Source organism: Geobacter sp. DSM 9736 (assembly GCF_900187405.1).
GTDB lineage: Bacteria > Desulfobacterota > Desulfuromonadia > Geobacterales > Geobacteraceae > DSM-9736.
In genome coordinates, this window is the sequence record NZ_LT896716.1 from 2,963,767 (window position 1) to 3,194,452 (window position 230,686).

Below are 230,686 nucleotides of genomic sequence, written 5' to 3' on the forward strand. Positions count from 1 at the left end.
TCGATCAGCAGCGTAATTTCCCGCGATACGCAATCCTTCTCGACAGAACCGCTAATCAGACTGCTTGCCTGGTCCCATCCGATCAGGTCCTGGTTCTTTGCAAGGCGGAAGGACTTCATCGTCCCGAGGATAAAGATGGCTTCGAGAAGATTCGTCTTTCCCTGGGCGTTATTCCCATGAAATATGTTGAATCTGCTGCCGAACGAAAGGGTGCTTTCTTCAAGGTTTCGAAAGCCTCGTACATGCAGTTTGATCAGTTTCATCGTCATGAAAAAGGCCTCTCCTGGGGGAGCGGCCTTCCTGATTCTCCGTATTGGAGACTGGTTCCGGTGCCGTTACAGCCGCATCGGCATGACTACCGACATGAAGTCATCGGAACCGCCCGGTTTGATAATTGCCGGCGACATTTCATCCTTGAGTTTGAGTTCAACAGATTCTTCCCCGAGCACGACAAGGACGTCTATGAGATAGCGGGCGTTGAATCGGGAAGTCATCGGCTCTCCAGCATATTCAACCTCTATTTCCTCGCGGGCATCCCCGAGTTCAGGGTTGCTTGACGAGATTTCAAGGCCTCCGGCGGCGATATCGAATTTGATCCCCTTGAATTTTTCGCTCGACAGGATAGCCATGCGCTTCAGAGAGTGAAGAAACTGTTCCCTGCGGATTGTTACTATCCGGGTGTTGTTCTGTGGTATGACCTTCGTGTAATCCGGGAATTCGCCATCCACGAGACGCATCACGATGACGGTATTCTCCTTCTTGAGCACGGCACTGTTGTCCATGAAGCCGAGGAGAATATCTTCATTTTCATCTTCCGTCAATTTTTTCAGCTCCAGGATGCCTTTCTTAGGGAAAATCACGCCCTTGCCCAGTTCCTGGGTTATTGATCCGGTAAATTCCCGCTCGGCTATGCAGAGGCGGTGACCATCGGTAGCGACCATGCGCAGAAGCTTCCGTCCGTCATCTTCGAGAGCTTTGACGAATATGCCATTGAGGTTGTACTTGGTCTCGTCATTGCACATGGCGTATGCAGTTTTCTCTACCATATCGCTGATTATCACGTTGCTCAGGTGAACGAAATTTTCTTCGTTAACTCGAGGGAAATAAGGGAACTCATCTGGAGACAGTCCAACGATATTGAAGCGTGCTTTGCCGCTTCTGAGGTCTACCCAGTCGTTTTCCTTCGTGGAGAAATGTATTTCCTCTTCTGAAAGCTCCTTGATGATCTCGTAGATCTTTTTCGCGGAAACCGTAATCTTTCCTTCGCGCACAACGTTGACTGGATACGAGCTGCGCATGCCGACTTCAAGGTCGGTGGCCGTTATGTAGAGCCGATCCTCAAGAGCTTCGATGAGGACATTAGACAGGATGGGCATGGTGTTCTTCTTTTCCACTATTCCCTGCACCTTCTGCAGGGCTTTCAGGAACGTCTCCTTATCAATCCTGAATTCCATCGATCCTCCTTTTTGCACATCGATTTGATACTATCTTTTTTATAAATCTTTTCAGTAGTAGTAAGCAGTTGGTTGTTGAAAACATCTATATCTACTTCATACCGTTGAAACCGTTGAGTTTTACCTGTTGAAAAAGGGTGTTGACCGGAGACGTACTTTAGCTCTTTTTTTCACAGGCTTCGAATTTATCAACAGACGTCCGCCGATATCCACAGGTTGTTCCCGGTCAACTCAACAGAGAACGCTTCAGGTTGTCGATGGTGCTTTTCAGGTCGAGGTCCTGAGTGAGCTGCTTCTCTATCTTCTTGACCGAGTGGATAATGGTTGAGTGGTCTTTTCCGCCGAACTTTTCCCCGATTTCAGGGTACGAAGCCTTGGTTAATTCGCGGCAAAGGAAAATGGCGATCTGACGGGGCACCACTAGCGTCTTAAGGCGTTTCTCCGATTTGAGCTCCGTCACCTTGATGCGGAACTGCTCTGCAACCGCTTTTTGAATGATCTCAACTGAAATGTCTTTGGATTTGTCGACGATGATATCCTTGAGTACATCCCGCGCCATGTCGAGTGTTATGGCGCTTCCGGTGAGGCTTGAGTAAGCGCCCAGGCGGATGAGCATCCCTTCCAGTTCACGAACGTTGCTCGTGGAGCTGGATGTGAGAAAGAGAGCGACATCGTCGCCAAGATCTATGCCGTCAAGCTCCGCCTTCTTTTTAAGGATCGCTATCTTTGTTTCAACGTCAGGGGGCTGAATGTCGGCAATGAGGCCCCACTCGAAACGGGAGCGGAGGCGCTCTTCCAGTCCCGGTATGTCCTTCGGGAATTTGTCGGAGGTGACTACTATCTGTTTGTGAGACTCGTAGAGCGAGTTGAAGGTATGGAAAAATTCTTCCTGTGTTCTCTCTTTACCTGCTATGAACTGCACGTCGTCTATGAGGAGAACGTCCATGCTGCGGAACTTGTTGCGGAACTGCTCCATCTTGTTGTAGCGGAGGCAGTTGATCAGTTCGTTCATGAACTTCTCGGAGGTGTAATAGCAGACCATCGCATTTTTATTCTTGTTGATGATATGGTTGCCTATTGCTGTGAGGAGGTGAGTCTTTCCGAGGCCGACTCCACCATAGATGAAAAGTGGGTTGTAGCTGGAGGCTGGATTGTTGGCAACAGCCTGGGAGGCGGCATGAGCGAACTGGTTGCTAGCTCCGCAGACGAAAGTATCGAAGATATACTTGCTGTTCAGGTTGGACGAGTATTCGGGGAGGGCAGGCTTAAGGAGAGGCTGCTTCCCCTTCTTGGGTGGAGATGCTTCTTTTTCGGGAGCGGTATCTGTTTCAGGGGTTTCGTGAACCTGAAACTCGATGGTGGGCGTCGATTCCGCCAATGACGAAACAGCTTCCTGAATAATAGGTAGATACTTCTCGATGATCCATTCTTTGATAAACTTGTTCGGAACCTGAAGGACCAGGTTGTTGTTCTTGGATTCCAGATATCGAATGGGCTTGATCCAGGTGTTGAACGTCTGGGCGGTCAGAACCTTAGCCATGTTCGATTGGGCTTGAAGCCATATTTTTTCCATAAACGTGAACCTTACATCGGCAATGAATGAAGCAAAAGACCACCGGAAGCGAACACCTTGGAATGCCGTTGGCTGTTCAGGGGCATACTGATTATCGCTCCGGGAATGGGAAACTACATGAAAATGCTGATGAATGTTATAAACAGGTTTTTCAACAACTGTTGATAAGAAAATTTACTTTTATACCGGATAGTTAGGGGAGTAATTTCCTTTATTTTCAGGATGTTGAAGCCTAACAGACGAAACGGCAATTTGCAAGGCTAAATTTTCAGCATTTAGTAAAAATAAGGTTGACAAATTATTCTCACCTATGCTTAATATCCGTTTCCTTAGTCAGCCTACTCAATGTAATCCATAGGGAGTCGAATAATGAAACGCACTTTTCAGCCGAGCAATGTTTCCCGTAAAAGGACCCATGGGTTCCTCGTTCGCATGTCCACAAAGAATGGTCGCCTCGTCATCAAGCGGCGGCGTGCGAAAGGTCGTAAAAGGCTTGCGGTAACCATCGCATCAAAATAGACTGTCCGATGACCTGCGGGTTCCCGAAGGAGGAACGCCTCCTCAAGCGCCCTGACTTCATCTCACTCTCAGCAGGCGGGAAGAAATTTCCTTCGTCGAATTTCCTGGTTATTGTGAGGAAAAACCACCTGGGTCATCCACGAGTGGGCCTAACCGTCAGCCGCAAAGTGGGCAACGCGGTTGTCCGAAACAGGGTGAAGCGGCTGATCAGGGAATTTTTCCGGATGAACAAGTCTCTATTCGACGAGGCTGATCATTCAATCATTGCCAAGCCAGGTGCATCGCACCTGGACTTCAGGACGGTGAGCGCCGAACTAGTCAAGGTGCTCTCCCGCGCACATGCAAAGCTATGATAACCGAAGCTTTGATATCAGTCATCAGATTGTATCAAAAGTACCTGTCTCCCTTTAAAGGGTCAACCTGTCGATTTTACCCCTCCTGTTCCCACTATTCCGTACATGCAATTAATAAACACGGTCTCGGCAAGGGCATACTTCTGAGCATCCGCCGTCTGGCGAAGTGTCACCCGTGGCACCCCGGCGGCTATGATCCTGCCTGAAATCCGGACTGAGGAGATATGATGGAAAAAAGAGTTCTCATTGCTGTCGTTTTGTCCATAGCAGTTCTCTATGGATACTCGTGGTTCATGCCCGCTCCTCCCAAACAACAGGGAAATGTACCGAAGGAGACGGCTGTTCAACAAGCCGTTGCACCTGCACCGGTCAATCCGGCTCCGACATCCCCGGTACCCGCGACTGCAGGTACGGAACGGGAAGTCACCGTAGAGACCGATTATATGACAGCGGTACTCACTACCCGAGGCGCAGGCATAAAGAAGGTGGTGTTGAAGCAGTATAAAGATTCAGCCGGCGCTGCCGGTAAGCCCGTCGCTATCGTCAGGGAGCTTTCCGGCTCGACCCTGGCATCTGCCGCCACCGGATTCGACATCCCTTCAGATCCGGTTTTCACCGTTACCGGTGACAGTCTTGTCGTCTCAGGGGATGAAACTCGAGAACTTGTGTTCACCTATGTGTCACCCCAGGGTCTGGTGCTCAAGAAGATCTTTACCTTCAAGGGGGCCGCTTACGGGATACAGGTCAGGGAGCAGGTGGAGAACTCGGGTGGAGCCAGGCAGAGCGGGAACCTGCGCCTTATCCTGACCTCCCGCATTGATACTGCGGAAGAGGGAAAGAGTTACGGTACTTATGGCGCGGTCACCTATGCCGAAGAAAAGCTTCTAAGCGATACGGTCAAGGACATTTCGAAGGGGGCCAAAAGCTACTCCCAAAGTGTCTTGTGGACAGGGTTCCAGGATACCTACTTCGTCACCGCAATTCTCTCCCAGAATGGTTCGATAGGAACCGTGCAGCTTCAGCGCGCCCCCGCAGACCATATCCAGAATGTCGTCACATCACCTCTCCTCACTCTCAACCCCGGTGAATCCGCCGCTGTTTCCTACAAGGCGTACCTCGGACCGAAGGATCTCGACATCCTCAAGGCGCAGGGAAACCGCCTGGAGGAGGTAATTGATTTCGGCTGGTTCTCTTCGCTTGCAAAGCCGCTTCTTTACGCAATGAAATACTTCTACAACTACACTGGCAATTATGGCGTCGCCATTATCATCATAACTGTCATACTGAAGCTCCTCTTTTTCCCGCTCACCCACAAAAGCTACAAATCAATGAAGGAGATGCAGAAGATTCAGCCCAAGATGAACGAGCTGCGGGAGAAGTATAAGAACGATCGGGATGCAATGAACCGGGCAGTAATGGAACTTTACAAGACCCATAAGGTGAACCCGCTCGGGGGCTGTCTCCCGATGCTCGTGCAGATCCCCGTCTTCTTTGCCCTTTACAAGGCGCTCATGTACTCCATCGAGCTGCGGCATGCACCTTTCATGCTCTGGATTGTCGACTTGTCGGCGAAGGATCCCTATTACGTTACCCCCATAATCATGGGGGTCACCATGTTCATACAGCAGAAAATGACCCCGACCAACATGGACCCGATGCAGGCTAAAATCATGCTTGCGCTGCCGGTCGTCTTCACCTTCATGTTCCTGAATTTCCCTTCGGGCCTTGTTCTGTACTGGCTTGTGAACAACGTGCTCACCATAGCCCAACAGGCTTATATCAACAAATCCCTCGGGACTGCGGAGGCGTAGAAGCAGGTTCATGTACGCAAAGGACACCATCGCCGCAATTAGTACCCCGATCGGCGAAGGGGGAATCGGGATCGTAAGAATCAGCGGAAGTCATGCGCGGCAGATCGCTGAGCAAGTATTCCGTCGAAACAGGAACGGTGGCTGGTATAGCCACCGTTTTTATTATGGTACGGTCTTAGATCCTGTTTCGGGAGAACATATCGATGAGGCCCTTGTCGTATGGATGCAGGAGCCACGTTCGTACACCGGAGAACATGTGGTGGAAATCCAGTGCCACGGCGGGTACCTTGTCGTGCAGCGGATTCTCTCGATTGTGGTGAGGCAGGGTGCACGCCTGGCCGATCCTGGAGAGTTCACGCGACGCGCCTTTCTCAACGGCAGGCTGGATCTTATTCAGGCCGAGGCGGTGATCGACGTCATAAGAAGCAAGACTGACGCCGCGCTGGCGCTGGCCCAGCGACAGCGGGAGGGTGTACTTTCCAGACGCATCGAAGAAGCTCGTGAGGGCATCCTGCATTCACTGGCACTGGCCGAGGCATTCATTGATTTTCCCGAGGAGGATCTGGACGACGCTTCCTATGCCGAAATGGGACAGAGTGCCGGTAAGTCACTTGCTATCTTGCGGCAGCTTCTGGACGGCTTCGATGAAGGGAAGGTCCTGCGAGAGGGGGTATCTGTCCTCATCATCGGAAAGCCCAATGTTGGCAAGTCGAGTCTTCTTAACGCACTTCTGAAAGAGAAACGAGCAATAGTCACTTCTGTTCCGGGAACCACAAGGGATATAATCGAGGAGATTGTCAATATTAACGGTCTTCCTGTGAGGCTCGTAGATACCGCCGGCATTCGTGATTCCGATGATCAGGTTGAACGGCTCGGCATAGATCTCGCTCTTGAGAGAATTCCTCAGGCCGACCTTGTCATCTTCCTTCTCGACAGTTCCCGCCCTTTTGATACCGACGACAGGCTGCTGCTTGATCGTCTCGAAGGAATAAGATATATCGTCGTGTGCAACAAGAAGGATCTTCCTTCTCAATTGCATCTGCCTCAGGATGTCGCTGCTGCAGAAACGGTATCAATCTCTGCTTCCGATGGTGACGGTATCGAGGATCTGAAAAAAGCCATATATCGTGCTTTTATTCAAGGCACCGTTACTGACAGCCGGGAATCTGTCGCCATTTCCCATGCCCGGCACCGGGATGCATTGAGAAAGGGAGTTGAAAGTCTGGTTGCATTCCAGACCGGCCTGGCCTCCGGAAATGAGCTAGAGCTTCTTGCTGTCGATCTTCGCGACTCCCTTCATGCTGTTGGTGAAGTGACCGGAGAGACCACCCCCGATGAAGTTCTAGACCTTATCTTCACTCGCTTCTGTATCGGTAAATAATGAATGTTTCACGTGGAACATACGCCGCAAATCCGCAATGCAGGCGGTCTAACGCTGGGATACTGTATCCTTTTCCTTGCCGGAGATCCCCTGTTGCTGGTGGTAGACAATGATCTGTTACGACAAGGTATATGACGTTATTGTGGTAGGTGCCGGGCATGCCGGCTGTGAAGCGGCTCTCGCAGCTGCGCGCATGGGGTCTGTCACGCTGCTTCTCACGATAAATCTGGATGCAGTTGCTCTCATGTCGTGCAACCCGGCAATAGGTGGGCTTGCCAAGGGGCATCTGGTTAAGGAGATCGATGCGCTCGGCGGCGAGATGGGAAAGAACATAGACGCCACCGGCATTCAGTTCCGGGTGCTTAATACGAAGAAGGGGCCGGCTGTGCGTGCTTCGAGGGCACAGGCTGACAAGCAGCAGTACCGGCTACGGATGAAGCGGATTCTAGAAAGCCAGCAGCGGCTCGACCTGAAACAGGGTGAGGTGACTGGATTGCACCTGGAGGATGGAGAGGTGCGTGGCGTCGATACCCGCGCGGGTGTCAGATATGCCGGGAGAACGGTAATCCTCACTACGGGAACCTTCATGCGGGGGCTCATCCATATCGGGCTCACCAACTATCCCGGTGGAAGGGCTGGAGATCTTCCGTCAATCGGTCTTTCCGACCAGTTGCGCACGCTCGGCTTCTCCGTAGGCCGCCTGAAGACTGGTACGCCTGCCAGGCTCGACGGACGCACCATCGATTTCAGCAAGCTCGAACCGCAACACGGGGATGATCCGCCGGTTCCCTTCTCCTTTTCCTCCACTCGGATCGAAAGGGCACAGGTGCCGTGTCACATCGCCTACACCAACGAACGTAGTCATGACATCATACGTTCGGGCCTGGACCGGTCACCCCTCTATGCCGGCATTATCGAGGGGGTCGGCCCGCGCTACTGCCCCTCCATTGAAGACAAAGTCGTGCGTTTTCCGGAAAAGCCGCGGCATCAGACCTTCATAGAGCCGGAGGGTTTGGATACGGTGGAGGTGTACCCGAGTGGACTCTCCACATCCCTTCCGATAGACATCCAGTTTGCTTTCTACCGTTCCATCGTAGGGCTGGAGCAGGTGGAAATAATGCGCCCTGCTTATGCAATAGAGTATGACTATGTGGACCCCGTTCAGCTTCACGCAAGTCTGGAAACGAAGAATGTGCGCAACCTCTACCATGCCGGGCAGGTTAACGGTACGTCAGGGTATGAGGAAGCTGCAGCACAGGGGTTGATGGCGGGAATAAATGCAGCCCTGCGCATAAAGGGAAAGGCACCGCTGATACTTGATCGAAGCGACGCCTATATCGGTGTGATGATCGACGATCTCGTGACCCTCGGAACCAAAGAGCCGTACCGCATGTTCACTTCAAGGGCGGAGTACCGGCTCCTTCTCAGGGAGGACAACGCAGATTTGCGCTTGCGAGAGAAGGGGTATGCTCTCGGACTGGTTCCGGAGGAGGAGTATAGTCTCTTTCTCGTGAAACGGGAGAGGATAAAGGAAGAGCTCCTGCGCCTGCGGGGCACCAAGATTCTTCCTTCGGCAGCAGACCAGGAACTGTTGGCGGAGTTCGGGTTATCGGGGATGCAGAACGCCCTTTCCCTGGAGCAGCTGCTGCGGCGCCCCGATGTAGGTTTTACCGAGTTGGAAAGGTTCGACCCACACAGCTCCACCATTGAACCCGCCGTCCGCGAGCAGGTCGAGACACAGGTCAAGTACCAGGGGTATATAGAGAGGCAGCTTGATCAGGTTGAGCGATCTCGGAAATTCGAGCATACTCAAATACCGAAAGACTTCGACTATGCGTCCGTTTCCGGTTTCACGGCCGAGGTGCGGGAAAAACTTCAAAAATGGCGTCCGGACACGCTAGGGCAGGCTTCTCGTATTCCGGGGGTCACGCCTGCAGCAATCAGTGTCCTTTCCATCGCCCTTAAAGCCCGGAAAACAGGATGAACGATAAAGCAAAAGATTATCTTCTCCGGGGTGCTGCCGAGATTGGCGTGCAGCTTTCCGAGAAGGATTTGACGCAATTTTCTCTGCTTGCGACGGAGCTCAAGAAGTGGGGGAAGAAGATAAATCTCACAGCCATACTGGACGATCCGGGCATAGCGGTAAAACATTTCCTCGATTCCCTGACGCTTCTGAAGTTCCTGGAGGGTGGGGGGCGGCTTCTTGATATCGGGTCAGGAGCCGGGTTTCCGGCGTTCCCGCTGAAAATAGTCAGAGGTGGTCTTGATGTGGTTACCGTGGATGCCGTCGAAAAAAAAGTCATATTTCAACGGAATGTCGCACGGCTTCTGGGACTCCACAATTTTGAAGCGTTGCATGCTCGAGGTGAGGAGCTTTCCGGGAAGTACCCTGAGGGTTTCGACTGGATCGTGTCGAGGGCTTTTTCAGAAATCACCTCTTTCGTTGAAATAGCTCTTCCTCTCGTAAAGAAGGATGGTCTTATACTGGCGATGAAGGGGAGGGGAGGAGAGGAGGAGGCTCGTGACGCTGAACCGGCTCTTTCCGAGATGGGGGTGAGCGTACACGATGTTGTTGTTTTTCAGCTGCCGATTGCCGGAGATGCCCGCTCTATCGTAATAATGAGGCCAAGAAGAAGCTAATGGCCGCCATAAAAGCCGCAGGTGGTCAAATTTCAGCTGTGCGGGGTTTTGGGGTGCTGAAAATGCTGCGGCCTGCCTTGATTCCGAAAGAATGGATAGAGGCCATATTTGGAGTTTCGCCCTCCGGAGCCCCTGTTGACAAGGCTTTACGCTCTGCCGGAGCGCGTGGGGGGGCTGGAAGTGCCAATATCATGACTTCCGGCTGCTGAAGGTTGCACCTGATGATGCGCATGTTATGCTAGGTGTCAGGTGGTTATTAATGTGAAAAGTCAACAGGTGGAGCAGAGTGAGGTGGTGCTATGAAAACAAGGCTTTCTATAGTCTCATTGATGATCCTGCCGTTATTTCTTCTTTCGGCCTGCACTTCCTACAAAACTCAATATGCAGGATTCCTTCCCCCAGAGGGCTACCCCAATTCCCAAAACGTGAACGGGCTTGTAATCGGCAGTGAAGCCTACGCCGATAAAAGGAGCGCAGAGAAGGCTTTCGGCTTCGACATCAAGGGTGCGGGGCTCCTGCCGGTCCAGGTCGTACTTGAAAACAAGAGCGGCAAGAGCGTTGAATTCGTAGCGTCACAAACATTTCTTGTAGACCGGGAAGGGCGGTACTGGAACATAATCCCTACACGCGAGGCTTTAAGCCGGCTGGAGAAGTCGACGCAGATGGCGGCTTTCGTAGGGAAGGGCGCAGGAAAAGGGGCGGTGCTCGGAGGCCTTGCAGGGACTGTTCTGGGAGCTGCGTTCGGAATAGTCTCGGGACGCAGCATAGGCGAAGCAGCCCTCAGGGGAGGAGCGGTAGGAGCAGCCGGAGGGGCGGTTGTCGGCGGAGCTCAGGAGGGAACATCGGGGGAAAGAGAGTACAGGATCGCAGACGACCTGAGGGCGAAGAGCCTCGAAGGCAAAGCAATAGAGGATTCATTTCTCGCTAATGGATTCCTCTTTTTCCCTGCAGAGGCAACCAGTGCGAAAGAACTGCGGCTCCAGTACAGGGAGAAGGAGACAGGAGCAGTGCGTACGATCAACCTCAGGTATCCTGAAAAAACGGATAAGTAGCTGCCTGCCTGCAGGCAACAAAGAAGGGAGAAGGCATGAATGTGCGTATGATTGTGAAGTGGCTGCTGATGTGGGCCTGCGGAAGTCTGGCTGCGTGTGCCATCATAACTGTCAACGTTTACTTTCCGGAAAAGGACGTGAAGCAGGCATACAAATCGCTGGATGAAATGCTGCTGAAGCAGGGGGACTCGCAGGAGGGGGCGCAGCCAGGAACAGGAAGCGGAAACGGTGCTGAGGGAGAGAACAAGCCGCAGAGCTGGCTGCTATATAAAGGGGTATCCCTCTTTCTGGTAACTGAAGCGCATGCCGAGGAACCCGTAGCGGATCAGCTTGCGATAGAGATATCGAGCATGCCGGAAGTTCTCAAGGCATATGACGAGATGAAGGAGCGTTTGTCGCTGATGGACAGGCTCAGGGAGAGCGGTGCAGTAGGAGAGACGAAGCAGGGGCTGGTCAGTGTAAGGGACAAGGGGAAGCTTGGAGGGAACCAGGCGGCGGTGGAAGCAGAGAATTCGAACCGCAAGACGATCATAACCGCCATGGCGAAGGCAATCCTGAAGCTCAATAAGCAGCCCCAGGACTCTGCCGCACTGAACCAGGTGCTGGGGAAGGCTGCTGCCAGCTACGCCTCGACCAAGCAGGAGGAAGCAAAGACGGGCTGGTGGATCGAGCTGCAGAACGGGCGGTGGGTCCAGAAGCAGTAGCAGGTACAGAACGTCAGCATGTCAGAAAAGCCCGGGAAACCGGGCTTTTTCTTTATCCAATACCGGAGCGTCATTTAGACCGGCGAGGAGTCGGATGCAGAAGCTTTTTTCTGCACTACTTCAAACGATGACCTGGTGCAGGTCCCTCCGCCGGTACCTCCAGGCAAAAGCAGTTGCGCGGAAGAGCCAGTCGATGAGGAACACTCCCCAGACGACGTACAGGGAAAGGTGAAACACTTCTGCTGCAAGATACGAGAGGAAGACGCGAATCCCCCACATGGCGAAGAGCGTTACGAGGAACACGTAGTGTGTGTCACCGGTGCCGCGTAGGCTGCCTGCGTACACGAAAGAAAGGGCAAGGGGTACTTGTGCGAAGGCCACGAGGCGCAGAAACACGCATCCCTTTTCGATAACTTCGGGATCTTGAGTAAAGAGCCCGATCAGGAGATGGGGGATAAGGAGAAAGAGCACTCCCATGATTCCCATCACGAGGATCGCGAGACGTAGAGCCTCATGGTGGCTCATCTTGGCCCGCTGGATCTTCCTTGCACCAAGTGACTGACCCATCAGCGTTGCCGCGGCGATTCCCATGCCTGCGCCTGGCATGAAGGATAGGGATTCTATGGAGAGACCGATTTGATGAGCCGCATACGCGGCTGTTCCGTAGCTTATGATGTACTTTGAGTAGAAGAGCTGACCCGACTGCTGTGCAATCCGTTCAAGAGCAACGGGATAACCAACTCGCCAGATCCTTCGGAAAAGCTCGGTATCGAAGGAGCCTATGCGGATATATCTCTTTCGCAGCGCCTGGATGAAGAGGTAGCAGCAGCCGAAGAGCTCCGAGGCATTTATCGCATAGGCGGCTCCGGCAACTCCGAATTGCGGAAGGCCGAATTTTCCGTAGATAAGGGGATAGGCGAAAAGCACATGGAGCACGTTGACCAGGATGACTCCCTCCATGGGAGTTCTAGTGTTCCCGGCGCCGTGCATGATGGCGGAAAGAACATTGAGGCCGGCTGTAAAGATGAAGAAGAGAAAAACCAGCTGGATGTACCTGGTAGCGTACTGGAGGACGTCGTTCTTCGCTCCCAGATATCCTGCCAGGTCGTTTCCGAACCAATAGCCCGCACCGCTTGCAACCACGGCCATGGCAATGCATGCCACCAGAGCGCTGAAAGCGGCCTTCTTGGCTTCCGTATGTCTCCCGCCACCCCAGAGGTGGGCAATGACGACGGTGGTACCGGTTGAAAGCCCCCAGAAAACGGTCATCACCACGAAGATCAAAAGCTGGCCAAGCCCGGTAGCCGCTATGGCTGCGGCGCCAAGGCCGCCCACTAGAAATATGTCAACTATGGAGACTAGCCTCTGGAAGAGGGAAGATAGGAGAACCGGGAGAGAGAGGTTCACCACGTTGCGGCGAAGTGATACAGGTTTACCCGGTCTTGCGGTAGGGTCGGGCTTCGATAGTCGAAATGGAAGCATCATGGTGTAGTGGCGGGAGGAGATCCTCCCGTGGACGAATTTCATTTGGCCTCGTGACGAGACCAGACCATTTGTAACACAACTGAGGCCCGATGCAAACCGCGCGGAAAAAAGAAGCGGCGCCTGCCGATATAGACGCCGCTGAGGGGGTGTCGCCCATAGGGCTAGCGCTTGTAAGACATGGTGTCGTGGCAGCTTGCCTTGCAGCTGCCGCCTTCGGGGGTTTTTTGAAACTTCACGGTGTATTCAACGCCTTCAATTCCAATTGTTCTGGGGCGGATCAGCTTCGGTTGCGAGGCAGAATGGACATCATGACAGACCCTGCAGGAATGGCCGCGGACATGTTCGAGGTGAAGATTGATCTTCCCGTCCCTGAAATCAGTTGCGGTTGTCTCTTTTTCGGTAATGCCCCTGCTGTCGTGGCAGGTAAAGCAGAAGGCGTAGGCGCTGTCACTGTAGGGAATCTGCATTTTATCAGGGTAGTCGGCAATGAGAAGCTTCGGGTAATCGCTACCATGGACGGAATGGCAGCCACCGCAATCACCGGAAGCTACAGGAGAGTGGATGGAGGTGCCGGTACCAATGGATCTGTCATGACAGTCGAAACATGCAAGAGAATCTTCGGCACCCTTCAGCAGCCTTCCGCGTTTCGACTGGTGGGGCTCGTGACATGAGAGGCAGTTGCCCGATTCTACAGGTTCATGACCAATTTTTCTGCTGAACCTGGCTTTGTTGTGGCACCCGAAACAGAGAGCGCTCCCTTCAGCCGTGAGAAGCTTCCCCGCTTGCGAGCTGTGTGCTGCATGGCAGGCAGTGCATGAACCTTCCTTCACGGGGAGGTGTACGACCTTGTCCGTCGCGAGATTGTCGTGGCACGAGTAGCAGAAGGTGGCAAGAACGGCAGAGTTTTCGGATGGAATCGCCTTCAGCAGCCCCTCTCTTTCGGATCCGTGGACCTCGTGGCAGCGGCCGCACTCTCCTGAAGCAACGGGGGCGTGTACCGATTTGCCCGCAGTCAGCACTTTCTTGTGGCAGTCGAAGCAGATAGGGCCGTTTGAAGGCTTGAGGAGCTTTTCGATTTTGGAGTGATGTGCGGTATGGCAGTCGAGGCAGTTACCCGACGAAACGGGGCCGTGGCCTATCTTCTTGCTGAACGACGATCTGTCATGACAGGTGAAGCAGAGCGAAGAGCCCGCGGCTCGCAGCAGCTTTCTGGCTGGTGCACTGTGCGGCAGGTGACATGCCCCGCACTCCCCTTGTGCTACGGGAGCATGCACACTTTTTTCGCGTGAAAGATTGTCATGGCATTCGTAACAGAAGGAGGCTGTCCCACTTGCGCCGGATATTTTCAGCAGCTTCGGGTTGTCGCCACCGTGTACTGCATGGCAGGAGGCGCATCCACCTGACGCGACTGGGGGATGGACCGAGACTCCCGACGCGATGGACTTGTCGTGGCATGTAAGACAGATGCCGCTTTCTGCAGGCTTGAGCAGCCTGGTCTGCGTTGACTGATGAGGTACATGGCATCCAAGGCATTCACCCGAAGCTACGGGTTCATGGGAGTATATTCCACGGGTAATGCCCTTGTCGTGGCAGTTGAAGCAGAGTTCGGAGCCTTCCTTCAGCAGGAGCTTTCCGTAAGGTGAACTGTGGGGGGCATGGCATCCGGAGCAGTATCCGTTTCTGATAGGGCCATGAACGGATTTCTGGAGCGACAGGTTCTCGTGACATCCGTAACAGAGTGCAGAGCCCTTTGCCTTTGGTCCGAACAGGCCTTTACTCTTGAAGTGATTTCCTCCCCCGGAATTATGGCAGGGCTCACACTCCTTTTCATTGACAGGTCCATGAAGGTGTGCCCCGAGAGTCTTGCTCACGTGGCACTGGTAGCACGGTTTTCCTGTAGCCAAGTCCGCTTCAGCAGGTAGAACGGAAAGCAGCAGGTGCGAAAGGATCGCGCTGCACAGGAAAAGTGCGCCTTTCATATTGACCTCTTGAGATAAGGGTGCTGGATACAAAGAGATGGAGGTTCCGCTGTTATCTAATCGGCAACGGCTTGTTATTCTTAAGGGATACTCAGGTCCGGCACCCACTGAAAGAGCCGTTGCCGGTGCGTGTGCAGCTCACGAAGTAGGCTTTTGATGCTGTATGTCGGTTCTGATTCGGGGCAGGCATTGAGGGTAGAGGCGATTTACAAATTCTACCAGACGTTCCCGGACGTGGCATCGAAGTTCCCACAGATTACCTGCATTATCGGCGCTCACCAGCGCCCGCAGCTCTATGGAGTGCTGGGTCGCCTCAGTAACATGCAGCGACCAGGCTTTGCCGTTCCAGAGAGGAGAGGCACCAAGGATGCGGTGCAGTTCTTCGCGAACCGCTTCGACCGGCAATGTGTAGTCGACGTGGAGCGTGACCGCGCCCACCAGGTTAGACGAGACGTGAGTCCAGTTCTGAAAAGGTTTTTCAAGGAAAAAGATTATAGGCACCACCAGGCGCCGCAGGTCCCAGATCCTCACTACAACGTAGGTAAGCGTTATCTTTTCGATTACCCCCCATTCCCCCTCGACGATTACTACGTCGTCTATCCGAATCGGCTGCGAGATGGCGATCTGGATACCGGCGATCAGATTAGCAATGGAGCGCTGAGCAGCTATACCGACTATGATCCCGATGATTCCGGCAGACGCGAGGATGCTGAAACCTACCTTCCTGATCTGGGGGAAGGTCATGAGAGCGACTGCAACGGCGAGAATAACCAGAACAACGAGTGATGTTCTGACGAGTCCGTTGATCTGGGTATGGACCCTTCGGGCTTTCAGGTTGTCAGTGACAACAAGGTCATACCTGCTGAGGATGACTTCGCGCAGGCCCAGTACCGTGTTGATGAGGAGCCAGGTTGCAGAGGCGATGAATCCGAGGGTAAGGATATGGCGGAGGACCTCCTTGATTTCGACGTGAAGCCATAGATATGGGGAGACAAAAATGATCAGAAGGAGAGGCAGCATCAGCCGTACGGGGCTGACCCAGCGATCCAGCAGGCGATGATCGATGGGAAGCCAGCCGAGCCTAGAACCGCGATCCAGGAAGTGGAAAGTGAGAGCGTGCAGAAAGATGCCGGAGACGATAGCCGAAAATATGAGTGCGAACGAGTAAAGCGTCGATTCCCAGGCTTTGAGTCCACCAAACACGTTCTGCAACATGAGTCGCCCCTTGCCCAGCGCTATTGTCCCATACGAATTGTACAGGGCTGCTGCCCGGGGTCAACGGAAGCATCCCGGCGACCCTGTAGCTAAGCGAAAAAAAAGGCCGTGAACATGGGGGTTCACGGCCGGCAGGTAACAGTCGCTAATGTTGAAGCTTAGAACGGAATATCGTCGTCAGGATTGAAGACCGGCTCTTCGTAGGCCGGCTCATGGGAGTCCTGTCTTCCTGCAGGTGCGCGGCCGCCACCGCCGTCTCCGCGGCCTCCGAGCATCTGCATCTTTTCTCCCACTATTTCCGTGGTGTAACGGTCCTTTCCATCCCGGTCCTGCCACTTGCGAGTCTGAAGCCGACCTTCCACATACACTGTCTTCCCTTTGGCCAGGTACTCCCCGGCGATCTCCGCGAGCCGACCCCAGAGGGTCACGTTGTGCCACTCGGTTCGTTCTTCCCAATCCCCACTCTTGTTTTTGAACTTTTCAGAAGTTGCAATGGAAAATCCGGCTACAGCGGTGCCGGAAGAGGTATACCGCACCTCCGGGTCCTTGCCCAGGTTTCCGATTAGCATGACTTTATTGAGGCTCGCCATAGAAGCTCCTTGATGGTGTTGAAATACCTGATCGTGAAGACGGGCGGTATCTTACCCGATTACCTTAAGGACGGGAAGGAAAACTTTCTAGGTCGAACCAGGTGAGAATGCGAGGCAGTTCTTACTGCATGAAGCGGCTGAACTCTTCGGCGGGGATGGGACGGCTGAAGAGGAAGCCCTGGATTTGATCACAGCGGTTGTCGTGGAGAAAACCGAGCTGGGCTTCGGTTTCTACACCCTCGGCAATGACCTCCATCCTCATGTTGTGTGCCATGGCGATTATGGCGGTGACGATGGCTTTGTCGCTGGGATCGGTCGTGACGCCGAAAATGAACGACTTGTCGATCTTGAGTTTCTGGATCGGCAACCGCTTCAGATGGCTCAATGACGAATACCCGGTGCCGAAGTCGTCGATGGCGAAGGAAACCTCCATCCCTGAGAGCCGGGTAAGACTTGGAATCGTGTGCTCGATGTCTTTCATGGCGGTTGTCTCGGTTATTTCGAGCTCCAGCAGTTTAGGTGGAAGACCAGTTTCCTGGAGCACGTTTCTAACAGTTTCGACGAGGCCGGGCTTGCGGAAGCGCTTGGCGGATACGTTTACAGTGACGCAGAAGGAGGGATAGCCAGCATCGAGCCATGCTTTGTTCTGGGCGCAGGCGGTCCTGAGGACCCAATCGTCTATTTCGGTTATAAACCCTATTTCTTCCGCCAAGGGGATGAACTCCATGGGGGAGAGAAGGCCCATTTCGGGGTGAAGCCAGTGGACAAGGGCCTCGGCGCCTACCAGCCGTCCCGTAGTAGTCTCTATCTGCGGCTGGTAGAAAAGTACGAGCTCGTTCCGTTCAACCGTCTGGCGCAGCCTGTTTTCAAGCCGGACCCGTTCCACCGTCCGCGTGTTCATTGCCGCGTCATAGAACTGGTAGGTATTCTTCCCCCGGTCCTTTGCGTGGTAGAGGGCGATGTCTGCGTTCTTAAGCAGCGTTTCGGCGTCCTTCCCATCGTAAGGAAAAATACTGATGCCGATGCTGATGCTGATGCGCAGCTCTACATCTTCGATGAAGAAAGGCTTGTTGAGGGCGACCAGGATTTTTTGCGCGACGGCTGCGGCATCGTCCACATGTGCGATCTGGTTGAGGAGGATGTTGTACTCGTCTCCTCCGATCCGGGCGACCGTGTCGGTTTCGCGGACGCAACCACGCAGCCGCTCCGAGACCGCCTTAAGCAGCTTGTCTCCCGTCGCATGCCCCAGTGTATCGTTGATCGACTTGAACCTGTCGAGATCGAGGAACATTACCGCCTGTGTCTCGTTGAAGCGGAGCCCCTGTTTGATCGACATGGTTAGATGATCCATGAAGAGAACCCGGTTGGCAAGACCGGTTAGTATGTCGTGAGTTGCCTGGAACCGTATTGCCTCCTCCATTTTCCGGTGCTCGGTGATATCCCGAACTATGTGGATCGAGCCCACGAGGCGGGTCCCCTCTCTGAGAGCGGAAGAACTTATTTCGACATCCAGATAGTCACCGCTTTTCGCGAGCATCGTGCCGGTGAACATGGGAGAACTGTCCCCACGTTCCCTCTTCTTGAGTTCTGCCCTGACTCGCGGAGCCTGTTCCGATGGAAACAGGTCGAGGATGTTCATCTGCAAGAACTCGTCATGTGTATAACCGAATATGTTGATTGCCCGGTTGTTGACCCCTATGAACGCAAGCTTGGGATCTATGACGAAGATCGGATCGTTGGCGTTTTGGAACAGGTACTTGTAGCGCTCCTCGGATTTGCGCAGCGCCTGTTCCGCCTGCTTTCGCTGGGTAATGTCCTTGAAGGTCATAACGGCACCGACTATCGCGCCCCCCTCTACGATAGGGTTGCTCGTGCAATCGACGGGGAACGACGTGCCGTCCCGTTTCCAGAACACCTCGTCGAGCATCCGGTAGTTGGTGCCCCGGAAGAGAGTGTCGTAGATCGGGCATTGCTCGAAAAGGTGTGAGGTGCCGTCGGGACGGGAATGATGGATCAGTTCGTGTACCCGGGTTCCGAGCAATTCGTCGGGCTGGTACCCTAGCATTTCGCAGGAAGCCCGGTTGAAGAACTGGCCGATGCCCTTGGTGTCGATGCCGAATATTCCTTCGGCGGCACAATCGAGAATGAGCTGATACTGCCGGCTCAAGCGTTCGAAATTCTGCTCCGCCCGAATCTGCTCCTCATAAAGCCTCGCGTTCTTCAGGGCAAGTGTGGCCGAGGCGGCTACCTTGCGGGCGAAGTCGTACTGAAGATCGGTAAACAGGGCTCCGGGAGAATGGTAGTGGAGGGAGAAAGCGCCGACAACTTCCTCGCCTGTAATCAGTGGCACTTCGATGACGGACTGGATGTGCTGCCTTTCGACGATGCAGCGGTTGATTCCTTCGCTGATGGTTATTGTGCGGTTTTCACCGACGTTGAGGCGGGAGAACTCTATCTCATCCCGTCCGAGGCAACCACCGATGACCTCTTCCGACAACCCGTGGGCATACCGCAGAACCCACCGATCGTCCTCCAGCAGGTATATCACGGCTGAATCGGCTCCTATGGCGCGGGTTGCCTCTTCAATGATCCTGGTGATTATCGTAGAGAAATCCTTTGATAAATCAATGATTTCATAGATGTTGTTGAGGGCGTCGCTCAGGACCTTTCCCTTGCGCACAGTCTCCTCGATCCGTTTGCGCTGGATCGAGTACCGTATGGCGCGGGATAGGATGTTCGCATCGATCTGACCCTTGACCAGGTAATCCTGGGCTCCCATTTCGACAGCGCTGCTTCCCAATTCTTCGTCGTGAAGACCTGTGAGCAGGATGAGGGGGAGGGTGGGAGCGACGCTGCGTAACGATCGAAGGGTGTCTAGTCCCTGGCTGTCGGGTAGCCCCAGGTCGAGAAGCACCACATCGAAGTTTTCGGAGGAAAGAAGATCTTTCCCCGTTGCAAGGCGTTCCACGTGCCGTAGCGTGCCCCAGCTACCCGGAGCATCTGAAAGCATGGCTTCGATAAGGGCTGCATCGTCCGGGTTATCTTCCACGAGCAGTATGTGTATGACGGGTACATCCATCCCGGCCCCTGACCAGCAAATATAAGACAACTTTAACCTCAGTTCATTGTACCACACGAATGTGTGAGCGTCCGCTGGTCGGCAGATGCCTGGGGAGACCCTTGACCTGACCCGCCCACGGCGTAATTTGTTTGACTACCCCGGTAAAAAAAAGTACCTTTACCCGGTAAAATCGCCCGGATACCATATGCTGAAAGCCTCTCTTTTCCTGCTCCTCTTCATCCCCCTTACGGGAGTCATTGCTGCAAGTGCCCTTGTATCGACCCTCGCAGACGCAACGGGAAGGCTTTACTACCGGCATGCGGTCCTTTGGGCTCGCCTTTCACTACTGCTGGCAGGGGTAAGGGTAGTGGTGGAGGGTAGGGAGAAGGTGCCCGTAGCTTCTCCGGTCATCTTCATGAGCAACCACCAGAGCAACTTCGATATCCTCGCACTATTCCTGGCCATTCCGGGGCAGTTCTCCTGGATAGCCAAGGAAGAGTTGTTCCGCATTCCGGTGTTCGGGCACTCCATGAGCCGGGCAGGGTACATACCTCTCGACAGGAGCGATGGACGCAGGGCGCTCAAAAGCATGGATGCCGCAGCCCGAAGGATCAGAAACGGTGAAAGCGTGGTTATCTTTCCTGAAGGGACTCGCACCGTCGACGGCTCGCTCCTTCCCTTCAAGCAGGGAGGGTTCCTGCTGGCCGGAAAAGCGGGCGTGCCGGTTGTGCCGGTAACCATAAACGGAAGCGGAAAGATCAATCCGAGCAAGCGGCTTGAGTTACGCAGCGGAGTTATCAGAATATCCTTCTCTGATCCCTTGCTTCCTTCAGGCAGTGCTCCCCAGGAGCGTGAGAGGCTCATGCAGCGGGTGCAGGATGCCATAGGAGCGGTGCTGGAGGCCGGAACATGAACTACTTTTATCTCGGACTGGTGATTGCCGGTGCCGCTGCTGTAGTGTGGGGGCTCCCTGCTGCTCACCGGTTGCGATCACCTTACGACGTACTTGCCGCCCTTGCTGTTCTGGCGGGAGTCATCTTGGCTCTTCTCGGAGTGCTTCTTACGGCTGTTCCGGAATTCTTCAACGGGTAGACAATGAAAAAGGCAAGGCCTATAGCAATCAACATCGCGGTGATTTCGGTGCTGATCTTCATGCTTATCTGGGGCAACACCTGGTATCGGCAGTGGAGCCAGTACCGCAAGGGAGAGACAGCTCTTGCTGCGGGTAATTACGTTTCCGCAATAGCCGGGTTCGAATCCGCCATCCACATGTACACCCCGGGAAGCCCATTTGTAGAGAGGTCAGCGGAGAAGCTCTGGGAGCTCGGGGAGATGTTCGAGAAGAGGGGGGATCTGGAGGGAGCAATTGTCGCCTATCGATCCCTTAGGAGTTCATTCTATTCCACCAGAGGAATCTTCCAACCGGGAGGCGAGTGGATAGCCCGTTGTGACGGGAAGATCGAACCTCTTGCCCGTATGCTCAAGGAGAGACAGCGGCAGTAACCATGCTGCCGCATCAAGCATGCCCCTGGACCCTGCGCTTTTTCGTGTGCGGAAGGTTAGGGGATGAAAGGCAGTATGGACGTATTCCCAACTGATTCGACCCTTAAAATAATTCCCCTCGGCGGGCTCGGTGAAATCGGCCTCAACATGGCGCTCTTCGAGTACGGCGAGGACATCATCATCATCGACTGCGGGCTGATGTTTCCCGAGCCGTACATGCTCGGCATCGACCTTGTCATCCCCGACATATCTTACCTGCTCGAACGAGCGGACCGGATAAGGGGCCTTTTTCTCACCCACGGCCACGAAGACCACATCGGCGCTATACCCTTCCTGCTCCGGGACATCAACCCCCCAATTTACGGCACTGCTCTGACCCTCGGATTCGTCAGGGAGAAGCTGAAGGAATTCAGGCTTGACGAGGATGCCTGCCTGAACGTGGTCCGTCCCCGGCAGAAGGTGCAGGCCGGATGCTTCGAGGTCGAGTTTATCCGTGTGGCGCATTCGATTGTGGACGGTTGCGGTTTGGCCATCGGCACCCCCGAAGGGGTCGTCATTCACACAGGCGATTTCAAGATCGACCAGACCCCGGTGGATGGGGAGCTAACGGATCTGGTCACCTTCGCCCGGTACGGGGAGGAGGGGGTCCTTGCCCTCATGTCCGACTCGACCAACGTGGAGCGGGAAGGCTACACCCTCTCCGAGAAGCTCGTGGGAGACGCCTTCGACGAGATTTTTCCGCAATGCGGCGGACGCATCATCGTGGCGGCGTTCTCAAGCAATATACACCGCGTGCAGCAGGTGGTGGACGCCGCCGCCCGATGGCGGAGAAAGGTTCTGCTCAACGGGCGCTCGATGGTGGCCAACGTCCAGATCGCCCGGGACCTCGGTTATTTGCGAATACCCGACGACCTGCTCATCGACCTGAGGGACCTTCCCCGGCTGCCGAAGGAGGAGGTGTGCATGATCACAACGGGCTCCCAGGGGGAACCGATGAGTGCCCTCACAAGGATTGCGATGGACGACCACAAGCAGATACGGCTTGAGGCGGGAGACACCGTAATCCTTTCTTCACGGTTCATCCCGGGGAACGAGAGAACCATTTCGGACCTGATCAACCACCTCTACCGACGGGGTGCGGAGGTCTACCACGAAAAGGTGTCGGAGGTGCACGTGTCGGGGCATGCAAGCCAGGAGGAGCTAAAGCTCATGCTGAACATGGTGCGCCCCAGATACTTCATTCCGGTGCACGGCGAGTACCGTCATCTCGTGAAACACGCCCAGCTCGCGCAGAAAGTCGGAATTGGGCGTGACAACTGCATCCTCGCCGTAAACGGTGACGTCATCACCTTCAGCGGAGGGCGGGGGTGGATAGACGAAGGGATCGAAACAGGCCGTGTTTTCGTCGACGGCAAGGGCATCGGGGATGTAGGGGAAATAGTGCTCAAGGACCGCCGCCATCTTTCCCAGGACGGCCTGGTTATCGTGATAATAGGGATCAATCAGGCGACGGGCGAAATCATCTACGGGCCGGACATAGTCTCCCGAGGCTTCGTGTTCGAGGATGAGAGTCAGGAGTTTCTGGACGAGACGCGAAAGACCGTCCTCGACACGCTGGCTGCCAAGAACGTAGAGGTCCTAGCAGACTGGAACGAGGTGAAGCAGGAGGTGCGCCGCGTCCTGCGTCGTTTCTTCAACAAGACTCTCGAGCGGCGGCCCGTCATACTGCCGCTTATCCTGGAAATGTAGCTGCCAGCACCGGCTGGGTAGCCGCCGGTGAGCTTTAATACCTCAGAGTGACATATGGAACCTCAGATCGACAAAAAACATAAGCTTGCAAGCGAGATCAAGGGTATGGGACTTGGTGCCGCCGGGCTCTTTCTCTTGATCGCCCTCGCTTCATTCCACATCGACGACCTCTCCTTCAACAGTTATTCCTCGGAGACGCAAATCCGCAACTATGGAGGCTACGTGGGTGCGCAGCTGGCCGACCTGCTCTTCCAGTTATGGGGAGTAGCCGGTTATCTGGTTCCTTTTGCTCTTCTCTACCTGGCATACCGCATGCTCCGGTTCAAGGAGATCAGGTGGCTTGCATACAAATTTTGCGCATTTATCGGACTTCTGGTAGCGGTCAGTTCCCTGTTCGCCTTCAATATCCAGTTCACGGAGATCTTTGGGCAGCGGGTTCCCACCGGTGGAGTGGTTGGATTTAAAACCTCCGATATCCTCAAGAGCTATCTGGGGATCAGCGGGGCGCTGTTGCTCCTGTTGCCGATGCTGGCTGCATCAATCATGGTCCTCTCCCGCTTTTCATTCGTGCTCTACGCCGACTGGTGGATTAACGTCCTCGGCGACCGCTGGGAGAGATACCGTGAAAAACGTGCGCTGAACCGTGAGCTTCTCGAGAAGGAACCGCGTCCTGCCGGGGCTGCTGCCCCGGTCATAAAGCCGCTTCCGGTAACGGTACCGGTGCCCGAGAAAAAGAAGGAGAAGGAAAAGAAGCGGGAGAACGAGAAGATCGCTCCGGTCCAGGAAGCTTTCGAATTCATCCGGGCAGACGGGTCTTTCCGGACTCCTCCGCTTTCGCTTCTCGATGCACCGCCGGCGGCCGAGCGGCGGGTGGACCGGGAAGCTCTCACCATGAACGCCCGGCTCCTGGAGAAGAAGCTGAAGGACTTCGGTGTGGAGGGGGAGGTGGTAGAGATCTGCCCCGGCCCCGTAGTCACCATGTACGAATTCGCCCCCGGCCCCGGGATCAAGGTGAGCCGCATAGCGGGCCTGGCGGATGACCTCTCAATGGCGCTCCAGGCTCTTTCCATCCGCATTGTCGCTCCCATTCCCGGTAAAGGGGTGGTGGGCATAGAGCTTCCCAACCGGGACCGGGAGATGGTTGCCCTGAGGGAGATACTTGCTACCGACGAGTTCCATACCGGCAAAATGAAGCTCCCACTCGCTCTCGGGAAGGATATCGCAGGCGCCCCGCTGGTCACCGATCTCGCACGGATGCCTCACCTGCTTGTTGCCGGCGCTACCGGAAGCGGCAAGTCCGTTTCAATCAATACGATGATCCTGTCGCTTCTCTACACGGCGACGCCCCGCGACGTGCGCATCATCATGGTCGACCCGAAGATGCTTGAACTCTCGGTCTACGAGGGGATCCCCCACCTTCTTCTTCCGGTAGTCACCAATCCGAAGAAGGCATCGCTCGCCCTTCGCTGGGCCGTGGAGGAGATGGGACGCCGCTACAGGCTTATGGCCGACAAAGGTGTCCGGAACATCGACTCCTACAACAAGCAGCTGGAGCGGGAGGAGAAGGAGCTTGCCGAGAACCGCGCGCGGGACACGGTGGTGGTGGACGAAGTTGAGGACCCGACAGATGAGGAAGCTGCTGCAATCGAGGAGTTTCTCGACAAGGAGGAGGAACTGGAGCACGGCCATTTACCATATATAGTGGTAATAGTGGACGAGCTTGCAGACCTCATGATGGTGGCAGGCAGGGAGATAGAGGAGTCCATCGCCCGTCTGGCCCAGATGGCGCGTGCTGCGGGGATACACCTGATCCTCGCCACCCAGCGACCCTCGGTGGACGTAATCACGGGCCTCATCAAGGCAAACTTCCCTGCTAGGATATCCTTCCAGGTCTCTTCCAAGACCGACTCGCGGACAATCCTCGACTGCAACGGCGCCGAGGCGCTCCTGGGGATGGGAGACATGCTATTCCTCCCCCCGGGAACCGCCAAGCTTATGCGCAGCCACGGCGCCTTCGTTTCCGATGCGGAGGTGCAACGGGTGGTGGAGTTCCTCAAGAAGCAGGGGAAGCCGGTTTACGACAAGCGCATCCTCGAAATGAAGGAGAGCGATACAAAAGGGGGAGGCGCCGAGGACGAAGAGGACGACCCCCAATACGATTCCGCCGTGGCCCTTGTTGCCGAGGCGCGCCAGGCTTCCATTTCAATGATCCAGCGCCGCCTTCGGATCGGCTACAACCGCGCCGCCCGAATCATTGAGAAGATGGAGCAGGAAGGCATCGTCGGCCCCTCCGACGGGACGAGCAAGCCGCGGGAAGTGTTCATCAACAAGCTGTAGCTCTGAGGAAGGACAGCCGCCTTTACTCTTGTTCAAGGCGGCTTTTTCAGTAAGGGAGCTGCCCTTGACTTTTCGATGTAAATAGTGGGTCTGCCTGAGGCTGACAGTTGGACAATCGAATAACTTATGGCTAATCTTGCAACAGGTGCGGCATGAGCGATATATTCAAGCAGGTCCTTCGGCTGGTTCAAGGAGGGGACGTCAGGGTTTCGGATCACGGCTACGATGAATTGGCTGCTGACGGCCTTTTTGTAAGAGACGTGATCTCATCTTTTGCAGATGGCCAGGTGGTCGAGGAGTATCCGGATTACCCCAAAGGCCCATGCATTCTGGTCTTGCAAAAGAATCGTCTGGGAGAGCAAATGCATGTGGTGTGGGAAATTCCAAGGGGCACGTTATCTCCGGCTGTGCTCGTCACTGCATACCGGCCAGACCCGGACCGATGGGAGCCGGGTTACCTGAGGAGAAAGAAATGATTACGAGACATTGCACAAAGATGGTGCATGAGGGCAATTATGTTGCCGAAGTAGAAGTGGATTTGGTTTTGTCCGACGAAGGATGGTCCCCCTATCTGTCTTTGGAGGACGCGTACAAACTCGATGATGTTCGGAATGCGCTGAGACATGGCGATGTGAAATCGGCAGCAGCGCTGGCCCGGGTTTATACCCTGACCCCCGTTGCCATCTGACCCGGCAACTGCCTCTTGTCTCGCGACAGGAGATTGCAGTTGTGGAGGGGGCGGCAATGAGCAGGTCAACACAGATATCGAGGCTCCAACCTCCGGTCACTGAACTCGTCGGCCGTATCACCTCCATCATCGAGAGCGCCCGCAACCGATCAATATAGTTATGGACAGTGAAATGGTTGCCGCCTTTTGGCAGGTCGGACGGGAGATTATGGAGGACGAACAGAAGCGGGAGAAGCGCGCCGAGTACGGAAAAGTCGCCTGCTGCCCAAGGCTTGCGACCCATAGAAAACTTGCCGAACTGTAGCGTTAGGCTATAATAAGCAACTCGAACATCGAATCACGAGGAACCTCATGAACGCATCACGTACCGAAGGTCTCGCCCATTTCGCCGTCACCGTCATCAGCAAGGACCGCCCTGGCATCGTTGCCGATACAGCGGAAGTCCTCTTCCGGCTCGGGTGCAATATCGAGGACTCGAGCTGCACCATGCTCGGTGGGGATTTTGCGATGATTCTGATAATTTCCCACCGGAAGCCGTTTTCAAAGTCGCTCCTCGTCGAGGAGTTCCGGCGGCTCCACGAGGAGAAGGGGCTGGCGGCCTTTGTGCGGAAGCTTGCTGACGATGAGGTGCGTTATCGGCAGCCGGAAGGGGAACTCTGCCTTGTTTCCGTCTACGGCTCCGACCAGCCGGGGATCGTATATCGCGTGACCCGGGAGCTGGCGAACCGCGGGATCAACATAACAGACTTGAATACCAAGCTCGTCGGTACAGAGGAAGAGCCGGTGTACGTACTTATGCTCGAAGCGGCCCTGCAGGAAGGTATTTCCGTGGAAGATGTTTCGGCTCTGCTGGAAAATCTGAGGAAGGAGCTTAACGTGGAAATCGGGGTTCGCAGCATCACCCCTGTTTCTTTCTGATACCATGCCTGTCCAGAAGATCCTTCTCTATCCCCATCCGCTTCTTAAAAAGATGGCTCATCCGGTCCCGGAGATCGACGGTGAAATATCCGGATTGATCGAGGATCTCCTCGATACCATGCGTGGCGGTCCCGGTTCCGTTGGTGTCGCGGCACCACAGATAGGTGTCTCGCTGCGGGTCTGCGTCGTGGACGTTTCCAACAGCAAGCTTGGAAAGGAAAACAACCATGGCCTGCTCGTGATGATCAACCCTGAGATAACCGCCAAGGAGGGGAGTGCAGTGATGCGGGAGGGATGCATGAGCATTCCTGATTACACCGGAGACGTAGAGCGGGCGACGAATATCACCGTTACTTTCAAAGATGCCGCAGGGGAGGCTCGGATAGTGCACGCCTCAGGGTTCGAGGCAGTGGCAATCCAGCACGAGATGGACCATCTCGATGGAATCCTCTTTCTCGACCGTATCATGTCGCTCAAAACCGGGTTGTTCAGGCGGAAGAATTACAAGTAGTCACCTTGTCCTGAGGTACTCCACTGCCTCTTCGGCGGTGCGGTTGGCAGCCGCCACGCAGTCGTTGAGCCCGATCCCGCGGTACGAGTTGCCGGTCAGGAAAAGACCCCGGTATGGTTTCCCTCGCTCTTCAAGCGCTTCCAGCCGCTTTCCGTGCCCGACGACGTACTGAGGTATCGCTTTCTCGTGGCGGAAGATGCGCACGAAATCAGGGGCCGACTTGATCCCCATTATCGTCTGCAGGTCCCCTCTCACCCGATTCGTCACTTCCTCATCCCCCAGCTTTATATAGTCCGGGAAGCAGGCTCCTCCCATCATACTGCGAAGCAGGACATGGCCTTCAGGCGCCCGATTTTCGAAAATGCTGGAATCCCAAAGGGTGCCTAGGGTATTCATTCCTTCTTCTTTGGGAATAAGGTATCCGAAGCCGTTAAGATCATGAGCGATCTTTTCTCTTGCGAAGCCGAAGCAGACGACGGTCATGGTGGCGTAGGGTATTTCGCGAAGCACAGCGGTTAGATCTGCAGCAGTTTCTGCAAGGAGATCTGCGGTGGCGTAAGCGGGGGTCGCGAAAATGACGGCATCAGCGTCCAGTTCGCCTTTCTCCGTCAGCAGCCTCCACGGAGCGCTTTCTCCCCGTTGGAGCTTGATGGCGCCCACTCCCTTCCTGAGAGAAGATGAGCCGACATTTTCGGCTGTTATGTCGGTGAGGGACTGGATGCCGTCCCGGAAGGAGGTGAGAATGCCCCCGGGACCAGCCGCGCTCGCAACCGCCTTTCCCTCGGCGATCTCCTGCTTCTTTTTCTTTGCTAGTTTCACCATCGCCTTGATCAGGCCGCCATACTCCCTTTCAAGCTCTGCGATCCGCGGGAAGCATGATTTCAAAGACATGGTCTCCGGGTTCCCGGCAAAGATCCCGGAAACCATGGGGGCGATCAGTTTGCGAAGTGCCTCGTCACCAAGCCGCCGCCGGCCGAAGGCGGCCAGAGTCTCATCCACCCCTTCCGGCGCCTTCGGAGCAAAAGGCTCCATGGCCAGGCGGAGCTTTCCAGGCCATGAAATCAGCTTGCTTTTCAGGAATGACGGACCGTTTTCAGGAAGCCGGTTGAGTATCCCGCCCGAGTAGATGAAACGCTTACGGGCATTGTCGTTGCTGCGTAACAGAAAGCGGTCTGCACCCAGGTCCCGGCACAGGTCCAGGGTCTGCGGCTTGTTGTCGAGAAAGCCGTTGGGCCCCCATTCACAGAGATACCCTTCCGCCCTTATGCTCCAAATCTTTCCACCGAGTCGCTCCTCTTTTTCAACGAGGGTAACTTCGATGTCGATGCCGGCGGCCTCAGCTTTCTTTTGCAGCAGGTAGGCGGTGGACAATCCCGAAATGCCTCCTCCGACCACGACTATTTTTTTCATGGTTTTCTCCTTTGGGAGATGCGTTTAATCCTGCTTTTCGAGGGACCCCAGAACTTCCGCCAGCATTTCAAAAGCCTGCACAAGCCGCTCCTGTTCCACTTCAGGCAGTTTTTCCAGCAGGGTCCTGTAGTTGTCGAGAATACCCCGTTGCAGTTCCAGGATCACTTCAATACCCTTTTGCGTGGCGAATATCGTTACCTGTCGCCGGTTTTCCTCATCAATGACACGGGTCACGAGCCCTATCTGCACGAGCCGGTCAACCATCTCGCTGGCAGAACTCATGGCTATGCCCAGTTGGCGGGCGAGCTGGTTCAGTGAACAGCTGTCACTGTCGGAGATTGTCAGCAGCATTTTGTACTGATTGTAGGTCAGGTCCATCCCCTCATGGACGATGCTGCGTATGCGACTCATGCCGTGCATGATTGCAGGGTACAATTTTGCGATTCGTTCGATATTTTCCATAAAAAACCTTTGTTCGGGTTCCTAAATATTAGACTTTCGAACAGTAAGTGTCAAGAAGGTAATGCCTGCGGTTGACAATGTGAGGATGAGCCATTACATTCATCACGTGAAAGGAGAGGATGGCCATGGCTCCCAAAGACTACTACCAGCTGCTTGGGCTCAAGAAAGGAGCTTCGGCGGAAGAAATAAAGAAGGCTTACCGTAAGCTGGCGGTGAAGTACCATCCGGACAAGAATCCGGGGAACAAGGAAGCGGAGGAGCGCTTCAAGGAGATCAACGAGGCGTATGCGGTCCTCTCAGACCCCCAGAAGAAGGAGCAGTACGATCAGTTCGGATCGGCGGGGTTCCACCAGAGATACTCCCAGGAGGACATCTTTAGAGGGTTCGATGTGGGGGACATCTTCAAGGATATGGGGTTCGGTACGGACGATATCTTCTCGCGCATTTTCGGGGGGGGCGGTGGATTCCAGCAACGTGGCGGCTTCGGTTTCGGTGGAAGAAGGAAAGGTGAAGACTTCAGCATGGAAGTCTCGATTCCGTTGCGTGATGCATTTACCGGGTGCGAAAAGCGGGTCGCTTTTAGGCGTAACGGCAGTCGCGAGGAGCTGTCAGTCAAGATTCCAGCCGGAGTTGACACCGGTTCCCGACTCCGGATTCCTGGCAAGGGTGGAGAGGGAGCAGGAGGGGGGGCGACAGGCGATCTCTTCCTTGACATCAGGGTAACACCTGATCCTCTTTTTGCCCGTGAGGGGGACGACCTTGTAGTTGAACGGCGAATAAGGTTTTCCGAAGCTGCCCTGGGGACTACCGTAGAGGTGCCTACAATGGAGGGGACGAAGCGCATCAAAGTGCCGGCCGGGATTCAGCCGGGTACCAAGATACGCCTTAAAGGCTTCGGATTTCCTCATATGGGGAAACAGGGAAGGGGAGACCTTTTTGTCAGGATCGGAATTGGTGTTCCGGAACAGTTGACCGCCCCGCAGCGTGAACTGCTGGAGGAACTCGCCAGGAAAGGGCTGTAAAAAAAGGGAGGAGCCTGTCGCCCCTCCCTTTCTTGTGCCCATGTCTGCCAGCTGCTTTACTTCTCATCATTCCGTATCTCTATCGCCGCATTTTTTCTCAAATCTTCAAGCCACTGATTGAATCGCTCATCCGATTTCTTTTTATATAGCAACTCCTCGATCTCTCCCTTCACCTGTTCGAAGGGTTTGACGGGAGCGCTGGAACGGGTTTCCAGTTTGATGATGTGGAGCCCGGCTGGCGAGATTATGACATCGCTGATATCTCCGGGTCGCATGCCGGCGAGTGCTTCGTCCACTTCCGGCAACATCTCCCCTCTCTTGAAGGTGCCAAGATCGCCTCCGTCCGTAGCAGCCCGGGGGTCGGTCGAGTGTTTTTTTGCCAGCTCGGCAAAATCCTTTCCGCTTCGGGCCTCATTCAGCACGTTCAACGCAGCGGCCATGGTTTCCTTGGTTTTCTGGGGAGAAGGATCCTTCCCCAGCCCGAAGAATATCTGCCGGGCGTGGAAGAGGTCTTCTCCTCCAAAGCGGGTCTGGTTGGCTTTGTAGTAATCCATCATTTCCCGCTCACCCACCTGGATCTTGGACCTCACCTCCTGGCTCATGAGGCGCAATCGTTCCAGTTGCTCACGGAACTGCGCACGGTACTGATCAAACGTAAGACCCTGGGCGGTGAGAGCGGCGACAAGACTATCCTGGGACAGGTTGTTCTGTTTCTTTATTTCTTCTATGGACTGGCGTACTTCCTCTTCGCTTACCCTGATGTTCAGCTCTTTGATCTTTTGATCCACCAGGTGCTTGTCGATCAGCTGGTTGAGCGCTGCAGTGCGAAGCTGCTGCCTGGTTTCGGGAGTGACCGCACCTTTCTTCTCGGCCTCTTTCAGGAAAGGGGCCATCTCCTTCTCGACCTGGAAACGGGTAATCGGTTCGTCATTTACGATGGCGGCGATGCTGTTGATCACTTCGGCGGCCGCCGGAATGGAAGCGGCCGGCAGAGCGGCAAGTGATAAGAGAAAAATAAGCAGTGTTCTCATGTTGATGTCCTGTCGTTTTCTTCTAAACCGGAGTAGATAGAAAAAAAGGCCGGGGAAACCCCGGCCCTGTTATAGGATCAAGCTCTACTTTCCGGAAGGGGCCGGTGGTTGAGCGCCTTTTGGGCTGGGACTGGGAGAGGACTCGCCTGCTCCCCCCAATTCCTTGAGGGCATCTTCCTTGATGGTGTACTTGGAGCTCTTTTTCAGGTCTTCCTTGAGCTTCTGGAATACCTCCTGCTGCTTGGTCGGCAGCAGTGCAGCCTGCAGCTGCTCCTTTACCTCATCGTAAGAGCGGATGCCTGCAGGGCGTTTACCTGTGACCTTGATGATATGATAGCCATACTTTGTTTTCACGACCCCGGAAGTCTCTCCCTCCTTAAGGCCGAAGGCTGCCTTTTCGAATTCCGGCAGCATCGCTCCCTTACTGAACCAGCCGAGATCGCCCCCTTTGGTATTGGCTGCATCCATCGAGTGCTTTTTCGCAAGTTCGTCGAAGTTGGCGCCGCTTTTCAGCTGGGCCAGGATATCCTGAGCTTCCTTTTCCGTTTTCACGAGGATATGGCTGGCTCGCACCTGCTCTCCGCTGCGGAATTTCTCCTTGTTCTCGTTATAGAACTTCTGCATGTCGGCATCGGAGACCTGTGCCTGCTCCTCAACCTTTTTCTTAAGGTAAGCCTCGACTACGAGCCGTTTCTTGAGCTCTTCCAGCTTTTCGGCAACCTGCGGGCTCGAATCGACGCCCTCCTTTTTGGCCTGCTGCAGGATCAGCTCCCGAATAACCATTGTCTCGATCAGCTCCTTCTTTCCTTCGGCCGTCTCCGTCATCGGCTTCAGGTAAGGGGGAAGCGTATCAAGTTCATTGTTGAAGTCTTCCGTGGTGATTATGGTGCCGTTGACTTCGGCGAGAGTTTTGCCGGAAGATTTGCCTTCCTTTTTGTCGGCGGTGGGGGTCTTGGGTCCGCACCCGGCGATAGCCATAAGGGAAAGGGCAACGAAGATATGCTTCATGAATTGTTTTTTGTGCACCAATGTGCTCCTTTGCTCCTAAAGTCTGTAACTACCTGTGAATCCTGGAGACGCTAGCATATCATCCCAGCCTTTTCAAGACATTTCTGGCTTCCTGGATGACCCCGTCGAAGGAGGTGTCGGAGGCTTCCACAATGAGTCTGAACTCAGGCGTAAACTGGTATTTTTTCGGGTGCTGGCGGATCAGGCCGATGATCAGGTCGGGGGACACCGGCGTCTTCTGGTGGAAAGAGAAGATGATTCTTGTGCCTGCGCTCTCGACCTCTCTGATGAGCATACGGCGCATCTGCAGCTTCAGCTTCATAACGTCGAGGAGATACAGCGCCGCTTGCGGAAGCTTTCCGAAACGGTCGGCAAGCTCTTCATGAACATCGTCAATCTCCTCTACGTTTTCGGCCTGGGAGAGTTTCTTGTAGATTATTAGCCGCTGATTCGGGTTCTGAACGTAATCCTCCGGGATAAAGGCGGGCACGCGGAGCTTTATTTCCGGATCAACACGTTCCGGGAGATCTTCTCCCTTCAAGGTCCGGATGGCTTCTTCCATTAGCTCGGTGTAGAGCTCGAACCCCACGGCGGCTATATTCCCCGACTGCTTTGCCCCCAGGATATCTCCGGCGCCGCGAATTTCCAGATCATGGGTGGCGATGCGGAATCCGGCTCCGAGTTCCGTGATGTCCTGCAGGATTTTCAGCCGGTCGCGGGCATCGGTCGATATGGCCCCTTCACCCGGAATGAGGAAATAGGCGTAGGCACGCAGCCGTGAGCGGCCAACCCGTCCGCGCAGCTGGTAAAGCTGAGCAAGGCCGAAGGTGTCGGCCCGGTTGACTATGAGGGTATTGGCGGATGGTATGTCGAGACCGGATTCAATAATGGTCGTGCAGAGTAGGAGGTTGTACTCGCCGTGCATGAAGGCGAGCATAATCTTTTCAAGCTCTTTTTCATCCATCTGCCCGTGAGCTACGGCCACTTTCGCTTCAGGGACAACGCGGTGGAGGTGTTCGGCCATGGCGCCTATGCTCTGAACACGATTATGGACAAAAAATACCTGCCCTCCGCGCTGGAGCTCACGCATTACGGCTTCACGGATGACTTCGTCATTGAAGCGAGCAACGAAGGTCTTGATGGCGAGTCGATCCACCGGAGGCGTGTCGATGATGGAAAGGTCGCGGATTCCCATGATCGACATGTAGAGGGTTCTGGGAATTGGAGTAGCCGTGAGTGTCATGATGTCCACCACCGCACGGAACTTTTTGAGTCTCTCCTTGTGTACGACACCGAAGCGCTGCTCCTCGTCCACGATCAGGAGCCCCAGATCCTTGAACTGGACGTCTGACTGGAGGAGGCGATGGGTCCCGATTACGACGTCCACCTCCCCCTTCTTTACTCCTTCCAGAATAGCCTTCTGCTCCTTCGGCGTCCGGAAACGTGAGAGCATCTCTACCGTGACCGGGTAGCCGTTAAAGCGGCTGCGGAAAGTTTCCAGGTGCTGCTGGGCGAGAATGGTTGTCGGTACCAGGACCGCTGCCTGCTTTCCATCCATTACCGACTTGAAGGCTGCACGAAGCGCCACCTCTGTTTTGCCGTATCCGACATCTCCGCAAACGAGCCGATCCATTGGCTTAGAGCTCTCCATGTCCCGAAGCACGTCCTCGATCGCGGCAAGCTGATCCGGGGTTTCCTCGAATGCAAATGACGCCTCGAATTCTCTGAAGAGATCGTCCGGAGGCGAGAATGCATGCCCTTGCTGGACCTCTCGCGCTGCATAGATCTTCAGCAGCTCGTCCGCCATCTCCTTCACCGCTTCGCGGGCACGAGCCTTCGCTTTTTCCCACGAGGAGCCGCCGAGCTTGTCGGTCTTCGGCTCGAGCCCCTCAGCTCCGACGTAGCGCTGAACGAGATTGATCCGATCAACGGGGAGGTAGAGCTTGTCGGTGCCGGAGTATTCGAGAAGGATAAAGTCTCCTTCGATGTCACCGAGGCTGAGGTGCTTGAGCCCCTGGTAAACTCCCACCCCGAAGTCTATGTGAACCATATAGTCACCCGGCTTCAGCTCTGCCAGGGAAGAAAGGATCTGCTTCTGCCGAACCTCGGAGACGCCACGCCGTTTGACCCGTTTTCCGAAGATCTCTTCTTCGGCTACCACTACGAGCCCTTGGTCCGTTAGGCGAAACCCCCGGACGATGTCACCGATGAGGATGTCGATCTTGCCATCGCGACGGGTGAGTTCGACGGGGAAGGAGCGGTCCGAAATGTTGAGGGGAAGGCCGTACGGAGCAAGCAGCTCGTAGAGGCGCTGGGCCTGCCCCTTCTGGTGGCATGCCACCATGACCCGTCGGCGTTCGGAAAGATCAGTCCGCAGCCGGTCAACGAGTGGCTTGAGTATCCGCTCCCCGTCCGGAGCGGGATCTACCTTGAGGTCAGCCGTACTCTCCGTGGTGAAGCGGCAGACGGTTGCAGTGGCGGGGGGACTGAGTTCCAGAACCGGCACATCTATTCGCCTGTCTCGTGAGAGGCTTTCCGACAGCTGGTCGGGAGGGAGGAAGAGATCGTCGCGCCGGCACGTGATCAGGTCTCTTTCGAGCGCTCTCTGTTCTGCAGCGTTCAGATCGCCCTGAAAACGCTCAGCGGCTGCAGTGACCCCTTCAGGGTCTATTACGACGATAGCCGCACCGGGTCCTGCATAGTCGAAGAGGGTTTCCAGTTCGGGGTGAAAGAGGGGCTGCAGATACTCGATTCCAGGCGGAAACAGGGACTGCTGGACCTGTTCGAATATTTCCCTGCGTCGGTCGGCGGGGATGCCGGTGTCGTCACAGCGTTTCTTCAGCCTGCCGGCAAATCCTTCCACCACATCTTCGGAAAGGATGATTTCCCGCGAGGGGAGAAGGACGAGCTCGGGCAGGGGGTCGCGTGAGCGCTGCGTTACAGGGTCGAAAGATCGTATTGTCTCTACGAAGTCGCCGAAAAACTCGATTCTTACAGGAGACGGAAGATTGGATGGAAAGATATCCACGATCCCGCCGCGGACGGAAAAGGTGCTTCGATCCTCAACGAGGCTGACAGGGGCGTAGCCAAGCCTGACAAGCTTGGCGATAAGCGACTCCCGATCCGTTTCCTCTCCGGTCACCAGGTATTGCGAGACCTCACCCAGCGTGCGGCGAGGAAGCACCTTCTGGGATAACGCCGTAACCGAAGCGATGACTGTTTTTGCCTTTCCGTCGAGAAGCCTGAAAAGGGTCGAGAGGCGCTCCCCGGAAGTATCGGGGTGAGGAGATGTGCGGTCGAACGGAGTAGTTTCCCATGGGGGGAAGAGGAGAATGCTCTCCGCGTTCCCGCTATAAAAGCTAAGTTCGCGATGCAGTTCTTCAGCAGTGTCATGGTCAGGAGTTACAACCAGGAACGGAAGGGAGAGCTGTTCCCGCAGGCGCGCCAGGATAAAAGCAGGTGACGAGCCGCGCAGGCCGGCAAGAACCAGGTGTCCGACTTCCCGGCGAAGCACTGCTGATGCATGCTCTATGAGGGGGGTGATTTCAGCGGTCATTGACAAGGTATTGAGGCAGGGGAATAAAGGCCGCTTAAAGAATAACAAAAAACATTGAGGGAATCCAGCGGGAGCTGCGGATTAATGTTATGGAACCGCGCGCCCTCTGTCTGCGTTGGTGCGGTGGCGGGGCAGCGGGGTATACTTTTCTTAATACACCGACACAGGGGGCAAAGATGATTTTTGTCGAAACGATCGCAGAAAAGACAGCGGCAGAGCAGCGGGTGGAAATTGTTGAGAGGAAAGGCAAAGGTCACCCGGATAGTATGTGCGATGCGATCATGGACGCGATTTCGGTGGCGCTCTCGGCGGTATATCTTCGGGAGTTCGGGATGGTGCTCCACCATAACATCGACAAGGGGCTCCTGGCGGCGGGGAAGGTCGAGAGGTGGTTCGGTGGCGGTCGTGTGATCCGGCCGATGGAGCTGGTGATCGGCGACCGTGCAACCTTCGAGGCAGAGGGCCGAATTATTCCGGTGGTGGACATTGCTCTGGATGCCGCAAAAAAATGGCTGAAGTCCAACATACGACGCATCGACCCGGAGCGGGATCTGTCATACCGGGTTGCCCTTGCTCCGGGATCTGAGGAGCTAACCGGCATTTTCAAGCTTGCCGGAGACATCATGGTAGCAAACGACACTTCCGCGGCGGTCGGGTATTATCCATTTACGCCTACCGAACAGGCTGTTCTCGGACTGGAAAAAATGCTCAATTCCGAGTCGTTCAAGGAGCGTTTCCCGGAGACGGGGGAGGATGTGAAGGTTATGGGGGTACGCACGGAGGATCGCCTTGACTTGACGGTAGCAATGCCACTGTTGTCAACAGAGGTGATGTCGGTAAACGAATATTTCGCGAGGAAGGAGGTTGTTGTCGAGGAGATGCGGAAGTTCATCGCAGATAACACTCCGTTTCCGGATTTCCATGTGCACTATAATGCGCTTGACCGTGCGGGCAGGGGGCTGGAGGGGGTGTATCTGACGCTTCTCGGAACGTCCGCGGAAGATGCGGACTCGGGGCAGGTTGGGCGTGGCAATCGTGTGAACGGCCTTATTTCCGTCAACAGGCCGCTAGGAACCGAAGCTGCCGCCGGAAAAAATCCGACGAGCCATGTGGGGAAAATTTATAACTTTTTGGCCAACAGACTTGCTAAAAATATATACGGCGATGTCGCAGGACTAAAGGAGGTACGGGTGCTTCTGTCGAGCAGGATCGGCCTGCCGGTTAATGCACCTCCCGTGGTAGCCGTGCAGCTTTTTGCCGAGAAGGGTTTTCATGATGGGGTGCCGGAAGAGGCGATTCGGGATATATGTCTAAGGGAGTTGCAGGAGATAGGTGGGCTCTGCCGGGAGCTCGCAAGGGGTGAGCACTCAGTTTGCTGACAAAGAACAAAAGGCGGTACCACACGGTGCCGCCTTTTTGCCGATACTCCCAAAAGGGGATGGTCATTCTGCAAGCAACCTTTTGATCGCCGCCTCTATCGCTTTTTTCGTGTCGTCTGAATATCCCATGTACTTCTCTGCAACAATCCCTTTTTTGCTTATCAGGTAAAGGGTTGGCACGGAGCGCAGTCCGTACTCCGTCTGAAGCTCCTCGCTCGCCATGGCTACCGGATAGTTGACCTTTCGTGCGCTGATGAAGCTCTTGACTGATTTCTCATCCCCTTCATCGACGCTCATCCCCAGGATCTGGAAACCCTGTTTGCCATACTTCTCGTTCAGTTCCGTGAGATGCGGAATTGCCTGGGAACAGGGAGTGCACCATGTGGCGAAGAAATCGAGAAGCAGAACGTGCCCTCGATAATTAGCCAAAGTGATCTGCTGCCCGGAGGTGGACACGACCTTTATCGGAGGAGCCGCCTGCCCCTTTTGCAGAATCGCTGCTGCAGGTGAGGCGGTTATCAGGAGCAGGATCAGGGCACTGGCTGCCCGTAAAGTTGAGCATCTGCCGGGACTTTGCATGGTAGTCCTTCTTAATGTTGTGAAGCGAAGGTTCCAAGGAGCGTGTGGCCGATCACAGTGCCTTTTTCAGCAGAGCTTCAAGCTGGGTCTTCGGTACGGCTCCGACTACCTGATCGACAACCTTGCCATCCTTGAAGAGGATAACGGTGGGAATGCCGCGGACACCATATTTGCCGGGGGTGCCGGGATTGTCGTCCACATTGACCTTCCCTACCTTTACTTTTCCGTCATACTCTTCAGCAATGGCATCGATGACGGGAGCGATCGCCTTGCAGGGGGCACACCAAGTGGCCCAGAAATCAACGAGAACCGGAACGGTGGATTGGAGCACGTCCGTCTCGAAATTACCGTCAGTGAGGGTGAGAACTTTGTCGCTGGCCATAAAATCTCTCCTTTAACCATTACACATAATGTCAAATCTGCTCTCAACTATAGCCAAGCAAGGGAAAAAATCAAGAATGAATTCTCCGGCTCAGTCCTTGTAACGTGGCGGTTTTGCTCTTGCAGCCCACGGAAATGAAGTGATATAGTCATTTCCGTATTTTTGAAGGTAACCTGTTCGCGAAGCGGCGCTCCGGGAGGGGCATGCGGTATTTTCCGGTGAATCTCGATCTCCGAAAGCGTCCTGCGGTCGTTGTGGGAGGGGGCGCCGTGGCTTTGAGAAAGTGCGGTTCTCTTCTCGAAGCGGATGCGTCCATAACCGTCATAGCCCCCCGCCTGCATCCGGCATTGAGGGAGTTGGGTGAGCAGGGCCGAGTAAAACTGCGTGAACGCACCTACGCTTCGGGAGATCTGGCAGGCGCAGCGATAGTATTCACCGCCACCGGTGACCTGACGGTGGATATGGAGGTTGCGCGGGAAGCGAAGGGACTGGGAATCCCGGTGGACGTGGCTGGTTCGCCGGATCTAGGGACTTGTGTCTCCCCTGCCGTAGTAGCCCGGGGAGACCTGATCATCACGGTATCGACAGGCGGGAGGGCACCAGCCCTTGCGGGCCTCGTACGCCGCGAGATCGAGGAGCGTTTCGGAGAGGAATATTCCGCTGTGGCGGCACTCTTTGGTGCGATTCGTGAAAAGCTGTTGACTGAAAATCGAGGCGCCGCGTACAATAAATGCCTTTTTGAAAGGCTCGCAGGACATGACATGCCGCATCTGTACCGGCAGCGCGCCTTTGCTGAAATAGACCGCCTTCTCCTGGAGCTGTTAGGCCCCGGATATTCTCATGCCGAACTGGGAGTGGTAGAAAAGGAACCTGAATGAATGTTCTCTTCAATGTTACCCTAGGCTGCTATTTCATCGCCACGGTCATGTACCTGATCTATCTGGTCCGCCCTGGCCGCGCACTCGGGCAGGCTTCCCGCTGGATCGTCTTCGGCGGGTTGGCTGTGCACTGCGCCTTTACCGTCAATCGGTACCTGGCAGCAGGACATACGCCCATCACTAACCTGCATGAATCTCTCTCCTTCTTCAGCCTCGCCATCGTCGGCACATTTCTCGTGTTCGAGCGGAAGTACAAGGTAAGTATCCTCGGGTCCTTCGTGATTCCGGTGGCACTCATCCTGCTGCTGGTTTCCACCAACTTTTCATCGGCCATCGCTCCACTCAATCCGGCCCTCAAGAGTAACTGGCTGGCGATTCATACGATACTTGCCTTTCTTGGCTACGCAATGTTTGCCGTCGCTTTCGGGGCGGCAATCATGTACCTGATCCAGCAGCGCTTTCTCAAGCAGAAAAAGCTGGGTTCGATGTACCAAAAGCTGCCGTCTCTGGATGTCCTGGATGAAATAAACTACCGCTGTCTTACTTTCGGGTTTCCGCTGCTCACCCTGGCCATTATTACCGGTGCCATCTGGGCCGAGACCGCCTGGGGCACTTACTGGAGCTGGGACCCGAAGGAGACCTGGTCCCTCATTACCTGGTTCGTGTACGCCGCGCTCCTCCATGGGCGGCTCACCACCGGCTGGCGCGGAAAGAAAGCCGCTATCCTCTCCATAATAGGCTTCTTTGTACTGCTCTTCACCTTCCTCGGCGTGAACTTGCTCCTGCCGGGACTGCACAGTTACAAGTAAAGGCTGGCGACACATGAACATAGTTGTAGTTGGGCTCTCTCACAAAACCGCCTCCGTCGATATCCGGGAGAAAGTAGCTTTCGCCCCGACGCAGATGGAGAAGCCGCTTCATGCCCTCGTTGCACTTGCCGACATTACAGAGGGAATTATCGTATCCACCTGTAACCGGGTGGAGATCTATGCCGCCACTCACGACGTAGCGGGAGGCATGGCGCGGATAAAGAGGTTCCTGGCCGACTACCATCACCTTTCCCTCGAAACACTCGAGCCGCATCTTTATGCCTTGCATGGGGAGGCAGCCATACGTCACGTTTTCCGGGTCGCCTCCAGTCTCGACTCCATGGTTGTCGGTGAGCCCCAGATACTCGGCCAGATCAAGACCTCCTACGGATATGCCGCCGAGTTCAGGTCGTCCGGCATAATACTCAACCGGTTCCTTCACAAGGCCTTCTCCGTAGCGAAGCGGGTACGCACTGAAACAAAAATAGCCTCTTCCGCCGTATCGGTCTCCTTCGCTGCAGTCGAGCTGGCCAGGAAGATATTCGGCGACCTCTCGGACAAAACGGTCATGCTCATAGGGGCCGGGGAGATGTGCGAGCTGGCTGCGAAGCATTTTCTCAACAACGGTGTGCGCGGTGTGATGGTTACCAACCGCACCTTCGAGCGGGCCGTAAAGCTGGCAGAAGAGTTCGACGGGAAGCCCATCCAGTTCGAGGACCTGTTCGACCAGTTGCACAAGGCCGATATCATCCTCTCCTCAACGGGAGCCACCCACTTCATCATCAAGCCCAGGGATGTGGAAGAGGTCATTCGCCGTCGCAAGCTCAAGCCGATGTTCTTCATAGACATCGCGGTCCCACGGGATATAGATCCGAAGGTCAACGATGTCGAAAACGTCTATCTCTACGACATGGACGATCTCCAGGGGGTCGTTGCTTCGAACCTCCAGCAGCGGGCGGAGGAGGCTAAAAAAGCCGAGGCGATCATCGAGCAGGAGATCGGCCAGTTTTTCAAATGGCTCTCGTCGCTGAACGTAACTCCTACTATCGTGGCGCTACGCTCCCGTTTTGAGGAGATACGGCAGGCGGAGCTTGCGAGGACCCTTGCGGGATGGAAAGACCTGCCTCCGGAAGGGCAGAAGCGCCTTGAAGCATGTACTGCCGCGATCATCAACAAGCTTCTCCATCAGCCGATCAGCACTCTCAAGCGAAGCGACCAGGGGAACAGAAACGATCTTTACGTGGACGCCCTGCGCCATCTTTTCGAGCTGGAAACCGAGAACTCCGATGGCGGAGGGCTTGCAGAGCTGGAAGAATAAAGAAGAAAAACCTAAAAAAGGAGAATATACATGGCGTTGAAACAGTTGCGCATCGGGACCCGAGCGAGCCAGCTTGCCCTCTGGCAGGCAAACTGGGTAAAGTCGGAGCTGGAAAAGCGGTATCCCGGGATGGAAGTAACCCTTACCAAGATAAAGACCATCGGTGACAAAATTCTTGACGTCCCTCTGGCTCAGGTTGGAGGAAAAGGACTGTTTGTCAAGGAGATAGAAGAAGCTATGCTCCGGGAGGAGATCGATATCGCCGTCCACAGCATGAAAGACGTGCCGACGGAGTTTCCGGAGGGGCTTGGACTCTACTGCATCACCGAGCGGGAAGACCCGCGTGACGCGGTCATTTCACGGGGAGTGAAATTTGCCGACCTGCCGAAGGGGGCGAGGATAGGCACCAGCGCCTTGCGACGTCAGGCCCAGCTCCTCAAGGTGCGCCCCGATCTTGAAATGGTCATTATCCGCGGCAACGTGGAGACTCGCATACGAAAGCTGAATGATGAAAATCTGGACGCCGTAATCCTGGCGGCCGCCGGGCTGAAAAGGCTGGGCTTCACGGAAAGCGTGACGGAATACCTCCCGGTCGACCTGTCACTCCCGGCAATCGGCCAGGGAGCCCTCGGCATCGAGTGCCGGCTTGACAACGAGGCAGTCAAGGAGACGATAGCGTTTTTCAACCATCCCGACACGGCCCATGCGGTGCGTGCCGAGCGGGCGCTTCTCTGGCGCTGCGAAGGCGGGTGCCAGGTTCCCATCGCTGCCCATGGTGAGGTCGTCGGGAATCAGCTCAAGCTCACCGGGTTCATCGCTTCGGTAGATGGTAAAACATCGGTGAAGGGAACCATTTCGGGCGCTGCCGAAGAGTGCGAGAAACTAGGGATAGCCCTAGCAGAGCAGCTCCTGAAAGACGGAGGCCACGAGATCCTCGCCGAGGTGTACAAGCGGGAGGTGTCGCGGGAGAAGGAAATTCCTGTCTAAACCCTGAAACCCCTACTCATGTCCGAAAAGCCACAAAAAATAGGGCGCGTCTATCTGATCGGCGCCGGTCCGGGAGATCCCGGCCTCATCACCGTCAGGGGGAGGGAATGTCTCCGTAGAGCCGATGTCGTGGTCTACGATTACCTGGCTAACGAGGCGCTACTGGATTCGGCTCCTTCCGGTGCGGAGTTGATCTACGCAGGTAAAATCGGGGGGCTTCACAACCACGAGCAAAGCCAGATCAACGAACTGCTGGTGAGAAAAGCGCTCGCCGGACATGTGGTGGCGCGCCTTAAAGGGGGGGACCCTTTCGTCTTCGGCAGGGGAGGGGAGGAGTGCGAAGCCCTTGCCGCTGCTGGAGTTCCCTTCGAAATCGTACCCGGCGTAACTGCAGGAATCGGTGCTGCCGCTTACGCCGGCATACCCCTCACGCACCGGGATTTCACCACCTCCGTCGCCTTCGTCACGGGACATGAGGGAGCCCATAAAGACGCTTCCGAAATCGACTGGCAAGGGTTGTCCCTTGGAAGCGGCACCATCGTTTTCTACATGGGGATGAAAAATCTTCCGCTGATCGCTCAGAATCTCATCGGCTGCGGAAGGCCACCCGAAACTCCCGTAGCCCTTATCCGCTGGGGAACGCGCGCGGAACAGGTGGTTCTGACCGGGAACCTCGGTGACATAGCGGAAAAGGCGCGAAAAGCTAATTTCAAGCCTCCGGCAATAACCGTGGTCGGCGAAGTAGTCTCCCTGAGGGATAAACTTCGCTGGTTCGACAACCGCCCATTTTCCGGAAAAGGTATCCTCGTAACACGGGCGGCCGACCAGGCTGGAGAATTCAGCAGCATGCTCGAGCGCTACGGCGCGAAGATATTTGAATGCCCCACCATCAGCATTTCGCCGCCGGAGGACTGGCTGGAGGTCGACACAGCCATTCAGGCGCTCTCCGGATTCGACTGGACGATCTTTACTTCCGCAAACGCCGTCAGAATGTTCTTCATGCGGCTCGGCGACAAAAAGCTTGATACAAGGGCTTTCGGCTCATGCCTTGTCTGTGCGGTGGGTCCCAAGACCGCTGCCGCTCTTTCCGCCTTTGGGATCAGGGCTGACCTCGTACCCCCTGATTACAAGGCCGAAGGTGTAGTGGCCGCTTTCAAAGCAATCGGGATCAGCGGCAAAAAGATTCTTTTCCCGAAAGCCGACAGGGCCCGTGAGGTTATTACCAAAGGACTGACCGCCCTCGATGCTCAGTTGATCGCGCCGGTCCTTTACCGGAACATCACCCCAGAATCGGTGCCGGAGAAGGTTCTTGCTGCGCTTGAAGAAGGACAGATAGCCTGCGCTACCTTCACATCATCTTCCACTGTCGAGAATCTTGCTGCTATCCTCGGAGAGAACCGGATGCTTCGCCTCCTGAGCAATGTCGCTATTGCTTCAATAGGGCCGATCACGTCCCGGACCTGCCGGGAGCTTGGGCTTCACGTTGATATCGAGCCAGCGGAATACACACTTGAGGCATTGACGGAGGAGATGCTCGGCTTCTTCCGAAGAAGCAACTGAAAGACCTCTTGTCGAAACAAGCGCCCGGTCAAAAGGGCAATTCAAAGGAGCCAGCCATGTTCTTTCCAACATTCAGATCACGCCGAATCCGGGGGAAGGAAATATTCCGGACGATGGTCCGTGAGACTTCTCTGTCGGTCAACGACCTGATTTATCCGATGTTCTCCGCCTTCGGGAAGGGTATCCGGAAAGAAGTTTCTTCGATGCCCGGAATCTACCAGCAGTCCATCGAGTATATCGTGGAGGAAGCCCAGGCGGCTTACGAGCTCGGAATCCCCGCAGTGCTCCTCTTCGGCATACCCGAGACGAAGGATGCCATCGGGAGCGATGCCTATTCCGATACCGGGATCATTCAGGAGACGATCAGGGCTCTGAAAAAGCAGGTGCCAGGGCTCGCGGTGATTACCGACGTCTGCATGTGCGAGTACACCGATCATGGGCATTGCGGTATCATCACCAATGGGGATGTGGACAACGACGCCACGCTGGAACTCCTCGCCAAGGAAGCTCTCTCCCATGTGCAGGCGGGCGCCGATATGGTGGCACCTTCGGACATGATGGACGGAAGAGTTGCCGCCATCCGTGACCGGCTTGATCAGAACGGTTTTGGTAACATCCCTCTCATGAGCTACGCAGTCAAGTATGCTTCGGGCTATTACGGGCCGTTTCGGGAGGCCGCCGAGTCGACGCCGCAGTTCGGCGACCGCCGCTCCTACCAGATGGACCCGGCAAACCGGCTCGAAGCGATCAGGGAAGCGCAGATGGATGTTGAGGAGGGTGCGGATATCATCATGGTCAAGCCGGGGCTCCCCTACCTGGATATAGTCCGCGACCTCCGGAACGAATTCAACCTTCCCGTGGCGGTCTACAACGTGTCCGGCGAGTACAGCATGATCAAGGCCGCGGCCAGGATGGGCTGGATTGACGAAGAGCGGGTGACCATGGAGACGATGTACTCCTTCAAGCGTGCCGGTGCAGACCTTATTCTCACCTATCACGCCATGGAAGTGGCGCGGCTTCTTCACAAGGGGTACGAGGCGGACCGGGCCTCCCGCTGCGGGTGTCCTTAGTATTCCGAACACTATTCCTTCGCTGTCGCCCCCTTTGCCGATTGCCGGCACTGGGGGTTTCTTTTTGCAAGAGCCACTTTTATATCGAGTGTTCCGGTTACTGCTGTATCCTTATGCCATGCGACTCCCTTTCCGCTACATTGAACCCACCTTTTTTGCGGGACTCTTCGACGACCCGGTGCTTCTCGTCCACGTCAGGCCCTGGGGGAAGAGCCTCCTCCTGGATTGCGGACAGATGCAGCACCTTGCCAAACGAGTCCTCAAATCTGTTGCAGCAGTTTTTGTGAGCCACGGACATATGGATCACTTCATGGGATTCGATAACCTGATCAGAAACGTGCACGTATCGCCGCGGACGGTTGAGGTTTACGGACCGCCGGGCCTGGCAGAGAAAGTATGCCATAAGTTCGCCGCCTACGACTGGAACCTCACCGAGCGCTCCTGGTGTTCCTTCCTTGTCCACGAGCTGGCTGACGAACGGACAATTTCATATATGCTCGCCGGGCCGGAGGGCTTCACCTGCCGAAAAGAAGCGGAACAACATCGATCTGGCTCCCTTGCATATCGCAACGAATATGTCAAAATGTCGGCGGTCTCCTGCGATCATAAAGGGATCGCTTCCATGGTATATCGGGTGGATGAGCTGCCTGTATTTTCGGTGGATGAGGAGAAGCTGGAACAGGCGGGATTTGTAAAAGGGGAGTGGCTCCACGACCTGAAGAGGGCTCTCTGGCAGCCGGAGGATCAGGGAAAAGCGGTGCGGGCGCTGCGTCGCAGAGGAGAGCATTTAAGCGAGGAGCCGGTTCACGATCCTGCGGCGTTGTACCGGGAGATAAGGAGAGAGCTGGAACCTGCCTCCATCGGATACATGACCGATATCGGCTTCACGGAAGACAACAAAGAGCGGATCGAGGAGCTGTTGTGCGGGGTGACTCTCCTTATTGCAGAGTGTTCCTTCCTTGTGGAACACCGGGATAAGGCACGACAGTCATACCATCTCTGCACAGATGATCTCAACGAACTGGTCAAACGGATTCGTCCGCGGTATGTACTGCCTATGCACTTTTCCAAAAACTACACAGGGCGTGGCGAACTGATTTACGAAGAGCTGGATTTCCCTTCCGGTACGACACTGTTACGGCTCCCTGAGCGAATTCCCCCTCGGCCTTTCCTTCGGGAGGAGGGGGTAGACCTGCTCAGGATACGAGGGTCGTGATTCTGCCAGACTGCTGCAATGCACGACGGGAGATTGCTTCCGTGACCCCGTGGCTATCAGGCAGGTGAAAAACAAAAAACGGCAGCCCCCGTGGGAGCTGCCGTTTTTTGTTTCAGCTGTTACCGTTATCTCAGAACTTGCTGAGGAGCGGAACAATGAGAAGCGACACGATGTTGATGATCTTGATCATCGGGTTTACGGCCGGGCCTGCCGTATCCTTGTATGGGTCGCCGACGGTGTCGCCGGTGACTGCGGCTTTATGGGCGTCGCCGCCCTTACCGCCATGGTGGCCGTCTTCGATGTACTTCTTGGCGTTATCCCAGGCGCCGCCACCGGTGGTCATGGAGATGGCGACGAAGATACCGGTGACGATGGTGCCGACGATGACGCCGCCGAGCGCCTTCGGGCCGAGGGTGAAGCCGACGACGATTGGGGCGAGGATCGGGATCAGGCCGGGGATGACCATTTCCTTCAAGGCGGTCTTGGTAACGATGTCGACGCATGAGGCATAGTCCGGCTTGCCGGTTCCTTCCATGATCCCCTTGATTTCCCGGAACTGGCGGCGCACTTCGACGACGACGGCACCGCCTGCCGTACCGACGGCTTCCATGCACATCGCCGCGAAATAGTAGGGGAGCATCCCACCGATGAACAGGCCGACGATGATGTACGGATCGGAGAGGTCGAAGGTGATCGATTGACCGGCCAGTTTCAACTCGTCAACGTACGAGGTGAAGAGGATGACTGCGGCGAGGCCGGCGGAACCGATGGCGTACCCCTTGGTGACCGCCTTGGTGGTGTTGCCGACGGCGTCGAGCGGATCGGTGACGTCGCGGACGGACTTGTCCAATTCGGCCATTTCGGCGATGCCGCCGGCATTGTCCGTTATCGGGCCGTAGGCATCCATTGCGACGACGATGCCGGTGAGGGAGAGCATGGAGACGGCTGCGATGGCGATGCCGTAGACGCCGGCGCACTGGAACGCAACGATGATGCCGGCGGCGATGACGACGACGGGAGCAGCCGTGGATTTCATGGAGACGCCGAGACCGGCGATGACGTTGGTGCCGTGTCCGGTGGTTGAGGCCTGGGCAATATGGCGAACCGGACCGTACTCGGTGGCGGTGTAGTATTCAGTGATCCAGAAGATGGCACCGGTAACGACCAGTCCGACAATGGCGGAGATGAAAATATTGACGGCGCTGAAATTGTCACCAGCGGCGTTGGTAAGACCCTCGGGGAACATTGCGCTGGTGACGAAGTAGAAGGCGATACAGGCCAGGACACCGGAGGCGATTAGCCCTTTATAGAGGGCAGGCATGATCTTCTGGCTTGCTCCGAGCTTGACGAAGAAGGTGCCGATGATGGAGGCGATGATGGAGATGCCTCCCAGAATCAGCGGATAGCTGACAGCGGCCTGATTATCGACGAATGCCATGGCTCCCAAAAGCATGGCGGCTATCAGGGTTACGGCATAGGTTTCAAACAGGTCGGCGGCCATGCCGGCGCAGTCGCCGACGTTGTCGCCGACGTTGTCGGCAATGACGGCGGGATTGCGGGGGTCATCTTCGGGGATGCCTGCTTCCACTTTGCCGACCAGGTCGGCGCCGACGTCGGCTCCTTTGGTGAAGATGCCGCCGCCGAGGCGGGCGAAGATGGAGATGAGTGAGCCGCCGAAGCCGAGGCCGACCAGCTGACTTGCCACTTCCTTGACGGAAGAGCCGATCATCAGTTTCTGCAGGATGAAGTAGTAGCCTGCAACGCCCAGGAGGCCGAGCCCGACGACCAGCATGCCGGTGATGGCGCCCCCCTTGAAGGCGACGTTAAGAGCCTTGTGAATGCCGGATTTCGCTGCTTCGGTAGTGCGGACGTTGGCGCGGACCGACACGAACATGCCTATGAAGCCTGTAAGCCCGGAGAAGATCGCCCCGATGGCGAATCCGATGGCGGTTTTGGCCCCCAGGGTTGCGAAGAGCGCGACGAACATGACGGCACCGACCAGGGCGATGATGGTGTACTGGCGCTTCATGTACGCTCCCGCCCCTTCCTGGATGGCTGCAGCGATCTGCCGCATCCGGTCGTTACCTTGCGGGAGTCCCAGGATCCATTTGGCAGAGACGAGGCCGTAGACGACGGCTGCCGCTGCGCATGCCAGGGCGAAAATTACTGCATACTGTTCCATTCTTGGTGAACCTCCTCGTTATTTGCCTTTAGAAGGCTAAAATCCAGATTTATAAGGATTTACGGCACAAAAACGCAAAATAGTTACAGGAAAAACCATACCTTGTCAACCTATTAATAACGCTCGGGTTAACTTCTTGCGAATCGGTACCCGAAGCTGTATTATGCCTCAGGTGAACCATATCGAACTTAAATACGGCACCACAGCCTCTCCGCTTGGCATGTCTCCCGATAAGATACGTGGGGTGATTCGCTACGATCAACCTCCTCCGGAAGAATCTCCGGAGCAGATAATCTCTGCTTCGCTGGATGAATGCAGCAGTCTACTCAGTTCTTTCCGACCCGGGCAGAAGGTAGTTATCATTACTTCCGACATCACTCGCTATACGGGCAGCGAAATATATCTGCCGCTGCTGGTGGAGCGTCTTAACGCCTGCGGGATCAGCGATGAAGAAATCGAGATCGTCGTGGCCCTCGGAATCCACCGGAAACAGACCGAGGCGGAACATCGGAAGATAGTCGGTTCTCTTTACGGAAGAATCGCGGTCTCGGACCATGAGTGTGATGATCCCGGAAAGCTGCTGTATTTGGGGAGAACTTCCGCAGGCCTTGAGATCGAGATCAATCGGAAGGTTGCCGAGGCCGACCGGGTTATAGCTACGGGCACAATCGGCTACCATTACTTTGCCGGGTACGGAGGGGGGCGCAAGAGCATCCTGCCCGGAACCGGCAGCCGAAAGTCCTGCATGGCGAGCCACTTTGCCGTTCTCAACCCTGGCGAGGGAACGGGCAAACATCCGTTTGCGGCAACCGGCATTCTTGACGGAAATCCGGTCAATCAGGCGCTAGAGGAAGCCTGTGCCATGGTTGAACCTGCCTTTATCCTCAACACGGTCCTTTCTCCGGACAAACGTATAATCGCCGCCTTTTCGGGTCACTGGCGGGCGGCCCACCGTGCAGGATGCGCCTACTACGCTGAGCGCTTCTCTTATCCTCTGCGCGAGAAGGCGGACCTGGTCCTGGTTTCATGCGGCGGTTATCCCAAGGACATCAATTTTATCCAGGCGCACAAATCCATGGAATATGCCAGCCAGGCGCTCAAGGATGGGGGCGTGATGGTGCTGCTGGCGCAGTGCCGGGACGGGTACGGGAACTCCACATTTTTCAACTGGTTCAGGTTTCACGACTTGCGGGAGTTCGAAGCCGAGCTTCGGCGTAATTATGAAATAAATGGCCAAACGGCATATTCGACGCTACAGAAGGCAAAGCGCTTCCAGGTTGTCCTGGTTTCTGATCTGCCCGCGGAAGAAGTCAACGCAATGGGGATGATTCCTCAGCACTCCCTTGACAAAGCATTGGAAGTGGCGGAAGGCCTTCTTCCCGCCGATTATTCTGCGTATGTAATCCCCGAAGGGGGAACGGTGCTGCCGGTGGTTGGATAAATTACGGGTCGGCCATCAGAAGCCTTCAAATATTTAAGTATAAGGGCAGGGTAATAAGACGCAAGATGATCGACTCTAAAATTATTAAGAACCTTCAATCCATCGTCGGCGCTGAAAACGTTGCTACCGACCGGCAGGAACTCATCTGCTACGGCTATGATGCTACCCAGTTCGAATTCATTCCGGATGCCGTGGTGCATCCCGGCTCACCGGAGGAGGTGGCGGCCGTTCTAAGGTTGGCCAACGCCGCAGGATTTCCCGTATTTCCTCGCGGTGCAGGGAGCGGCTTTACGGGGGGAGCTCTCCCCCGTGGCGGTGGGGTAGTCCTTGTCATGACAAGGTTGAACCGCATTCTCCGGATCGACACGGAGAATCTGATCGCGGAGGTGGAGCCGGGAGTTGTGACGGAACAGTTTCAGGTTGCGGTTGAAAAGCTGGGTCTATTCTATCCGCCCGATCCGGCCTCATTGAAGTTTTCCACGCTTGGCGGAAACGTTGCCGAAAACGCAGGTGGTCCGAGATGCGTGAAGTACGGCGTCACCCGCGATTTCGTGATGGGGCTGGAAGTGGTGCTTCCGACCGGAGAGATCATCCGGACAGGAGGGGAGACGTACAAGGGTGTAGTCGGTTACGACCTGACCCGCCTCCTTTGCGGTAGCGAGGGGACGCTGGGAGTCATCACGAAGATCATCTTCAAGCTTCTCCCCCTCCCTGAGGGGAAGAAGACCATGCTCACCATCTTCGACTCCATCGATGGTGCCGCAAAGGCTGTTTCCACCATAATCGGCAACAAGATCATTCCCACGACGCTGGAGTTCATGGACCACGCCACCCTGCAGTGCGTCGACCGACGCTTCAGCCTTGGCCTTCCAGCCACGGCGCGTGCGGTCCTGCTTATCGAGGTCGATGGTGATAAGGAGCTGATCGAGCGGCAGGCCGCGCGAATTCGGGAGCTGGTGCAGCCGCTGGGTCTGGTGGAATGCAAAATGGCCAGGGACGCCGCCGAATCCGAACAGCTGTGGAGGGTCCGCCGCCTGGTTTCTCCGTCGCTTCGTGACGTGAATCCCGACAAGTACAACGAGGATATCGTCGTCCCTAGAAGCAAGGTTCCCGAGGTCATCCGGCGCATTGACGGCATCCGCCGGAAGTACGACATTCCCATTGTCAACTTCGGCCATGCCGGAGACGGTAACATCCATGTGAACGTCATGATCGACAAGAGTATCGAAGGGATGGAGGAGAAGGCCCACGAGGCGATCGAGGAGATTTTTCAGGCCGCCCTCGATCTCGGCGGCACCATGTCCGGCGAGCACGGTGTCGGGCTCGCCAAGCAGCCGTACATACATCTTGAGCTTAAACCTGAGCAGGTGGCGGCGATGCAAGCCATCAAGAAGGCGTTGGACCCTAACAATATTCTTAATCCCGGAAAAATGTTTCCGGTGAGGTAATTCTGCCACGGAGGCACGGAGACACAGAGGCGCATGAGTTCAGTTTCTCTGCGTCTCCGTGCCTCTGTGGCGAAAGGTCTTTGCAGTGGATCCTTTGAAACGAGTAGAAGCTGAACTGAAGAAGTGCGTGAAGTGCGGCGCGTGCCGGGCGAATTGTCCTGCCTTCGCTGCTTTCCAGCGTGAGCCGGCTGTGGCCCGGGGCAAGGTTGCCATCGCACAGCACATCCTGAAAGGGGATATCGAGCTCGATGACGCTACATACTCAGCCATGTCCAAATGCCTTCTCTGCGGCAGTTGCGTAGAGAAGTGTCCCAATGACGTGCCGACCGATGAGATCGTCATGTTCGCACGGGAAGCACTCGCCCGGCAGCGGGGGCTGACGACCTTCCATTCGGCTGTAGGACGGGTGATCCGTAACCGCTCATTGATGAAGTTCGGTGCAGCGGCAGCTCGCATACTCGGTCCGCTCTTCTTTAACAAGGTTCCCGAGACCTCGGGACTGCGGCTCCGCTTTCCGCTTCCCTTCGTCGGGGGGAAGCGACACGTCCCTCCCTTGGCTAAGAAACCCTTTCTGGAGCGTCATCCGGAAGTCATTCAGGGTCAGACCGGCAAGCCGAGGGTAATCTACTTCGTCGGCTGCATGACGAACTTCTGTTACCCCCAGGTGGGGGAGGCGGCGCTGGCACTGTTCCGCCATCTCGGCTGTACCGTCATCATCCCGAAAGATCAGCAGTGCTGTGGCCTTCCGGGGATGTCGGGTGGAGATCTTGACACCGTGCGGGTTCTTGCGGAGCAGAATCTTTCCATCCTGGAGCGCTACGAGGCGGACTATGTAGTTACTGCCTGTGCCACATGCGGCGGTGCCCTCCATAAGTTTTATCCGGCGGTGCTTGGAAGAAGGCACCCGGAACTCCTCGATCGCGCAAAAGCCCTGGCGGCCAAAACAGTGGACGCCGCCCAACTGCTTCACAAGCTCGGCCTCAATCCGGCTGAAACCGGTGCAGGGGGGGAGGGCGCCATTACTTACCACGACCCGTGCCATCTGCGTACCCGAAATATAACGAGTCAGCCTCGCGAACTGCTGCGCGCCACCCCCGGCATATCACTCGTCGAGATGCAGGGAGCCGACAAGTGTTGTGGCCTCGGGGGTACCTTCAATGTCTATCATTATGACACCTCGATGCAGATCAATGCAGGTAAGAGCGAAGCCATCATAGCCACAGGGGCACAGGCTGTTGCCACCGGCTGCCCCGGGTGCATGATGCAGCTTTCCGACGGCCTGAAGCAGAGGGGTAGCCGGATCAAGGTCTTACATTCGCTAGAGATTCTGGCACGTTCCATTCGCAGGTAATCCCGTTTCAGGTCAAGATCGACAAGCTGTTTTACACCACAGTCGCCCTCCCTCAAGCTTTTAATTTAGCTAAACAATTTTCACTATTCCTTGAATTTTTGCCGAAGGTGCGCCATGAAAAATTTCTGGTTGACAGTGGGTACCCATTTCTGTATTTTTTAGCCAAAATAAAAATAAGTTTTATTTTGCCGTCTTCGGTGGAGAGTAATGACCGATTACAATATCGGAGCAAAGATAAAGAAGCTGCGCCTGGCAAAGAAGATGACGCTGCAGGCCGTGGCGCGGGAGACTGGTTTTTCTCCCGCACTCATATCGCAGATCGAGAATAATAACGTCTCCCCCCCCATCGCTACCCTTTCCAAGATCGCCAAGTTTTTCGATGTGAAGATCGGCATGTTCTTCACCGAAGACGAGGAGGAGCACCGCTACGAAGTGGTGCGCAAGGGAGAGCGGAAGCAGATACCCCGGGTTATCTCCCGTTCGGGAACAAGCCAGGGGTATTCCTATGAGTCGCTGTCGTTCCGCAAGCAGAACAAGAAGATGGAGCCTTTCCTTCTCACCGTGACGGAAAAGGCTTCGGAAGAAAACACCTATAGCCATGATGGGGAGGAGTTCCTTTTCATCATGAAGGGTGTCGCCGAGCTACTGCTCGACGAAGAGCGGATAGCCCTCGAAGAGGGTGATTGCGTCTATTTCGATTCATCCATGAAACATCGTCTCCTAAGCAGGGACGGCACTGAAGTCCAGGTGCTGGCGGTCGTAACGCGATAACCGCTTTCACGGTTGAGCTCTCCGGGCAGGGCGGCGCTCTGTTCCCCCGGAGTTCTGTTTGTCTCCAGACGCGTTTTTGAAGCAAGTAGCTAGAATTTCCCATTCACCCACTACTGGTGTTGATAACCCTATTTCGGAAGGATGACGGAGATGTCTATGAAAGAAATCAAACCTTCACTGAAGAACCCCTTTGATCCACCCGAGAAGGTCGAATTCACGATCCCCGGAGAAATATCCAGGGCTACCGGCGGATATGAAGAAGCGATGAAGGAAGGCTTCGACCTGATCCAGCGCCCCATCAAGTCGGTGAGCATAGACCAGATCGAAAAGCAGCACTTCAAGAAGCGTATGACCGTCTGGGAGAGAATACGCGTCCTTACCGACAAGGAGCCGAACGTTCTCTACCAGAACTGGGGCAAAAACCTGGATGGTGCATCTCTAGTCACAGCCATCATTAATGTTGGTGGACGCGACGTCGCGCTTTACGGTCACGACTTCACCGTCCGCGCGGGCTCCATCGACGCCACCAACGGTAACAAGCTGGCCCGCCTCTTTTACATGGCAGGGGAGAAGGGGATACCCCTTATCGGGATGAACGACAGCGCCGGCGCCTTCGTTCCTGCAGGGGTCGGCGGCCTCGACGGGTACGCCGAGGCATTTACAGCGCTTCGCCGGATCAGCGGCGTAGTCCCGAGCATCATGTGCATGTTCGGCTTCAATGCCGGCGGAGGCTCCTACCTCCCGCGCCAGGGGAGCTTCGTCATCCAGCCCAACGATACCTTCTTCGGCCTCACCGGCCCGGGCGTCGTAAAGAGCGTCCTCGGCGAGGACATCACCCCCGAGGAGCTCGGCGGACCGAAGGTTCACGGGAAGTCAGGCGTGGCCGATCTGACGGTTCAGGACGAAGTTGCAGCACTTCGCACCGCTGCTCGCCTGCTTAGCTACATCCCGGACAACAACTCCATCGCTCCCCCCTTCCAGGAGACGAGCGATCCCCTCGACCGGAAGACCTGGGAGATCAACACCCTTCTCAAGAAGGCGTTCAACTCTCCAACCGGGTTCAACACCCCCTTCGACGTCTCGATCATCATCCAGCAGATATGCGATCACGGCGACTATTTCGAGCTGCAGCCGGAAAGGGCACGCGAGGTTGTGACCGCCTTCGGCCGCCTTGGTGGAAATGTCGTCGGCTTCGTCGCCAACAACAGCGCAGTGGCCTCCGGCCAGATCGACTGCGACTCTGCAGTGAAGATCGCCCGGTTCGTACGCTTCTGCAACATCTACAACATTCCCATCATCTTCATGGAGGACACCACCGGGTTCCTGCCGGGCCGGGAGCAGGAGTCGCGCGGCATCGTCCAGGCCGGACGCTCCATGCTCGATTCAATCGTGGATGTGAGAACCCCGCGAATACTCCTCATCCTGCGAAACGCTTTCGGCGGTGCGTACGCCTCCTACAACAACTACCCGACCGGCGCCGACCTCGTCCTTGCGCTTCCCACCACCCGCCTTGCCGTCATGGGTCCTGCAGGAAAAGAGTTCGTGTACAAGGATGAACTGCGGAAGATCCGCGGTGCCGTGCCTGAAATGGTGAAAAAGGGAGCCCAGGAAAGGGTCGCTGCCGGCATGAACGGTGACGAAGCTAAAAGAGATGCCGAAAAGGAAGCTGCCGACTGGCTCAAAGCCCAGGAGGCGGCCCTCAATCAGCGGTACGAGAAGGAGCTGATGAATCCGAAGGAGGGTCTCGCCCTTGGTTCAATCTCCTCCATCGTGATGCCTACAGACCTTAGAAAGGTGCTGGGAGAAAATCTAGGCTTCCTCCTGCGGCACTACAAGCCCGGCCCGATGGTTGGACCCCAGAGGGAGTTCCACTAAGCGCACTGCGATGGAAGATTGGGACCACTCAGCTTCCGTTCCAGTGATCGAATCAGTTTTCTAATTTCATGAATTGGAGATAGAGATCGATGACAGAGAATAACGACCTTTACATGCACAACCCGCTGATCCACCGGGATCGCCGCCTGGGGCTCTCCTCCTCGGAGTGGGTGCGTTCCTTCGCCTGTGAGGACCTCAAGCCCCTCATCGTCTGCCGAGGGCCCATTCGGAAGGAGGCAATGGACGTCTTCGAAGAGATGGGAATGACCCACTACGGCATCCTTCTCTCGGAAAAGGACTCCATCACGTACCCCAATGCCCTTGCCCCGGAGCTGCGTCAGCTAACCGACAACAGCCGTGTCCACCGCGTACCCGATTACACCGGTGCGAGCAAGGAGGAGAGGGTCGAGCGGATCGGCCAGATCATCCAGATCGCCAAAGACAACGGCTATGACTCCATCTTTGCCGGCTACGGCTTCATGGCCGAGGACGAGGAATTCGTCGCTTCCATCGAGAATGCCGGCCTTACGTTTATCGGCCCAAATTCCCGCACCCAGGCCGATGCCGGCAAGAAGGACGAGGCGAAGCGGACTGCACTCCAGGTCGGGGTGAGCGTGACCCCCGGGATAAACAACGTCACTGCGCGAACACTCGTAAAGAAATACCCAACCCGCGAGAAGCTCCTGGCGCTTGCCCAGGCACAGGAGCTGACCATCGACAAGAAGATCCTGGACGACAAGAAGCTCTCACTCGAAGATCTTGCTGACGAGATTCTCTATGCCTCCTACGACAAGGGGCTCGACCTTTACTCGATAGAAGAGCTGTCCGCCCAGGTGCAGTTTGAGGTGGAGGAGATGTTCCGCCAGTATCCGGGGAGCAGGATCAGGCTAAAGGCGATCGGCGGAGGCGGCGGCAAGGGGCAGCGCATTCTCGGCGCTTCACTCCTGACAACGAAAAAGCCGACGGACAAGCAGGTGAAGGACGCTGCAGCCGAGGCGCCGGCCATGGTTCGCGAGGTTCTCAACGAAGTGAAGGCGACCGGGATCGGGGATAACAAGAACGTCCTGATCGAGCTGAACATCGAGCAGACCCGCCACAACGAGATCCAGATGCTCGGCAACGGCGACTGGTGCGTTACCCTCGGGGGGCGAGACTGTTCGCTGCAGATGCACGAGCAGAAGCTGCTGGAAGTCTCCGTTACGCAGGAGGGGCTGAAGGACGCCATAGCCAGCGCAAAGAAGGCCGGCAGGAAAGCTGAGGTGGCTGCCCTTGAGAGCGATCTCAAGGTTCTCACCCGAATGGAGGAGGATGCATCCCGCTTCGGCCAGGCCGTTGGTCTCGACTCCGCATCCACCTTCGAGTGCATAGTTGACCGCGACCGTTACTACTTCATGGAGGTCAACACCCGGATTCAGGTGGAACACCGGGTCTCCGAACTCTGCTACTCGCTCAAGTTCACCAACCCGAAAGACAAGAAGGACTTCTTCATCGTAGAGTCGCTCGTCGAGGCGATGGCCCTTCTGGCCCGCCACAAGAAGCGGCTCCCCAAGCCGGAGCGGATACCGCGCTTCGGTGCATCGGTGGAAGCACGCCTCAATGCCACCGACGCATCCCTCTCACCCCACGCCGGCGGCTACATCCGCTACTGGTCGAAGCCGATCGAAGGAGAGATCAGGGACGACCAGGGGATCTGCATCGTAAATCCCGACACCGGCCAGTTCATGCGGTACCATGTGGCTGGAGCATACGACTCCAACATCGCGCTGATCCTCACTAAAGGTGACGACCGCGAGGCTTCGTACAACCAGATGTCGAAGGTCCTCGGGTCCATGAGCATCCGTGGAACCAACGTCGCGACTAACCTGCAGTTCCAGTATGGACTGACAAACTGGTTCATCGGCCAGAATGTGCTCGCCAAACCGACGACCCGGTTTGTCGTCCCTTACCTGACCCTGGTCGGTCTCCTCAAGGAGGAAGCCAACAAGCTGGACACGGTCTACGCATTTCTTCAGGCGAAGAAGGCATATGCCAAAAAGGCTGCCGAGGAGTTCCCTGATGATCCCTCGGTTTCCAAGAATTACTCGAAGATCCTGGACCGGAAGGGGCTTCTAGTTACCCGGCCCATGGACAAACTGCTGGAAGACCCGCACCTCCTTTCTGGTTGGCTCTCCCTCAACAGGAATAATTTCACCCTGGAGAATGGTAAGGTGGTTTGGCACGACAATCCCTTCGTGATCCTTGCCGACACGTACAACTATCTGAATATGGGGTACGATCCGGCCGCGCCCGCAGCCGAGGTGATCTGGCAGCATGACGATCAACTCCTTCAGACGGGACTCCGTTTCTACAGGACACTTTCCGAGCGCTTCAAGCTGGGGCTCCACGAGTTCGACAAGCTGTCTGCAATCCTCGCCAAAGAGAAGCCGCAGGGAGGTTTCTCAGCCGAAGAATGGAAAGAGATTCAGTCCTCCCATCTCGGGTTCGAGGCGGGGCTTGAACTTCTCGGCATGCTCTTCATCATCGCAGAGAAGGTCAGGTTCTGGGAGCTGAAGGTGGAAGACGACCTTGAGGTGACGATCCCGGCTTTCCTGCACGATGCCGAACTCCAGGCGCGGATGAAGAAGGTTCTTGTGCCGCCACCGGTAAACAAGGCCGATGAAATCGTAGCCATGTGCGGCGGCATGTACTACGGGCAGGAAGCTCCCGGAATGCCCTCCTTCGTACACGAAGGGATGCACTTTGAAAAGGGGCAGCCCCTCTACATCATAGAGGTCATGAAGATGTTCAACACCGTCCGTGCAACCTTTGCCGGGACCATCGACAAGATTATCATTCAGGGTGGGGACGGAACAATAGTGCAGAAAGGGCAGCCTCTTTTCAAGATCACGCCAGACGAGCAGTTCGTGGAGATCGATCCGGCGGTGATCGAGAAGGAGCGGCGGGATCGTACTTCTGAATACCTGAAGGCCGTTCTCTAGCCTTCTGCTGCAAGGACAATGAGATGGGACGTGACGGGGGCCGGCACTGCCGGCCCCCTCACGTCGAAGGAAAGTCCCCTGCTGCGACGGGGATTGTTTTGGGGTCAGCGGCCGGTGTAGTTGTAGTCGTCACCTTCCACGCATTCAGACGTTGCCTCCAGGAACGATTTTTCCTGGCTGTCCTTGATGATTTCGATCACCCCGTGGTTCACGGACCAAGTCGTGCCGCAGATGCTGCATTCGACGATGTCTTCCGTGAAGCCTTCTGCGTGGAGATCGAGGTCGACCTGCTCGTGGTTCTTACATACGGGACATTGCATGGTGTGTCTCCTTTCGGCCCTTCAACACTCTTCCTGCTTTAAGTATAGGGCATTGGTATCGTTTGCAACCGGAAACATCCGGAAGTATGAAAATTCGGCAGTTTATTCGCTATTCCGTTTTGATCAATACACCGTCATTCAGAATCAGCATGTTTTTTTTAGTTCGGCGAATGCGGCTTTACCTTGAATAAAACTTAACGTGATTCAAGGTGCAAAGCCTCGTTTCTGCTAGTTAAACCCCTAATTTAACGGGACAAGGAGCCTATGATGAGCCTCAAAGAGAAGAAGAAGTCGTGGCAGGAATCGGTAGTGGCAAAAAACATTGCCAAGGCGCCGGAGCGGAAACCTTCTTTTACGACCACATCGGGGATCGAAATGGAGAGATGCTTCACTCCAGACTTTGAGTACCCCCAGTATGAGGATAATCTCGGGTTCCCGGGGCAGTACCCGTTTACGCGGGGGGTACAGCCGACAATGTACCGGGGTAGGTTCTGGACTATGCGCCAGTATGCGGGCTTCGGAACGGCGAGAGAATCCAATGAGCGCTACAAGTATCTCCTCTCAGCGGGCCAGACTGGGCTTTCCGTCGCCTTCGACCTTCCGACCCAGATGGGGTACGATTCCGACCATGCCATGAGCCAGGGTGAAGTAGGGAAGGTCGGAGTCGCCATCGATTCCCTAGCCGACATGGAAGTCCTCTTTGACGGGATACCTCTCGACAAGGTCTCCACTTCCATGACGATCAACTCAACCGCCTCAATCCTCCTTGCCATGTACATCGCCGTGGCTGAAAAACAAGGGGTAACAGCCGACAAACTTCAGGGGACCATTCAAAACGACATCCTCAAGGAGTACATGGCGCGCGGTACTTACATCTACCCTCCCAAGGAGTCGATGCGGATCATTACCGACATCTTCGCATACTGCAAGGATCAGGTGCCCAAGTGGAATACCATAAGCATTTCCGGCTACCATATCCGGGAAGCAGGCTCCAGTGCGGTTCAGGAGGTAGCCTTCACTTTGGCTGACGGTATAGCCTATGTCGACGCAGCCATAAAAGCCGGACTTGACGTTGACGAGTTCGCACCCAGACTTGCGTTCTTCTTCAACGCGCACAATAACCTTCTTGAGGAGGTTGCGAAGTTCCGGGCTGCACGCCGCATGTGGTCAAAGATCATGAAGGACCGTTTCAAGGCTAAAGACCCGAAGTCGATGATGCTTCGCTTCCACACCCAGACAGCAGGATGCACCCTGACTGCGCAGCAGCCCGACAACAACATCATGAGGGTTACCATACAGGCACTGGCTGCGGTGCTTGGCGGAACACAGTCGCTTCACACCAACTCGCGCGATGAGGCACTTGCCCTGCCCACGGAGGATTCCGTCCGCATAGCACTGCGCACCCAACAGGTTATTGCCTACGAATCGGGGGCTGCGGACTCCATTGATCCGCTTGCCGGAAGCTTCCTTGTCGAGTCCCTCACCGACCAGATCGAAAAAGCTGCTTTCGAATACATTGAAAAGATCGACCAGCTCGGTGGGGCCGTTGAAGCAATCTCTCGCGGGTTCCAGCAGAAGGAGATACAGGACTCGGCTTATGCTTATCAGCGTGCCATAGAGACCAACGATATGGTGATCGTCGGAGTGAACAAATTCACAATTGAAGAGCCTCCCCCTGCAGACCTTCTCAAGATCAAGGGAGAGGTGGAAATCGCCCAGAAGAAGGCTCTCGGGGAGATGAGGCAGAAGCGGGACGATGCCAAGGTGGACACGGCTCTCAAGGCGCTGGCGGGAGCTGCCCGGGGAACCGAGAATGTAATGCCTTTCATACTTGATGCAGTGAAGGCGTATGCGACGCTGGGCGAGATTGCGGACGTGTTCAGGGATGTATTCGGCAAGCACCGGGAGACCGTAGTTCTCTAGGGCTGCAACCAGGAAAGGAGCGATGAATGCTCGAAAAAATAAACCATCTCGGCATTGCCGTTAACTCCTTGGACGAGGCCATTCCCTTTTACCGCGACAACCTCGGGATGGAGTTTCAGGGAACCGAGGAGGTAGCGGAGCAGAAGGTAAAGGTGGCTTTTCTCAGGGTTGGCGAGTCGAAGATCGAACTGCTGGAACCGACGTCACCCGAGAGTCCGGTTGCCAAGTTTCTTGAGAAGAATGGTCCCGGTATCCATCATGTGGCTTACGAAGTTGCCGACATCGAAGCCGCCATTGCCTCTCTGGAGCAGGAAGGGGCTCGAATGATCGACCGTACCCCCAGGAAGGGCGCCCATGGCGCCAGGATCGCATTCGTCCACCCTAAAAGCAGCGGCGGTGTACTGACGGAACTCTGCCAGCCGGGACATTGAGCAGTAATGCGATAAACGGAGCTCAGGCCCCATGCAAGCAGCGTGGGGCCTTTCTGTATACGGAAGTCGGTTTTCAAATGAGAAGTTTTTTCTTGACTTTTGTTTGGAAAATCATATAGTGATCGAAATTTTTTAGAACAATGTTATTGGGAAAGAGAAGGTAGAAACACACAAGTATCCGTAAAACAAGAAGAGACCGGCAGTAGCTGTTCTACTCAAGTCAGAGCAAATCAAGAACCGCAGGTGGCAATGATCGTTTCCTCGAGAAATACGAATTCACCTTTTGGTTGCTTCAGGAGAAGCACCGCATTCCGCAGCCCTGTTTTCACCGTGACACGTGTCCGGTAAACAGGGCTTTTGTTTTGGAGGGGGGACATGCAGTCAAATCTCACAGGAAAGGTGGTGGTTAGGCGAAAACTAAATTCTTGCTATGGACTGAAACACTGATGCGTTTTTATCAACAATGAAGGAGGCAAAAATGAGTATGAAAAAGAAGCTTGTCGTAGCTGCAGCTTGCACGGCGCTGACCGCGGGAGCCGCTGTTCCGGCTATGGCGCTTGAGAATGAGTTTCATGGGATGTACCGTTTCTTCGGGTATCAGACAAACGTTTTTAACGGCCTTCAGGCAAACCTGTCACGAGACGCCCACTCAGGTTTCTTCGCTGAGCAGCGGGCACGGCTCCAGTATATTGCCAAGGCCAACGACAACTTGAAACTGGTGACGCATTTCGAACTCGATTCAAGGTTTGGCGGCAAGGTAGCTACCGCTCCGGGTAACGGCTATCTTGGAGCAAATGATGACGCCGGCAACCTGGATGCCGATCAGCTCACCCTTGAGACCAAAAACGTCTATCTCGACTTTAACACCTTCGACACCAACTTCAAGGTCGGTATTCAGCCCTGGAACGATTCCTACAAGAGTCTCTTCCTCCTTGCCGATATGACCGGTGTTGCGGTAACAAAGAAATTCGACCCGATAACCGCTTCTGTCGCCTGGTACAGATTCGACGACAATACCGTAGCTGGCACTGCTGATCCGGGGCGGGATACTGCCGATCTCATCGTTCTCGATGGGAAATTTGCAGTAAGCAAAGACCTTATCCTCGGTGCTAATTACTACAACGTGCAGAATGATAGCGGCCTTACTGCATTCGAGCTTCTCCACATGTTCGGCGCCAATGCATCCATGAAACTCGGTCCGGCAGCAGTGGACGTATTCGCTGCATACCAGACTGGTGAGTTCAACGCTACGCAGGATCTCAAGGCATACATGTTCGGCACCACCGGCAAAGTCAAGGTGGGTCCGGGTGCCGTCAACTTTGCCGGATTCTACCTGTCCGGTGACGGTACCACTGGTGCAGGCACTGGTGACAGGGGTGACTTCCAGACCATCTCCAACAACACTACCTACTTCAACCCCGCCAACATGTGGCTCCTTATCCGTAGCGGCCAGGCTATCAACAGCTCTACTTCTGTTCTCGGCAACGACATGACCGTTGGGGACCGTGGTATGTGGGGTGCATTTGTCGGTTACGAAGGCAAAGTAGACAAAATGTTCTACAACGCAAACCTTGGTTATGCAGAAGCAGCTCATGCGCGTAACGCCAACGAGAAGAAGTCCCTTGGAACTGAGGCTAACCTTCAGGTCGGTTACAACATCTACGACAACCTGCAGGTCAGCGTTGCTGGCGCCTACCTCCTCCTTGGAGACGGTCTCGGCGGCAAAGCAAACGAGATCCTCGCTGGTAGTGGTGCTGTCGACGCCGACAACCCCTACATGGCAAACGTTCAGCTAAGCTACACGTTTTAATCCCTGATGCACGGAGCGGCTTGCGAAACAGCCGCTCCGTGGTATACTGCCCAAACTGTCAATACGATAAGGAGGTCTTCGATGAAAAAATTTGCCGTGCTGCTTTGTGCAGCGTTCATGATGTCTGCTGTACCGGCACTTGCCGCCGAGCCGACGAAGGACCAGAAAAACGAGTGCCTTCTCGCCTCGAAGAACTGCGCTACCGAAGTTGACACCATCCAGAAGAAGATGAAGAAGCTTCAGGCGGAGATCAAGAAGGGTACGAAAGTCTACAGCCCTCAGGAGCTCAAGCAGCTTGAGGAGAAGCTGAACGAGGCAGACAAGATGCTGGACAACCTCCTCAGGCCGTAGCCTGTGGGGAGATAGAAGCAGAAAAAGGCGAACCTGCGGTTCGCCTTTTTTCATTCGGTCGTTTGACGTTGTACCTGCAGAGTAAACCTGTAACTGGCAAGAGGTGAGAATGAAACGGTTGATCTTGAGTATGTTGTTCCTGATGACCCTGCTGAGTTCCTTAGCAGGAGCTGCAGCGCCGACGGCTTTCGTCGAGCCCTTCAAGGTGGTAGGGGCGGGGGACGCTGAACTGTCCTCGACTTTGCAGACGCTTCTCGTTTCAAGGTTAAGCGGCGGAGGTGTCCCGGTGCAGGACGCTGCCAAGGATGCGGATGCCGTTGTAAAGGGGATCTACATCCAGCTCGGAAAGGTCTTCAGCGTAGACGTGACGGTGCGGGACCGTAACGGGGCTGTTCTGGCGCGGGCTTTCGAGCAGGGAGAACGGCAGGAGGAGTTGCTTGGTGCGATTACGAAAATCGCGCAAAAACTTCAGGAAGGACTGGCGGGTACATCATCTCCTAAAGTGTCAGCTCCCGCCATTCCGACAGTTACGCCTTCTCCGACTTCCGAGGCGCGACCTGCAACCGATGTCGTTAAGAAAAATACTGCCGGAAGACAGATTAGCGGGGTCCTTCCGCAGCGCTTGCCGGGAATATACGTGGGGATGGCTCCGGCTCACGAGAAGGATGGGGGAAGGGAAATCTTTCTCATCAAGGAACGCAGCCTCCATGTAATGCGTGCTGACGGGAAGATGGAACAAGTTGCGGAAGCTGCTTTGGCTTCCGACGACAAAGCCCTTTCGGTAGATACGGCAGATCTGGATGGGGACGGGGCTCAGGAGGCATATCTGACTGTGTTCCGTGGTAATGAACTGGCCTCTCAGGTTTGGGCATACAAGGAAGGGCGACTGGTGCGGGTAGCGGAGAATCTTCCCTATTTCTTCCGTGCCGTTGGTCCATGGAAGTCGCGTCGGCTGTATGCACAACAGATGGGGCGGGCGGAAGATTTTTACGGACCTGTTCACATTGTTAAAAAAGCGGAATCGGGATATGAGCTGGCAGACCCGATCAAACTTCCGAAATTCGCGAATATCTTTAACTTCAACCGCTTTCAGGACAGGGACGGAAACCTGAGGTTTATTGTTCTGCATCCTGACGGCTTTCTGGTAGTCTTCGACGCTTCAGGCGAGGAGCTGTGGCGCAGCAACGACAAGTACGGCGGATCTGAAGCCTACTTCAGCCGTGATGATCAGGAGCGGATCCGCATTACCGGTTCGGCGGTACGAAAGGTATTCATCGAGCAACGTATAACAGTAACAGGTGATGGAGAGATAATAGTTCCGCAAAATACGGGATTCTGGGTTTTGGGTAACAGCCGTTCCTATTCCAAGAATGTTGTCTATGGGCTTGCCTGGAATGGGGTGGCGCTTGAGGAAGTATGGCAGACCAACGTGAGCCAGAATTACCTTTCAGATTACTTGTATGACGAGGTGCGCAAGCAGCTGGTGTTACTGGAGGTGGTCAAGAAGGAAGGGTTCGCGGAAAAAGGTGCAAGCGCGGTATCCGTAAAGACGGTCGAGTAAAAGCTGTCCGTAAGAAAAAGGGTAAGGGGGCGCAGGCGTTGACTGCGCCCCTGTTTTATGAAGAATTGACCACTGGTTGCTGCTCCGGAAAAAGTCGCGCGCGACTCCTGGCGCGGTGTTCAGCGGGTGCCTGACCTTAGGATAATTCGTTGACATGTGCCTACTATATTGCTAGGATTTCAGCCGTTTTGCGCGCACTTACACCCTCTTGAAAGCACCAATGCCCCAGGCTGGCCGGGATTGACCTTGATCGAACCATCAAATACTGAAGCCCCGCTCCCCAAAGGAGTAACTGATTTCCTTCCCGAGAAGGCCGGTAAGATCGGCCATATCGAAAGCAGAATCCGCGCAGTTTTCCAACAGTGGGGTTTCCGGCGGATCATCACGCCACTTCTCGAGTTTCACGATGTAATGGCGTTGGGAATGGGAGATGATCTGAAGGAGAAGGCATTCCGCTTTGACGATCGGCAGACGGGAAAGCTCCTTGCCATTCCCCCGGATATTACCCCCCAGATTGCCAGAATCGTGGCTACGCGGATGCGCGGTTATCCGCTTCCGCACCGGATCTGCTACTATGGGAGAGTGCTGCGCCATGCCGAGCTCCAAGCCGGGCGGAGCCGGGAAATTTTTCAGGCAGGAGTGGAGCTGATAGGGCTTGATTCACCGGAAGCCGATGCGGAAATGATCGCAATGGCTGTGGAAGTCCTGAAGAGCCTCGGGATTGAGGACTTCAAGGTGGACATCGGGCAAGTTGAGTTCTTCCGGGGGATCATGGCTGCGTCCGGTCTAAGTGACGCGGTGCAGCGTCCTCTTCGGGAAGCTATCGCCAAAAAAGATGCCTCTGCCGTGAGAGTTATACTTGACGCCGCAGAGGTCGCCGACGCGGTAAAAAATGAAATCGCAGCCCTTCCCCGCCTTTTCGGAGGAAGGGAAGTTCTCGGGGATGCCGGCAGGGTTGTGGCCAACGACAGGTCGAAAAGGGCTCTGGACAATATAAGCCAGGTTCTCGACATACTCGATATTCATGGGGTGTCCAGCTACGTTACGCTCGATCTGGGTGAGATCCGAGGTCTCGACTACCACACCGGGGTGACGTTTGAAGGATTTGTTGGCGGACTTGGCGAGCCGGTATGCGGCGGGGGCCGCTACGACAATCTGACTGCCCGCTACGGGTTTCCTGCCCCTGCGACCGGTTTTGCCTTCAATATACTCGCTCTGCTTTCGGCCCTGGAGCGACGTCCCGATTTAGAGGCGAGTGCGGAGCGGGATTTCCTGCTTTTCAATGTAAAGGATGACAGGCGGGAGGTTCTCGAAATAGCGCAGGCTTTGCGGAGGAACGGGTTTTCAGCTGCCCGCGACATAATCAGGCGGGACCTCGAAAACTCGCTGGCCTATGCAAAGCGCATGAACATCAGGCATATGATGATCATAGGTGATCCAGGCTGTTCCGAAGATGAGGTACATGTCATCCGGGTTGCGGAACGGACGAGTATGACAATCAAGAAAGCAGATATTCTTAACGGGACGTTTTCGCCCGGAACAGATGCTCATTAAGGAGAAGAAGATGGCTAACGTAGTCGTGGTGGGAGCACAGTGGGGTGACGAAGGCAAGGGTAAGGTAGTAGACATCTATACCGAATTTGCCGACGATGTGGTGCGGTACCAGGGAGGAAACAATGCCGGCCATACCCTCGTGGTAGGTGACGAAAAGGTGGTCCTTCACCTTATCCCTTCCGGTATTCTCCACCAGGGCAAGCGCTGCATCATCGGCAATGGTGTAGTGCTCGATCCCGAGGTCTTCATCAGGGAGATTACAAACCTGAAGCGAACCGGGCGTATCTCCGACGACAGCTGCCTGTTGCTGAGCGAGTCGCTCCACATCATCATGCCGTATCACAAGCGGATCGACATCGCCCGTGAGTCCAAGAGCGGGGACAAGAAGATAGGCACCACCGGCCGTGGTATCGGTCCCGCATACGAGGACAAGATCGGCCGGCGCGGCATACGTCTCATGGACCTTCTCGACCGGGAGGTGTTTGCGGCGAAGCTGCGCGAGTTTCTGGAAGAGAAGAATTTCCTTCTGGAGAAACTACTGGGCGACAAACTCTTTACCTTCGAGGAGATCTTCGAGCAGTACTGCGGGTATGCGGACGTGCTCAGGACATATGCCGCCGACACGACCCTCGTCCTTCACCGTGATGTAGCAGCAGGCAAACGTCTCCTCTTCGAAGGCGCCCAAGGGACGCTGCTCGATGTCGACCATGGAACCTATCCCTACGTGACCTCGTCATCCACCTGCTCCGGCGGGGCATGCACCGGTACCGGCGTGAGTCCCCGCAACATCGACGAGATCATCGGCATCTCCAAAGCATATGTTACCCGCGTCGGGAGTGGACCGTTTCCGACGGAACTTCTGGATGCCGATGGCGAAGAACTCAGAAAAACCGGGAGCGAGTTTGGTGCTACTACCGGCAGACCACGCCGGTGTGGCTGGTTCGACGCGATGGTGGTAAGGTACGCGGTCCGGGTGAACGGCCTTACCGGAATCGCGTTGACCAAGCTGGATGTCCTGGATGGCTTCGATACCATCAAGATATGCACCGGGTATATCTACAATGGGAAGAAAGTGGACGAGCTTCCCGCAAACCTGGCCGTATTCGAGCAATGCACGCCTGTGTATGAAGAGATGCCCGGCTGGAAGAGCGACATAACCAACGTAAGAACATTCGATGAGCTGCCCCTCAATGCACGGAATTACGTGAAGAGGCTCGAGGAACTCGTTGGTTGTCCGATGGTGCTGGTCTCGGTTGGACCTAGCAGGGATGCAACGATAATGCTGAAGAACCCTTTTGCATGAATTGTAAAAAAATGGAAAAAAAGCTTGACGGTGAAGTTCAACCCTAGTATAAGAGTTTACTTGTCACTTCGAGCCGCTAGCTCAGTCGGTAGAGCACCTGACTTTTAATCAGGTGGTCGTTGGTTCGACCCCAACGCGGCTCACCATGTCCCCTTCGTCTAGCCCGGCCCAGGACACCGCCCTTTCACGGCGGCGACGGGGGTTCAAATCCCCCAGGGGACGCCAAACATTAAAAAGCCTCGGAAGAAATTCCGGGGCTTTTTTCATGCAGTGGCGACCTCTACGCTAAACCCTCAAGGTGGACATGAACTTTTCAAAACATTTCCTTTACAAGGCACTGCGTCCGGTAATCCTGATTCTGCTGATTTCTCTCCTGTGCAGTCAGTTCGTACCGGAGATTGTGAGTGCCGGGAGCGACAGTAATGCTCCGGCATCGGTACAATCGCAAGTGTCTGGGCAGATGTCGGTGATGCCGGATGTGATAAATGCCGATCTGGACAAAACGGGCCGAAGGCTGACCAATTCGGGGCTGAAAGTGGTAGTAAGGCGTGATAGGCAGGCGTTGCCCCTCCCGAGGGGAGCGAAGCGGGATCTGGTTCTTCCCGAGGTCGTACGGCCATTTCGCCCATCCGAGTGGAGTCACCTGATAGCTGGCCAGGAACCTGCAGCGGGTACCACGTTGCGTCCCGAAACCGTTGTTACGCTTACTGCCGGTATCCATCATGGGGCAGGTCCATACCGTCCATGGCTGGAAACACATGGGGGCGCCGTGAAGCGACGGGGCGAACTTCGCTGCCGAGACTGCCATGAGCAGAAGTACTGCTCGGGGTGTCATAACGCGCTCCGGCAATAAAAAAGCAATTAGCCCCGCCCATCGAAAAAAGTGCTCCAGAGCCGACAATAGTGGTATGGTAGCATGTCCGTCTTCCCCTTCTCCCGTACGCCTTCAAACTCTTACTAAGTGCCATTGTGAAGAACATCGTGAGGAGCATGCCCGCTGACACTCACGGCTGTGGCCGGAATATAAGGCGCTAGCTCGGCGAGCAAGGAAAAGATCGGCCGCGTAGCGGCCTTCAACAGGAAGGGTTGCCAATGCTTAAAACCTTCGACAGGTTTCTGCCCCGCCCCCGCCTCAGCGCCACGGCAGCCAATTTGACCGCTGCGCTTTTTCTCGTTCTATGTGCTAATACTGCCTTCTGGCAAGCTTTGACAGCGAAACTCAAGCCTGCTTCCTACGGCCACTGGATGTTTATTTTCATACTCGGCATCTCCCTCATTTTGGTGTTCAACCTTTTCCTGTCGGTAGTCTCATTCAAGCCTTTCCATAAGCCACTCATGATCATCGTGCTGCTCACGGCGGCTGTAGTAAGTTACTTCATGAGCAGTTACGGCGTGATCATCGACAAGCAGATGATCCAGAATATCCTGGAAACCGATACCCGTGAGGCATCGGAACTACTGACCTGGTCGTTGCTAAAGCACACGGTCTTGATGGGACTTGTGCCCGTCGTGCTTGTTATTAGAACGCGCGTCATTTATCATCCCTGGCGGCGCGAAATCCTCTTGCGGGGAGGAGTGATCGTCGTCAGCTGCCTCCTGCTCGGTGCGGGTATTCTGGCAAATTTCAAAGAACTTTCACTTTTTGGTCGGGAAAACAAGCACCTGCGGATGTACATCAACCCGACTTATCCGATTTATTCGTTGACCAAGGTAATGAAGAAGAAGTTTGGGACTCAGGAGAGCCAGCCTGTACGGATCGTGGCGCCGGATGCACTACGAACGGTTCATGGCCTTCGCAGGGTCGTGGTTCTGGTAGTCGGCGAAACGGCACGGGCAGAGGAGTTCTCGTTGAATGGCTATGGCCGGAACACCAACCCTGAAACGAGCGGAAAGGGGGTCTTCAACTTCACCCAGGTGCAATCCTGCGGAACGGAGACCGCCGTATCATTGCCCTGCATGTTCTCACATCTGGGAAGGGAGAATTTCAGCCGCAGCGAAGCCGAACGGTATGAGAACATCCTGGACGTGTTGCAACGGACGGGAGTCCGGGTGATATGGCGCGATAACAATTCCGGCAGCAAGGGTGTGAGCAAGCGTATTACCTTCGAAGATCTCGCAAACATCAAGGAGGACCCCCTCTGCTTGTCGGGAGAATGCTATGACGAGATCCTGCTCAAGGACCTGGAGACGATGTTAAACCGGGGGGATGGAGACATGCTCGTCGTGCTTCACCAGAAGGGGAGCCACGGCCCCTCGTATTATAAGAGGTCACCTCCACAGTTTGAGGCCTTTACTCCTGAATGCAGTACCGACAACGTTCAGGATTGCGACCGTCAAAACATCATCAATGCCTATGACAATACGATCCTGTACACGGACCATGTGCTGGCGAAGCTGATCGATATCCTCGCCGCACAAACATTTCCAACCGCAATGCTGTACGTGTCGGACCACGGCGAATCGCTCGGCGAAAACAATATCTATCTGCACGGACTCCCGTACATGATTGCCCCCAGTCAGCAGAAGCATGTACCCCTGCTTTTTTGGGCTTCAAAAAATTTTTTCCATGAGGCTGAAATAGAGCCAGCGCTGTTGAAGCAGCACCAGGCGGATCAGCTAAGCCACGATAATCTCTTCCACACCCTGCTCGGCCTTTTCGAGGTCAGGAGCGAAGCCTACCGTCCTGATCTCGACTTCATTTCCCGTGCACATCGTAGCGGGGCGTAAGGGGGCGAGGTGCATGCGGCCACTGGAGGTACCGTGACAGGAAGTGAACTCGTCAACATGATTGAGCGGGTCGAGCCTGGAGTTGTCCTGCTCGATGCCGACTATTCCATTTCCCACATCAACCGGATGTTCATGCTGATGTTCAGCGCGATTCCCCGTGAGCGTCTCTTCGAAAGCGACATTCTCGGGTTTCACCGAGAGGAGAGCCGTGCGAAAGTTGCAGGAAAGCTTCGCCTTGCTGAAGAAGCCCAGCGTCAGATTCCCCTTTCCCTCAAGATAATCAACCAGGACGGACAGGATCGTTACCTGCTGATCAAGATAACTCCTCTAGTAGATCGAAACGAAGCCGAAAACCGGCTCTGCGCGCTCTTCTACGATATAACGCCATTCATTTCTGCAGAGCGCAGACTTACGAGAATTCCGGTTACTGCCGGAGGAGAAATAAACCTCCTCAGCCCCGAGGAGATCGTATACCTGAAAGCCGACAACATCTATTCCCGGGTATACACTGAAAACGGCGAGTATCACTGTGACTTCTCTCTGGGGGAGATCACAAAGCGCTTGCCTCCCGAACAGTTTTACCGCATACATCGCAGCTACGTCGTAAGCATCCCCAAGATCAGAAAGGTGCGGCGTGAGACGTCGGAATGCTCAGTTAGCATCCGGGAGAATGACGTACGGCTTCCAATCAGCCGGGAGAAGCTGCAGCACTTCCTCGTGGAGCTCGGCCTGAAGTAATAACCCAGCTTCCTTCATTCCTCTATTCCTGCCATTTACAAGCCCCATCCGCAGTTCACAAGACAGCTCTTACCCTGACAGCTTCAAACATATACGATCACCTCAGAAAAGCACCATCTTGAGGAGGCCGTAAATGTGCGACGGATGCGGTAAAAATGATTATAGAAGTGCTGATCCGGCTGCGGTTGAAATGCTGGAGATAGCCGACCGGAAAGGGTACGAAACGATATGGAGCCGCTTTGAGAAGCAGCAGCCCCAGTGCGGCTACGGACAACTTGGTACCTGCTGCCGCATCTGCGTTATGGGCCCCTGCCGGATTGATCCTTTCGGCGAGGGGCCGACACAGGGAGTGTGCGGCGCCACAGCAGACACCATTGTTTCCCGGAATCTTGCAAGGATGGCGGCGGTGGGTTCCTCGTCACATTCGGACCATGGCCGCAAAGCCGCGCTTCTTCTGAAGGCAGTGGCGACGGGGGTGAATACCGATTATCGCATCACCGATTCGGAAAAGCTCCTGGCCGTGGCGCGAAAACTCGGAATCCAGACATCCGGGCGCGGATACTCCGAAATCGCCGGAGACGTGGCCGACGCCGCCATCAATTGCTTCGGGAAGCAGGACGAGGAACCGATTCTCTTCCTTGAGAAGTTCATGCCCCGCAAGCGCCTGCAGCATCTGAAGAACCTGGAGAAAACGCTAAGGGAGACTACCGGTGCGGTAACCGGGTTGCTCCCTCGCGGTATCGACCGTGAGGCCGTCGATATACTCCACCGCACCCACTTCGGCTGTGACGCCGATCCACTTTCGCTTATCGCCCAGACAGTCCGTTGCTCCCTTTCCGACGGCTGGGGGGGATCGCTCATTGCGACCTCTGTCCAGGATATTCTGCTAGGTACCCCATCGGTGAAGGCGGTAAAGGCTAACCTCGGCGTGCTGGAGGAGGAGAGCGTCAACGTGGTGGTGCACGGTCACGAGCCGATTCTGTCGGCGAAAATAGTGGAGATGGCGCTGGCTCCCGATATGTTGCAGGCGGCCGAGGCGGTCGGGGCCCAGCGGGTTAACGTAGTGGGCCTCTGCTGCACGGGGAACGAGGTGCTTCTGCGCCAGGGAGTGGGAATGGCGGGGAACGAGGGGCATAGCGAGCTTGCGATAATGACGGGCGCGGTGGACGCCATGGTGGTGGACGTCCAATGTATTTATCCCGCCCTTGCCGACCTGGCGACATGCTTCCACACAAATCTCATCACCACAAGTGAGCAGGCGAAGATACCCGGGGCTCGACACATCCAGTTCAACGAGCAGGAGGCCGATTCCATAGCAACGACAATAGTGCAGGAGGCCATCGCGGCCTTCCCTCGCCGCAATAGGGCTCGGGTCCACATTCCACAGCATTCCTCGACGGCACTAGTCGGCTTTACGGTAGAGGGTGTGCTCGCCGCACTAGGCGGCTCACTCCAGCCCCTGATCGACCTGATCCTGAAAGGAACCATAAAGGGTATTGCGGGGGTTGTGGGTTGCAATAATGTAAAGGTGCGGCAGGACTCTTTTCATCGTGCGCTTACCTCGGAGCTGATAGAGCGCGACATCCTCGTCATCGGCACCGGCTGCTGGGGGATCGCCGCCGCAAAGGCTGGTCTGATGGACCCGTCCGCGGGGAAGATGGCTGGACCTGGCCTTCGAGCTCTGTGCGAACAACTGGGCATCCCCCCTGTCCTCCACATGGGGTCGTGCGTCGATTGCTCCCGAATGCTCCTTTTGGCCGGGGCAATTGCCGATCAGCTCGATCTCGACATCTCACAGCTGCCGCTGGTCGGATCGGCACCGGAATGGACAACGGAGAAGGCTGTCGCCATAGGTACCTATTTCGTCGGAAGCGGCATCCCCGTTCACCTCTGGCCGCTTCCGCCAATCCTCGGCGGTCCGCAGGTCACCCGAATACTCACACAGGATGCCAAGGAGATATTTGGCGGGTATTTCTTCGTTGAGGAAGACCCGGTTGCCACCGCCGACACGATGGAGACCATCATTATGGAGCGGCGAGCGGCTCTCGGCCTCTAGCTTAAAAAGGAGCGAAGCAAGATGTGCAAACCTAACAAAGGCTTCAGATTAGTCATAACAGGAAAGGGGGGGGTAGGAAAAACAACTCTTACCGCATGCCTCGGCACCGCACTGGCTCGCGACGGCATCAACGTCCTCGCCGTCGACGAGGACCCTCAGATGAACCTCCCTTTTGCCCTGGGTCTCGGTGTTGAAAAAGGCTCCAAGATAGTGCCACTCAACATGAACGGGGATTACATCGAGGAGAAGACCGGCATCCGCCCAGGCAAGAGCGGCTGGGGCGCAATGTTCAAGCTGAACCCGAACGTGGCGGATGTGGTGGAGCGGTACGGGATGAGATGCCGGGAGAACCTGAGCCTGCTCGTGATGGGAACCGTGAAGCAGGCAGGGGGCGGTTGCCTCTGTGCCGAGAATGTCCTCCTTGATTCGACGATCCGTCACCTTGCGCTGCGAAGAAACGAGGCGATTCTTCTCGATACACAGGCGGGGGTGGAGCATTTCGGCCGGGCGCTGGCAAAGGGCTTTCACCACTGCCTCGTGGTTTCCGACATTTCCTTCAACTCCCTCACTGTCGCTTGCCATTCGGCAGCCCTCGCTCGGGAGACGGGGATCGAGAGGGTGTCGCTCGTTGTGAACCGGGTGAAGGAGGGGGGGGAGGAAAAGCTTGCACGCTTCGAAAGGGAAACGGGGCGTGAGCTGGCAGAGCAGTTCGATGCGATCTTCATGCTTCCACTGGAATCCCGCTTCGAGGAGCTGGAGCCTGACGTGACGCGGGTCATGGAGATGGATGGCAGCGATTACGCCGCTGGGGTTGCCGCTCTGGCCTGGAGGCTCAATCACGGGGAATGCGGCTGTGGCCCGGCCCACCACCATCCCCATGAAACGGAGAACCGCCGATGAAGCGGATATTGGTCGATTACAAGAAGTGTCTCGCCTGCAAGGGTTGCGAAACAGCCTGCGCCGTCGAGCACCACCCGTCCCGCTCCTTCTTCGGAGCGCTTGGAGACAGGAAGACCGAGATCAACGTTCGGGTGCTCGGGGTCGAGCAGGAGGCTTTCCCCCTTTCCTGCCGCCATTGCGATCCAGCCGATTGTCTCAATGCCTGTCCTTCGGGAGCTCTCTGCCGCGACCCGGAGACCGGAGCCGTTGTCCTGAACCCCGATCATTGCAAAGCTTGCGCGATGTGCGCAATGGTCTGTCCTTTTGATGCCATAGCATTCAAGGAAACCCATCGCTCCCGCTACGGAAGAGATGTGGCTCATAAATGCGACCTTTGCAGCAGCCGGGTGAAGAGGGGGGCTGATCCGGCCTGCGTGGAGGCCTGCCACTCGGGCGCACTGATTTTCGGTGAGCACTCTGTGGTACGTGCGGGTAGGGCTGTCAAGGGTTTGCGCAGCTATCTCCTCGGAGAGGGAGAGATGCTGCAACCCCTGATGGAGCTGTTTCGTGAGCTGCGCCGCAAGGAGTTCGCGCGGCGACGGAAAGGTGAATGATGAAAGTCGTTACGGTCGGCACCGGAATGGCGGCTGCGGAGTTCGTACAACGTCTGAGGTTTGAGGGCTTTTCGGGCGAAATAACCATGATGGGGGATGAAGATTTTCCCCCGTATTCTCCATGCGTGATCCCTTTTTACCTGGCCGGGGAGCCCATGGAGACGGTCTACTGGAAGGGGAGCGACTTTTACGAACGCTACCGGGTGACAGCGCGGCTCGGCGACCCTGTGGTGGAGGTCGATCCGGAGCGCCATCTGGTAAGGAGCGCTGGCGGGCATTGTGAGACTTATGACAGGCTCTTCTTCGCTACCGGTGCAAGGAGCTGGTATCCTCGTCCTGAATGGCTCGATACACATGGCGTCTTTGGGTTCAAGACGCTGAGCGACATGGTTGCCATTGACCACTACATTCGCGAGAACAGCGTCACGGAGGTAGTGGTGTTCGGCGGCGGCTTCATCGGCGTCGATGCTGCCCTGGCGCTCCGGCACCGCGGCCTCAGGGTTGTGCTCGTGCATCGCAACACGCGGGTCCTGTCTCAGATGACCGACGAGGAGGGGGGGCTGTTTGCTACAGCCAGGCTCCGTGAGAAAACAGGGATCGACATCCGGCTGAAAACGATGGTGGAAGGCATCGTCTCCTGCAACGGAGCACTCAAAGCGGTAACCTTATCCACTGGCGAGAGCATGGAGACCTCTCTCCTGATCCTGGCCATAGGTGTGTCGCCTAACTCGGAGCCGTTGAGCGGCAACGACAAGGGAATTGCAGGCAACGCTCAAATGATGGCTGACCCGTCCATATATGCCGCCGGTGATGTAGCGGTCACTACCCATGCCGTCAGCGGTGCCACCGGAATCTACGCCACCTACCCGAACGCCATGCTCCAGGCGCGTACCGCCGCCCGGCACCTGGTCCACGGCGAAGGCTGTTACCTCGGTTCCATCAACACTAATATATTGAGGAAGCATATCGAGTTTCCCATCGTTTCGGCCGGGAGCTTCAATGGAGAAGCGGTCACATGGACGAGGGGGGACATCTGGCGCAGGGTCTACCTGACAGACGGGATGATCAACGGCTATCTCGTCATCGGCGATATGCGTATGTCCGGATACCTTTATCAGCTCTATGTAGCGCGCAAACGTGTCGACCGCACGATACGACAGGTGCTTTTCAGTCCGACCCACGACGGCTATTACCGGGAGATGCTCGGAATCGAACCATTAAGCCGACATGATCAGGCCTGAAACCTTTCCATTTTCCTCCGGCTGTGATACTAAGTGTTCATGAAATAATGCTACTATTCAGAGTCGGTTCTCTCTGCCCATGAACGTGCTTATCCTTAATTGCTGGACCTCTTCCATTGCGTTCCACCTCCTCGATGGAAAGAAAAAAATCCGACTCGCAGACGGCACAGTCGAGCGGGTGACACTTGACGGAGGTTCCATCTCTCTGCGTCGCCCGGGGAGGGAAGTGCATGAAAGGAAGCTGGAATGCCCGACCCACGCCTCCGCGGTCGAAGCGGTCCTTGCTCTCCTTGCCGATCCGGACGCCAAACTACTGCAGAATCCACACGAAATCAGCGTCGTTGCCCACCGGGTGGTCCACGGTGGGGAAAAATTTCACTTCGGCTGCGTAATAGATCAGGAGGTCCTGGGCTCGCTGCGGAAGCTGCGGGCGCTGGCTCCCCTTCACGCCCCCTCCAACATCGCGGGGATAGAGGCCGCGATGAAACTGCTGCCGGGGGTTCCTCATCTGGCATTATTCGATACTGCTTTTCACCATACGATGCCTCCCGAGGCATACCTCTACCCGCTTCCTTATGACTGGTACGAACAAAGGGGCATACGCCGGTACGGCTTCCACGGGCATGCTCACCAGCATGCCACTATGCGGGCTGCTTCCATTCTCGGAAAGCCGCTGGACTACTGCAACCTCATAACCATTGCCATAGGCCGTGGAATTTCCGTCTGCGCCGTCAGGAATGGAAGGTCCATCGACACCAGCATGGGGCTCACTCCCCTCGAAGGTGTGGTGATGGATACCCGCTGCGGTGACCTCGACCCCGGGCTCACGACATTCATGATGGATCGCCTGAACTTGTCGCCTCCCGAGATCCACCGTGTTCTCAACGAGAAAAGCGGCCTCTATGGAATAGCCGGGAGTGGCAGCAGGATCGAGCTGATTGAGAGGGCCGGGCAGGGTGAGTACCGTGCGCAGTTGGCACTCGATATCCAGTGTTATCGCTTGAAGAAACAGATCGGCGCCTATATCGCGGCAATCGGCAAAACCGATGCGGTTGTATTTACCGCCGAAGAGGAGCTGACCGACTGGCGGCTGCGTGAGCAGGTCCTGAACGGGCTTGAGCTGATGGGCATAATAATCGACTCTGAAAAAGCTCGCCTTGCGCTTCCGCGAAAGGAGGAGGTGATTTCCGCCTCCGGGTCGCCTGTTACAGTGATCAACGTTCCGACACACCTGGAGACGGTGATGTGCGAGGAAGTTATGCAGATTCTTTCAGCATGAAGCTGAGTCCTCTTCAGCGATTCCTCCGCCCGGTATACTTGGCACCCATGTAGCCGCAGTTCCATCCGAAGTTCCTTCCATCCCCCTTCTCAACCCTGCCTCACATTGCTCAACCATTCACATGTGTTAGAATGACTTCATGCTGCAGCGCCGCAACCCCGGCTTTCCCATGCCACTGAGGCATTCCGTTCAATACTTTTTCCGGGATTTCAAATGACTCCATCTACTGATGAAACATGTGTGGCAGAGGGTCCTGTCAGTCCCGGCTGGAGACTCAATATCGGAGGCATGGTGCTTCCGTGTGGAGCCGAGTTCCGTGTATGGGCTCCGAAAGCGAAGAAGCTGGAAGTCGTCCTCAAGGCGGAATGGGGGGAAAGGCTGTTTCCGCTGCGGGAGGGAGAGAAAGGCTACTTTACCGGCATCATCCCTGAAGCGGTGAGCGGGAACCGGTATATGTACCGTATCGATGGAGCCCTGGACCGTCCGGACCCCGCCTCCATGTTTCAACCTGAAGGCGTCCATGGCCCTTCACAGCTGGTGGACCCACGCGGGTACGAATGGCGGAATCCTGTCTGGCACGCTCCCGCACTCTCAGACTACATAATTTACGAGCTGCATGTAGGTACCTTTACACCGGAAGGCACGTTCGAGGCAGTGATAGGGAAGATCCCCTATCTTCTTGAGCTCGGGGTGACGGCAGTCGAGCTCATGCCGGTGGTCCAGTTTCCGGGGGACCGTAACTGGGGGTATGACGGTGTTTTTCCATATGCACCCCACAACGGCTACGGGGGTCCCGAAGGGCTGAAGCGCCTCGTCGATGCCTGCCACGGAGCAGGTCTGGCAGTTATCATCGATGTGGTTTACAACCACCTGGGCCCCGAAGGAAACTATCTCCGCGATTTCGGTTTCTATTTCACAGATCATTACCGCACTCCGTGGGGGGATGCCATTAACTTCGACGGTCCATGGAGCGATGAGGTCCGTGCCTATTTCATCGACAACGCCCTCTACTGGATCACCGAATTCAGGGCCGATGCCCTGCGGCTCGACGCCGTCCACGGCATCTATGATTTCGGGGCCCGACATTTTCTCCGGGAGTTGGCCCGAGCGGTCCGCAAAGAAGGGGAGTCTTCCGGGCGGAGGGCATACCTGATAGCGGAGAGCGACCTTAACGATGTCCGCCTCATCACGGAGCCGCAACGAGGAGGATACGGTCTGGATGCACAATGGCTGGACGACTACCATCATGCCGTCCACTCCATCCTCACCGGAGAACGGGACGGGTACTACCAGGACTACGGAGTAGAGAAGCAGCTGGTGGCTGCGCTGCAGGAAAACTACATCTATTCAGGTCAATATTCGATGGCACGAAAAAGGAGACACGGGAACAGTGCCGCCGAAAGCCCGTCGAAGAGCTTCGTTGTATTTTCCCAGAATCACGACCAGGTGGGAAACCGGATGCTGGGTGAGCGGCTTTCGAGTCTCATTTCGTTCGAATCGCTTAAACTGACTGCGGGCCTCATAATCCTCTCCCCGTTCATTCCGCTCCTCTTCATGGGAGAGGAATATGGTGAAAATAACCCCTTCCTTTACTTCGTGAACCACACGGATCAGGAGCTTGTGGCAGCAGTGCGGGCGGGAAGGCGGGAGGAGTTCAACGACTTCGCCTACAGGGGTGAGCCTCCCGATCCTGAGGACATGGCGACATTCGAGGCGTCCAAGCTCGACTGGCGCAGACGGACAGGGGGAAGCAACCTGACCCTGTACCGGTTCTATCAGCGTCTCATAGGGTTGCGGAAAAGCGTGCTGCCGCTGCGCCCGGAATCCGGGAGGGAGGCCGAGCTGGTGGGGGATGGACTTGTTCTTCTCAAGCGTAGATCGGGGAGGGAGGAAGCGATCTGCCTCTTCAACCTCGCAGAGCAGGACCGGGAAGCGGAATGGAGATTGCCGGGGGGGTGGGTGAAGCTGCTCGACTCGTCGGGAGAGGAATGGGGAGGGACAGGAAAGGTGCTGCCGGATCAGCTTGGCCCTGGAAGGTTCGTCATGAGGGGGCGCAGTTGCGGTGTGTTCCAGAGTCATGACAGGCCAATTTCCGGAATGTAATTCATGGGAGGAGCATGGAAAGGAATCACTTCACCGGACTGCGGATTCCGTCTGCTACCTATCGCCTTCAGTTCAACGGGGGATTCGGCTTCAGTGCTGCGGCAGATACGCTGCCGTACCTGCAGGAGCTGGGAATAACCGATGTGTACGCAGCCCCCTTCTTCAAGGCTAAGGCAGGCAGCACCCACGGCTACGACATTGTTGATCATAACGTCATTAATCCGGAAGTTGGGTTTGAGGAAGATTTCGACCTTTATATCCGCCGGATCTCGGAGCTGGGGATGGGGCAGATCCTCGACATCGTGCCGAACCACATGTGTCTCGAAAGCCGCGACAACAGATGGTGGATGGACGTGCTCGAAAACGGCCCGGGGTCCATCTACAACAATTTCTTCGATATCGAATGGTACCCTGTCAAGCATGAGCTGATGAACAAGGTGCTCCTCCCGATCCTCGGCGACCAGTACGGAGCAATACTGGAGAACCAGGAACTGCAGCTTGGCTTCGAGCAGGGCTCTTTCCATCTCCACTACTGGGAGCACCGTTTTCCCCTGGTGCCCCAAACATATAGCTCTATCCTCTCCCATCGCCTGGAAATTCTGGCCGGGATACTCTCTTCGGAGCATCCGGACTACGAGGAACTGCTCAGCATACTTACCGCTCTGGAGCATCTTCCGTCATATACGGAGCGGGACCGGCACAAGGTGGCCGAGCGCTGCAGGGAGAAGGAGATCATCAAGCGCCGTCTCGACAGGCTCTACCGTGAGAGCCCCCGGGTCAGAGAACATATCGACGGCAACGTGACCATATTCAACGGCGAAAAAGCGGTCCCCGGGAGCTTCGACCTGCTGGAAAAGCTCCTGCGGGATCAGGTGTACCGCATATCCCATTGGCGCGTCGCCACCGAAGAAATCAACTACCGTCGGTTTTTCGATATCAACTCGCTGGGGGCCATCCGGATGGAACTCCAGGAGGTTTTCAGCGAGACGCACCGCTTCCTCTTCAGCCTGATCCGGGAGGGGAAGGTTACGGGCCTGCGGGTGGACCATGCCGACGGCCTCTACAATCCGAGCGAATATTTCCGCAACCTGCAGAGCGGATGTTTTCTCCAGCTTTGCCTGAAGGCGGTGCAGGGAGAAGAGCCCGTTCAGGAAGAACAGGTTATGCGGGACTACTATAAAGAAGTTCTCGGCATGGATCCGAAGTTCAAGCCTTTCTACATCGTGGGGGAAAAGATACTCACCAAAGGGGAAAAGCTGCCGGAGGACTGGCCGATCTTCAGCGATACCGGGTATGGTTTTGCCAATCTGGTCAACGCTCTGTTTATAGACAACAGGAACGCCAAGGCCGTCGATGCCATATACAGCCGCTTCACCAAGACCCGCATGAATTTCCAGGATGTAGCATACGAGAAAAAAAAGCTCGTGATGCAATCCTCGATGGCAAGCGAGATCAACACCCTTGGGCACCACCTCAACACAATTTCCGAGAAAAACCGCCATACCCGTGACTTTACCCTCAACAGCCTCGTCAAGGCCCTGGTAGAGGTCATCGCCTTCTTTCCCGTCTACCGGACATACATAAACTCGTTCGATGTGGCCGAACGCGACCGTCAGTACATCGAGTACGCAGTATTGAAGGCGAAGCGGAAAAATCCCGCCACCAACGTATCGATCTTCGAATTCATCCGCGACGTCCTCATGCTGCGTTTTCCGGAGAGTATCGACTCGCACCAGCGGCGCGAGTGGCTCGATTTTACGATGCGTTTTCAGCAGCTGACCGGGCCTGTGATGGCCAAGGGTGTGGAGGACACGGCCTTTTACGTCTACAACCGCCTCGTATCGCTCAATGAGGTAGGGGGAAACCCGGAGCGGTTCGGAATTACCATAGAGGCCTTCCACGGCCAGAACATAGAACGAAGCAAGGCGCGCCCACACAGTATGCTCGCCACTTCCACCCACGACACCAAACGGAGCGAGGACGTGAGGGCACGCATCGACGTGCTGTCGGAGATACCCGAGCTTTGGCGGGAGGCGGTGGTGCGCTGGAGCAGGTTCAACCGTAAGAGCAAAGTAGTGGTGGAAGGTCAGGCGGCTCCGGACCGGAATGAGGAGTACCTCCTCTACCAGACGCTGCTGGGAGCGTGGCCTCTCGACCCCGAAAAGGACCCGGGGTTGGAGTCGTTCAGGCTGCGCATCCGGACGTATATGCTTAAGGCGCTGCGGGAGGCGAAGGTGAATACGAGCTGGATCAGCCCGAACGTACTCTACGAGGATGCGGTGCTGCTCTTCGTGGATACCATACTTACCGAACGTGCCGGGAACCAGTTCATGGGTGACTTCGGCAGATTCCAGCAGCTCTCTTCGCTGTGCGGCATGTACAACTCCCTCTCCATGACACTTCTAAAAATCACCTCACCCGGTGTCCCGGATTTCTATCAGGGGACGGAAATATGGGACCTGAGTCTCGTGGACCCGGACAACCGGGGACAGGTTGACTATGCACGTCGGAAGACGATGCTGGCCGAGATTAAAAAACAGGAAGTTCGTCGAGGGCAGCTGGCACTAGTAGGGGACCTGCTGGAGCGGTGGAGGGAGGGGGGAATCAAGCTCTATCTCCTCTACAAGGCCCTCAACTTCAGGCGAAGCAGTCGGGAGCTGTTCAGGGGGGGGAAGTACCTGTCGATCGAGGTGAAGGGGTCACGGCATGAGAATCTCTGCGCATTCGAGCGCTGTGCCGGAGAGGAGACAGTTGTGGTACTTGCTCCCCGTTTCTTCGTCGGACTGACTGATGGAGGAAGGCGGCCCCCCCTGGGTTCGGAGACGTGGGGAGATACTTCATTGGTGCTTCCGTTCGACGTGCCGGGAAGCATCTACCGGAATGTCTTTACCGGCCAGGAGCATGTAGTGAGGGAAGGCGAGGGTAAGCCTGTATTGCCGGTGGGAGAGGTCCTGTCCGCTTTCCCGGTAGCACTCCTCGCGCGCTCGGGGAGCGGTCGGCAGGATTGCTGAGCTACGGGAGAAAACGCCGGCTGTTACAGAGAGCCTGGTAGGCAAGTATGTAAAGAGCGGCATTCCACGACTGTCCCGGCATGCCTAGTGCCTCCCCGGTTCGCCCGTGAAGCCACTCGTTGAACTCCCAGCCGTTGAGGCTGCTTGCCCGGGCGAGCCCTTCGAGGCAGTGCCACGCGGCGCGTGACATGCCCAGTCTGTCAAGCAGCAGGACGAGAAACCCTCCTGCGAAGGGCCAGATGCCGCCATTGTGGTAGTTCCAGGGGAGATTCTGCCGGTGACGCTGCATGTAAGTGCGCCAGAGCGGGTGGCCGACGGTAAGGGGAGATCCCACCACCCGGACGGGAAAGGGAGTATCCGCCTGCATGGCAATGATTGAGCGTGCGATGGCGGCGGCGCGTGACGTGTCCGCAAGCCCGGTGAGTCCCGCAAGGATGTTCCCGAGGATATCCTGCTCCGTGCCGCAGACGGAGAGGTTGACGAAGCTTAGGTAGAATGGGGTGGGCCTTCTGTTCCTGCGGGTGTAGTGAACGAGTAGGCGCATCCGGCGTTCATCGGGCAGGTGCGTTGCGAAGGGATGAAGAAGGTGGTTGGCGGACCGGTGCGTATCGGAGGCGGAGGGATCGTCAACCAGCCGTTTCAGCCATCGCCAAAGGACGTTGGTGTAAAGGACGAAGCCGGACCGGGGCATGATGTCCGCCCAATCGCTCGCCTCGTTCTGCTGGAGGAGCCGCCATGACTGGTGCTCCTGGCAGGAAAGCCACTGGATTGCGGCAGCCGCCGGGTTCGCCAGCTCTTCCCTCAAGGGGATGCCGGGGGCGATCCTGTCGCAGACATGAAGAGCGATAAGCCACCAGATAGTGGCGTCGATACAGCCGGTGTACCAGAAATCCGCTTCGCCATCTTCAGGTCTTACGAACTTGGGGATCTGCCCGTTGGGTGCCTGGTGATTGCCGAGAGTCATAAGACCTGCCCGGGCACATTCGATCAGGTCCGGTTCGCCTGAGGCCGCCATGCCGAGCGCACAGATTGCCGCATCCCGGCCGAAGATGCACGTATAGTTCCGCCGGTGGGCACGGGATCCCGGCGAGGCCGCGAGAATTCCGGCGGGGGTGCTGTTCATACGCAGCAGCTCTACGGAACGCCGGTAAGCTTCTTCGATGAGCCTGATATCGGTGGACGCTGGGTTGTTCATAGGGAGCTATAATAAATAAAATGAAGAGTAGCTACAGGATCATACATCGTGGGTGGGGCGATCGCAAGTGACCTCGGTCACAGATCGAGGAAGAGCAGGTCCTGAGGAGGCCTCGGGACGAACCCGAACAGAGGAGAGTTCGATGGAAGCTCAATATGACAAAGGCGCAGCATTTCCTGCGGATGGGCGAAGGCGAGTTGTGATCGAAAAGGTGGCTCCGGAAGTTGACGGGGGGCGTTTTCCGGTCAAGCGGATATCGGGTGACCGGGTAACCGTCACAGCCGATATCTTCGGCGACGGCCACGACAAGCTGGCTGCTGTGCTCCTCTACCGCAGGCAGGAGGAAACGTCCTGGATGACGGTACCGATGAGTTTTGCGGGAAACGACCGGTGGAAGGCCTCCTTCATTGTGGAGGAGCCGGGGGTATACTGCTACACCGTCAGGGGGCGGATCGACCATTTCGAGACATGGCGCCAGGACCTGTCAAAAAAGAGGGATGCGGGGCAGGATATCTCGGTGGACCTGCGGGTGGGGGCTGAGATGATACAGGCGGCGGCGGAACGTGCCCAGGGGGGGGACCGGGATGAGCTGCTGGCGATGGGGACATCCCTGAATCAGGGAGCGGATGCCGCGTTCGCAGCGGCCGGGAATCCGGCGCTGGCCCGCCTGATGGATACCTACGACGACCCGGAGTTGAGCTCCTGCTATGAACGGGTACTCACCCTGGTCGTCGAACGGCGAGAAGGCATGTGCGGAGCGTGGTATGAGCTCTTTCCACGCTCATGCACATCGTCAGGTAGCCATGGTAGCTTTGCCGACTGCAGGAACCTCCTGCCTAAGGTGGCAGCCATGGGATTCGACATCGTCTACCTTCCCCCGATACACCCCATAGGCCGAATCAACCGGAAAGGGAAAAACAATTCCACCACGGCTGGGGAAGGAGATCCCGGCTCGCCGTGGGCGGTAGGGGCCGCCGAAGGGGGGCACAAGGCGCTGCATCGGGAACTCGGGACGATTGAAGATTTCAGGAAGTTCGTTGCCGACGCGAAAAGGCTCGGCATGCAGGTGGCCATCGACGTCGCATTCCAGTGCGCCCCAGACCATCCGTACGTAAAGGAGCATCCCGAATGGTTTCGGTGGCGCCCCGACGGCAGCGTCCAGTATGCGGAAAATCCTCCCAAGAAGTATGAGGACATCATTCCCTTCGATTTCGAATGCAATGACTGGCGTGCGCTCTGGGAGGAATTGAAGAGCGTGTTTCTTTACTGGGTGGGGGAGGGGATCACGATTTTTCGAGTCGATAATCCCCATACCAAGCCCTTTCCCTTCTGGGAGTGGGTGATAAGGGAGGTTAAAAATGTGCATCCGGAGACGGTGTTCCTCTCGGAGGCATTCACGCGGCCGAAGGTCATGTACCGGCTCGCCAAGCTCGGCTTCAGCCAGTCGTACACCTACTTCTCATGGCGAAACACGAAGTGGGAGCTGGAGCAGTACGTGAACGAGCTGGCAGGTCCTGAGCTGCGCGAATTTTTCCGTCCCAACTTCTGGCCCAATACACCCGACATCCTCCCGGAGTTCCTCCAGATCGGCGGGAACGCCGCCTTCGCCATACGCTTTCTCCTGGCGGCTACCCTGTCGGCGAGTTACGGCATTTACGGTCCTCCGTTCGAGCTTTTCGTCAATGCAGCGGTTCCGGGTAAGGAGGAGTACCTCGATTCGGAGAAGTACGAAGTCCGCCGCTGGGACTGGGAGGATCCGCAGAACCTGCGGGAGCTGATCACACGGGTAAACAGGGTACGGCGGGAGAACCCGGCCCTCCAGTCAACCTGGAACACCCGTTTCTGCGACTGCGACAATGACAACGTCATCGCCTACGTCAAGATTAGCGAGGACCGCTCGAACATCATCCTCGTCGCGGTCAACCTGGACCCCTTCGGAAGTCAGGGGGGTGAAATACGTATTCCTCTGGACGACGTCGGTATCCTTCCCGGCCATCCCTATCTGGTGCACGACCTTCTCGGGGGAGGAATGAATCTATGGCATGGGGAGCGGAACCGGGTCGAGTTCCACCGGCAGGAGCTGCCGGGAAGGATATGGCGCCTCTACCCACGTCTGCGCCGTGAAAACGATTTCGACTACTACATGTAACCGGGGGAGCGTATGGCCGATCTGCCACTCGACGACAATCCATTCTGGTATCGCGATGCCATCATCTACCAACTCCACGTCAAGGCCTTCTCCGACTCCAACGGTGACGGGATAGGCGACTTTCCGGGGCTGATCGGAAAGCTCGACTACCTCCAGGACCTGGGTGTGAGCGCAGTATGGCTCCTTCCTTTCTATCCGTCACCGCTCAAGGACGACGGCTACGACATCTCGGACTATTTCAATGTTCACCCCAGCTATCATACCCTCAAGGACTTCAAGGAATTCATGCGGGCCGCCCACAGCCGCGGGATACGCGTCATCACCGAACTGGTCCTCAATCACACCTCCGACCAGCATCCGTGGTTCCAGCGGGCCCGTCGCTCCCACGCCGGGTCCCGCTACCGGGACTACTACGTCTGGAGCGACAAACCGGACAAGTACCGGGAAGCCCGGATCATATTCCAGGATTTCGAAAAGTCGAACTGGGCATGGGATCCGGTGGCGCAGGCATACTACTGGCACCGTTTCTATTCACACCAGCCGGACCTCAATTTCGACAACCCACGCGTGCAGCGCGAGATGCTGCGGGTGATCGACTTCTGGCTGAGCCTGGGGGTTGACGGCATGCGCCTGGATGCCGTTCCCTACCTTTACGAGCGGGAAGGAACAAACTGTGAAAATCTTCCGGAAACCCATACGTTCCTGAAGCTCGTCAGGGCTCATATCGACAGGTCGTTCCGCAACCGGATGCTCCTATCCGAGGCGAACCAGTGGCCTGAGGATGCCGTCTCCTATTTCGGGGATGGGGACGAAACGAATATGGCCTTCCATTTTCCCCTAATGCCCCGCATGTTCATGTCGATCATGATGGAGGACAGGTTTCCAATCATCGACATCCTGGACCAGACCCCTGCCATTCCCGAAAACTGCCAGTGGGCGACCTTCCTGCGCAACCACGACGAGCTGACCCTGGAAATGGTGACCGACGAGGAGCGGGACTACATGTACCGGACGTATGCCATGGACCCGCAGGCGCGGATCAACCTCGGCATCCGGCGGCGGCTCGCTCCGCTCATGGGAAACAACCGGCGGCGCATCGAGCTTATGAACATCCTCCTCATGTCGCTGCCGGGGACTCCAATCATCTACTATGGCGACGAGATCGGGATGGGGGACAACTACTACCTCGGGGACCGCGACGGCGTGCGCACTCCCATGCAGTGGAGCCCGGACCGGAATGCCGGATTCTCCCGGGCGAATCCGCACCAGCTCTATCTGCCGGTCATCATCGACCCGGAATACCATTACGAGGCGGTGAATGTGGAGACCCAGGAGCGGAATTCCACTTCGCTTCTCTGGTGGATGCGTCGATCGATAGCGCTTCGCAAGAGATTCAAGGCATTCGGCCGCGGCAAGCTGGAAATGCTCTCCCCCGACAATCCGAAGGTGCTGGCCTTCATTCGAAGCCATGAGGAGGAGAAGGTCCTTGTTGCGGTGAATCTGTCCCGCTTTTCTCAGGCAGCGTCCATCGACCTCTCCCGTTATGCCGGGATGATCCCCGAGGAGCTGGTAAGTTCCAACAGGTTTCCCATCATCCGTGAGAGTCCCTACGTCTTCACCTTCGGCCCCCACGACTACTACTGGTTCGCGCTTCGGGCCGGTGAAGCCTCCATCGAGGTCGTGACGGAGGGGCCGAAGCTGAAACTGAAGGAGGGGCAGAACTGGACTGACGTAATAACAGGAAAAGCGGGAAATCGGTTTTTCGACACCGTCATACCCCAATATCTCCACCGGGTGCGCTGGTACCGCAGCAAGGGGAGGGTGATACGGCAGGCAAGCCTCTTGGACTCGTACCAATTCCGCCGCGGCGACAAGACATATCTGCTGCTGCTCATCCACGTGGCTTACACCCAGGACAACCCCGAAACCTATGTCCTGCCCGTGAGCTGGCTGCCGCTGGAGCGGGTTCCCGGAATAGCGGGAGAATCACCACAAGCTATCATAGCTCCGCTCTTCATCGGCGAGGAGGAGGGTGCCCTCTGCGATGCCCTCTTTGAGGAAGAGTTCAGGGAATTCGTACTCACGCTCATAAGCGACCGCAGGAGGCTCAGGAGCGAATCTGGAGGAGAGCTGACAGGGACTCCGGCTGGGACTCTCCGCAGAAGGACCAAGACCATGGAAGGGCTCTTTCCCGTCAAGCTCCTTTCCGGCGAACAGAGCAACACCTCGCTTCAGTACGGCGACAGCTTCATGTTGAAGCTCTACCGGAAACTGGAGGAGGGGGTGAATCCGGAAATCGAGATAATACGGTTCTTCTCGGAGCGCACACGGTTCAGAAACGTCCCCGCCTACGCCGGCGGCCTGGAATTTCGGAGCGATGGAGGGCAGCCGTTGATACTCGGTGTAGTGCAGGAATTCATACCGAGCCATGGGGATGCCTGGAAGACGACCCTGACGGTACTTTCGCAGCTGGTGGAGCGGCTTCTTTCCTTGCGGGTGACCCTCCCCGATCCCCCCGCGCAGCTGCCGGGTCTCCTGGAGGCGGCAGCCGAAGAGCTGCCCGAGAACTACAGCGAGCTCATGGGGGGATTCTACCAGCAGATGGTGGGGGTGCTCGGAAAGCGTACGGCGGAGATGCACGCCGCCCTGGCTTCGGTAACGGACGATCCTTCATGGGCCGTGGAGGAATTCTCAACCCTCTATCAACGATCTATATATCAGTCGATGCGGAGCCTCGTTCGGAGAAACCTGCAGCTGCTGGGGCGGATGAAGGCAAAGATGAAGGAGGAGGACCAGAGCCTGGCGGAAGATGTGCTGGGGGCGGAGAAGGAGATACTCGCCTGCCTTCACCGCATAACCGGAAAGCGTCTTCCCGCGGTGAAATGCAGAGTGCATGGAGATTTTCATCTGGGGCAGGCCCTGTTTACCGGCAAGGACTTCGTCATCATCGACTTCGAGGGGGAACCGGCGCGCAGCATGAGCGAGCGGCGCCTCAAGCGCTCTCCTCTCATCGACGTTGCCGGCATGATCCGTTCATTCCACTATGCGGCTAAGGTTACACTCGGCAGCCATGGGGAGAATCACCCGGCCGACCTGCCGTTCCTCGAACCGTGGCTCGACGTATGGTACGTCTACACGAGCGGAGCGTTTCTCCGCTCCTACATCGAGACGCTGGGTGAATCTAACCTGATCCCCCGCGACCGCGGGGAACTGGACATTATGCTGCGTTGTTTCCTCATGGAGAAAGCGGTATACGAAGTAGGATACGAGCTAAACAACCGTCCCGAATGGGTGGGCGTCCCTCTGCGGGGGATCGAGATGGCCCTTCAGGAGTGCAGAGCAGAGAAGTGAGGCATCGGATGGAACTGAACTGAAACGGCTGCTTAGATTGCCTGGCTTGAAACGACCTGATGTGGAAAGTTTTGCCGGGGAAGAAGCCATCCGGTGGGATGACGGAAGGGGCTGCCGGCGGTGCGCGACTGCCGGCAGCCTGCATGCTTGAGCCCTGCTTCTATCTCATCGCCGTTTGCTGCCTTACGGCGGCCAGACGCTCCGTTTCCAGCGGGAGTACCGCTATCTCGATCCGGCGGTTGAGTTTCTTGTTTTTAGCACAATCGTTGGCAGCAGCCGGCAGATAGCATCCGTACCCGGCCATGGCCAGGAGTTCCGATTTCACCTTCCCCTTGCGCTCCAGATACTTCAGAACGTTGGCTGCACGGGCAGCCGAAAGATCCCAGTTGGTGGGATACTTGGCGGAAATTTTTCGTCCGATGGGCACCGTGTCGGTGTGCCCTTCCACTATGATCTGATTATTGTCTATCTTGTTGAGAACCTTGGCCATGCGATTGAGTGTCTTCTTTCCGCTCTTGGAGATCCTTGCACTCCCCGAGTCGAAGAGCACCTGTTCCTTCAAGGTAATGATCAGCTTGTCGCGGTACTCCTTTACCACGACCTCACCCGTCTCCATCTCGTCCGCGAGGAGTGCACGAATTGCGACGAGAGCGCTCTGTTGCTCTTCGCTGCCGCTTCTCTTTACGGAAAGCTCCACTGCATCCCTTTTCATCATGGCGACACGTGTTTCCAGATAATGAAGGGAGTCGGTCAGGTCCTTGATATGCTGTTCCCGCTCGGCCAGGGCCGTTTCAAGCATGGGTACTTTCCGGATGGCTTTTTCCCGGGCAGCAAGGGTTGCGGTTAGTTCCTTGATCCTCACTTCAGCGTCCGAAAGCTTGGCGGTCAGTAACGCGAGCTCATTTGAAAACTCCATCTGTTGAAGGAGGAGAACCGGCCGCACCGGTCCTTCATCTGATGTCGCAGTCATCGCCTTAGTTTTAAGGAGTTCATGCTCTTCCTGGAGCTTCGCCAGGTTTTGCCTTGTCTTCTGCAGCTCCGTCTCGATTTCCTTCCGCACCCTTTCCGATTTTTGCAGTGTTTGCTCCATTGAAGCTACTTCTCCGTTGAGCCCTCTGATCTGTTCGACCCGTTCGTTGTATTTCGACAAGGAGACGCATCCACAGGCGAGCAGGGAGACGAAAATAAGGCTGCACCATCGTAACGTGCGCATGCAACACCTCCTTTTAATAAGACGATCCGGCAGGGAACCAGGATCGTGCTGAACTCATCAGCCCTCAAATTATAAAACACTTTAATGGTGCGTCAACGATACCTCCGGCAGTCGTCCGGGTGTGACGGTGCGTATGGCAGGGCTCCATCTGGGATTTCGTCTCAGTTCTGCTACACTTGTAGCGAATCGGGACAAGGAGGAAAGTCATGAAAGTGCGTGTGCTGGTGGTTCTGGTAACGACATGGATTCTGATTGCTTCTGCAGCGTGGGGGAAGGTGACGGGGCGCGAGGTTGAGTATCGTTCAGGAGATACGGTGCTCAAAGGCTACCTTTATGTGCCCCAAAAGACGAGAGTCAAGGGTCCTCGTCCAGCAGTCATGGTGGTGCATGAATGGTGGGGGCTTAACGACTATGCGCGGAAAAGGGCGCGGATGCTGGCCGAGCAGGGCTATACCGCACTGGCGGTCGATATGTTCGGGGATGGCAGGATCGCTTCCTATCCGGACGATGCCGGGAAGTTCGCCAACGAGCTGATGAAGAACAAGGCCGAGGCGGAGGCCAGGTTCAATGCCGGTCTCGATTTCCTCAGGCGGCAGCCGTCCGTAGATCCAAGCCGCATTGCCGCCATCGGGTACTGCTTCGGAGGTGGAATAGTTCTTCATATGGCCCGGCAGGGAGCGGACCTGAGGGGGGCGGTGAGCTATCACGGTACTCTGGCCACCGATGAACCGGCCAAGCCGGGGAGGGTGAAGGCACGGATTCTTGTCTTCAACGGAGAGGCTGACAAGATGGTGCCACCTGAGCAGGTGGCTGCTTTCAACGAGGAGATGACAAAGGCAGGCGCACGCTACCGGTACGTGGGTTACCCCGGAGTAAAGCACAGCTTCACAAACCCCCAGGCGGACACCTACGCGAAGCAGTTCAACCTCCCCCTTGCCTACGACCCGAACGCCGACCAGAACTCCTGGGCACAGACCCTGAGATTCCTGAAGGAGATATTCAGGAAGGGGAAATAGCATCGCTCCTGTCCATCAGGCTCGCTACTGCCGAGCGGGGAAGAAGCAGTTGACAACCCGTGCCCCGCTCGGATACCCTCTGGCACGGCCGCACCTAGCCTCCGGATCGGCATCCGGGGAGGCTTCAGTCAGCGGTAGCAGGCCATTCAGGGGGGGTGTCTCATGCTGTCAGCTAAAACCATTGTTCCCGCGCTAGTTTCTCTTGCTTTGCTCGCTTCGGCTTCCAACGCGGTGAGTCAGGCATGCCCTTCGCTTTCGCTGGCGCCGGCACCCTTGCCCCCGGCAGTAGACGGCACACCGTACGGCTACACCATCTCTGCCTACGGAGGGGAAGCGCCCGTCGGTTTCATGGTGACACGGGGGGCGCTGCCTCCGGGGATAACAATTTCCGCCGCAGGAAACATCACCGGTACCCCTGTTGCTTCCGGAACGTTCGGATTTACCGTCACCGCTACCGACAGCTGCCGCAGTGGGAGGCAGCGGGCTGAACAGCAGCTGACCCTGCAGGTCCTTCCACTTGGAACCGACCCCTCCTCGGCAGCTCCGAAGATGAAGGTGAGGGCGCCCCTCAAGCTGAGTGCATCCGTTTCGCCCGCAACACTTCCTCTCAAGGCCACACCTGCTCCCGGTCGGCAGGTAGTTTACAGGCTGGCGGCGCAGCCTCCGGAGACGGCAACGATGGAATCACCTGGCGGCACTTTTTCGGCGGGTGGACGGGTACTCGGATCGGTGCCGGCTCCCATAACGGTTGTTCTGATCAACGGATCTGGCTCGGCGGAGGAATCGATTCTGGTTCCCGATAAAATCATTCGGCAGGCCAAAGAAACCGGCGCCGCCACATTGGTGTACAGCCGCCCCTTCAGCGGCCGCGGTACGACGGCGCTTGCGGTCGTCGAGTTCCCCCTTGGGGGGGAAGGGGTTTTGCCACCTAAACAGTAGTACGTGCGCTCCGCACCGAAGGCGGTATACTTCATCAGGTACCCGGATACAACTGAACCTGAATGGAAAGGGGGAACTGCCATGGCGGAATCTTGCGACACCAGGATCTGGTGCGAGGAGTGCAAGCGCAGCGATTACACCGATTCCGGCGACAAGTACCTGTGCAACGGGTGCGGGAAAATCATCAATCTCGACCATGAGGTTCACCACGAGATTTTTCCCCACATTTCGGGCGATACCGAAAACATGTCCTGACGGATCAGGTGAAAAACCTGTTTTCCTGCTCTGCCACCTGAATGAAAGTGGTGCGTTTGGTGAACTCCCGGAGCGCTGCGGCGCCTACATAGGTGCAGGCGGAGCGGAGTCCGCCGAGGATGTCCCGTACCGTATCGGTCAGAGGTCCACGATACGGGACTTCCACCGTTTTCCCCTCCGAGGCCCGGTATTCCGCTACCCCGCCGGCATGTTTCGCCATGGCGGTGGTGGAACTCATCCCGTAGAAAAGCTTGTACTGCCTGCCATCGCGCTCGACGATCTGTCCGCCGCTTTCGTCATGCCCTGCGAACATTCCGCCGATCATGACGAAGTCCGCCCCGGCGCCGAATGCCTTTGCGACATCGCCGGCGCATGTGCAGCCGCCGTCGGAGATGATCCTGCCTCCGAGCCCGTGAGCGGCGTCGGCGCATTCGATTACCGCCGAAAGCTGCGGATACCCAACGCCTGCCTTGACTCTCGTGGTGCAGACCGAGCCGGGGCCTATTCCGACCTTGACCACGTCCGCCCCTGAAAGAAGAAGCTCTTCGACCATCTCCCCCGTCACTACGTTTCCGGCTATGATCGTGCGATCAGGGTGAGCTTCCCTCACTCTGGAAACATACTCAACGAAAGCCTGCGCGTAGCCGTTCGCCACATCTATGCAGATGAACTGAACCTGAGGGTGGCTGGCGAGAACCTGCCCGAGCCGGAGAAAATCTTCCTCCGAACTGCCGGTGCTGACCATTATGCGGGAAAATATCTCCTCATCTTCCACGGTCAGGAATTCGCGCCATTCTTCCAGGGAATAGTGCTTGTGAATGGCGGTCAGCATGAGGTGGGACGCGAGCACCCTTGCCACGGCAAAGGTGCCGGTTGTATCCATGTTGGCTGCGATGACCGGTATCCCTGTCCAGGTTTTACCGCTGTGCAGAAACGTGAAGGTCCGGTTGAGGTCCACCTGCGACCGGCTCTTGAGATTGGAGCGCTTTGGTCTTATAAGAACGTCCTTGAAGCCGAGCTTCAGATCCGACTCTACGCGCATGATGAACCTCCCCCTCTGGAATTGCAGGCTGTGGATCAGTATGCCGCAGCCGCCCTGCTGAAAGCTCGACGCTGCCAAGGCTCAGGCCTTGTCGTCTCGAACGCCCGGCATCCTGCGCTGAAGTTTTGCAACAACCTGATAGGTACATCTGAATTTTCGTGGTAAATATGCAGAGTGTCAACAGGGGCCGGTGCAAGAATTACCGACGGTGAAATCATAAGTTTCGGAAGGACAAGATGGACAAATCGATGCATCCGTTCCATTCCCTTACGCCCGCCTTCATAATGGACGCGGTGGAATCCCAGGGGTTTCTCTGCGACTGCCGCACCCTCGCGCTGAACAGCTACGAGAACAGGGTGTACCAGGTGGGAATCGAGGAGGGGGAGCCGCTTATCGCCAAGTTTTACCGCCCCGGCCGCTGGAGCGATGAGCAGATAGTCGAGGAGCACCGGTTCTGCCTGGAGCTGGCAGAGCACGAGCTGCCGGTCGTGGCGCCGTGGGTCAACTCCGCCGGTGAAACCCTCTTTCGCCATGACCGGTTCCGGTTCGCTCTTTACAGACGGCAGGGGGGGCATGCACCTGAGTTCGACAATCTCGACAATCTGCAGATTCTCGGCCGCGTACTCGGGCGGATGCATCGCATCGGGGCGGTGCGCCCCTTTCTCCATCGGCCGGTTCTCGACAGCGTGAGCTTTGGCCATGACAGCGTACGGCTTGTAACCGAGCGATTCATTCCTTCCGAGAACCGGGAGAGTTATGTCGCGGTTACCGCACAGCTGCTGGCGATGATCGACAGGATATTCGAGGAGACGGGGCCGGTGCGACTGATCCGGGCCCACGGCGACTGCCATTCGGGCAACATTCTGTGGCGGGGGGGCGCTCCCCATTTCGTGGATTTCGACGATGCCCGAACCGCCCCGGCAGTACAGGATCTCTGGATGATGCTGTCAGGAGACCGCCACCGCCAGTCTGCCCAGCTGGAGGCTCTCATAGAGGGGTACAGCGAGTTCTTCGACTTCGACCCTCGGGAGCTGCGTCTGGTCGAAGCGTTGCGGGCGCTGCGCATGCTGCATCATAGCGCATGGCTTGCACGGAGGTGGGAAGACCCTATTTTCCCGCAGACTTTCCCATGGTTCAACACGGTCAGGTATTGGGGGGAGCAGATACTCGCGCTGCGTGAACAGCTTGCGGCGCTTGAGGAGCCTCCCCTGGAGCTGCCATGAAAGAGAAGATGGTGCAGCACGCCTCTGCCATCCCCCAACCGTATTTTACGCATCCATGCTGCTGATCTTTCCTCCTGTAGCCAAGCCCTCGGAACCTCCTGCGGGGATTGCCCGGCTTGCCGGAGCGCTCCAAGCGCACGGAATCCCCTGCCGCCTCCTCGATGCCAATCTGGAGGGTCTCCTTTGGCTCCTGGGCCAGCCTGTTCTGGACTCGGATACCTGGACCCGACGGGCGGAAAAAAACCGCTTCCGGCACCTGGCCGCGCTTGGGGATCCGCACACCTGCCGCGTCCCCAGCCGCTACAGCAGGGCTGTACATGACCTGAGCCGACTGCTCTCTGCAGCGTCGGGAAGCGCTGTGCGGGTCGGGCTGGCCGACTACCAGCACAGTCAGCTCTCCCCACTGAAAAGTGAGGATCTGATAGCTTCAGCCGAATGTCCTGAAGCGAATCCCTTCTTCCCCTATTTCAGTGCCCGCCTTACAGAAGCAGTGGAGGGAGGGGAGGCGGCAGGGCCATCAGGTCCCACCGTCGGTTTTTCCCTTACCTATCTGAGCCAGGCCCTCACCACTTTTGCCATGATCGGATTTCTCAAGAGGCGATTTCCTTCGGTGGCAATTGCTGCAGGGGGAGGGCTCGTGACGTCATGGGTGCGGAGTCCCCGCTGGCGAAATCCCTTCGGCGGGCTCATCGACCACCTGGTCGCCGGACCGGGGGAGGGGCCGTTACTGCAACTTCTGGGAGGAAAGGTAGAATCGAGGCTGCATCATCTTCCTAAATACGATGGGTTACCGCTGAAAAGCTACCTGTCCCCAGGGTTCATTCTCCCATACAGCGCGTCGAGCGGCTGCTGGTGGAACAGGTGCTCCTTCTGTCCCGAACGGGCTGAAGGAAACGGGTACGTTCCGATCCCTGCGGAACAGGCGGCTGCGGGCCTGCACAGGCTTTCCGAGCAGCACCGGCCGGTGCTGCTTCATCTGCTGGATAATGCCTTGGCGCCGGCGTTCCTGGAAAAACTGATCCGGGAGCCGCCAGGTGTACCCTGGTATGGGTTTGCGCGTATCTCCCCCGAGCTGGCGGAACCTGATTACTGCCGGGAATTGAGGAGATCGGGATGCGTGATGCTGAAGCTGGGGCTCGAGTCGGGGGACCAGGGTGTCCTCGACACGCTGCGGAAGGGGATTTGCCTGGGGACGGCGTCGAGGGCACTGGCTAACCTGCGGGAGGCGGGAATAGGCGTTTACCTCTACCTTCTTTTCGGCACTCCGGCGGAAGATGAGGCCGCCGCCCGGCGTACGCTCGATTTCGTCGAGCGGCACCGGGAAGCGGTGACGTTTCTGAACCTTGCGCTCTTCAATATGCCGCTCGAAGGGGAGGAGGCGGCGGAGTACGAGACGGAACCTTTCTACGCCGGCGATCTCTCCCTCTATACGGGTTTTCGCCACCCCGGCGGGTGGGATAGGAACCGTGTCAGGGCCTTTATCGAGCGCGAGTTCAAGCGTACTCCTTCCGTGGCCTCCATCCTGCGAAACGATCCCCCCGTATTCACCTCGAATCATGCCCCGTTTTTTTGCAAAAGCTGGGCAGGACCGGCTACTTCCGGATGACTATCCCGCAGGCGATCCGATCACCTGAATTACCGGAAGGGTCTGTTTTTTCGTCATCGGGACCGGCATGAATCATCAGGGCCGTCCCCTGCTCCTTTAGAAGCGATGCAGCGCCTTTCGACAACGTTGCTCCCGCGGCGACGGCGGTAAGCTCACCTGTCCCGTCAGGTTTCACGTCGAGGTTCGGAAGGTCTCCCGCATGCTTCCCTTCCGGGTTCTTCGCCCCGTGGCGTTTGGTAGTCGGGTTGAAGTGGCCTCCGGCTGTGGAGAAGCCCGGAGGGTCGCAAGCGCCCTTCTCGTGCAGGTGAATGCCGTGCTTGCCGGGAGGGAGTCCCGCCACCTTGACAGAGACCTCCACGCCATCATCCTTTTCAGTAAACGTTGCCGACCCGACAACGGTTCCGGATGCGTCTCTCATGGTGGCCTGTGCGGTGATGGGCTTCTCTGCGGCAGCCACCGTTGTTGCGGCGGCCAGAAGCACTGAGCATGTGACTATCCTGAGCATGATCGATCCTCCCATATAAAGTGATTTCGTCCGGGAAAGTGTAGCGGGTTTGGTTTTCCTGTCAACGCCGCGTGTTCGCATGCCGCAGGTTATCCTGAGCTGCCGGAGAGGAACCTGCGAGCCCTCCCTTCCTCTACAGGATCTGCACCAGCTGCAGCTCATATGTCAGATCTTCCCCGGCCAGGGGATGATTGGCATTGAACGTAACCTCCCGGTCCGTTACCTCGATGACCGCGACACCCATCTCTTCGTCTTCGTCGTTGGAAAGCACCATCTCTTCTCCCACCTGAGGATCGAAACCCTCGGGCAGATTGCTGCGAGGCACGGTAAAGATTTTTTCGTCATCGACTTCCCCGAAAGCCTCAGCGGCGGGTATCATAACTTTTTTCTTTTCCCCCGGGCTCATTCCCACAAGAGCTTCCTCGATCTGCGGAAAGAGCTGCCCCGCTCCGATGGTGAGCTCCATGGGCCCCTCGCCGCAGCCGCAGCCGCAGTCTCCCGAGGCATGTTCATCCGCATCGCACTCGTCCGAGCATCCGTTTCCAGTTTCGATGGTTGAGTCAAAGACGGTGCCGTCGCTGAGCGTCCCGGTGAAATCGATGATTACCCTGTCTCCTTGCTGTGCATGTGCCATGGCTATCCTTCTCCTGATAATGAAGTGTTGATCATACAGGCTGGGCATCCTATGCCTGTTGCAGGTCCGGCGTCCAGTACATTCTGCTGAACCAGTTGCTGTCGTGCCTGTACCTCCCCGAGATAATGATACCACCTCTGTTCTCGGCGAACAGGCCCATCTGCAATTTCCCTTGTGAGGGAATGGTGCCGTCAGGTCTTCTGGCTGAAGCAAATATCCTAAAATAGACCCGCGGCTGCTGGAAAGTTGAGATTGATATTCTATAATGAAGTGGTCGAAATTACCGCGGTGAGGAGGGGCATGTGAAAACCGAGGAACTTATCCTTTTTTCGAAAGCGGTGGCGCCCGGCACCAGGCGTTATGTCCGGCATACCAAGAGCAGGCGCGAAGGAGTGGTGCTCTACCTTGACCACGAGGAGGTGGAAGTGCAGGTAGGGGGGCGGCGGGAGGTATGGAAGGCGGAGGAGTGCGAAGCGGTGGAGGAGGGAGGAACGGCCTGACTGGCGGCTCTGCCGGTCGATGCAGGCATGTCGGCCCTGCAGTGCATGACATCCGTTAAAAAGGTCATGCTTCGTCACGGTCATGCGTGCTATAAAGGAAGCACTGCATGATGAGATGAGGGGACGGATGTTCAGGGCGATTTTCTGGGACAACGACGGTGTGCTCATGGAGACGGAGCACCTTTACTTCAGGGCCAACGCCGAAGCATTGGCCGGAGCCGGTGTCGATCTCACACCGGAACTTTTCCGGGAGATATCGCTCCGGCGGGGAGAAAGCGTTCTCGAATTGGCGGGGGAGAAGGAGGAGGTGCTTCGGCCGGTCCGTGATGCGCGTTACCGTGAGCTGCTTTCCGCTGAAGCGCGGGTTTTTCCGGGGGTGCCGGATACGCTGGCCCGGCTGAAGGGGAGGTTGCCCATGGCGATCGTCACGAGCTGCCGCCGGGAGAATTTCCTGCGCATGCACCAGCGAAGCGGCTTGCTCACCTATTTCGATTTCGTTCTGACCAGGGAAGATTACGCCGCCTCCAAGCCTGACCCGGAACCGTATCTCACTGCATGTGCCCGCGCAGGGCTTGCTCCGGAGGAATGTCTTGCGGTTGAGGACTCCGAACGGGGTGTTAAGTCAGCCCTGCGGGCGGGTCTGGCGGTGGCGGCTATTCCCGGAGAACTGAACGCCGGCGGGGACTTTACGGCGGCGCGGTGGCATCTGGAGAATGTAGCGGATCTCCTCCCCCTCCTTGGACTGAACTGACAGTCTTAGTTTCTGCAGCGCCTCTCCGGGCTTTTGTACAAGGTTCGGAATGAAGAAGGACCTTGCCAGGCTCTGTTCGGCACCCACCCTTAGGACGTCTATTTCCTGCTCCATGTTTTACATGCTTACGCGGTTGGACTCTCGGCGCCATTGAATTATTGATGAAGCCTTCCCTCCAGCCGCTACTCTGAATTGGAGCATGGTGATTGAGGTCGATTCGATTTTCAAGGAAGCCGGACCATCGGCACACCCCGAAGGATTTCCTGTACCGCTGCCACGGAGAGGCTGTTGCCGATGAGGTGCCACTGTTTCCGCAGGGAGACTTCAGAAGGGAAGCTGAAGGTGTCGGGGAAGTGGAGAAGCCGTGAGATCTCCTGAGGCGAAAAATAGCGGACTCTGTCGCCGCAGCGCAGGTAGGAGCCAGCGTTTACGATGGACTTTCCGTATCCGGATGTGAAGCAGGTAGTATAGGCCGTCGGGTCTTCCCGATCCAGAATCCGGAGTCCCGACCCGAACTTCTCGATGATCTCCGGCGCAAGCAGAAGATGGTGGGGGACCTCATCGGTCCGTGGGAGGTATGAGCCTAGCAGTCGGGGGTTCGTGTTTACCGGTTGGAGATCTGCCAGGGGGAGCCGGGAAGCGGTAAGGTAGTATCGCGGGCGTCGTGACGGCACCCCTAGCTCGGAAGGGCACAGGAGGCGCTCCCGAAGGTAATAGCCCCGCCCTTCGAGGATTGAGACCAGTTGATGGCGCGCATTCGAATCGGCAAAGCCGGCGACGTTTTCGAGGGCGATACTCTGCGGAAGGCACTCCACAGCCATTGCACGGAGAATTTCCATCAGCCGGAGAAGGCTCCTGGCGCGCGAGTCTTGCAGGTCGCGCCTGATGCCTCGTTCACAGTAGGGCTGGCAGGGGGGAGATAGCCACCAGAGATCCGCAGCGCATGTCGTGAGTTCCCAGGCGGTTACCCGTTCCAGGTCCACCCGGCGCGCCTGATGCCCGGGGAAATTATGGCGGTAGACGGCAAGGGCCTGCGGACTATGGTCCAGAGCCGCTACTACCCGCACGTTGCTTCCCTCTACTGCCGCGGCAAACCCGCCGATTCCGCAAAAAAGCTCAAGTGCCCGAATGGCCCGGGCAGCCGGCTTTACCGGCTCAGTACTGCTTTCCGTAGTGGTCATAGCTGCGCCGATTCTAAGGAGCTCCCTCCCGTTCTGTCAAGTCCGGCAGATAAAATTCATGCAAACGTCTGAGGGTGCTGTTATACTTGCTCTTCCGCAAATGAAAGGATGGAGCGCATGTACCCGGTCCTCAACGACATAGAAGTACGGATTCTCGGCTGTCTAATCGAGAAGGAGCTTACGACACCCGAGTACTACCCCCTCACCCTCAATTCTCTAACCACCGCATGCAATCAGAAGTCGAACCGCGACCCCGTCATGAACATCGAGGAGGGGGAGGTGGTCGCCGCACTCGACAAGCTGCGCTTCAAGGGAATGGCCCGGCTTTCGGGAGTAGGTGGCAGAGTGCCCAAATATTGCCACTCGCTGGCGGAGCGTCTGCGCCTGGACGAGCCCGAACTGGCCGTCCTTGCCGAACTTCTGTTGAGAGGTCCTCAGACCATGGGAGAGCTCCGAAACCGTGCGGACCGCATGTCCCGTTTTCCCGACATGGGAGCAATAGAAGCGGTGCTCAAGGAACTGATGGACATCGACCCTCCCCTCGTTAAGCTTCTGCCTCGCCAGCCGGGGAGAAAGGAGCAGCGGTACGCGCATCTTCTTTCAGGTGAACCGGTGGTGCCTTTGGAGGAAGTAGATGGACGTACTGCGGGGGCTGTCGGTAGAGGTGGGGAGTCCGAGCGGATGGCAAAGCTTGAGGAGGAGGTGTCGTTGCTGCGGAACGAAGTGGCCGAGCTTCGGAGGCTGGTGGAGGAATTCAAGTCCCAGTTCGAATAGGAGGCGCCATGGAAAGTGCAATTGCAAAAGCTATCAATCTTAAGTCTTATCCCGTGGCGATCTTGTGGACCGACGAAAAACCTGAAGGAGCCGCTCAATTCTCCCCCGGCAGTTGGGGATGTGTCATGGCGATGCTCGGTGCGGCGGCGACCAAGGCGAAATCCGCAGTATTCGACAGGGACAGCTTCGGTTGCGTCGGCGGCGGGTACGGACTTGGCTTCGGCAACACCTACGAGCAATTCCCCGGCGGGCTAGAAGGCTTCTCCCGGTTCCTTTCCAGCGGCAACGCCGGCTGGGAGCCAGGCGAGCGGATTGCGGAGGGAATGCGAGCCGGAGGGGCACGGGGGGAGTTTGTCGATCACTTCCTTCACGGCGAGCGCTACAAAAAGGACCCGGAGACGGTCCGCCGTTACCTGGAGGCCCTTCCTCCCATGGAAATACCCACCCGATATGTGGCTTTCCGTCCCTTGACACAGGTGGCGGAAGGTGTGGAGCCGGTTGCGGTGTCGGTGCTTGTTGACCCGGATCAGTTGGCTGCCCTTGTTGTCCTTGCCAACTACGACCGTCCGGGGTTGGAGAACGTGGCGATCCCATTCGTGGCCGGATGCCAGGCCGTAGCTCTTCTTGCTTTCCGGGAAGCTTCCTCTGAACATCCACGGTGTATCGTGGGGCAGACCGATCTTTCAGCGCGGAAGTACCTGCGGAGCCAGGCGGGAAAAGAGATTACGACCTTCACTATGCCGTTCCGCCGGTTCCGGGAGATGGAGTCCAACGTTCCGGGAAGTTTTCTTGAAGGCGATACGTGGCATTCGCTTCAGCAGTAGGAGTTGCCTTTGAACTGTGCAGGTGTAAACTATTCTGATCTCAGGATATGACGAGGAGGAATTATGCAGGAGCGTAGAGGAATCATCACTTTCAAGGGAAACCCGATGACGCTTCTCGGCCCGGATTTGAGACCTGGAAATCCAGCACCCGATTTCAGGGTCGTGGACAATTCTCTGGCCCCGGTGACGCTGCGCACCTATGAAGGAAAGATCAAGGTCATCAGCTCAGTCCCGTCTCTCGATACCCCTGTCTGCGATCGGGAAACGAGGCGCTTCAACGAGGATGCCGCCCGCCTGCCTGAAAATGTAGTGGTGCTGACCATAAGCCTCGATCTTCCGTTTGCCCAGAAGCGCTGGTGCGGCGCAGCGGGGATCGACCGGGTCATCACTCTTTCCGACTATCAGGACCGCTCCTTCGCAGAATCCTACGGAGTCTTGATCAAGGAACTGAAGCTTCTCTCCCGCTCTCTGTTCGTAATCGATACCGAAAACATTATCCGGTTCGTCCAGCACGTTCCCGAAGTCACCGAAGAGCCCGATTACGACACGGTCATATCGGCAGTGCAGGGGCTGCTCTGACAGAGATACTTACTGGAGCTAAGTCCTTCCCTTACATGCTGAGCATTGATAAGATAAAAACCCGGCTGGCAGCCCATGCCCCGGCGGTTCTTCCGGTAGATGATCGGGTGCGTGCCGCGGTTGCTCTCGTCCTGCGTTGCACGGAGCGGGGTCCTGAAGTCCTGTTCATAGAGCGGGCACTCCGCACCGGAGATCCCTGGTCCGGGGATATAGGCCTGCCTGGTGGAAAGGTGGAGCCATCCGACCCGGACGGTAGAGCTGCAGCCGAACGGGAAGCTGTCGAGGAGCTTGGACTCGATCTCGGACCAGCGACTTACCTGGGTTTTCTGGGGGAAATAGCCGGGGCGACGTTGCCGGTCCGGGTGGGCTGCTACGTTTATCTGCTCGAAGAAGTCACAGAACTTGATCCGGGAGACGAGGTAACGGATGCATTCTGGGTCGCTCTGACCGATCTTCTCGATCCTGCCCGCCATGGCAGCGTTTCCATAACGTTTCAAGGTGAAAGCCTGCCACGCCCTTCCATCCGCTTGCCGCAGACCGGTAAGCCGCCTCTCTGGGGGCTCACCTACAGGTTGATTGTCGAGCTCATCCAGCTGCTCGAACCGGAGCTCCAGTTCCCAAAACAGATTCGTCCTACCATCATGGCGTGATGCGGGCGACTCCGCATCAAGTTCTTTTACGGTGCCCTTTTTTTCCAGTTCCCGCAGTTTGCCCTGTCTTCTTCTCCCAGGTAAACTACTTTCATACATGAGAAATCGATCTTTGATTTGCTTGCTCAGGGGCGGCAAATCGGGTATCTTCTCGCGCATCGGCAACTGGTAATACGCCGTTGTTCAAGGTATCGAGGGGGCGTGTGGACGTCATATATCACGACGATCATCTGATAGCTGTCAACAAGCCCCCGGGTATGCTCGTCCACAGGACCAGCCTCGACCGGCAGGCAACAACATCAATTCTCCAGCAGGTGCGCGACCGGATCGGGAAGAGGGTTTACCCGGTACATCGTCTGGATCGACCCACATCCGGCGTGCTTCTCTTTGCCCTTTCCCCGGAGACGGCGGGGGCTGTGGCCGCGCAGTTCACCGGGATGGAAGTTGTGAAACGGTACCTGGCCGTTGTCAGGGGTTTTATTCCCGAGGAGGGGGTCGTGGATTATCCGCTGCGAGACGATCCCGCTTCCTCTGCAGTCGCAAAACTTTCTCCGCTCCGCGAGGCCGTCAGCTTGTATCGCAGGATCGCCACGACCGAACTGCCGATTGGGGTCGGTCGCTATCCGACCAGCCGGTACTCGCTGGCAGAAATGCGTCCCATGACAGGTCGCCGCCATCAGTTGCGGCGCCATCTCAAGCACATACTTCATCCCATTATCGGTGATACAAACTATGGCGAAGGTCGACACAACCGCCTTTTCCGGTGTGAGTTCGGCTGCAGCCGGCTTCTTCTTGCTTCGGTGGAACTTTCGCTGCGCCATCCGGTGACCGGGGAGAGGCTAATGCTTAATGCTCCCGTCGGATCCGAATTTGCCGCGGTAATGGAGCGTTTCGGGTGGCGGCAGGCGCTGCCTGACGCATGGCTGGATACGAGACTGTAACCTGGATAGCGATCTCACCCCGGCAGGAGGACGAGCTATGGCTAGCGCGATCAACTGGTTCGAGATCCCGGTTTCCGACATCAAGCGTGCTGCAAGATTTTATGCCGCCGTGCTGGCTACCGAACTCTCGGTCCACGAGGTGATGGGGCGGCAGCGGGCGCTGCTCCCGTTCAAGGACGGTATAGGGGGGTCTCTCGTGGAGGGAGCGGGATACGTACCGGGCAGGGAGGGGGTGCTCCTCTATCTGAACGGCGGGGATGATCTGGATGTGCCGCTCCGGCGGGTGAAAACTGCCGGTGGCCGGGTACTGCAGAACAAGAAAGCAATCGGAGAGTACGGATTTACTGCCATCTTCCTCGATACGGAGGGGAACAGGATAGGTCTTCACTCCAAGGGGTAGGAGCCTGAAAGGATTGGTATGGCATTACGGGAAGAACTGGCAGCTTCGGTCGACGAGGCGCGCTGGGAGTGGATGAGGGCGCATCTTGAGCGAGGAGGGCTGATTGTGGTGGCTGCTGATCTCGACCTTGCTTGGGCGGGGGAACGGGTTGCAGCCGATGATGCAGCCACCGTAGGAGGATGGATAGAGTCAGGCAAACTTGCCAAACCCTCGACCGAACAGATAGCGGCATGGGATGCTGCGTCGGACAAGCGGTTCCGTATGTTGATCGTGAGCCCCTACATACTGGTTCAGGAAATGGAATGATCGTGACATCCGGCAAAGGAGAAATGGCATGACATCTGGAGAAGAAGTACCATTGTCCTGCTCACGGTGCAGCGCCGTGTGGCAGAAGCAGGGCATGACGAACTGCTGGAGCGGCAACCCGGAAACCGCTCCTCCCCGTCCGGGAAACTGTCCATCCGCCAGGTATGGTGATGAGATCGGCGAGACCCTGGAACTTTATAAGGGTGACGAGGACGATGCGAAGATGGCGCGAATCGCGGCGCGGGTGGAGGGGCTCTGCTATCAGCCGGTCCCTGGAAGCGACGCTGTGAATGCGCGCTGGACGAGAGTTGAAGACACCATCGCCTTTGCAAAGCTGATGGGGTACTCCAGGATCGGAATAGCCACCTGCATAGGCCTTCTGGACGAGAGCGAGCGGCTTGCATCGATACTCCAGGCCCAGGGGCTGCAGCCTATGAGTGTCTGTTGCAAGGCCGGGAGCATAGACAAGCTGGAGATCGGGCTTAAGGAAGAGGAAAAGGTCCGGCCCGGGACGTTCGAGCCGGCATGCAACCCGGTGGCGCAGGCGGAAATCTGCAACCGGTGCGGTACCGACATGAATATCATCGTCGGCCTCTGCATCGGCCATGACATGCTCTTCACCAAGCACTCTCAAGCTCCGGTAACCACCCTCGTAGTTAAGGACCGGGTGACGGGCCATAACCCGGCGGCAGTTCTTTACGGGCAGAACTTCTATTACAAGCGCCTGCAGAAGCAGCCGGTGGCAGTGCCGTCACCTGCGGAGCAGCAGACATTCTAGTCCGGCACGCTGAGCGGGTAGGTGGCTTCCCGACGGTGCACGGCTCCTTTTTCTGAAAGGATGCTGGAATAGAGGTGAAACTCCTTTACGGGGAATGGAGGCAGGCTGAGCTCCCTATGACGACTCTCCAGGCGCTCGACGGCTCCTGGTGGCGTCTCTTTTAAACGGGCAAGGGTGATGTGAGGAGAGAATTTTCGATCCTCGGGAGGAAGGTCTGTAAGGCTGAGCGCGGATTCCACCGATTTCTGAAGCATTGTCAGGTGCACGCATTCATCAATGCCTACCCAGAGGACCCTCGGGTGTCTGCCGGGGGGGAAGTGCCCTAAGCCCCGCAGGGAGAGAGTGAAGGCGCATCCTGGTACTTTTTCCAGCACATTTCTGACGCGGGAAAATGTGGCGCCGTCCACCTCTCCGATGAATCGAAGTGTCAGATGGATTTGATCTGCCGGCACCAGCCGCGCTCCCGGCAGGTCAGCTGCAAGCCCCCCGATCATCCTCCGCACCTGATCGGGCAGGTCTACCGCCACGAAGAGCCGATGCATGCATTTCCCCTTGTCAGCGCACCTGTCACCTTATGACACGAGCGGTTCTGAGCTCTGGTAAGGCTAGCCATCTTCCCCCGTCGCTGACGATTACCGTGCCCATCCCGGCAGAAATTTTTGCTATGTGGTCGATTACTCTTTTCCCCCGGCGACCCGAAAGCGCCGCAGGCTGTAGTTTCACCTCGCTGTTCAGCACGTTGAGAGGCAGAAGCTCGACCTCCTCCACCCCCTCGTCTAGCGTGATGCGCGCAATGACGCTTCTGTCCGAGCGAACGCTCGAGCTTGCGAAAGCGAAGTTTCCGAGGCTATAGAGAATCACCCCGTTCTTGTAATGTTCGATCCCCTGCAGCACATGGGGGTGATGCCCGAGTACCAGCACCGCTCCCGCATCGATGGCAGCCCGGGCGGCCGCCGCCTGGGTAGGCTTGGGCAGCGCTGCAAGCTCGTCCCCCCAGTGAAATGATACCACCACGTGGTCGGACTTGGAGCGCGCACGCGCAATATCTTTCTTGATGTATCCGGGGAAGCCGGGAGCAGTGCCGCCGCGGAAGGGGGTGGCAAAGAATTCGGCGGGGAGGGTCAGGGAGTAGGCCAGAAAGGCTATGGTTTTGCCTTTAACGGAGATGAGGGCCGGTTGACGGGCGCTGCTCAGGTCGGCACCAGCCCCTGTGAATGATATGGCTGCCCTGGAGAGATGGCTCAGCGTATGTTCCAGCCCGGCGATTCCATAATCAAGAATGTGATTGTTGGCCAGGGTGACGAGAGAAAATCCTGCATTCCTGAGTGCTGTGGCCGTTTTCGGGTTGCACCTGAAGCGGAACCTCTTATTGCGGAATTCCGTACCACCTGAGGTGATCGGCGCCTCCAGGTTTCCCATTGTGATGTCTGCGCTGCGCAGAAGCATCGCGGTGGCCGCGAAGGGGTAGTCGTAGCCCCGCTGCCGGAGAAGCTTAGAGCCTGCGTTTCCGCCGAGCATGACATCGCCGACGGCGTTTATTACAATCTCGGATGCGGTGGTAATGGAAGGCTGAAACAGCAGGAGCGACAACAATAATACGGACAGCCGCATGGGTGGGGAAATCCTCCTCGAAAATACTGCCGGAGCTCAAGGGCCGATTCCCGGCTTGCAGGGATCATTCCTGTTGACTGCCGGGGAAGATAAATGCTAAACACTATAGCTTTAATAAAGGAAATGTAAAGGGTTTGCTAATGCTTGATGCTAGGTTTATCCGTGATAATCTTGAACTGGTGGAAGCGCGCCTCAAGACCCGCGGCGAAGGGGTGAATCTGGAGCAGTTCAAGCTGCTGGACACACGCCGGCGAGGGCTTCTCCAGGAAGCCGAGTCGCTGAAAGCACTCCGCAACTCTGTCTCCGAAGAGATCAGCCGCATCAAGGACAAGAGCCAGGCGCAGGGCCGTATTGCTGAGATGCGGGAGGTTTCGCAACGGATAAAGGGATTGGATGAAGATCTGAAAGGGGTTGAGGCGGAACTTGAGATGCTTCTCCTTACGATCCCGAATCTTCCCCATGCAGCCATACCTATCGGGACATCGGAAGCGGACAATGTAGAGGTGCGGAAATGGGGGGTGCTGCCGGAGTTTTCCTTTGCCCCGAAGCCGCACTGGGAGATAGGCGAAAGCCTGGGCATTCTCGACTTCGAGCGGGGGGCAAAGATTACCGGGGCACGCTTCACTCTCTACCGTGGGCCCGGTGCTCGTCTGGAGCGAGCGCTCATTAATTTCATGCTCGACCTCCACACGGGGCGGCACAATTATGTTGAAATGCTTCCACCCTTTATGGTAAACAGGGAAAGCATGACCGGGACCGGTCAGTTGCCGAAGTTTGCCGATGATCTCTTCCATCTGGAGGGGGTCGATTTTTTTCTGATACCTACGGCTGAAGTACCGGTCACCAACATTCATCGCAACGAGATTCTGAAGGCGGCTGATCTTCCGCTTTGCTATACTGCGTACACTCCCTGCTTCCGTAAAGAGGCGGGTTCATACGGGAAGGATACGCGAGGGCTTATTCGCCAGCACCAGTTCAACAAGGTCGAACTGGTGAAGCTGGTTTCCCCTGCAGAGTCGTATGCGGAACTGGACAAACTTCTAGGGGACGCCGAAGAAGTCCTGAAGCTCCTTGAGTTGCCATACAGGGTTGTCGAGCTTTGCAGCGGGGACATCGGATTTTCAGCTGCAAAGACTTACGACATCGAAGTATGGCTGCCGGGGCAGGACACCTACCGGGAGATCTCTTCCTGTAGCAACTTCGAGGATTTTCAGGCACGCAGAGCTGGTATCCGCTATAGAGCGGACGAGAAATCGAAGCCAGAATTTGTGCATACCCTTAACGGTTCCGGACTGGCTGTCGGGCGAACACTGGTAGCTATCCTTGAAAACTATCAGCAGGCGGATGGTTCGGTGCTGATCCCAGAAGCGCTCAGGCCGTACATGGGGGGCCAGGAGAGAATCGGCTGATTTCCGGAGGGATGGCCGAGTGGTTTAAGGCGGCGGTCTTGAAAACCGTTGAACGAAAGTTCCGTGGGTTCGAATCCTACTCCCTCCGCCACTAGCTTTATGTTGAAGGTTCAGGTTTTGCGTCAGGATGTTCTTTAGAATTTGACGTGCAGGTTGAGGAGAGATGGCCGAGTAGGTCGAAGGCGCTCGCCTGCTAAGCGAGTATACTGGGAAACCGGTATCGAGGGTTCGAATCCCTCTCTCTCCGCCACTACCCGCACACTGTCAGGATCGGCATCGGTGGATGCTCCAGGAGGATGAGTGAGACGAGCAGTTACTGTTTTTGCCGCCGCGGTAGTGGTTGTCGTGGCTGTAGTGGGTTGCAGCAGAAAGGAAGAGCAGAGGGAAAAGGTTTCTCCTTCTGGGCAGGTGACGAAGAAAGAGGCGGTAGTTGTAGTTCCTGAGAGCGTCAAAGGGAAGTGGAAAGCCGTAAAAATCGCCGTTACCGACAAAACGACCAACAAAGAATCCGTCTATACCGTTAATATAGGTTCATCCTTCACGATTCCGAATTCGGATCTGTCCGTAAGTGTCGTGAATTTTCTTCCGCACTTCATGATGGAAGGTACAACCCTGACGTCGCAATCCAATGAACCGAAAAACCCGGCAGCTCAGGTGAAGATATTGGAAGGCGGCAAAGACGTTTTCAAAGGATGGCTGTTCACGCTCTACCCGACGACACATGCGTTTCAGCATCCCAAGTATGGTTTTACTCTGGTGGACTTCGTTCCAGCCGGTTAATACGCGCTCGTAGCTCAGCTGGATAGAGCAACGGACTACGAATCCGTAGGTCGGGAGTTCGAATCTCTCCGAGCGCGCCATTTTTTTTGCAGGAAGTAATGAAGGACGATTCGTACTGGATGGGGATTGCGCTTCGTGAGGCCGTTAAGGCCGGCGACCGGGGTGAAGTCCCCATCGGCGCTGTAGTGGTGAAGGATGGGGCGGTCATCGGCCGGGGGTTCAACCTTCGGGAAAGCAGGAACGATCCCTCTGCACATGCCGAAATGGTCGCTATCCGCAAGGCGTCCCGGAAGATGGGAAGCTGGAGGCTTTCCGGGACCACGCTTTATGTAACGCTGGAACCGTGCATCATGTGCATGGGGGCGATCCTTCTGGCCAGGATCGACAGGGTTGTGTTCGGGTGCTTCGACCCGAAAGCGGGCGCCGCCGGTTCATTGTACGACTTGTCCAACGACCGGCGCCTCAATCACAGATTCTTCCTGCAGTCCGGCGTCCGGGAAGCCGAGTGTGCAGCGTTGCTGAGCGGTTTTTTTGCAGACCTGCGGATGCGAAAGAAAACCGAAGCAGCTATAGAAGCCAGTTTGCGGAGAGATGGCCGAGAGGTCGAAGGCGCCTGACTCGAAATCAGGTATACCCACCGGGTATCTAGGGTTCGAATCCCTATCTCTCCGCCACAAAATAAAGGGGTCACGGCATTTGTCGTGGCCCCTTTCATTTTTACCGTGAGACGATACCTCGGCGTATTGGACGTAGCTGCAACCTTTCGTGCCATCGCTACAAGAACAACCCCTCGCCCCCCCCAGTATGAGCAGGCATGGAAGGCTTCCTCTGCATCAGCCGCAACGGGATCAATATCCCTTTTAAGGTATATTCCTCATTTATTCCTTAAAAGGTATATCTTGCTACTTTTCTGGCTATTGGCTGCCAGTTATGGCCATTAGTGGCAGAAACTGTCGATATGAACACGTCTCCATCCGCTACAGGCACTGGTTAACGACTGCACGGAGGAGCAAAGTATCCCCTGCGGAGATGGCGCTCATAGTCGATGAAGTCCTAGATCGAATGGACGATGTGATTACGGCTGTCGAGTCAGGATTGCCCCGTGATTTCCCCGAAGAAGTCGCTGCCGGCATATTTGGCGGGATGTGGCAGTCACGAGACCGGTTGGCGTCGCAGAAGCACGAACAGTGACATGTGTGAACAATCCGCAAAGCGCTGTAGGACATATTCGCGGCACAACAACGATGGATTAGCTGATACCCTGAATCGATCTCTCGGGATCATTGGTTCATTCGTGAAAGGTCTTGTTTCTCTTTCACCTATTGCATGGTAGGGAGTTGTTATATTCCTGAATATTCATTGAATCTTTGTTGACCCTCCTCCCGGATCGTTATATATTTCGGGACATTTTAATCCAACTTGCAATCCCGACCCCATTTGTTCCCCTCGACGGCTGAAAATCCTAGATGAGGAATGCAAACCGGCATGTCATGCTCTGCGGACTATTACAGCGTCAACGCAATTGCCTTTTTCGACGATACGGTCGGCGTTGACATGTCCGCTATCCATGAGCGGTTTCTTGCGCTTGTCCCGAAAGGCGGTCTTGTGCTGGATGCCGGTTGCGGCTCCGGCCGTGATGCCAGGGAATTCAAGCTGCGCGGGTATCGCGTGGCTGCATTCGATGCTTCGCCTGAACTGGCAGCGCTGGCCGGCGCTCATATCGGGCAAGAGGTTTTGGTCCGCACTTTTGCCGATGTTGATGAGGTCGGGCTTTATGACGGGATCTGGGCCTGCGCGAGTCTGTTGCATCTGCCTTCGGCAGAATTGCCCGATGCCCTCAAGCGCCTGTGGCGGGCACTGAAACCGGGTGGCGTTTTTTATCTCAGCTTCAAGGAAGGCAGGGGCGAGCGAACCAAAGATGGTCGGCACTTTACGGATTTGACAGAACTTGAATTACGCCGAATCATCAATGAATTGCAGGATGTGTTCAAAATTGATTGCTGGCAGTCCCGCGATGCCAGACCGGGTCGTAGCGATGTATGGCTGAATGCCCTTGTCCGGCGCAAGCACCATAACGTTAGCCGTCTGATCACCGGCGGCAGCCAAAATCCCTTCCTCCCCTCCCTCCTTGAAGGCATCCGTCAGGCTACCGAAATCGAAATGACGGTGGCGTTCATCAAGGCAACCGGTCTGCGCCTGCTGTTTGCCGATCTAAAAGATGCGCTCGCTCCCTCGCCTGAGAGTAATAGAGCCCCCGCGAGGCTACGCATCATCACCAGCGATTACCTGGATGTCACCGATCCTGAAGCCATGCGCAGTCTGATGCTGCTGCAGGAACGGGGTGCGCAGGTCAAGGTGTATGAATCCGCCGGTTCCAGCTTCCACATGAAATCGTACATTTTCGTCCGCCAGGAAGGCAACGCCTTGGCGGGCATGGCCTTTGTCGGCTCCAGCAACATCAGTGCTGCGGCGCTCAAGGACGGTCTGGAGTGGAATTATCGCATCGATGTTCCCAACTGGAGCGACTCTCCCGATTATGCAGGTTTTGCCGAAATCCGCAGCCGTTTCGAAGAGCTGTTTGCCGATCCCCGGGCGGTGCCACTCACGCACGACTGGATTGACGGCTATGAGCAGCGGCGACGGGTGCAGGCTCTGTCGGTCGCTCCGGGGAGCCACGAAAGCGAGCCGCCGCCATTACCGACCAGCATTCAGAATGAAGCGCTGCTGGCCTTGACCCTTACGCGGCAGGAAGGCTTTCGGCGCGGCCTCGTGGTCATGGCGACAGGCCTCGGTAAGACCTGGCTCGCGGCATTCGACAGTCATTTCATGCAAGCGAGGAGGGTACTGTTTGTCGCCCATCGCGAAGAGATACTGTTCCAGGCGGAAAACACCTTCCTTCGGATTCGACCCCACGCGCGAGTCGGCTTCTACACCGGCCAGGCGAAGGATGAAGAAGTAGATATCCTCTGTGCCTCGGTACAGACCCTGGGCAAGCTCGAACACCTCATCCGATTTCCTTCCCGCCATTTCGATTATGTCGTCGTGGATGAATTCCATCACGCGGCAGCTGCTACGTACCGGCGCTTGCTCAGTCACTTCGAGCCCCGTTTCCTGCTCGGCTTGACGGCAACTCCCGAACGTTCCGATCAATCGGATATCCTTTCCCTGTGCGACGACAATCTGGTTTTCAGCAAGGATCTCTTTGTCGGTGTCACCAGTGGTCTGCTGGTCCCGTTTCATTACTACGGGATTTTCGACGAAGAGGTCGATTACCGCGAAATCCCGTGGCGCAGCGGCAAGTTCGATCCGGAGCAGCTTTCCAATAAACTGGCGACCCTGGCCCGTGCCCGACATGCCCACAGGAAATGGCAAGAGCTCTCACAGGAGCGCACCCTTGCATTTTGTGTCTCGATTCGTCACGCACAGTTCATGGCGGAGCGGTTTCGGCAATTGGGGGTAAAGGCCGAAGCGGTTTACGCCGGTTCGGCCATGGCGCGCAGTGAAGCGCTGGAACAGCTCACCGACGGGCGTTTGCAGGTGATCTTTTCCGTTGATCTGTTCAATGAAGGGGTGGACCTGCCGGGGATCGATACGGTGATGCTGCTGAGGCCGACTGAATCGAAAATCCTGTTCCTGCAGCAGATAGGTCGTGGCCTGCGCACTGCACCCGATAAAGATCATCTGGTGATCCTCGACTTTATCGGCAATCACCAGAGTTTTCTCCACAAGCCGCAGGCACTGTTCAAGGTTGCGGCTAATTACAAGGCGCTGGCCCAGTTTGCCCGGCAGGTTGAACAGCAGCGTCTGACTTTGCCGGAAGGGTGTTTCGCCAACTATGATCTGGAGCTGATCGACTTTCTCAAACAACTGGACAGCGGCGGCGCACAAAAGGAATACGAGGCGCTGCGTGAATCCCTGGGACGTAGGCCGACCCTATCGGAGTTCTACCGCAGCGGCGCCCTGGTCAGTCGGGTAGGGCAGCAGTACGGCAACTGGTTTTCGTTTGTTGATGCCATGGGTGATCTCGGGGCCGATGAGATAGCTTGCGCAGAGCGGCATGGCAAGCTATTCCGCGAAGTCGAAATCACCCCGATGACCAAATCCTTCAAGATGGTGCTGCTCGAAGCGCTACTGGAGCATGACGGCCTGATAACAGCCCCTGCTCTGGATGTTCTGGCTGCACAATCGTTAGCCATTTTCCAGCGACGACGCCGGCTTATTCAGGATATCAGGCAGGATCTGCAAAATATCGATCAGGTGAAACCTGCCGACTGGCGGCAGTATTGGGACAGCAACCCGGTCAATGCCTGGATTGGCGGTAATCGCCCCGGGACCACCGACTCTTTCTTTCATGTTGTAGACGGCAGGTTCACGCCCCGATTCAAGGTCGCCGCCGATGAACTGGAGACATTGACGGCACTTCTGCAGGAGTTGGTCGATTTCCGGTTTGCTTCGTACGAAGCCAGAAGCGCTCCTGCATTACCGGGGAATGTCGTGCCGCTGAAGCGACCGGTTGACAGAGTCGAAGTTCCTTATTTCCCGAACATCCAAATTGCCTGCGGGCATTTCAAGTCGGGCAATGCCGACGCAGAGGAGTATCGCAGCCTCGGGGCTGGTCATGGCAAGCTCGATCCGGCACGGCACTTCATCGCACGGGCATCGGGCAACTCGATGAATGGTGGCAAGAATCCGATTCATGACGGCGATTATCTACTGCTGGAACGGATCACGCCGGGAAGCGCCGGTTCGATCACGGGTCTGATCATGGCAATCGAGAGGCAGGATGCCGGAGGAGACAATCAATACCTTTTGCGTATGGTGACCAAACCGAGTGCAGGGCGCTATGTTCTCAAGGCGACCAATCCGGACTATGAAGAACTGGAAGCGAATGAAGAAATGCGCACCTTCGCCCGGTTGAAGGAGATTCTTGATCCGCTTGATCTGGCAATTGGCCGGTCCTTTATCCGGGAAGACATCCCGGCGCTCTTCGGTGAGGAATACAACCCCGGCAACTGGAATGTTGGCCATGTTGTACTAAAAGATCGGCCGATTCATGTGCTGCTGGTAACTCTCAACAAACAGGGAAAGGCGGAAGAGCATCGCTATCACGATTATTGGATCGATGAACAGACGTTCCATTGGCAAAGCCAGAACAGCACCAGTCCGGAAAGCAAGCGGGGGCGCGAGTTGATTGACCATAAGAAGATGGGGATTGCCGTGCATCTGTTTGTCCGCGACGGGAAGCTGGCTGGGAATAAGGCTGCGCCATTTACTTATCATGGTGAAGTTACCTATGCGGGGCATAAGGGGAGTGAGCCGATGAGTGTTGAGTGGCGGGTTGATTGAGGGAAGGGAATTGCACGGCTTCAGGGGGTGATGGAGGTCGATCTCCAGGTTGATGTGCCGAGCGGATTGTCCCGTGTCAAAGGCAGCCCCCCACTGTCTTCTTGAGTTAATAAGCTGTATCAACCGCTGTTGCAAAATAAGATAAGAGCGTCCCCTTGCCTCCACTTGCCTCCACGCAAAATAAGATAAGAGCGTCCCCTTGCCTCCACGGATGGGCTACCGCTTACATAGGAAAGACCTTCCTGGCTGACCAGACATCGTGCTACCTAAGTATAAGGCAGAGATTTTCGTACATGGCTGCTTCTGGCATAGGCATAGTCGTGTATAACGGGGTCGGACCAAGCTAACCCCTTGAGGAGCCAACGAGATATTCCCAGAAATACCCATCCTCTGGCCTTAGAGCCTTGTTTTTGTAGTTAAAACAACAGTAATGCTCTGGTGGCACCGCAACTGGGGGAAAGCATACGTAATTCGAAATTCCTCCCTACCGAACAGCGACGAGTAGGTGCCTTCCGACATGGGACGAGAGGAGAGGAAAATTTTCGTTACCGTAGACGTTACGAAAAGATAACGCCAGAACTTTACGCTAACATTCGACGTATGGCGGGGCTTCGGACCAAGCTAACCATCCCAGAGACACCCATCCTCCGGCGCGGAATATAGGCTTCAGTGCCCACCTAAACCAATCTCCCGAATCCAATGCCGCTTCAAGGCTAGGGTCAGCCCCGACATGAAAAGGCACCATGCAGGGTCAGCCCCCGACATGAGACATTGGGGATAGCTACAAAGCCTCTCAAAAACTGGCAGTGATTACGAAGCTTGAAATGTGAAAAATCACTTGCCACCAACTTTTCACTTAAAAAACACATTTAAGTAATGTATATTTTACTAAAAATGATATTTTAAGGCGATTCCGTGATTGCAACATCCTCCGAACTCATCACCGTACTCCGTCAATACAACCCCTGGTGGCGCGGTGCCCCATCAGCCGATCTGCCAAGCTGGCGACGGCGGGCCTTTCACGACATCCTTACCTGGATGCAGTCTCCCCCCGCGCCACGGGCGCTGCTCCTTTACGGCGCGCGCCAGGTCGGGAAGACAACTCTCTTTCTCCAGGTAATCCAGGAGCTGATCGACAGCGGAGTCCCTCCCAACAAAATTCTTTACGCAACCTTTGATCATCCGCTGCTGAAACTGCTGGGACTTGACGGACTGCTCAAGCTGTGGCGGGAATTCGAACCGGAGAGCGACGGCATCGAATACCTCTTTCTCGATGAAATCCAGAGCGTCCGCGACTGGCAGACCTGGCTGAAGCTGCAGGTGGATTTCGAGAAGAAGCGTCGCATCGCCGTAACCGGCTCGGCCACTCCGCTGGTGACGGAGGGGCAGGAGTCCGGCGTCGGGCGCTGGCACACCCTGCGGCTTTCGACCCTGTCGTTCTTTGAATATCTGCAACTCAAACAGATAAACGTGCCACCGCTGCCGGAAATCAATTCACTCGCCCGGCTTTTTGAATGGAAACCGGCAGAGTTTGCCGCCGTGGCAGCGGATGCAGCGCCGCTGGTGGCTCATTTTCATGAATACCTCCTGCGGGGCGGTTTCCCGCAAAGCGCACTGATGGGGAGCATAACCGCAGCGCAGAAGCTGTTGCGCGAAGATATCGTGGACAAGGTGCTGAAGCGGGACATGACGGCGCTCTTCGGTGTGCGCCATGTGCTTGAGCTTGAACAGGTCTTTCTTTACCTCTGTCTGCACGGCGGCGGGTTGTTGGATATGCAGGTGCTGTGTGGCGATCTGGAGCTGAAGAAGCCGACGGTGAATAACTTCATCAATCTGCTGGAGTCGACCCATTTAATCTACAAACTTCCCCCTTTCGGTTACGGCAAGGAGATTCTGCGCGCCCGTTACAAGGTCTATCTGGCTGATGCTGCCATCTCTCCATCGGTGCTGCTCAAGGGAACTTCACTTCTGGAAGACCCTCTTGCCTTGGGCGTAGCGGTGGAGACGGCTTTTTTCAAGCACATCTTTGCCCGCTATTATTCACGCAGTGTGGGCTTTTCCTACTGGCGCGGCAGGAATGAGCGGGAGGTTGACATTGTCGCCGAGGTCGAGGGGCGACTGACGCCGTTCGAGGTGAAATACCGCTCACAAAGTACTGGTGCGGGGGAATTGAAGGGTCTTACGGAATTTTGCGAAGCACGCAAGGCTCCCCACGGCTATGTGATCACCAAGGAGATGCAGGATTTTTCCCTCCTTTCTCCGGGGAAAAATGTGGAAACCGGAAACGGGCAAGTGGCGATCAGTATAGCCAAGATACCAGCGCCACTGGCCTGTTACTGGCTTGGGAAGACCGAACTGGATGAAATGCCCGAATATACCTAACCAACCTTCAAGCCTCCCCTGGCCCACCGGCTCAACGCCGCTGATGCTGGCGCCTATGCAGGGGCTGACCAACCGCGCCCTGCGGGCTCATTTCATCGAGCAGGTCCGCCCCGACGTCGTCTTTACCGAATTCATGCGGGTAAATGCGGCGGCGGAGGTGAAGCGCCTCTCGGTGGTGGATCTGCGTGGGATTGCAGCTGCTGAGGAAGGAGTGCCACTGGTGGTCCAACTGGTCGGGCACGGCCGGGAACCGCTGGTGTCGGCAGCCCGGGAGGTCCAGGGGGCGGGCGCTGCGCATATCAACCTCAATATGGGGTGCCCCTATGGCCGGATGACCACCGGCCTCACCGGGGGCGGCATGCTCCGCAAGCCGGAAGAGCTAGCCGGGATAATCTGCCCGCTGCGGGACGCGGTGCGAGGGACGTTTTCCGTCAAGCTGCGAGCCGGATATGATGATCCTGAACTGGTGTTAGAACTGCTGCCGTTGTTCGAGGCGGCCGGGGTCGATTTTCTCGTCCTTCACCCCCGCACCGTTGTACAGAAATACACCGGTTGCGCCGATCACACCGTCACGGACAGGGTGGTTCGGGAGACCCGGCTGCCGGTGATCGCCAACGGGGATATCAGAACAGCGGCCTATGGCGAGCAGGTTCTGCGGGAGACCGGTGCGGCGGGGTTGATGCTGGGACGTGGAGCTATTGCCGACCCGCTGCTGTTCCATCGCCTGCGCGGAAATGCGCCGGCTGTGCCGGGGCTGGCGGAGCAGCGCACGGAACTCCGGCGTTATCTGCAGGCGATGCTGGTCCGATATGGCCGCTTGTTTTGTGGAGGGATGCAGGTTCTGGCCAAGCTTAAAGAGATAACTTCCCACATAGATACTCCTGAACTGGCGAAGCCTCTCAAGGAGCTGCGACGGGCAAAGACCCTGGAAGCTTTCGAAGCGGCGCTGGCTCTGCTTGACTGATCGGATGGACAGCATGGAGTTCGGCAAGGGGGAGACTGCAGCATCATGAGATGGAACGTGTACATCATACTCTGCTCCGACGACACGCTCTATACGGGGATCACCACCAACATCGATCGACGCTGCCGCGAGCACGCGGCGGGAAGGGGCGCCAAGTATTTCCGGGGGCGCCAGCCGCTGCGGATCGTGTACCGGGAAGGCGGGCACACCCGGAGCAGTGCCGGGAAGCGGGAAGCCGGGATAAAATCGCTGTCCCGGGAGGAAAAACTTCTCCTCATAGCTTCTGCGGGCACCGGGAGCCTGTCGGACGCAGGAAATCGTAGCGAATTGCACGATATGTCGTGACATGCTATGGTGCCTTGCTTCCGAGACGCCTTGGCGGCAGGCATAGTTGAACGGTCCACTTCTGCACGACCGACAGATTTTCAGGGATTACATATGAAAATACAGAAGGTGACCGAAGAGCATCACCCGAAGATCGACGCGCTCCTGCGCAGCGCCTTTCCCGGCAGCGAGTACGAAGCCGAGCTGGTGCGGCAATTCCATGCAAACGGAAGACCCGTGCACGAGTGGGTCTGCCTGCATACCAACAGGGTCATCGCCTACATAGCTTTTTCCAACGCCTACCATGGTCGTGATGTCTGCGGATTGCACCTTGCGCCCATGGCCGTGGCACCCGACTTCCAGGGGAAAGGGGTCGGTTCGGAACTGCTCAGATTCGCCCTGCGGCAGGAGCCCATAAAAACCCGGGCGCTGTTCGTGTTGGGGGAGCCCGGATATTACGGGAGGTTCGGCTTCGAACCGTGCAGCCAGCCTGCCTGCCCGTACGACAAGAACAACTCGCACTTCCTGAGTATGAGGAACACGACCACCATCCCGTTTGTGGTAGGGTATGAGCCGGAGTTCAAGACAGCGGAGAAAACGCCGAAGCCCCAAGGGAAGAAGCGCCCTTGAGGACTCCCCAGGCCCCGACACTCTATCTGCTGGATGGCTCCAGCTACATCTACCGCGCCTATTACGGGATCCGTGACGGTGCCACCTCCGGCGGGATGCCCACCAATGCCATTTTCGGTTTCACGCGGATGCTCCTGGGGCTTCTGCAGGAGAACAAGCCCGACCGTCTGGCCGTCGTCTTCGACCCTCCACGTGAAGAAACCTTCCGCCGTGACATCTATCCTGCCTACAAGGCCCACCGTGACGCCATGCCCGAGGATCTGGTGATCCAGGTCCCGTACATCAGAAGGATAGTGCAGGCCCTCAATATCACCGCCGTCGAAGCTCCCGGGTTCGAAGCCGACGATGTCATTGCCACCCTGGCACGGGCCGGCGCCGCGGAAGGTTTCGAGGTCACGGTCGTCACCGGAGACAAGGATCTGCTACAGATCGTCACCGACAGGATCGGCCTCCTTGATACCATGAAAGGCATCCGCTCCGGGCCGCAGGAGGTACTGGATCGTTTCGGCGTCCCGCCGGAACGGGTGGTGGACGTGCTGGGTCTGGCGGGGGACGCCGCAGACAACATTCCCGGTGTTCCGGGCATCGGGGAGAAGACCGCTGCCGGTCTCGTCCAGCGGTTCGGCTCCCTGGAAGGGGTGCTGGAGTGGACAAGTCTCGTCAGCGGGAAAGCCCGCCGGGAAAGCCTCCGTTCCCACGCCGGGCAGGCCAGGCTTTCCAAAACGCTCGCTACGGTCCGTTATGATGTCCCGCTCGGGTTGTCCCCTGCCGACCTGCAGAGGCGGCCGCCGAACCTTGCGGAGCTGATTCCCCTGCTCCGCGAGCTGGAGTTCGCGCCCCTTGAGGCGGCATTCACCCCGCCACCGCCGGGAGTGGTGGAGATATACAGCGACGGGTCGGGAAGGGATTCCGGGCCCGGCGGCTATGGCGTCATTTTGCGCTACGGAGCGCATGAGAAAGAACTGAGCGGTTTCGAGCCGGAGGCAACCTCCCAACGGATGGAGCTCATTGCGGCGATCAGGGGGCTGGAAGCGCTGAATGCGCCGAGGAAAGTGCGCCTCTTCAGCGATTCCCAGTATCTGGTCCGGGGGATGAGCGAGTGGCTTCAGGGATGGATCCGCACCGGCCGACTTGAGACCCCGGATGCGCTGAAAAACCAGGATCTCTGGCTGGAGCTTGCTGCTCTCTCCCGGAAGCACCAGGTCACCTGCCAATGGGTGCCCGGTCACGCCGGGCATCACTTCAACGAGAGGTGCGACAAGCTGGCAAAGCGGGCCGCCGAGGAGGGTGCGCGGGCGGCCGTGACGGCACAGCCGCCGAAAGAAGTCCTCGAAGTTGAGAAAGCCTTACCTCTGCCAGTGGCTCTCGATTCCCACGATCCGGGGTGTGGATGTGAAGTGACCACGTTTGAAGCCGATGCCGATGGTCAGCTCACTTTCTGCTAGCCCGTTGCTGAAAACGAAGTTTCAGCGAAGCTAAAAACAGCCATCACGGCGCCCTCCTCATCCGATGAAACTCGACCCACTTCCAGTATTGCCCGATCTGAACCCCATCCCACCCACAAGCGACTGATCCTGCTGTCTCACACCGTAGAGGACTCTTCCCCCATTTTGCATCTGACGCTCCGAAGGAAGAGGAACATGAGAGGTGGGAGGGTGAGCGAGAAGGCGAGGAGTAGCGCCTGAAATGCCCTGTTGACTCCTGTGGAGTCGGCAAGCTTTCCGAGAAGAGGTCCGGTGCATGCAAAGGCGAGCCTGAAACAGAGCGACTGCAGCGAGAGGATGCTCGCCCGTCTTCCTGAAGGGATCTCACGCTGTGAATGAGCGAGCATCATCGGTCCCCGCATTCCCCTCACGCTCGTCAGCAGGTAATAGAACAGGAACCCCCAGATCCAGACGGTGAAACCCAGCCCCAGATATCCGGCCATGATCAGAATCAGAAAGAGGATCAGAATTCTGCGGTCGCCGAGCCCGCCGGTTATCCTGTGACTGACGACGGCGAAAACGGCCACACTCAGATTGGCGCCTGTCCAGATGGGGCCGAACCATGCCACGGGAACGCCAGCATTCTGCATGTATGGCTGTATCAGCCAGACCGGATAGAACGATGCAAGTCCGAGCACTGTATTGAGCAGGATGCTCCATCGCAGAAAAGCATTCTCGCTGAACGCGTAACGAGCCGTATGGATTGCCTCGGAAAGATGGTTGACGATAGGTGCGTGGTGCCGGGGAGGTTCCACCATGGATCGCGTCAGGAGCAGGGCGCACAGCCACACGGCCACCTGCAGGATGAAGGGGAGGAGTGGAACCCATGAATAGAGCATGCCGGCAAATATGGCGCCGAACGCTTCGCCGAATTGACCGTAGCCGCTCATGCGTCCCTGGTGTCGGGCATACTCCTGCTCGTTTTCTTCAGCCTTGAGCGTTTCGTATAACAGCGCACTGTCGGAGCCGCTGATGAACGCGAGGGAGATGCCGAGCAGGATCTCGGCGATGAGCACCCCCGTGAAGGAGTCGGCGAAGGAATACATGCCCCATCCGGCCATTCCCATCACCGACGCAATGTTGAGTGTGACGCGGTAGCCGACCCGGTCGCTTACATACCCGGTGGGATACTCCATCACCACCATCACGATGGAGAGAATGCTCTGCAGGAGGAGGATCTGGGTAAGCGAGAGCCCGATCTGGTCTTTCCAGAAAAGTGTGATGATCGCCATGGGGAAGAGCGTCATCTGCAGGAAGGAGAAGGCGTACAGTTTCCTGGTGTTCCGGGAGAGAGATTTCATCGAGGACTGTTCCTGTTTTTCAAGCTTTGCGAAGCATATGGCACAGTAGCAGATTTACGTTGTAATCACCTCCGATTTGATCGGACGCGGTTATTGTGCTGTTGCTTCATCTGATCGCATGGGAGTAGGGGGTGATGTTCCTGAAGGTTTATGAGGGGAGTAAAAAGGGGGTCACAGCACCAGCCGTAACCCCCTCGCCTTGCCTGCTTTGCCGCCGGACAAGCTTCAGCGAGCAGCCTGATCCAGCAAGTAGTTCATCAGGTCCACGGAAGATTTAATTTCCTGCTTGTTCATGTTGGAATCGGGCTTACGCATCATCTTTATTCCGTAGGCTTTAGTTTCGCTGCGGGTGAAAGGCTGTCCCGTTATGGGCGCGACCCCCGTGGTAATTGCCACGACTGTTCTTTCCATTGTGTGACACTTCACGCACTTCACCTTCATGACCTGAAAGTTGGCTTTCATGTCGGGCGGGTAAGCGGATGGATCGAAGGTCATGGTGTCCCCCTTGCCTACGATTTTCAATCCTGCGTGCGCTTCAACTGCGGCCAGGCTAAGCGCCGCGATCGCCCATACAATGTGTCTTCTCACAACTAATCCTCCTGGAGCATGCCTTTAGAAGCTGAACGTAATGCCGATCTGTCCAAGTCTGTTGGTCGCCGGCGCTGATATTTCATGCTTGTACTCCGCTACGAGCCGTATATTCTGCAACGGTGCATAGGCTACCGCAGGTATATACCGGCGTGTGATCCCGGTACCGTCATCCTGATGCTCGTAACGAAACGTCGTGATGACTTCTGAGCCTATGAGCAATTCGGCTTCCGCTGCCATTACCGTTGAGTCCACCTCCTGCGGCACCGATATGAAATCGGGGTTGTCATCCTTCCCCTTTACACCCGACAACCTCAGCCTGAGGCGCTTATAGCTCAGATCAACATCGGCGCCCGCCCGATAGAACTTATTGGTCTTATCGGCAACGGATGCTATTACAGAAGCGTTACGTCCATAATATCCGTAGACCCCGCAGGTAAGCATGAGATAGTCGAAGATGCTTTCCTCCTTCTCGAAGTCTATCTCCGGCTCGTTTCCGACGAAGTCTGCTCCTCCTACCTTGAATGATACGTGGCCGTATCCCTCCTTGCTGTCCTGCCCGTTCCTGTCAACTACCCCCGCTGCTACAAATAGGCGGTTCGCAAGGACCGCATTGGCTTCGAGTGCATCGGCGGGAGAATCCAGAGTGAACTGTGAACGTCCGACCCTGTAAACGTGAGGTGCGAAGGAGGTGACGGTTGCCCTGTTGCTCGATTTCCAGAGGCTTAGCTTTGGCTTCAATCTTCCTATCCTTATGTTTACCGGTGTGTCAAAGGCATGACGCCATACAAGAAACAGTTCGCGAACTGTCGACGAATTGTTTCCGGGAACGTTGCTGGTGAAGGGATCATATCTGCCTTCCGTGTAGAGGTTGAAGGTTCCGAAAAAACCTGCCTTGTCACGGAAGGCGCCTCCAACCTGAAGCACCAGCGCACGTGTAGCCAGATCCAGTTTGTCCGCCGCGTTGTCGTCATAGGCTATGTCCTGCGAGGCGGAGAAAGAGATGGGAAGAAAGTCGGGGATGCCGGAAAGCAGAATGGCCTCATTCGTTTCCTTGGCTGTATTGCCTGACTGTGGAATCGCCGCATTGCGCTTGAGGAATTCCAGCTGGGACGGATCTCCTTCCCCCTGAATCGCCGGTAGTGCGGGTTTCTCAGCTGCCCGATGGTTCACATAAACGTACCCGTTTTTGAGGAATACCTCACCGTATTCATTCAGCTCCGGGTAGATGGTGTGGCATGTGGAGCATTCCGTTTTGTACTGCCTGGTGAAGGCGGGGATAGCATGAGCGGAGTCGAAGGGAATCAGCGGCGCCATTGCTGCCGCAATAAGGACTAGTTTATGGAACTTCTTTTGCATTTAGTAACCTCCTGAGTTGCCCGCACGAGAACTGGCCATTCCAGAGTGCACAAAAGATACCATCTTCTGTCTCAATGACAGTGCCATCAGCAGGTATAAAAGAATAATTAGAGTCAGCTATGTCAGCCAACTGAATGAGAGATGGAAGCTATATGGTTGTACTGCAAGAGCCAGTTATGGTTATGTATGAAACGGAGCGAAAAACGTGAAACCAGTCTCATTGATGTCTTTAATGCTGCTTGTCCCATTGGCTTTTACAGGATGCGGCAATACTACTGTTGAAGTGGGGGCATCGTCCGCTCTGCTTGATTCGGAATCCTGCACAAGTTGTCATGACACTGCAATATCCCGTGTTACCGGCGAACTCGTGGCGGAACAATGGAAGCGGTCGGTCCATGCAACCAGGAACGGTGCCGGATGCCGCGACTGCCATGAGCCGGCGCCCGGCCACCCAAACAGCTGCTGGGGGTGCCATGGAGGCATCCCTGCCCCTTCGTCAAGAACTCATGACGTGGTCCAGAATCCGGACACCTCCCTGAAGTGCCTGGTCTGCCACAGCGCCCAAACCCTCGGCGCGCCCCACTTCAGCACGGTGACAGTTCTCAATGCCGGAACAGCCGCTTATCCTGCTTCCTTTGCCGACGGCCGCTATGTGGGAAACTGCCTTGCCTGCCACGACCCCCACGACCCAACCACGGAGATGCCGCTGACACGCCAGTGGGCTGCGTCTGGGCATGGCGAAACGACAGCCGCTGCATGGGCGGCACATGATTTCAAGGCAAGGGGCACTTCAGGTGCGATCCCTGCCGCAAGCGTTGCAGAGGATTGTGTAAGGTGCCACACCACGACCGGATACATAAACTACGTAACATCCGGGTTCAAAAACATCTCCGGCTGGGGCCGGCAGAACCTCGTAAACCTGCCGGATGGTAACGGAACGCCAAACCATTTCAATGCTTCGGACCTGACAAAGCAGGTACTGGCTTGCAACGGTTGCCATGATGATGGAAGCGGGAACGCCTACAACTGGAAAAGGCTGCGCAGCGTGGGAAGAGTACCTGCATACGTAAATTACTCCTCCAGGTTCGGAAAGGTGCTCATCAACGATCTGCTACCTGACCTTGCCGCTTCGAACACCTGCGTCCCCTGCCACACGAGCCGCCAGAGCGGCAGGTCGATCAAAGCACTGGAGACGGCGGAAGCGGCTTCCGGTGTCTTTGCGGTCTTCTCCTCGGCTGGAGGACTTCCCTTTGTGGATGCCCACGATATGACAGCTGGTTCGACCGTCTACAGAACCTCGGGTTACGAATATGTCGGGCGGGATTATACGAATCTGCCTCATTACGAACATGATGAGATAGGTCTTCGCAGCTCCGGCCTCGAAAGCAACGGAACCGGCACGAACGGCCCCTGCATCGGATGTCACATGACGTCGGCGGAAGGGCACTCTCTTAAGGTCGTTCAGGAAGAAAATGACGCAGCCAAAGTTTTGACTGGAGGTGTGGGGATTACGGCGATCAGCAGCCGGATGTGCGTAGTATGCCATTCCGGAGCGGATGCACGGACTGCTTCCTCAATGCAGCGCGAGAAAGAAGGCTTCAACGCCGCTCTGGCTGCGCTGGCAAAAGCGTTGAAAAACCGCGGGTTCGTGTTCCGTGGCAATCCGGCGAGCTTCAGCAACAAAAACTGGCAGACCGACAGAGGGGGGATAGGCGGTTTTGGAGCGGGAACTGGTGGCAGAACCCTTGGAGCTGCCTTCAACTTCAACCTTCTCCGCAGGGATACGGGCGCTTATGTGCACAACAATATTTATGCGAAACGCCTGATTCACGACTCGATCCATTGGATCGTCAATGGCCCCAACGGTGCCGTATCCGTTGAAAATGCCATCAGGAGCCTACCGAACGACCCTGCTCTTATATTCGGACTGGACGGGAGCACCATCAACTTCGACAATGCGGTTAAATCCGCAGCCATCGCCTATCTGCTGGGGACCGATCTTAATCCCACAGGTACCGGAGGCGCTCGCCCGTGAGGTGCCCGGTTACCTGCCGGGAATGACGGCTGTTTCCTGTATCAGCCAGCGGCCGTTATCATCAACCAGGGTGTATTCCATCAGGTACAGGAAATCCTTTACGTCATCCTTACGCTTTTCCGTCCTGATGTCGCTGTAGGAAAAATCCCACACTTCCCGGGTCCTTACCACGGCCTTCCTGTCGGAAAGATCCATCTTCTCAAAATCGATTTGCTTCAGGTGCGAGAGCATTCGCACTCCACCTTCGCCGAGTGCCGCCATGTGGTGGTAAGCCTTCTCCGCCTGGCGTACGGACGCGACCTCCTGAAGGGGGTTCATGTTGAGGTTTTGGTACCCGTAGGCCAGCAGTTGGTTGTAACGCATGATCACCTCTTTTACTCGGGCCTCCGGATCGGCAGAAGTGGAGGGATTCCCGACCGGAGATGCCGGATTCTTAACCGGCGGCGCGGGTTCCTTGCTGCAGGCGGTGAAAAGCATGCTGAGCGCGATGAGAACAACCAGCGGACGGGTCATTTGAAATACTCTGAATGAATCGATGAGCTGAGAAGCGGAGTCAAAAACTTGGCGGCGACCGCAACGACAAATGCAGCAAACAGCAACCCGGCGGCCTTTTCCTCCCTCCAGTTGAAGAAGCGGCGGAGGTGCAGATAAATCCCCATGACCCCCCATGTTATGAGTGACCAGGTTTCCACCGGGTCCCATCCCCAAAAACGTCCCCAGGATTGATAGGCCCATATGGAACCGGCAAGCATGCCCGTTGCCCAGAAAGTGAATCCGAAACCCGCGAAACGGTAGCTGAGAAGGTCCGCGTCCGACGCGTCCGGAAAGCGATCCAGCCACGATACGTTCCGGTGTTTTTTCAGCAGGAACACAATGGCGAGAGCGAGGGAAATGACGAGGGTTCCGAAGGCTATCTTGTAGAAAAGGACATGTATGACGAGCCAGATGCTGCGCAGCGTGGGAGGCAGGTTGTGGATCTCGGGTGCGGAAAACAGGGCCAGCGCTGTCATCAGGAACGTTGAGGGAAATGCCACGAGAGCAGCAGGTTTAAGGCGGGGGAATTTCCGGCAGAAGAGGAGGAATGTCGCCATGAGAACCCAGGCATCGGAAGAGAGGACCTCATGTCTGGCCATGTAAGGTCCGTGGCCGGTTACGCTCCACCAGTAAATAAGGACTCCGCCGTGAAGGATCAGCCCCGCCGCGGCTATCTTGACCGAGAGCTGTCGCGCCTTCTCCTTGTCGAAAATGTGCCCTGTCACGTTGAATATGAAGGCAGCGATGTAGATGACCACTGCCCCCCAATGGCCGGTGACACTCACCGCGAATAGATCGTTCATGCCGTTTCTCCGTTACCGGCAGAGTGAAGCACCCTCGCGCACTCCTCCCGGTAAAGCTCGTACGCATTCGTGGCGCCCCATGAAACCAGAATGCCGGAGCCGCTTTGCCTGAAGAGGCATTCGAGTGGAGGTGTGAAGTAGCTCAAGCCGGCACCGATGATGATACCCAGAAACCCGATGAAGACGCCAGACATTCCATGAATCCTGGTGAAAGTGAGTTTCGTCCAACGGGAGGCTCCGACGCACCGGACCTGGTAGGGGCCGAGCCCTCCTTCTGTTCCTATGCGGAAGGACGCTTCCCCTGCAACTTTTCCCAGATCAACAAGGCGAAGCACGAGCAGCGGATCGATTCCGCTCATGGAACTGCGGGCGGCATCGGCATAAAACTTGGCTTTGATCCTGTGACCAGGCAGGTTGAAGTTGCCGTAGGAGGCCTTGTCGCGACGCGCCGGGTTCTGGAGAAGAAAAGTCCTGTATATAGGTTCCCCCGCCGGAGGAACGAATTCCAGGTGGAAGGCGGTTCCGTGGTCGGCCGGCTGATAGAGGGTAATATCGTTGCGCCGCAGAGGGTTATTGATAGACAGGGTCTCTTCTTCCCTCGCCCCCTCGGCGGTCTGAAATGCAACATTGGACGTAACCTGCTTCAAGTCGTCATTGCTCCAGAACTCGGGCATAACCTGATTCAAGGTCACAGAGTCGGGAAGTATGAGCTTCTTCGCAAGCAGGCCCTTTTCCTCGAAAGTCCACTCCGCACCGGATGGAAATGTCTCTCCCTCCACCAGCTGCACGGACCCCCGCTGCTGGGTCAGGGTTATGACGAGTGATGCAGCTATCGTGACTACCATTGCGGCATGCAGAACCGTTCCGGCGAAATATCCCCAGGGATTCTTTACATACTTCGTTACCCCCCCGTTGGTTGCTGCTGGGCGAAATCCGGCCCGGCGCAGCCGGCTTGCGAACCCGGCTGCATCGACGGCTGTTTCCGCTCCCGAGATATCCGCGGGACAGGAACCAAGGCGCTGCAGCGCGCGTCGGAACTGTTCCCCCGAGGAGACCAGAAGGCAGAGGGTAAACAGTCCGACGAGGATTGCGAACCAGGGGGAAGTATAGATGTGATCAAGTGCCAGAGGTTCTCTGAGGGCTTCCCAAAAGGGGTGAGAATCATACCAGTCCCGCACCTTTTCCGGGTTTGTCAGGAAGCGCTGGGGGAAAATGAAGGTGAGTCCGAGCGATGCGACGAGCAGCGCGGTGAGGGCCAACACGGTTCTTCGCGAAAGTAGGAATTTATTGAGTGATGTGAAAACCTGCATCGGCCTTGATTGTAGCTCCTTTGGTAACGAAACGCGAACTTCCATTCACATTATGTCTCTTGTTACCATGCCTCTCCCGCAATGTTGCTGCTGTGGTCTCCGCAGCTGCCATTGGTCGAATAGCAGTCGGACTTTGAGTAATCCCCACCGGACTGCTTTATGAATTTGTTGATATAGATCGTCCCCCCGTTCTGGCCGTTGGGGGAGTAACGCGGTACCCGGCCGGCGGAGTTGGTGTTGATGAGCCGCGACACCTTCCCCCCGTGGGGGACCCTGATATGGCACCCGACGCAGGGAATGACCTGGTGGGCCGCCTTCGCGTTGTGGGCGTTATTGTTGACGGCATGGCAGTTGAGGCAGAAGAGGCCGTCGTTGGTTCCTTGGTTGTCGGTCTTGGTATCGACCGTCCAGAATGTCCCGGCTGTTCCGCCGTTGTTGGCGGCTCCCTTGTAAGGCCAGGCCTTGTTCGCACCCGTCAGCAGCCACTTCACCGATGAACCGTGCGGCCCCTTGGCTGCGGGGGAATCGCCGGCATGGCAGTCGCTGCACGTCATGGTCGTACCATGCGACCAGCCTCCTGCCATTGATTGAGGCAGGACGGAGGAGCCGCTCCCGGCCGAGTTCAGGGCCGCAACCACCGGATGAAAGGACTTGTTTTTCGGGTTGAACTCAAGCCCCAGGTCGGTCCAGGCTTTCGCACTGGGTGGAGTCGCTCCCCACATGGTGACGTTTGCATTGGCCCCCGAATGGCATTTGAAGCAGATCTGCCATTCGGCCGTAGCGGTGATGAGGGGAGCCGTGGTGGTGGCGGGATTATATGTGGTAACCCCTGCCCAGTTCGCTCCCCAGGTGGTTACCCCGACGCCGGTAGCCCCTCTGAGCACTCCGGCGAAGGCTCCGGGAACTGAGGCTTTGAACGGCACCGGAAATGGGAGCACAAGCCGCGAGTCGGTTGCACCGTTCCCCCAGTACATTGTCATCGTAGCGAAGTCGGTCCCTGATGTTTCGAATGTTTCAATCTCGACTACCAGCTTGTCCCCCGGAAGGAATGTGAGCGTGCTTCCTGGATTGAAGGTGACGGTGTTGGTGTAGACGGTATTGGCAACATTGTTACCAAATTCATTTGCTATCGTGGCTGGAGCGCGGAGCACGGTTGTGCTGCTATCCGACGCGTTAAACCGGTACACCGCGTACCGCAGGAACGGGTTAAGGGAGGTGCTGGATTGCGCGCCTCTGACATAGAGGGTGAATGTGTCGGAAGTACTGAAAGTGGCGCTCCTTGCAAAGGGGGGCGAGACGAACTGCCCGAATCGGTAATAGCGATTTGTCGCCGCACCGAAGGGCAGACTCTGAGCCGTCGAGTCTGCTGAGCTTCCAGCTCCGGGTGACATGGACATCGCCCCGTTGAGCGTGGCGTAGGTCGTGGTGCCGGCATATGACACCGAGTTGGTGATGAACGCATTCGGTTTCGGAGAGGTTGCAGCGGCGGTTTTGAAGTAGAGGTTTGCGTCGGAGACTAACGCTTCTCCGTGAAGACCTGATCGGGCCGCATGGACATTATGGCAGTCGGCACACTCGACGTGCTTGTTGTCGGTGATGTACTGCCGCGTCTCGTCCGTCGGCGACGGCTTGTGGACGCCGTTGTAGAGGTTCACGTTGTGGCCGTTTCCGGCCTGGCCGGGGTCGGCATAGGCGAATGGAACCGCCACCGGGAGCGTCAGGTTGCTCGGGGCATTCTTGCCGAAGTAGAAGGAGGCGGTGTAGGGGCCGGTCCGTAACGACGTTGTCTGGATCGTCAGATCGACTACGATCTTGTCGTTTGCATGAAGCGTAACCGCGGGAACGCTTATTCCGATGGTCCGCACCAGCCCCGGTGCCGAGTTTACGGGAAGCTCGCTCGTGAAGGTCCGAGTGGAGACGATCTCCTGGTCGAAGCCGCCGGCGTTCCAGGTGTAGATCCGGTAGCGTATCCGGGCGTTCTGATAGAAGCTGCTTTCCCGGGAGAAGAGGTTTATCACCCAGGTTCCCGCGGGGATGGGGGTGTCCGAGGAAACTGCCGGAGATGTGAAGGTGCCCATCTGCCAGTACCTGGTGCCGATCTGGTTGGTGGCTACGTTCTTCGTTTCGTATGCCGTGCTTGGCGTCCAGGGCGACATGGAGCGCTCCACCCAGGCGCCTCCGGCAAAGGCATCACCTGTGTTGTGCCCCGCAGGTTTCGGAGCGGCGGGAGTTTCCGCCGCTGCCGGCTTGAAATAGAGCCGTGATGTCGTGCTTGTAGTCGGATTCGCGGGACGATAGGAGGTGAGGAGCGCGGTGGTTATATCCTCGGCAGCCGCCGACATGCCTGCATACCCGTACCAGTCCTTGCCTGCTGTCGGTTTGGGTGGCCCGCCGCCGGGGTCGGAGTCGGTGGTCTTGCTGTGACACCGGATGCAGATCTGCTCTTCTGCGGTTTCGCCTGCGCTGGAATCGAGCTCTCCCTGCAGCCGCCTGATGCCGCCGTTGTGGTTGCCGAACTGCCACCTGGCGGTGTAGCCCTGGAACGTCGTGGACTCGTTGAACTTGGTGTTATGGCACTTGGAGCAGTTGCCGTAGAAGGTGCTGCCGTCCCCCATCATCGTAGAAGGCACCGCATACTGGTGTGCGCTTCCCGTGTAGCTGTCGAAGCTTATCACCGGCGTGACCGTTGTCTGCTGTGCCGCCGGCTGCTCGACCCTACGCCGGACGGTGTCCTTGGTCCGCTCCTGATAGTGGCAGCTTATGCAGATGCCTCCGTTATTGGGGCCGGAACCTTTGATGAAGTCGGCGTTGTAGTAGCCGCTGGCGAGACCTGGTGCCTGGGCGGCATTGGGTGTGACCGTTATCCCGGTGCGGAGGTTCGCTGCCCGTCCAACGTTATTGTTGCCGTTGAGGAACGGGCTGAAGATATTGTGATCCACGTGGCACATGGTGCAGCGCCTCGAATTGTAATTCGTCCCATTGTCCGAGCTACCGCTGGGGATGCCGGTGGGATAGGCCGCTGTTTGAGCCGACGAGAAGTTGCGCATGGCGTGGTGATAGCCGGTGGTGCTTTGCATGTCGATATCATGGCAGTCGATGCACTGGTAGGAGTTGTTCCATTTAACGCTTGTTGTTGCCTGGGTCTTTCCGAGTCCCACCGGATGGCAGGAAACGTTCGCACAACTTCCTGTTCCGCCTGCGGTGCTGAAGTTGATGGTGGTCGTATATTCGGCAAAGGCGACGTCGTCTCCGCTTTTGTAGGTGCTGGTCCCGCCGCTGACGTCGTAGGTTTTGTCTACGTGCTTTGTCTTGTCCTCGATGGAGGTGTTGGCTGTAGTGGTCTCGTTGTGGCAGTGGCGGCACTGGATCTCCCCGGCGGGTGAGGCGGTTACGGCGATGTGGAACTGGTGGGCGTTCCCTTTCGGCGAGCCTGAAGCATAGAGGGGGGCAGCTTTCCGGTAATCGCTGTAGGTGGTCTGCCCGTGGCAGCTGTTGCAGGCAAGGGCGCCGGAGCCCCAGTTGACACCTGTTGCTGGGGCGGGATACGGCTGGCTCATCGCCGTGCCGTTGCTGTGGCAGTAGATGTTCGAGCAGTTGGTCCCGGCGTTGACGTAGGCATTGCCGTCGCTGTTGGTGGCGTCCCACACGATGTTTTTCGTCTTGTTGATGTGAAGCCGCTTGTCGGCAATGCTGCTCCCGTCATTGGTGGTGCTCTGGTGGCATTTTCCGCAGCTGTATCCGTAGGTTCCGGCGTGAATCCCGTGTTTGCCGGTGGCGATGGCGGTGTAGGGGTGGCAGGAGGCGCAGCGGACGGCCGGGTCTGCGGTTCTGGCAGCGGTTGCCCAGTTGACGGCGGTTGCACCGTTGCCGCCGTTTCCATTGCTGTGGCAATAGGTAGCGGTGCAGACCGCGCTGCCGTTTGACCACTCGAATCCGTTGTCGGAGGTGCTCGGTGCCACTCCGTAGGAATAGACAGGCTTTTTCCCGGGGGAGGTGTAGCCGAAGAAAACCTGTGCTGCACCGTTGGCATGGGCAGGGCCGTTCAAATGGACGGCCAGGCCGGCTCCCGGAAGATGGCACGAGGCGCAGGCGAAGCGGTAGCTTGCAGCGGTGCCGATGTTGCCGGTTGTGGAGTCGGAGTAGGTGGCGGCAAGCGTCGCATCTTCCCAATGTAGCTTGTGTGCGGTGGATGCGTTCCAGGGACCGGTATTACCGGCGCTGTGGCAGGAGTCGCAGGCGGTGGTCCCTCCCCATGCGGGGGAGGCGGCGGTGCCGTGGCAGTATGTGGCGGAACATGTACGTGCTCCGGAGTCGTACACGGCATCCTTGCTGTTACCGCTCAGGTTGAAGAAGATGTCGTTCCTCGTGTTGTTGACGTGGAAGCTGGGGGTGCTCCTTATGCTCGTTCCCTGTTTCGTGGTCTTCTCGTGGCACTCGCCGCAGGAGATGGCGCTGCTTACGACATGCTTGCTATGGCTGTTGGAGGTGACGCTGCCGGGAGCCCCGGAATTGGGATAATCGGGTACTCCGCTGGCGGTGGAGCGGCCATGGCAGGCGTTGCAGGCGAGGGTGCCGGACCATGCCGGAGAGGCGTAGAGCGAACCCCCATAGGCACCTGGAAGCGTTCCCGGATCGATGGCGGGATCGCCCAGGCTGTGGCAGTAGACGGTGCTGCAATTGGGGGTGCTCCAGCCTGCGCCGGGATTGTCTCCGTCGAAGGAGACGTCCTTCACTTTGTCGGCATGGATCCGTTTGTCCGCGATGCTGCTGCCGTCGTTGGTTGTGCCCTGGTGGCACTTCCCGCAGCTGAAGCCGTAGCTACCCACGTGACGCCCGTGCTTCCCGGTGGCGATTGCACTGTAGGGGTGGCAGGAGGCGCAGCGGCCAGCAGGATCGGCATTCCTTGTGGTGGCAGCCCAGTTTACGGCGGTTGCACCGTTTCCCCCCGCTCCGTTGCTGTGGCAGTAGGTGGCGGTACAGGCAGCGCTGCCGTTGGACCACATGAAACCGTTGTCGGATGTGCTCGTGGTTCCCCCATAAGTGTAGACGGGTTTTTTCCCGGGGGAGGTGTAGCCGAACTGTATCTGGGCCCGCCCATTGGCATGGGCAGGACCGCTTACGTGGACTGCGAGGCCGCTTCCGGGGAGGTGGCATGAGGCGCAGGTGAAGCGGTAACTGACGGCGGTGCCTACGTTTCCGACTGTGGTATCGGAGTACGCTGCCGGTAGAATCGCCCCATCCTCCCAGTGCAGCTTGTGGGCAGTCGAGGTGTTCCAGGGGCCGCTGTTGTTGGCGCTGTGGCAGGAGTCGCAGTTCGTGGTGCCGCCCCAGGCGGGAGAAGCTCCCGTTCCATGACAATAGGTGGCGGAGCATCTGCGTGCCCCGGTGTCGTAGGCGGCGTCCTTGCTGTTGCCGCTCAGGTTGAAGAAGATGTCATTCCTTGATTTGTCGACGTGGAAGCTAGGGGTGGTGCTTCTTATGCTGGTGCCCTGTTTCGTGGTCTTCTCGTGGCACTCCCCGCATGAGATTGAGCTTGTAACCACATGTTTAGGGTGGCTGTTGGACGTGGCGCTGCCGGGGGCTCCTGCATTCGGGTAATCAGGTGAGCCGCCGGCGGTGGAGCGGCCATGACAGGCGTTGCAGCCAAGAGTCCCGGACCATGTCGGCGACGCATAGAGCGAACCACCGTAGCCTCCGGGGAGGGTGCCGGGATCGATGGCGAGGTCCCCGATGCTGTGGCAGTAGAGGGTACTGCAGTTGGGGCTGCTCCATCCGGCCCCTGCGTTGTATGAATCGAAGGATAGGTCCTTCTCTTTGTTGACATGAAGTGCCCGGCTGGAGATGTTGGCGAATGTGGTGGAGTCGGTCGTGTCCAGCGCCGTCGTGCTGTGGCATCTTGCGCAGGCAAAGCGGTAGGGGGAACTGCTTCCCACATGCTTGGCGTGGGGGGCGGAAGCAGGGGGGGTCGAAGCATTGCTGCCGTGACAGCCGTTGCAGTCGAGGGTGCCGGACCAGGTAACGGTGACCGTCGGGGTCGCCGTTGTTCCGTTCCCATGGCAGTAGACATTCCGGCACTGATGAGTGCTCAGGTTGTATGCGGGAGCGGCGTTATTGGCAAAGGCGTTCCATGCAACCGTCTTTATGCCATCGACGTGCTTGGCCGGACCGGAAATGGTGTCATTGTCGGAGGCGGTCTGGGCATGGCACGCATTACAGGTAATGTTTCCGTTTGTGCCGTACGTGTTGACGTGCTTAGTGTGTGGGGCGGACCAGGCCTTGGCTCCGGCGATCGTGTCGCCGGCCTTGTTGTGGCATCCGTCGCAGTCCAGTGCCCCGCTCCACCCCTGGGTCACCGGAGTATTCGAGCCGAGATAGGGAGCTGCATTGCTGTGGCAATAGGTCGAAGCGCAGTTTGCACCGTTCCAGGACCCCGCAGGATTAAGAGGATCGAAGAGAACATCCTTCACCTTGTTGACGTGAAGGGTATAGCTGGATATGTTGGCGTAAGTGGTGGAGTCTGGTGTTGTTTCGACGGTCCCGCTGTGGCACTTGACGCAGGCGAACTTGTAGCCGCTTGCCGTCGCCACATGCGTTGCATGAGGGGAAGCCGGCGAGGGGGGGGAGTCGTTCCGGGCGCCGTGACAGGTTCCGCATGCGCCGGTTGCGGCACTTCCCCATGTGGGTGTGACATAGTTGCCTTTGCCGTCGCTGTGGCAGTAGCTGGATGAGCAGTCGCCGAAAACGGGGCTCTGGCTGGGAAGGAAATTCTCTCCCGTTCCTGAATAAGTACCCCCGGCGACATCCGCGGGGTCGTGAAGGTCGACCAGTATTACCCTGCCTGCTTTACCGGCACTGGTGGCGTGTGCGAATTTTGCAGCCCCGGCCAGATGGTTGAAATGACACTTCTTGCACTGGGCGGCACCGGGGTAATAGGCCTGATGTCTGGCATGGCTGCCCGCTGCGCCGCTGCCGCCGCCGGAGGGGGGCGCCCCGTGGCACTGGTCGCAGTCGTTGGTGGTATTGTCGGTGTACGTGAAGGGGGCCGTCCCCCAATTTGGGGTAAGGGCCTGAAAGTGGCAGTTTACGTTCGAACATTTTCCCAGCGAGGACTGGTTCGAAGTCCAGTTGAATTGTACACCCCTGCTGTAGGTAGCGCCGCCGGGAGAGGCATTGATGTTGGCCGCCAAGTCGATCTTCTCGTCCATGTGCGCGGTCGTGTAGGCGGAGAGGTCCCCATGGCATTTTTCGCAGGTGTCGGGATCGGTTGTCGGGGAGATATGGGTGCGGTGGCTTCCTTTGAATCCGCCGGTGGTGAGGTTACGGTACGCCGAATCCAGCGGCCGGACGTCGTCCGGCGGGTTCCCCGGATCGGTGGATGCGGTTCCGTGGCAGTCGTAGCAGGCATTAGCGTGCTGATACTGCTGTGCTGCCGCGTGCGCGGCAAGGGGGGAAAAGAACAGCATTCCCGGTACAAGAAAAGCGGCGGCAAGCGCTGCTCTCGTTTTCGAGAAGAAGGAGGTCATGCCGTGCCGGCTTCTCCGGGGCTGCTGTTCAACAATGTCTTCAGGTGCTGTCATGGTTACTTCTCGTTGCTCCACTTTTTGGAAGGCTTGAAGTGGCACTTGATGTTCGAGCAGGTTCCGGTCTCGTTGTCGTGGTTGTCCAGGAGCTTACCGGTGTAGCGGGCAGCTCCGAGCTGGCGTTTGTAATCATATTTGTATTGCCTGTCCACCGTTACGGTGATCTTGCTCGGTTTAACCGGGATATTTCCTGTATGGGTGACGGGATTGTGGAGACCCCTGCTGTGGCAAACGGCACAGTTTTCCCATCCCTCGGAAGCCCGGGCGGTGGATTTGACATGTTTTTCGATAGTGTGGGCGCCCCCCCCTCCACTGTAATCTTCGTAACGTGCGCTGGAGTAGTTTCCCTGGAAGAAAACGGTGCCCACAGCCAGCCCCCGACGTACGGGAGGATATCCGTGGCAGAAGTCGCAGCTGCCGATGGAGGTGAAACCCTCGGTGCGATCGCTGTTGTCGTGGCGATGGCATTCCACGCACATCGTGCCGGAGTTGTGGCCGTCGCCGGCGGCTGCGGTGTAGTGATCTGTGGCGGTATGGCAGACGTTGCAGATACCGTTATAGGGTGCTGAAGACTTCGCAAAATCGGTGCCGGTTTCGGCGGACGTAAATATGGTCGCTCTTGTATCCACCGGTGCGCCGGTAACAGGGTCCGAGGTGCGGGCAACCTGGTCGTGGATCATATAGATATTGCCGTCACCGTGGGGGTCGTGGCAGTCCCAGCAGAAACGCCCGCCGGTGCCGTTGGCTCCGCCGTGCTTGGCCCCGAAGTGCTGGGAGTCGATGCTTGCTACAGCGGTGTGGATTCGCAGGGTGCTGTCAATAGTTACCCCTGTCGCGTCGGTGGAGTGACAGACGAGGCAGGGGGCGTTGCGTCCCCAGGCTGCGGTGGAGTAATGCTTGAGCCTGAAGGGGTTGGCGCCGTTTTCATGGGAAACACCCGGATCGTGGCAGTACTCGCAGGCATTGTCGGCGGTGAAGGCGGCGGCAGGGTTTCCCGATGCGTAAGATCCGGAAGGCCTTCCGTGCCCGGTGGTGTCCCAGTGCCCGCCCAGCCTGATTTTTCCGACGGTGCCGTCGCTCCAGAATGTGGCGGCGAAGTTCGCCACATCTGCAGGCCCTCCATGGCAGTCTTCGCAGCCGAGCGTTCCCCCCCATGTGGCGTTGTTGCCGCCGTGGCAGGAGATGTTGGTGCATTCGGCAGGACTGGAAGGCGTGCCGGTGCCGGCGGTGACCGAGAAGGAAGCCCCTGGGCCGGCCGCGAGGTCGTACGCCTTGTTCACGTGGAGCGCTCTGCCTATCACGCTGTTCGCACCGTCGACTACCGTATTGTGGCAGGTACGGCAGGTGTAGTCGGCGACATGTACCGCATGGCTGTTCGCTTTCGGAGAGCCGTTGGCGTAGGCGGGGCCGCTGGCCGTGCCTCCGTGGCAGCTGGCACAGGTGATGGCCGGGGGTGAGCTCCAGGAGATCGAGCCGTGTGCGGGAGCGGATGCGGACGTAGCATTGCTGTGGCACCACGTGTTGCTGCAGGCACCCGCGGACCATGAACCCCCTGCAAAAGTATTGAAGAGGACATTTTTCACCCCGTCGGGGTGCTGGTTTCTTCCCGCAGCTCCGTTGATAGTCCCGTTATCGGATGCGGTGCCCGCGTGACAGGCATTGCAGGTGAGGTTCGGGTTGGTGCTGTACGTGTTTATGTGTATGGTATGCGCCGCTGACCACGTCGGTACGGCATCTCCGGCTTTGCTGTGGCAAACGCCGCAGTTGCCGGCGGTCTTCAAGCCGTTCCATGTGGCAGCCGCGTTGGCCGAGCCTTCTGTCGCGCCGTCCCTGGAATGGCAGAGCGTCAGGCAGGTGCCGTTGGTGTAGGTGAATCCGCGCGGGTCGGTCAACGATCCTCCTCCCGCGGTGTATTGTGCCGGGGTCAGTCTCGTTCCGTTGATCTCCGCGGTTCTGGAGGCGCTTACGGGACCGCTCGCATGGGATGCGGTAGGATGGCATGTGCGGCAGCCGAAGACATACGCTGTTGCGGTATGGGCATTCCCTCCGGTAATAACCGTAGGGGCGGTTGCGCTGTCGAAGTGGAGCGCATGTCCCGACGGAAAACCTCCGGTGGCGCCGGACAATTCACCTCCGTTGCTTGCGTCGTGGCATGACTCACAGGTCGCATTGCCCCCCCAGGCGGGTGATGTCTGTGTGCTGCCATGGCAGTAAGTTGCGGAGCATTTTTGGGTAGCGCTGTCGTATACACCTGAAAAGGTCGTGAAGGCTGAGATGGCTGCCAGGTTGACGTCATGAGTCTGATTCGTATGCTTTGCGGACCCGGCGACGATTGCTGTGCCGGTGATGGTGGTAGTCCGATGGCAGCGGGCACAGTCGGCTGCGGAGGCGACGTGGACGGCGTGGCTGTCGGGGGCGGAATTGTCCGGCGTGCCGAACGCGTTGCCGGTACCGTGGCAACCGTTGCAGCCTAACGTCGTGACGCTGCTCCACGCTGGCGGGTTTACGAATATTCCTTTCCCGTTGCTGTGGCAGTAGACATTGGTGCAGTTCTCCCCGCCGGAGTTCCAGGTGCCTGATGGAAGCATATCTACGTCTTTGACTCCGTCCACATGCGCGACTCCCGATATCGTGCGGTCGTTGCCTGAGGCCACCGTCGCGGCGTGGCAGGTGCCGCAATCATAGTTTTTTCCTAAAACGGCTGCATTGTTGACATGGGCCTGGTGCCGCCCCTGGACGATCGGAACGGTAGAAGATGCGTTGTTGCCATGACACCAGGTACAGTCTGCTTTCGGGTTGGCGGCACCCCATGCAGGGGTCGCCGAACCATGACAGTAAACGCTGCATGTGCCGTATGATGAGCTGGGAGCCAGGTTGCCGGTTGCGCCGGTCCGGGCGCCACGGTATCGTGCGGAGCTGCCGAATCGCGGGTCGGTGGAGTCGAGAGACCAGGTCACGCTGCCGTTTACATGGGCATTGTCGGTAATGTTCGTGTGACACGCGGCACAGGCAAGGCCGAGGTTGCCGCCTCCCGTCCCGGCATGATGCACATGGCTTCCGCCGGGGGGCGGGCTTGCGCCGGTTGCGCCGTGACAGGCTCCGCAGGCTGCCTGGGAGGCTCCTCCGAGCCAGGAGGGCGCCGGCACTGACCCTCCCGCAAGGGTGGTCCCATGGCAATAGACGCTGCAGGTAGCCGCGCCCGGCGCGGTGGCTATGATCGTTCCCGGTGAAGAAGCACGCCAGGTGTAGCCTGTGAGGGAGTCGGTGCCGGTGAAAGTGCCTGCAGAGACACTACCCCCGAAACCCGGAAACGTCTGGCTGTTGATGGCGAAGCCGATTTCGATGCGGGTGTCACCCATCTGGGTGGCGGTGAATCCGCTGTGGCAGGCCTCACAGTTCATGGTCCGGATGTTTACATGGGCCGGATGCGCGCCGGGGCCGGCCGGCACGCCCCCCAGCGCACCCGTGGATGGCTGGGCAAGTCCGGCACCCCCGCCGATTGCCGCGGTGGCCGGCGGGTAGCCGTGGCACAGGGCGCATCCGCCGCCGGAGAAGGAGCCCTCTTCATTGTCATGGGTATGGCACTCGTTGCATACCTGCGGATTCCCGGTGGTGTCATTGTGCTGCGGCGGGTAGTATTTTCCTTTGCCGGCGTGGAAGCCCGCAGGTGGCACCGGATGGCACCCCTGGCACACGCCGCTGCCGTCGGCGCTCTTGTAGTTTCGCCCGGCACCAGTCATCTGGAAGAAGGTCCTCCCGGCGCTGTTCCGGTTGTCGATTTTCCCGAACTGGGTGGAGATGTTCATGAAGCGCCTGATAAGGAAGACGTTGGGAACCCGCTCCTGTGCGCCGGCTGCGAAAGGATCGTGTTCCACATGGGCGCCGTGGCAGTCGATGCATTGAATGTTCTGCCCGTTGCCGTCATGGGCAAACCTTCCGGCATGACAGTTCGTACAGATGTTGACGTTGCCTGACGTCTTGCCGCGCCTGTCGGTCCTCAGAAGAAATCCATCCGCCGGTTTAAGGGAAAGATAGCTGGAATATCCGTCGTAGGTGGCGCTGTTGGAATCGGTGTAATGGACTCCGTGACAGGTGGTGCATTGCACCCTTCCGTTCTTGAGTTTCAATGCCGAGGTCGGGTTGGCCGGATTGGCGTTCACGGGAGTCGCATGCTTGGGCTTGGCGCTGGAATACCTGACATTGACAGGGTGGGTGCCGGCGACGTGAGTCGATCTGTCCCTTGAGCGGTGACAGTCGAGGCACATCTGGTCGCCGTCGTTGCCCATGCGGAGGAATGGTCTTGCGCTGTTGGAGTGAGGGCTGTGGCACCTTACGCATGCCATGGAGCCATTCGTCCTCCCCCGCAGATCCAGCCTCGTCATCGCCTCATGCTGGGGCGGCTGCGCACCCGCAGCCGGAACGGTGTCTGAGCCGTCCCACCTGTGCGAGATCTGGTAGCGGGTGCCCGGGAGGAATGCGGTGTAGACTCCGAACGGATCGGCGGCGTCGGAGGGGACATGCGGCTTCGCCTTGCCCTTGGGCACTCCCGGTTTGTGGCAATCCAGGCATATGTTGTTATAGCCGGTGGTGCCGAGGGTGTTGTGGCTTACGTGGCAGTTGCTGCAGGAATAGCCATTACCTGGATCATGGACAGGATCGAGGACGACCGCCGATGCCGCTGCGGGAAGAAGCAGCAACAGGGTGATGCCGAGTTTCTGAAAAAACGATCCGCGCATGGTTTCCCGGTGTAATGATCACAGGCCTGTTACTGTCAGGGTAGGTTTTGTGGCTGCCGTCAGGTCAACCGTATTGCCGTTATCGATACTGTTTGCTGTGAAGTCTGGAGGATCATAGCGCAGAACAAAATCGCCCGCTGAGAGAGACGCACCCGCAGCAACCGTACAGGTGATCTGGGCAAAGTCGCCGAGACCGACTCCCTCGTCACTAACTTTGATCGCAAGTATCCTTAATCGCCTATCGGACTCAGAGTAGATGGCCTGGACGCCGTCCAGGGCCTTCAGTTGGGATGCTTCAGCGGGCACGGTTACCCCTGCAGGGATTATCACTGTTTCTACGACCCCATATATCGGCACAGAGTTCAAAGGCGCGGTGTTCGTTATTCCGAAGGTCAGCGTAACTGTTTTTGTGGCTGGTCCAGGGCCGCCACCACTTCCACCGCTTTCTCCACCGCCTCCACAGCCGGCGAGCATAACCGTGATAGCGAAAAATAGCAGGTTGAGCTTGACAGATTTCATAGCGTCTTCCTTTGCCGCTGCGGTTTTACCACGACAGGCCGACCACCCTTCTCATGATGAGGATAGTGTCGTTGATATCGATCACCCCGTCTGGTTGAGGCACATGGTTTCGCAGCGGCGCCACATCGCCCCTGAGAATATCTCCAAAGGTTGCCGTATCTACTCCAGCCGCGAAGCGAAGTGCCTTTATGGCGTCAACGAGATTCACCGTCCCGTCCCCGTCCAGGTCCCCCCCCTGGGTCGTATTTCCCGCGGGGTCGGCCGGGGATATGCTGAGGGTGCCCCGGTCATAGGCTACGCCTGAAAGATCGACGCTCCACGTGCCGTCGTTTCCGATCGTCACTATACCGATCGGGCCGCTTCGGTCCTTCACCACCAGGGTTGCGCCGGGCTCAAGCGTGCCGCTCATCCGCACCGGATTCGGAGAATCGACCGGGTCGATGGTGAATCTGGGTGGTGTCACGTCGAGGTAAACCGTACGGCTGCTGGTGCTTACGGTGCCTACTGCATCGATGGCGGTAACGGTTATGAGATAGGTTCCCTCGGCAGCAAGGTCGGTGGTGAAGTTGTAGGTTCCGTTGCTGAAGGTAACGGGGACGGTGGTCCCATTGACCGTACTCACCAGAGTGACACCGTCAGCAGGCGCGGTCCCGCTGACAGCAAGCTTCCTGTTGTTGGTGGCTCCGTCCTCGGCAGGAGATGTCATTGCCAGTTGGAGGCCGGCGGGATTGAAGGTGGCCGTGCGCTTGGCCGTAGTTGTTTTTCCTCCGTAGGCCTCGGAAACAACGAAGGTGTTGATTCCGGGGGAGAGGCTAACTGTCGCGGCCCAGTTTCCGTCGGAGCTTACGGGAACAGAATTGCCGTTGATCAGGAGCGTGGATGTCTTTTCCGCAGTTCCGCTCAATGTTGTCGTGTTGGTTGTGGTAATGAAGCCGTCGGGAGAGGTCACCTTCAATCCTGCCTGACGCGTGGCGTCGAAATGCAGGGTCCTGGCTGCCGTGGTCGAGTTGCCGGCTGCATCCGTGGCTACCACAGTAATGACATTCGGCCCGTGCACAAGGGTGACGGGAGCGCTGAAGAAGCCGTTGGTTACCATGACTGGTTCGCCGTTAAGGGTTACCGACCGGAGCATCGGGCTGCCGATGTTGCCTGTGACATTCTGTACCTGGTGTGCGGCCGTGCTTCCGTCGGGAAGCATCGATAGTGTCATCGAAGGGGCGACGGTTTGCAGTTCGATATTGAGAGTTATGGAGGAATCTCTTTTCCCTCCGACTCCGGCAGTTATGGTCAAGCTGTTGACACCCTCTGTCAGCGTTGCCGTATAGCTCCATGCGGTTCCGACGACGGTTGCGGCTGTTCCGTTAACTTTGACGCTCCCCCCTGCATCAACCGTACCTGCAAGGACCTGGATGGCCTGATTCGTCGGTGTCGCTACCGGGTTCACCGTAAGCTGTGTCGATGTCGCATCCCGAACCACGATGGCCGTTCTGGCCGTTGAGTTTCCTGCACCGTCGGCAGCGCTTATGGAGATCGCATTCACGCCGATTGCCAGGGGCACTGAAGTGCTCCATGCAGTGCCGGTAACGGTGGCGGGGACATTGTTCACTTTGACCGTTGCACCGGCTGTAACCGTTCCGCTCACGGCAAGGACTGCCAGGTTGGTGTACGCCGGTATCGGGTTGACGGTGAGGGCGGGGCCGACAGAATTTGTGGGGGTAATGACCCCTCTGTCGATGGAATAAAATGCAAGGTTTCCCCTCCCGTTGAGAACCGCCAGACGTTTATTCTGAGGGTCGAACTGATCGAACAGGAGATCGGAAGGGTTGGCCAGTTTTCCGGTACCTATGCCGTAGCTGCCGATGTAGCTGAGAAATGTGCCGTTATCCGCTGGATCTATGGCCTGGACAAGCCCCTGGAAAGAATCCAGGACATACGCCCTCGACAGGGTGGATTTGCTGTACTCGAATGCGATGGCTTGGGGTGCCGTAAACCTGAGGGGGCCGGAACCGAAAGAGCCGATAGACTTTCTGAAATCGCCATTAGTAGTGAAAAACTGGATGCGGCCGTTCCTCGTGTCCACCACTGCCAGTTGGTTGGATGTTCTTTCGTATGTAATGCCTGTCGGCGTCACGAACTGTCCGTAGGCGCTTCCAAAGCTCCCGAAGCTGTTCGCGGGTTTCCCGGGGGATGAGAAGAAGACGGTAGCCGGAGAGCCGGCAGGGGTAAACACCTGCACGCAATTATCGAGGCTATCCACTACGTAGATGTAGCCGGCATCGTCCACCGCGACGCCGTTCGCCATTCTGAACTGCCCTGCACCGATGCCCAGCCTGGTTACTTCCACACCGGTGTTACCGTCGATGATTGCGGCAAAGTCTCCCTGAGTTACCACCAGCCTGGCATCTGCCGTCACTGCAATGCCTTGAGGAGGTTTTGGTGTAGGGACTATCTTGAGGAGACGCCCCGTATGGCTTATTTTCAGAATCCCCCCCTGCCGTGGATCGGTAACATAGAAATTTCCGGCAGAATCGGTGGCCATTCTTACAGGCGTACTCAGCCCTTCGCTGGTCGAAGCGAGTACGGCTACCTCCGGCGGCAAGGCCGCAAAGGCGACCGAAGCCGATGTAATCATGGCAGCAAGTATGGAAAATACGAGCTTCAAGGCCCGTGTGCTCATAGCGTCCTCATTCATATTCGCCGTCTTCAAACGGCAACCCTGCATAATCAAGTATCGGCAGCGGAGGACCTGGATTAAGTAGCTGTTACCAATGATAAGTAAGCTAATTAAATTGACTGCATGCAGTTGGGTGATGCTGGTGATAAACTCGGATGGGAACAATGGAAGAATATTGTGAGACGGGATGTGGAATATTCTGCAGCCAGCTGGCCGGTCGGCTGCATCGGCTTGAAAACATTGATGATGATTTGTGGCACGGCTTGTGTAACTGTCGGCTCTTATCGTAAAAGGAGTTCAGTATGAGACAGCTTTTGCTTGCCATTTTTATAACCCTGCTGGTGATCATTTCCGGCCGAAGCTCCTATGCCGAAGAGGCAGGGGGCGAGGAGTTGCAGCGACTCGTGGCTGCCGCTCTTGCAAACAACCCCGAGATTACCGTTTCGGAGGCGCGATGGAAGATGTTCACCAGCCGGGTCGCCCAGGCCAAGTCCCTGGAAGACCCGATGCTGATGCTAAAGATACAGAACGGCATCGTAAGGGACCCATTCAATTTCAGCAGGGATCCCATGACGCAGAAGGTCATCGGCATCTCGCAGCAGCTGCCGTTCTGGGGGAAGAGAGACCTGAAGGCGGAGGTGGCGGCTAAAGAGGCTGAATCGTACCGCTGGCAGGTTGAGGAAAGAAAGCTTGAACTCGCCAGGATGGTTAAGGAAACTTACTGGCAGATCTACTTCATCGACCGTTCGTTGCAGGTTACCGAGAAAAATCTCCGGATCATGGATGACTTCATCGCGCTGGCAGAAACGAGATATTCCGTCGGCCAGGGAGGGCAGCAGGATGTGCTGAAGGCCCAGGTCGAAAAGTCCAAGATGCTCGACATGAAGATCAGCCAGGAGCAGCAGCGGAAAAGTCTTGTAGCCGCACTTAACACTCTTATCGCCAGGGCGGCGGATACCCCAGTGGGAAGGATCGCGGATCCCGCTTTGAACCCCGTGGAGCTAACAGCCGGTGACCTGAATCGGCTGGCTGCGGAAAAAAGGCCTCAGTTCAGAAGCCTGGCCGCACAGATAGAGAAGGGGCGTGCGGTTCACCGTCTTGCGGAGAAGGAATCGTATCCCGACGTTAACCTGTCGCTGGAATACATGCAGCGAAATCCGAGCATGGAGGATGAAGGGCTCGACATGTATTCAGCGGGGATTACCATCAATCTTCCCGTGTTTCGCGAACGGCGGCAAGCCATGCGGGCAGAGTCGACCTCTGAAGTATCGATGGCCGCCGCTGAATTGAGGACGCTGGAGAATTCGGTCGGTGGGGGCATTGCGGACCTTCTTGCCCAGTTGGAGCGGCGGCGGAAGCTCGCCGAGCTATACAGGGCGGGTATCATCCCGCAGGCTGAGCAGGCGCTTGAATCGTCGGTCATCGGTTACCGGGTGGGGAAAGCCGACGTACTCATGCTGCTCGACAGCAGGGTTACGCTGTTCAATTACGAGCGTGAATATTACGATTCGGTCGCCGATTACCAGATGAAGCTGGCGCAGCTTGAGGCCCTGGTGGGGCAGGAGCTTGACCCGGAGAAGCAGTAGGTTCCAGAGATTTTCACCGAGAGGTTTAAAAGGATGAACATGAAACGAAAGATAGTCATTCCGGTCGTGCTGGTCACGCTTTTAGCCCTGGGCGGGGGAGGTTACTACCTGTGGCAGGAGCTGGGGCACGATCATGACGAGCAGAAAGAAAAAGGTGTGGCGGCATCGGCCCAGTACACATGTCCGATGCATCCTTTCATCGTCAAGGAGCAGCCGGGCGTCTGCCCCATTTGCAACATGTCTCTCGTAAAGAAGGTGGAGGGGGCGCAGGCAGATGAGAAGGCCTTGGCTGCGTTGGGACAGGTGGCGCTATCTCCGACCCAGATGGTGATGAGTAACGTAGCGATGGTCGAGGTCAAGGCGGTCCGTCTCGACAGGGAGATGAATGCCGTCGGCATCGTACAGTACGACCAGCGCCGTCAGGCGAAGGTCACGGCTTGGGTGGCCGGAAGGATCGACAGGCTCCTGGTCAACGCGGTGGGAGATTACGTCACAAAGAACAAGCCCGTGGCGCAGCTTTACTCTCCTGACCTGGTGGCAGCGCAGCAGGAATACCTTCTGGCTTTGAGGAGCAGGGACAGGCTGAAGGATTCTCCTGTAGCATCCATCTCGCAGGGGGGGGCGGGGCTTGTCGCCTCTGCGCGGCAGCGGCTGCTGCTTCTTGGTGTGAAGGAGTGGCAGCTTGCCGCACTGGAGAAGGGTGGAGAGCCCAACCTGAAGCTGCCGGTCTACACCCCCCTCTCCGGCATCGTCATAGAGAAGATGGTCGTGGAGGGGCAGTACGTGAATGTGGGAGATCCGCTCTTTTCCATAGCAGATCTGTCGACGGTGTGGGTAGAAGCAGAGGTTTACGAGAACGAGTTCGCTGCGGTCAGGATCGGACAGCGGGTGGAGGTAATCTCCCAGTCGTATCCGGGAAAGACATTTTCAGGCCGGGTCTCGTTCATCTACCCTTTCCTTGATCCCAAGACGCGGACCGTGAAGGTGAGGGTGGAAATACCGAATCCGGGATTGAAGATGAAGCCGGACATGTTCGTTACCGCCAGGATAAAGGCCCCACTGGATTCCGTACTTGCGGTGCCGGTTGCAGCGGTGATCGATACGGGAAAACGGCAGGTCGCGTGGGTTGAGGCGAAGCCGGGGGTTTTCGAGCCCAGGGACGTCAAAGTGGGTGCAAAGAGCGGTGGGTTCGTGCAGATTCTCGACGGGCTGAGGCCGGGGGAGAAGGTGGCTGCAAGCGGCGGTTACCTGATCGATTCCGAAGCCCAGCTGCGCGGTGGTTCGACCCAGGACCACAGCCAGCACGGTGGTTCGGCACCGGCGGGACAGGGCTCGGCGCCGGCGCGCCCTGCCCGGGAGGATATGAACATGGATGATATGGACATGAAGTGAAAGGATCAGGCTCCGCGTTGTTAGTGGAGGCAGCCGCCGTCGGCTAGCCGCGCCCCAACTCTCTCTCAGGTTATTTATGATCGAAAAGATAATCGAATACTCAGCACGAAACAGGGCCGTAATCCTGATGATCTACGGGCTCGTCATCGCCTGGGGGGTCTGGGCGGTCTACAGGACTCCTGTCGATGCCATTCCGGACCTGTCGGACAACCAGGTCATAGTCTTCACCGAATACCCCGGCAGATCCCCCCAGATAGTGGAGGACCAGGTAACGTATCCGCTGGTCACCAACCTTCAGGGGCTCCCGAAGGTGAAGGCGGTGCGGGCATCTTCGGCTTTCGGATTCTCGATGATCTACGTCATCTTCGAGGACTCCGCCGACATCTACTGGGCGCGGACCAGAGTCCTGGAGCGGCTTAACTACGCTTCGTCACTGCTCCCGCCGGGTGTTTCGCCAACCCTCGGCCCCGACGGCACCGGCGTGGGCCACGTTTTCTGGTACACGGTGGAGGGGAAGGGATATGACCTGGAGCAGCTGCGGACTCTCCAGGACTGGTTCGTCCGCTACCAGCTCAGCACCGTCCCTGGTGTTGCGGAGGTCGCCTCCATCGGCGGTTTCGTGCGGGAGTACCAGATCGAGTTGGACCCGCACCGGCTTTTCTCTTACAACGTGACCACCACCCAGGTCGCTGAGGCGGTGAAGAAGGCGAACAACGATACCGGCGGGAGGCTCCTTGAGCAGGCTTCCGCAGAGTATCTCATCAGGGGCCGGGGATATGTACAGTCGCTGGCGGACCTGGAAAACATAGTCGTTACCTCCATGGGAGGCGTACCCATATACGTGAAGAACCTGGGGACGGTGCAGACCGGCGGCGCAATCCGGCGTGGCCTCCTGGACCTCAACGGCACGGGGGAGGCCGTGGGGGGTATCGTAGTCATGCGGTACGGCCAGAACGCCAAGGAAGTAATCGACCGGGTGAAGGAAAAGATAGCAGCTCTGGAGAAGGGGCTGCCGCCGGGGGTCAGGATAGGTGTGGCCTACGACAGGAGTGACCTCATCGAGCGGGCCGTAGGAACGCTTCGGGGTGCCCTGACCGAGATGTCCATCGTAGTGACGCTTGTAGTGGTTGTATTCCTGCTCCACTTCCGTTCTTCCCTTGTGGTTGTTCTCACTCTTCCGGTGGCGATGCTCATTGCATTCATCACCATGAAGCATCTCGGCATCACGTCCAACATCATGTCCCTGGGGGGAATCGCCATCGCCATCGGAGAGCTGGTGGACGCCGGGGTCGTGATGGTCGAGAACTGCTACCGGCGGCTGTCGGAACTCTCCGACGAGGAGCGGGAGCGCCGGCGCCTGGATGTCATCATCGATGCTTCCAAGCAGGTGGGGCCGGCTATATTTTCATCGATGCTCGTGATCATCCTTTCCTTCGTCCCGATCTTCCTTCTGGAGGGGCGCGGCGGGAAGCTGTTCCATCCCCTTGCGTTCACCAAGACTTTCGCCATGGTTGCGGCGGCGGTAATTGCGGTGACCCTCGTACCGGTGCTTTCCTATTTCTTCCTGAGAGGAAAGATGCCATCCGAAGAGGCGAACCCTGTCTCCAGATTCTTCATCAGGCTCTACTCGCCGGTACTTACCTGGTGCCTTAACTGGAAAAAATCGGTAATAGCCATCAACATCGTTGCGCTCGCGATAGCGATCCCCATATTCGTCAAGATGGGGAGCGAGTTCATGCCACCCCTCGACGAGGGAAGTCTCCTGTATATGCCGGTCACACTCCCGAACATCTCCATTACGGAGGCAAAGCGGCTGATCCAGGTGCAGGACGCCGTCATCAAGAGCCATCCGGAAGTGGAATCGGTCCTGGGGAAGGTTGGGCGCGCGGAGACATCTACCGACCCGGCTCCGGTCTCCATGTTCGAGTCGATCATCATCCTGAAGCCAAAGGAGCAGTGGCGGCCCGGGGTTACCAAGGACGACATCGTTTCGGAGCTTGACGCAAAGCTCCAGCAGATCGGCGTCCGCAACGGCTGGACCCAGCCGATCATCAACCGGATCGACATGCTTTCCACCGGCGTACGCACGACGCTGGGACTCAAGATATTCGGCAGCGATCTTGAGGTTCTTCGCAAACTTTCCCTTCAGGCGGAAGAGATCATCAAGGGGGTCCCAGGTGCGGTGGACGTGGTCGCGGAAAGGGTCACCGGCGGGAATTACATCGACATCGAAGTAGACCGGGAAGCGGCTGCCCGCTACGGCGTATCGGTGGCGGACATCCAGGAAGTGATCTCCACCGCCCTCGGCGGAGAGACTCTCAGTACAGCGGTGGAAGGGCGAAACCGCTTCCCCATCCGCATACGTTACCAGCGGGAGTACAGGGACTCTGTGGAGGACATCCGCCGCATCCTCGTCTCCGGCATGGGGGGGGCGCAGATCCCGCTCGCTCAGGTGACGAAGCTCAAGGTTTCCACCGGCGCCCCTGAGCTTGCCAGTGAGGGGGGGCTCCTGCGTTCGATTGTCTTTCTCAATGTGCGCGGCAGGGACATGGGAGCGGTCATGAAGGATGCGAAGGCAGTTCTCGAGCAGAACCTGAAGCTTCCTCCAGGGTACTACTATGCGTGGGCCGGCCAGTGGGAAGACCAGATCAAGGTAAAAAAACGCCTGCAGGTGCTTCTCCCGATCGGGCTGCTCGTCATATTCATCATCCTTTACTTCACCTTCCGCTCCGGGATAGAGGCCTTGATGGTCATGCTCTCGGTGCCTTTCGCCCTTGTGGGAGGGGTTTACCTTGTGGCGGGCCTTGGTTACAACATGTCCGTTGCAGTCTGGGTGGGGTTCATAGCCTTGTATGGAGTTGCCGTTGAAACGGGGGTGGTGATGGTTGTCTACCTCCACGAGGCGCTCGACAAGCGGCTTCTGGCAGGGCCTGTAACGGAGAAGGACATTTATGAGGCCGCTTTCGAGGGGGCGGTGCTTCGCCTGCGCCCCAAACTGATGACGGTGGCGACATCGCTCATCGGTCTCATTCCCCTCATGTGGGCGACCGGTACCGGTTCCGACGTCATGAAGCCGATCGCTGCACCGATGATCGGTGGAATGTTTTCCTCGACGGTCCATGTGCTGATCATGACGCCGGTTATATTCGTACTGATGAAGGTGCATGATTTGAGGAAAGGGAAGCTCAAGCACTCCGGCATGTCCGGATGAGGCGCAAAAACCTGAGAAGCCGTCCGATTAGCGGCATAATTAAGAGGAAAAGGAGAAGACGATGAGAAGATTTGCAGCAGTTATCGCAGTCGCATCACTGGCCCTGGGGGTTCCCGCAGTTCACGCCGCCATGGATCATGGCAAGCATGGCCACGGCTCTGCAGCCCACGAGGAAGTTGTGGATGGCGTTAAGGTTACATTCAACGTAATGAGCATGGCGGAACATATGAAGGCTATGAAGATGGAGATGCCGAAGGGGATGAAGGAGACCCATCATATCGCCGTTGAGTTCAAGGACGCAAAGACTGGAAAGGCGATCACTAAGGGGGATGTCAAGGTCAAGGTTCAGGGACCTGACAAGTCGGAGCAGACCAGAGACCTGATGGCGATGGAGGGCCACTTCGGGGCGGATTTCGATTTCTCGAAAAAAGGGAAGTACGGCGTAATGTCGAAGTTCAAGTTGAAGGACGACAAAGTGCGGAGCGCCAAGTTCTGGTACACGGTAAAGTAAGCCGGGCCGAGTTCAGGGGAGGCGCCGCATCCCTCGGTTCGGCGCCCCCCTGTCAATCCACTTTTTTACCATTCAGAGCTCTTTTCCAACCGAAAAAGCCGGGGCGAGGAACGGGCCAATGCTGTGGTATCCCCGGTGTCCGGTATCGTACAGCATGGGCTTGATCTTGAAGATATCGGGAAGCCCGTCATCCCCCAGCACATCACCTTCAGCCTTGACGTCCAGAATCTCCCCCACGAACTGGGTGTGGAGCCCGATTTCGAGAGTGTGCAGAAGGCGGCATTCGAGGACCACCGGGAACTCCGCGGCGTAAGGGGCATCCACAAGTTCGCTCCTGACGGGGGAAAGCCCGGTTGCGGCGAATTTGTCCACATCGCGCCCTGAAGCTATGCCCATGTAGTCCGCCTGCTTCACCTGCGATTCCGATGGAATACCGACGGTAAAGGCTTTCCTCTCTATTATCGCAGCGTAAGAATAGGTGGCCTTCCGTAGAGAAACTGCGACGCAGGGGGGCTGGGAGCAGCAGATGCCGCCCCACGCGGCGTTCATGATGTTCGGCTTTCCGTTGGCATCGTATGTCCCCACCATCAGGACGGGTGTAGGGAACAGCAGGGTCTTGGCGCCGAGAGAATGTTTCATCGTCTTCTCCTTATCAGTGGGATGACTCATATTATTTGATAACCTTAGACAGGCGGACTGATATGTCAAGTTGTTTCGGAGGAGGAGTGCCGTCTGCGCCTGAGCTCTCCGCCCGGCATAGGAGGGGGTACACGACAGGCAGAGGGAAGAAATGGCTTTACAAGGCAAGGCCTATAAACTATACTTCCTGCTTCTTGCGGAGAGATGTCCGAGCGGTTGAAGGAGCACGCCTGGAAAGCGTGTGTACGTTAACAGCGTACCGAGGGTTCGAATCCCTCTCTCTCCGCCATACTTATAACTTCAAGAGAATCCGGCAGCAAGCGTCCGTTGCTGCCCGCCGATTCTTCCCGCTGTTCATGATTTGCGGATACAACTGATAGCTGGGTCCTGCGCAACGGAAGGTTATGAACCCCGTCAGGTCCGGAAGGAAGCAGCGGCAGTAACCGACTCCGTGTGCCGCGGGGGTGCCCAGCTATCAGTTGTATCCGTTAATTCCGCACTCCTCATCCCCCCTGTATTCCGGTTGCCCCAACATGCTGTTGAGCAGCGAGGTCATTGTCCCTTGTCATATCTCGTACTAGCCCGAAAATGGCGCCCGCAGACGTTCGCTGACCTGATCGGCCAGGAGCACGTCAGTCAGACGCTTAAAAATGCGATCGACGGCGGCAGGGTCGCCCATGCCTTTCTTTTTACCGGTGCCCGAGGGGTCGGCAAAACCAGCTCAGCCCGCATACTCGCCAAGGCGCTTAACTGCGATGCAGGCCCGGCTGCAGAACCGTGCAACGCCTGCCCCACCTGTAAGGAAATAACGGATGGCAATTCCGTCGATGTTTTCGAAATCGACGGCGCGTCTAATACCGGTGTGGACGACATACGGGAGCTGCGCGATACGATCAAGTACCTCCCGTCGCGAAGCCGCTTCAAGATATTCATCATCGACGAAGTGCACATGCTTTCGACGAACGCCTTCAACGCCCTTCTGAAGACGCTGGAAGAGCCGCCGCCCCACGTCAAGTTCATCTTCGCTACAACCGAACCTCACAAAGTTCCCGTTACCATACTGTCCCGATGCCAGCGGTTCGACTTCAAGCGCATATCGCTGCCCATGATAGTGGCGCGCCTTCGTTACATCGTTGACCGGGAAGAGATAACCATTTCCGATGCATCCCTCGCCGTGGTGGCCCGCAAAGGTGACGGCAGCATGAGGGATTCCCTCTCCACGCTCGACCAGGTTCTTGCTTTCTGTGGTGCGAATGTAGCCGATGATGATGTGGTGACCCTTCTGGGTGTGGTGGACCGCCGACTTCTACATGAGACCGTTTCGGCGGTATTCGCCAGGGACACCGTCGCGGTCCTCGACATCGTAAAGCGGGTGGATGCTTATGGCGCAAATATGCGCAACTTCTGCCAGGAGCTGATCGAGTGCTTCCGCCATCTGTTGATCCTGCAGGCAGCGGGGGATGTTTCCGATCTGCTGGACGTTTCGGAGGGAGAGCTGGCCGAATTGCGGGCTCAGGCCAAGGCCGTAACTCTCATCGATCTCCAGCGCCAGTTGACGCTCCTCCTCAAGGCGGAGAACGATATGGCCCACTCCTCGTTCCCTCGGCTCATCATGGAAATGGCTCTGATAAAAATGGCGACACTTGTCCCGGTCGTGCCGGTCGATGATCTTATCGCGCGGTTAAAAGTGCTGGAGGGGAAAACGGGGGGTGTTGTGGCATCCTCTTCACCCGTATGGGATTCCGGTCCTTCCCGTCAAGCCGGTCAGGCTCCGTCAGTGCCAAAGCCGCAGCAGCCGCAGCAGCCGCCTCCCAAGACGCCCGCTCCAACGCCTCCAGGTGCTGCTGCCGACGCGGCGAGGCCCGCTCGGCCTGCGGGTGAGAAGGACTGGGAAGGGTTCGTAGATTTTGTAAAGGGGAAAAAACAGAGACTTGCCTCGCAGCTCAATGATGCGCGGCCGCTCATGGTGTCATCGACTCGGCTGGAGATAGGATTTCCCAGCGGTGTGTACTGGGGAAACCTTTCCCAGGGGGAAGGGCTCGACGAGTTGAAAAACTTTGCAGCGGCTTTTTTCGGCGAGGGGATTTCGGTAAAAGTCACCGCCGCATCGGCTGGCGGGGGCGACGTTCCTCTCTCCCTGGCTGAAAAAAAAAGCCTTGATATCACCACAAGACAGAAACAGATGAGGGAAGAGGCGGAAACGCACCCGGTTGTCAGTGCCGCTCTTGAAATCTTCGGAGGTCGCCTTGAGGAGGTCGAAGAGCTGAAGGGTTCGGATTCATAGAACCCTGTTTTAGTATAAAGAAATTTGTTTCATCATAGTAAAATATCTTTTACCGCAAGGAGGAAGCAGGAGATGTCAAAAGGATTAGCCCAGATCATGAAGCAGGCGCAGATGATGCAGCAAAAAATGGCGAAGTTACAGGAAGATGCCGCGCAGCGGACTGCCGAAGCCACGGTTGGCGGCGGTGCTGTCTCTGCTGTAGTCAGTGGCAAGAACCGCCTGGTTTCCCTTACTATCAAGAAGGAAGCTGTAGATCCGGAAGATGTTGATATGCTTCAGGATCTGGTCGTCGCTGCGGTGAATGAAGCCCTTGGAAAAGTGCAGTCTGAGATGGCTGAAGAGATGAGCAGGGTAACTGGGGGGCTTAATATCCCCGGTCTATTTTAAAAACGATTCTGATTCTTTTTAACGGTAGTTAGGAAAAGGGTTGATGCGACACCCTCCTCTTTTTTGGGTTCACTAAAAATTGTCCAAATAATTCACAGCGATACTAAATTATTTAGTAAGAATAAAAAAGTTTATTCGAACTATAATAAAAAATTGTTTTGTACAAGATAAAAATATGCTATATGCTTCGAGCTCGCTTAACAGATTGCTTGGCGAATTGAAAAAACTGCCGGGAGTAGGCGAAAAAACGGCGCTGCGGCTTGCCTTTCATCTACTTAAATCGCCTGGCCAGGTGATGGCTCTTGCGGACAGTCTTCACGAAGTCCATGGCAGAATCAGGTCATGCTCCATTTGCCATGGAATTACCGAAGAGGACCCCTGCTGCATTTGCACCGGTACCCGTGACCCCAGTACGATTTGCGTGGTGGAAGAACCGCAGGATCTTCTGGCGATTGAAAGAAGCCATGCATTCCGTGGACATTATCACGTGCTCCAGGGGGCGCTGTCCCCGCTCAACGGGGTTACTCCGGCGCAGCTTAAAATTCCGGAGCTGCTGGCGCGCTTGGAGGAGAGCCGGGTTGCAGAGGTAATTATCGCAACCAGCTTCACCGTGGAAGGGGAAGCGACGGCGCTTTACCTTGCCAAGGTGATAAAGCCGCTGGGGAAAAAAATCACGAGGCTTGCTCACGGGATCCCTTTGGGGAGTGATCTGGAATATGTCGACGCAACAACCATGCAGCGAGCGGTGCAAGGCCGCGCGGAGCTGTAATTTTTATCGGCGCCACCACAAGTATCCGCTTGTAAAGAACCCACCAGGAGGAAGTTTATGAGTCGCAAAATGGTAACGATTGATGGCAATACCGCGGCTGCCCATGTGGCGCACGCTACCAACGAGGTAATTGCCATCTATCCCATCACCCCGTCCTCGGTAATGGGAGAAATCTCAGACATCAAGACGGCGATGGGGGAGAAGAACATCTGGGGCACCGTCCCGAGCGTCGTAGAGATGCAGTCGGAAGGTGGTGCGGCAGGTGCCGTACACGGAGCACTCCAGGCCGGCGCGCTGACGACGACGTTCACGGCGAGCCAGGGTCTGCTCCTGATGATCCCGAACATGTTCAAGATTGCGGGTGAGCTCACCTCGACGGTCTTTCACGTTTCCGCCCGGGCCATTGCGGCGCAGGCCCTCTCGATCTTCGGCGACCATTCAGACGTCATGGCATGCCGCTCAACCGGCTGGGCAATGCTCTGTTCCAATAACTCCCAGGAGGTAATGGATTTCGCCCTCATCTCACAGGCCGCCACCCTCCGGTCGCGGGTTCCCTTCCTTCACTTCTTCGACGGCTTCAGGACCTCCCACGAGGTGCTCAAGGTAGAGGAGCTCACCTTCGACGACATGAAGGCGATGCTCGATGACGACCTCATCGCCGAGCACAAGCTCCGCGGCCTTTCACCTGACCACCCCGTGATGCGCGGAACGGCGCAGAACCCGGATGTTTACTTCCAGGGACGCGAGACCGTCAACCCGTACTACCCGAAGTGCATCGATATCGTCAAAGATGAGATGAAGAAGTTCGCGAAGATAACCGGCCGTGAATACTCCCTGGTGGATTACGTCGGGGCGCCCGATGCGGACAAGGTCATCGTAATCATGGGATCCGGCGCCGATACCGCACAGGAAACGGTCGAGTACCTGACGAGCAAGGGGGAGAAGGTGGGTGTGCTCAAGATCCACCTCTACCGTCCGTTCCCCATTGATGACTTCGTTGCGGCACTGCCGAAGACTGTAAAGAAGATTGCCGTCCTCGATCGCACGAAGGAGCCCGGTTCCCTCGGCGAGCCCCTCTACCTCGACGTCCGCACCGCTATCGGCGAAGCCATGGCAGACGGCAAGTTCCAGTTCCAGGGGTACCCGGTGATCGTCGGCGGGCGCTACGGCCTCGGCTCCAAGGAGTTCACTCCTGCACAGGTGAAGGCGGTCTTCGAGAACCTCGATGCGGCTAAGCCGAAGAGGAATTTCGTCGTCGGCATCACCGAAGATGTTACCGATTCCAGCCTCAAGCTCGACCCGACATTTTTCAACCCGATGGAAGGCGTTTACCAGGCGATGTTCTACGGCCTCGGTTCCGACGGCACCGTCGGCGCCAACAAGAACTCCATCAAGATCATCGGCGAGATGACCGACAACAACGCCCAGGCCTACTTCGTCTACGACTCGAAGAAGGCCGGCTCGATGACCACGTCGCACCTGCGTTTCGGCAAGAAGTACATCCGCGCTCCGTACCTCGTGCAGGAAGCGGACTTCGTTGCCTGCCACAACTTCGTCTTCGTGGAGAAGTACGATATGCTTGGGAAAGCCAAGCAGGGGGCGACCTTCCTCCTGAACGCTCCGTTTTCTGCGGACGAAGTATGGGATCAGCTTCCGGCGGACGTGCAGCAGCAGATCATCGACAAGAAGCTCAAGTTCTACGTGATCGACGGCGTGCGCCTTGGCAACGAGATCGGCCTTGGACCCCGGATCAACGTCATCATGCAGACCGCCTTCTTCAAGATCTCCAACATCATCCCGCTCGATCAGGCGATCGACGAGATCAAGGACGCCATCAAGAAGACCTATGGCAAGAGCGGCGAGAAGGTCGTCGAGATGAACTACAAGGCCGTCGATGCCGGCCTGAACAACTATTACGAGGTGAAGGTGCCGGAGAAAGCTACCAGCACCATCGCGAAGCCGCCGGTCGTCCCGGCAGGCGCGCCGAAATTCGTCCACGAGACCACCGCACCGATCATCGCGGGACTTGGCGACGACCTTCCCGTGTCTAAAATGCCGGCGGACGGCACCTTCCCCACCGCGACCTCGCAGTTCGAAAAGCGGAACATCGCCGTCGAGATCCCCGTCTGGGACGAGTCCCTCTGCATCCAGTGCGGCATCTGTTCCTTCGTGTGCCCCCATGCGACGATCAGGATGAAGGCGTACGACGCGAAGCACCTCGAAGGGGCTCCGGCCGCCTTCAAGTCCACCGAATGCAAAATTCCGGAGTTCAAGGGGCAGAAGCTCACCCTCCAGGTCGCTCCGGAAGACTGTACCGGCTGCGGTGCGTGCGTCTACAACTGCCCCGCCAAGAGCAAGACCGACCCGAACCACAAGGCCATCAACATGGCGTTCCAGCCCCCCCTGCGCGCGCAGGAGGCGAAGAACTGGGAATTCTTCCTCACCATCCCCGACGTCGATGCGGCGGTCGCCAAAATTGACACCGTTCGCGGGTCGCAGCTGATCCGTCCGCTCTTCGAGTTCTCCGGCGCCTGCGTCGGCTGCGGCGAGACCCCGTTCCTGAAGCTTCTCACGCAGCTCTTCGGGGACCGCACAGTAATCGCCAACGCGACCGGCTGTTCATCCATCTACGGCGGCAACCTTCCGACCACTCCCTACGCCCAGAGGGCCGACGGATGCGGCCCGGCATGGTCCAACTCCCTCTTCGAGGACAACGCCGAATTTGGTTTCGGTATGCGCCTCGCCATCGACAAGTTCAACACGATGGCGCTGGAACTTCTCGACAAGCTCGCTGGCTGTTCCTGCTCCTCCTGCAAATCGGCAGCAGGTCTGATGGCGGAGATCAAGAACGCCGACCAGAGCAGCCAGGCCGGCATCGAGGCACAGCGCAAGCGGGTTGCCGACCTGAAGAAGGTGCTGGCGGCTTGCCCGGAGGCGGATGCCAAGCGGCTCCTCACCGTTGCCGATTACCTCGTGAAGAAATCGGTCTGGTGCATCGGCGGCGATGGCTGGGCATACGACATCGGATACGGCGGACTCGACCATGTCATTGCCAGCGGCAAGAACGTCAACCTGTTGGTCCTCGACACTGAAGTCTACTCCAACACCGGCGGGCAGGCGTCCAAGGCGACTCCGCTCGGCGCGGTTGCCCAGTTTGCCGCAGGCGGCAAGCCGGTTTCCAAGAAAGACCTCGGCATGATGGCGATGTCCTACGGCACTGTCTATGTTGCCACGGTTTCTCTCGCAAATCCGGCACAGTGCATCAAGGCTTTCCTTGAGGCGGAAGCGTATGACGGCCCGTCGCTCATCATAGCGTACTCCCACTGCATCGCACACGGGATCGACATGATGAAGGGCGTGGATGAGAACAAAAAGGCGGTCAACTCCGGATACTGGCCGCTCTACCGGTACAACCCGCTGCTTGCAGCCCAGCGGAAGAACCCGCTGCAGCTCGACAGCAAGGCGCCGACCATCGACTTCAGCGAGTACGCCAACGGCGAGAACCGCTACCGCGTCCTCAAGAAGAACAACCCGGATGGGTACGACGAGCTCATGAAGAAAGCCGGCGAGTGGACCAAAGCCCACTTCAGTTACTACGAGAAGCTTGCGGCGCTTACTTTCGACGAGAAATAAGTCGAACAGACACCTACGCGGTAGGGAAAAAGCTCCAGCCTCCGGCTGGGGCTTTTTCTTTTAAATTTGACCGCTTGATGAACAAAGCTGTTTCTGCTATACAGGGGCCTGTCACTAACTTTCACCTCCTCAAGGAGGGAACATGTCGGATCAGATGGTCATGCATGACGAGGATTTTTCCCGGGTTAACGGGATCATCGAGCGGCTCCTTTACGAGACGAACTCAAGGGTGATCTTCCTCGTGGACAAGAACGGCCAGCTCATTTCCGGCGTAGGCGAGACCGACCAGTTCGACACCACCTCGCTTGCCTCACTTACCGCAGGCAACATAGCTGCTACAGGAGGTCTGGCAAAACTGATCGGGGAGAAGGAGTTTTCGATCCTTTTCCATGAAGGAGAGCGGGACAACCTCCACATTTCCATCGTCGGCGGCAGGGTCATTCTCGTCGTGATATTCGATACACGTTCGTCCCTCGGTCTCGTCAGGCTGCGAGTCAAGAAGGCGTCTGAAGAGCTGTCCACCACCTTCGAGTCGCTTTTCTCCAAAGCAGAGGCAGGTCGCGGGGACCATCCGCTGGCCGAGATTACCGACGACGACATCGATAATCTTTTCAGGTAGGTGCTCCTTGTCATTCATCAACTACGCCTCCCGTGAAATAAACTGCAAGATCGTCTATTATGGCCCAGGCCTGTGCGGCAAGACCACGAACCTGCAGTACGTCTATCAGCAAACACCCACCGAATCGAAGGGGAAGATGATAAGTCTGGCCACGGAAAGCGAGCGTACGCTTTTCTTCGACTTCCTTCCTCTGGCGCTCGGGGAGATCCGAGGCTTCAAGACCCGTTTTCACCTCTACACCGTACCCGGCCAGGTCTTTTACGATGCATCCAGAAAACTCATTCTGAAAGGAGTGGACGGAGTCGTTTTCGTCGCCGATTCTCAGGAGGAGAGAATGGATGCTAATATCGAATCCCTGGAGAACCTTCGCTACAACCTGAAGGAGCAGGGGTACGACCTTGACAAGCTCCCTTACGTGATTCAATACAACAAGCGTGACCTTCCGAACATCCTGTCCGTCGAGGAACTACGTAAGGAGTTGAACCCGACGAATGTTCCGGACTTCGAAGCATGTGCCATGACGGGCCAGGGGGTTTTCGAAACGCTCAAGGCTGTGGCCAAGCTGGTCCTTATGGACCTGAAGAAGGGGAAGTAGGAGTCGGCCTGCGGGAGTGATTGCAAATCCCTTAGTTTTTCCCTAGAATGGGGCAGCCCGGCAAAAGTCAGGAAGTCACGGGTGGGGGGGAACTGATGGTGGATTCGACTTCTGCAGGAGGATGGGCAAGACTGCGCCGGACGATACTCTTGCTAGCTGTCCTGCTCCTTATCACAATTGGCGGGTGTGATCGGCAGGAGGGGGGCCGGAAGGTCCGCATCGGCTACATGAACTGTAACAGCGAGCAGGAGACTATGGCTCGCTTCCTTCCGCTGACGCGATATCTATCGGAAAAGACCGGGGTAGAATTCGTTGCGGTACCCGTCGATACCCACGACTACGAGAAGCGTTTCAAGGCAGGCGAATTTACCTTTACCCACACTAACTCCCTTCTCTACATCATTCTCCAACACCACTATCAGCTTGGCCTTCTGGCCACCGAGAAAAGAGGCCGTTTCGGGGCAAGAACTGCCGGTTCCATAATTGCGCGCAAGGGGAGTGGAATCAACAAGCTGGCCGACATTAAGGGCAAAAGTATGATCTTCGGTCCCATGATGGCTCCCACCGGCTATCTCGCGGAATACGACCTCATGCTGCGCTCGGGAATCGACCCTGAGAAAGACCTTTCATATTACGCAATCCCCTCAGGCTCCTTCAAACATGAGAAGGTAATCTACGGAGTACTTTTCGACAAATTCGACGTCGCTGCCGCGCCGGCCCTCGACCTAGAGGTGATGGCAAAGGAGGGAAAGATCTCTCCCGACGACTTCGTCATCCTTGGTCAGACACCCATAATACCCTACTGTACGTTCGGAGTTGCCAAGGGAGCGGACCCCAAACTTGCCGAGAAGGTCCGCAAGGCGCTCCTTGAACTGAAGCCTTCCGACACGGTGGAAGTCGATGGTGAAAAGGTCAAGGTACTTAAGGCAGCATGGATCGACGGTTATGAAGAACTACCCGACAAGGAGTACGACCCGATCCGGGAAATGGCCAAGCGTGTCAACATGCCCCCCTATCAGAAGTTCTGAGATGTTCAGCGATTCCACCGACAAGCTTATTGCAGCGTTCCTTCTTGCCACAGCGGCGGGGCTTGTCGGCGTGCTTCTTTTTGACACCGGCGACCGCGCGGGCTCCAGAGCCTCGCGTACAGATAAGGCAATGGAGCGGCAGATCGCAAGCCGGGCACGGGCAGCACTTCTGCAGCAGCTGTATGCCCCGGTGGACGAACTCCGAGCAGCCGGGCAGTTCCAGGCAGCACTCCTCAAACTGGACGAAGTAGGACGCTCATATCCGGGCGAAGCTCACGGGAGCATCCTGCAGGGTGAGATCCTTTTGCATATGGGTGCTGTGAACGAGGCTGCAGCCAGTTTCGTCAGAGGGGTGAAGCTGAATGGCGAGTACGTTGACAGGAAGAGCCCCCTCTCCCGCCGCCAGCAGATAGAAAAGCTTGTGCAGGAAGGATTGAAACCCGCGAGCGGGAGCGTGACTTCAGCCTCATCCCGCGCGGCCCTGCAGAAAGACCTGTTTTATCTTCAGAGCCGGCTGGCTGGAGGGTGTGAATGAGGTTTCCGGACCGGCACCTATGGCTTATTCTGGCATCAGGAGCCCTTCTGGGTCTCTTCGGCATACTCTTGAGCCTGTGGGGGAACCCCGAAAATTCGGGAATTTGTGTCTCCTGTTTCATCGAGAACAGCGCCGGAGCTCTCGGTTTCCACTCCAATCCGAGGATGCAGTACCTCCGTCCGGAACTGATAGGCTTCGTGCTCGGTTCCCTTGCCTGCGCCAGCATCTTTAGTGAATTTCGTCCGCGGGGAGGAAGCGCCTCGCTCACCAGACTCATTTCCGGTATTTTTCTCATAGTGGGCTGCGCCATCTTTATAGGATGCCCTATCAAGCTGTTCCTGCGCCTTGCGGCAGGGGACCTGACTGCTCTCGCTGGAGTGGCAGGCCTCGCTGCAGGGGTATGGGGGGGGATTCGTCTCTCTGCTGCCGGCGTAGTCGTTGGCTCCCACAGCCGCGAGGGGGGGGCGGCCGGAGGACTGATGGTGCCGGCGGCTTTTATGCTCCTTCTCCTTTTCTTGTTTGTCCGCCCGTCGTTTATTCTTTCTTCCGAAACGGGGAGCGGAGCGCAGTACGCCCCGCAGCTCCTTTCCCTGGCCGCAGGATTGCTTCTTGGGGCACTGGCGCAGCGAAGCCGATTCTGCATCACCGGAAGCCTCCGGGATGTGTTGCTCATGGGGGTGCGGGCACCGCTCCTGTGGGGGATGTTGACCTTTGCCGGAACGGCGCTGGCCGCAGCTGTCGTCACCGGAAGTTTTAATCTCGGGTTCTACGGCCAGCCGGGGGCTCATTCCGACCATTTATGGAGCTTTCTCGGGATGGGGCTGGTGGGGGCGATTTCGGTCGTTATCGGCGGATGTCCGTTCCGGCAGCTGGTGAAAGCCGGGGAAGGGGACGCAGACGCGGGAATGACGGTGGTGGGCATGTTCGTAGGGGGAGCCTTGGTGCAGTCGTGGGAGATAGCCGCGACAGCCGCCGGGGTGCCACTCTATGGAAAGGTCGCCGTCCTCGCTGGTATTTTCTTCCTGCTGGGTATCTCTCTTCTGGTGCGGGTACGTCCCGGCCTGGGTCCGGCCAGGATGGCCGGCAGCATTAAATCAGAATAAGTTGTGTATTTCCCGTAAAGCCGTTACTCTGGTGGCGGCGAAAAGCCGCCGGTGGCGGCACCACTGCAAAAGGAGTTTTTGACATGAAATGGCAATCCCAATGGCTTACCCTCGCTTCGATGCTCCTGCTCCCCGCGGCAGGTTACTGTTTTGCCGGTTACTCAGCGAAACCACCCAGGGAAGCGGCTCCAGCTGTGTCTCCTGAAGCGGCTGCAGCATCGGAAGCGCAACCTAAGGCGGATAACGAGGAAAAACGTCCCACGCATGTGGGGAAAGTACTCGAAACCATGCATGGTGGTGAGTATACCTACATCAAGCTCGAAAAAGCCAATGGGGAAACAAAATGGTTTGCGGTTCCTGTGGCCGAGGTGAAGGTGGGGGATCAGGTGGAGCTCATGCAGGGAATGGAGATGGGCCAGTTCAAAAGCAAGGCCCTCAACCGTACATTTGAAAGCATCAACTTTTCTGGTGGCGTAATTGTCAAGGAGGACGACGAAACCATCAAGAAGAAAGCTCATAAAGGCATAGTGGCCGATGCAGCGAAAGATGGCGCGTCTGCCGAGCCTATTAAAGTTGAGCGGGCCACCGGTGCCGATTCCTACACCATTGCCGAGGTCTTTCAGAAGAAGGGGGAACTCGCCGGCAGGAAGGTCGTGGTAAGAGGAAAGGTGGTCAAGGTCTCCGAGGGGATCATGGGCAAGAACTGGGTCCACCTCCGTGACGGAAGCGGCGATGCGGCCAAGGGAACCCATAACCTCATCGCCACTACCCAGGAAGTTCCCGCTGTCGGGGATACCATAACCCTGAAAGGGGACTTCTTCCGGGACAAGGATTTCGGAAGCGGTTACCTCTACGACGTCATAGTTGAAAACGCTACGTTCACCAAATAAGTTGTTCCACCCACCTTTGACGCATACAGCCCCCTGCAACCCAGGGGGCTGTTTCGTTATACAATGAGCCCTAGGGAGATCTAGTGTCATCACCACAGTACATTCTTGTCGCTTTCTATCTGACGGCATTCGGGTTGCGGGCCTGGCTCCGTTTTCTGAATCTGCGCCACCTGAAGAAGAATGGACATGTCGTTCCCCATGCCTTCGTTGGTGCAGTTGATGCGGATAAACTCAGGCAAACAGCCGCCTACACGGTCGAACAGAGCCGGCTCGGTCTCGTCACCTCGTTGTTCGACAGCACTCTGCTGCTCATCTTTATTTTCGGAGGATTGCTTCCTCTGTACGATTCCTGGATATCGACCCTCAGCCATTCTTTTGTCGGCAGGGGGCTCCTCTTTTTTCTATTCCTTTCATGGGCGGCGGCCATCCTCGAAGCCCCCTTCAGTTTCTACGGTACGTTCCGGATCGAAAGCCGCTACGGCTTCAATACGATGACGCTCAAATTGTGGCTGTCTGATCTGGTAAAGTCCATGCTCCTCGGCGCGGTGCTGCTCGGTGTTCTCGGAGGCGGAGCACTCGCCCTCGTAGCGGCCAGCCCGGAACGTTGGTGGCTATGGGTCTGGTGCTTCTTCGCCGGGGCGAGCCTGTTTCTAATGTACATCTCCCCTTATCTGATCGAGCCGCTTTTCAACAAGTTCGAGCCGATCAGGGACAGGGAACTAGAGGGAAAGGTTGTCGAGCTTATGGAGCGTGCCGGAATAAAGGTGAGCAGTGTGATGCAGGTGGATGCATCGCGCCGCAGCCGGCACTCCAACGCCTATTTCACCGGGATAGGGAAAGTGAAGCGGATCGTACTGTACGACACGCTGCTGGAACAGATGAACCATGACGAGGTCCTGGCCGTGCTTGCTCACGAAGTGGGTCACTGGAAGAAGGGGCACATCCGCAAGCGCCTGCTGTTTACCCAGGTCGGAGCGTTTTCTGTCTGCGCTGCCGCCCACGCCATTCTGTCATGGGGAGGGCTTCCCTTGGTATTCGGGCTTCCCCCGCTTTCATTCGCTCCCCAGCTCGTCCTGCTGTCATTTCTCGGCACGCTCCTCTCCTTCCCGCTGACACCGCTCATGAGCTGGATGTCGAGGCGCCACGAGTGGGAGTCCGACAGGTACGCCGCGGAGCTGTCGGGTAGGCCCGCAGCACTTGCCTCAGCACTCGTCAAACTGAGTTCCGAAAACCTGGCAAATCTGCACCCGCACCCGCTCTATGCATGGTTCTACTACTCCCATCCACCGGTGGTGGAGCGGGTGGACCGGTTGCAGGAAATGGGGGGAAGGAGTGCGGATTGATTTTTTAGGTGGGGTCGAACCGTCTTCTTCAGAAAACGGAGGGGTGACTGAGAGTGCCGCGGATGGGGATCTGGTAGTGACCGGGGGTGTCCAGATACTTGGCAAGGAGGAGAAAGACGAATTTCTGCCGTTCCATGAACTCCGGTTTAGGCATCAGTTCGAGGATCAGATTGAGCGGCGCAGAGGGGAGGGATGCAACAAGGGGCACATCTCCCTTAAGCCGCACATAGAGCCCCTCTCCCTGCATTGTGGCACTCTGAAGTAGAATTCTTCCGCCAGTGACTCGGAGCTTGATCTGGGCCAGTGAGTAGGCGGCGTCCGGAAGGGGCATGACGCCTATCTTGACCCCCGCCAGCTCCACGGCCTTTGCTTCGACCTGTATATCCCCGCCAGGCGTGCTCCTCAGCTTCCTGATTTCCGCATGCCCGCGGAGATCACCCTTTACCTGGGCCGACGCCTTGGTGGAGAAGAAAGGAATATCTTCGAGCCGGACCGCCCGAGCCGTGAGTACAATGCTGCCTCCCCCGGTGGCGGTGTAGCTGCCGATAACGCCGCCGCCTCCGATTCTGGCATCGAGGCCTACGCGGACTCGGCCGATCAGCAGCGGGAGGACATGCAACCTGACTGCGGCGTCGTCTGCCTTGATGAGAGCTCCCTGGTCGTTGCCGATGGTCAGGTTACGGACCCTGATTCCCAGCGGAAAAGCCTTGGTAACCTTCCCCGACTGCAGGAGGAAACCCCTGCTTTCGAGCCCGCGCGACAACACGCCTCGCAATGCTTCGTTAGGGATGAAGGCCACCGTCAGCATGAGTAACAGCAGGAGTGCGGCAGCTACTGCCGCTACAATCAGGAGCCGCTGTCTCATGGTCAACGCTGCCCTTGGGGAGCAGGTTTCAGAAGGGCTACCGTCAACGTTACGTCGAACAGGGCCGGGTTGTCGAAACGGGTTTTTAGAAGGGCCCTTTTGATCACTACCGGCTTTGCCCCCTTTTCCAGCTTGAAGAGGAGGTTCACCGTTTCATTTGCACTCAGGCCGTCCATCTTCACTTCTGCAGCATCCTCGACGAAGCCGCTACCCTGTTCCCCTCGGAGCGGCCGGATCTGCAGGTTCTTACCCTTGATTCCAGTTTCCTCCACCACTTTCGCGGGGGAATCTTCCGGTCTGACAGACGCCATGCGGTTGGCGAGCTTTTGAGCACCCATGCTCGCTTCCCGGTATCGCGCCTTGAGCTGTAGCATTTCCACCACTGCCGCTTCCCTGGAGGCCCTTTTCCGTTTCAGGGTAGTGATGCCTGCGTTTATCGAAGAAAGAAGAAGAGCGGCTATCAGAACGATGGCTATGCCGATGCCGATCCGCAGGCGGGTTTGCGGGTCCATGTTCCGGTACTGTTCCTGGAGATAGGCTGCATACTTCATTTGCGCTCCCCCTTTAACGTGCCGCGGAAGAGAAAGGTGACGCTTCCATCGGGGCGCGACTTGATTTCACCCACCTCTGCTCCTGCGAACTGGGCGGCCGCTCTTGCCCTGAAGTCATTTACCGCCTGGACCGATCGTGCCTCCCCCTTCAACCGAACCTGCCCACCTGTGATTTCAGCCTCATAGATTCCGGTAACGTCCTCCCCCTTCAGGTCGGCCAGCAACCTCAGGGCATTCAGGGTTCCGGATGCGGCGCCGCCCCCCCCCAGCCGCCTGATCTCCGAGCGAAGCTCCGCAACTTCGTCCACCGGCTTCTTGCGTCCGGGGAATACCTCCTTGTAGATGCTCATTATGGATGCATTGAGGGAGGCCAGGTCACGCTTTACGAGATAGTGCCGGAGCCCTGCCTCAGCAAGAAAGACTATTATGGCGGCGACGGCCAATAAAAGCGTCAGGCGAAGCTTGCGGCGAAGCTTTTCCCGTCCCGTCGTGTACGCCAGCTCTCCCGTGCGGAAATTGACCGCTTCCCCTGTCATGCAGGCCCGTACGGCGGCATAGGCTCCGGCAAGATCGCGCGCAGCCTCCTCATCTCCGGTGAAGGCTTCATACATTTCGGAGTGGATGGGGAGCGGAGACGCAGTAACACCTTCTACCTTCTGCCATCCTTTCGCAGCGGCACCATGAAGCAGCAGGCGCTCCACGGTAACTTCCCTGCCGAGTTCAACGGCGGCAAGGGTACGTGTAAGCCCACCTTCATCGTCGGAATGAAGGGGACGGAAGTAGAATGGTGCAGCATTGCGATAGACGGTGAGTGCTTCACCGTCCGTAATCGCAGTCACTCCGGCGCTTGCGGGTATGAGATTTCCCCAGTGGCAGAGGGGGGCGGTCACGAATTCCGGCTCGACACCAGCCTCGGCATGAAGGCGGATCTGCTCAGCCACATCCCGGCGTCGTGCCCATATTGCCAGAGCTTTGCCTTCCGAAAGAGGTATCCCATCGAAGATGAGCTCGTCGGTGTCGAGGGCGGTCTCACCCTTGAGTTCCAGTGGGAGCACGTCGCGCAGCTTTCGCCGGTCGGCGATGGGGAGTTCCACCTCCCGCAGGAAGAGCGAGTCCGGTTTCAGGCAGAGGATGACCCGATCCTGCTCCCGGTTTACCGGGCCGATTTTGGCGAGCAGCTCGGGGAGCGGCGTCGGCTCGTCGTTGGAGCAGCGGGCTCCTCCGGTGAAGAGGAGCGAGCCCCGGCGCTGCTGGAACCGCGCTACGACCGTTGCCGATCGCGTCTGTTGTATAACGAGATAATTCATCAGAATTCTCTCCAATAGAGGTACTGACCAAGATTCGAGGATGGAACCACCGCCTCTACCGTTCTGGTAGTTTCGCGCACCGTTGCTTCGGAGACGATGCGGTATAAGCTCGGTGTTACACTGGCGCCGCTTTGTAATTCAGGAGGCACTTCAACTCCGGGTACAAGACCTAGCTCCGAAATATTCTTAAAAGGGGATTTCTCCCGGTACTCATCCACCTGCTTTGCAAGTTCAAGATTCATCCGGTCAGTTAGAGCAGCCAAAACTGCTATCGGAGCGGTATTGATGTTTATTTTGGATGCTGCGATCCCGGATCTCTCTACCGGGTATACCGTGATTAAAGGTTTAAGCGCTTCAACAGTTGCGTGGCTGAAACCTTTTACGAGCGCCAGCTCTTCAACACTCTCCAGAACCGAGTTCTTTGCAATGTAGGGCTGTTTCAGTGCCATGTAAAAGGAAGACTCCGCGCCACCTGGGGCTGGAGTGTCATTATCATCCCGCCAGTCTGAAAGGGCATCAAGAAGGTCGAGGGGCAGATTTGCATTCTTGAGCAGCCGTGTCGCAACACCATGGTAAAATGAGTTCTCGGACCCCGCAGGTGTGAACACGTCATTCAGGTTCAGCTTTCCACTCTCATCGATGATCGTTACAACGAGCCGCCCCTTTTCATCCTCAAGCTGGATCGGATTCTTCAGCGGATCGGGGAGCAGCAGCCCCGCGCTGGAGGTCGAAAGCTGCAGGAGCTTGATCCCGGCCTCCACCCCCGAATTAGCCATCAGGCTCGCCTGCTGGGCGTCGACGAAATTCTGCCTGGAACTTGTCCCCACATACACATCGTCGATGAATTCCACCGAGAGCGCCACGAGGAGCGCCGTCACGAGCAGGGTGATGATCAGGGCGAAGCCCTTCTCGTTCCGCATCATTGGAATCGCCGGGGAGAAGCTATGGTGCTGAAGTTGACGGTGCCTTCCCCTTCTTTTATGGTGATGGTTACCCGTATCGCCTTCGGAAGATTCGAATTCTGGGCGGTGTCCCACACCCTAACCCATTTACTCCCGTCAGGAGAGCATTCCACCAGAAAGCCTTCAAGCTCCTCCATCTGCGGGTACAGGAGAGGGTCCTCTTCGTGGTACAGGTCCTTCACCTGCCGTGCCAGCGTAATTTTCCCATCCCGTTCAATGGGCCGGTATCGCACTTCAGCCTGATCCGAGACCTGCTCCGCCCCCTCCTTGGGCGGGATGATCGTCGTGAAATTCAGGATCGACGCCGGTTTCCCGAAGAAATCCCGATCCTCCACCACGAAATGGAGCCGAGGGTTCGCTTTGGCTTTGTCATATACCGCTGCGGAAAGCTCCCGGCGCAGCTGATCGAGGGTGGCCCGCAGCTCCCGGTCGGCTTCCATCCTCGCAGTGGCCGATTCCTTCCCGCGCATGACGGAGAACCAAGTCCCGTATAGGGCGGTGCTGAGGATGGCCAGGAGCCCAAGAGCCAGGAGCACTTCCAGTAGGGTGAAGCCGCGGTCACTTCGCCACATACTGCACCAGGGAGAGATTTCTTCGTGCGTTGTCCCACGAAACGGTGAGGGTCATTTTGTCCAGGAGGGGGAGCTGGGTCGGTGCGACATCCAATACCCATCCGTACCCCGGCCACTCTGGGGCGAAAGTTCCATTTTTAGTTTCCTGCTCGCGCAAGCGCGGATCGTCGAGTTTCGCGCGCGCAAGCAGCATGGCCACCGTCTCTTCCCGGTCCCGGGTGGCAACGGAGAGATTGTAGTTGAAGGATGTGATCACCGTGAGAACCACGCCCGCCATGATGGCGAGGGCTATCATCACTTCGAGCAGGGTGAACCCCTTCACGGCCTAACCTCCTGGTACCCCTCCGCGACCTTCACCTTTCCGGAATCGGGGAACGCCATGATGGTCATCTGTGCGCCCTTCTCCCCCTTCAGATGTACGGTAACGAACTCGGCCAGACCGCGGCTTCCGAAATCGATGACCGCTTCGCCGTCAATGATGGTTCCCAGACGCGGGATCTGAACGTCCTCGATGGAAATGTCTTCTGCAAGGCTGCGCTTCGCCAGGAAATTGTCTGTTACGGCAGTCTCCTTCCGATTTTCAAACCTTGTGACGGTGATGCTGCCGTCGTCTATCCCCAGACGCATCCGGTAGTGAGTCTTCGTCGCCACAGCCTGGTCCCCCAGGTAACGGAAGGTGGCGGCAAGGGAGCGCGCGGAGCTGCGAAGCTCTCCAGCGGCGGTGGAAGGAAGGCGCGGCAGCACGAGCATCATCGCCATTGATATGATGACGATGACCACCACCATCTCAATGAGCGTGAAGCCGTTGGGAGGTCGCTGAAAAAGAGCCGTCTCGCTGCCGTCCTCGAAAGCCGCCGTGTGCGGCGTAGCAGTGTTTATGCCCCAGAGGGTACTACGCCTCCGTGGGGCTTTCTGCGGGTGCGACGATCCGGCTGCTTTTGAGCGAACTGGGTGTTTCCCGAACCGAGCAGGCTCTCCTCCGCATGCTATGATTGCCGCCAATCGCGCCGGCATCGCTTTTCCGTTACCTCAGGTTCCAGCTCTCGATGTCGGCGTTCTTCCCTTCGCCTCCCTTCACCCCATCGGCTCCGAGAGAGTAGAGGTCGTAATCGCCATGCTCACCGGGCGAAAGGTAGATGTAGTCGTTGCCCCACGGGTCTTTGGGAGCATTCTTGCTTTCGAGGTAGCCTTCGGGCTTGTAGTTCTTCGGGATAATCCCGGTTGTCGGCTTGGAGATCAGAGCGGCCAGACCCTGCTCTGTAGCCGGATAGACGCCGTTGTCGAGCTTGTAGAGCTTGAGGCCGGTTTCCAGGTTCCTGATCTGAACTTTGGCGTCGGCAATCTTGGCGTCATCGGAACGCCCCATGATCCGCGGACCTACAAGGGCGGCAAGGGCGGCAAGAATGACGATAACCACCATGATTTCGATGAGAGTGAAGCCTTTCTCGTTGTTGCGTATGCGCATGTGAAACCTCCGATAAAGCGTTGTGGTGCGGCTGTACAGCCTTATTCTACTTGATGAGCTGGTTCAACTGGAAGATGGGGAGCAATACCGCGAGGACGACGACTCCGACGGCCAGTCCCATGCCGAGGACGAGGAGCGGCTCCAGGAGCGCCATGAATCTGCTGATTGCGGTATCGAACTCTTTCTCGAAGGCAGAGCCGGCCTTAAGGAGCATGGTTTCTAGTTCCCCACCCCTCTCTCCCACAGCGATCATGTGAACGAGGAGCGGCGGGAAAAGGCTGCTTCTGCCGAGGGCTGCGGAGAGACTCCCCCCTTCGGTAAGTTCTGCGCGCGCCTGGGCGAGGACCGACCTGTACTGACGGTTAACCACAACATCGCCGCTGATCTCCATAGCCCTGATCATGGGCACACCGCTCTGGAGCAAAAGGCCGAGCACTTTGGCGAACCGCGACAGGATAAGCCGCTGCCAGAGTGGCCCGACGAGGGGAAGCCGGAGAATCAGGCGGTCCTGGGCAGCACGGAAAGATTCCTTGCGGCGTCCACGGTCGTAAGCTATCGCTACGACGCAGCCGACGAGAACCAGGAGCCACCACCAGTGCTGGAGTAGCGTGCTTACCTTGATGAGCACCACCGTGATGAGAGGAAGCGCTGCCTTGCTCTCCTGGAAAACGGTGATGATGCGCGGCACAACGAAGGCGAGGAGGAAGAGCATCACGCCGGTTCCGACGACCATCATGAGCACCGGGTAGGCAAGGGAGGTTACCACCTTACTCCGCACCTGCTCCTGGTCTTCAAGGAACTCCGCCAGCCGTTCGAGAACAACTTCGAGAGCGCCGCTCGCCTCGCCGGCGGCAACCATGTTGATGTAGCTTTCGCTGAAAATACGGGGCTCTGCACCCATTGCTTTCGCAAGGTTTGAGCCTTCAGCCAGCCGGTCGCGGATGCGTCCGAGGACATTCCTGAGCTCCCCCGCCCGCTCCTGCTGCTGAAGCGTGGTGACCGCTTCATAAACCGGGACCGCAGAGCCGAGGAGTGTCGCGAGGCGGCGGGTCATGAGGGAGAGGTCGGCCAGGGAGACCCGTCGGCGAAGCGGAGCGAACAGCCCCTTTGCCGCTACTTCCTCCGCCGGTATGATCTCCCGGGGATAGAGTCCCTTTTTTTTCAGGCGCTCCCGCGCATCCCGCGGGTTCTCCGCGTCGATGGTACCCGCCGTTTCGGCTCCTCCCGGCTTATAGGCACTATAGCGGAAGGTCGGCATAGTCTTCCTGGGTTACCCGCAGAACTTCCTCGATGGTTGTGATGCCGGCGGCGGCTTTGGCAAGGCCGTCTTCACGCAGCGTCCGCATTCCCCGGGAAATGGCGTACTCCTTGATCGTGCCGGCAGGAGCGTGCTTGATTACCATTGAACAGACCTCCGCGTCCACCAGCAGGAGCTCATAGATGCCGATCCGCCCGACACTCCCGAGTCCGAAGCAGCGGTCGCAGCCGCGGCCCCGGTAGAGGAGGGGAGGAAGCTCGATCCCCGCGTATTCGCGTTCGGGGCGGTACTCCTCCTTGCAGTGGGGGCAGATCACCCGCACGAGGCGCTGTGCGAGGACTGCCGAAAGCGTGGAGGCAACCATGAAGGGCTCGATCCCCATGTCGATCAGACGGGTCACGGCGGTAGCGGAGTCGTTTGTGTGGAGGGTGGAGAGGACGAGATGACCTGTGAGGCTCGCCTGCATGGCTATTTCGGCGGTTTCAACGTCGCGAATCTCACCGACCATTATGATATCCGGGTCCTGCCGCAGAATCGACCGGAGCCCGCTGGCGAAGGTGAGATCTATCTTCGCATTCACCTGGATCTGCCCGACCCCCTTCAGCTGGTACTCTATCGGGTCCTCGATGGTGATTATGTTCTTGTCGGGGGAGTTGAGCTTGGTGAGCGCAGCGTAGAGGGTGGTCGTCTTTCCGCTGCCGGTGGGGCCTGTGACGAGAATGATCCCGTTGCTGCGGGCCAGGAGGCGGTCCATAACCGTTACGTCACGCTCGGAAAGGCCGATGTCCGAAAGGGAAATGACCCCTTTCTGCTTGTCAAGCAGACGGAGCACCACCCTCTCACCGAAGAAAGTCGGGATGATGGAAACGCGGATGTCCACGTCCCGTCCCGCCACTATCACCCGGAACCTGCCATCCTGGGGGAGGCGCTTTTCCGCTATGTTGAGCCCGGACATGATCTTTACGCGTGAAATGAGCGCTTCCTGTACCACCTTCGGCGGGGCGAGCATCTTGTAGAGGATGCCGTCGATGCGGAAACGCACCTCCAGCTCCCGCTCGAAAGGCTCGATGTGAATATCGCTGGCCCGCTCCTTCACTGCCTGGAAGAGGATCGAGTTTAGGAGGCGTATGACGGGGGCCTCGTCGGTCAGGTCGAGGAGGTCCCGAGGGTGGGTGAGCTCCGTGGCAATGGTGGAGAGATCTTCTCCCTGCAGCTCCTCCACCACTTCCTGGGCCGAGCCTGAAATGCGGGCATAGAGCCGGTTGATGGCGTCGAGGACCTCCTGCCGCGGCACGAGGACCGGCGCCACCGGCATCTCGAACACCCCCTTCACCTCGTCGAGGGCCAGGAGGTTAGCCGGGTCACCAAGCGCCACTACCAGCCGGCCCTCCTCCTCCGCGAGGGGCAGGATGAGGTTGTTGCGGGCAAAGGCGAGGGGGAGCCGGCTCAGGAGTGCGGAGTCGACCTGCCTGTCCTCGATCTCCTCCTGGAAGGGGAGGCCGAACCGTGCTGCTATTTCAGGAGTGGTTTCTGTCATGGTTATCGGGCTGGCGGCGCGCTTATGTTCTGCAGTTCCGTACCGAGGCTGAAAGGAGCATCGGTGGCAATGGCGGCCTTATTGAACTTTTCCCTCTGAATGTTCGAAACCTCTGCCATCTCCGCGGCACTCCTTATGATCCGGGGAGTCAGGACTATCATCAGGTTCGTTTTGTCGCGGGTGAAGTTTTTGTACTTGAAAAGATACCCTAGAAGCGGAATGTCCCCGAGGAGCGGAACCTTACTGATCGATTCCCGTTCTCTGTCCTGAATGAGACCTCCGATTACAACCATCTCATTGTCTTTCACGACTACAGAGGTCTTGGCCGATCTTTTGGTGGTGATGAGATCCGCTGCGCCCGTCGTAGTAGTGGGATTTACTGCCGAGATTTCCTGGTAGAGATCAAGCTTGACGTACTCCCCCTCGCTGATCTGAGGAGTGAGCTTGAGGCTGATCCCCGTGTCTTTCCGTTCAATCGACTGGAGAGTCGAGGTGGTCGAGACGGTGACGTTACCGCGGAAAGGGACGTTTTCTCCTACGAATATTTCAGCCTCTTTATTGTCGGATGTGAGAATGTTTGGTGTCGAGAGGACGTTTACGGCACCGTTTGTTTCAAGTGCCCGCAAAATAGCGGCAAAATTGGCAGGAGTTTCGACCTGGGGGAAACTTACGACACTATTTGCGCTCGCTATTGTTTGAAGCACTGAGGTGAGCACACCCTGAGGATCGTACTGGCCGAAGACACTGGCGTATTCCCCATCGGTTGCCGCACCGACCATTCCCCACTGCAGGCCCAGGTCTTTCAGCTTGTTCAAGGAGATCTCCGCGATCATAGCCTGAACGAACACCTGCCTCCGCCGCTTGTCCAGCTTCTGGATCACCTGCGACAGGTTCTGGTAATCGTTGGGTGAAGCCATGATGACGAGGGAGTTGGTCGCCTTGTCGGGGGTGATGGTGATCTTCCCCCCTTCGAAGGGTGACTGCTGTGGTGGCGCGGCTTGCCCCGGTTGCCCCTGCTGGGCTTGGGCAGCGGAGCCTTTGACCACTCCGTCGAGGACTTTGGCTACTTCGGTGGCGTCTGCATTTTCGAGATAGTAGACATTGACCTTGCTGCTGGTGGTGGGAGGGACGACATCGAGCATTGAGATGAGCTGTTTGATGTCCCCCTTGTCCCGGTCGCTGCCGAAGATGATGAGCGCGTTGAGCCTTGTATCGGGGACGACGAGGACGCCGGTTCCGGCTGATGCGGCTGCCCCTCCTGCCTGTCCTTGTCCTTTTCCTACAGCCTTCCCGCCGATCCAGTCGCGCACCACGTTCGCCACGGTTTCAGCTGTGGCGTTCTTCAGGAAGACCAATTCGGGTCCCTGGCGCGGCTGGTCTCCGTCGATCAGGTTCAGGATGCTGAGCACCTTGTTGGTGTTGAGGGCGGAGTCCACCAGGAGGATCATGTTGCCCGGCCCGAACGCGGAGATGTAACCATCCTTGGACACGACCGGCTGGAGGAAGGTTACGGCATCCGCTGCGGATATGTTGTCGAGGGTAATTACCCGCGCAACATACGAATCGTTCACCGGCCCCCGTTCACGGTCGGTCAGGATCTTCGTCCCCGATTGCCGCGCTGCGGCGGTGGGGACGATCTTGTAGACGCGACCCGCCTGGATTACTGTGAATCCTTTCAGCTCCAGCACCGAGGTGAAAACGTTGAAGGCATCGTCAAGGGAGAGCTTTGCGGGGGAGAAAACGGATATCTTGCCTTTGACCCGGTCGTCCATGATGAAATTTCGCCCGGTGAGGTCGCTGATGAATTTCACCATTGTGGAGATGTCGACTTCGTTGAAGTTGAGCACCACCCCCTTCGATACTGCATGAGCTGGAGCGGACGTGATGCACACCAGGAGGGAAAGGACTATAGCTGCTACTCGAATATTCAATTTAGCCTCCACTGAGGTTTTCGTTCGCTTCGCTCAGGGTTCGAAAACACCGGTTGAACTGGTTGCTCCAGCCAGGGAGTACCTGGCTCCAGCCTCGCCAGTGACCTGTCAACGGATGTCATACGTGAAAGTTGCAGGCTGCCCGTCCCTTATCAGGTCGAGCTTGATCCGGCTCAAACCCTTAAGCGCCGCGAAAGACTGGATCGCCTTCTCCGGGGAGTCGATGGGGAAATCGTTTATGCGCAGAAGAACGTCGCCATTCTTGATGCCGATGGTTCCGAAGATGCCCTGAGGCTTTACCTCGGAGACACGGAAGCCCTCTACTTTGCCCTCTTTCACGCTAGGCAGAAGGCGCGCATCAGTCATTGCCTGGCCGATATTGTCGAGGGCGGCATTGAGAGCCCGCTGGTCGATGACGTAACTGCCTGCCCCGATCTGTGAGGCCAGTCCTCCACCTGAACCTTGCGGCGGCGGGGGGGCGGAGGGCAATGCAGCTGCCTCTCCTGCTGCGGTGGGAGAATAGATCTTGACGCGCCTTCCGCCCGTTTCGATCTCCGCAGTTTCCTTCTGTACCGATGCCAGCGCCCCCATGTCGAAGACGGTGTCACCGAGGCGGAACACGCGCTCTTCCTTTGTTGATCTGCGCTGTATGAGCGCGAACGACTGCCGATAGGACCCGAGCACCGTTCCGAGGAGAAGCAGGTCGGATTCGATGGCACCGGCGGCCGGGGCCGCAGTGGCGGTCGCTGCTGCTGCCACTACAGGACTCAGCTTTCCCTGGGTGGCCTTGCCGAACAGTCCCTTTTCGAGAATAGGGGAGTAGCTCGCGAGATCTTCCGGCGCTGAGGGTGCAGATACAGGCGCAGCGGCTTTTTTGCCAGTTTGGGGAAAGACTTTCCCCAGCCTGAAGGCGATCAGGTCGGAGGATATCTTGGCGACGCCGGCGGTGATGAGAAGCGCGAGGCCGATGTTGACTGGAACGATCCATCTCAGCATGGAAGATCCTGATAAGAATTGGAAAACTGCCAGAATATATTAGATGCACCGGCGTTATGCAAGGGAAAATCGGGCCTTTAATGCTAGGTTACAGGCGCACGTGCATTAGGTTTGTTTCGAATGCAGAAAGATTGTTGCGACAGTTTCTGTGTGGTATTATTCCATTCCAATTTTCCTGAAAGGCACCCCTGTGGAACCTGTAATCATTACTGCCGCAACTGCCCGCGAGCTCGGGTTGCTCCTGCAAGCGGCCGAGGGCCGGACGGAGCGGCTTCCCGGAGGGTGGGAGTGCCGCGTCGGCACGATCCGAGGGAGGGATGTCGTTATTGCGGAAACGGGTCTGGGGAAGGTTAACACCGCCGGATGCATCGCGCAACTGCTCTCCCGGCATCCCTCAGCTCTCCTTGTCAACACGGGGTGCGGTGGCGCCTATCGGGGCAGTGGCCTCAGTGTCGGGGACATCGCGGTTGCCGATAGCGAAATTTACGCCGATGAAGGGGTACTTTCCAGGGAGGGCTGGCAGCCGCTTGATTGCATAGGAATACCGCTCTGGGCGGGGGAAGCCGAGCGCTGCTTCAACAGCTTCAGGCTCTCGTCCCGATCGGCTGAGGCTGCTGCCGATGCGGCAGCGGCGCTGGGATTTACCGTCAGGCGCGGACCCTTCGCGACTGTATCGGCATGCAGCGGAACCGATGAGCGAGGGGATGAACTCGAACGCCGCTTCGGAGTCATCTGTGAAAATATGGAAGGGGCTGCCGCTGCCCATCTCGCCGCCCGACATGGAGTCGCCTGCCTGGAGTTGCGCGGCATAAGCAACATGGTGGAAAATCGTGATCTTTCCCGCTGGGATATAGACATCGCCGTTGCCAACGTTCAAAAGGTGCTGCTGCGTTTGCTCGAAATGCCGGCGTGATGCCGGTCGCACCATTACGGAGTAATGCATGAATCCATTGACACTCGGGTATTCTCCCTGCCCCAATGATACGTTCATTTTTTACGCACTGGTGCACGGACTTGTGGAGGGGAAACTCAGTTTCAAAGAGCGACTTGAGGACGTGGAGACCCTGAACCGGCTGGTTTTGGCAGGAGAACTGGACGTGAGCAAGATATCGTACCATCTGCTCGGTTTTGTCCGGGAGGAGTACTGCCTCCTTCGGTCGGGAGGCGCTCTCGGCCGGGGCTGCGGTCCTCTCGTCATCGCGCGGGAACCGGGCTCGCCTTCCGCCCTTCGTGGCAGGAAAATCGCCGTTCCGGGACGATACACGACCGCCCTTCTTCTTCTGCGCCTCTTCGACCCGTGCCTGGACAACTTCATCGTGATGCCGTTCGACCGGATCATGGGGGCTGTCGCCGGGGGGGAGGCCGACGCCGGGCTCATCATACACGAATCCCGCTTCACCTTTCAGGAACAGGGCCTTGTTCAGCTTCTCGACCTCGGGGAGTGGTGGGAGCGCGAGACGGGACAGCCGATACCTTTGGGAGGTATCGTCGCAAAGCGCTCACTGGGTAGTCCCACAGTCGATTCCATCGAAAGAGCGCTCGCTTTGAGCGTTGCCTACGCATCTGCCCATCCGGCCGCCGCCATAAGCTATATCCGCGCACACTCCCAGGAGATGAGCGATGAGGTCTGCGCGGCCCACATCGGACTTTACGTAAACAATTACTCCCATGATCTGGGGAGGGAAGGGGAGGCAGCCGTCTCTGCTCTCCTTTCTCGGGGTGAGAAGGCGGGACTTATCCCTCCAAGCGGGAAAAACCTGTTTGTTGCCTAGTAGCAAATCAGGCAGCTCCTTTCGCCGGTCAGAATCCTCAAGCAGGTCTATCCGTTTCCGATAAGGAGCCATTGAACCCTCGACTATCGCTGCTGCCGCAAAGGAGCGCATGTGACGGAAGGATGTCTGCGCATTCTGCTCGTCAGCCGGGATGAAGATGTCTACCGGCTGATAAGCGGGCTGCTTTTACAACTCGGCGACCACCTCTCCCTTGAATGGGAAGGGGATTACCGGTCGGGGCTGCAGACCATTTCTGCTAAGGGGCACGACGTCTACCTGCTCGATTACCGTCTCGGGGATCAGACGGGACTTCAGTTGCTCAGGGAAGCTGTTTCGGCGGGGATCAGTGCGCCCTTCATAATAATGACCGAGACCCACGCGCGGGATGTGGATGAAGCCGCTATCAAGGCGGGGGCGGCGGATTACCTTATCAAGACGGAGCTGAACGCGTTTCTCCTGGATCGCTCGATCCGGTACGCCTTCGAGCGCAAGCGGGTCGAGGAGGCACTGCGGAGAAGCGAAGAGAGCCTCGCCAGGGCACAGCGGATCGCACGACTCGGAAACTGGGACTGGAACGTACAGACCAACGAGATGTTCTGGTCCGACGAGACCTACCGCATTCTCGGGCTCTACCCACGGGAAACTCCCGCCGCTTACGAGACCTTTCTGCGGGCGGTGCACCCGGAGGACCGAGGGCTCGTGAACCGCTCGGTTAACGAAGCGATCTACATGCAGAAGGAATTGAGCATCGAACACCGCATTCTTCTTCCCTATGGTGGGGAGCGTATCGTGCATCAGCAGGGGGAGGTGACGCTGGATGCAGAGGGGGCGCCACTCAGGATGGTGGGAACTCTTCAAGACGTTACCGAAAGGCGACGTGTCGAGGATGCCCTGCACCAGATGGAAGAGAAATTCTCGAAGGCTTTTCAGGCGAGCCCCGACTGGATTGCCATGAGTAGCGCTTCGGACGGCAGATATCTGGAAGTGAACGATGCCTTTCTGAGTCTCACGGGCTATACCCGTGAAGAAGTCATCGGGAAGACTTCCATCGAGTTGGGAATATGGGCCGACCCGCCGGAACGCCTCCGGATGCTTAAGCTGCTGGACGAGCACGGCCTGGTGCGGAATCTTGAGGTCCGCTTCAGAATGAGGTCCGGTGATATCAGGTGCATGCTCTGGTCGGCGGACGTAATCGATTTCAAGGGTGAGGCATGTCTCATCGCCGTTGCTCGGGATGTTACCGAACAGCGGGAGATGGAGGACGAGCTGGTGCGGAGCCAGGCGGCGCTCTTCAAAAAGCATGAGGAGTTGACGAAGCTCTTTCGGCTTGTGGAAGCAGGGAAGAAGGAGTGGGAGATGACCATGGACCATATGGGAAACATGGTCATCCTTGCTGACAGGGAGGGCAGGATCAGAAGGTGCAACAAGACGTTCAGGGACTTTGCCGGCCTTTCTTACAATCAGATAATAGGGAAGAACTGGGTGGAGTTGCTCCACGATTGCCATCTGATGACCGGCACGATCTACCTGGAAAGTATGGAACTTTACCACGAGCCGACGGAAAGATGGTTCGTGCTTAACACGTATCCCTTCAGCGACAAGGAGATGCCGGAAGTCCAGGGTACCGTTATCACGGTTCACGATGCCACGGAGCTGAAAAGGTACAGCATTCAGCTTCAGAGGCTTAATCAGGAGGAACCCGGCATTGCTTCGAGCGAAGCGGGAAACAGGATTTTTACTGGTGAATAGCCGCCGGCATCGCTGAAACGGCTCGGGAAACGTGCACTACCTTTCTCCGCTGGTATGCTTTCATGGAGTGGGCGACCATGTGATGGCTGGAGCTTTAATTAGGGGTCATTGTTCTTGACCGTGTCTATCTCGTGTGCTATATAGCACCCTCGCCCAACAAGGAGGTGCGCATGGCATCACTGAGCCTGAGGGGCGCACTGGCGGTGACTTTCCTGGTCTGCCAGATGACCCTCCCGTTCAACACACTTCCCCTGCAGGCAGAAGAAATTCCCGCCGGAACCGTTTCTAAAAGTTCCATAGCTGTTTCCGAAGGTCCCGAGGGGGTAGAGGGGATTGCCTCCTACTACGCCACGTACTACAACGGCAGAAGGACCAATTCGGGGGCACGCTACAACCCTGAGAAGATGACCGCCGCTCACCCCAGTCTCCCTCACGGGACGAAGGTAAAGGTCGTCAACATCGTCAACAAGAAGGAAGTCATCGTGACGATCAATGACCGGTGCAAGAAGAAAAAGAAGCCGTTCATAGATCTGTCCCGGGCAGCGGCGCGCCAGCTCGGCTTCTTGGGCAAAGGCATCGCGAAGGTGAGGATCATCCCTCTCGCAGGCGAGTCCTCCTGACGTAGAAGGAGCAGCGATACACACTGCGACTGAACAGATTCTGCATTACAATTCAATGATGGGCGAAAAGGAAAAGGCCGGATACCCGGCCTTTTCCTTTTTCGTCTTTGTGAGCGGCGTGGAAAATCTTCCGACTGCCGGGTTCATTATTTCTTCTTCTTGCTTTTCTTGCTTGTTTTGCTTTTCACTTTTTTCGATTTCTTTTTGATCTTTTTCTTTGATTTTTTGTATTTCTTCGGTTCAGGAGTGAGTTCGTCACGGATATTGTTCAGCAGAAGTGAGGTTTCCTCCAGTGTCGGATCCGCCTTTTTAGCGGATTCGAGAGCTTCTTTGGCTTCATTGATGCGGCCCATTTTCATGTAGAGCCTTCCAAGGGCATTGAGCGCCTTGGCATGGCCCCCGTCCAACTCTACTGCCTGTTTGTATGATGTGGTGGCTTCTTCATAATTTTTCTGGAACTCATGGACTAGCCCCAGCTTATAGTGGCTGTTAGGATCATTCGGATTCAGCTCGACATTTTCCTTGAGAAGGGCAACAAGGTCGTTGTAGTTCTTGTTCTTTACAAAGATGGCCGTCAGGGCGTTGCGTGCTTCGGCGTCATCCTTCTTCAGCCGGAGCACCTCGCGGTACTGCTTTTCGGCCTCTTCCATCTGATTTTCTTTCCGGTAGATCGAAGCGAGCTCCCGGTGCGCTTCAACGTTTTCGCCGTCGATCTTCAGTGTCTGCTCGTACTCCTCAATCGCCTTCTTGTTGTTTTTTGTCGTTACAAGAACCCTGGCCAGCTTCAGGCGGCTGGGCGCATCGTCCCCCTTGAGCTTTAGCAGCTCCTGGTAGTGCTCGATAGCCTGCGGAAAGCTCCCCCGTGCGGCGTAGATGTCGGCAAGCCGACGGCGGGCTTCGGCGTTGCCTGAGTTGGCGGCGAGGGTTTTTCGATACTCCACAACAGCCTCATCGAGCAGTCCCTTTTTCTCGTAAAGTGTCCCAGTCTTGAACCTCAACTCAGCCGTGCTTCCGCCAAGCCGGGCGGCATCAAGGTAAGACTCTATGGCTTTGTCATCATTGCCTGCAGCGGCATGGGCGTCACCCAGTTTATGCAGTGCATCCTGCCATTTCGGCTTTGCACCCAGGGCCGACTGATATGCAGCCACAGCCCTGGCGAAATCCCCGGCAGCCATAGCCTCGTCACCCAACTTGAGTTGTTCCTGGGGGTCGACGACGGGTACCAACTCCCGTCCGGCGAGCTTGCTCTGTTCGGCCGCCGCCTTCATGTCTCCCTTTTTAACAAAGAGCTCTGCGAGGAGAAGGTGAGCTTCCTTACCGGATGGAGCGGCGTCTGCCGCTTTCTTTGTTTCCGTGATCGCCGCGTCTATCTTGCCGGCGGCCTTCAAGGTCTCTCCGAGACCCAGGAGAGCGGGGACATTGTCAGGGGAGAGAGCGAGTGCACGGCGGTAATCCTGCTCAGCGTTGTCGAGCTGTCCGAGGCTGCGGTAGGCCTCGGCGATGCCGAGGATTATGCCGGTGTCGTCCGATATTGATTTTTCGGCCTCGCCGTAATGATAAAGGGCAAGAGAGGGGAGCTTCTTCTGGCGGTAAATGTCGCCGAGAATCTTGTGGTAGGAGGGATCGGCTTTGGAGGAGAGTGCGCGGGTGAGCTCCACTGCCGCTTCGTCCAGGTTACCCATCTGCAGCTGGATTCTACCTAGGCGTGCATTCGCTTCGGAGAAGGTAGGATCAAGTGCGAGGCTCTCCCGGTACTCGGACAGGGCTTTATCCCTGTTGCCGAGCCTTTCGAACCTGCTTCCCGCAACGAAATGCCCCGCAGCTCCTTCGGGACACAGAGCAAGTATCTCCGTCTCCTTTTCTGTTATTGCCTCGCTGCTTTCGCCAGCGATGGCAGCGGCCATCTCCTTCGCTTGGTCGCACTTGTCCCGTGACGCAAATCCCCAGTCGAAACCGCATGTCAACAGCGGTGTGCCCAGCAAGAGCATCCGCAATATAGCTCGTTTTATCGGTGTTCCCATTCAGGCCCCCCCTTCGTAATGAGGCGGGATTATACACACCGGTCCTGCAAAATTCAACGTTGACGGTATCGGCTTCCCTCAACTATTTCGCGGAAATGCCGAAGCTAAACGGGTAGGTATGGGCGCAAGTGCCCACTGGACGGGGATTACCTTGACTTTCGCGGCAAAGATGGTTAAATCAATGCAGATTTTGAACCGTTAATGCAGGACGGTCGGGTCGCAGGTCAGCCCGCAGGGAGAGCCATGCCCCCCATACCGAAAGATCCGGTCGACTGGCTGACCCTTTTCCGGCAGCAGATAAACGAGATCTTCACGTACCTCTCTGAATTCGAGAGGCGCGACACTTCCGGCGAACGAGCTTATGTACCGCCGGTCGATGTTTTTGAAACGGCGGACCACCTGATTGTTGAAATGGACCTTCCGGGATTCGATCGTTCGGATCTGTCGTTGAGCATGTGCTGCAACACCCTGGTAGTCGAAGGAGCAAAACGGGAAGAACCCCGCCCGGACGATGTCAGCTACATATGTCTGGAACGCTCTTTCGGCCGCTTCTGCAAGACCCTTGAGATACCCCCTGCGGTGGACGTCGCGGGGGTTGAAGCCACATATCAGAACGGCGTCCTTGTAGTTTCCTTTCCGCGAGTCAAGGACAAGGCCGGCCTGATCAGGGAGATACCGATTGGATAAGGAGATGGAGATGGAAACCAAACCGGATACCGAAGAACTCAAGATACCGGAAATCCTGCCGTTGCTCCCGGTACGGGATGTGGTGGTGTACCCGTACATGATTCTCCCTCTCTTCGTCGGGCGGGAGATATCCATCGCCGCCGTGGATCACGCGCTTTCGCGCGACCGTCTTATATTCCTCGCGACCCAGAAGGACGTTAGCGATGAGGACCCCGCGCCCGAAGCGATCTACGATGTGGGCACCGTCGCAATGATCATGCGGATGCTCAAACTCCCGGACGGACGGGTGAAGATTCTTGTGCAGGGCCTCACCAAAGGGCACATCAGCGAGTATATTTCCTCCAAGCCGTTTTACTCAGTCCGTGTGGACAGGGTCTCGGAGCCGGCGACGACCGAGCAGTCCATCGAAACGGAAGCGCTCATCCGCACGGTGAAGGAGCAGCTGACTAAGATTATCTCCCTCGGCAAGGTGATTTCTCCGGAAGTGATGGTGATAGTCGAAAACATGCAGGAGCCGGGAAGCCTTGCGGATCTTATAGCCAGCAATATCGGACTCAAGGTGGAGGAAGCACAGCGCCTTCTTGAAATCATAGACCCGTTGGAGCGCCTCAAGCGTGTCAACGAGTTTCTCAACAAGGAGTATGAACTCCTCAACATGCAGGCTCGCATCCAGTCCGCAGCGAAGGAGGAGATGGGCAAGAGCCAGCGTGAGTATTTCCTGCGCGAGCAGTTGCGTGCAATCCAGCAGGAACTCGGAGAAACTGACGCACGGGCGGAGGAGATGGCCGAGCTTCGCAAGGCCATCGACAACGCGAAGATGCCCCCCAACATAGAGAAGGAGGCCCTCAAGCAGCTGGGCCGGCTTGAGCAGATGCATCCCGATTCGGCCGAATCCGGGATGCTGCGGACCTTCATGGACTGGATGGTCGATCTCCCATGGAGCAAGTCGACCAAGGACATTCTCGACATCCCCCGAGCCAAGGAGATCCTCGACGAGGACCACTACTACCTGGAAAAGATCAAGGAGAGGATCCTCGAGTTCCTGGCGGTCCGCAAGCTTAAGAAGAAGATGAAGGGTCCCATTCTCTGCTTCGTCGGTCCTCCGGGGGTTGGAAAAACTTCCCTAGGGAAGTCCATCGCCAGGGCAATGGGACGGAAGTTCGTCCGCATCTCCCTCGGCGGCGTGCGGGACGAGGCTGAAATCAGGGGGCACCGCCGCACGTATGTCGGGGCATTGCCGGGACGCATCCTCCAGGGACTAAAGCAGGCAGGAGCCAACAATCCGGTTTTCATGCTCGACGAGCTCGACAAGATCGGCGCCGATTTCCGTGGCGATCCCTCGTCGGCGCTCCTGGAGGTGCTCGATCCGGAGCAGAACCATTCCTTCTCGGATCACTACATCAACCTCCCCTTCAACCTGTCCAATGTGATGTTCATTGCTACCGCGAACCAGATCGACCCGGTACCGGGGCCGCTCCGTGACAGGATGGAAGTGATCACTCTCTCCGGGTATACCGAAGAGGAGAAGCTTGAGATTTCAAAGCGGTATATCGTGCCCCGCCAGATAAAGGAGAACGGGATCACCGACGAAATCTTCAGCATAACCGATGATGCAATAAAGACTGTCATCGGCAAATATACCCGTGAAGCGGGGCTGAGAAACCTGGAACGGGAGATTGGCAGCATATGCCGCAAGGTGGCGCGCAGGGTAGCCGAAGGGGAGAAACGGCACTTCAAGATCAACTCCGCCGCTGTTCCGCGTTACCTCGGCCCGCCGCGATACCTGCGGGAAGAGGAGATGAAGCAGAACGAGGTCGGTGTAGCCACCGGCCTTGCCTGGACTCCGGTCGGCGGCGAGGTGCTTTTCGTCGAATCCACGATCATGAAGGGGAAAGGCGGTCTTACCCTGACAGGTCAGCTCGGCGATGTGATGAAGGAGTCGGTCCAGGCCGCTCTCTCATACATCCGGTCGAAAGAGACGGAGTTGGGGCTTACCGAGGATTTTTTCCATGAGATCGAGATCCACGTGCATGTCCCTGCTGGTGCGATCCCGAAAGACGGCCCCTCTGCCGGTATCACCATGGCGACCGCGCTCATTTCGGCTTTGACCAAGACGCCTGTTCGCAAAGAGGTGGCGATGACCGGCGAGATCACCCTTCGAGGAAAGGTCCTCCCCATAGGCGGCCTGAAGGAAAAGATTCTCGCCGCAATCAGGGCTGGGGTCACAACGGTGATCATTCCGGAGCAGAACAGGAAGGATCTGGAGGATATTCCGCGCCATATCCTCAAGAAGATCAAGGTTGTCACTGCCAAGACCATCGACGATGTGCTCGCGGTGGCGCTGGAAAAATTTCCGCCGGCCCCTACGTCGCCAGGTAAAACCAATGCTACGAAAGGAAAACCGACGCCGCGCCGGGTGGTGGTAACGCCCCGGAAAGGGGTGGTGGTCGGCGCCAAGCAGTGAAAATCAATTCCCTTGGCGAATTCGGCCTAATCGACCGGATCGCCGCCGGTGTAAAGCAAAGCCCCGGAGTAGCGATCGGCATCGGTGACGATGCCGCTGCAACTACAGCTACTCCGGGCACCGTCACCCTGGTTACCTCCGACATGCTCGTTGAGCGGGTACACTTCGATTTCGATTTCTGCGATCCAGTTGTCCTCGGGCGAAAAGCACTTTCCGTAAACCTGTCGGATGTAGCTGCCATGGGGGGGCGGCCCCGCTTCTTCCTTCTTTCACTTGCAATCCCTCCGCATTTTCCCGTGGAGGCGATCGACGGCTTTACACGTGGGCTCCTTCAGCGGGCTGAAGAGTTCGGAGTCACCCTCGTCGGTGGCGATACCTGCGCTTCGCGTGGCGACCTCGTCATCTCCATCACCCTCCTCGGCGAACAGCTCCCGGAACTGGTAATTCGCCGCAGCGGGGCTCGTCCGGGTGATCTCGTCTGCCTGACCGGAGAAGTCGGCGAGTCGGCCCTGGGCCTTGAGCTGCTGCGCCGTGGAGAGCGGAGCGGGTGGGCGATCGACCGGCACCTTGACCCGTTTCCCAGGGTACGTGAAGGGTTGCTCCTGGCAAATGCCAAAATCGTCTCAGCCATGATCGACGTAAGCGACGGTCTCCTCGCCGACCTCGGGCACATCCTAAAGCAGTCCGGAGTGGGAGCGCGTCTCGGCGCCGGCAGCATCCCCTGTTCCGACCGCTTCCGGGATGCATGCCGTCACGCGGGGGAGGACCCGCTGCAACTATCTCTCGCGGGTGGAGAGGATTACGAGCTACTCTTTACCATACCCCCTGAAGCTCACCAGGCGGCCGTAGAGATGCTGTCGGAAACGGGGGCGCCCCTCTCGGTAATTGGCGAGGTAACCACGGAGGAGGGCCTTTCGGTATTCGATCGCAACGGGCTTCCTTATCCTGTAAGGTTTCGCGGATTCGATCATTTTTCTCCCCAGGAATAGCTGTCGGGCATGGCCTTAAATGAGTGCGGCTCACCTCAAAGTGGTTGCATGCCCAGGGGAGTTATGGCAGAATTTTCGACCATTTGAGGGGAGGGAATCATGTTAGAGGTGCGGAGGATCGCCCTGAGTCTGCTGGCATTGTTTCTTGTGGTGCCTGCCCATGCGGCCGTGCAGACCCCTGTGGGACTGCGTGATGTAGTAGCTACGGTGGAGAATGCATTCAAGCCGGACAGCCCGAACAGGGTTCGGGATGTCACGGCTGATTTCATGCAGAGCTCGACGTTGGTGGAAAAAGGGCGGGATATGCGGGAAATGCGGGGAGACGGGCAGATGTTTCTTCGCACTGCCACGGAGCGGGAGCCGTTGATGTTCCGGTTCGACTACTTCCGGCCCACTACCCAGCAGATCGTGAGCGACGGCCGGACCATGTGGATGTATCTGCCGGCTAACCGCCAGGTGATACAGAGTGACGTCAGCTTCGTCTTCAATCCCTTCAATTTCAATCCTGAACGAACGAGAGCCACAAATTTTCTTCAGGGCCTCGGGCGGATATCGAAGGACTTCCTGATTACCTTTTCATCCGAGATGCAGGACATCGAGGGGAACTACATTCTCGAACTACAGCCGCGCCGAGTCATGGCGACCATAGACAGGCTGCTCATCGTAGTGAGCAGGGAGGCTGTGCTGAGCCACGTGGACCCGAGCCGGTTCCCGCCTCGGCAGGAACTTTTGTTCCCGATCCGCTCGACCACAATGACGGATCGCGAGGGGAACAGCACTATCATGGAATTCAGTAACATCCGCACAAATTCGCGGCTTTCGGAGAGCATCTTCTTTTTTGTCGTGCCGCCTGACGTGCAGGTGGTGAGGCCGCCGACGACCCGTTAGACGTGAAGCCGCCGCTGCAGCCTTAGCTGCCGTACAAGTCGCTGAATCAGGGCGACACAGTCCGTCGCCTTTTCACCTACGTGCTGGGAGGATGATCATGAAAATAAGAAGAGGCATGCGTTTCGTTGTCATTCTCATGGCAGCTTTCGCTCTTCTTTCCGGAAACCTCGTTGCTGCCGCTTCGGCCGACGCGGATCTCCAGACGGTGGTCGCCACCCTGGAGCAGAGCTACAACGCCCTAGACGACATGCAGGCAAGCTTCTCCCAGGATACTTTCATCTCCTCCCTTAAGAGGAAAGAGCGGGGGGCCGGTGAGGTGTTTCTGAAAAAGCGTCCATCGGGGGCGACAATGTTCCGTTTCAACTACGACAAGCCGCGCCAGCAGATCGTCTCTAACGGGAAGACAATATGGTACTACGTGGCGGAGAACAACCAGGTGTTGGTGAGCGACATGGCGGCCCTCCTTGAGGGGGGTAAGGGGATGCCGCTCAATTACCTGACGGGAATGGGGCGGATATCGAAGGACTTCACCGTTGCGTTCGCCTCCCCCCAACGGGACAAGAAGGGGAACTACCTTCTTCAGCTTTCCCCGAAACGGCAGAGCCAGAGCATTCTGAAGCTCGAGCTGGTTATAGACTCCAAAGCTGTTGACAATTTCCGTTCGGCGGGGAAAGCGGAAGCGGCGTTTCCGGTGGTATCATCCATAGTCCACGATCCCATCGGCAACCGCACCACCATCGACTTCAGCAGGGTAAAGGTCAACCGCGGAATAAGCGGAGACCGCTTCACTTTCAAGATTCCGTCAGGGGCGGAAGTTATAAAACAGTAAAGGCAGGTTAAGGTTGAGGTTAAGGGTTTTCCTCAACCTTGACCTCACCTTAACCTGAATTTTTGCCAGGAGGTTTCATGCCGTCGTTTGACATCGTTTCGAAGGTCGATATGCAGGAAGTAGACAACGCCGTTAACCAGACGGTTAAAGAGATCACCCAGCGTTACGATTTCAAGGGATCGAAGAGCGAGGTGACCCTTGAGAAGGATGCCATAAAAATACTTGCTGATGGTGATTTCCGCCTCAAGGCGATCGTCGACATCCTCCAGTCGAAATTCGTGAAGCGGAACCTCTCCCTGAAGTCGATGCAGCAAGAGAAGGCGGAACCTGCTTCGGGGGGGATGGTGCGGCAACTTATAACTATCCAGCAAGGAATATCCAAGGAGAAGGGGAAGGATATCAACGCTGTCGTCAAGGAGACGAAGCTGAAAGTCCAGAGCCAGATCCAGGATGACCAGGTGCGGGTCACGGGAAAGAATATAGACGACCTCCAGGAGGTCATCAGGATACTAAAGGGGAAAGATCTGGGGGTCGAGCTGCAGTTCGTGAACTTCAGGTCTTAGAGGTCGCTGCAAAACAGCCATCTCGCCGCCGTCCTCGGAAGCCGCCTTGTGACTTCGGCCTGCGGCCTCACCCTTCGGGCGCATAAGCGGTCCACTTTTACAAGTGAAAGTGTGCGGCGTAGCGCTGCTAGGCCTCCGCGGGGCTTCCTGCGGGTGCGCCGATCTGACAGTTTTTGAGCAAATTCATTTCAGGAACCTGAAATTACTTGGCAGAGGGACATTTGACTACACAAAAAGAAAAAGTAAGCCTGGTCAGCCTCGGCTGCCCCAAAAATCTAGTCGATGCGGAGGTGATGCTCGGATACCTGTCAAACGAGGGATTCGAGGTTACAACCGACGAGCGGGAAGCCGACATCATCATCGTCAATACCTGCTCCTTCATCAAAGAGGCTAAGCAGGAAAGTATCGACACCATTCTCGACCTTGCTGACAGGAAGGAGGATGGCTGCTGCCGTCTCCTCGTCGTAACCGGGTGTCTTCCTCAGCGGTATCAGGAAGAACTGGCCAAAGAGCTTCCCGAGGTGGACATTTTCGTCGGCACCGGCGACTACCCGAGGATCGCTGAAATTATTGCCGAGAAGAGCGGCACTTCCGGGCAGCTCCGGTATACGGGGGATCCGAACTTCACCTACGACGCGGACCTACCGAGGCTCAAGTCGTCGCCCCATTACACGGCATACCTGAAGATAGCCGAAGGGTGTTCAAACTGCTGCTCTTATTGCGTTATTCCATCCCTTCGCGGATCGTTCAGGTCTCGTCCGACGGACAAACTGATGGAGGAAGCGTCGAATCTTGTTGCCGGTGGTGTGAAGGAAATCAACTTGATTGCCCAGGACATCACCGGGTATGGCAAGGACCTCGGCACCGGCGCCTCGCTGGAGTACCTGATCCGTAAGCTGGCCCGCCTTGAGGGGCTTCAGTGGATACGGCTTCTCTACGCTTATCCGGATGGGATAACCGACGGACTGATCGAGCTGATAAAGACTGAGCCCAAGGTCTGCAAGTATCTGGACATACCGCTACAGCACATAAGCGATCCCATACTGTCGAAGATGAACCGCCGAAGCGACGAGGGTATGATCAGGAATCTTATTGGCAAGATCAGAACCGAAATCCCAGACATAGCTTTGCGAACTTCCTTCATTGTAGGGTTTCCCGGCGAAACCGAAGAGGACTTCAAAAAGCTTCTTAGTTTCGTGGAGGAAATTCAGTTCGACCGGCTCGGAGTTTTCTGCTATTCGCAGGAAGAAGGGACCCCTGCCGCGTCCATGCCCGAACAGGTTTCCGAGCGGACCAAGCGCGAGCGGTACAAGAAGCTGATGCGTGTCCAGGCAAGGGTTTCTTTCAAGCGTAACCGCCGGCTCATCGATATGGTGGAGCAGGTGATGGTCGAGGGTTACAGCGAGGAGACGGAACTGCTTCTGAAAGGGCGCTCCTCCCGCCAGGCACCAGACATAGACGGCCAGGTCTACATCACCGCAGGAGAAGCCAAGATCGGCGACATCGTGAACCTGCGCATAACCGATTCGTCCGATTACGACCTCATCGGAGAGATCGTCGGAGCCGCCTGACCCAACGCCTTGACAAAAGGGCAATTTGCTGTATTATTGCGACGCCTTCGCGGCGGAAAACCTTATTGAACGGAGTGAAACTGGATGGTTGAAAAAATGGACGAAATGAAGGAGTTGCTCCTGAAGATGAAGGAGGACACCCTCAAAGAGATAAGCAAAGCGGTCAGGACCGGCTCCGACGTAAAGAGCGGCGAACCGAGCGGAGATATCTACGACCAGGCTTCATCGGAGCGGGACCGGGAGCTGGGGCTCCTGCTGAGCGACCGTGAACGGGAGAAGCTGCGCAATATCGATGAAGCCCTGATGAAAATCGAAGAGGGTGAGTTCGGCATCTGCGAGGAGTGCGAAGAGGAGATTCCTCTCGGAAGACTGAAGGTCGTCCCCTTCGCGCGGTTCTGCGTCAAGTGCAAGTCGGACATCGAGAAGCAGCAGGCACAGACGAAGCGGTTCGAAGAGGAGCGTGTCTACCGGGACATCGCCCTCGGCGAGGAAGAAGAGGCGTAAGCCAGGCTACAAAAAGGCCGCTATCGCTAGCGGCCTTCATTTTTTCTTAATCCCAATTCAAATCAATCCCACCTGCCCGACCATCCCAAGGTATGCTGCGCTTTTCATCGCCTCCTGACCCTGCCGCTGATGATTTTATACATCTCAAAACAAAGTTAGCTCAGGCACTATTTCCGTGCCGACGCAAGCTTCGCCCCGTAATGCCCGAGCAGGACTACAACGGGAAACGAGGCGAAGACGCAGCCGGCATAGATCCACCTGGAAAATGCCGATTGTCCGAAGCTTAAACGGGCCATTGCGGCGCTACCAACCAGGAGGAACAGGGATACCGTAAGCCATATCTTTCTGAAGAAGACAGGCGCACGCGCTCCGTGAAATTTGCGACGCCAATCAAGAATGCCTGAAAAGAAGGAAACGGGGATCATGCATAAGGCAATGAGCAGCAGATGCAGCACGGTGCGTTCCAGGTAGACATCTCCGGTAGCGATGGAAAGTAGAAGGAGGAATGCTGCTGCCGGAATGAGCCCGTTGTTTACATGGGCCACTACCGCGTGGAGCAGGAAGACATTCCAGATATCGACAAGCAAGCCGCGCAGTCCGTTCAATGTAAACGCTCCCTGTGCATCTGCAGTACTGGCAATGCCGGCGGACGTGAAGCCGACCATGCCCCCGTTTTCCTCATCTATCAGTTTCAATGAAAGCGAGCTTAAGCTCTTACGGATCGTAAGCGGCGGGACATGGACCTGAGGGGTGGCCTCGAAGCACTCCTGCAGACGATAGTTCGGTATTCCGGGGCGGATGTGGTGGAGGTGATGGAAGCCGATGTTCGCAGTGAACCATTGCAGCAGCCTCGGCAGCTTGTAGTATGACGCCCCCTCCAGCGCCACCCTGATCGGATCGACCTTTTCATGCCGCGCCCAATAGATCCCCCGGAAATTGTGCTGGATGTAGAACAGCCAGATGCCGACAGTGGCCGCTATCAGCAGCACCGGCAGCTGTACCGCCGCGTATGCCCTTAAACCCACGGTTGCAGAGGCGGCGCTGATTATTGTAAGGAGGGCTATGTTGGTGAACAGGACGCTGTAGAGGTCGCGCCTCTTCCACCCTCTGAAGGGGAACCTGTTTCTCAGCAGAAACACCCACCCGGGGCCGAGGCCGAACATGACGAGCGGGCTGCGGTACAGCCGGTAACCCAACCGCTTGAAGAATGAAGCTTCCCGGTACTCCTCCACCGTCAGGGTCCGGATATCACCTGTTCCGCGCCTGTCCAGATCACCTGCAGTGACGTGATGCACTGCATGGGTACGCCGCCAGTCGTCGAAAGGCGTGAAGGTGAGGATGCCGGTGATATATCCGATGATTCTGTTCGCGCGGGGTGACGGAAGGAAGGAGCCATGCGTGCAGTCATGGAAGATGATGAAGATCCGGACTAGATACGCCGCACCTATCACCGCAAGACCGAGCGTGATCGCATACGGGACGTGAAGATGTATGGATAGAAACATCAGGTTTAGAACAAGAACGTAAGGGAGCAGGGTGTTAAGGAGTTGCAATTTCGCCTTTCCGGGATCGGGTCTAGCGAACCGAGCGGTCTGCGCGTACCAATCCGGTTTCGCAGCATGACGAAAGGGGGATTCCGTAGTCATCATTGCCTCCTTTCGGAAAGGAGACTACAGGACTTTCTCTAAATATACCATCTGAAAGCCGACCCCGCGGCGTGAGGAGTGCCTGCGTCCCGGATAGTCCACAGGCGTGCATGGCGGATTAGGTCAATATTGATACAATCATTGTATTCGGTATGCCGCCTATCGAAAGCGTCAGTCAAAACCTGTTTGGGGGAGGATGTATGAAACTGTGGGCAACCTTCGTCATAATTCTGCTGGCGGCGCTGCCCGTCTACGGTGCCGGGCCGGACGACATACTCGGCTATTGGACGACGGAAAAAGGAGACGTGAAACTGGAATTTTTCAGATGTGGCAAAAAAATCTGCGGAAAGATCGTCGGCCTCGATGAGCCGGTCTACCTCGACAGCAAAGACGGGCCGGTCGGGGAAACCAAGACCGACAGGAAAAATCCCGATCCCGCCCTGAGGAAACGTCCGATTCTCGGGCTCCAGGTCATGAAAGGGGTGGCTGCAACGGGCAGAAGCACTTGGGGGGGCGGAGCCTGCTACGATCCGCAGAGTGGCAAGAATTACAAATGCAAAATGAAGCTCGTTTCCCCTGATAAATTGGAAATGCGCGGCTTTATCGGAATGTCTCTTTTTGGACGCAACTATGTACTGGTCCGTTAGGTCGTCCCCAGCGGTGTGAATGGCAGAGCCGGCGAATATTGATACAATCATTCTATCCGTCATGCGTGCATCTCCGCGTATGGCTGAATATTCATGTGATCCCGCGCCCGGTTTGTTGTCCAGAGGGTATGACATCCGAGGTTTGTCGGGGGGGTGGAACCAAGCTGCAGCCCGAGGGGGGCGAATGCATTCCGTAACGGCTAAATCTTCCACAGGCATAAAAGGGCTTGACGACATAACGGGAGGTGGCTATCCGCAAGGGCGGTCGACCCTCATCGCCGGGAATGCCGGCTGCGGAAAAACAACCTTTGGAATGAGCTTCCTCATCAAGGGAATAACGGAGGATGAGCCGGGAGTATACGTAACCCTGGAAGAGACGGCGGAAGATATTGTCGCTGACATGAAGTCGGTCGGGATGGATCTTCGGCCGCTGGTGGAAAAGGGCCTGCTGTTCATCCTCCGCGTTGATCTCAGTAAGGTTACCTTGACGGAGGGAGGAGGATACGACATCGGCACCCTCTTCATACACCTTGCCGATGCCATCTCCTCCGTCGGCGCAAAAAGAGTGGTTGTGGACACACTCGATACACTTTTTTCCGGAGTATCGGATTCGGGAAAGCTGCGGCTCCAGTTGCGCGGTCTTCTCAACTGGCTGAAGGAAAGAGGCATGACGGTCGTGGTGACTGGAGAGGCGGGATCTGAAAACATAACGCGCCGCGGGTTCGAAGAGTATATGGCCGATTGTGTGGTAGCCCTCGATTACCGCGTGACCGAAGAAATATCGACCCGACGGCTTAGGGTTGTCAAGTACCGTGGATCGGTCCATCCCTCCGATGAATTCCCTTTTCTGATCGACGACGAGGGAATAACCCTTATTCCCATCACGTCGCTGCGCCTTGAATACGAGCCATCAGGTGCCTTCCTTTCGACAGGTGTTCAGCAGTTCGACGAAATGATGCAGGGGAAGGGATACGCACAGGGAAGCAGCGTCCTCATCTCCGGAACCCCCGGCACCGGAAAGACAACCCTCTCCATGACCTGTATTGATGCCGCCTGCCGTCGTGGGGAACGCTGTGTCTACTTCGGGTTCGAGGAGTCGGCAGCGCAGACCATGCACAATATGAAATCTGTTGGGCTTGACGTGGAACAGTGGGTGAAGAAGGGCCTGCTGCAGGTTCATGCCGCACGTGTAACCATGTACGGTCTCGAAAGGCACCTGCTTACCATGCATCGGATTGTGGACAAGTTCAGCCCGGCGATCGTGGTTCTCGACCCGATGACGGCTTTGACGGATGTCGGTACCGTGCTTCAGGCGAGGTCCATGGTGATGCGTCTGATCGACTTTCTGAAGATGCGGAAGGTGACAACGATCTTTACCGATCTCATCCATCAGGAATCGCTTGCCGTATCCACTGAAGTTCAGGTCTCTTCCCTCATAGATACCTGGATCCTCCTTCGTGATATGGAGGAGCGGTATCGAAGGAGGCGGACGCTGTTGATTCTCAAGTCACGCGGAATAAGGCACTCGAACCGTTTATGCGAGTTAGCGATGTCGGAAAGCGGAATAACGCTCAACCCTATCGAGGGGAAGGAGGCATAGCCGGACATGAAGATTCTTCTCGTCTATCCCCGATACCCCGACACGTACTGGAGTTTCCGGCATGCGTTGCCCTTCATAGGGAAGAAGGCGGTTTTTCCGCCGCTCGGTCTTCTGACGGTCGCGGCAATGCTGCCGACGAACTGGGAGATGAGGCTGGTCGACCTGAACGTGGACCGGCTGTCGGACCGTGACCTGATGTGGGCGGACTATGCGTTCATCAGCGCAATGACGGTGCAGAGGGAGTCGGCGAAGGAGGTTCTTGACCGGTGCCGTACTCTGGGGGTCAAAACGGTCGGGGGAGGGCCGCTTTTTACCACCTGCCATGACGAGTTCCCCGACGTTACCCACCTGGTTCTCGGAGAGGCGGAGGTGACGTTGCCCCGGTTCCTGGAAGACCTTGAAAAGCAGACGCCGCAGCGCCTTTATCTCCCTGCGGGACGTCCCGATATTTCTTTCACCCCCCTCCCCCGGTGGGAACTCATCGACCGCCGGCAGTACGCTTCCATGAACATACAGTATTCACGGGGATGCCCCTTTGATTGTGAGTTCTGCGACATCACGCAACTCTTCGGCCGAGAGCCGAGGACAAAAGCAGCGGATCAGGTAATTGCCGAACTAGAAGCGCTTTATAACGTGGGATGGAGGGGAGGGGTCTTCTTCGTTGACGACAATTTCATTGGAGACAGACAGAAGCTGAAAAGTGACGTACTTCCGGCAATGATTTCATGGATGAAGGAGCGCGGATACCCGTTCTTCTTCTATACCGAGGTATCGATCAACCTTGCGGACGACCACATCCTGATGGAGCTGATGGTCGCTGCCGGTTTCCGGGAGGTTTTCGTCGGCATCGAGAGCCCTGAAGAGGAGTCGCACCGGGAGACGGGAAAAATCCAGAATTGCAACCGCGATCTCGTCGAGTCGGTAAAGCGCATCCACCGGGCGGGGCTCCAGGTGCAGGGAGGCTTCATCGTAGGATTCGACACCGACACCCCGGCCATCTTTGAAAAGCAGCTCCGGTTCATACAGGAGAGTGGCATCGTCACCGCGATGGTGGGGATACTGATGGTCCTGCGAGGGACAAAGCTCCATCACCGCCTCTCCCGCGAGGGAAGACTCCTCAGCGGATCTAGCGGAAACAACACGGACATATTTCTGAATTACATTCCGCTGATGAACCCTCGTGTACTGGTTTCCGGATATCAGCGTCTGGTCAGGACAATCTATTCCCCGGATTACTTCTACGCGCGGCTGATGACCTTTCTGAAGGAGTACCGGCCATCGGGTCCGTCTCAGTGGGGAATGCTGCATCAGAGGGACATCAGGGCGTTCTTCCGGTCGATATGGTTCCTTGGTTTCATGGGGAAAGAGCGGCTGCACTACTGGAAGGTATTCCTCTGGTCGCTCCTGAGGAAGCCACAACTGCTTCCACTTGCCATAACAATGGCGATCTATGGCTTTCACTTTCGCACCGTCGCCGACCGGATATGCTCCTCGCCCGATGGCGGAGTGGACGCTGAGGGTGCTGCGGCAATGCAGAACTGAAAACAGATCCATTATGGCGCCGCGTGAGGAGTAGCATTGCGGAAACAGGAGGAGGTGCTGGATGAAGTTCGAATACAAATTTACGAAGGCCGCAGCCCCCTTGATGACCGTAGACCATCGGATCAACATCTCGACGCTGGTTGAAGCAACGTGGAACGGGATTGTTGACGATGCGAACACTGAAGGCGATGCCGGATGGGAGCTGATAGCCGTTACTCCACTGGAGGGCAAGCTGCTTCTTTCCTGGAAACGGCCAAAGTAAAGGCATCTGTTTCCCGGTTGCCCGGTTGTGCATGCTCGCTTGTCGGCATTTTCGTCATGAGCGGGTCAGTCTGGTGAAGGGCCCAGAAGGCGCCGGTATTCCTCGATTCCGGTGCCGGTCCGCCAGTGGCCTGTTGCCTTACCGGCGAAGGTCCCACCAAGGAATATCCCCACGACCAGCAGTGCGAATAGAATTCCAGGAATAACGATCCGTCTTCCCGTCAGCTTCATCTCAAGGGCACCCTGTACTCTGCAGTGGCTTATACAGCGCCAGCAGCCGATACACTCCTCCGAATGCACCCTCTTCTTTTCCATCACGCGAATTCCCGAAGGGCATGCCGAGTTGCAGGCGCCGCATGAGACGCACATTTCCCTGTTGCGGGTCACCTTTGTCGGGGACAGGAGCGATACGAGGCCAAGCAGAGCGCCGTACGGGCATAGAAAGCGACAGAAGGGGTTGCGCAGGGGAACCGATAGCAGGAGCAGGACGAGGACGACTATGAGGGCCGTACCCGACAGATTGAGAAAGAATTCCAGGAGCCGCACGTCGGCGATCTTGTTGTAGTCGGAATTGATGAAGGATTCCACTGCAGCGGTCGGCATCGCTATAAGGATGGAGTAGAGGAAGAACGCCAGTAGCAGGTATTTTATCCCACGCAGTGCCAGGTCGAGCCAGCGCGGCAGGCGACTGTTTCTCCGGAGCAGCGAAAACCCGCTCTTCCATAGCAGTTCCGACACGGTCCCGACCGGGCAGATCCAGGAGCAGAAGGAGCGTTTGAGGAGAAGCGATACCGCTATGACTGTCAGAAGAATCACCAGTGCTGCCGGATGTACAGGGTTAATTGTGCCGCTGACGATCCACTGCTTCAGCGAGAGCAATGCAGAGATGGGGAGGAAGCCCTCAACACCGTCGGGACGGGGCACGTAAGGGAGGACGCCGCCGCTGCGGATGTGTGCGACAAAGCGATAGAGCTGTACCCCCAGGTAGAGCATGAAGAAAAGAAAGAGCCACTGGATGGATATTCTGAGCGGCTGCATGAAACGGTTCATTGTGGACCTCGCGTCGTAGGTGCGACATAACCTGTCGCATGTTGGTGATATCTCCTAACCATAAAGCAGGGGGAGGAGAGACAGATGGAACCAATAGTGATATTCGGAGCGTGCATCGTGATTTACTGCAGCTGGCTGTCGGTGTCCGATGCCTTGGCCGGCATCAGGTGGAAAGCGTTGAAGGGACGAGCCAGGGCTTCGGCGAGGAGGGCAGCTACTCCACGCAACCGTCCTTCCGTAGCTGCCGGTCGAGGAGATGGCGCGGCTGTACGTTGGCGAGCGCCTTTAGCAGACTCCGTTTGATGAACGGGTTTTCCTTTTCAAGCTCCGTAAGCAGTTGCTTCATCCGCTTGCGCTGGTGGTCGGCCTTTCCGCAGACAGGGCAGCAGCAGCAGACGACGGGAAAGCGGTTGGCGCGCGAAAAATTGATGATGTCCCGTTCCTCCACATAGACCAGGGGGCGTATGACAGTCGTCACACCGTTGTCGGCCATCATTGAGGGGGCCATAGCCTTCAGGGAGCCGACGAAGAACTGGTTTAGGAGCAGAGTTTCGATGAAATCGTCCAGGTGGTGGCCCAGGGCCAGTTTGTTGCAGCCGAGACGCTGTGCCAGGGTGTAGAGGACGCCACGCTTGAGGCGGGCGCAGATGGAGCAGTAGGATGACCCTGGGCGCCTCTTTTCCTTTATGATGTCATAGTGATCGGTTTTCTCCATGTGGAAAGAGAAGGCGTGGGCCCGCAGGTGCTCCTCGATGATGTCCGTCCGGAAGCCCGGGTAGCCGGAGTCGATGTTGACGGCGATCAGCTCGTATTTTACGGGTGCCCGACGGCGTAGCGTTTCCAGTATGTGAAGGAGAGAGTAGGAGTCCTTTCCTCCCGAAACGGCGACTGCAATGCGATCTCCATCAGCGATCAGCCCGTAATCTGCGACAGCCCGTCCTACTGCATTCTTGATCCGCTTGTACAGCTTGTCTTGAACCAGATCCATGTACGGCTACCTTTCCATCCCTGAGATTAAAGAAAGGCGCAGGTGAAGTCAAGGCCGGTATCCGGAGCTGTTTTTAATGGTCACCGGGTGCCGTTTCTGTTACAAGTGCAGGTGGATAGGGTGCCGCGGCATGAGCTTGCGGCGGAATAGGGGGGAAACTTCATGGGGAGCAACGAATGAGGAAGGCCTACCTCGCTTCTCCTCTCGGTTTCAGTCACGAGCTTTCTGGATATCTGGAGCGGGTTAAGGCGAGACTGCGGGAGGTTGGGCTGGAGGTTACCGATCCCTGGGAGCAGTCGTATGCAGCGGAGCTGGAGGCGGCCCGCCACGTCACCGGCCACGACGCGCGGCACAGGATGCTGCGCGACCTGGCCGGCGTCATCGGTTCAGCCAACGAGCGCCTCATCAGGGAGGCCGACATACTGTTCGCGGTGCTGGACGGCGCCGAGGTCGATTCCGGTACTGCCAGTGAGGTCGGATTCGCTGCGGGCCTCGGGAAGGTATGCTATGGGCTGCGTACCGACTGGCGCAACAGCGGCGACCTCCCCGGGCTGCCGCTCAACCTGCAGGTGCTACATTTCATCGAGTGGAGCGGCGGCAGCCTCTTCCGCCGCATTGAGGATATCATGATTGAACAAACTTCAGGAGACTCGCTGTGATGAGACGGGTCTGGGCGCTCATCCAGATTTGCATAGTCATCGGCATCGTCGGCTTCGCCACGTTCCAGCTTTTCAAGGGTAACTTCGCCGCCGGGATGTCGGTGATGCCGCTGCTCCTTATCTACTACCTCTTTCTCGCCTCAAGGAACAGGCGTGATTGACTACCACCACCGATACGGGCCGGGTCTGTTGTACCAGTAGGGCCACCAGGGATCGTACCGGTAGTACGGGTAACCGTAGCCGTACGGTGCGTATCGCTCGGGCTCCGGCTGCCACAGGTGAAGTTCCCTGACCCCCAGCACCGGGTATGCATAATCGACCTGGTCGAGGCGACGCACCTGTTGCCCCCTCACCTCGCCGACAATCGTCACCTGCCTCCCCTGCTTGAAAATGAGGGGGTCCAGGAACTTGTCCATTACGGCAATGAACCGCCCACGGGTTTCATAACTCTCCTCAGGGCGTCCGCTGCTGTCGAGGGGTAGCTGTACCACTTCAAGCTGGCTTTCTCCGGTTCTGTTCCTAATGCCGGCGATGGTGCCTCCTGTGAGTATGTACTTCCCCTTATACGCTTCAGGGTCCGTCCGCACCATTTCGAAAGATACCGACTTGTCCACCAGTTGCATCGACTGTTTGCTCATTACGTTTGCGCATCCGGAAAGAGCTATGCAGAGAACCGCGAAGGAAACGATTCTGGTCATATCAACACCTCCCTGAACCTGCTTCACAACCCCTTCTACAAAGAGAATACCGCCGGCTCCGTCCATGTCAAAGTTTCGGCGCAGCTTCCGTCCCGTACATCTGGCTCCGGACCTTTTTCCCTGTATAATCATGAAAGAACCATACGAAGGAGAGAGCGATGAAAATCCATGATATTTCCGTACCGGTGCGAAATGGCATGCAGGTGTATCCAGGAGACCCGCAGGTAACCGTAGAGCAGGTGGCGTCCATAGCCAGCGGCGACCGGCTCAACCTGTCGCGTCTGGTGATGGGAAGCCATGCAGGAACGCACATGGACGCTCCAAGCCATTTTATCGATTCCGGAGCCTCTGTTGATCTGCTGCCGCCGGAGCTGATGATAGGCCCGGCTGTCGTGGTGGAGGTGAAGGGAGTGACGGAGGTAAGCGCCAGGATCATCTCCAGGTTGCCGTTGCACGGTACGAGCCGGCTGCTCCTGAAGACCGACAACGGAGCGTTCTGGCCCGAGGGAGAATTCAACGAGGACTATGCCCACCTGTCGGAAGATGCAGCACGCTACCTGGTGGAACGGAAGATGTGCCTTGTCGGGATCGACGGGCCCTCCATCGAACGGTTCGAGGGGAGCGGCGATGTTCACCGGCAACTCCTCGGAGGAGGCGTTCTCATTCTGGAAGGCCTGGACCTCCGATCCGTGCAGCCGGGGGAGTACGACCTCCTGTGTCTTCCCTTGAAAGTCGCCGGAGGGGAGGGCGCTCCCGCAAGGGCTCTTCTGATGGAGCGGCATGGCTCCTCCTCCGGCACGTTCGATGCGCATACTACACGCTGGCCGCTGTGATGGTGCGCAGGACCAGGGAAAGCCTCCGGGACGGGGAAGGGTCCCTTGAGCGGGCAGTACGGGAGCTCACCGAAGAGCTGCAGCAGGTTAACGACCGTCTTCTAGCCGCTACCCGCGCCAGAGCGGAGTTTCTCTCTTACATGTCGCGTGAGTTGAGAACCCCCATCAACTACATCCTCGATCTAGCTGCAGCGCTGGATGATGGATCATACGGGCAGGTGAACGACCGTCAGCGGCAATGCGTACGGTATATTGCTGAGCATGGGGCTCGGCTCCGTTCGCTGGTGGACCGTATCCTGGATCTCAGCGGCATGGACATCGGATTGACCAGATTCGTGCCGCAGCACTTTCCGGTGACTTCGGCGTTCGAGGAGGTGATCGGGCGCCTGCGGCCCCTTGCCGATCGCAGGGGGATACGCATTGCCGCTCGCAGTGCGGTGGGAGCAGGATCCATATATGCGGACAGGCAGAAGTTTACCTTTATCGTCGAGGAGCTGCTCACGAATGCCCTAAAGTTCTCAGGGGCAGGATCGATGGTGGTCGCGGAGATCATTGAGACGCAATCGGCTGGACACCGGTATTTCGAGGTTACCGTATCGGATCAGGGGCCGGGAATTCCACAGGAAGATGCTGAGTGGATCTTTTTCGGCTTCGAACGCGGGATGGGTGCGCCGGGAGGAAATGGCGGCGTCGGCCTGGGGCTGGCTCTGGTCAGGCGCTTCGTAGAGCTGCACGGGGGCAGGATCTGGGTTGACAGCCACCCTGGGCGAGGAAGCACCTTCACCCTCCTGATCCCGGGAGAGGAGGCGCTCCCACGGGATCATCCGGCTCCGCGGATACTTTTCGGGGGTGCGCATCCCCTCCGGGTCCAGCGCTTTGCCCACCTCCTCAGGGAGGAAGGCTACGAGGTCGTTGTAGCGGAGGAGGGGGGGGCACTCCTCGATACGGCGTTTTCATCTTCCCCCGACCTGGTGCTGCTAGATCCTGAGATGCCGGGAATGGAGTGCCTGGAAGTCTGCCGTCGCCTGAAGTCCGACTCGGTGACTGCCCATCTGCCGGTCCTGATGATCTCCGATCTTACGGGGAAAGAGATCCGTGCTGCAGCTGCGCGGGCCGGAGTGGATGATATCCATCCCTTCCCTCCCGACATGGAGGAGCTGGTGCCTAAGATCCGGAGCCTGGTGGTCCGCAAGCTCGCTTTCGAACGGATGAAAAAGAGCTGTGAGCGTGCCGAGGCGGAGGCTGGTACCGACCAGCTCACCGGCCTTTGCAACCGCCGGCAGCTCCTTGCCATTCTGGACCGGGAGCTTGCCCGCAGCAGGCGGTACGGAAGGTTCTGCTCTCTTGCGATGATCGATATCGACTTCTTCAAGGCCTACAACGACAGGCATGGGCACGTGCAGGGGGACGAAGTTCTCAGGCTCGCCGCGGAGCTTTTCATGGAGAGCGTGCGGGATTCGGATATAATCGCGCGATACGGTGGGGAAGAATTCATAGTGATCATGCCTGAAACAGGCAAGGAGGTGGCGCTGGTGGTGGGGGAAAAACTGCGGCATGCCTTTGCCGAGCATCCGTTCCCCCTGGAACAGACCCAGCCTGGCAGTACCCTTACCATAAGTATGGGAATCGCTACATTCCCTCCGGATGCTGAGAACAGGCAACAGCTGATCGACCGGGCCGACAAGGCGCTCTATGCAGCCAAGAACTCAGGCCGCAACAGAGTAGCGGTCTGGGGATCTCCCTCACCCTGACGTGCGGCAGCGATGGTAAAAGGGACAGTGTCTCCCGTCACATCCTTCCCGCACTCCGAAGTCCTCTTCGGTGCTTCTAGTCCGCACGTCATCCATCAGGCGTAGCAGCAGTGAGCGTTCCTCCGGACGCGGAGCAACTTCCTCGATTTCCCCCCCCTTGAGAAACACCAACCGCCCTTCAATCGGCATCGTCGGAAATGCCGAAGACAGGGCGAGCATGTAAATGCGAAGCTGGAACCGGTAGCCATCCAGGTCGGCCCGCTCCCGCTCGACATACTTGTAGTCGTAGACGGAGACCAGGTCAGGTGCTATGGCCACCAGATCCATCGCTCCCTTCACGTAATACGTTGCAGCTCCCTCCAGCTTCAGAGTGAAGGGGTGTTCGCGCAGGAGCTTCCGTTTTGCGAGCACCCTACCCGCCGGACTTGCGGCGAAAGCGATTACGTGAGCCGTCACCTCCTCCGCATCAACGGGTGCGGCGGCCATGCGGGCGGCTGTAGCAGCACAGGATGCCCGCTGGAGGAGAGGAGGAGCGTCGAAGTCGACAAGCTCGAGCATTGCATGTGCCAGGTTGCCTTTTTCGAGCGCCGTCATGCCGCCGGTCTGTCCGTAACGGTCGTGGGGCCCTCCGAGCAGCTCCTTGAAGAGCCCTTCGTCAAGTCCCATTACACCCTTGTAAAAATACTTCCGTGGGCACTGGAGGTAATCTTCCAAAGCAGTGGGAGAGAAAAGCATCGTCGAGGGGCCGGGGGAGCGGTAATGGAGAGCCCTTGCCACTCCTAGTTCCAGCCTCTCGGGAGAAAGCGTTGCATCAGCCGTCGGGTTCTCGCTCCGATCCGGCGGCGGAGGCACGGCAACCGGCGTCACTTTCAACAGGTGACGCTCCTCTCCGGCGCAGAAAGCGTCGATCCAGCGCCGCCAGTCTCCGTTTCCCTCCCCCGACAGGAGAAGATAATCCCGGGCACGGGTCATCGCCACATAGAGTAGACGTTTCAGCTCGGCGCATTCCTTGGCTCTGCGGAGCTCCGAAATTGCCCGAAATGCAAGAGAAGGGCGTGCCTCACGCCCCGGCGGGGCCACCCTGAGGCCCAGACCCAGCTGGTCGTCATACAGGAGGGGGGAGTTGTTCACTGGCTGCCCCGCCCCGATCTCGGGAACGAATACGATGGGGAACTCGAGCCCTTTGCTCTGATGAACGGTCATCAGCCGTACTACATTCTCACCTTCTGCGGAAATCACCGCTTCCGCTTCCGTCGGCTCCGTTTCCACCAGATCCACCAGATAGAGGACGAAGCGGTGGAGAGCACCTTCGTGCCTGTCGGCGAAGGAACGGGAGAGCTCGATCAGTTTCCGCAGGTTCGCAAGTTTCTGCTCGCCCTGGAAGGTCGTGAGGAGAGTGGAGGCGAAATCGGTGCCGGTCAGGATTTCCTCAAGAAGCTCGGCGATGGTCAGACGGTCCCGCAGGGGGCGCAGCCGATCGATCAGGCGGGAGATGGCGGCAAGTCTGGCTGCATCCTGCGTTTCCAGTCGTGCGCATGCTTCGGGTCGAGCCAGGGTCGTTTGCCATCTTGAGAGCTCTCCCTCCCGTGCAAGAAGGAATAGCGTTTCATCGGATACACAGCAGAGGGGAGAGCGGAGGACACCCGTAAGCGCCACCAGGTCCCGCTCCGACTCCAGGTAGCGCAGAAAGTTGATGATGTCGAGGATCTCCTGACAGCGGTAGAACCCTTTCCCTTTTACAACATAGTAGGGGATGCCCCGTTGCCGCAATTCACGCTCGTAAAGTTTCAGGTTGCTGAAGCGGCGGAAGAGGATGACGATATCGCCGCAGCGCGGTGGGCGTCCTTCCGAGGCCGCTACCAGGTGCTCCCTGTCGAAAACACGCACTCCCTCTTTCTCCGATACGAGGGTACGAATCTTTTCGGCAATCGCAGCGGCCTCGTTGCAGCGAGCCTCGGCACTTGAACAGTCCTTTTCGAGGGTCAGAAGCTCGACGCATGGAGTGCCGTCACCCGCTTCCCGCTGCGGCAAAAGGTGGTGGCGCTCGTCGTACACAATCTCGAAAGGGGCGTCACCCTGTGCCATGACGATCTTACCGAAGAGGCTGTTCACGAACTGGATGATCTCGGGCCTGGAACGGAACGATTCCTGGAAAAAGAGTGGCTCGCCGCCGGATGCTGCGATCTCCGCCTGTGCTTTGCCGAAAACCTCGACGTCGGCTCCCCGGAAGAGATATATGGACTGTTTGGGGTCCCCGACGATGAAAAGGCGCTGCTCCTCCCCGCACAGCAGGCCGACCAGCTCCTTCTGCAGCGGGTTTGTGTCCTGGAATTCATCCACCATGACTACAGGAAAGCGTGACCGGTACTCGGCACGGATGCCGGGGTCGTTGAGGAGAAGGTTGCGGGTAGCGATCTGAAGGTCTTCGAAGTCGAGGGCTCCCTGCCGTTCCTTTCGTAGGCAGTATGCGTTCGAGAGCTTCCCGGCGAGGCGAAGAAGGGCCTCCGCCGCGGGAGAAGTGCGGAGCTGCCAGTATGACTCATGGAGTCCCGCGATGCAGTTGGCGAGGCGGTCGCGAACAGGTTTCTCCTTCCCCCAGTTGCCCGCGATGCAGCTTTCCATGGAATCCAGAAACGTGGCGGTGCTTTCTTCGCCGAGGGACAGTACGCAGGAGCCGTATATACGCTCTAGTTCACGCAGTTTTGCGTGGAAGACCAGCTCTTTCCCCTTGAGAATTCGGGCGATCTCCGCGCACAGCTCCTGTAGCTCGATCTCCCGCTCCCGGAACCGGCGGGCTGCACGCTCGTCCCATTCGACCAGAAATCCGGCAAGGTCCTCGTCCGTAGTACAGCTTCCGGACCTCTTTCGTACAAGCTCCTCCAGGAGTTCCCGCAACCCTTTTCCCCGCCCTGCGCCGGAAAGGGGGAGGTAGCGAAGCAGCAGCCTGATGTCGGGGGTCCGGTCGCGCAATTCTCCGGCTATGATTTCGTCTAGGGCGCAGGTGAGCTCTTCTCTCGCGCTGCGTTCATCGAGAAGCATGTATGACGGATCGATCCCTGCTTCTATCGGATTTTCCCTGAGGATCTGGGAGCAGAAGGCGTGAAAGGTCGATATCGCCGCGGCCGGAAAGGATCGCAGGAGGTCTTTCCAGTCGGCTGCCTGGTCTTCTCGCTGAAGGCGCATCGCGATCCCCCGGCGTACACGCTCCTTCATTTCCACTGCCGCCTTGTCGGTGAAGGTGATGGCTGCTATCTCCTCGACGCGGAGGGGCCGGGGGAAAGAGGTCTCTCCCGCCAGCAGGCGAAGGTAAAGCTCCACCAGGACGGCGGTCTTTCCGGAACCGGCTCCTGCCGAGACAATGGTGTTGCCGGTGAAGGAGAGAACCTGTTTTTTGACGTCGGACCATTGCATTTGCTAGGCCTTCAGGGGGAAGGTTGCAGCAGGGGAGATAGATCGATGCTGCGGGCACGGCATTCTTCGAGAAAAGCCGGATCCACCGGCGCGACAGCCGACACTTTTCGTCCGTCAGAGGAGCGGAAGCACATCTGCCGGCAGTGAAGCATCATTCTCGGGGCTGATGCCCCCCCATACGTAGTGTCTCCTAGGATGGGCAGGCCGCAATGGGTCAGGTGCACCCGTATCTGGTGGGTTCTTCCGGTGACCGGACGGGCTTCGACGAGGACCGCTCCGCTCCCCGCCGCGAGTGTCCGGAAGTGTGTAACGGCTTCCTTGCCGGGGAACGCAACGCCGTACCTGAACTTGTTCAACTTGGCGATAGGTGCGTCAACCGTCCATCGTTCTTCGTCGGGCAAGGTGTCGACCAGCGCCCAGTAAACTTTTTCAACTCTTCCCTCTTTGAGGAGAAGGGAGATATGCGTGGCAGCCCTCTTGTTCTTCGGAAAGAACATTACGCCGGATGTGCCCCGGTCGAGACGGTGTATTACCCGGGCCGGTTCCTTGATTCCGGTCTCCCTGAGATAGACGGAGACCGCGTACTCCACAGTTCCTTTGAGCTGATAGGGGGTGCGCTGGCTGTTGATGCCGGGAGCCTTGTTGATGGCCATAAAGGAGGAATCTTCGTAGAGGAGGTCCTCCCGGCGGTATACCAGATCGATTCGCCGCTCCTGCTCCATCACACCGAGGACCAGCTCTTCCCCCTCCTTGAGCGCGCGCGATGCGACCCTGGCCAGGGTGTTGGAGACGGTGCACCCTCCCCAGTCGATGATTCTTCGTATTTCTCCTTTGGATAGTTGGGGGAAGAGTGCCTTTGCTCCGTCATCCAGCCTCATCCCGGCCTGTTCCGGCCCTACGGTCGCGGCCAGTATCATTTGCGCCCCCATACCCGAAAAAGAGCTGCGATAGTCTTGCCGTCGGCGATCCTGCCATCCCGGGCCATTTCCAGCGCCTCTGCAATAGGGATGCGGAGCGTCTCGATGTTTTCGTACGGTTCCTGGTTATCCGTCTGCTGAGTAAGATCGGTGGCGAGAAAAAGGTGGATCACCTCATCCATGACGCCGGGGGAGGAGTAAATTGTTCCCAGTGATTCGAGCTTTCCTGCTATCAGCCCCGTTTCTTCCGCAAGTTCCCGCATTCCGCAGACCGCAGGCTCTTCTCCCGGGTCCCGCCGCCCTGCGGGAAGTTCGAGAAGGAAGGCACCGGCTGCTGGGCGAAGCTGTCTGATGAGGGAGACGGTGCCGTCTTCGTGGAGGGGAAGTACCGCAACTCCTCCGGGATGGCGGATTATCTGGTAGGTGTGCCACCCCTTTTCCCCCATCCTGACTTCCACCTGCTCTATGTTCACCACGAATCCTTTGAAAAGGGTCGTGCTGTTGCGTTTCTCCATTGCGTATTCCTCCAGCCGAGGTGAACGATACCATTATCCTCCCCGGCTGTGAAGGTTGAATTGCTTGGTTGGGGTGCTATCCTTGTAGCAATGCGTGCGTTGCGGGTGGCAAAGGACGCACCGGGAGGAATGCATGTACGGCAAGGACAGGATCTACAAGAAAGTTGAAGTGATAGGAGTTTCACCGGATGGGGTGGAAGCAGCCATTCAGGCGGCGGTGAATCGTGCCCACAAGACTCTCGACCGGCTGTCATGGTTCGAGGTTCAGGACATCAGGGGGCACGTGCAGGAGGATGGGCGGATAACGGAGTACCAGGTGGTGCTGAAGGTGGCTTTCGAGCTTAAGGACTGATTACGGATCTTTGTTGGTAGAGGCTGTCTCCGTTCACCGGATCCGTCCGCTGCCGGATAAAGGATGGCTAATTGGAATATTGTCTGCTATAGTTGCGCGGGCTTGTCAACAACGTGAAAGGCGGAGTGATGTTATGGCACAGGCGAAGCAGGGGGACCGGGTAAAGGTCCATTATACGGGAAAACTGGAGGATGGCACGGTATTCGATTCCTCCGAATGCAACGATTCCGGGTGCGGATGCGAAGATGGAGCACTTGAGTTCACCATAGGAGAAGGACAGGTAATTCCCGGGTTCGAGCAGGCGGTGGTCGGCATGAGCCCAGGCGACAGGAAGACCGTTAACATACCTGTTGACCAGGCTTATGGAGAGCGGGTTGACGACATGGTGGCGGTTGTGGAAAGAAGCGACATCCCGCAGGATCTTCCTCTGGAGGTGGGGAACCAGCTGGAGGTTACTCAGGAGGACGGAAACAGCTTTCCGGTCGTCATCACGGAGCTGACCGATACGACGGTCACCCTGGACGCGAACCATCCCCTTGCCGGTCGGAACCTGATCTTCGACCTCAATCTTGTCGAAATCGGATAAACCCATCGCGGCGACGGCGGCGAAGCCATTGGCTGCGCCGCCGTCGCCCGCCTCGAATCATCTCCCGCTGCGGCATCCTCAACTATCAAACAGATGAAAGCCAGGCTCCTCAGTGGAGCTGATGGAAGTGCATGATAACGGGCGGCGGCACCAGCCCCGGTTAGCGCGCGTGGGTCTCCTGGACAAGGCGGGTGTTGGCTTTTCGATGTCGGAGCAATAAAAAAGGCAGCCGAAAGGCTGCCTTTGAAGTACCCGATGTCCCGCTCTATCCCTCGGGGAGGAAGTGCTCCTCGTACATGTCTTCGAGAGACTGCAGGTGCCGTGATTCGTCTGCCAGCAGCAGCTCGAAAAGGTTCCCCATGGGAGCACCCGCACAGCCCTGCGACATGCGGCGGTAAAAATCGATGGAATTCGTTTCAAGGTGTATGGCGTATGCCAGTGCTTCCCTCACATCCGAGTCCGGCTTGAGCTCTTTCTTCGCAAGGACGTAGCCGAGGTTCATCGTAGGGACACGCTTTGCCAGCTCCCCTTCACCTTTCATGTGCCCATCGACCAGTGCCTTCTCCAGCTGGTGCTTGTGCTCCAGTTCGTCGAGGGCCGCATCACGCAGGATTTCCCGTGCATTCTTGTTCTCTACCTTACGGAGCGCATCCAGGTAATGCCGGAAGCCTTCTTCCTCCATCTGTACGGCCATCTCCACCGCCGCTTCAAATGTATAACACACATCTCCCTGCTCGGCCATATAGCCCTCCTGCCATTGGAAATAGGGAACTTTTAACACAACGGGGTGAGGAAAAACAAGTGCATTATGCATTGCTACCCGTGGATACCCCCTGATCATCCTTCAGGTTCACCGGAACATAGCGGCAGACGCTGCTGAAGTCGCAGTACCCGCATTCCGCGGGGGTGACCTGGAAGTCCCCCCCCCTGATCCTGCGTACGATGGCGCACAGCCGGTTGAGGAAATTATCCGTTCCGAGGGTTCTCCTAATCCCGGGATCGGTATCTAAAAACCCTGTGAAATCTTCCTTTTCGTCTCCTCTAAACTTCTTTTCCAGGACGGCCGATTTGCGCAGCAGCCAGTAGCATGCCGCAAAATCCGACGGCTTTCCCACCCCTTCCGTTTCCAGAAGTTGAGCAGCGGCCAGCAGGTATACCGGTATCTGGAAAGAAGTATCTCCGAGACTGCTTTTCTTCAGGAGAGTCCTGAACTTGTCTCCATTGCCGCTCACCTTATAGTCTACCACCTTGACGCATTGTCGCGATTTATCAATGTCGATCCGGTCGATCTGTCCGCAGAGAAGGATCGATTCGCCCGTTTCGTCGGCGACTTGAAGGGGCGGGTCTATTTTGTGTTCAAAGGCGTAAGGGATGAAGGGGGACTCTGTAGCGACCTCCAGTTCTACAAGCCGTTCGAGGAGTGGCAGAAGAGACTCCTTCTCCATTTCCCACAGGAGAGATTCCCCGGTATGCCTGTTTTCCTCCCACCACCTGAAGGCGCCAGAAGCCACTTCGTGCAAGATCCGGAGTGCTTCTTGAAGGTCGCGGAGAGGGAGGCGTTCCTCGCGCTGCATCCGCAGGAAGAACTCCTTAAGCACCAGGTGAGCCAATGAGCCTACGTCCCGCGTTTCCAGTTCGATGTCCGGCTTTTCCTGCACGTCAACCCGGAGGAGCCTGCGCATGAAGTAGCGGAATGGGCACGTTGCGTACTCCTCCAAGGATGTCGGAGTGAAGCAGCGGCCTTCGGGGGAGCTGTAATATGAAGCCAGCTCCTCCACCGCCGCAGGGCCGGCAAGCCTTCCAGTGCGGGGCCCGGCGGTAAAGTCACGCGTCCGGCGATCAGAGGCGGAGAAGAAGAGTTCCCGTTCCGCTTCGACTTCGGCATTTGCGTTAATTCGTGCCGCGGCCGGGAGCATTTCCGCCGGGAGCCGGGACGGCTCCAGCAGCCGCCTGAGCGCCAGAGAGTTCAGGAGTTCTTCCGGCTCCATGCACTCCTCGGGCTCGGGGGTCAGGTTTGTGACGGAACTTCGCTCTTCGCGGAGCTGGATCTTATCCAGGATCTCTTCCAGGTAGGGGGAGGGAAGAAGCTGGTTGCCACGGCTGTCGGCGTAACAGTAGGAAAAAGTCAGGGATTCCGTCGCACAGGAAACGGCAAGCCAGAAAAGAAGCGGCTCTTCCTCACCTTTTTCCCTGGCGGTTCGCAGCCACCTCGTGCCGGCAAGGCGCCGGAGGAGAAGCTTGTCGCTGTCCTTCAGCAGAGCATGCCCCTGGTGAGGCGCAGGGCATACTCCTTCGTTGAGCCCTCCGACAAAGAGGTGCGGAAAGGAGAGACCCCGTGCATCGCGAAAGTTCAGGATGGAAACTCCGGAAGAGCGTTCGCCGCTCAGGCACACCCCCTCCATTCCCTCTCGGAGCAGCTCCAGGTATTCTCCTGAAGTGACGGCCCTGTCAGCGGTGCCGACTACGGCAGCGTCACGTGCCACATCCTTCAGGAGCTGCTGCAGCAGCGCGATGGCTGACGCGTCCCTCTTCAGGATACGCCGGTCGGTGCTGCTGATTCCCCTCTCGAAGATATGGTATTTTTTTATGAATCTTTCGAGGAGGAGGGTGAAATCCGCTACGGTCCTGCTTCCCCTGAACGCGCGGATGTCGGTCAGCAGGGGAACGAGCATGCGTCGCACCCGTTCCTCGCGGGACGAGTCTTTTCCCTTGGTTTTAAACCTGGCGATTAGACGTCCGATTTTTTCTTCAGCAGTCCCCAGGCTGTCGTTGATGTATCCTGAGCCGCTGAGAACCTGCTCCACCTCTCCGGCGCGAGGCTCTTCCTGGAATGAAAGGTAGGAGGAGCCGCACAGACCTGCCAGCTCCTCCCGGGAGATATCGGATTTGAGGGCGACAAGGGGGGAGAGGGCGGCCCGCACAAGTGCCGCCGTAGCCAGCGGTGCTCCTCTGCGGTAGGAGACGGGTATGGAGAAGCGTCGGCATACGTCTTCCATCATCTCTTCGTACATTTCGAGGGTCCTGAAGCAGACAGCTATGCCGGAGGGATCGGCGCCCCCTTCCATGAGCCGCCGTATCCGGCGACCGATCTCCTCACATTCCCGGTACGGCCCGGGAGCGGCGATCAGTCCGGGGGCCTCGGTCTCAAGCGCAGGCATGTCATCATGTACAGCAGCAAGAAGGGGTGTGACGAACCTGCCATGCGGTTCCTCGAAGGTAAGTGCAAGGTTGAGGTCGCTGTTGTCCAGGGATTCTACGGCGTCAGCGGTTCGAGCCGCGCAGGCGTACACTCCTTCCCGCTCCGGGCTGTAGGGGAGGCGCAGTTCTACGGGAAGCCGTCGTGAGAGCTCCGCCAGGAGTGAAAGCTGCCCGGCGGTAAGGTCGTAAATGCCATCTACCACTATGGAGTCGAGATCGGTGAAAAGGCCGGGGAGCGTGCCTCCGTCTCTAAGGTGACGGAGCGCCATGATTTCTCCGTCGTGGGCGTCGATCAGGCCCCGTTCCGCCAGGGTGCGCTCGTACTGGCCGTAGAGCGAAGCCAGATACGTCATCCGTTCAGTGCGGGGCAACCGGGGGAGGTGGGTCACGAGGTCGGCTGCCGTGAAGTTGGCCTGCTTCAGTTCACTGATCGCCGAGGCCAGTGCGTCGATGAAGCCGGGAGAGTGCCCCGGACGGCCAGGGCCTTCTTCTGGCACCGAATATCGGCGGCGGACCAAATCCTCCAGAAGCATCTTCATTCCGATGCCGGAGAGCATTATGCCGCAAGCGCCGGATACGCGGTTTATAGAATCGCACAGTCCTCTGAGGGTCAGCGCAGCCGGTCCGCACAGGATGGTATGGGTGGCGAGAGCTTCCCTGGTGCAACGCTCGGCTGCTGCCTGTGAGGGGACTATGAGGAGCGTCCGTCGGCTGTTGGGCTGGGTAAGATCAAGCATGGTGCGTGCGATTATAGCCGACGCGCAATCGGGTGGCAATCGTTCCATGCTGAGTTAAAATGGGAAGAAAATGATGTCTGGAGGCAGATATGAAGGTGCTTCTGAGTGGCGGTACCGGTTTTGTCGGAGGCTATGTGCGCAGGGCGCTTCTGGCGAAGGGGCATAGTGTCAGGGTTCTGGTGCACCGGCATGCGACGGGGATCGGGGATGGGATAGAGCAGGTGACGGGAGATGTTATGCGTCCGCAAACGTTGGAGGCGGCCGCAGCAGGGTGCGATGCCGTTATCAATCTCGTCGGAATAATACGTGAATTTCCGGCACGCGGAGTGACCTTCGAGGCGCTGCATGTGCGGGCGACCGAGCACATGGTCCAAAGTGCATTGAAAGCCGGAGCGAGCCGCTACATCCAGATGTCGGCCCTTGGGACACGGCCAGAGGCCGTTTCCGCCTACCACCGAACCAAATTCAGGGCGGAAGAGATCGTGCGGGATTCCGGCCTCGATTACACGATATTCCGTCCATCTGTCATCTTCGGAGCCGGTGATGACTTCATCAACAAGCTGGCAGGCTTTGTTAAGGCACTTCCCGCAGTCCCTGTAATCGGAAGCGGAAGCTACAGGCTTCAGCCCATCCACGCAGAAGATGTGGCGCGCTGTTTCGCACTGTCCCTTGAGATGCCGGAGACGAGAGGAGCCACCTATTCCCTTTGCGGTCCGGATCGTGTCACCTACAACGAGCTTCTCGACCTGATCGGACGGATTCTCGGGAAGCCGCGGATTGCGAAGCTGCGGAACCCTCTTTTCCTCATGAAGCTGGTTGTTCCTCTTTTCCAGAGGTTTCCTGTTTTCCCTCTCACCACCGACCAGATAACAATGCTGCTTGAAGAGAGCATTTGCGACGGCGGCTGGAGGAAGATCTTTCCATTTTCTCCCATCCCCCTCGAGGAAGGAATTCGAAGCTATCTCTCCAGATGATTATCCCCGCCATAAATATGCTTCCCTCTGTTCTCATTCATCAGGTCTTAAGCTAAGTGTATAAAAAAACATACACTTAGCTCCTATCAGTTAATCTAAAATAATTAAAATATTGGCATATATACTGCTAAAACCAGAAGCATTGTTAATTAGTTTTATTTATATAGCCGGAGGCAGGGGGTAATGCTGCGCGCACTACGAGGATGGCTGCTCCGCCCTTTGGCGTAGTGCGGCAGCCATTCAGCGCACCAACGGTAATCATCCAGCTCTTATCCTATGGAAGCACGGCGGTACCAAAATGATGTGGGAGGCCGCCGACTCAAGGGGGGTGTAGCTTGAACGCTATCAAGCGAGTGGCCATTGTGGTGGGGGTGTTGGCAGGAGTGTTCGGACAGTGCTCCATCGCTCATGCGGAGCTGCGGTGTTATGACTGCCATGGCGATAGTCGCAACCAGGACATTCGCCCGGTGGATTCATCTTTCCGCAACATATCCACCGGCGGTTTCAGCGGAAACCACCGAAGCCACTTGCCGCAGCCTCTCTCCCTCGGCGAGATCGGCCGGTGTGCAGCTTGCCATCCAGGTAGCGGCAGCTATAATGCCGGACACCGCAACGGGTTGATCGAAGTTTCCACACGAATAAACGCATCTCCTCTGGAAACCCCATACAAGAACAGAACTACGGCCTTTCCTCAGACGTCAACTCCTACTCTTGGAAGCTGCGGCAACGTGAACTGCCATTTCGAATCAGCCAGCCCCACCTGGGGAGGGCCTCCCTTCGCATCCCCTGCAGGATGCACGGGCTGTCACGGCGCGCCGCCGCAGGACAACAACCATCCCCGACATTTCTCTGCGTTTTCCACCTCCGCCGGCCGGAGCATCGAAAATATCTGTGTGAAGTGCCATGCCGATCATACAAAAGATGCGAAACCCTTCGCTCATGCCGGTGAAGGGCGGGAGATCGAGGTCAATTTCACGGCGTTCCCGAACAGCGGCGGCAGCTATGTCGGAGGGAGCACGGCCTATCCGAGCTTCCTTCCCAGCCAGAATCCGCAGAAGACAGGAAGCTGTGTCAATCTCTACTGCCACAGCGACGGCAATGGCGGAGCTCCAAACCTGGCGGTGAAATGGTCAGATTCCACGGCAACCCGCTGCGATTCGTGCCATCGGGGACGTGGCAACGATTTCCTGAACATGACCTCGAACGGGCACTCGCGGCTGGTGGGGCCGCAATGGATAAGGAAGTATCCATGCACATACTGCCACAATGCAACTATCAAGGGGGTCACAGATCAAAACGGCCGGCTGTCGGACGGTTTCGTCAACAAGGAGAAGCACGTCGACGGCACGAGAGATGTTGTTATTGCGCCCAAATGGGGAATAGTCGGAAGAGAAGCCCCCAGCTACGACGCCTCCACCAAGGTTTGCGACAATGTCTATTGCCACAGCGACGGCACCACCGACCCGGAAACCGTGAGACCTTTTGCATGGAACGTCAGGAAGACGGATTGCAATACGTGTCACGGCCATCCCCGCGGCTCCTGCTCGGACAGGAACTCCGGCTGTCATGACGGAAGGACGGACGAGAAGGGGAAGATTTGGGTTCTGCCCGAACGCTACCAGTTCGGCAACGTGACGACCTATGCCTGGCCCCCGGGTGAGGAGTGGAAAGCCGCCATCCCGATGTTCAAGAACCAGGGTGCCGGTACCGCCCGGGCCAATTCCCATGCCCGGCACACCGAGACGAGCTTTACCTGCGACAACTGCCACTCCTCGACGACCATCAACGGGACCTGCACCGACTGCCATGCCGGCGTGGTGCCTGTCGGCAAGATGAGCGAGGTGTCCCATCTCAACCCTGACTTCCACGTCAACAAGACGAAGGACGTTTTCTTCAGAGATGGGGGGACCTACAACAATATTACGAAAGCCTGCTCCGGGACCGTATGCCACACCGGGGGCGCGGACCCCATATGGGGGGAGGCGGACCGGCCGATCATATGCCTCAGCTGCCATGGCACGAGCGGCGGCGACACCGACGACTTCCAGGCCTTCAACAACGTCCAGGGGAGGGTGAACATGACAGAATGGTTCACCACCGGGCATGGCAGGTACTCAACGTCCGGAAGGTATCCCTCATCGGGTAACCCGGCAGCCAACTTCCCCGGAAACCCCTGCTGGTATTGCCACGACAACACGGTGCTGCACAAGGACGGGAACAACCCGTTCCGGCTTCGCATCCATCCCCAGTTCACAAAGCGGTACGAAAAAGAGTGCCGCTACTGCCACATGGAGGGGAATGACGATGAATGTCTGGGCTGTCACTACTCCCCAGGTTCGCTAGCGCTTCAGATGAACTACTCCTCGGTACGGTCGAAGCACGGGGGGGTCGTCTACACCTCCGGGTGCCGTGTCAGCTGCCATCTCACCGACGCCACGCTTCACAAATCGGGCTCGCCGCTCTGGAGCAAGGAGCAGAACGATGATGTGAAGAACCAATACCTGATGATGGGTGTGTGTCTGCAGTGCCATGACGACGATACCGGGGGGCAGTGCACGGGGTGTCATGTCTCGCCACCCGACAACCCTTTCAAGTACGAATTGGGCTACGACCCGGGAACGGGGAGAATAAAGCCCAAGAAGGCGCGCGCCTCATCCGTCCACTTCGGGTACAAGCACTACCGTGGTTTCGAATCTACCGGCGGCTGGACGAAAGACGCGAACGGCAAGCCTCTCGGGAAGTGGAAAGGGGGCAAGTTCTGCTGGGATTGCCATGACCCACATGGCGACAAGAACATCTACATGGTCCAAGACAAGGTGGCCACAGAAACCGACGGCAGGTTCGGCGTTCCTACCAAGAGGGCTGACGTCTCCTTCAGGCGGCGGGTCGACGGCACCGATTACGCCCGGCAGACCGCCCCATACAACGGAATCTGTAATGTGTGCCATTCCTCCAGCAGCAAGCACTTCACCGCCGTCAGCGGCGACGGTCACAACGCCGGGAGGGTATGTACTTCGTGCCACGAGCACCGCTTCACCGACAGCCATGCAGACGGAGCCAGCTGCAACAGTTGCCATTTCAACAAGCCCGTTCCGCGGCACTCCGGCTTCGGCCTTCCGAGGGATTGTGTGAAGTGCCATGGCGGGGCCATCGGCAAGCGGATGGACGTCATGACGCAATTCAGGGCGAAATCACACCACGTCCAGGGGGTCCCTATCACGAACAAGCAGTGCTACGCCTGCCACTGGGAATCGACGGAGTTGGGCCTGATCGACGTCCGATACCACACGGGGTACAACTTCAAGACCTACACGACCGTCAAGAACGATGTGGTGGACCTGGTTGTCTGGGGGCCGGGTGTGCGGCCCACCGCTTACAAGAACTACAGCACCGCGATCCAGTTTCTGGCGGGAAATATGGCAGCCGACGGCCCGACGGCGAGAGGCGAGTCCCAGAAGCTCAACGACCACTGTCTCAGCTGCCACAGCGACCAGAACAACGATACCGACCCCTTCAATGACTGCAAGACCCCCCGCCAGTATGCGTGGGATCTTCAGAGCATAGCCTCGCGCTACAGCCAGCAGGGAACCACCTTGTGGGGCAAGTACGCAGGGACCAACAACGCGAAGAAGAACGTGCCGAAGGCCCTTTCCGCACACGGCAACGCCGTAGCCAACAAAGGGGGATGGGACCCCGCAACCGGAATTGACGGAGCGATCCCGAACACACGGGATGGCGCCTACAATGTCACCTGCTTCGACTGCCATAGTTCCCACGGGTCGAAGGCCCCAGGGGTAACCTCCAGCTACGTGACCTTCAACGGCACCAAGAACGGCGGGAACCTGAAGGAAACCCAGGCGGGGAAAGGGGGCTACGCCATGTCGTATTGGGCCACCCCCAACACGGCCGGAAACAATCCTTACAATACTGGTGCCGGCCAATGCTTTGACTGCCACATGTCGAGGATGTCCGGGCTGACTCCATGGGGTTACGAATCGACATTCGGAGCCACGAAACCGGTAAAGGGTTACAAGGACGCCTACCGTTTCGGGACCAGGACCTCTGTCTACCGGCTCCCGTATGCAATAAAGGATGTACAGGCGGTCAAGGGAGGACACCTGAAAGTTTCGTCACCTCTTGATCATGCCGCGACCAAGGCCATCGAAGGTCTTTGCACTCCCTGCCACGATCCCCATGGCGTCAGTCAGTCCCTTGGGGCCAAGCAGTCCTACGCCGTGCCGCTCCTCAAGGGTACGTGGCTGACGTCTCCATACAAGGAGGACAATCCGGCACCAGATCCGACCGGCACCAACATTACCAATGACAGCGCGGGAGTGCCGCGCTCGTGGGGGAAATACCAGGCGGAGCCGACGCCGACCCAGCCTTACGTCAAGTACAGCATTGACCGCAATACGTTCGACGGCACCAACCGGATCACCGAGGGGGATGATAAATTTGCGGGCCTCTGCCTCCGGTGCCACCTGAAGGCCGACCTCAATGGGACAAACGACGCCTGGAAGAGCAGCGACCGGATCCACAAGTCGGTCAAGGGGTGGGGGACGAACAAGGAACATACCTTCTCCTGCTCAAAGTGCCACCAGCCACACCAGAGCGGGCTACCCCGGCTCATGCAGACGAACTGTCTCGACTACAAGCACCGCGGCAACCGGATGAGCGGTGGAAACCCATGGGCAGCCGATCGGCAGGTCCCGGGGTCGGCCCATGACAGAGGAGGGGAGCACAGAGGGTATCCGACTGTGGCGGCAGGGCTGGAAGCTACCACCGCCTGTCATGTCAGCCGTTTCAATCGAACCTATTCACCCTCTTCTCCGCCTGCCGAGTGGCCGAACGAGAACTACTGGAACGTCAAGACGCCGTGGTGAGGGACGCTATCATGATCAGAACTAACCGTTGGATGACCATATTCGGGGGCAAGATGATGAACTACCAGATGCCGGCATTCGAAAAGCGGCAAGCGCATCTCCGCTGTAAGCGGCTTGGGCGGGTCCTTTCTTATCTGCTCACTCTCGCCCTGGTCGTGCCGATGCTCTCCTATCCCTCCCTATCCCTTGCAAAAGGAGGCGACGTTCACTGGCAGTTGCGGGACACGGTGAGAGGGAAGCAGGAAATCGTCGCTTCCACCGCTGACTCCGACAGCAATGTCATTGCCGTCGGTTTTACCAATTTCCGCAACGCCGCCAGCACGGATGAGGATTATTGGGTTGTGAAGCTCAGGTCCGACGGCAGCGGTATGGCCTGGAACGCTTCCTACGATCGGCGCGGGGGGGCCGACAGGGCCGTCGCCGTCGCGGTCGACGCCAATAACGATGTAATCGTGTCCGGATACGCCTGGAACGGAACCGACAACGACATCCATACCATCAAGTACAGCGGTGCTACAGGCACGGTTCTCTGGCAGAACACCTACAGCGGCGTTGCAAACGACATAGCGACCTCAGTTTCAATCGACCGAGTGAACAACATGGTCTACGTGGGGGGGTACGCGCAGAACGCCTCCGGGAATGACGACTATCTGATTCTCAAGTACGACAATGCGGTGGCCGGTGCCGAAAACGCACCACAGCAGGTCATCTCCTACGGTGGGGCGAACGGCGGGCCTGACAGGCTCATGTCTCTTTCTGCCGGCGTAAACGGATTCGCCGTCACCGGACAGACGTGGAACAGCTCCTCTAGCCAGTTCGACTGTCTCACGCAGAAGTACGACTTCTCCGGCAACAAAGTGCGGGAATGGCGATATCAGTCTGGCAAAGGTGTCGTCGGGAATTTCGTCCAGGTGGACGCCCAGGGCAACGTCATCGTTTCGGGTACCGTGGAGGGTGAGCTGGACCGGGATGTCTATACGGCGAAATACACTGCTTCCACGGGCATGACCACGTGGCAGCACACCTATAATGGCGTCTTTGATGACGTGCCTACAGGCATGTACGTGGATGTGGCAGGAGATGTCTACATCACGGGCTACACGTGGACAGCCGAGGGGAACAACGACATCCTGACCATGAGGTATAACGGCACGACCGTAAATCCCGCGGGCGACCTGATCTGGACCAAAAGCTTCAACTCCGCAATCGACAACAGCGACATAGCTGCTCCTACGGGGATCGTGGTGGATGAAGCTCTTTATGGAGACGTCTACGTAACCGGCTACACAATCGCCAACGGATTCTCCGATTTCCAGACTATCAAGTACAAAAAGGAGAACGGAAATATCCTCTGGTTCAGGAGTTTCAATGGCGCGGAGAACAGGAATGACCGCCCGGTAGGGATAAGCCTGTCGGCTCAACAGGGTGTATCGGTAATCGGCTGGTCCGACAATACGAAAGTCCTTGCGGAGGGAGAGGACTCGAATCCCATGTTCCCATTGGACGGCGGGGAGGCGACCGCCACCGGCGGGTCGGCGACGAGCGTCGTCAACAGCGGAAAGTCCTGGTCAGCCAATCAATGGACAGGCTATACCGTCCGGATCACTGCCGGCGCAAACAGTGGTGCCGCCGGCTACATCATCGCCAATTCAGGCACGACTCTAACAGTTGCCCAACCCTTTTCACATCCGGTCACGGCAGGTGATACCTACGTCATAGTCGGGTCCAAGTCATCCATTACCGATGGGACCAAGAGCTGGGCCGTCGATCAATGGGCGGGATACCACGTCAGGATGACGAGCGGCGCCAACAACGGTGCGGTGAGAAGGGTCGTCGGAAATACGGCTTCCACCCTGACTGTCGACGTAGAGTTCGGAAGCGCCGTGGCGGTCGGCGACTCCTATGTGATCTTCGACAAGGAGGACTACGACACGTACCTGATCAAGTACGATCGGGGGAGAATAAACAGGCCGACGAACCTTGTCGCGGAGACAATGGTGAAGGACGGCACCGGCCACTATGCCATCAGGCTCTCGTGGGTTGACAATTCCGCGAATGAAGAGGGGTTCAGGATCGAGCGGCGACTGGGCGAAAATGGTGCATGGGTGCCGGTAACCACCGTATCCCCCGGCACCACCGAGTTTCTCGATACAGGCCTCGATGAAGGCAACTACTACTATTACCGCGTCTGGGCCTACAATGCCGCAACGATTGATGATCCCGACTACAGCAATGAAGCACACGCGCTGGCGGTGATAGTCTACTTCGACACCCCCACCTGGAGCCATACGTACAACAGTGAATTCAATCTAGAAGACTATGCGACCGCTATTGCCATAGGCCCTGACGATCACCCTGTCGTGACGGGGAAGAGCGACAGCGATCTCATAGGCATGTACGACTACCTGACCCGCAAGCTCAACAGGGCCGACAGCACCCTGATGTGGAGCAGTCGTTACGACAGCATGCAGAACGAGATGGATATTGCCACCTGCATCGCAATAGACGGCAGCAACAACGCCTATGTTTCCGGCTACTCTTCTCTCTACTACGACCCTGTCGGCCAAAACGTCAACTCGGTCTTCACCATGAAGTACCCATCATCCGGTCCACCTAGCCAGTGGGGAGCGCAGTACAACGGCCCCGGCGGCATCGACGACAGATCGACGGCCGTCACCTCGACCACCGACGGTTCCAGTATAGTCGTCACCGGTTATGGGAAGAATCCAGGCCTGAACGAGGATATCTATCTCGTCAAATACGGGCCTAACCCCTCCCTTGATCAGTACGGAAATGCGCTTCCGGTATGGTCGGCCGTACCTTTCGACGGAGGAGGCGATGACTTCCCGACAGCTGTGGCGATAGCTCCCGACGGAAATATATTTGTTTCCGGATATCGGCAGAACGGAACGAGTTACGACCTCTTCCTCGCCAAATACGAAGGCGTTACCGGCGCTCTCATATGGACGGACACGTACGACGGGGGGAGCAACGGGGAGGACCGAGGTCTTGCTCTGGCTCTCGATGCAGCGGGAGATCCTTACGTAGCCGGGTTCGTCACCAACACGCAGGGGAACCGTGACTTTGTCCTCATAAGGTACATCGGCTCCTCCGGTACCGCCATCAGGCAGTGGGTTCGCACCTTTGACGGCCCGTCCCACGGGAATGACTGGGCTGCCGCTGTCGAAATTGATCCGGTGGACGGATTTGCCGTCGTGGCGGGAACCACTTCCACCGGCCCCGACGACAGAGACTTCTGCCTGATCAGATACGCTGCCACTGGAGCGGAACTTTGGCAGAGAACCCTTCAGCGCCCCCTGACCGATGAGGTGGTGGCGGGGATGAGGGTGGACAATTCCGGAAACATCTACATAACCGGAGACACTGGGGACGGAGTAACAACAGATTCTCTTACGGTAAAATACAATCACGAAGGCGCGGTCATCGACGCTGCGCTGTACCAGGGTACTGCCGGCGGCTTCGACCAGTCGGCCGCACTTGCCGTCAACTCACTTGGGGAGGCGTTCATCGCAGGCTATACCACGAACGCGTCGGGAAATGCCGACTACCTCGTGTACCGGATGTCGGCTGAACAGCTCCCGGCACCCTACCCGTTCACCCAGACCCCGCTCTACACCACGCTGGCTCTTGCCTGGACCGACAAGTCATCAGTCGAGGACGGATACGTGATTAAGCGGAGGAGCGGTATCTGCATTGACGACGATTCCGACAGCTCCTGGGTAACCGTTGCTTCTCCGGGGCCGAACGTCACAACTTATACTGACACCAATCTTTCACCGGGTACGACCTACTGCTATCGTATCAACTCATACAGAGGGAGTGTTCCTTCCCGCATGGTAAAGCGGGAGGTGATGACGCTCATGCCTCCGGCTCCCGGTGATTTCTCGGCAACTCCCGTGAATACGACCAGGATCGACCTTGCCTGGACCGATACGACCAGCGGCGAGAACCAGTTCCGGATCGAGCGTTGTACCGGCGCTTCGTGTACTGATTTCGTGCTGCTCGGAACGGCACAGGCAAACGCCACCTCATACGAGGACATGACTGTCTGCAGCGCTACGCCGTATCGCTACCGGCTCACGGCCATAGGTCCGAACTGGGTTTCGGAGCAGGCGATGGCATCCGGAGTTACGCAGGCTCCGAGAGCTCCCGAGGGTCTTGCCGCCCTAAGGGTGTCGGAGGCGGAAGTGCGGCTGCAGTGGAGCGATGTGTCGAGCGACGAAGGTGGATTCAGGATCGAGCGGTGCGTGGGGGAGGGGTGCAGTGATTTTGTGCCGGTCGGTACGGCTACTGAAAACGCGACATCTTACAACGACTCGGCTGGGCTGGGTGCGGGTGCCACCTATCGGTATCGGGTAAAGGCGGTAAAGAGCGCCATATGCTCATGGGAGAGCCCTCCGAGCGGCATAGCGGAGGCGACTACTGCTGTGACGGCGCCCGGCGGTCTTGCGGGAGCGGCCGTGAGCACGACCCGGGTCGACCTTGCCTGGACCGATACCACCGCGTCGGAGACCGGTTTCGTCATAGAGCGTTGTACGGGTGCGGGTTGTACATTCGAAACCTTGGATGCCGGTTTCCCCGTGACGGTGAACTACAACACAGACCACTGGAGCGACCATGGGGCCTGCAGTTCCGCCACCTATACCTACCGCATAAGGGCGGTAGACCGCGCTCTGCCGATGGACGGTGGCGGAGCCTGGAGCAAACGCGCACCGGTGGCTATTTCGAATTTCCAGCCCTACTTCCAGACACGGGTGGTGGTTCCCTTCAATGCAGGAATGAAAACCGACTTCGGAGATATCCGGTTCTTCGACGCCCGCGACAACACTCAGCTCCCCTATTGGCTTGAATCCAAGGTGGATGGTGTATCCGCTACGTTCTGGATCAAGACGAGGGGCACGAACTCGGTATATCTTTACTACGGCAATCCCCTCGCAACTAGCGCCGCCAGGGGATCGGATACCTTCGAATTTTTCGAGGATTTTTCCGGCACTGTCATAAATTCCGGCAAATGGAATATTGTTAATCCCACGTATTTTCGCCAGGATGGCGAGTTGATAGCCACCGGCGGTACGGGAAACTGGGACAGCGGTCTCTACAGCACGTTCTCCTTTGCCCGCCCCTTCACTTTCGAAGTTGACCAGTACGTCACCGGCGGCAACGACATGATGTTAGGCGCCAAGGATTCCGGTAGCGGCATCCATTTCGGCGATTTCGTCCATGCCGGGTACCTTACGGGTTCATCGAACAACATGTACGTGTACGAAGATGGGAACAACAGGGGGTACCGAAGTCTCTCGATTCCACTTAACACATGGAGAACCTTCAGGTTCGATGTTCTCTCCACCGGTGCCGGATACTGGCAGGGACCAAGCTTGGGCTCCATGAGCCGGTATTACGACAGTACCTACAGCAACGAGTCGCCGCTAAGGATCGGTTTCGTTACGGCAGCCCAGGCGTTCAAGTGGGATAATGCCCGCGTGCGCAGGTACGCTACTCCTGCGCCGGCGTCGTCGATAGGCGCACAGGAGGCCGCTCCCGCGCTCTCCGGTTCCTGGGATAGCGACTACAGCAACACCTCCGTAGTAACACTTCCTACCCCCGGAGCGCCTACCGATCTTTCTGCGATAAGGGTGAGCGAGATCGAGGTCAAGCTCCAGTGGACCAGGAACAGCACCGATGACTCCGGTTTCCATATCGACAGGTGCACGGGAGAGGGGTGCGATTTCAGCACGAAGGTAACTTTTACGGCCGCAGCCGGCAGCACAGAGTATCGTGATGTGGATGTAGTTTTCGGGACAGCCTACACCTACAGGGTTTCAGCCTTCAAGTCGGCGGCTTGCGGGTGGGAGACATCACCGAGCGCCGCGGCGTCCGCCACCACGTCGCTGCTTCCGCCGGCGGCAGCGGCCGCCGAGGCTTCCATCGGCAATGACTGCAACGATCTCCGGTTCATGGACGATAACGCAACGTCCCTGGAATACCATATCGAATCGGGCTGCAATACAGCGGCAACACGTGTATGGCTGCGCGTTCCCTCGGTCCCGAGCGGCAGCAAGCAGATCTTCCTCTATACCGCGAATCCTCCTGCTTCCGCAGTCAGCAATCCTGCCGCGGTCTTCGATTTCTATGAAGATTTCAGCGGATCAGCTCTGGATGGCGGGAAATGGGTGGAGCTGGATACGGCCGCCAACTACCTGACGGTGAACGGTGGCCTGAAGGCTAGTGGGGGAGCAGGTTCATGGGGAAGCGTCGGCCTTTACAGCGTACCCAGTTTTCCGAGGCCGTTCGTACTTGAAGCCGCGCATTACCGGAGCGGCGGCAGCTACATGATGCTCGGCCTGAAGGATACCTCCACGTATTCAAGCCTGAGCTACTACCCCTACATGAGTTACCCTGTTTACGACGGTAATGGAAACCGCCTGCAGGTCTATGAGAGTGGCACGTCACGCGGCGATAACCTGAGGGGCATACAATCGGGAACATGGCAGTATTACAAGATCGATGTCCTGCCCAATAGTGGCGCCAAGTATTATCATGGCAGCGCCTTGCAGTCGCTTACTCCCTTTTACGAGGGGACGCACAGTACGGCCTCTCCCCTGAAGGTGGGTATTTTGAACAACAACCAGGCATTCAGCATGAATATGGTGCGGGTGCGCAAATATGCGAACCCTGAGCCGGTGGCAACGCCCGAGCAGGAAGGTTACGGTTCATACCTCCTTTCGGAAGGTTCCTGGTTTGCCCGGCGTCCGATCACCATTTCCAATGCTGGTCCTGCCCAGACCGATTACCAGGTTGCGGTTATCCTTGATACGACTTCGTCGGCCGCGGATCGGATAGCCCTTTCATGGAGCGATACCACCGGCTCCGAAACCGGCTTCGCGATTGAGCGATGTGCCGGAGCAGCCTGCGGGTTCGAGTCTCCAAGCCGGTTTATGGCTGCGGCGAACGCGACCAGTTACGTTGACTGGGCCGTCGCAAATGCCGGGGCGTATTGCTACAGAGTGAGAGCAGTACGGGAAGGCGTCTGGGAAGCTCCCTGGTCGGAAATCGTATGCGCTGCCACCTCGACTGCGACGGCACCTGCCAATCTAACCGCCAGTGCATCGGAGACGAAGGTGGATCTCGCCTGGTCGGACACCACCACGGGTGAAAACGGCTTCAGGATAGAACGCTGCACCGGTGTTTCGTGTGATTTCACGACCATTGATCCCGGCTTCCCCGTCACCGTCGGAATGAATTCAACCTCGTATACCGACACTGCCGTCTGCAGTAATGCATACCGATATAGAGTAGAACCTTTCAAGGCCGGTCCGGGAGGATGGAGCGCTCCCCTTTATAGCAACATAGCTGATGCAGTCACCAGGCTGCCGTCGGCTCCGACCGCACTGGCCGCCACCAGAGCATCCGAAACAGAGGTGAACCTCGTCTGGTCTGACACGACGGGGGACGAGTCCGGCTTCAGAATCGAAAGATGCGAGGGTTCTACTTGCGATTCTTTCACGGAGATAGGCACCGTGACTGCCAATGTCACCAGCTTCAGCAGTATCGGACTGAAGCCCGGGACTTCCTATCGTTTCCGGGTCCGCGCCTTTAAAACCGCCGCCTGTGGGTGGGACAGCCCCTACAGTGAGATTGCCGTCGCTATCACGGATGTAGTGCCCCCTTCCGGGCTTACTGGTACGGCACCCAATACGACGCAGCTCAACCTTTCCTGGATCGACAATACGGTCAGCGAAACGGCATTCCTGGTGAACAGGTGCTCGCAAACGAACTGTGATTTCAGCGTCAGCGACTCCGGATTCCCGATACCTCTTCCTGCAAATTCGACGACGTGGAGCGATTCCTCGGTCTGCGAGAGCTCTGCATACCGTTACCGCATAGGCGTCCTGAACAAAGGCCTGTCGCTGGACGGCAGCGGCACATGGACGAAGAGAAAGCCGCTGAACTTTACGAATTTCAAGGCGGGGTTCCTTGCCAGGGTCACAATTCCTTATGCCTCGGGAATGAAAAACGACTTCTCCGACATTCGCTTCTATGATGAAGGAGCTTACAAGGAGTTGCCTCACTGGATCGAATCCAGGACAGACGGGGTTTCAGCCACCGTATGGCTGAAGACGGGCCCCACCAGCCAGGCATATCTCTATTACGGGAATGCTGCTGCGCAAAGTGCAAGCAGCGCTGCCGGCACGTTCGGCAATGGACTGATGGGGTTCTGGCCTATAAACGAGGTAAATGGAACGGTCACGGGAACTACCGCAGACCTGAGCGGACAGGGGAATGATCTCGCGCTCAACGGCTTCATCGGGCCGTACGGTATTATCAGCGGTGGGCGATACGGTAATGCGATGTCGCTGGATGGCATAAATGATTTCATGAAAAAGGACGCCGTCAGCCTTCCCACCGGTAGTACAGCAACAATAGAAGCTTGGATTTACCCGAAAAGTTACGCGGAAGCCGCCTATAACGGCATCGTATCATTCGGCAACAGAAGCTCCCGCGACTCTCTGCTGCTCAGCATCCAGAACACCGGCCGCCCGAGCATGGCTACCTGGGGAAACGACTTCGTTCCTTCCTCCGGTCCCATTGCTACGCTCAATGCCTGGAATCATATTGCGGTCACCGTCAACGGCACTGCCGTCACTCTCTACATGAATGGCCAGGCAGTGAGCGGTGTATTGACATATCAACCTTCGTTCCAGTCCAAAAACCTCTCCATAGGGTCCACTGACTACACCCCCGGCCGCCTGTTCAACGGCTACATCGACGAAGTGCGCATATACAATCGCGCTCTCACGGCGGCTGAAATCGCTTCCCGCTATGCAACCGTCCCGCCGGTCGTGCAGCTGGGTGTCGAGGAGACTGATCCGGGTTATGTTTTTGCTGCAGCGTATGACCATGTTTACAGCCTTCCAGCTTCCGCAACTATGCCTGCAAAGCGTACTCCCGGCGGGCTCAACGCGACAAGGGCGTCGGAGGTCCAGATCAACCTCAGCTGGTCAGACAGCAACAACGATGAAACCGGTTTCAAGATTGAGCGTTGCGAAGGGTCCGGCTGTACAGACTTCATCCAGATCGATACGGTTGCGGCAAATACCCTGAATTACTCCGATACCAACAGGGACGCAAACCTGAAGCCCAATACCATATATCGTTACCGTGTACGTGCTTACAAGACTGCTTCCTGCCCATGGGACAGCAACTACAGCGCCATTGCGCAGGCCGAAACTACAGTTTTGGGACCCGCATCGCTTGCCGCTTCAGCAGTGAATACTACCCAGATAAATCTCACCTGGAGCGACCGGACCGTTTCAGAGAGTGGTTTCCTTATCGAACGCTGCACCGGTTCAGCGTGTGATTTCAGCACCAAAAATACTTTCCCCGTCGGACCTAACATAACGTCATGGTCCGATACGACCGTTTGTAACTCCGGGATTTACAGATATCAGGTAAAAGCGGTGAAGCGAGGACTCTCTCTGGACGGGGATGGAACCTGGACCCGGCGTGCACCCCTTTCCATCAGCGACTTCAGGGCAGGGTTCCAGGTCAGGATCACCGTGCCGTACGATCCCGACATGCGGAACGATTTCGCCGATATCCGTTTCTTCGATGCAACTGCCAACCTTGAGCTTCCGTACTGGGTGGAAGCCAAGACAGACGGGGTATCCGCGGAAGTGTGGATCAAGACCGGGAAGAACAACAACATCTGGCTCTATTACGGGAATCAACAGGCAGCCAGTGCGGCAAACGGTGCCACTGTCTTCGATTTCTTCGATGATTTTGCAGGCACAGCTATAGACACTTCAAAGTGGAATATTGTCGATGGGACCGGCTTCAGTGTTTCGGGCGGATTCCTCCATGGCACCAGCACTACCGGAAGAATTACCTCCAGGACATCGTTCTCCTCGGGAATCGTCCAGGAGGTGAAGGCCAAGGCAACGTCGCTGGCGCCCAACGGGCAGGTGATGGCCGGATTCTACAACTCCTACTACAACAACCTGGGTTTCCTCGATCATCCCGGCAGCGCCCACTATTCCAATAATGGAAGCTGGACAGCCTACGGAATAGAAATTCCTGCGAGCATGATGCTGTACAGTCTGACAGTCAGGGATTCTTCCACCGTCAGTCTGAAAATTCACAATCTGGATGTGCCTACTCCTTTCTGGAACGTGGGGGATGTGGGTAATACTGTTTCAGGCGAGGTGATCGCGCTCGGCAGACGGTACGACAGTGACGGATACAATGGGCAAACCTACACCGCCGACTGGGACTGGGTGCGGGTGCGGAAGTACGCCTCCGTCGAGCCCGCAGTCCTGCTGGGCGCAGAGGAAGAGTCCACAGGTTTCGTCTTTACCGTTCTCTGGACCAGCCCATACAGCATCATTGCCAGTGCCACTGCGCCTACCCCCGCCATCCCCGGCAATTTTTCGGTCGCAGCGGTTACGGACACGCAGATAAACGTGACCTGGACCGAGACAATCCAGGACGAGGATGGGTTCAAGCTTGAGCAATGCTCGAGCAACGGGTGCACTTCGGATGCTGACTTCACACAGATAGTTCAGGCGGGGCCAAGCGTGGTGAGACATGAGGTAGGGGGCCTGAATCCCTCTAGCACCTACTGTTTCCGCCTCAGGGCAACGAAGGCAGCCTCATGCGGCTGGGATACCGCGTATACCCCCATTGTATGCGATACCACCTTCTCTGCCCATCCGATCAATCTGAATGCTTCGGCTGAAGGTTCGTTCAAGGTCCTCCTGACCTGGAATGATGTCTCTACCGACGAGGACGGCTTCGAAATCCAGGCGAAGGTGTGGAATGGGGAGTGGGTAAGAGTGGCCGCTGTCCCTAGCAACAGCACCTCCTATACGGTGCGGTTCGGCATCGAGCCCAAGATGAACTATACGTATCGCGTAAGGGCAATAAGGGGAGAAGACAATTCCCCCTTCAGCAACGAAGCGAGTGCGACTACACCGCCATATGCAGGGAATCACGGCACGTGTCAGTGAGGCTGGTAACGTGATACAAAAAGAAAGGAGGAGCGCGATGAAGAAGGCATATGCGAAGCCCCGGATAGTGTCCTGGGGAACAGTGCATCCCTGCTGATCGTTTTTTGGCTGGGTTTGCATTACAGGACATCCCGCCCGGGATGTCCTGTTTTTTTCTGTCTATATCTGCTCACATACCGTATGACCCAGCGGGATAGTCTGTCGAAACCTCACGATAACCTTTCCTATACATGAAAGTACTCCTATGGTACATTAAGCCGCACGAATCAGAGGGCTTTCAATCTATGCTCAAGGCATTCATTCAGATACTGCTCCTCATTCTAATTCCAGCGGCGTCCTCAGCGGAAATTCTCAAGGCGGATACGGTCTGGAAGGGGCAGATTGTGCTTACCGAGGATGTGGTGGTTCCTCAGGGGGTTACACTTACCGTGGAGCCGTCCACAGTGGTAATTTTTTCCGCTGCGGAAAGCACCAAAACCGATCCGGAGTATCTTTCGCCCTTGACGGAACTGACGGTGAGGGGGAAGCTGCAGGTGCTCGGGACCGAGCAGGGGCCGGTGGTGTTCGGGCCGGAGGGGGAGAGGAAGGCCGAGGTATGGGCCGGAATAATAATCGATGGCGGGACTGCATCCTTCAGCTTCTGCCGGGTAACCGGTGCCGAGACCGCAGTGGCGGTCCTGAGAGGACGCGCCCACATTCTTGGGGGGGAGCTGAAGGGTAATCGGTACGGGACTACCGTCCATGGCCCAGATGCGGAGATTGTACTCAGGAATGCTCAGGTAAAAGATAACGACTACGGCGTTTTTTCCTTTGATGGTGGCCGAGTCAGCACCGAGCTCTCGACTGTGGCCGGGAACAGAAAGAAAGACCTGTTTTCCGGTAAAAGCAAGCGCAGAGCTACGGAACTAGGATATGAAGCGCCGCCTCCCCGGCCGCTTCCTCTTCGTTATAAGGATGCCGTTCTTCTTGGAGAGACGGTCTGGCAAGGAACGGTTGAGGTCAGCGGGCTCGTGAGGGTCCCGGAGAACAGCCGGCTAGTGGTGCTGCCGGGTACGGTGGTGGAGTTCCGAAGAAAAGACACGAATGGGGACGGCATAGGTGAAAACGGCCTCCTCATCCAGGGCCGTTTAATCGCAAAAGGAACGCGAAAACAGCCCATTTTCTTTCGATCGTCGGAGAAGGAACGGAAACCCGCTGACTGGGATGCCCTCAATATCATGAACAGCGATGGGGCCCAGAACCTCATAGAGTATTGCCAGATCGAGAATGCCTACAGGGGACTCCATTTTCATTTTTCCAACGTGGCGGTGACAAACACGGTACTTCGTAACAACTTTCGGGGCATCCAGTTCCAGGAGTCGATGGTCGAGTTGCGTGGAAACTACCTGTATGACAATCGGAGCGGCATTCAGGGGCGTGATTCCGAGGTCCTGCTCCTGGGCAACATGATCGGCAGCAACCTCATGGGCGTAAACTTTTACCGGGTGAATCTCTCAGCCGCACGCAACAGATTTGCAGGCAATGTCCGGGAAGGGGTGCGGATCAGGGAGAGTGTTCCCAGATTCGAGGAAAACTTTATAGAGGGGAACCGGTTTGGCCTGCTGGTCGCCGACTGCGTTTACGGGAGCTTCCGCGGTAACGTGATAGTCAACAACGGGGAAACAGGTTTTTCTGTGAAAACCTCGGACAACCTCGACATTTCAGGCAATTATATCTCCCAAAATGGACTGAACGGTTTAAACCTCCAGGACGTTCGCTCCGCCATCAAGGGTAACGTCGTCGCCGACAATGGGGAGCGCGGGATCGGCATTATTTCTTTCGACGGCGTTGTGACCGGCAACAACCTGGAGGGCAACGGGTTGTATGCTGTTGACCTCGAAGGTTCGGCGGATGTCGTGGCCTCCGGCAACTGGTGGGGGACGAGCCGCCCGGAAGAGGTTGTCATGGACCGGCGCCGTGATCCCGCCCGAGGGTCCGTCATACACAAGGACCCAGCCCCGTGTCCGCCGCTCTATGTCTGGCCTGTAGCGGATATTCCCGGGGATGTCGCGTGGCGTGGGAGCCTTGACGTGCTGGCGCGGGTGACAGTTCTCCCTGGTGCCACCTTGCGGATCTTTCCCGGAACGGAGGTACGTTTCGGAAAGGAAGTCGGGATGGCAGTAAAGGGCAGAATACTTGCAACTGGAGAAGCCGGCAGGGAAGTCAGATTCACCTCCATTGAAGGCGGCGAGACCGCGGCCTGGGATGAGATACTGCTGGAGCACGCCGATGGAAGCACCTTCACGCACTGCAGGTTCAATAATGCAACATGGGGATTACACAGTCATTTCACGAATTTGTCCATCACGGATAGCTATTTCACCAGGAACTACGGGGGCATCAGGTTCAGGAGCGGTCCCGTCGAGATCAGCCGGTCCCGTTTCTCAGAGAACACGATCGGAATCCGGTCCTTTCGAGGCAATGCCAA

177 protein-coding genes, 7 tRNA genes, 1 other RNA gene and 2 pseudogenes (2 of these 187 running past the window's edge) are annotated in these 230,686 nt (G+C 57.2%); 128 read left to right on the plus strand and 59 right to left on the minus strand.

Annotation, left to right across the window (positions count from 1 at the left end):
* From recF to dnaA, 3 genes are all read right to left on the minus strand, one after another.
* On the minus strand, positions 1-263 hold the 5' portion of the coding sequence (gene recF / locus CFB04_RS13485; RefSeq protein WP_088536840.1) for a DNA replication/repair protein RecF. The gene continues 841 nt to the left of window position 1, outside the view; 263 of the gene's 1,104 nt are visible here — the first part of the coding sequence; the start codon lies at positions 261-263; its stop codon lies beyond the left edge, outside the window.
* A 72-nt stretch (positions 264-335) separates the two neighbouring features.
* Positions 336-1,454: a DNA polymerase III subunit beta gene (dnaN, locus tag CFB04_RS13490; protein ID WP_088535755.1), complete on the minus strand. Its 1,119-nt coding sequence runs from the start codon at positions 1,452-1,454 to the stop codon at positions 336-338.
* Positions 1,455-1,680: 226 nt separating this feature from the next.
* Complete coding sequence (dnaA, locus tag CFB04_RS13495) at positions 1,681-3,027, minus strand: chromosomal replication initiator protein DnaA (RefSeq protein WP_088535756.1); 1,347 nt, start codon at positions 3,025-3,027, stop codon at positions 1,681-1,683.
* A gap of 369 nt (positions 3,028-3,396) precedes the next feature.
* Between dnaA and rpmH the strand changes: the two genes are divergently transcribed.
* From rpmH to CFB04_RS13545, 9 genes are all read left to right on the plus strand, one after another.
* On the plus strand, positions 3,397-3,546 hold the full coding sequence (rpmH, locus tag CFB04_RS13500) for a 50S ribosomal protein L34 (RefSeq protein ID WP_088535757.1): 150 nt from the start codon (positions 3,397-3,399) through the stop codon (positions 3,544-3,546).
* 8 nt (positions 3,547-3,554) lie between these two features.
* Positions 3,555-3,899, plus strand: a complete 345-nt coding sequence (gene rnpA, locus CFB04_RS13505; protein WP_088535758.1) for a ribonuclease P protein component — start codon at positions 3,555-3,557, stop codon at positions 3,897-3,899.
* On the plus strand, positions 3,896-4,105 hold the full coding sequence (yidD, locus tag CFB04_RS13510; protein ID WP_088535759.1) for a membrane protein insertion efficiency factor YidD: 210 nt from the start codon (positions 3,896-3,898) through the stop codon (positions 4,103-4,105). The genes rnpA and yidD overlap by 4 nt, the downstream gene beginning before the upstream one ends.
* Before the next feature lie 21 nt (positions 4,106-4,126).
* A complete protein-coding gene (yidC, locus tag CFB04_RS13515) occupies positions 4,127-5,710 on the plus strand; it encodes a membrane protein insertase YidC (protein WP_088535760.1) in 1,584 nt (527 codons plus the stop codon).
* A 10-nt stretch (positions 5,711-5,720) separates the two neighbouring features.
* Positions 5,721-7,091, plus strand: a complete 1,371-nt coding sequence (mnmE, locus tag CFB04_RS13520) for a tRNA uridine-5-carboxymethylaminomethyl(34) synthesis GTPase MnmE (RefSeq protein ID WP_088535761.1) — start codon at positions 5,721-5,723, stop codon at positions 7,089-7,091.
* 109 nt (positions 7,092-7,200) lie between these two features.
* A complete protein-coding gene (mnmG, locus tag CFB04_RS13525) occupies positions 7,201-9,075 on the plus strand; it encodes a tRNA uridine-5-carboxymethylaminomethyl(34) synthesis enzyme MnmG (protein WP_088535762.1) in 1,875 nt (624 codons plus the stop codon).
* Positions 9,072-9,731, plus strand: coding sequence for a 16S rRNA (guanine(527)-N(7))-methyltransferase RsmG (rsmG, locus tag CFB04_RS13530; protein WP_088535763.1), 660 nt, complete (start codon positions 9,072-9,074; stop codon positions 9,729-9,731). Before mnmG ends, rsmG begins: the two co-directional genes overlap by 4 nt.
* 299 nt (positions 9,732-10,030) lie before the next feature.
* Positions 10,031-10,783 carry a glycine zipper family protein gene (locus CFB04_RS13540; protein ID WP_088535765.1) on the plus strand — a complete coding sequence of 251 codons (753 nt, stop codon included), beginning with the start codon at positions 10,031-10,033 and terminating at the stop codon, positions 10,781-10,783.
* 35 nt (positions 10,784-10,818) lie between these two features.
* Complete coding sequence (locus tag CFB04_RS13545; protein WP_088535766.1) at positions 10,819-11,487, plus strand: DUF1318 domain-containing protein; 669 nt, start codon at positions 10,819-10,821, stop codon at positions 11,485-11,487.
* 120 nt (positions 11,488-11,607) lie between these two features.
* On the opposite strand, the gene CFB04_RS13550 is transcribed toward CFB04_RS13545, so the two are convergent.
* The 5 genes from CFB04_RS13550 to CFB04_RS13570 all read right to left on the minus strand — a co-directional run bounded on the left by CFB04_RS13550 (position 11,608) and on the right by CFB04_RS13570 (position 19,835).
* Complete coding sequence (locus tag CFB04_RS13550) at positions 11,608-12,969, minus strand: MATE family efflux transporter (RefSeq protein WP_088536841.1); 1,362 nt, start codon at positions 12,967-12,969, stop codon at positions 11,608-11,610.
* Between the two features lie 164 nt (positions 12,970-13,133).
* Complete coding sequence (locus CFB04_RS13555) at positions 13,134-14,951, minus strand: cytochrome c3 family protein (protein WP_088535767.1); 1,818 nt, start codon at positions 14,949-14,951, stop codon at positions 13,134-13,136.
* 138 nt (positions 14,952-15,089) lie between these two features.
* Entirely contained in the window at positions 15,090-16,166 is a 1,077-nt protein-coding gene (locus tag CFB04_RS13560) for a mechanosensitive ion channel family protein (RefSeq protein WP_088535768.1), read from the minus strand.
* 158 nt (positions 16,167-16,324) lie between these two features.
* A complete protein-coding gene (locus CFB04_RS13565; RefSeq protein WP_088535769.1) occupies positions 16,325-16,756 on the minus strand; it encodes a single-stranded DNA-binding protein in 432 nt (143 codons plus the stop codon).
* A gap of 121 nt (positions 16,757-16,877) precedes the next feature.
* Entirely contained in the window at positions 16,878-19,835 is a 2,958-nt protein-coding gene (locus CFB04_RS13570) for an EAL domain-containing protein (protein ID WP_088535770.1), read from the minus strand.
* 187 nt (positions 19,836-20,022) lie between these two features.
* Here CFB04_RS13570 and CFB04_RS13575 point away from each other — a divergent pair, with 187 nt between their 5' ends.
* The 9 genes from CFB04_RS13575 to def all read left to right on the plus strand — a co-directional run bounded on the left by CFB04_RS13575 (position 20,023) and on the right by def (position 27,523).
* Entirely contained in the window at positions 20,023-20,730 is a 708-nt protein-coding gene (locus CFB04_RS13575) for a 1-acyl-sn-glycerol-3-phosphate acyltransferase (RefSeq protein ID WP_088535771.1), read from the plus strand.
* Entirely contained in the window at positions 20,727-20,909 is a 183-nt protein-coding gene (locus CFB04_RS13580; protein ID WP_088535772.1) for a hypothetical protein, read from the plus strand. The genes CFB04_RS13575 and CFB04_RS13580 overlap by 4 nt, the downstream gene beginning before the upstream one ends.
* A 3-nt stretch (positions 20,910-20,912) precedes the next feature.
* Positions 20,913-21,320, plus strand: coding sequence for a tol-pal system YbgF family protein (locus CFB04_RS13585; RefSeq protein ID WP_088535773.1), 408 nt, complete (start codon positions 20,913-20,915; stop codon positions 21,318-21,320).
* A gap of 75 nt (positions 21,321-21,395) precedes the next feature.
* Positions 21,396-23,069, plus strand: a complete 1,674-nt coding sequence (locus CFB04_RS13590; protein ID WP_088536842.1) for a ribonuclease J — start codon at positions 21,396-21,398, stop codon at positions 23,067-23,069.
* A 54-nt stretch (positions 23,070-23,123) separates the two neighbouring features.
* Entirely contained in the window at positions 23,124-25,406 is a 2,283-nt protein-coding gene (locus tag CFB04_RS13595) for a DNA translocase FtsK (protein WP_088535774.1), read from the plus strand.
* 152 nt (positions 25,407-25,558) lie between these two features.
* Positions 25,559-25,882: a DUF4258 domain-containing protein gene (locus tag CFB04_RS13600; RefSeq protein WP_088535775.1), complete on the plus strand. Its 324-nt coding sequence runs from the start codon at positions 25,559-25,561 to the stop codon at positions 25,880-25,882.
* On the plus strand, positions 25,879-26,094 hold the full coding sequence (locus CFB04_RS13605; RefSeq protein WP_088535776.1) for a hypothetical protein: 216 nt from the start codon (positions 25,879-25,881) through the stop codon (positions 26,092-26,094). Before CFB04_RS13600 ends, CFB04_RS13605 begins: the two co-directional genes overlap by 4 nt.
* Positions 26,095-26,445: 351 nt before the next feature.
* Entirely contained in the window at positions 26,446-27,012 is a 567-nt protein-coding gene (locus CFB04_RS13610; RefSeq protein ID WP_088535777.1) for a glycine cleavage system protein R, read from the plus strand.
* Between the two features lie 4 nt (positions 27,013-27,016).
* Positions 27,017-27,523 carry a peptide deformylase gene (gene def, locus CFB04_RS13615; RefSeq protein WP_088535778.1) on the plus strand — a complete coding sequence of 169 codons (507 nt, stop codon included), beginning with the start codon at positions 27,017-27,019 and terminating at the stop codon, positions 27,521-27,523.
* Here the strand turns inward: def and hemG are convergent, their stop codons facing one another.
* Both hemG and CFB04_RS13625 read right to left on the minus strand, forming a co-directional pair.
* The gene (hemG, locus tag CFB04_RS13620; RefSeq protein WP_088535779.1) at positions 27,524-28,933 is read right to left on the minus strand and encodes a protoporphyrinogen oxidase; all 1,410 of its coding nucleotides are present in this window, start codon (positions 28,931-28,933) and stop codon (positions 27,524-27,526) included.
* Positions 28,934-28,957: 24 nt separating this feature from the next.
* The gene (locus tag CFB04_RS13625) at positions 28,958-29,395 is read right to left on the minus strand and encodes a MarR family winged helix-turn-helix transcriptional regulator (protein WP_088535780.1); all 438 of its coding nucleotides are present in this window, start codon (positions 29,393-29,395) and stop codon (positions 28,958-28,960) included.
* Positions 29,396-29,520: 125 nt separating this feature from the next.
* Here CFB04_RS13625 and CFB04_RS13630 point away from each other — a divergent pair, with 125 nt between their 5' ends.
* A complete protein-coding gene (locus CFB04_RS13630; RefSeq protein WP_088536843.1) occupies positions 29,521-30,417 on the plus strand; it encodes a DnaJ C-terminal domain-containing protein in 897 nt (298 codons plus the stop codon).
* Between the two features lie 56 nt (positions 30,418-30,473).
* On the opposite strand, the gene CFB04_RS18445 is transcribed toward CFB04_RS13630, so the two are convergent.
* From CFB04_RS18445 to mfd, 4 genes and pseudogenes are all read right to left on the minus strand, one after another.
* Positions 30,474-31,019, minus strand: a complete 546-nt coding sequence (locus tag CFB04_RS18445; RefSeq protein WP_369833304.1) for a peptidylprolyl isomerase — start codon at positions 31,017-31,019, stop codon at positions 30,474-30,476.
* A gap of 18 nt (positions 31,020-31,037) precedes the next feature.
* A pseudogene (locus CFB04_RS18450) lies at positions 31,038-31,463 on the minus strand (SurA N-terminal domain-containing protein); the annotation flags it as partial.
* Positions 31,464-31,532: 69 nt separating this feature from the next.
* Positions 31,533-32,474 carry a peptidylprolyl isomerase gene (locus CFB04_RS13640; RefSeq protein ID WP_231934186.1) on the minus strand — a complete coding sequence of 314 codons (942 nt, stop codon included), beginning with the start codon at positions 32,472-32,474 and terminating at the stop codon, positions 31,533-31,535.
* Between the two features lie 61 nt (positions 32,475-32,535).
* Positions 32,536-36,012 carry a transcription-repair coupling factor gene (gene mfd, locus CFB04_RS13645; protein ID WP_088535782.1) on the minus strand — a complete coding sequence of 1,159 codons (3,477 nt, stop codon included), beginning with the start codon at positions 36,010-36,012 and terminating at the stop codon, positions 32,536-32,538.
* Between the two features lie 176 nt (positions 36,013-36,188).
* On the opposite strand from mfd, the gene CFB04_RS13650 reads away from it, so the two are divergent.
* Positions 36,189-37,391 (plus strand): methionine adenosyltransferase, encoded by a 1,203-nt coding sequence (locus tag CFB04_RS13650; RefSeq protein WP_088535783.1) that lies wholly within the window; start codon positions 36,189-36,191, stop codon positions 37,389-37,391.
* Between the two features lie 63 nt (positions 37,392-37,454).
* Here the strand turns inward: CFB04_RS13650 and CFB04_RS13655 are convergent, their stop codons facing one another.
* Complete coding sequence (locus CFB04_RS13655; RefSeq protein ID WP_088535784.1) at positions 37,455-37,970, minus strand: TlpA disulfide reductase family protein; 516 nt, start codon at positions 37,968-37,970, stop codon at positions 37,455-37,457.
* Between the two features lie 52 nt (positions 37,971-38,022).
* Positions 38,023-38,352: a thioredoxin TrxA gene (trxA, locus tag CFB04_RS13660; protein ID WP_088535785.1), complete on the minus strand. Its 330-nt coding sequence runs from the start codon at positions 38,350-38,352 to the stop codon at positions 38,023-38,025.
* Between the two features lie 203 nt (positions 38,353-38,555).
* Between trxA and CFB04_RS13665 the strand changes: the two genes are divergently transcribed.
* From CFB04_RS13665 to CFB04_RS13695, 7 genes are all read left to right on the plus strand, one after another.
* Complete coding sequence (locus CFB04_RS13665) at positions 38,556-39,230, plus strand: bifunctional precorrin-2 dehydrogenase/sirohydrochlorin ferrochelatase (protein ID WP_088535786.1); 675 nt, start codon at positions 38,556-38,558, stop codon at positions 39,228-39,230.
* Positions 39,227-40,039, plus strand: coding sequence for a c-type cytochrome biogenesis protein CcsB (ccsB, locus tag CFB04_RS13670; RefSeq protein ID WP_088535787.1), 813 nt, complete (start codon positions 39,227-39,229; stop codon positions 40,037-40,039). The genes CFB04_RS13665 and ccsB overlap by 4 nt, the downstream gene beginning before the upstream one ends.
* A gap of 13 nt (positions 40,040-40,052) precedes the next feature.
* Positions 40,053-41,357, plus strand: a complete 1,305-nt coding sequence (gene hemA / locus CFB04_RS13675) for a glutamyl-tRNA reductase (RefSeq protein ID WP_088535788.1) — start codon at positions 40,053-40,055, stop codon at positions 41,355-41,357.
* Positions 41,358-41,387: 30 nt separating this feature from the next.
* Positions 41,388-42,344: a hydroxymethylbilane synthase gene (gene hemC, locus CFB04_RS13680; RefSeq protein ID WP_088535789.1), complete on the plus strand. Its 957-nt coding sequence runs from the start codon at positions 41,388-41,390 to the stop codon at positions 42,342-42,344.
* 18 nt (positions 42,345-42,362) lie between these two features.
* The gene (gene cobA, locus CFB04_RS13685) at positions 42,363-43,904 is read left to right on the plus strand and encodes a uroporphyrinogen-III C-methyltransferase (protein ID WP_088535790.1); all 1,542 of its coding nucleotides are present in this window, start codon (positions 42,363-42,365) and stop codon (positions 43,902-43,904) included.
* Positions 43,905-43,960: 56 nt separating this feature from the next.
* On the plus strand, positions 43,961-44,974 hold the full coding sequence (gene hemB, locus CFB04_RS13690; RefSeq protein WP_088535791.1) for a porphobilinogen synthase: 1,014 nt from the start codon (positions 43,961-43,963) through the stop codon (positions 44,972-44,974).
* Positions 44,975-45,062: 88 nt separating this feature from the next.
* Complete coding sequence (locus tag CFB04_RS13695) at positions 45,063-46,190, plus strand: MBL fold metallo-hydrolase (protein WP_231934187.1); 1,128 nt, start codon at positions 45,063-45,065, stop codon at positions 46,188-46,190.
* A gap of 130 nt (positions 46,191-46,320) precedes the next feature.
* Here CFB04_RS13695 and CFB04_RS13700 read toward each other — a convergent pair whose 3' ends face one another.
* A complete protein-coding gene (locus CFB04_RS13700; RefSeq protein WP_088535792.1) occupies positions 46,321-48,372 on the minus strand; it encodes a sodium-translocating pyrophosphatase in 2,052 nt (683 codons plus the stop codon).
* Positions 48,373-48,535: 163 nt separating this feature from the next.
* On the opposite strand from CFB04_RS13700, the gene larA reads away from it, so the two are divergent.
* From larA to CFB04_RS13730, 6 genes are all read left to right on the plus strand, one after another.
* Positions 48,536-49,813: a nickel-dependent lactate racemase gene (gene larA, locus CFB04_RS13705; RefSeq protein ID WP_369833135.1), complete on the plus strand. Its 1,278-nt coding sequence runs from the start codon at positions 48,536-48,538 to the stop codon at positions 49,811-49,813.
* Between the two features lie 65 nt (positions 49,814-49,878).
* Positions 49,879-51,261: an FAD-binding oxidoreductase gene (locus tag CFB04_RS13710; RefSeq protein ID WP_088535793.1), complete on the plus strand. Its 1,383-nt coding sequence runs from the start codon at positions 49,879-49,881 to the stop codon at positions 51,259-51,261.
* 85 nt (positions 51,262-51,346) lie between these two features.
* A complete protein-coding gene (locus tag CFB04_RS13715) occupies positions 51,347-52,612 on the plus strand; it encodes a (Fe-S)-binding protein (protein ID WP_088535794.1) in 1,266 nt (421 codons plus the stop codon).
* 207 nt (positions 52,613-52,819) lie between these two features.
* The gene (locus CFB04_RS13720; RefSeq protein WP_088535795.1) at positions 52,820-53,383 is read left to right on the plus strand and encodes a helix-turn-helix domain-containing protein; all 564 of its coding nucleotides are present in this window, start codon (positions 52,820-52,822) and stop codon (positions 53,381-53,383) included.
* A gap of 150 nt (positions 53,384-53,533) precedes the next feature.
* Positions 53,534-55,258, plus strand: a complete 1,725-nt coding sequence (locus tag CFB04_RS13725) for an acyl-CoA carboxylase subunit beta (protein ID WP_088535796.1) — start codon at positions 53,534-53,536, stop codon at positions 55,256-55,258.
* Positions 55,259-55,347: 89 nt separating this feature from the next.
* Positions 55,348-58,236: a biotin/lipoyl-containing protein gene (locus CFB04_RS13730; protein ID WP_088535797.1), complete on the plus strand. Its 2,889-nt coding sequence runs from the start codon at positions 55,348-55,350 to the stop codon at positions 58,234-58,236.
* A 104-nt stretch (positions 58,237-58,340) separates the two neighbouring features.
* On the opposite strand, the gene CFB04_RS13735 is transcribed toward CFB04_RS13730, so the two are convergent.
* Positions 58,341-58,556: a hypothetical protein gene (locus tag CFB04_RS13735; protein WP_088535798.1), complete on the minus strand. Its 216-nt coding sequence runs from the start codon at positions 58,554-58,556 to the stop codon at positions 58,341-58,343.
* 267 nt (positions 58,557-58,823) lie between these two features.
* Here CFB04_RS13735 and CFB04_RS13740 point away from each other — a divergent pair, with 267 nt between their 5' ends.
* From CFB04_RS13740 to CFB04_RS13830, 19 genes are all read left to right on the plus strand, one after another.
* Complete coding sequence (locus CFB04_RS13740) at positions 58,824-60,479, plus strand: methylmalonyl-CoA mutase (protein ID WP_088535799.1); 1,656 nt, start codon at positions 58,824-58,826, stop codon at positions 60,477-60,479.
* Positions 60,480-60,505: 26 nt separating this feature from the next.
* Positions 60,506-60,910, plus strand: coding sequence for a methylmalonyl-CoA epimerase (gene mce, locus CFB04_RS13745; protein ID WP_088535800.1), 405 nt, complete (start codon positions 60,506-60,508; stop codon positions 60,908-60,910).
* Positions 60,911-61,388: 478 nt separating this feature from the next.
* The gene (locus tag CFB04_RS13750) at positions 61,389-62,720 is read left to right on the plus strand and encodes a porin (protein WP_088535801.1); all 1,332 of its coding nucleotides are present in this window, start codon (positions 61,389-61,391) and stop codon (positions 62,718-62,720) included.
* An 81-nt stretch (positions 62,721-62,801) separates the two neighbouring features.
* The gene (locus CFB04_RS13755) at positions 62,802-63,071 is read left to right on the plus strand and encodes a hypothetical protein (protein ID WP_088535802.1); all 270 of its coding nucleotides are present in this window, start codon (positions 62,802-62,804) and stop codon (positions 63,069-63,071) included.
* A 109-nt stretch (positions 63,072-63,180) separates the two neighbouring features.
* Positions 63,181-64,632 carry a VCBS repeat-containing protein gene (locus CFB04_RS13760; RefSeq protein WP_088535803.1) on the plus strand — a complete coding sequence of 484 codons (1,452 nt, stop codon included), beginning with the start codon at positions 63,181-63,183 and terminating at the stop codon, positions 64,630-64,632.
* A 240-nt stretch (positions 64,633-64,872) separates the two neighbouring features.
* Positions 64,873-66,186, plus strand: a complete 1,314-nt coding sequence (locus CFB04_RS13765; RefSeq protein WP_369833136.1) for an ATP phosphoribosyltransferase regulatory subunit — start codon at positions 64,873-64,875, stop codon at positions 66,184-66,186.
* Positions 66,187-66,196: 10 nt separating this feature from the next.
* Positions 66,197-67,489 (plus strand): adenylosuccinate synthase, encoded by a 1,293-nt coding sequence (locus tag CFB04_RS13770; RefSeq protein ID WP_088535805.1) that lies wholly within the window; start codon positions 66,197-66,199, stop codon positions 67,487-67,489.
* Positions 67,490-67,559: 70 nt separating this feature from the next.
* Positions 67,560-67,635, plus strand: a tRNA-Lys gene (locus CFB04_RS13775).
* 1 nt (position 67,636) lies between these two features.
* Positions 67,637-67,714: transfer RNA gene (locus CFB04_RS13780), tRNA-Glu, on the plus strand.
* 79 nt (positions 67,715-67,793) lie between these two features.
* Complete coding sequence (locus CFB04_RS17935; protein ID WP_157698798.1) at positions 67,794-68,342, plus strand: PASTA domain-containing protein; 549 nt, start codon at positions 67,794-67,796, stop codon at positions 68,340-68,342.
* A 239-nt stretch (positions 68,343-68,581) separates the two neighbouring features.
* Positions 68,582-70,216 carry a phosphoethanolamine transferase gene (locus CFB04_RS13790; protein WP_088535807.1) on the plus strand — a complete coding sequence of 545 codons (1,635 nt, stop codon included), beginning with the start codon at positions 68,582-68,584 and terminating at the stop codon, positions 70,214-70,216.
* Between the two features lie 33 nt (positions 70,217-70,249).
* Positions 70,250-70,954, plus strand: a complete 705-nt coding sequence (locus CFB04_RS13795; RefSeq protein ID WP_231934189.1) for a LytTR family transcriptional regulator DNA-binding domain-containing protein — start codon at positions 70,250-70,252, stop codon at positions 70,952-70,954.
* A gap of 133 nt (positions 70,955-71,087) precedes the next feature.
* The gene (gene cooS / locus CFB04_RS13800) at positions 71,088-73,010 is read left to right on the plus strand and encodes an anaerobic carbon-monoxide dehydrogenase catalytic subunit (protein ID WP_088535808.1); all 1,923 of its coding nucleotides are present in this window, start codon (positions 71,088-71,090) and stop codon (positions 73,008-73,010) included.
* Positions 73,011-73,031: 21 nt separating this feature from the next.
* A complete protein-coding gene (locus tag CFB04_RS13805) occupies positions 73,032-73,910 on the plus strand; it encodes an AAA family ATPase (RefSeq protein WP_088535809.1) in 879 nt (292 codons plus the stop codon).
* Positions 73,907-74,503, plus strand: a complete 597-nt coding sequence (locus CFB04_RS13810; protein WP_088535810.1) for a 4Fe-4S dicluster domain-containing protein — start codon at positions 73,907-73,909, stop codon at positions 74,501-74,503. The genes CFB04_RS13805 and CFB04_RS13810 overlap by 4 nt, the downstream gene beginning before the upstream one ends.
* Positions 74,500-75,744, plus strand: coding sequence for an NAD(P)/FAD-dependent oxidoreductase (locus tag CFB04_RS13815; protein WP_231934190.1), 1,245 nt, complete (start codon positions 74,500-74,502; stop codon positions 75,742-75,744). The genes CFB04_RS13810 and CFB04_RS13815 overlap by 4 nt, the downstream gene beginning before the upstream one ends.
* 79 nt (positions 75,745-75,823) lie before the next feature.
* Positions 75,824-77,023: an acetate kinase gene (locus CFB04_RS13820; RefSeq protein WP_088535811.1), complete on the plus strand. Its 1,200-nt coding sequence runs from the start codon at positions 75,824-75,826 to the stop codon at positions 77,021-77,023.
* Between the two features lie 213 nt (positions 77,024-77,236).
* Entirely contained in the window at positions 77,237-79,126 is a 1,890-nt protein-coding gene (gene treZ / locus CFB04_RS13825) for a malto-oligosyltrehalose trehalohydrolase (protein WP_197692516.1), read from the plus strand.
* Between the two features lie 14 nt (positions 79,127-79,140).
* Complete coding sequence (locus tag CFB04_RS13830; protein ID WP_088535813.1) at positions 79,141-82,137, plus strand: malto-oligosyltrehalose synthase; 2,997 nt, start codon at positions 79,141-79,143, stop codon at positions 82,135-82,137.
* Between the two features lies 1 nt (position 82,138).
* Here the strand turns inward: CFB04_RS13830 and CFB04_RS13835 are convergent, their stop codons facing one another.
* Positions 82,139-83,332 carry a glycoside hydrolase 100 family protein gene (locus CFB04_RS13835; protein WP_088535814.1) on the minus strand — a complete coding sequence of 398 codons (1,194 nt, stop codon included), beginning with the start codon at positions 83,330-83,332 and terminating at the stop codon, positions 82,139-82,141.
* Positions 83,333-83,474: 142 nt separating this feature from the next.
* On the opposite strand from CFB04_RS13835, the gene CFB04_RS13840 reads away from it, so the two are divergent.
* Both CFB04_RS13840 and treS read left to right on the plus strand, forming a co-directional pair.
* Positions 83,475-85,481 carry an alpha-1,4-glucan--maltose-1-phosphate maltosyltransferase gene (locus tag CFB04_RS13840; RefSeq protein WP_088535815.1) on the plus strand — a complete coding sequence of 669 codons (2,007 nt, stop codon included), beginning with the start codon at positions 83,475-83,477 and terminating at the stop codon, positions 85,479-85,481.
* A gap of 12 nt (positions 85,482-85,493) precedes the next feature.
* Positions 85,494-88,832, plus strand: coding sequence for a maltose alpha-D-glucosyltransferase (treS, locus tag CFB04_RS13845; RefSeq protein WP_088535816.1), 3,339 nt, complete (start codon positions 85,494-85,496; stop codon positions 88,830-88,832).
* Positions 88,833-88,992: 160 nt separating this feature from the next.
* Here the strand turns inward: treS and CFB04_RS13850 are convergent, their stop codons facing one another.
* Complete coding sequence (locus CFB04_RS13850) at positions 88,993-90,045, minus strand: flagellar motor protein MotB (RefSeq protein ID WP_088535817.1); 1,053 nt, start codon at positions 90,043-90,045, stop codon at positions 88,993-88,995.
* Positions 90,046-90,251: 206 nt separating this feature from the next.
* On the opposite strand from CFB04_RS13850, the gene CFB04_RS13855 reads away from it, so the two are divergent.
* The 3 genes from CFB04_RS13855 (at position 90,252) to CFB04_RS18120 (ending at position 92,255) form a co-directional block, all read left to right on the plus strand.
* The gene (locus CFB04_RS13855; RefSeq protein WP_088535818.1) at positions 90,252-91,061 is read left to right on the plus strand and encodes a dienelactone hydrolase family protein; all 810 of its coding nucleotides are present in this window, start codon (positions 90,252-90,254) and stop codon (positions 91,059-91,061) included.
* Positions 91,062-91,223: 162 nt separating this feature from the next.
* Positions 91,224-92,000 carry an Ig domain-containing protein gene (locus tag CFB04_RS13860; protein ID WP_088535819.1) on the plus strand — a complete coding sequence of 259 codons (777 nt, stop codon included), beginning with the start codon at positions 91,224-91,226 and terminating at the stop codon, positions 91,998-92,000.
* An 81-nt stretch (positions 92,001-92,081) separates the two neighbouring features.
* Positions 92,082-92,255, plus strand: a complete 174-nt coding sequence (locus tag CFB04_RS18120; RefSeq protein ID WP_172825507.1) for a hypothetical protein — start codon at positions 92,082-92,084, stop codon at positions 92,253-92,255.
* A 4-nt stretch (positions 92,256-92,259) separates the two neighbouring features.
* On the opposite strand, the gene CFB04_RS13870 is transcribed toward CFB04_RS18120, so the two are convergent.
* The gene (locus tag CFB04_RS13870) at positions 92,260-93,297 is read right to left on the minus strand and encodes a GMP reductase (RefSeq protein WP_088536849.1); all 1,038 of its coding nucleotides are present in this window, start codon (positions 93,295-93,297) and stop codon (positions 92,260-92,262) included.
* 236 nt (positions 93,298-93,533) lie between these two features.
* Here CFB04_RS13870 and CFB04_RS13875 point away from each other — a divergent pair, with 236 nt between their 5' ends.
* Together CFB04_RS13875 and CFB04_RS13880 are read left to right on the plus strand one after the other, a co-directional pair.
* Positions 93,534-94,520, plus strand: a complete 987-nt coding sequence (locus CFB04_RS13875; RefSeq protein ID WP_088535821.1) for a serine/threonine protein kinase — start codon at positions 93,534-93,536, stop codon at positions 94,518-94,520.
* A 55-nt stretch (positions 94,521-94,575) separates the two neighbouring features.
* Positions 94,576-96,126 (plus strand): radical SAM protein, encoded by a 1,551-nt coding sequence (locus CFB04_RS13880; protein ID WP_088535822.1) that lies wholly within the window; start codon positions 94,576-94,578, stop codon positions 96,124-96,126.
* Here the strand turns inward: CFB04_RS13880 and CFB04_RS13885 are convergent.
* The gene (locus CFB04_RS13885) at positions 96,113-96,631 is read right to left on the minus strand and encodes a superoxide dismutase family protein (protein ID WP_088536850.1); all 519 of its coding nucleotides are present in this window, start codon (positions 96,629-96,631) and stop codon (positions 96,113-96,115) included. The two genes, CFB04_RS13880 and CFB04_RS13885, sit on opposite strands and share 14 nt — an antisense overlap.
* Before the next feature lie 133 nt (positions 96,632-96,764).
* Positions 96,765-97,265 carry a peptidylprolyl isomerase gene (locus CFB04_RS13890; protein WP_088535823.1) on the minus strand — a complete coding sequence of 167 codons (501 nt, stop codon included), beginning with the start codon at positions 97,263-97,265 and terminating at the stop codon, positions 96,765-96,767.
* A 302-nt stretch (positions 97,266-97,567) separates the two neighbouring features.
* On the opposite strand from CFB04_RS13890, the gene CFB04_RS13895 reads away from it, so the two are divergent.
* Both CFB04_RS13895 and CFB04_RS13900 read left to right on the plus strand, forming a co-directional pair.
* Positions 97,568-97,765: a hypothetical protein gene (locus tag CFB04_RS13895; RefSeq protein WP_088535824.1), complete on the plus strand. Its 198-nt coding sequence runs from the start codon at positions 97,568-97,570 to the stop codon at positions 97,763-97,765.
* 127 nt (positions 97,766-97,892) lie between these two features.
* Positions 97,893-98,516, plus strand: coding sequence for an HAD family phosphatase (locus CFB04_RS13900; protein ID WP_088535825.1), 624 nt, complete (start codon positions 97,893-97,895; stop codon positions 98,514-98,516).
* 224 nt (positions 98,517-98,740) lie between these two features.
* Here the strand turns inward: CFB04_RS13900 and CFB04_RS13905 are convergent, their stop codons facing one another.
* Positions 98,741-99,697 carry a DNA cytosine methyltransferase gene (locus CFB04_RS13905; protein ID WP_231934192.1) on the minus strand — a complete coding sequence of 319 codons (957 nt, stop codon included), beginning with the start codon at positions 99,695-99,697 and terminating at the stop codon, positions 98,741-98,743.
* A 117-nt stretch (positions 99,698-99,814) separates the two neighbouring features.
* On the opposite strand from CFB04_RS13905, the gene CFB04_RS13910 reads away from it, so the two are divergent.
* The 8 genes from CFB04_RS13910 to CFB04_RS13945 all read left to right on the plus strand — a co-directional run bounded on the left by CFB04_RS13910 (position 99,815) and on the right by CFB04_RS13945 (position 104,949).
* Entirely contained in the window at positions 99,815-100,471 is a 657-nt protein-coding gene (locus tag CFB04_RS13910) for a YceH family protein (RefSeq protein ID WP_088535826.1), read from the plus strand.
* Positions 100,472-100,479: 8 nt separating this feature from the next.
* A complete protein-coding gene (locus tag CFB04_RS13915) occupies positions 100,480-101,295 on the plus strand; it encodes a DUF169 domain-containing protein (protein ID WP_088535827.1) in 816 nt (271 codons plus the stop codon).
* Between the two features lie 63 nt (positions 101,296-101,358).
* On the plus strand, positions 101,359-101,874 hold the full coding sequence (tpx, locus tag CFB04_RS13920; protein ID WP_088535828.1) for a thiol peroxidase: 516 nt from the start codon (positions 101,359-101,361) through the stop codon (positions 101,872-101,874).
* A gap of 35 nt (positions 101,875-101,909) precedes the next feature.
* Complete coding sequence (locus CFB04_RS13925) at positions 101,910-102,524, plus strand: CoA pyrophosphatase (protein ID WP_088535829.1); 615 nt, start codon at positions 101,910-101,912, stop codon at positions 102,522-102,524.
* Positions 102,525-102,727: 203 nt separating this feature from the next.
* On the plus strand, positions 102,728-103,465 hold the full coding sequence (locus CFB04_RS13930) for a pseudouridine synthase (RefSeq protein WP_088535830.1): 738 nt from the start codon (positions 102,728-102,730) through the stop codon (positions 103,463-103,465).
* Between the two features lie 37 nt (positions 103,466-103,502).
* The gene (locus CFB04_RS13935; RefSeq protein WP_088535831.1) at positions 103,503-103,865 is read left to right on the plus strand and encodes a VOC family protein; all 363 of its coding nucleotides are present in this window, start codon (positions 103,503-103,505) and stop codon (positions 103,863-103,865) included.
* Between the two features lie 18 nt (positions 103,866-103,883).
* A complete protein-coding gene (locus tag CFB04_RS13940; protein ID WP_088535832.1) occupies positions 103,884-104,171 on the plus strand; it encodes a DUF2288 domain-containing protein in 288 nt (95 codons plus the stop codon).
* A 28-nt stretch (positions 104,172-104,199) separates the two neighbouring features.
* Entirely contained in the window at positions 104,200-104,949 is a 750-nt protein-coding gene (locus tag CFB04_RS13945; protein WP_088535834.1) for a DUF1847 domain-containing protein, read from the plus strand.
* On the opposite strand, the gene thpR is transcribed toward CFB04_RS13945, so the two are convergent.
* Positions 104,946-105,491: an RNA 2',3'-cyclic phosphodiesterase gene (gene thpR, locus CFB04_RS13950; RefSeq protein ID WP_088535836.1), complete on the minus strand. Its 546-nt coding sequence runs from the start codon at positions 105,489-105,491 to the stop codon at positions 104,946-104,948. The two genes, CFB04_RS13945 and thpR, sit on opposite strands and share 4 nt — an antisense overlap.
* 25 nt (positions 105,492-105,516) lie before the next feature.
* Positions 105,517-106,560, minus strand: coding sequence for a CapA family protein (locus CFB04_RS13955; RefSeq protein WP_088535838.1), 1,044 nt, complete (start codon positions 106,558-106,560; stop codon positions 105,517-105,519).
* A gap of 140 nt (positions 106,561-106,700) precedes the next feature.
* On the opposite strand from CFB04_RS13955, the gene serS reads away from it, so the two are divergent.
* From serS to CFB04_RS18550, 15 genes and pseudogenes are all read left to right on the plus strand, one after another.
* Entirely contained in the window at positions 106,701-107,969 is a 1,269-nt protein-coding gene (serS, locus tag CFB04_RS13960) for a serine--tRNA ligase (RefSeq protein ID WP_088535840.1), read from the plus strand.
* Between the two features lie 5 nt (positions 107,970-107,974).
* Positions 107,975-108,060 (plus strand) — tRNA-Ser (locus CFB04_RS13965).
* Positions 108,061-108,126: 66 nt separating this feature from the next.
* A tRNA-Ser gene (locus CFB04_RS13970) sits at positions 108,127-108,219 on the plus strand.
* A gap of 50 nt (positions 108,220-108,269) precedes the next feature.
* Positions 108,270-108,749: a DUF2155 domain-containing protein gene (locus CFB04_RS13975; protein ID WP_088535842.1), complete on the plus strand. Its 480-nt coding sequence runs from the start codon at positions 108,270-108,272 to the stop codon at positions 108,747-108,749.
* A gap of 3 nt (positions 108,750-108,752) precedes the next feature.
* A tRNA-Arg gene (locus tag CFB04_RS13980) sits at positions 108,753-108,829 on the plus strand.
* Positions 108,830-108,847: 18 nt separating this feature from the next.
* Positions 108,848-109,366, plus strand: coding sequence for a tRNA adenosine(34) deaminase TadA (gene tadA / locus CFB04_RS13985; RefSeq protein ID WP_088535843.1), 519 nt, complete (start codon positions 108,848-108,850; stop codon positions 109,364-109,366).
* Positions 109,335-109,423 (plus strand) — tRNA-Ser (locus CFB04_RS13990). The genes tadA and CFB04_RS13990 overlap by 32 nt, the downstream gene beginning before the upstream one ends.
* Before the next feature lie 256 nt (positions 109,424-109,679).
* Positions 109,680-109,940, plus strand: a complete 261-nt coding sequence (locus CFB04_RS17940; RefSeq protein ID WP_157698799.1) for a hypothetical protein — start codon at positions 109,680-109,682, stop codon at positions 109,938-109,940.
* A gap of 282 nt (positions 109,941-110,222) precedes the next feature.
* Positions 110,223-114,095, plus strand: a complete 3,873-nt coding sequence (locus tag CFB04_RS13995) for a DUF3427 domain-containing protein (protein WP_197692518.1) — start codon at positions 110,223-110,225, stop codon at positions 114,093-114,095.
* Between the two features lie 211 nt (positions 114,096-114,306).
* A pseudogene (locus CFB04_RS18545) lies at positions 114,307-114,411 on the plus strand (very short patch repair endonuclease); the annotation flags it as partial.
* 599 nt (positions 114,412-115,010) lie between these two features.
* The gene (locus CFB04_RS14005) at positions 115,011-116,477 is read left to right on the plus strand and encodes an ATP-binding protein (RefSeq protein WP_088535846.1); all 1,467 of its coding nucleotides are present in this window, start codon (positions 115,011-115,013) and stop codon (positions 116,475-116,477) included.
* A complete protein-coding gene (locus CFB04_RS14010; RefSeq protein WP_231934193.1) occupies positions 116,455-117,441 on the plus strand; it encodes a tRNA-dihydrouridine synthase in 987 nt (328 codons plus the stop codon). Before CFB04_RS14005 ends, CFB04_RS14010 begins: the two co-directional genes overlap by 23 nt.
* A 45-nt stretch (positions 117,442-117,486) precedes the next feature.
* On the plus strand, positions 117,487-117,786 hold the full coding sequence (locus CFB04_RS14015) for a GIY-YIG nuclease family protein (RefSeq protein ID WP_088535849.1): 300 nt from the start codon (positions 117,487-117,489) through the stop codon (positions 117,784-117,786).
* 93 nt (positions 117,787-117,879) lie between these two features.
* Positions 117,880-118,395 carry a GNAT family N-acetyltransferase gene (locus CFB04_RS14020; protein WP_088535851.1) on the plus strand — a complete coding sequence of 172 codons (516 nt, stop codon included), beginning with the start codon at positions 117,880-117,882 and terminating at the stop codon, positions 118,393-118,395.
* Positions 118,392-119,840 (plus strand): RNase H family protein, encoded by a 1,449-nt coding sequence (locus tag CFB04_RS18550; RefSeq protein WP_088535853.1) that lies wholly within the window; start codon positions 118,392-118,394, stop codon positions 119,838-119,840. The genes CFB04_RS14020 and CFB04_RS18550 overlap by 4 nt, the downstream gene beginning before the upstream one ends.
* A gap of 137 nt (positions 119,841-119,977) precedes the next feature.
* Here CFB04_RS18550 and CFB04_RS14030 read toward each other — a convergent pair whose 3' ends face one another.
* The 3 genes from CFB04_RS14030 to CFB04_RS14040 all read right to left on the minus strand — a co-directional run bounded on the left by CFB04_RS14030 (position 119,978) and on the right by CFB04_RS14040 (position 123,127).
* Positions 119,978-121,180, minus strand: a complete 1,203-nt coding sequence (locus CFB04_RS14030) for an MFS transporter (protein WP_088535855.1) — start codon at positions 121,178-121,180, stop codon at positions 119,978-119,980.
* Between the two features lie 225 nt (positions 121,181-121,405).
* Positions 121,406-121,768 (minus strand): cytochrome C, encoded by a 363-nt coding sequence (locus CFB04_RS14035; protein ID WP_088535857.1) that lies wholly within the window; start codon positions 121,766-121,768, stop codon positions 121,406-121,408.
* Between the two features lie 24 nt (positions 121,769-121,792).
* Entirely contained in the window at positions 121,793-123,127 is a 1,335-nt protein-coding gene (locus CFB04_RS14040; protein WP_088535859.1) for a hypothetical protein, read from the minus strand.
* A 205-nt stretch (positions 123,128-123,332) separates the two neighbouring features.
* On the opposite strand from CFB04_RS14040, the gene CFB04_RS14045 reads away from it, so the two are divergent.
* Positions 123,333-125,162, plus strand: coding sequence for a cytochrome C (locus CFB04_RS14045; RefSeq protein WP_157698800.1), 1,830 nt, complete (start codon positions 123,333-123,335; stop codon positions 125,160-125,162).
* 9 nt (positions 125,163-125,171) lie between these two features.
* Here CFB04_RS14045 and CFB04_RS14050 read toward each other — a convergent pair whose 3' ends face one another.
* The 7 genes from CFB04_RS14050 to CFB04_RS14080 all read right to left on the minus strand — a co-directional run bounded on the left by CFB04_RS14050 (position 125,172) and on the right by CFB04_RS14080 (position 143,321).
* On the minus strand, positions 125,172-125,675 hold the full coding sequence (locus CFB04_RS14050) for a hypothetical protein (RefSeq protein WP_088535862.1): 504 nt from the start codon (positions 125,673-125,675) through the stop codon (positions 125,172-125,174).
* Positions 125,672-126,499, minus strand: a complete 828-nt coding sequence (locus CFB04_RS14055; RefSeq protein WP_088535864.1) for a cytochrome c biogenesis protein — start codon at positions 126,497-126,499, stop codon at positions 125,672-125,674. The genes CFB04_RS14050 and CFB04_RS14055 overlap by 4 nt, the downstream gene beginning before the upstream one ends.
* Positions 126,496-127,809 (minus strand): cytochrome c biogenesis protein ResB, encoded by a 1,314-nt coding sequence (locus CFB04_RS14060; protein ID WP_157698801.1) that lies wholly within the window; start codon positions 127,807-127,809, stop codon positions 126,496-126,498. Before CFB04_RS14060 ends, CFB04_RS14055 begins: the two co-directional genes overlap by 4 nt.
* Positions 127,810-127,871: 62 nt before the next feature.
* Positions 127,872-135,386, minus strand: coding sequence for a CxxxxCH/CxxCH domain-containing protein (locus tag CFB04_RS14065; RefSeq protein ID WP_088535867.1), 7,515 nt, complete (start codon positions 135,384-135,386; stop codon positions 127,872-127,874).
* A 2-nt stretch (positions 135,387-135,388) separates the two neighbouring features.
* On the minus strand, positions 135,389-140,125 hold the full coding sequence (locus CFB04_RS14070; protein ID WP_088535869.1) for a CxxxxCH/CxxCH domain-containing protein: 4,737 nt from the start codon (positions 140,123-140,125) through the stop codon (positions 135,389-135,391).
* An 18-nt stretch (positions 140,126-140,143) separates the two neighbouring features.
* Entirely contained in the window at positions 140,144-140,644 is a 501-nt protein-coding gene (locus tag CFB04_RS14075; RefSeq protein WP_088535871.1) for a hypothetical protein, read from the minus strand.
* A 25-nt stretch (positions 140,645-140,669) separates the two neighbouring features.
* Positions 140,670-143,321 carry an Ig-like domain-containing protein gene (locus CFB04_RS14080; protein ID WP_088535873.1) on the minus strand — a complete coding sequence of 884 codons (2,652 nt, stop codon included), beginning with the start codon at positions 143,319-143,321 and terminating at the stop codon, positions 140,670-140,672.
* Positions 143,322-143,620: 299 nt separating this feature from the next.
* Between CFB04_RS14080 and CFB04_RS14085 the strand changes: the two genes are divergently transcribed.
* From CFB04_RS14085 to CFB04_RS14100, 4 genes are all read left to right on the plus strand, one after another.
* Positions 143,621-144,904, plus strand: a complete 1,284-nt coding sequence (locus CFB04_RS14085; RefSeq protein WP_088535875.1) for a TolC family protein — start codon at positions 143,621-143,623, stop codon at positions 144,902-144,904.
* Positions 144,905-144,937: 33 nt separating this feature from the next.
* Positions 144,938-146,296: an efflux RND transporter periplasmic adaptor subunit gene (locus CFB04_RS14090; RefSeq protein ID WP_088535876.1), complete on the plus strand. Its 1,359-nt coding sequence runs from the start codon at positions 144,938-144,940 to the stop codon at positions 146,294-146,296.
* A gap of 76 nt (positions 146,297-146,372) precedes the next feature.
* The gene (locus CFB04_RS14095) at positions 146,373-149,507 is read left to right on the plus strand and encodes an efflux RND transporter permease subunit (RefSeq protein ID WP_088535878.1); all 3,135 of its coding nucleotides are present in this window, start codon (positions 146,373-146,375) and stop codon (positions 149,505-149,507) included.
* Positions 149,508-149,568: 61 nt separating this feature from the next.
* A complete protein-coding gene (locus tag CFB04_RS14100; protein ID WP_088535880.1) occupies positions 149,569-150,018 on the plus strand; it encodes a hypothetical protein in 450 nt (149 codons plus the stop codon).
* Between the two features lie 72 nt (positions 150,019-150,090).
* On the opposite strand, the gene CFB04_RS14105 is transcribed toward CFB04_RS14100, so the two are convergent.
* Positions 150,091-150,657, minus strand: a complete 567-nt coding sequence (locus CFB04_RS14105; protein WP_088535882.1) for a flavin reductase family protein — start codon at positions 150,655-150,657, stop codon at positions 150,091-150,093.
* A 198-nt stretch (positions 150,658-150,855) separates the two neighbouring features.
* Between CFB04_RS14105 and CFB04_RS14110 the strand changes: the two genes are divergently transcribed.
* The 13 genes from CFB04_RS14110 (at position 150,856) to CFB04_RS14170 (ending at position 163,843) form a co-directional block, all read left to right on the plus strand.
* A tRNA-Ser gene (locus tag CFB04_RS14110) sits at positions 150,856-150,946 on the plus strand.
* An 89-nt stretch (positions 150,947-151,035) separates the two neighbouring features.
* An RNA gene (gene ffs / locus CFB04_RS14115) (signal recognition particle sRNA small type) lies at positions 151,036-151,134 on the plus strand.
* Positions 151,135-151,219: 85 nt separating this feature from the next.
* Entirely contained in the window at positions 151,220-152,941 is a 1,722-nt protein-coding gene (dnaX, locus tag CFB04_RS14120; RefSeq protein WP_088535884.1) for a DNA polymerase III subunit gamma/tau, read from the plus strand.
* A gap of 72 nt (positions 152,942-153,013) precedes the next feature.
* Positions 153,014-153,328: a YbaB/EbfC family nucleoid-associated protein gene (locus CFB04_RS14125; protein ID WP_088535886.1), complete on the plus strand. Its 315-nt coding sequence runs from the start codon at positions 153,014-153,016 to the stop codon at positions 153,326-153,328.
* 175 nt (positions 153,329-153,503) lie between these two features.
* On the plus strand, positions 153,504-154,097 hold the full coding sequence (recR, locus tag CFB04_RS14130; RefSeq protein WP_088535888.1) for a recombination mediator RecR: 594 nt from the start codon (positions 153,504-153,506) through the stop codon (positions 154,095-154,097).
* A 57-nt stretch (positions 154,098-154,154) separates the two neighbouring features.
* Positions 154,155-157,730 (plus strand): pyruvate:ferredoxin (flavodoxin) oxidoreductase, encoded by a 3,576-nt coding sequence (gene nifJ / locus CFB04_RS14135; protein ID WP_088535890.1) that lies wholly within the window; start codon positions 154,155-154,157, stop codon positions 157,728-157,730.
* Positions 157,731-157,872: 142 nt separating this feature from the next.
* Positions 157,873-158,349: a roadblock/LC7 domain-containing protein gene (locus CFB04_RS14140; protein WP_088535892.1), complete on the plus strand. Its 477-nt coding sequence runs from the start codon at positions 157,873-157,875 to the stop codon at positions 158,347-158,349.
* A gap of 7 nt (positions 158,350-158,356) precedes the next feature.
* Positions 158,357-158,944, plus strand: coding sequence for an ATP/GTP-binding protein (locus CFB04_RS14145; protein ID WP_088535894.1), 588 nt, complete (start codon positions 158,357-158,359; stop codon positions 158,942-158,944).
* A 95-nt stretch (positions 158,945-159,039) separates the two neighbouring features.
* Entirely contained in the window at positions 159,040-159,972 is a 933-nt protein-coding gene (locus CFB04_RS14150) for a phosphate/phosphite/phosphonate ABC transporter substrate-binding protein (protein WP_088536852.1), read from the plus strand.
* A 1-nt stretch (position 159,973) separates the two neighbouring features.
* Entirely contained in the window at positions 159,974-160,507 is a 534-nt protein-coding gene (locus tag CFB04_RS14155; protein ID WP_088535896.1) for a hypothetical protein, read from the plus strand.
* On the plus strand, positions 160,504-161,610 hold the full coding sequence (gene yedE / locus CFB04_RS14160) for a YedE family putative selenium transporter (RefSeq protein ID WP_088535898.1): 1,107 nt from the start codon (positions 160,504-160,506) through the stop codon (positions 161,608-161,610). Before CFB04_RS14155 ends, yedE begins: the two co-directional genes overlap by 4 nt.
* An 83-nt stretch (positions 161,611-161,693) precedes the next feature.
* Positions 161,694-162,500: a DNA-binding protein gene (locus tag CFB04_RS14165; protein ID WP_088535899.1), complete on the plus strand. Its 807-nt coding sequence runs from the start codon at positions 161,694-161,696 to the stop codon at positions 162,498-162,500.
* An 83-nt stretch (positions 162,501-162,583) separates the two neighbouring features.
* Positions 162,584-163,843 (plus strand): M48 family metallopeptidase, encoded by a 1,260-nt coding sequence (locus tag CFB04_RS14170; RefSeq protein ID WP_231934194.1) that lies wholly within the window; start codon positions 162,584-162,586, stop codon positions 163,841-163,843.
* Between the two features lie 28 nt (positions 163,844-163,871).
* On the opposite strand, the gene gspN is transcribed toward CFB04_RS14170, so the two are convergent.
* From gspN to gspC, 12 genes are all read right to left on the minus strand, one after another.
* On the minus strand, positions 163,872-164,708 hold the full coding sequence (gene gspN, locus CFB04_RS14175) for a type II secretion system protein GspN (RefSeq protein ID WP_088535901.1): 837 nt from the start codon (positions 164,706-164,708) through the stop codon (positions 163,872-163,874).
* 2 nt (positions 164,709-164,710) lie between these two features.
* Positions 164,711-165,259 (minus strand): general secretion pathway protein GspM, encoded by a 549-nt coding sequence (locus CFB04_RS14180; RefSeq protein WP_088535903.1) that lies wholly within the window; start codon positions 165,257-165,259, stop codon positions 164,711-164,713.
* Positions 165,256-166,566, minus strand: a complete 1,311-nt coding sequence (gene gspL / locus CFB04_RS14185) for a type II secretion system protein GspL (RefSeq protein ID WP_088535905.1) — start codon at positions 166,564-166,566, stop codon at positions 165,256-165,258. The genes CFB04_RS14180 and gspL overlap by 4 nt, the downstream gene beginning before the upstream one ends.
* The gene (gene gspK, locus CFB04_RS14190) at positions 166,566-167,489 is read right to left on the minus strand and encodes a type II secretion system minor pseudopilin GspK (RefSeq protein ID WP_231934195.1); all 924 of its coding nucleotides are present in this window, start codon (positions 167,487-167,489) and stop codon (positions 166,566-166,568) included. The genes gspL and gspK overlap by 1 nt, the downstream gene beginning before the upstream one ends.
* Positions 167,486-168,100: a type II secretion system protein GspJ gene (locus CFB04_RS14195; protein WP_088535906.1), complete on the minus strand. Its 615-nt coding sequence runs from the start codon at positions 168,098-168,100 to the stop codon at positions 167,486-167,488. Before CFB04_RS14195 ends, gspK begins: the two co-directional genes overlap by 4 nt.
* Entirely contained in the window at positions 168,087-168,422 is a 336-nt protein-coding gene (gene gspI / locus CFB04_RS14200) for a type II secretion system minor pseudopilin GspI (RefSeq protein WP_088535910.1), read from the minus strand. Before gspI ends, CFB04_RS14195 begins: the two co-directional genes overlap by 14 nt.
* The gene (locus CFB04_RS14205) at positions 168,419-169,114 is read right to left on the minus strand and encodes a prepilin-type N-terminal cleavage/methylation domain-containing protein (RefSeq protein ID WP_231934196.1); all 696 of its coding nucleotides are present in this window, start codon (positions 169,112-169,114) and stop codon (positions 168,419-168,421) included. Before CFB04_RS14205 ends, gspI begins: the two co-directional genes overlap by 4 nt.
* A gap of 10 nt (positions 169,115-169,124) precedes the next feature.
* Entirely contained in the window at positions 169,125-169,565 is a 441-nt protein-coding gene (gspG, locus tag CFB04_RS14210; protein ID WP_088535911.1) for a type II secretion system major pseudopilin GspG, read from the minus strand.
* Positions 169,566-169,611: 46 nt separating this feature from the next.
* Positions 169,612-170,823 carry a type II secretion system inner membrane protein GspF gene (gspF, locus tag CFB04_RS14215; protein ID WP_088535913.1) on the minus strand — a complete coding sequence of 404 codons (1,212 nt, stop codon included), beginning with the start codon at positions 170,821-170,823 and terminating at the stop codon, positions 169,612-169,614.
* Positions 170,804-172,360 (minus strand): type II secretion system ATPase GspE, encoded by a 1,557-nt coding sequence (gspE, locus tag CFB04_RS14220; protein WP_088535915.1) that lies wholly within the window; start codon positions 172,358-172,360, stop codon positions 170,804-170,806. Before gspE ends, gspF begins: the two co-directional genes overlap by 20 nt.
* A 2-nt stretch (positions 172,361-172,362) precedes the next feature.
* On the minus strand, positions 172,363-174,285 hold the full coding sequence (gene gspD / locus CFB04_RS14225) for a type II secretion system secretin GspD (RefSeq protein WP_369833306.1): 1,923 nt from the start codon (positions 174,283-174,285) through the stop codon (positions 172,363-172,365).
* 114 nt (positions 174,286-174,399) lie between these two features.
* Positions 174,400-175,287, minus strand: coding sequence for a type II secretion system protein GspC (gene gspC, locus CFB04_RS14230; RefSeq protein WP_088535918.1), 888 nt, complete (start codon positions 175,285-175,287; stop codon positions 174,400-174,402).
* A 190-nt stretch (positions 175,288-175,477) separates the two neighbouring features.
* Between gspC and mqnB the strand changes: the two genes are divergently transcribed.
* From mqnB to CFB04_RS14250, 4 genes are all read left to right on the plus strand, one after another.
* Positions 175,478-176,200 carry a futalosine hydrolase gene (gene mqnB / locus CFB04_RS14235; protein ID WP_088535920.1) on the plus strand — a complete coding sequence of 241 codons (723 nt, stop codon included), beginning with the start codon at positions 175,478-175,480 and terminating at the stop codon, positions 176,198-176,200.
* Between the two features lie 28 nt (positions 176,201-176,228).
* Positions 176,229-177,059, plus strand: a complete 831-nt coding sequence (locus tag CFB04_RS14240) for a 1,4-dihydroxy-6-naphthoate synthase (protein WP_088535921.1) — start codon at positions 176,229-176,231, stop codon at positions 177,057-177,059.
* A gap of 111 nt (positions 177,060-177,170) precedes the next feature.
* Complete coding sequence (locus CFB04_RS14245; protein WP_088535924.1) at positions 177,171-178,808, plus strand: PAS domain S-box protein; 1,638 nt, start codon at positions 177,171-177,173, stop codon at positions 178,806-178,808.
* 170 nt (positions 178,809-178,978) lie between these two features.
* Positions 178,979-179,428 (plus strand): septal ring lytic transglycosylase RlpA family protein, encoded by a 450-nt coding sequence (locus tag CFB04_RS14250; protein WP_088535926.1) that lies wholly within the window; start codon positions 178,979-178,981, stop codon positions 179,426-179,428.
* A gap of 146 nt (positions 179,429-179,574) precedes the next feature.
* Here the strand turns inward: CFB04_RS14250 and CFB04_RS14255 are convergent, their stop codons facing one another.
* Positions 179,575-181,449, minus strand: coding sequence for a tetratricopeptide repeat protein (locus tag CFB04_RS14255; protein WP_231934197.1), 1,875 nt, complete (start codon positions 181,447-181,449; stop codon positions 179,575-179,577).
* 243 nt (positions 181,450-181,692) lie between these two features.
* Here CFB04_RS14255 and CFB04_RS14260 point away from each other — a divergent pair, with 243 nt between their 5' ends.
* From CFB04_RS14260 to CFB04_RS14295, 8 genes are all read left to right on the plus strand, one after another.
* On the plus strand, positions 181,693-182,136 hold the full coding sequence (locus CFB04_RS14260; RefSeq protein ID WP_088535929.1) for an Hsp20/alpha crystallin family protein: 444 nt from the start codon (positions 181,693-181,695) through the stop codon (positions 182,134-182,136).
* Positions 182,137-182,146: 10 nt separating this feature from the next.
* Positions 182,147-184,600, plus strand: coding sequence for an endopeptidase La (gene lon / locus CFB04_RS14265; RefSeq protein WP_172825508.1), 2,454 nt, complete (start codon positions 182,147-182,149; stop codon positions 184,598-184,600).
* Positions 184,597-185,589 (plus strand): thiamine-phosphate kinase, encoded by a 993-nt coding sequence (thiL, locus tag CFB04_RS14270; RefSeq protein ID WP_088535931.1) that lies wholly within the window; start codon positions 184,597-184,599, stop codon positions 185,587-185,589. The genes lon and thiL overlap by 4 nt, the downstream gene beginning before the upstream one ends.
* Positions 185,590-185,688: 99 nt before the next feature.
* Positions 185,689-186,477 (plus strand): outer membrane lipoprotein carrier protein LolA, encoded by a 789-nt coding sequence (locus CFB04_RS14275; RefSeq protein WP_088535933.1) that lies wholly within the window; start codon positions 185,689-185,691, stop codon positions 186,475-186,477.
* A gap of 97 nt (positions 186,478-186,574) precedes the next feature.
* Positions 186,575-187,306 (plus strand): outer membrane lipoprotein carrier protein LolA, encoded by a 732-nt coding sequence (locus tag CFB04_RS14280; protein WP_231934198.1) that lies wholly within the window; start codon positions 186,575-186,577, stop codon positions 187,304-187,306.
* A 77-nt stretch (positions 187,307-187,383) separates the two neighbouring features.
* A complete protein-coding gene (locus CFB04_RS14285; protein WP_088535935.1) occupies positions 187,384-187,869 on the plus strand; it encodes a YajQ family cyclic di-GMP-binding protein in 486 nt (161 codons plus the stop codon).
* Between the two features lie 221 nt (positions 187,870-188,090).
* Positions 188,091-189,440, plus strand: a complete 1,350-nt coding sequence (gene rimO / locus CFB04_RS14290; RefSeq protein ID WP_088535937.1) for a 30S ribosomal protein S12 methylthiotransferase RimO — start codon at positions 188,091-188,093, stop codon at positions 189,438-189,440.
* 84 nt (positions 189,441-189,524) lie between these two features.
* On the plus strand, positions 189,525-189,944 hold the full coding sequence (locus CFB04_RS14295) for a TraR/DksA family transcriptional regulator (protein ID WP_088535939.1): 420 nt from the start codon (positions 189,525-189,527) through the stop codon (positions 189,942-189,944).
* A 167-nt stretch (positions 189,945-190,111) separates the two neighbouring features.
* On the opposite strand, the gene CFB04_RS14300 is transcribed toward CFB04_RS14295, so the two are convergent.
* The gene (locus CFB04_RS14300) at positions 190,112-191,593 is read right to left on the minus strand and encodes a fatty acid desaturase (RefSeq protein WP_231934199.1); all 1,482 of its coding nucleotides are present in this window, start codon (positions 191,591-191,593) and stop codon (positions 190,112-190,114) included.
* 197 nt (positions 191,594-191,790) lie between these two features.
* On the opposite strand from CFB04_RS14300, the gene CFB04_RS14305 reads away from it, so the two are divergent.
* The 4 genes from CFB04_RS14305 (at position 191,791) to CFB04_RS14320 (ending at position 195,641) form a co-directional block, all read left to right on the plus strand.
* On the plus strand, positions 191,791-192,237 hold the full coding sequence (locus CFB04_RS14305; RefSeq protein WP_157698802.1) for a DUF2147 domain-containing protein: 447 nt from the start codon (positions 191,791-191,793) through the stop codon (positions 192,235-192,237).
* 184 nt (positions 192,238-192,421) lie between these two features.
* The gene (kaiC, locus tag CFB04_RS14310; RefSeq protein WP_088535945.1) at positions 192,422-193,837 is read left to right on the plus strand and encodes a circadian clock protein KaiC; all 1,416 of its coding nucleotides are present in this window, start codon (positions 192,422-192,424) and stop codon (positions 193,835-193,837) included.
* Positions 193,838-193,843: 6 nt separating this feature from the next.
* Positions 193,844-195,379, plus strand: coding sequence for a B12-binding domain-containing radical SAM protein (locus CFB04_RS14315; protein ID WP_088535947.1), 1,536 nt, complete (start codon positions 193,844-193,846; stop codon positions 195,377-195,379).
* A 61-nt stretch (positions 195,380-195,440) separates the two neighbouring features.
* Positions 195,441-195,641: a hypothetical protein gene (locus tag CFB04_RS14320; protein ID WP_088535949.1), complete on the plus strand. Its 201-nt coding sequence runs from the start codon at positions 195,441-195,443 to the stop codon at positions 195,639-195,641.
* Positions 195,642-195,706: 65 nt separating this feature from the next.
* On the opposite strand, the gene CFB04_RS14325 is transcribed toward CFB04_RS14320, so the two are convergent.
* Both CFB04_RS14325 and ttcA read right to left on the minus strand, forming a co-directional pair.
* Positions 195,707-196,690: a 4Fe-4S binding protein gene (locus CFB04_RS14325; protein WP_088535951.1), complete on the minus strand. Its 984-nt coding sequence runs from the start codon at positions 196,688-196,690 to the stop codon at positions 195,707-195,709.
* Positions 196,691-196,904: 214 nt separating this feature from the next.
* Complete coding sequence (gene ttcA / locus CFB04_RS14330) at positions 196,905-197,678, minus strand: tRNA 2-thiocytidine(32) synthetase TtcA (RefSeq protein ID WP_088535952.1); 774 nt, start codon at positions 197,676-197,678, stop codon at positions 196,905-196,907.
* Positions 197,679-197,854: 176 nt separating this feature from the next.
* Between ttcA and CFB04_RS14335 the strand changes: the two genes are divergently transcribed.
* Both CFB04_RS14335 and CFB04_RS17945 read left to right on the plus strand, forming a co-directional pair.
* A complete protein-coding gene (locus tag CFB04_RS14335) occupies positions 197,855-198,337 on the plus strand; it encodes a nucleoside 2-deoxyribosyltransferase (protein ID WP_088535954.1) in 483 nt (160 codons plus the stop codon).
* Positions 198,334-198,498: a hypothetical protein gene (locus CFB04_RS17945; RefSeq protein ID WP_157698803.1), complete on the plus strand. Its 165-nt coding sequence runs from the start codon at positions 198,334-198,336 to the stop codon at positions 198,496-198,498. Before CFB04_RS14335 ends, CFB04_RS17945 begins: the two co-directional genes overlap by 4 nt.
* Here the strand turns inward: CFB04_RS17945 and CFB04_RS14340 are convergent, their stop codons facing one another.
* Positions 198,499-199,035: a Slp family lipoprotein gene (locus CFB04_RS14340; protein WP_157698804.1), complete on the minus strand. Its 537-nt coding sequence runs from the start codon at positions 199,033-199,035 to the stop codon at positions 198,499-198,501.
* 158 nt (positions 199,036-199,193) lie between these two features.
* Here CFB04_RS14340 and CFB04_RS14345 point away from each other — a divergent pair, with 158 nt between their 5' ends.
* The gene (locus CFB04_RS14345; RefSeq protein ID WP_088535958.1) at positions 199,194-199,868 is read left to right on the plus strand and encodes a cyclase family protein; all 675 of its coding nucleotides are present in this window, start codon (positions 199,194-199,196) and stop codon (positions 199,866-199,868) included.
* Entirely contained in the window at positions 199,868-201,619 is a 1,752-nt protein-coding gene (locus CFB04_RS14350; protein WP_088535960.1) for a diguanylate cyclase, read from the plus strand. Before CFB04_RS14345 ends, CFB04_RS14350 begins: the two co-directional genes overlap by 1 nt.
* Here the strand turns inward: CFB04_RS14350 and CFB04_RS14355 are convergent.
* From CFB04_RS14355 to CFB04_RS14365, 3 genes are read right to left on the minus strand one after another with little or no spacing between them, the layout of a single operon-like run.
* A complete protein-coding gene (locus tag CFB04_RS14355) occupies positions 201,611-205,030 on the minus strand; it encodes an exodeoxyribonuclease V subunit beta (RefSeq protein WP_088535962.1) in 3,420 nt (1,139 codons plus the stop codon). The two genes, CFB04_RS14350 and CFB04_RS14355, sit on opposite strands and share 9 nt — an antisense overlap.
* A gap of 11 nt (positions 205,031-205,041) precedes the next feature.
* Positions 205,042-205,947 (minus strand): RluA family pseudouridine synthase, encoded by a 906-nt coding sequence (locus CFB04_RS14360; RefSeq protein ID WP_088535964.1) that lies wholly within the window; start codon positions 205,945-205,947, stop codon positions 205,042-205,044.
* A complete protein-coding gene (locus CFB04_RS14365; RefSeq protein WP_088535966.1) occupies positions 205,944-206,462 on the minus strand; it encodes an NUDIX hydrolase in 519 nt (172 codons plus the stop codon). Before CFB04_RS14365 ends, CFB04_RS14360 begins: the two co-directional genes overlap by 4 nt.
* A 133-nt stretch (positions 206,463-206,595) precedes the next feature.
* Between CFB04_RS14365 and CFB04_RS14370 the strand changes: the two genes are divergently transcribed.
* Together CFB04_RS14370 and CFB04_RS14375 are read left to right on the plus strand one after the other, a co-directional pair.
* A complete protein-coding gene (locus tag CFB04_RS14370; RefSeq protein ID WP_088535967.1) occupies positions 206,596-206,814 on the plus strand; it encodes a dodecin in 219 nt (72 codons plus the stop codon).
* 133 nt (positions 206,815-206,947) lie between these two features.
* Positions 206,948-207,400, plus strand: coding sequence for a peptidylprolyl isomerase (locus tag CFB04_RS14375; protein ID WP_088535969.1), 453 nt, complete (start codon positions 206,948-206,950; stop codon positions 207,398-207,400).
* Between the two features lie 265 nt (positions 207,401-207,665).
* Here the strand turns inward: CFB04_RS14375 and CFB04_RS14380 are convergent, their stop codons facing one another.
* Together CFB04_RS14380 and CFB04_RS14385 are read right to left on the minus strand one after the other, a co-directional pair.
* Positions 207,666-208,142, minus strand: coding sequence for a ferritin family protein (locus CFB04_RS14380; protein ID WP_088535970.1), 477 nt, complete (start codon positions 208,140-208,142; stop codon positions 207,666-207,668).
* Between the two features lie 64 nt (positions 208,143-208,206).
* Complete coding sequence (locus tag CFB04_RS14385) at positions 208,207-211,383, minus strand: PD-(D/E)XK nuclease family protein (RefSeq protein WP_088535972.1); 3,177 nt, start codon at positions 211,381-211,383, stop codon at positions 208,207-208,209.
* 41 nt (positions 211,384-211,424) lie between these two features.
* On the opposite strand from CFB04_RS14385, the gene CFB04_RS14390 reads away from it, so the two are divergent.
* The 4 genes from CFB04_RS14390 to CFB04_RS14405 all read left to right on the plus strand — a co-directional run.
* Entirely contained in the window at positions 211,425-212,309 is an 885-nt protein-coding gene (locus tag CFB04_RS14390; protein WP_088535974.1) for a complex I NDUFA9 subunit family protein, read from the plus strand.
* A gap of 335 nt (positions 212,310-212,644) precedes the next feature.
* The gene (locus tag CFB04_RS14395) at positions 212,645-217,192 is read left to right on the plus strand and encodes a CxxxxCH/CxxCH domain-containing protein (protein ID WP_231934200.1); all 4,548 of its coding nucleotides are present in this window, start codon (positions 212,645-212,647) and stop codon (positions 217,190-217,192) included.
* Positions 217,193-217,203: 11 nt separating this feature from the next.
* The gene (locus CFB04_RS14400; RefSeq protein ID WP_088535976.1) at positions 217,204-228,219 is read left to right on the plus strand and encodes a DUF2341 domain-containing protein; all 11,016 of its coding nucleotides are present in this window, start codon (positions 217,204-217,206) and stop codon (positions 228,217-228,219) included.
* Positions 228,220-228,503: 284 nt separating this feature from the next.
* Positions 228,504-230,686: the 5' portion of a right-handed parallel beta-helix repeat-containing protein gene (locus CFB04_RS14405; RefSeq protein ID WP_088535978.1), read on the plus strand. 283 nt of this gene lie beyond the right edge of the window; the window shows 2,183 of its 2,466 coding nt (coding positions 1-2,183); its start codon is at positions 228,504-228,506; its stop codon lies beyond the right edge, outside the window.

Coding starts and splice junctions, on each gene's coding strand:
- dnaN (WP_088535755.1), bottom strand. CDS start 1,454: ATGGAATTCAGGATTGATAAGGAGACGTTCCTGAAAGCCCTGCAGAAG.
- dnaA (WP_088535756.1), bottom strand. CDS start 3,027: ATGGAAAAAATATGGCTTCAAGCCCAATCGAACATGGCTAAGGTTCTG.
- rpmH (WP_088535757.1), top strand. CDS start 3,397: ATGAAACGCACTTTTCAGCCGAGCAATGTTTCCCGTAAAAGGACCCAT.
- rnpA (WP_088535758.1), top strand. CDS start 3,555: ATGACCTGCGGGTTCCCGAAGGAGGAACGCCTCCTCAAGCGCCCTGAC.
- yidD (WP_088535759.1), top strand. CDS start 3,896: ATGATAACCGAAGCTTTGATATCAGTCATCAGATTGTATCAAAAGTAC.
- yidC (WP_088535760.1), top strand. CDS start 4,127: ATGGAAAAAAGAGTTCTCATTGCTGTCGTTTTGTCCATAGCAGTTCTC.
- mnmE (WP_088535761.1), top strand. CDS start 5,721: ATGTACGCAAAGGACACCATCGCCGCAATTAGTACCCCGATCGGCGAA.
- mnmG (WP_088535762.1), top strand. CDS start 7,201: ATGATCTGTTACGACAAGGTATATGACGTTATTGTGGTAGGTGCCGGG.
- rsmG (WP_088535763.1), top strand. CDS start 9,072: ATGAACGATAAAGCAAAAGATTATCTTCTCCGGGGTGCTGCCGAGATT.
- CFB04_RS13540 (WP_088535765.1), top strand. CDS start 10,031: ATGAAAACAAGGCTTTCTATAGTCTCATTGATGATCCTGCCGTTATTT.
- CFB04_RS13545 (WP_088535766.1), top strand. CDS start 10,819: ATGAATGTGCGTATGATTGTGAAGTGGCTGCTGATGTGGGCCTGCGGA.
- CFB04_RS13550 (WP_088536841.1), bottom strand. CDS start 12,969: ATGCTTCCATTTCGACTATCGAAGCCCGACCCTACCGCAAGACCGGGT.
- CFB04_RS13555 (WP_088535767.1), bottom strand. CDS start 14,951: ATGAAAGGCGCACTTTTCCTGTGCAGCGCGATCCTTTCGCACCTGCTG.
- CFB04_RS13560 (WP_088535768.1), bottom strand. CDS start 16,166: ATGTTGCAGAACGTGTTTGGTGGACTCAAAGCCTGGGAATCGACGCTT.
- CFB04_RS13565 (WP_088535769.1), bottom strand. CDS start 16,756: ATGGCGAGCCTCAATAAAGTCATGCTAATCGGAAACCTGGGCAAGGAC.
- CFB04_RS13570 (WP_088535770.1), bottom strand. CDS start 19,835: ATGGATGTACCCGTCATACACATACTGCTCGTGGAAGATAACCCGGAC.
- CFB04_RS13575 (WP_088535771.1), top strand. CDS start 20,023: ATGCTGAAAGCCTCTCTTTTCCTGCTCCTCTTCATCCCCCTTACGGGA.
- CFB04_RS13580 (WP_088535772.1), top strand. CDS start 20,727: ATGAACTACTTTTATCTCGGACTGGTGATTGCCGGTGCCGCTGCTGTA.
- CFB04_RS13585 (WP_088535773.1), top strand. CDS start 20,913: ATGAAAAAGGCAAGGCCTATAGCAATCAACATCGCGGTGATTTCGGTG.
- CFB04_RS13590 (WP_088536842.1), top strand. CDS start 21,396: ATGGACGTATTCCCAACTGATTCGACCCTTAAAATAATTCCCCTCGGC.
- CFB04_RS13595 (WP_088535774.1), top strand. CDS start 23,124: ATGGAACCTCAGATCGACAAAAAACATAAGCTTGCAAGCGAGATCAAG.
- CFB04_RS13600 (WP_088535775.1), top strand. CDS start 25,559: ATGAGCGATATATTCAAGCAGGTCCTTCGGCTGGTTCAAGGAGGGGAC.
- CFB04_RS13605 (WP_088535776.1), top strand. CDS start 25,879: ATGATTACGAGACATTGCACAAAGATGGTGCATGAGGGCAATTATGTT.
- CFB04_RS13610 (WP_088535777.1), top strand. CDS start 26,446: ATGAACGCATCACGTACCGAAGGTCTCGCCCATTTCGCCGTCACCGTC.
- def (WP_088535778.1), top strand. CDS start 27,017: ATGCCTGTCCAGAAGATCCTTCTCTATCCCCATCCGCTTCTTAAAAAG.
- hemG (WP_088535779.1), bottom strand. CDS start 28,933: ATGAAAAAAATAGTCGTGGTCGGAGGAGGCATTTCGGGATTGTCCACC.
- CFB04_RS13625 (WP_088535780.1), bottom strand. CDS start 29,395: ATGGAAAATATCGAACGAATCGCAAAATTGTACCCTGCAATCATGCAC.
- CFB04_RS13630 (WP_088536843.1), top strand. CDS start 29,521: ATGGCTCCCAAAGACTACTACCAGCTGCTTGGGCTCAAGAAAGGAGCT.
- CFB04_RS18445 (WP_369833304.1), bottom strand. CDS start 31,019: ATGAGCCAGGAGGTGAGGTCCAAGATCCAGGTGGGTGAGCGGGAAATG.
- mfd (WP_088535782.1), bottom strand. CDS start 36,012: ATGACCGCTGAAATCACCCCCCTCATAGAGCATGCATCAGCAGTGCTT.
- CFB04_RS13650 (WP_088535783.1), top strand. CDS start 36,189: ATGATTTTTGTCGAAACGATCGCAGAAAAGACAGCGGCAGAGCAGCGG.
- CFB04_RS13655 (WP_088535784.1), bottom strand. CDS start 37,970: ATGCAAAGTCCCGGCAGATGCTCAACTTTACGGGCAGCCAGTGCCCTG.
- trxA (WP_088535785.1), bottom strand. CDS start 38,352: ATGGCCAGCGACAAAGTTCTCACCCTCACTGACGGTAATTTCGAGACG.
- CFB04_RS13665 (WP_088535786.1), top strand. CDS start 38,556: ATGCGGTATTTTCCGGTGAATCTCGATCTCCGAAAGCGTCCTGCGGTC.
- ccsB (WP_088535787.1), top strand. CDS start 39,227: ATGAATGTTCTCTTCAATGTTACCCTAGGCTGCTATTTCATCGCCACG.
- hemA (WP_088535788.1), top strand. CDS start 40,053: ATGAACATAGTTGTAGTTGGGCTCTCTCACAAAACCGCCTCCGTCGAT.
- hemC (WP_088535789.1), top strand. CDS start 41,388: ATGGCGTTGAAACAGTTGCGCATCGGGACCCGAGCGAGCCAGCTTGCC.
- cobA (WP_088535790.1), top strand. CDS start 42,363: ATGTCCGAAAAGCCACAAAAAATAGGGCGCGTCTATCTGATCGGCGCC.
- hemB (WP_088535791.1), top strand. CDS start 43,961: ATGTTCTTTCCAACATTCAGATCACGCCGAATCCGGGGGAAGGAAATA.
- CFB04_RS13700 (WP_088535792.1), bottom strand. CDS start 48,372: ATGGAACAGTATGCAGTAATTTTCGCCCTGGCATGCGCAGCGGCAGCC.
- larA (WP_369833135.1), top strand. CDS start 48,536: ATGCCTCAGGTGAACCATATCGAACTTAAATACGGCACCACAGCCTCT.
- CFB04_RS13710 (WP_088535793.1), top strand. CDS start 49,879: ATGATCGACTCTAAAATTATTAAGAACCTTCAATCCATCGTCGGCGCT.
- CFB04_RS13720 (WP_088535795.1), top strand. CDS start 52,820: ATGACCGATTACAATATCGGAGCAAAGATAAAGAAGCTGCGCCTGGCA.
- CFB04_RS13725 (WP_088535796.1), top strand. CDS start 53,534: ATGTCTATGAAAGAAATCAAACCTTCACTGAAGAACCCCTTTGATCCA.
- CFB04_RS13730 (WP_088535797.1), top strand. CDS start 55,348: ATGACAGAGAATAACGACCTTTACATGCACAACCCGCTGATCCACCGG.
- CFB04_RS13735 (WP_088535798.1), bottom strand. CDS start 58,556: ATGCAATGTCCCGTATGTAAGAACCACGAGCAGGTCGACCTCGATCTC.
- CFB04_RS13740 (WP_088535799.1), top strand. CDS start 58,824: ATGAGCCTCAAAGAGAAGAAGAAGTCGTGGCAGGAATCGGTAGTGGCA.
- mce (WP_088535800.1), top strand. CDS start 60,506: ATGCTCGAAAAAATAAACCATCTCGGCATTGCCGTTAACTCCTTGGAC.
- CFB04_RS13750 (WP_088535801.1), top strand. CDS start 61,389: ATGAGTATGAAAAAGAAGCTTGTCGTAGCTGCAGCTTGCACGGCGCTG.
- CFB04_RS13755 (WP_088535802.1), top strand. CDS start 62,802: ATGAAAAAATTTGCCGTGCTGCTTTGTGCAGCGTTCATGATGTCTGCT.
- CFB04_RS13760 (WP_088535803.1), top strand. CDS start 63,181: ATGAAACGGTTGATCTTGAGTATGTTGTTCCTGATGACCCTGCTGAGT.
- CFB04_RS13770 (WP_088535805.1), top strand. CDS start 66,197: ATGGCTAACGTAGTCGTGGTGGGAGCACAGTGGGGTGACGAAGGCAAG.
- CFB04_RS17935 (WP_157698798.1), top strand. CDS start 67,794: ATGAACTTTTCAAAACATTTCCTTTACAAGGCACTGCGTCCGGTAATC.
- CFB04_RS13790 (WP_088535807.1), top strand. CDS start 68,582: ATGCTTAAAACCTTCGACAGGTTTCTGCCCCGCCCCCGCCTCAGCGCC.
- cooS (WP_088535808.1), top strand. CDS start 71,088: ATGTGCGACGGATGCGGTAAAAATGATTATAGAAGTGCTGATCCGGCT.
- CFB04_RS13805 (WP_088535809.1), top strand. CDS start 73,032: ATGTGCAAACCTAACAAAGGCTTCAGATTAGTCATAACAGGAAAGGGG.
- CFB04_RS13810 (WP_088535810.1), top strand. CDS start 73,907: ATGAAGCGGATATTGGTCGATTACAAGAAGTGTCTCGCCTGCAAGGGT.
- CFB04_RS13815 (WP_231934190.1), top strand. CDS start 74,500: ATGATGAAAGTCGTTACGGTCGGCACCGGAATGGCGGCTGCGGAGTTC.
- CFB04_RS13820 (WP_088535811.1), top strand. CDS start 75,824: ATGAACGTGCTTATCCTTAATTGCTGGACCTCTTCCATTGCGTTCCAC.
- treZ (WP_197692516.1), top strand. CDS start 77,237: ATGACTCCATCTACTGATGAAACATGTGTGGCAGAGGGTCCTGTCAGT.
- CFB04_RS13830 (WP_088535813.1), top strand. CDS start 79,141: ATGGAAAGGAATCACTTCACCGGACTGCGGATTCCGTCTGCTACCTAT.
- CFB04_RS13835 (WP_088535814.1), bottom strand. CDS start 83,332: ATGAACAACCCAGCGTCCACCGATATCAGGCTCATCGAAGAAGCTTAC.
- CFB04_RS13840 (WP_088535815.1), top strand. CDS start 83,475: ATGGAAGCTCAATATGACAAAGGCGCAGCATTTCCTGCGGATGGGCGA.
- treS (WP_088535816.1), top strand. CDS start 85,494: ATGGCCGATCTGCCACTCGACGACAATCCATTCTGGTATCGCGATGCC.
- CFB04_RS13850 (WP_088535817.1), bottom strand. CDS start 90,045: ATGCGCACGTTACGATGGTGCAGCCTTATTTTCGTCTCCCTGCTCGCC.
- CFB04_RS13855 (WP_088535818.1), top strand. CDS start 90,252: ATGAAAGTGCGTGTGCTGGTGGTTCTGGTAACGACATGGATTCTGATT.
- CFB04_RS13860 (WP_088535819.1), top strand. CDS start 91,224: ATGCTGTCAGCTAAAACCATTGTTCCCGCGCTAGTTTCTCTTGCTTTG.
- CFB04_RS18120 (WP_172825507.1), top strand. CDS start 92,082: ATGGCGGAATCTTGCGACACCAGGATCTGGTGCGAGGAGTGCAAGCGC.
- CFB04_RS13870 (WP_088536849.1), bottom strand. CDS start 93,297: ATGCGCGTAGAGTCGGATCTGAAGCTCGGCTTCAAGGACGTTCTTATA.
- CFB04_RS13875 (WP_088535821.1), top strand. CDS start 93,534: ATGGACAAATCGATGCATCCGTTCCATTCCCTTACGCCCGCCTTCATA.
- CFB04_RS13880 (WP_088535822.1), top strand. CDS start 94,576: ATGCTGCTGATCTTTCCTCCTGTAGCCAAGCCCTCGGAACCTCCTGCG.
- CFB04_RS13885 (WP_088536850.1), bottom strand. CDS start 96,631: ATGCTCAGGATAGTCACATGCTCAGTGCTTCTGGCCGCCGCAACAACG.
- CFB04_RS13890 (WP_088535823.1), bottom strand. CDS start 97,265: ATGGCACATGCACAGCAAGGAGACAGGGTAATCATCGATTTCACCGGG.
- CFB04_RS13900 (WP_088535825.1), top strand. CDS start 97,893: ATGTTCAGGGCGATTTTCTGGGACAACGACGGTGTGCTCATGGAGACG.
- CFB04_RS13905 (WP_231934192.1), bottom strand. CDS start 99,697: ATGACCACTACGGAAAGCAGTACTGAGCCGGTAAAGCCGGCTGCCCGG.
- CFB04_RS13910 (WP_088535826.1), top strand. CDS start 99,815: ATGTACCCGGTCCTCAACGACATAGAAGTACGGATTCTCGGCTGTCTA.
- CFB04_RS13915 (WP_088535827.1), top strand. CDS start 100,480: ATGGAAAGTGCAATTGCAAAAGCTATCAATCTTAAGTCTTATCCCGTG.
- tpx (WP_088535828.1), top strand. CDS start 101,359: ATGCAGGAGCGTAGAGGAATCATCACTTTCAAGGGAAACCCGATGACG.
- CFB04_RS13925 (WP_088535829.1), top strand. CDS start 101,910: ATGCTGAGCATTGATAAGATAAAAACCCGGCTGGCAGCCCATGCCCCG.
- CFB04_RS13935 (WP_088535831.1), top strand. CDS start 103,503: ATGGCTAGCGCGATCAACTGGTTCGAGATCCCGGTTTCCGACATCAAG.
- CFB04_RS13940 (WP_088535832.1), top strand. CDS start 103,884: ATGGCATTACGGGAAGAACTGGCAGCTTCGGTCGACGAGGCGCGCTGG.
- CFB04_RS13945 (WP_088535834.1), top strand. CDS start 104,200: ATGACATCTGGAGAAGAAGTACCATTGTCCTGCTCACGGTGCAGCGCC.
- thpR (WP_088535836.1), bottom strand. CDS start 105,491: ATGCATCGGCTCTTCGTGGCGGTAGACCTGCCCGATCAGGTGCGGAGG.
- CFB04_RS13955 (WP_088535838.1), bottom strand. CDS start 106,560: ATGCGGCTGTCCGTATTATTGTTGTCGCTCCTGCTGTTTCAGCCTTCC.
- serS (WP_088535840.1), top strand. CDS start 106,701: ATGCTTGATGCTAGGTTTATCCGTGATAATCTTGAACTGGTGGAAGCG.
- tadA (WP_088535843.1), top strand. CDS start 108,848: ATGAAGGACGATTCGTACTGGATGGGGATTGCGCTTCGTGAGGCCGTT.
- CFB04_RS17940 (WP_157698799.1), top strand. CDS start 109,680: ATGGCCATTAGTGGCAGAAACTGTCGATATGAACACGTCTCCATCCGC.
- CFB04_RS13995 (WP_197692518.1), top strand. CDS start 110,223: ATGCAAACCGGCATGTCATGCTCTGCGGACTATTACAGCGTCAACGCA.
- CFB04_RS14010 (WP_231934193.1), top strand. CDS start 116,455: ATGAAATGCCCGAATATACCTAACCAACCTTCAAGCCTCCCCTGGCCC.
- CFB04_RS14015 (WP_088535849.1), top strand. CDS start 117,487: ATGAGATGGAACGTGTACATCATACTCTGCTCCGACGACACGCTCTAT.
- CFB04_RS14020 (WP_088535851.1), top strand. CDS start 117,880: ATGAAAATACAGAAGGTGACCGAAGAGCATCACCCGAAGATCGACGCG.
- CFB04_RS14030 (WP_088535855.1), bottom strand. CDS start 121,180: ATGAAATCTCTCTCCCGGAACACCAGGAAACTGTACGCCTTCTCCTTC.
- CFB04_RS14040 (WP_088535859.1), bottom strand. CDS start 123,127: ATGCAAAAGAAGTTCCATAAACTAGTCCTTATTGCGGCAGCAATGGCG.
- CFB04_RS14050 (WP_088535862.1), bottom strand. CDS start 125,675: ATGACCCGTCCGCTGGTTGTTCTCATCGCGCTCAGCATGCTTTTCACC.
- CFB04_RS14055 (WP_088535864.1), bottom strand. CDS start 126,499: ATGAACGATCTATTCGCGGTGAGTGTCACCGGCCATTGGGGGGCAGTG.
- CFB04_RS14060 (WP_157698801.1), bottom strand. CDS start 127,809: ATGCAGGTTTTCACATCACTCAATAAATTCCTACTTTCGCGAAGAACC.
- CFB04_RS14065 (WP_088535867.1), bottom strand. CDS start 135,386: ATGACAGCACCTGAAGACATTGTTGAACAGCAGCCCCGGAGAAGCCGG.
- CFB04_RS14070 (WP_088535869.1), bottom strand. CDS start 140,125: ATGCGCGGATCGTTTTTTCAGAAACTCGGCATCACCCTGTTGCTGCTT.
- CFB04_RS14075 (WP_088535871.1), bottom strand. CDS start 140,644: ATGAAATCTGTCAAGCTCAACCTGCTATTTTTCGCTATCACGGTTATG.
- CFB04_RS14080 (WP_088535873.1), bottom strand. CDS start 143,321: ATGAGCACACGGGCCTTGAAGCTCGTATTTTCCATACTTGCTGCCATG.
- CFB04_RS14085 (WP_088535875.1), top strand. CDS start 143,621: ATGAGACAGCTTTTGCTTGCCATTTTTATAACCCTGCTGGTGATCATT.
- CFB04_RS14090 (WP_088535876.1), top strand. CDS start 144,938: ATGAACATGAAACGAAAGATAGTCATTCCGGTCGTGCTGGTCACGCTT.
- CFB04_RS14095 (WP_088535878.1), top strand. CDS start 146,373: ATGATCGAAAAGATAATCGAATACTCAGCACGAAACAGGGCCGTAATC.
- CFB04_RS14100 (WP_088535880.1), top strand. CDS start 149,569: ATGAGAAGATTTGCAGCAGTTATCGCAGTCGCATCACTGGCCCTGGGG.
- CFB04_RS14105 (WP_088535882.1), bottom strand. CDS start 150,657: ATGAAACATTCTCTCGGCGCCAAGACCCTGCTGTTCCCTACACCCGTC.
- CFB04_RS14125 (WP_088535886.1), top strand. CDS start 153,014: ATGTCAAAAGGATTAGCCCAGATCATGAAGCAGGCGCAGATGATGCAG.
- recR (WP_088535888.1), top strand. CDS start 153,504: ATGCTATATGCTTCGAGCTCGCTTAACAGATTGCTTGGCGAATTGAAA.
- nifJ (WP_088535890.1), top strand. CDS start 154,155: ATGAGTCGCAAAATGGTAACGATTGATGGCAATACCGCGGCTGCCCAT.
- CFB04_RS14140 (WP_088535892.1), top strand. CDS start 157,873: ATGTCGGATCAGATGGTCATGCATGACGAGGATTTTTCCCGGGTTAAC.
- CFB04_RS14150 (WP_088536852.1), top strand. CDS start 159,040: ATGGTGGATTCGACTTCTGCAGGAGGATGGGCAAGACTGCGCCGGACG.
- CFB04_RS14155 (WP_088535896.1), top strand. CDS start 159,974: ATGTTCAGCGATTCCACCGACAAGCTTATTGCAGCGTTCCTTCTTGCC.
- yedE (WP_088535898.1), top strand. CDS start 160,504: ATGAGGTTTCCGGACCGGCACCTATGGCTTATTCTGGCATCAGGAGCC.
- CFB04_RS14165 (WP_088535899.1), top strand. CDS start 161,694: ATGAAATGGCAATCCCAATGGCTTACCCTCGCTTCGATGCTCCTGCTC.
- gspN (WP_088535901.1), bottom strand. CDS start 164,708: ATGAGACAGCGGCTCCTGATTGTAGCGGCAGTAGCTGCCGCACTCCTG.
- CFB04_RS14180 (WP_088535903.1), bottom strand. CDS start 165,259: ATGAAGTATGCAGCCTATCTCCAGGAACAGTACCGGAACATGGACCCG.
- gspL (WP_088535905.1), bottom strand. CDS start 166,566: ATGAATTATCTCGTTATACAACAGACGCGATCGGCAACGGTCGTAGCG.
- gspK (WP_231934195.1), bottom strand. CDS start 167,489: ATGATGCGGAACGAGAAGGGCTTCGCCCTGATCATCACCCTGCTCGTG.
- CFB04_RS14195 (WP_088535906.1), bottom strand. CDS start 168,100: ATGTGGCGAAGTGACCGCGGCTTCACCCTACTGGAAGTGCTCCTGGCT.
- CFB04_RS14205 (WP_231934196.1), bottom strand. CDS start 169,114: ATGCCGGCGCGATTGGCGGCAATCATAGCATGCGGAGGAGAGCCTGCT.
- gspG (WP_088535911.1), bottom strand. CDS start 169,565: ATGCGCATACGCAACAACGAGAAAGGCTTCACTCTCATCGAAATCATG.
- gspF (WP_088535913.1), bottom strand. CDS start 170,823: ATGCCGACCTTCCGCTATAGTGCCTATAAGCCGGGAGGAGCCGAAACG.
- gspE (WP_088535915.1), bottom strand. CDS start 172,360: ATGACAGAAACCACTCCTGAAATAGCAGCACGGTTCGGCCTCCCCTTC.
- gspC (WP_088535918.1), bottom strand. CDS start 175,287: ATGCTGAGATGGATCGTTCCAGTCAACATCGGCCTCGCGCTTCTCATC.
- CFB04_RS14240 (WP_088535921.1), top strand. CDS start 176,229: ATGAATCCATTGACACTCGGGTATTCTCCCTGCCCCAATGATACGTTC.
- CFB04_RS14250 (WP_088535926.1), top strand. CDS start 178,979: ATGGCATCACTGAGCCTGAGGGGCGCACTGGCGGTGACTTTCCTGGTC.
- CFB04_RS14255 (WP_231934197.1), bottom strand. CDS start 181,449: ATGGGAACACCGATAAAACGAGCTATATTGCGGATGCTCTTGCTGGGC.
- CFB04_RS14260 (WP_088535929.1), top strand. CDS start 181,693: ATGCCCCCCATACCGAAAGATCCGGTCGACTGGCTGACCCTTTTCCGG.
- lon (WP_172825508.1), top strand. CDS start 182,147: ATGGAAACCAAACCGGATACCGAAGAACTCAAGATACCGGAAATCCTG.
- CFB04_RS14275 (WP_088535933.1), top strand. CDS start 185,689: ATGTTAGAGGTGCGGAGGATCGCCCTGAGTCTGCTGGCATTGTTTCTT.
- CFB04_RS14280 (WP_231934198.1), top strand. CDS start 186,575: ATGAAAATAAGAAGAGGCATGCGTTTCGTTGTCATTCTCATGGCAGCT.
- CFB04_RS14285 (WP_088535935.1), top strand. CDS start 187,384: ATGCCGTCGTTTGACATCGTTTCGAAGGTCGATATGCAGGAAGTAGAC.
- CFB04_RS14295 (WP_088535939.1), top strand. CDS start 189,525: ATGGTTGAAAAAATGGACGAAATGAAGGAGTTGCTCCTGAAGATGAAG.
- CFB04_RS14300 (WP_231934199.1), bottom strand. CDS start 191,593: ATGATGACTACGGAATCCCCCTTTCGTCATGCTGCGAAACCGGATTGG.
- CFB04_RS14305 (WP_157698802.1), top strand. CDS start 191,791: ATGAAACTGTGGGCAACCTTCGTCATAATTCTGCTGGCGGCGCTGCCC.
- kaiC (WP_088535945.1), top strand. CDS start 192,422: ATGCATTCCGTAACGGCTAAATCTTCCACAGGCATAAAAGGGCTTGAC.
- CFB04_RS14315 (WP_088535947.1), top strand. CDS start 193,844: ATGAAGATTCTTCTCGTCTATCCCCGATACCCCGACACGTACTGGAGT.
- CFB04_RS14320 (WP_088535949.1), top strand. CDS start 195,441: ATGAAGTTCGAATACAAATTTACGAAGGCCGCAGCCCCCTTGATGACC.
- CFB04_RS14325 (WP_088535951.1), bottom strand. CDS start 196,690: ATGAACCGTTTCATGCAGCCGCTCAGAATATCCATCCAGTGGCTCTTT.
- ttcA (WP_088535952.1), bottom strand. CDS start 197,678: ATGGATCTGGTTCAAGACAAGCTGTACAAGCGGATCAAGAATGCAGTA.
- CFB04_RS14335 (WP_088535954.1), top strand. CDS start 197,855: ATGAGGAAGGCCTACCTCGCTTCTCCTCTCGGTTTCAGTCACGAGCTT.
- CFB04_RS14340 (WP_157698804.1), bottom strand. CDS start 199,035: ATGACCAGAATCGTTTCCTTCGCGGTTCTCTGCATAGCTCTTTCCGGA.
- CFB04_RS14345 (WP_088535958.1), top strand. CDS start 199,194: ATGAAAATCCATGATATTTCCGTACCGGTGCGAAATGGCATGCAGGTG.
- CFB04_RS14350 (WP_088535960.1), top strand. CDS start 199,868: ATGGTGCGCAGGACCAGGGAAAGCCTCCGGGACGGGGAAGGGTCCCTT.
- CFB04_RS14355 (WP_088535962.1), bottom strand. CDS start 205,030: ATGCAATGGTCCGACGTCAAAAAACAGGTTCTCTCCTTCACCGGCAAC.
- CFB04_RS14360 (WP_088535964.1), bottom strand. CDS start 205,947: ATGATACTGGCCGCGACCGTAGGGCCGGAACAGGCCGGGATGAGGCTG.
- CFB04_RS14365 (WP_088535966.1), bottom strand. CDS start 206,462: ATGGAGAAACGCAACAGCACGACCCTTTTCAAAGGATTCGTGGTGAAC.
- CFB04_RS14370 (WP_088535967.1), top strand. CDS start 206,596: ATGTACGGCAAGGACAGGATCTACAAGAAAGTTGAAGTGATAGGAGTT.
- CFB04_RS14375 (WP_088535969.1), top strand. CDS start 206,948: ATGGCACAGGCGAAGCAGGGGGACCGGGTAAAGGTCCATTATACGGGA.
- CFB04_RS14380 (WP_088535970.1), bottom strand. CDS start 208,142: ATGGCCGAGCAGGGAGATGTGTGTTATACATTTGAAGCGGCGGTGGAG.
- CFB04_RS14385 (WP_088535972.1), bottom strand. CDS start 211,383: ATGGAACGATTGCCACCCGATTGCGCGTCGGCTATAATCGCACGCACC.
- CFB04_RS14390 (WP_088535974.1), top strand. CDS start 211,425: ATGAAGGTGCTTCTGAGTGGCGGTACCGGTTTTGTCGGAGGCTATGTG.
- CFB04_RS14400 (WP_088535976.1), top strand. CDS start 217,204: ATGATCAGAACTAACCGTTGGATGACCATATTCGGGGGCAAGATGATG.